General features: G+C 35.7%; 208 protein-coding genes, 6 tRNA genes, 4 pseudogenes and 1 riboswitch (2 of these 219 running past the window's edge). Of the genes and pseudogenes, 128 read left to right on the top strand and 90 right to left on the bottom strand.

Translation table 11 applies throughout. The features are described 5' to 3' along the window. From MG290_RS09160 to pnuC, 4 genes are all read right to left on the bottom strand, one after another. Window positions 1-98, bottom strand: the 5' end (the start) of a protein-coding gene (locus MG290_RS09160) for a hypothetical protein (protein WP_264561013.1). 421 nt of this gene lie to the left of the window's left edge; the window shows 98 of its 519 coding nt (coding positions 1-98); it begins with the start codon at window positions 96-98; its stop codon lies beyond the left edge, outside the window. 8 nt (window positions 99-106) lie between these two features. Next, the gene (locus MG290_RS09155; RefSeq protein ID WP_264561012.1) at window positions 107-418 is read right to left on the bottom strand and encodes a hypothetical protein; all 312 of its coding nucleotides are present in this window, start codon (window positions 416-418) and stop codon (window positions 107-109) included. A gap of 400 nt (window positions 419-818) precedes the next feature. Next, window positions 819-1,826: a hypothetical protein gene (locus MG290_RS09150; RefSeq protein ID WP_264561011.1), complete on the bottom strand. Its 1,008-nt coding sequence runs from the start codon at window positions 1,824-1,826 to the stop codon at window positions 819-821. Beyond that, window positions 1,819-2,409, bottom strand: coding sequence for a nicotinamide riboside transporter PnuC (gene pnuC, locus MG290_RS09145; RefSeq protein WP_264561010.1), 591 nt, complete (start codon window positions 2,407-2,409; stop codon window positions 1,819-1,821). The genes MG290_RS09150 and pnuC overlap by 8 nt, the downstream gene beginning before the upstream one ends. 19 nt (window positions 2,410-2,428) lie before the next feature. Then, a riboswitch (TPP riboswitch) is annotated at window positions 2,429-2,535 on the bottom strand. Window positions 2,536-2,607: 72 nt separating this feature from the next. Here pnuC and MG290_RS09140 point away from each other — a divergent pair. Next, on the top strand, window positions 2,608-3,162 hold the full coding sequence (locus MG290_RS09140) for a zinc ribbon domain-containing protein (RefSeq protein WP_264561009.1): 555 nt from the start codon (window positions 2,608-2,610) through the stop codon (window positions 3,160-3,162). A 36-nt stretch (window positions 3,163-3,198) separates the two neighbouring features. Here the strand turns inward: MG290_RS09140 and recA are convergent, their stop codons facing one another. After that, window positions 3,199-4,206: a recombinase RecA gene (gene recA / locus MG290_RS09135; protein WP_264561008.1), complete on the bottom strand. Its 1,008-nt coding sequence runs from the start codon at window positions 4,204-4,206 to the stop codon at window positions 3,199-3,201. Between the two features lie 134 nt (window positions 4,207-4,340). Here recA and MG290_RS09130 point away from each other — a divergent pair, with 134 nt between their 5' ends. The 7 genes from MG290_RS09130 (at window position 4,341) to MG290_RS09100 (ending at window position 10,725) form a co-directional block, all read left to right on the top strand. Beyond that, on the top strand, window positions 4,341-5,222 hold the full coding sequence (locus MG290_RS09130; protein ID WP_264561007.1) for a L,D-transpeptidase: 882 nt from the start codon (window positions 4,341-4,343) through the stop codon (window positions 5,220-5,222). 69 nt (window positions 5,223-5,291) lie between these two features. Continuing rightward, a complete protein-coding gene (locus MG290_RS09125) occupies window positions 5,292-6,353 on the top strand; it encodes a L,D-transpeptidase (protein WP_264561006.1) in 1,062 nt (353 codons plus the stop codon). 41 nt (window positions 6,354-6,394) lie between these two features. After that, the gene (locus tag MG290_RS09120; protein ID WP_264561005.1) at window positions 6,395-6,850 is read left to right on the top strand and encodes a hypothetical protein; all 456 of its coding nucleotides are present in this window, start codon (window positions 6,395-6,397) and stop codon (window positions 6,848-6,850) included. A 125-nt stretch (window positions 6,851-6,975) separates the two neighbouring features. Beyond that, the gene (gene trhO / locus MG290_RS09115; RefSeq protein ID WP_264561004.1) at window positions 6,976-8,340 is read left to right on the top strand and encodes an oxygen-dependent tRNA uridine(34) hydroxylase TrhO; all 1,365 of its coding nucleotides are present in this window, start codon (window positions 6,976-6,978) and stop codon (window positions 8,338-8,340) included. 127 nt (window positions 8,341-8,467) lie between these two features. Then, window positions 8,468-8,824, top strand: coding sequence for an arsenate reductase family protein (locus MG290_RS09110; RefSeq protein WP_264561003.1), 357 nt, complete (start codon window positions 8,468-8,470; stop codon window positions 8,822-8,824). A gap of 103 nt (window positions 8,825-8,927) precedes the next feature. After that, the gene (gene aqpZ / locus MG290_RS09105; RefSeq protein ID WP_264563196.1) at window positions 8,928-9,653 is read left to right on the top strand and encodes an aquaporin Z; all 726 of its coding nucleotides are present in this window, start codon (window positions 8,928-8,930) and stop codon (window positions 9,651-9,653) included. A gap of 235 nt (window positions 9,654-9,888) precedes the next feature. Then, window positions 9,889-10,725 carry a hypothetical protein gene (locus MG290_RS09100; RefSeq protein WP_264561002.1) on the top strand — a complete coding sequence of 279 codons (837 nt, stop codon included), beginning with the start codon at window positions 9,889-9,891 and terminating at the stop codon, window positions 10,723-10,725. Window positions 10,726-11,308: 583 nt separating this feature from the next. Here the strand turns inward: MG290_RS09100 and MG290_RS09095 are convergent. Genes MG290_RS09095 through MG290_RS09085 form a run of 3 tightly spaced genes read right to left on the bottom strand, consistent with a single transcriptional unit; the run spans window position 11,309 to window position 13,271 of the window. Then, a complete protein-coding gene (locus MG290_RS09095; protein ID WP_264561001.1) occupies window positions 11,309-11,692 on the bottom strand; it encodes a DoxX family protein in 384 nt (127 codons plus the stop codon). A gap of 30 nt (window positions 11,693-11,722) precedes the next feature. Further along, entirely contained in the window at window positions 11,723-12,304 is a 582-nt protein-coding gene (locus tag MG290_RS09090; RefSeq protein ID WP_264561000.1) for a 5-formyltetrahydrofolate cyclo-ligase, read from the bottom strand. Beyond that, window positions 12,297-13,271 carry a succinylglutamate desuccinylase/aspartoacylase family protein gene (locus tag MG290_RS09085; RefSeq protein ID WP_264560999.1) on the bottom strand — a complete coding sequence of 325 codons (975 nt, stop codon included), beginning with the start codon at window positions 13,269-13,271 and terminating at the stop codon, window positions 12,297-12,299. Before MG290_RS09085 ends, MG290_RS09090 begins: the two co-directional genes overlap by 8 nt. 89 nt (window positions 13,272-13,360) lie before the next feature. Between MG290_RS09085 and uvrC the strand changes: the two genes are divergently transcribed. Next, a complete protein-coding gene (gene uvrC / locus MG290_RS09080; RefSeq protein WP_264560998.1) occupies window positions 13,361-15,160 on the top strand; it encodes an excinuclease ABC subunit UvrC in 1,800 nt (599 codons plus the stop codon). 9 nt (window positions 15,161-15,169) lie between these two features. Here uvrC and MG290_RS09075 read toward each other — a convergent pair whose 3' ends face one another. After that, complete coding sequence (locus tag MG290_RS09075) at window positions 15,170-15,934, bottom strand: hypothetical protein (protein ID WP_264560997.1); 765 nt, start codon at window positions 15,932-15,934, stop codon at window positions 15,170-15,172. A 124-nt stretch (window positions 15,935-16,058) separates the two neighbouring features. Here MG290_RS09075 and MG290_RS09070 point away from each other — a divergent pair, with 124 nt between their 5' ends. Both MG290_RS09070 and MG290_RS09065 read left to right on the top strand, forming a co-directional pair. Then, window positions 16,059-16,883, top strand: a complete 825-nt coding sequence (locus MG290_RS09070; protein WP_264560996.1) for a UDP-2,3-diacylglucosamine diphosphatase — start codon at window positions 16,059-16,061, stop codon at window positions 16,881-16,883. Then, window positions 16,880-17,848, top strand: a complete 969-nt coding sequence (locus MG290_RS09065) for a glycosyltransferase family protein (protein ID WP_264560995.1) — start codon at window positions 16,880-16,882, stop codon at window positions 17,846-17,848. The genes MG290_RS09070 and MG290_RS09065 overlap by 4 nt, the downstream gene beginning before the upstream one ends. Here MG290_RS09065 and MG290_RS09060 read toward each other — a convergent pair whose 3' ends face one another. The 19 genes from MG290_RS09060 to MG290_RS08970 form a co-directional block, all read right to left on the bottom strand. Then, window positions 17,849-18,082 (bottom strand): VF530 family protein, encoded by a 234-nt coding sequence (locus MG290_RS09060; protein ID WP_264560994.1) that lies wholly within the window; start codon window positions 18,080-18,082, stop codon window positions 17,849-17,851. A 141-nt stretch (window positions 18,083-18,223) separates the two neighbouring features. Beyond that, window positions 18,224-18,724 carry an FKBP-type peptidyl-prolyl cis-trans isomerase gene (locus tag MG290_RS09055; protein ID WP_264560993.1) on the bottom strand — a complete coding sequence of 167 codons (501 nt, stop codon included), beginning with the start codon at window positions 18,722-18,724 and terminating at the stop codon, window positions 18,224-18,226. Between the two features lie 249 nt (window positions 18,725-18,973). Then, window positions 18,974-20,515, bottom strand: a complete 1,542-nt coding sequence (locus MG290_RS09050) for an acyl-CoA carboxylase subunit beta (RefSeq protein WP_257500133.1) — start codon at window positions 20,513-20,515, stop codon at window positions 18,974-18,976. A gap of 4 nt (window positions 20,516-20,519) precedes the next feature. Next, window positions 20,520-21,581: a PDDEXK nuclease domain-containing protein gene (locus MG290_RS09045; protein WP_264560992.1), complete on the bottom strand. Its 1,062-nt coding sequence runs from the start codon at window positions 21,579-21,581 to the stop codon at window positions 20,520-20,522. Window positions 21,582-21,641: 60 nt separating this feature from the next. Then, entirely contained in the window at window positions 21,642-23,087 is a 1,446-nt protein-coding gene (gene accC / locus MG290_RS09040) for an acetyl-CoA carboxylase biotin carboxylase subunit (protein ID WP_264560991.1), read from the bottom strand. A 4-nt stretch (window positions 23,088-23,091) separates the two neighbouring features. Next, the gene (locus tag MG290_RS09035; protein ID WP_264560990.1) at window positions 23,092-23,577 is read right to left on the bottom strand and encodes an acetyl-CoA carboxylase biotin carboxyl carrier protein subunit; all 486 of its coding nucleotides are present in this window, start codon (window positions 23,575-23,577) and stop codon (window positions 23,092-23,094) included. A 335-nt stretch (window positions 23,578-23,912) separates the two neighbouring features. Next, window positions 23,913-25,499 (bottom strand): glucose-6-phosphate isomerase, encoded by a 1,587-nt coding sequence (gene pgi / locus MG290_RS09030; protein WP_264560989.1) that lies wholly within the window; start codon window positions 25,497-25,499, stop codon window positions 23,913-23,915. Window positions 25,500-25,504: 5 nt separating this feature from the next. Further along, window positions 25,505-26,749 (bottom strand): peptidoglycan DD-metalloendopeptidase family protein, encoded by a 1,245-nt coding sequence (locus MG290_RS09025; protein WP_264560988.1) that lies wholly within the window; start codon window positions 26,747-26,749, stop codon window positions 25,505-25,507. Further along, window positions 26,749-27,684 carry a tryptophan 2,3-dioxygenase family protein gene (locus tag MG290_RS09020; protein WP_264560987.1) on the bottom strand — a complete coding sequence of 312 codons (936 nt, stop codon included), beginning with the start codon at window positions 27,682-27,684 and terminating at the stop codon, window positions 26,749-26,751. The genes MG290_RS09025 and MG290_RS09020 overlap by 1 nt, the downstream gene beginning before the upstream one ends. Beyond that, window positions 27,684-28,454, bottom strand: coding sequence for a DUF3108 domain-containing protein (locus MG290_RS09015; protein ID WP_264560986.1), 771 nt, complete (start codon window positions 28,452-28,454; stop codon window positions 27,684-27,686). Before MG290_RS09015 ends, MG290_RS09020 begins: the two co-directional genes overlap by 1 nt. 254 nt (window positions 28,455-28,708) lie before the next feature. Beyond that, complete coding sequence (gene hppD, locus MG290_RS09010) at window positions 28,709-29,869, bottom strand: 4-hydroxyphenylpyruvate dioxygenase (RefSeq protein ID WP_264560985.1); 1,161 nt, start codon at window positions 29,867-29,869, stop codon at window positions 28,709-28,711. Window positions 29,870-29,901: 32 nt separating this feature from the next. Then, window positions 29,902-30,354, bottom strand: a complete 453-nt coding sequence (locus MG290_RS09005) for a CCC motif membrane protein (protein ID WP_264560984.1) — start codon at window positions 30,352-30,354, stop codon at window positions 29,902-29,904. Window positions 30,355-30,365: 11 nt separating this feature from the next. Then, the gene (locus tag MG290_RS09000; protein WP_257500123.1) at window positions 30,366-31,523 is read right to left on the bottom strand and encodes a homogentisate 1,2-dioxygenase; all 1,158 of its coding nucleotides are present in this window, start codon (window positions 31,521-31,523) and stop codon (window positions 30,366-30,368) included. A gap of 194 nt (window positions 31,524-31,717) precedes the next feature. Further along, window positions 31,718-33,925 carry a patatin-like phospholipase family protein gene (locus tag MG290_RS08995; protein WP_264560983.1) on the bottom strand — a complete coding sequence of 736 codons (2,208 nt, stop codon included), beginning with the start codon at window positions 33,923-33,925 and terminating at the stop codon, window positions 31,718-31,720. 100 nt (window positions 33,926-34,025) lie between these two features. After that, entirely contained in the window at window positions 34,026-34,781 is a 756-nt protein-coding gene (locus MG290_RS08990) for an NAD(P)H-binding protein (RefSeq protein ID WP_264560982.1), read from the bottom strand. Window position 34,782: 1 nt separating this feature from the next. Then, on the bottom strand, window positions 34,783-36,306 hold the full coding sequence (locus MG290_RS08985; protein ID WP_257500120.1) for a carbon-nitrogen hydrolase family protein: 1,524 nt from the start codon (window positions 36,304-36,306) through the stop codon (window positions 34,783-34,785). A gap of 246 nt (window positions 36,307-36,552) precedes the next feature. Continuing rightward, window positions 36,553-37,110: an autotransporter outer membrane beta-barrel domain-containing protein gene (locus MG290_RS08980; protein WP_264560981.1), complete on the bottom strand. Its 558-nt coding sequence runs from the start codon at window positions 37,108-37,110 to the stop codon at window positions 36,553-36,555. A 158-nt stretch (window positions 37,111-37,268) separates the two neighbouring features. Continuing rightward, complete coding sequence (locus MG290_RS08975; RefSeq protein WP_264560980.1) at window positions 37,269-37,862, bottom strand: hypothetical protein; 594 nt, start codon at window positions 37,860-37,862, stop codon at window positions 37,269-37,271. A gap of 95 nt (window positions 37,863-37,957) precedes the next feature. After that, the gene (locus MG290_RS08970; protein ID WP_257500117.1) at window positions 37,958-39,211 is read right to left on the bottom strand and encodes an aspartate kinase; all 1,254 of its coding nucleotides are present in this window, start codon (window positions 39,209-39,211) and stop codon (window positions 37,958-37,960) included. Between the two features lie 168 nt (window positions 39,212-39,379). Here MG290_RS08970 and fbp point away from each other — a divergent pair, with 168 nt between their 5' ends. Both fbp and MG290_RS08960 read left to right on the top strand, forming a co-directional pair. Beyond that, a complete protein-coding gene (fbp, locus tag MG290_RS08965; RefSeq protein WP_264560979.1) occupies window positions 39,380-40,375 on the top strand; it encodes a class 1 fructose-bisphosphatase in 996 nt (331 codons plus the stop codon). A 72-nt stretch (window positions 40,376-40,447) separates the two neighbouring features. Then, window positions 40,448-41,209, top strand: a complete 762-nt coding sequence (locus tag MG290_RS08960; RefSeq protein ID WP_264560978.1) for an SIMPL domain-containing protein — start codon at window positions 40,448-40,450, stop codon at window positions 41,207-41,209. 32 nt (window positions 41,210-41,241) lie between these two features. Here the strand turns inward: MG290_RS08960 and MG290_RS08955 are convergent, their stop codons facing one another. Next, window positions 41,242-41,691 (bottom strand): tellurite resistance TerB family protein, encoded by a 450-nt coding sequence (locus MG290_RS08955; RefSeq protein ID WP_264560977.1) that lies wholly within the window; start codon window positions 41,689-41,691, stop codon window positions 41,242-41,244. A 221-nt stretch (window positions 41,692-41,912) separates the two neighbouring features. On the opposite strand from MG290_RS08955, the gene MG290_RS08950 reads away from it, so the two are divergent. The 5 genes and pseudogenes from MG290_RS08950 to MG290_RS08930 all read left to right on the top strand — a co-directional run. Further along, window positions 41,913-42,359: a deoxycytidylate deaminase gene (locus MG290_RS08950; RefSeq protein WP_257500112.1), complete on the top strand. Its 447-nt coding sequence runs from the start codon at window positions 41,913-41,915 to the stop codon at window positions 42,357-42,359. Further along, window positions 42,352-43,926 carry a S41 family peptidase gene (locus tag MG290_RS08945; RefSeq protein WP_264560976.1) on the top strand — a complete coding sequence of 525 codons (1,575 nt, stop codon included), beginning with the start codon at window positions 42,352-42,354 and terminating at the stop codon, window positions 43,924-43,926. Before MG290_RS08950 ends, MG290_RS08945 begins: the two co-directional genes overlap by 8 nt. Before the next feature lie 67 nt (window positions 43,927-43,993). After that, window positions 43,994-44,191 (top strand): hypothetical protein, encoded by a 198-nt coding sequence (locus tag MG290_RS08940; RefSeq protein WP_264560975.1) that lies wholly within the window; start codon window positions 43,994-43,996, stop codon window positions 44,189-44,191. Between the two features lie 17 nt (window positions 44,192-44,208). Beyond that, window positions 44,209-44,541, top strand: a complete 333-nt coding sequence (locus tag MG290_RS08935; RefSeq protein ID WP_264560974.1) for a hypothetical protein — start codon at window positions 44,209-44,211, stop codon at window positions 44,539-44,541. A gap of 21 nt (window positions 44,542-44,562) precedes the next feature. Next, window positions 44,563-44,880 (top strand): annotated as a pseudogene (locus MG290_RS08930) (elongation factor 4); the annotation flags it as partial. A 232-nt stretch (window positions 44,881-45,112) separates the two neighbouring features. On the opposite strand, the pseudogene MG290_RS08925 reads toward MG290_RS08930, so the two are convergent. The 7 genes and pseudogenes from MG290_RS08925 to MG290_RS08895 all read right to left on the bottom strand — a co-directional run. Continuing rightward, window positions 45,113-46,624 (bottom strand): annotated as a pseudogene (locus MG290_RS08925) (IS1182 family transposase); the annotation flags it as partial. Window positions 46,625-46,715: 91 nt separating this feature from the next. Continuing rightward, a complete protein-coding gene (locus MG290_RS08920) occupies window positions 46,716-47,570 on the bottom strand; it encodes a TlpA family protein disulfide reductase (RefSeq protein ID WP_264560973.1) in 855 nt (284 codons plus the stop codon). Continuing rightward, window positions 47,567-47,866 (bottom strand): DUF1573 domain-containing protein, encoded by a 300-nt coding sequence (locus tag MG290_RS08915; protein WP_264563195.1) that lies wholly within the window; start codon window positions 47,864-47,866, stop codon window positions 47,567-47,569. The genes MG290_RS08920 and MG290_RS08915 overlap by 4 nt, the downstream gene beginning before the upstream one ends. Window positions 47,867-47,971: 105 nt before the next feature. Further along, window positions 47,972-48,541: a bacteriocin fulvocin C-related protein gene (locus MG290_RS08910; protein ID WP_264563194.1), complete on the bottom strand. Its 570-nt coding sequence runs from the start codon at window positions 48,539-48,541 to the stop codon at window positions 47,972-47,974. Window positions 48,542-48,726: 185 nt separating this feature from the next. Next, entirely contained in the window at window positions 48,727-49,299 is a 573-nt protein-coding gene (locus MG290_RS08905; protein WP_264560972.1) for a YceI family protein, read from the bottom strand. A 135-nt stretch (window positions 49,300-49,434) separates the two neighbouring features. Beyond that, window positions 49,435-51,048 (bottom strand): phosphoenolpyruvate carboxykinase (ATP), encoded by a 1,614-nt coding sequence (gene pckA, locus MG290_RS08900; protein ID WP_264563193.1) that lies wholly within the window; start codon window positions 51,046-51,048, stop codon window positions 49,435-49,437. 63 nt (window positions 51,049-51,111) lie between these two features. Then, window positions 51,112-51,501 (bottom strand): DUF423 domain-containing protein, encoded by a 390-nt coding sequence (locus MG290_RS08895; protein WP_264560971.1) that lies wholly within the window; start codon window positions 51,499-51,501, stop codon window positions 51,112-51,114. A gap of 95 nt (window positions 51,502-51,596) precedes the next feature. Here MG290_RS08895 and MG290_RS08890 point away from each other — a divergent pair, with 95 nt between their 5' ends. Further along, window positions 51,597-52,955 (top strand): saccharopine dehydrogenase family protein, encoded by a 1,359-nt coding sequence (locus MG290_RS08890; protein WP_264560970.1) that lies wholly within the window; start codon window positions 51,597-51,599, stop codon window positions 52,953-52,955. 57 nt (window positions 52,956-53,012) lie between these two features. Here the strand turns inward: MG290_RS08890 and MG290_RS08885 are convergent, their stop codons facing one another. Together MG290_RS08885 and MG290_RS08880 are read right to left on the bottom strand one after the other, a co-directional pair. Further along, window positions 53,013-53,546 carry a DUF4136 domain-containing protein gene (locus MG290_RS08885; protein ID WP_264560969.1) on the bottom strand — a complete coding sequence of 178 codons (534 nt, stop codon included), beginning with the start codon at window positions 53,544-53,546 and terminating at the stop codon, window positions 53,013-53,015. Between the two features lie 6 nt (window positions 53,547-53,552). Next, a complete protein-coding gene (locus MG290_RS08880; protein ID WP_264560968.1) occupies window positions 53,553-55,718 on the bottom strand; it encodes a urocanate hydratase in 2,166 nt (721 codons plus the stop codon). Between the two features lie 188 nt (window positions 55,719-55,906). Here MG290_RS08880 and MG290_RS08875 point away from each other — a divergent pair, with 188 nt between their 5' ends. From MG290_RS08875 to hemL, 4 genes are read left to right on the top strand one after another with little or no spacing between them, the layout of a single operon-like run. Continuing rightward, window positions 55,907-56,233 (top strand): hypothetical protein, encoded by a 327-nt coding sequence (locus tag MG290_RS08875; RefSeq protein ID WP_264560967.1) that lies wholly within the window; start codon window positions 55,907-55,909, stop codon window positions 56,231-56,233. After that, window positions 56,230-57,114 (top strand): 1-aminocyclopropane-1-carboxylate deaminase/D-cysteine desulfhydrase, encoded by an 885-nt coding sequence (locus MG290_RS08870; RefSeq protein WP_264560966.1) that lies wholly within the window; start codon window positions 56,230-56,232, stop codon window positions 57,112-57,114. The genes MG290_RS08875 and MG290_RS08870 overlap by 4 nt, the downstream gene beginning before the upstream one ends. Beyond that, window positions 57,111-58,028: a glucosaminidase domain-containing protein gene (locus tag MG290_RS08865; RefSeq protein ID WP_264560965.1), complete on the top strand. Its 918-nt coding sequence runs from the start codon at window positions 57,111-57,113 to the stop codon at window positions 58,026-58,028. The genes MG290_RS08870 and MG290_RS08865 overlap by 4 nt, the downstream gene beginning before the upstream one ends. Window positions 58,029-58,040: 12 nt before the next feature. Next, window positions 58,041-59,321, top strand: coding sequence for a glutamate-1-semialdehyde 2,1-aminomutase (hemL, locus tag MG290_RS08860; RefSeq protein ID WP_264560964.1), 1,281 nt, complete (start codon window positions 58,041-58,043; stop codon window positions 59,319-59,321). Window positions 59,322-59,374: 53 nt separating this feature from the next. Here the strand turns inward: hemL and MG290_RS08855 are convergent, their stop codons facing one another. From MG290_RS08855 to MG290_RS08835, 5 genes are all read right to left on the bottom strand, one after another. Further along, complete coding sequence (locus MG290_RS08855) at window positions 59,375-62,149, bottom strand: outer membrane beta-barrel protein (protein ID WP_264560963.1); 2,775 nt, start codon at window positions 62,147-62,149, stop codon at window positions 59,375-59,377. 112 nt (window positions 62,150-62,261) lie between these two features. Next, complete coding sequence (locus MG290_RS08850; RefSeq protein ID WP_264560962.1) at window positions 62,262-65,069, bottom strand: outer membrane beta-barrel family protein; 2,808 nt, start codon at window positions 65,067-65,069, stop codon at window positions 62,262-62,264. Between the two features lie 84 nt (window positions 65,070-65,153). Continuing rightward, a complete protein-coding gene (locus tag MG290_RS08845; protein ID WP_264560961.1) occupies window positions 65,154-66,380 on the bottom strand; it encodes a PepSY-associated TM helix domain-containing protein in 1,227 nt (408 codons plus the stop codon). Beyond that, window positions 66,380-68,548 carry a TonB-dependent siderophore receptor gene (locus MG290_RS08840; protein ID WP_264560960.1) on the bottom strand — a complete coding sequence of 723 codons (2,169 nt, stop codon included), beginning with the start codon at window positions 68,546-68,548 and terminating at the stop codon, window positions 66,380-66,382. Before MG290_RS08840 ends, MG290_RS08845 begins: the two co-directional genes overlap by 1 nt. Window positions 68,549-69,012: 464 nt before the next feature. Continuing rightward, on the bottom strand, window positions 69,013-69,336 hold the full coding sequence (locus MG290_RS08835; protein ID WP_264560959.1) for a single-stranded DNA-binding protein: 324 nt from the start codon (window positions 69,334-69,336) through the stop codon (window positions 69,013-69,015). Between the two features lie 424 nt (window positions 69,337-69,760). Between MG290_RS08835 and MG290_RS08830 the strand changes: the two genes are divergently transcribed. The 5 genes from MG290_RS08830 to MG290_RS08810 all read left to right on the top strand — a co-directional run bounded on the left by MG290_RS08830 (window position 69,761) and on the right by MG290_RS08810 (window position 75,335). Further along, window positions 69,761-70,009 (top strand): type II toxin-antitoxin system ParD family antitoxin, encoded by a 249-nt coding sequence (locus tag MG290_RS08830; RefSeq protein WP_264560958.1) that lies wholly within the window; start codon window positions 69,761-69,763, stop codon window positions 70,007-70,009. Further along, window positions 70,002-70,301, top strand: coding sequence for a type II toxin-antitoxin system RelE/ParE family toxin (locus MG290_RS08825; protein ID WP_264560957.1), 300 nt, complete (start codon window positions 70,002-70,004; stop codon window positions 70,299-70,301). The genes MG290_RS08830 and MG290_RS08825 overlap by 8 nt, the downstream gene beginning before the upstream one ends. Before the next feature lie 231 nt (window positions 70,302-70,532). Next, entirely contained in the window at window positions 70,533-71,408 is an 876-nt protein-coding gene (locus MG290_RS08820; protein ID WP_264560956.1) for a hypothetical protein, read from the top strand. A 341-nt stretch (window positions 71,409-71,749) separates the two neighbouring features. Continuing rightward, window positions 71,750-73,813 carry a DUF262 domain-containing protein gene (locus MG290_RS08815; protein WP_264560955.1) on the top strand — a complete coding sequence of 688 codons (2,064 nt, stop codon included), beginning with the start codon at window positions 71,750-71,752 and terminating at the stop codon, window positions 73,811-73,813. Between the two features lie 316 nt (window positions 73,814-74,129). Beyond that, entirely contained in the window at window positions 74,130-75,335 is a 1,206-nt protein-coding gene (locus MG290_RS08810; protein WP_264560954.1) for an outer membrane protein assembly factor BamB family protein, read from the top strand. 302 nt (window positions 75,336-75,637) lie between these two features. On the opposite strand, the gene MG290_RS08805 is transcribed toward MG290_RS08810, so the two are convergent. Together MG290_RS08805 and MG290_RS08800 are read right to left on the bottom strand one after the other, a co-directional pair. Beyond that, complete coding sequence (locus MG290_RS08805; RefSeq protein ID WP_264560953.1) at window positions 75,638-76,735, bottom strand: IS91 family transposase; 1,098 nt, start codon at window positions 76,733-76,735, stop codon at window positions 75,638-75,640. After that, window positions 76,714-77,616: a tyrosine-type recombinase/integrase gene (locus MG290_RS08800; RefSeq protein WP_264560948.1), complete on the bottom strand. Its 903-nt coding sequence runs from the start codon at window positions 77,614-77,616 to the stop codon at window positions 76,714-76,716. Before MG290_RS08800 ends, MG290_RS08805 begins: the two co-directional genes overlap by 22 nt. 318 nt (window positions 77,617-77,934) lie before the next feature. On the opposite strand from MG290_RS08800, the gene MG290_RS08795 reads away from it, so the two are divergent. From MG290_RS08795 to MG290_RS08785, 3 genes are all read left to right on the top strand, one after another. Beyond that, window positions 77,935-79,113 (top strand): hypothetical protein, encoded by a 1,179-nt coding sequence (locus MG290_RS08795; RefSeq protein ID WP_264560952.1) that lies wholly within the window; start codon window positions 77,935-77,937, stop codon window positions 79,111-79,113. Between the two features lie 163 nt (window positions 79,114-79,276). Next, the gene (locus MG290_RS08790) at window positions 79,277-79,699 is read left to right on the top strand and encodes a hypothetical protein (protein ID WP_264560951.1); all 423 of its coding nucleotides are present in this window, start codon (window positions 79,277-79,279) and stop codon (window positions 79,697-79,699) included. A 92-nt stretch (window positions 79,700-79,791) separates the two neighbouring features. Beyond that, window positions 79,792-80,292 carry a hypothetical protein gene (locus MG290_RS08785; RefSeq protein WP_264560950.1) on the top strand — a complete coding sequence of 167 codons (501 nt, stop codon included), beginning with the start codon at window positions 79,792-79,794 and terminating at the stop codon, window positions 80,290-80,292. 338 nt (window positions 80,293-80,630) lie between these two features. Here MG290_RS08785 and MG290_RS08780 read toward each other — a convergent pair whose 3' ends face one another. Together MG290_RS08780 and MG290_RS08775 are read right to left on the bottom strand one after the other, a co-directional pair. Further along, complete coding sequence (locus tag MG290_RS08780; RefSeq protein ID WP_264560949.1) at window positions 80,631-81,728, bottom strand: IS91 family transposase; 1,098 nt, start codon at window positions 81,726-81,728, stop codon at window positions 80,631-80,633. Continuing rightward, window positions 81,707-82,609, bottom strand: coding sequence for a tyrosine-type recombinase/integrase (locus tag MG290_RS08775; RefSeq protein WP_264560948.1), 903 nt, complete (start codon window positions 82,607-82,609; stop codon window positions 81,707-81,709). Before MG290_RS08775 ends, MG290_RS08780 begins: the two co-directional genes overlap by 22 nt. A gap of 275 nt (window positions 82,610-82,884) precedes the next feature. Between MG290_RS08775 and MG290_RS08770 the strand changes: the two genes are divergently transcribed. From MG290_RS08770 to MG290_RS08680, 19 genes are all read left to right on the top strand, one after another. After that, entirely contained in the window at window positions 82,885-83,625 is a 741-nt protein-coding gene (locus tag MG290_RS08770; RefSeq protein ID WP_264560947.1) for a hypothetical protein, read from the top strand. 5 nt (window positions 83,626-83,630) lie between these two features. Next, on the top strand, window positions 83,631-83,930 hold the full coding sequence (locus MG290_RS08765; RefSeq protein WP_264560946.1) for a hypothetical protein: 300 nt from the start codon (window positions 83,631-83,633) through the stop codon (window positions 83,928-83,930). Between the two features lie 311 nt (window positions 83,931-84,241). Beyond that, window positions 84,242-84,445 (top strand): helix-turn-helix domain-containing protein, encoded by a 204-nt coding sequence (locus MG290_RS08760; protein ID WP_264560945.1) that lies wholly within the window; start codon window positions 84,242-84,244, stop codon window positions 84,443-84,445. Between the two features lie 4 nt (window positions 84,446-84,449). After that, window positions 84,450-85,661, top strand: coding sequence for a DNA cytosine methyltransferase (locus tag MG290_RS08755; protein WP_264560944.1), 1,212 nt, complete (start codon window positions 84,450-84,452; stop codon window positions 85,659-85,661). Continuing rightward, window positions 85,658-86,755, top strand: a complete 1,098-nt coding sequence (locus MG290_RS08750) for a DNA cytosine methyltransferase (protein ID WP_264560943.1) — start codon at window positions 85,658-85,660, stop codon at window positions 86,753-86,755. Before MG290_RS08755 ends, MG290_RS08750 begins: the two co-directional genes overlap by 4 nt. Further along, window positions 86,697-87,698 carry an HNH endonuclease gene (locus MG290_RS08745; protein WP_264560942.1) on the top strand — a complete coding sequence of 334 codons (1,002 nt, stop codon included), beginning with the start codon at window positions 86,697-86,699 and terminating at the stop codon, window positions 87,696-87,698. Before MG290_RS08750 ends, MG290_RS08745 begins: the two co-directional genes overlap by 59 nt. A 282-nt stretch (window positions 87,699-87,980) precedes the next feature. Beyond that, window positions 87,981-88,508 (top strand): DUF6933 domain-containing protein, encoded by a 528-nt coding sequence (locus tag MG290_RS08740; protein ID WP_264560941.1) that lies wholly within the window; start codon window positions 87,981-87,983, stop codon window positions 88,506-88,508. Window positions 88,509-88,657: 149 nt separating this feature from the next. Continuing rightward, window positions 88,658-88,969 carry a hypothetical protein gene (locus MG290_RS08735; protein ID WP_272585205.1) on the top strand — a complete coding sequence of 104 codons (312 nt, stop codon included), beginning with the start codon at window positions 88,658-88,660 and terminating at the stop codon, window positions 88,967-88,969. Between the two features lie 289 nt (window positions 88,970-89,258). Continuing rightward, window positions 89,259-89,831, top strand: coding sequence for a hypothetical protein (locus tag MG290_RS08730; RefSeq protein WP_264560939.1), 573 nt, complete (start codon window positions 89,259-89,261; stop codon window positions 89,829-89,831). Continuing rightward, window positions 89,828-90,268, top strand: a complete 441-nt coding sequence (locus tag MG290_RS08725) for a PUR family DNA/RNA-binding protein (RefSeq protein ID WP_264560938.1) — start codon at window positions 89,828-89,830, stop codon at window positions 90,266-90,268. Before MG290_RS08730 ends, MG290_RS08725 begins: the two co-directional genes overlap by 4 nt. Before the next feature lie 331 nt (window positions 90,269-90,599). Then, complete coding sequence (locus MG290_RS08720; RefSeq protein WP_264560937.1) at window positions 90,600-91,595, top strand: hypothetical protein; 996 nt, start codon at window positions 90,600-90,602, stop codon at window positions 91,593-91,595. A gap of 147 nt (window positions 91,596-91,742) precedes the next feature. Then, entirely contained in the window at window positions 91,743-92,444 is a 702-nt protein-coding gene (locus MG290_RS08715; protein ID WP_264560936.1) for a hypothetical protein, read from the top strand. A 214-nt stretch (window positions 92,445-92,658) separates the two neighbouring features. Beyond that, window positions 92,659-93,363 carry a hypothetical protein gene (locus MG290_RS08710; RefSeq protein ID WP_264560935.1) on the top strand — a complete coding sequence of 235 codons (705 nt, stop codon included), beginning with the start codon at window positions 92,659-92,661 and terminating at the stop codon, window positions 93,361-93,363. Window positions 93,364-93,598: 235 nt separating this feature from the next. Then, entirely contained in the window at window positions 93,599-93,736 is a 138-nt protein-coding gene (locus MG290_RS08705; RefSeq protein WP_264560934.1) for a hypothetical protein, read from the top strand. Window positions 93,737-93,799: 63 nt separating this feature from the next. Continuing rightward, entirely contained in the window at window positions 93,800-94,111 is a 312-nt protein-coding gene (locus tag MG290_RS08700; protein ID WP_264560933.1) for a hypothetical protein, read from the top strand. A 98-nt stretch (window positions 94,112-94,209) separates the two neighbouring features. Beyond that, window positions 94,210-95,451, top strand: coding sequence for a metallophosphoesterase (locus tag MG290_RS08695; RefSeq protein ID WP_264560932.1), 1,242 nt, complete (start codon window positions 94,210-94,212; stop codon window positions 95,449-95,451). Window positions 95,452-95,702: 251 nt separating this feature from the next. Continuing rightward, on the top strand, window positions 95,703-96,401 hold the full coding sequence (locus tag MG290_RS08690; RefSeq protein ID WP_264560931.1) for a prolipoprotein diacylglyceryl transferase: 699 nt from the start codon (window positions 95,703-95,705) through the stop codon (window positions 96,399-96,401). Beyond that, on the top strand, window positions 96,391-97,788 hold the full coding sequence (locus MG290_RS08685) for a radical SAM protein (RefSeq protein WP_264560930.1): 1,398 nt from the start codon (window positions 96,391-96,393) through the stop codon (window positions 97,786-97,788). The genes MG290_RS08690 and MG290_RS08685 overlap by 11 nt, the downstream gene beginning before the upstream one ends. Before the next feature lie 3 nt (window positions 97,789-97,791). Further along, a complete protein-coding gene (locus MG290_RS08680) occupies window positions 97,792-97,986 on the top strand; it encodes a hypothetical protein (RefSeq protein ID WP_264560929.1) in 195 nt (64 codons plus the stop codon). Between the two features lie 231 nt (window positions 97,987-98,217). On the opposite strand, the gene glmS is transcribed toward MG290_RS08680, so the two are convergent. Genes glmS through MG290_RS08665 form a run of 3 tightly spaced genes read right to left on the bottom strand, consistent with a single transcriptional unit; the run spans window position 98,218 to window position 102,488 of the window. After that, on the bottom strand, window positions 98,218-100,065 hold the full coding sequence (gene glmS / locus MG290_RS08675; protein WP_264560928.1) for a glutamine--fructose-6-phosphate transaminase (isomerizing): 1,848 nt from the start codon (window positions 100,063-100,065) through the stop codon (window positions 98,218-98,220). 2 nt (window positions 100,066-100,067) lie between these two features. Then, window positions 100,068-101,672, bottom strand: coding sequence for a DUF4270 domain-containing protein (locus tag MG290_RS08670; protein WP_264560927.1), 1,605 nt, complete (start codon window positions 101,670-101,672; stop codon window positions 100,068-100,070). Between the two features lie 12 nt (window positions 101,673-101,684). Continuing rightward, window positions 101,685-102,488, bottom strand: a complete 804-nt coding sequence (locus MG290_RS08665) for a glycogen/starch synthase (protein ID WP_264560926.1) — start codon at window positions 102,486-102,488, stop codon at window positions 101,685-101,687. 107 nt (window positions 102,489-102,595) lie between these two features. Between MG290_RS08665 and panC the strand changes: the two genes are divergently transcribed. The 4 genes from panC to MG290_RS08645 all read left to right on the top strand — a co-directional run bounded on the left by panC (window position 102,596) and on the right by MG290_RS08645 (window position 105,761). Beyond that, window positions 102,596-103,444 (top strand): pantoate--beta-alanine ligase, encoded by an 849-nt coding sequence (gene panC / locus MG290_RS08660; RefSeq protein ID WP_264560925.1) that lies wholly within the window; start codon window positions 102,596-102,598, stop codon window positions 103,442-103,444. A 78-nt stretch (window positions 103,445-103,522) separates the two neighbouring features. Next, window positions 103,523-104,404, top strand: a complete 882-nt coding sequence (locus tag MG290_RS08655) for an IS982 family transposase (protein WP_264560924.1) — start codon at window positions 103,523-103,525, stop codon at window positions 104,402-104,404. Window positions 104,405-104,446: 42 nt separating this feature from the next. Next, window positions 104,447-104,797, top strand: coding sequence for an aspartate 1-decarboxylase (panD, locus tag MG290_RS08650; RefSeq protein ID WP_264560923.1), 351 nt, complete (start codon window positions 104,447-104,449; stop codon window positions 104,795-104,797). A 46-nt stretch (window positions 104,798-104,843) separates the two neighbouring features. Then, window positions 104,844-105,761 (top strand): lysylphosphatidylglycerol synthase transmembrane domain-containing protein, encoded by a 918-nt coding sequence (locus tag MG290_RS08645; RefSeq protein WP_264560922.1) that lies wholly within the window; start codon window positions 104,844-104,846, stop codon window positions 105,759-105,761. Between the two features lie 20 nt (window positions 105,762-105,781). Here MG290_RS08645 and MG290_RS08640 read toward each other — a convergent pair whose 3' ends face one another. Further along, window positions 105,782-106,108, bottom strand: a complete 327-nt coding sequence (locus tag MG290_RS08640; RefSeq protein ID WP_264560921.1) for a helix-turn-helix domain-containing protein — start codon at window positions 106,106-106,108, stop codon at window positions 105,782-105,784. A gap of 145 nt (window positions 106,109-106,253) precedes the next feature. Between MG290_RS08640 and MG290_RS08635 the strand changes: the two genes are divergently transcribed. The 9 genes from MG290_RS08635 (at window position 106,254) to MG290_RS08595 (ending at window position 129,462) form a co-directional block, all read left to right on the top strand. Continuing rightward, window positions 106,254-107,948 carry a hypothetical protein gene (locus tag MG290_RS08635; protein WP_264560920.1) on the top strand — a complete coding sequence of 565 codons (1,695 nt, stop codon included), beginning with the start codon at window positions 106,254-106,256 and terminating at the stop codon, window positions 107,946-107,948. A gap of 11 nt (window positions 107,949-107,959) precedes the next feature. Then, a complete protein-coding gene (locus MG290_RS08630) occupies window positions 107,960-108,613 on the top strand; it encodes a DUF6705 family protein (protein ID WP_264560919.1) in 654 nt (217 codons plus the stop codon). Window positions 108,614-108,654: 41 nt separating this feature from the next. Next, on the top strand, window positions 108,655-109,308 hold the full coding sequence (locus MG290_RS08625) for a DUF6705 family protein (RefSeq protein ID WP_264560918.1): 654 nt from the start codon (window positions 108,655-108,657) through the stop codon (window positions 109,306-109,308). 41 nt (window positions 109,309-109,349) lie between these two features. Then, window positions 109,350-110,003, top strand: coding sequence for a DUF6705 family protein (locus MG290_RS08620; protein ID WP_264560917.1), 654 nt, complete (start codon window positions 109,350-109,352; stop codon window positions 110,001-110,003). Window positions 110,004-110,192: 189 nt separating this feature from the next. Continuing rightward, the gene (gene radA, locus MG290_RS08615) at window positions 110,193-111,554 is read left to right on the top strand and encodes a DNA repair protein RadA (RefSeq protein ID WP_264560916.1); all 1,362 of its coding nucleotides are present in this window, start codon (window positions 110,193-110,195) and stop codon (window positions 111,552-111,554) included. 213 nt (window positions 111,555-111,767) lie between these two features. Further along, window positions 111,768-113,438, top strand: coding sequence for a DUF4139 domain-containing protein (locus MG290_RS08610; protein WP_264560915.1), 1,671 nt, complete (start codon window positions 111,768-111,770; stop codon window positions 113,436-113,438). Between the two features lie 159 nt (window positions 113,439-113,597). Next, on the top strand, window positions 113,598-117,782 hold the full coding sequence (locus MG290_RS08605; RefSeq protein WP_264560914.1) for an Ig-like domain-containing protein: 4,185 nt from the start codon (window positions 113,598-113,600) through the stop codon (window positions 117,780-117,782). A gap of 232 nt (window positions 117,783-118,014) precedes the next feature. Continuing rightward, complete coding sequence (locus MG290_RS08600) at window positions 118,015-123,252, top strand: glycine-rich protein (protein ID WP_264560913.1); 5,238 nt, start codon at window positions 118,015-118,017, stop codon at window positions 123,250-123,252. 201 nt (window positions 123,253-123,453) lie between these two features. After that, window positions 123,454-129,462, top strand: a complete 6,009-nt coding sequence (locus MG290_RS08595) for a glycine-rich protein (protein ID WP_264560912.1) — start codon at window positions 123,454-123,456, stop codon at window positions 129,460-129,462. An 89-nt stretch (window positions 129,463-129,551) separates the two neighbouring features. Here the strand turns inward: MG290_RS08595 and MG290_RS08590 are convergent, their stop codons facing one another. From MG290_RS08590 to MG290_RS08580, 3 genes are read right to left on the bottom strand one after another with little or no spacing between them, the layout of a single operon-like run. Then, window positions 129,552-130,856 (bottom strand): mechanosensitive ion channel family protein, encoded by a 1,305-nt coding sequence (locus tag MG290_RS08590; protein WP_264560911.1) that lies wholly within the window; start codon window positions 130,854-130,856, stop codon window positions 129,552-129,554. Between the two features lie 46 nt (window positions 130,857-130,902). Next, window positions 130,903-131,781, bottom strand: a complete 879-nt coding sequence (locus MG290_RS08585) for an OmpA/MotB family protein (RefSeq protein WP_264560910.1) — start codon at window positions 131,779-131,781, stop codon at window positions 130,903-130,905. An 18-nt stretch (window positions 131,782-131,799) separates the two neighbouring features. Then, window positions 131,800-132,561, bottom strand: a complete 762-nt coding sequence (locus MG290_RS08580) for an exodeoxyribonuclease III (RefSeq protein ID WP_264560909.1) — start codon at window positions 132,559-132,561, stop codon at window positions 131,800-131,802. Between the two features lie 226 nt (window positions 132,562-132,787). Here MG290_RS08580 and MG290_RS08575 point away from each other — a divergent pair, with 226 nt between their 5' ends. From MG290_RS08575 to MG290_RS08555, 5 genes are all read left to right on the top strand, one after another. After that, window positions 132,788-134,599 (top strand): lysophospholipid acyltransferase family protein, encoded by a 1,812-nt coding sequence (locus tag MG290_RS08575; protein WP_264560908.1) that lies wholly within the window; start codon window positions 132,788-132,790, stop codon window positions 134,597-134,599. 141 nt (window positions 134,600-134,740) lie between these two features. After that, entirely contained in the window at window positions 134,741-135,802 is a 1,062-nt protein-coding gene (locus MG290_RS08570; protein ID WP_264560907.1) for a hypothetical protein, read from the top strand. 51 nt (window positions 135,803-135,853) lie between these two features. Then, entirely contained in the window at window positions 135,854-136,939 is a 1,086-nt protein-coding gene (locus MG290_RS08565; RefSeq protein WP_264560906.1) for a T9SS type A sorting domain-containing protein, read from the top strand. 235 nt (window positions 136,940-137,174) lie between these two features. Further along, window positions 137,175-138,245 carry a T9SS type A sorting domain-containing protein gene (locus MG290_RS08560; protein ID WP_264560905.1) on the top strand — a complete coding sequence of 357 codons (1,071 nt, stop codon included), beginning with the start codon at window positions 137,175-137,177 and terminating at the stop codon, window positions 138,243-138,245. Window positions 138,246-138,481: 236 nt separating this feature from the next. Then, the gene (locus tag MG290_RS08555) at window positions 138,482-139,567 is read left to right on the top strand and encodes a T9SS type A sorting domain-containing protein (RefSeq protein ID WP_264560904.1); all 1,086 of its coding nucleotides are present in this window, start codon (window positions 138,482-138,484) and stop codon (window positions 139,565-139,567) included. 243 nt (window positions 139,568-139,810) lie between these two features. On the opposite strand, the gene MG290_RS08550 is transcribed toward MG290_RS08555, so the two are convergent. After that, window positions 139,811-140,635 (bottom strand): universal stress protein, encoded by an 825-nt coding sequence (locus MG290_RS08550; RefSeq protein ID WP_257500549.1) that lies wholly within the window; start codon window positions 140,633-140,635, stop codon window positions 139,811-139,813. Window positions 140,636-140,809: 174 nt separating this feature from the next. Here MG290_RS08550 and rimP point away from each other — a divergent pair, with 174 nt between their 5' ends. The 4 genes from rimP to MG290_RS08530 all read left to right on the top strand — a co-directional run bounded on the left by rimP (window position 140,810) and on the right by MG290_RS08530 (window position 146,367). Next, window positions 140,810-141,277, top strand: coding sequence for a ribosome assembly cofactor RimP (gene rimP, locus MG290_RS08545; RefSeq protein WP_264560903.1), 468 nt, complete (start codon window positions 140,810-140,812; stop codon window positions 141,275-141,277). 18 nt (window positions 141,278-141,295) lie between these two features. Beyond that, on the top strand, window positions 141,296-142,540 hold the full coding sequence (gene nusA / locus MG290_RS08540; RefSeq protein WP_264560902.1) for a transcription termination factor NusA: 1,245 nt from the start codon (window positions 141,296-141,298) through the stop codon (window positions 142,538-142,540). Between the two features lie 52 nt (window positions 142,541-142,592). Further along, complete coding sequence (gene infB / locus MG290_RS08535; RefSeq protein ID WP_264560901.1) at window positions 142,593-145,553, top strand: translation initiation factor IF-2; 2,961 nt, start codon at window positions 142,593-142,595, stop codon at window positions 145,551-145,553. 124 nt (window positions 145,554-145,677) lie between these two features. Beyond that, window positions 145,678-146,367: a zinc metallopeptidase gene (locus MG290_RS08530; RefSeq protein ID WP_257500553.1), complete on the top strand. Its 690-nt coding sequence runs from the start codon at window positions 145,678-145,680 to the stop codon at window positions 146,365-146,367. A 32-nt stretch (window positions 146,368-146,399) separates the two neighbouring features. Here MG290_RS08530 and MG290_RS08525 read toward each other — a convergent pair whose 3' ends face one another. Further along, window positions 146,400-146,786, bottom strand: coding sequence for a TM2 domain-containing protein (locus tag MG290_RS08525; RefSeq protein WP_413614624.1), 387 nt, complete (start codon window positions 146,784-146,786; stop codon window positions 146,400-146,402). A gap of 39 nt (window positions 146,787-146,825) precedes the next feature. Continuing rightward, window positions 146,826-147,758, bottom strand: a pseudogene (locus MG290_RS08520) (2-hydroxyacid dehydrogenase); the annotation flags it as partial. A 127-nt stretch (window positions 147,759-147,885) separates the two neighbouring features. On the opposite strand from MG290_RS08520, the gene MG290_RS08515 reads away from it, so the two are divergent. The 3 genes from MG290_RS08515 to MG290_RS08505 all read left to right on the top strand — a co-directional run bounded on the left by MG290_RS08515 (window position 147,886) and on the right by MG290_RS08505 (window position 149,722). After that, window positions 147,886-148,389: a GbsR/MarR family transcriptional regulator gene (locus tag MG290_RS08515; protein WP_264560900.1), complete on the top strand. Its 504-nt coding sequence runs from the start codon at window positions 147,886-147,888 to the stop codon at window positions 148,387-148,389. A gap of 64 nt (window positions 148,390-148,453) precedes the next feature. Beyond that, complete coding sequence (locus MG290_RS08510; protein WP_264560899.1) at window positions 148,454-148,801, top strand: hypothetical protein; 348 nt, start codon at window positions 148,454-148,456, stop codon at window positions 148,799-148,801. 12 nt (window positions 148,802-148,813) lie between these two features. Further along, on the top strand, window positions 148,814-149,722 hold the full coding sequence (locus MG290_RS08505) for a TIGR01777 family oxidoreductase (RefSeq protein WP_264560898.1): 909 nt from the start codon (window positions 148,814-148,816) through the stop codon (window positions 149,720-149,722). Window positions 149,723-149,795: 73 nt separating this feature from the next. On the opposite strand, the gene mgtE is transcribed toward MG290_RS08505, so the two are convergent. From mgtE to serS, 6 genes are all read right to left on the bottom strand, one after another. Next, window positions 149,796-151,148, bottom strand: coding sequence for a magnesium transporter (gene mgtE, locus MG290_RS08500; RefSeq protein ID WP_264560897.1), 1,353 nt, complete (start codon window positions 151,146-151,148; stop codon window positions 149,796-149,798). Continuing rightward, window positions 151,138-151,923 carry a 16S rRNA (adenine(1518)-N(6)/adenine(1519)-N(6))-dimethyltransferase RsmA gene (gene rsmA / locus MG290_RS08495; RefSeq protein WP_264560896.1) on the bottom strand — a complete coding sequence of 262 codons (786 nt, stop codon included), beginning with the start codon at window positions 151,921-151,923 and terminating at the stop codon, window positions 151,138-151,140. The genes mgtE and rsmA overlap by 11 nt, the downstream gene beginning before the upstream one ends. Further along, the gene (locus MG290_RS08490; protein ID WP_257500561.1) at window positions 151,916-152,230 is read right to left on the bottom strand and encodes a DUF4286 family protein; all 315 of its coding nucleotides are present in this window, start codon (window positions 152,228-152,230) and stop codon (window positions 151,916-151,918) included. The genes rsmA and MG290_RS08490 overlap by 8 nt, the downstream gene beginning before the upstream one ends. Window positions 152,231-152,329: 99 nt before the next feature. Beyond that, window positions 152,330-152,491, bottom strand: coding sequence for a hypothetical protein (locus MG290_RS08485; RefSeq protein WP_264560895.1), 162 nt, complete (start codon window positions 152,489-152,491; stop codon window positions 152,330-152,332). Window positions 152,492-152,503: 12 nt separating this feature from the next. Next, on the bottom strand, window positions 152,504-153,004 hold the full coding sequence (locus tag MG290_RS08480) for a hypothetical protein (protein WP_264560894.1): 501 nt from the start codon (window positions 153,002-153,004) through the stop codon (window positions 152,504-152,506). 392 nt (window positions 153,005-153,396) lie between these two features. After that, window positions 153,397-154,668: a serine--tRNA ligase gene (gene serS / locus MG290_RS08475; protein ID WP_264560893.1), complete on the bottom strand. Its 1,272-nt coding sequence runs from the start codon at window positions 154,666-154,668 to the stop codon at window positions 153,397-153,399. Between the two features lie 219 nt (window positions 154,669-154,887). Between serS and MG290_RS08470 the strand changes: the two genes are divergently transcribed. From MG290_RS08470 to MG290_RS08395, 16 genes and pseudogenes are all read left to right on the top strand, one after another. Then, window positions 154,888-155,559 (top strand): hypothetical protein, encoded by a 672-nt coding sequence (locus tag MG290_RS08470; protein WP_264560892.1) that lies wholly within the window; start codon window positions 154,888-154,890, stop codon window positions 155,557-155,559. Window positions 155,560-155,579: 20 nt separating this feature from the next. Continuing rightward, the gene (locus tag MG290_RS08465; protein WP_264560891.1) at window positions 155,580-156,236 is read left to right on the top strand and encodes a hypothetical protein; all 657 of its coding nucleotides are present in this window, start codon (window positions 155,580-155,582) and stop codon (window positions 156,234-156,236) included. 12 nt (window positions 156,237-156,248) lie between these two features. Next, window positions 156,249-156,707: a hypothetical protein gene (locus tag MG290_RS08460; RefSeq protein WP_264560890.1), complete on the top strand. Its 459-nt coding sequence runs from the start codon at window positions 156,249-156,251 to the stop codon at window positions 156,705-156,707. A gap of 144 nt (window positions 156,708-156,851) precedes the next feature. After that, a complete protein-coding gene (locus MG290_RS08455) occupies window positions 156,852-158,771 on the top strand; it encodes a M1 family aminopeptidase (RefSeq protein WP_264560889.1) in 1,920 nt (639 codons plus the stop codon). A gap of 78 nt (window positions 158,772-158,849) precedes the next feature. Next, on the top strand, window positions 158,850-160,205 hold the full coding sequence (gene rseP / locus MG290_RS08450; protein WP_264560888.1) for an RIP metalloprotease RseP: 1,356 nt from the start codon (window positions 158,850-158,852) through the stop codon (window positions 160,203-160,205). Window positions 160,206-160,288: 83 nt separating this feature from the next. Then, window positions 160,289-160,362, top strand: a tRNA-Asn gene (locus MG290_RS08445). Window positions 160,363-160,421: 59 nt separating this feature from the next. Beyond that, window positions 160,422-160,495 (top strand) — tRNA-Asn (locus MG290_RS08440). A gap of 738 nt (window positions 160,496-161,233) precedes the next feature. Then, window positions 161,234-162,394, top strand: a complete 1,161-nt coding sequence (locus MG290_RS08435) for an RHS repeat-associated core domain-containing protein (RefSeq protein ID WP_264560887.1) — start codon at window positions 161,234-161,236, stop codon at window positions 162,392-162,394. Between the two features lie 6 nt (window positions 162,395-162,400). Then, the gene (locus MG290_RS08430) at window positions 162,401-163,141 is read left to right on the top strand and encodes a hypothetical protein (RefSeq protein ID WP_264560886.1); all 741 of its coding nucleotides are present in this window, start codon (window positions 162,401-162,403) and stop codon (window positions 163,139-163,141) included. 188 nt (window positions 163,142-163,329) lie between these two features. Next, on the top strand, window positions 163,330-164,340 hold the full coding sequence (locus MG290_RS08425; RefSeq protein ID WP_264560885.1) for an RHS repeat-associated core domain-containing protein: 1,011 nt from the start codon (window positions 163,330-163,332) through the stop codon (window positions 164,338-164,340). Beyond that, window positions 164,337-164,810 (top strand): hypothetical protein, encoded by a 474-nt coding sequence (locus MG290_RS08420; protein WP_264560884.1) that lies wholly within the window; start codon window positions 164,337-164,339, stop codon window positions 164,808-164,810. Before MG290_RS08425 ends, MG290_RS08420 begins: the two co-directional genes overlap by 4 nt. Before the next feature lie 56 nt (window positions 164,811-164,866). After that, a complete protein-coding gene (locus tag MG290_RS08415; protein ID WP_264563191.1) occupies window positions 164,867-165,730 on the top strand; it encodes an RHS repeat-associated core domain-containing protein in 864 nt (287 codons plus the stop codon). Window positions 165,731-165,741: 11 nt separating this feature from the next. Continuing rightward, window positions 165,742-166,083: a hypothetical protein gene (locus MG290_RS08410; protein ID WP_264560883.1), complete on the top strand. Its 342-nt coding sequence runs from the start codon at window positions 165,742-165,744 to the stop codon at window positions 166,081-166,083. Between the two features lie 370 nt (window positions 166,084-166,453). After that, window positions 166,454-166,696 (top strand): hypothetical protein, encoded by a 243-nt coding sequence (locus MG290_RS08405; RefSeq protein ID WP_272585181.1) that lies wholly within the window; start codon window positions 166,454-166,456, stop codon window positions 166,694-166,696. 368 nt (window positions 166,697-167,064) lie between these two features. Then, window positions 167,065-168,009, top strand: a pseudogene (locus MG290_RS08400) (RHS repeat-associated core domain-containing protein); the annotation flags it as partial. 13 nt (window positions 168,010-168,022) lie between these two features. Further along, a complete protein-coding gene (locus tag MG290_RS08395) occupies window positions 168,023-168,556 on the top strand; it encodes a hypothetical protein (protein WP_264560880.1) in 534 nt (177 codons plus the stop codon). A gap of 58 nt (window positions 168,557-168,614) precedes the next feature. Here MG290_RS08395 and MG290_RS08390 read toward each other — a convergent pair whose 3' ends face one another. Beyond that, window positions 168,615-168,839 (bottom strand): CDGSH iron-sulfur domain-containing protein, encoded by a 225-nt coding sequence (locus tag MG290_RS08390; RefSeq protein ID WP_257499929.1) that lies wholly within the window; start codon window positions 168,837-168,839, stop codon window positions 168,615-168,617. 332 nt (window positions 168,840-169,171) lie between these two features. Here MG290_RS08390 and MG290_RS08385 point away from each other — a divergent pair, with 332 nt between their 5' ends. The 4 genes from MG290_RS08385 to MG290_RS08370 all read left to right on the top strand — a co-directional run bounded on the left by MG290_RS08385 (window position 169,172) and on the right by MG290_RS08370 (window position 172,484). Beyond that, window positions 169,172-169,612 (top strand): hypothetical protein, encoded by a 441-nt coding sequence (locus MG290_RS08385; RefSeq protein ID WP_264560879.1) that lies wholly within the window; start codon window positions 169,172-169,174, stop codon window positions 169,610-169,612. A gap of 8 nt (window positions 169,613-169,620) precedes the next feature. Beyond that, entirely contained in the window at window positions 169,621-170,358 is a 738-nt protein-coding gene (locus MG290_RS08380; protein ID WP_264560878.1) for a hypothetical protein, read from the top strand. A gap of 259 nt (window positions 170,359-170,617) precedes the next feature. Then, the gene (gene atpD, locus MG290_RS08375; RefSeq protein WP_264560877.1) at window positions 170,618-172,129 is read left to right on the top strand and encodes a F0F1 ATP synthase subunit beta; all 1,512 of its coding nucleotides are present in this window, start codon (window positions 170,618-170,620) and stop codon (window positions 172,127-172,129) included. A gap of 73 nt (window positions 172,130-172,202) precedes the next feature. After that, window positions 172,203-172,484 (top strand): F0F1 ATP synthase subunit epsilon, encoded by a 282-nt coding sequence (locus MG290_RS08370; protein ID WP_257500591.1) that lies wholly within the window; start codon window positions 172,203-172,205, stop codon window positions 172,482-172,484. A 225-nt stretch (window positions 172,485-172,709) separates the two neighbouring features. Here the strand turns inward: MG290_RS08370 and metG are convergent, their stop codons facing one another. The 9 genes from metG to MG290_RS08325 all read right to left on the bottom strand — a co-directional run bounded on the left by metG (window position 172,710) and on the right by MG290_RS08325 (window position 181,766). Further along, complete coding sequence (metG, locus tag MG290_RS08365; RefSeq protein ID WP_264560876.1) at window positions 172,710-174,770, bottom strand: methionine--tRNA ligase; 2,061 nt, start codon at window positions 174,768-174,770, stop codon at window positions 172,710-172,712. Window positions 174,771-174,836: 66 nt separating this feature from the next. Further along, entirely contained in the window at window positions 174,837-175,139 is a 303-nt protein-coding gene (locus MG290_RS08360) for a hypothetical protein (protein ID WP_264560875.1), read from the bottom strand. Then, the gene (locus MG290_RS08355; protein ID WP_264560874.1) at window positions 175,124-175,381 is read right to left on the bottom strand and encodes a hypothetical protein; all 258 of its coding nucleotides are present in this window, start codon (window positions 175,379-175,381) and stop codon (window positions 175,124-175,126) included. The genes MG290_RS08360 and MG290_RS08355 overlap by 16 nt, the downstream gene beginning before the upstream one ends. Before the next feature lie 173 nt (window positions 175,382-175,554). Further along, entirely contained in the window at window positions 175,555-176,055 is a 501-nt protein-coding gene (locus MG290_RS08350) for a hypothetical protein (protein ID WP_264560873.1), read from the bottom strand. A gap of 40 nt (window positions 176,056-176,095) precedes the next feature. Then, window positions 176,096-179,497, bottom strand: coding sequence for a hypothetical protein (locus MG290_RS08345; protein WP_264560872.1), 3,402 nt, complete (start codon window positions 179,495-179,497; stop codon window positions 176,096-176,098). 171 nt (window positions 179,498-179,668) lie between these two features. Beyond that, window positions 179,669-180,016 carry a hypothetical protein gene (locus MG290_RS08340; protein ID WP_264560871.1) on the bottom strand — a complete coding sequence of 116 codons (348 nt, stop codon included), beginning with the start codon at window positions 180,014-180,016 and terminating at the stop codon, window positions 179,669-179,671. Window positions 180,017-180,069: 53 nt separating this feature from the next. Continuing rightward, entirely contained in the window at window positions 180,070-180,645 is a 576-nt protein-coding gene (locus tag MG290_RS08335) for a hypothetical protein (RefSeq protein ID WP_264560870.1), read from the bottom strand. Window positions 180,646-180,691: 46 nt separating this feature from the next. After that, complete coding sequence (locus MG290_RS08330; protein ID WP_264560869.1) at window positions 180,692-181,150, bottom strand: hypothetical protein; 459 nt, start codon at window positions 181,148-181,150, stop codon at window positions 180,692-180,694. Between the two features lies 1 nt (window position 181,151). Further along, a complete protein-coding gene (locus tag MG290_RS08325; protein WP_413614606.1) occupies window positions 181,152-181,766 on the bottom strand; it encodes a helix-turn-helix domain-containing protein in 615 nt (204 codons plus the stop codon). 140 nt (window positions 181,767-181,906) lie between these two features. Between MG290_RS08325 and MG290_RS08320 the strand changes: the two genes are divergently transcribed. The 8 genes from MG290_RS08320 (at window position 181,907) to MG290_RS08285 (ending at window position 194,284) form a co-directional block, all read left to right on the top strand. After that, entirely contained in the window at window positions 181,907-182,293 is a 387-nt protein-coding gene (locus tag MG290_RS08320; RefSeq protein WP_264560867.1) for a YbjN domain-containing protein, read from the top strand. 71 nt (window positions 182,294-182,364) lie between these two features. Beyond that, complete coding sequence (locus tag MG290_RS08315) at window positions 182,365-183,057, top strand: PspA/IM30 family protein (RefSeq protein ID WP_264560866.1); 693 nt, start codon at window positions 182,365-182,367, stop codon at window positions 183,055-183,057. Window positions 183,058-183,354: 297 nt separating this feature from the next. After that, window positions 183,355-183,480, top strand: coding sequence for a DUF4177 domain-containing protein (locus MG290_RS08310; protein WP_319800360.1), 126 nt, complete (start codon window positions 183,355-183,357; stop codon window positions 183,478-183,480). 181 nt (window positions 183,481-183,661) lie between these two features. Next, window positions 183,662-184,318 carry a hypothetical protein gene (locus MG290_RS08305; protein ID WP_264560865.1) on the top strand — a complete coding sequence of 219 codons (657 nt, stop codon included), beginning with the start codon at window positions 183,662-183,664 and terminating at the stop codon, window positions 184,316-184,318. Window positions 184,319-184,329: 11 nt separating this feature from the next. Further along, window positions 184,330-186,447: a flotillin family protein gene (locus MG290_RS08300; RefSeq protein WP_264560864.1), complete on the top strand. Its 2,118-nt coding sequence runs from the start codon at window positions 184,330-184,332 to the stop codon at window positions 186,445-186,447. 67 nt (window positions 186,448-186,514) lie between these two features. Continuing rightward, on the top strand, window positions 186,515-186,910 hold the full coding sequence (gene tnpA, locus MG290_RS08295; protein WP_264560863.1) for an IS200/IS605 family transposase: 396 nt from the start codon (window positions 186,515-186,517) through the stop codon (window positions 186,908-186,910). A gap of 1,187 nt (window positions 186,911-188,097) precedes the next feature. Beyond that, window positions 188,098-192,921 (top strand): DNA repair ATPase, encoded by a 4,824-nt coding sequence (locus tag MG290_RS08290; protein WP_442900780.1) that lies wholly within the window; start codon window positions 188,098-188,100, stop codon window positions 192,919-192,921. A gap of 292 nt (window positions 192,922-193,213) precedes the next feature. Beyond that, window positions 193,214-194,284, top strand: a complete 1,071-nt coding sequence (locus tag MG290_RS08285; protein WP_264560861.1) for an NADH:flavin oxidoreductase/NADH oxidase — start codon at window positions 193,214-193,216, stop codon at window positions 194,282-194,284. 7 nt (window positions 194,285-194,291) lie between these two features. Here MG290_RS08285 and MG290_RS08280 read toward each other — a convergent pair whose 3' ends face one another. Then, window positions 194,292-195,017, bottom strand: a complete 726-nt coding sequence (locus MG290_RS08280; protein WP_264560860.1) for a YqjF family protein — start codon at window positions 195,015-195,017, stop codon at window positions 194,292-194,294. Window position 195,018: 1 nt separating this feature from the next. Continuing rightward, window positions 195,019-195,594, bottom strand: coding sequence for a DUF1572 domain-containing protein (locus MG290_RS08275; RefSeq protein WP_264560859.1), 576 nt, complete (start codon window positions 195,592-195,594; stop codon window positions 195,019-195,021). A gap of 107 nt (window positions 195,595-195,701) precedes the next feature. Between MG290_RS08275 and MG290_RS08270 the strand changes: the two genes are divergently transcribed. Then, window positions 195,702-196,208, top strand: a complete 507-nt coding sequence (locus MG290_RS08270; protein WP_264560858.1) for a hypothetical protein — start codon at window positions 195,702-195,704, stop codon at window positions 196,206-196,208. 36 nt (window positions 196,209-196,244) lie between these two features. On the opposite strand, the gene MG290_RS08265 is transcribed toward MG290_RS08270, so the two are convergent. After that, on the bottom strand, window positions 196,245-196,898 hold the full coding sequence (locus tag MG290_RS08265) for a DUF6891 domain-containing protein (protein ID WP_264560857.1): 654 nt from the start codon (window positions 196,896-196,898) through the stop codon (window positions 196,245-196,247). Window positions 196,899-197,104: 206 nt separating this feature from the next. On the opposite strand from MG290_RS08265, the gene MG290_RS08260 reads away from it, so the two are divergent. Both MG290_RS08260 and MG290_RS08255 read left to right on the top strand, forming a co-directional pair. After that, window positions 197,105-198,253 carry an MFS transporter gene (locus MG290_RS08260; RefSeq protein ID WP_264560856.1) on the top strand — a complete coding sequence of 383 codons (1,149 nt, stop codon included), beginning with the start codon at window positions 197,105-197,107 and terminating at the stop codon, window positions 198,251-198,253. 136 nt (window positions 198,254-198,389) lie between these two features. Beyond that, on the top strand, window positions 198,390-198,764 hold the full coding sequence (locus MG290_RS08255; RefSeq protein WP_264560855.1) for a hypothetical protein: 375 nt from the start codon (window positions 198,390-198,392) through the stop codon (window positions 198,762-198,764). A 92-nt stretch (window positions 198,765-198,856) separates the two neighbouring features. Here MG290_RS08255 and MG290_RS08250 read toward each other — a convergent pair whose 3' ends face one another. Both MG290_RS08250 and brnQ read right to left on the bottom strand, forming a co-directional pair. Next, window positions 198,857-199,807: a hypothetical protein gene (locus MG290_RS08250; RefSeq protein ID WP_264560854.1), complete on the bottom strand. Its 951-nt coding sequence runs from the start codon at window positions 199,805-199,807 to the stop codon at window positions 198,857-198,859. Between the two features lie 9 nt (window positions 199,808-199,816). Next, complete coding sequence (brnQ, locus tag MG290_RS08245) at window positions 199,817-201,112, bottom strand: branched-chain amino acid transport system II carrier protein (protein WP_264560853.1); 1,296 nt, start codon at window positions 201,110-201,112, stop codon at window positions 199,817-199,819. Window positions 201,113-201,351: 239 nt separating this feature from the next. Here brnQ and aspS point away from each other — a divergent pair, with 239 nt between their 5' ends. Both aspS and MG290_RS08235 read left to right on the top strand, forming a co-directional pair. After that, window positions 201,352-203,106, top strand: a complete 1,755-nt coding sequence (gene aspS, locus MG290_RS08240) for an aspartate--tRNA ligase (protein ID WP_264560852.1) — start codon at window positions 201,352-201,354, stop codon at window positions 203,104-203,106. A 97-nt stretch (window positions 203,107-203,203) separates the two neighbouring features. After that, on the top strand, window positions 203,204-204,130 hold the full coding sequence (locus MG290_RS08235; RefSeq protein WP_264560851.1) for a hypothetical protein: 927 nt from the start codon (window positions 203,204-203,206) through the stop codon (window positions 204,128-204,130). Window positions 204,131-204,168: 38 nt separating this feature from the next. Here the strand turns inward: MG290_RS08235 and MG290_RS08230 are convergent. The 3 genes from MG290_RS08230 to MG290_RS08220 all read right to left on the bottom strand — a co-directional run bounded on the left by MG290_RS08230 (window position 204,169) and on the right by MG290_RS08220 (window position 204,461). After that, a tRNA-Gly gene (locus MG290_RS08230) sits at window positions 204,169-204,241 on the bottom strand. Between the two features lie 36 nt (window positions 204,242-204,277). Then, window positions 204,278-204,350: transfer RNA gene (locus MG290_RS08225), tRNA-Gly, on the bottom strand. Window positions 204,351-204,388: 38 nt separating this feature from the next. Then, window positions 204,389-204,461 (bottom strand) — tRNA-Gly (locus MG290_RS08220). Window positions 204,462-204,697: 236 nt separating this feature from the next. Between MG290_RS08220 and MG290_RS08215 the strand changes: the two genes are divergently transcribed. The 6 genes from MG290_RS08215 (at window position 204,698) to MG290_RS08190 (ending at window position 212,139) form a co-directional block, all read left to right on the top strand. Beyond that, entirely contained in the window at window positions 204,698-205,180 is a 483-nt protein-coding gene (locus MG290_RS08215) for a hypothetical protein (RefSeq protein ID WP_264560850.1), read from the top strand. Continuing rightward, on the top strand, window positions 205,170-206,324 hold the full coding sequence (locus tag MG290_RS08210; RefSeq protein ID WP_264560849.1) for an efflux RND transporter periplasmic adaptor subunit: 1,155 nt from the start codon (window positions 205,170-205,172) through the stop codon (window positions 206,322-206,324). Before MG290_RS08215 ends, MG290_RS08210 begins: the two co-directional genes overlap by 11 nt. Before the next feature lie 12 nt (window positions 206,325-206,336). Continuing rightward, complete coding sequence (locus MG290_RS08205; protein WP_264560848.1) at window positions 206,337-209,480, top strand: efflux RND transporter permease subunit; 3,144 nt, start codon at window positions 206,337-206,339, stop codon at window positions 209,478-209,480. A gap of 2 nt (window positions 209,481-209,482) precedes the next feature. Then, entirely contained in the window at window positions 209,483-210,883 is a 1,401-nt protein-coding gene (locus MG290_RS08200) for an efflux transporter outer membrane subunit (protein WP_264560847.1), read from the top strand. A gap of 145 nt (window positions 210,884-211,028) precedes the next feature. After that, complete coding sequence (locus MG290_RS08195; RefSeq protein WP_264560846.1) at window positions 211,029-211,601, top strand: hypothetical protein; 573 nt, start codon at window positions 211,029-211,031, stop codon at window positions 211,599-211,601. Next, on the top strand, window positions 211,579-212,139 hold the full coding sequence (locus MG290_RS08190; RefSeq protein WP_264560845.1) for a hypothetical protein: 561 nt from the start codon (window positions 211,579-211,581) through the stop codon (window positions 212,137-212,139). The genes MG290_RS08195 and MG290_RS08190 overlap by 23 nt, the downstream gene beginning before the upstream one ends. Here the strand turns inward: MG290_RS08190 and cls are convergent. Then, on the bottom strand, window positions 212,134-213,600 hold the full coding sequence (gene cls / locus MG290_RS08185) for a cardiolipin synthase (protein WP_264560844.1): 1,467 nt from the start codon (window positions 213,598-213,600) through the stop codon (window positions 212,134-212,136). The genes MG290_RS08190 and cls overlap by 6 nt on opposite strands. Before the next feature lie 106 nt (window positions 213,601-213,706). Here cls and pth point away from each other — a divergent pair, with 106 nt between their 5' ends. From pth to MG290_RS08165, 4 genes are all read left to right on the top strand, one after another. Beyond that, window positions 213,707-214,273 carry an aminoacyl-tRNA hydrolase gene (gene pth / locus MG290_RS08180; RefSeq protein ID WP_264563189.1) on the top strand — a complete coding sequence of 189 codons (567 nt, stop codon included), beginning with the start codon at window positions 213,707-213,709 and terminating at the stop codon, window positions 214,271-214,273. A gap of 2 nt (window positions 214,274-214,275) precedes the next feature. After that, window positions 214,276-214,800: a hypothetical protein gene (locus tag MG290_RS08175; RefSeq protein ID WP_264560843.1), complete on the top strand. Its 525-nt coding sequence runs from the start codon at window positions 214,276-214,278 to the stop codon at window positions 214,798-214,800. 46 nt (window positions 214,801-214,846) lie between these two features. Then, window positions 214,847-215,278, top strand: a complete 432-nt coding sequence (locus MG290_RS08170; protein WP_264560842.1) for an energy transducer TonB — start codon at window positions 214,847-214,849, stop codon at window positions 215,276-215,278. Between the two features lie 37 nt (window positions 215,279-215,315). Next, window positions 215,316-215,402, top strand: a tRNA-Ser gene (locus tag MG290_RS08165). A 176-nt stretch (window positions 215,403-215,578) separates the two neighbouring features. Here MG290_RS08165 and MG290_RS08160 read toward each other — a convergent pair. Genes MG290_RS08160 through pepE form a run of 3 tightly spaced genes read right to left on the bottom strand, consistent with a single transcriptional unit; the run spans window position 215,579 to window position 216,869 of the window. Further along, window positions 215,579-215,746, bottom strand: a complete 168-nt coding sequence (locus tag MG290_RS08160) for a hypothetical protein (protein WP_272585160.1) — start codon at window positions 215,744-215,746, stop codon at window positions 215,579-215,581. 14 nt (window positions 215,747-215,760) lie between these two features. Then, window positions 215,761-216,108, bottom strand: a complete 348-nt coding sequence (locus MG290_RS08155; protein ID WP_264560841.1) for a hypothetical protein — start codon at window positions 216,106-216,108, stop codon at window positions 215,761-215,763. A 53-nt stretch (window positions 216,109-216,161) separates the two neighbouring features. Further along, window positions 216,162-216,869: a dipeptidase PepE gene (pepE, locus tag MG290_RS08150; RefSeq protein WP_264560840.1), complete on the bottom strand. Its 708-nt coding sequence runs from the start codon at window positions 216,867-216,869 to the stop codon at window positions 216,162-216,164. Window positions 216,870-216,990: 121 nt separating this feature from the next. Between pepE and MG290_RS08145 the strand changes: the two genes are divergently transcribed. The 8 genes from MG290_RS08145 to MG290_RS08110 all read left to right on the top strand — a co-directional run bounded on the left by MG290_RS08145 (window position 216,991) and on the right by MG290_RS08110 (window position 222,700). Further along, complete coding sequence (locus tag MG290_RS08145) at window positions 216,991-217,680, top strand: hypothetical protein (protein WP_264560839.1); 690 nt, start codon at window positions 216,991-216,993, stop codon at window positions 217,678-217,680. A 50-nt stretch (window positions 217,681-217,730) separates the two neighbouring features. Further along, window positions 217,731-218,459, top strand: a complete 729-nt coding sequence (locus MG290_RS08140; protein WP_264560838.1) for a hypothetical protein — start codon at window positions 217,731-217,733, stop codon at window positions 218,457-218,459. 34 nt (window positions 218,460-218,493) lie between these two features. Continuing rightward, window positions 218,494-218,880 carry a twin-arginine translocase TatA/TatE family subunit gene (locus MG290_RS08135; protein WP_257499943.1) on the top strand — a complete coding sequence of 129 codons (387 nt, stop codon included), beginning with the start codon at window positions 218,494-218,496 and terminating at the stop codon, window positions 218,878-218,880. Then, window positions 218,880-219,473, top strand: a complete 594-nt coding sequence (locus MG290_RS08130; RefSeq protein WP_272585156.1) for a phosphatase PAP2 family protein — start codon at window positions 218,880-218,882, stop codon at window positions 219,471-219,473. The genes MG290_RS08135 and MG290_RS08130 overlap by 1 nt, the downstream gene beginning before the upstream one ends. Window positions 219,474-219,621: 148 nt before the next feature. Beyond that, window positions 219,622-219,981 (top strand): putative quinol monooxygenase, encoded by a 360-nt coding sequence (locus MG290_RS08125; RefSeq protein WP_264560836.1) that lies wholly within the window; start codon window positions 219,622-219,624, stop codon window positions 219,979-219,981. Window positions 219,982-220,002: 21 nt separating this feature from the next. Further along, on the top strand, window positions 220,003-220,956 hold the full coding sequence (locus MG290_RS08120; RefSeq protein ID WP_264560835.1) for a GSCFA domain-containing protein: 954 nt from the start codon (window positions 220,003-220,005) through the stop codon (window positions 220,954-220,956). Window position 220,957: 1 nt separating this feature from the next. Next, a complete protein-coding gene (locus tag MG290_RS08115) occupies window positions 220,958-221,578 on the top strand; it encodes a DUF4230 domain-containing protein (protein WP_264560834.1) in 621 nt (206 codons plus the stop codon). Between the two features lie 153 nt (window positions 221,579-221,731). Continuing rightward, complete coding sequence (locus tag MG290_RS08110; protein WP_264560833.1) at window positions 221,732-222,700, top strand: hypothetical protein; 969 nt, start codon at window positions 221,732-221,734, stop codon at window positions 222,698-222,700. Window positions 222,701-222,758: 58 nt separating this feature from the next. Here the strand turns inward: MG290_RS08110 and MG290_RS08105 are convergent, their stop codons facing one another. From MG290_RS08105 to MG290_RS08085, 5 genes are all read right to left on the bottom strand, one after another. Next, a complete protein-coding gene (locus MG290_RS08105) occupies window positions 222,759-223,739 on the bottom strand; it encodes a LuxE/PaaK family acyltransferase (RefSeq protein WP_264560832.1) in 981 nt (326 codons plus the stop codon). Between the two features lie 83 nt (window positions 223,740-223,822). Further along, window positions 223,823-224,800 (bottom strand): T9SS type A sorting domain-containing protein, encoded by a 978-nt coding sequence (locus MG290_RS08100; protein WP_264560831.1) that lies wholly within the window; start codon window positions 224,798-224,800, stop codon window positions 223,823-223,825. A 121-nt stretch (window positions 224,801-224,921) separates the two neighbouring features. After that, window positions 224,922-225,272 carry a T9SS type A sorting domain-containing protein gene (locus tag MG290_RS08095; RefSeq protein ID WP_264560830.1) on the bottom strand — a complete coding sequence of 117 codons (351 nt, stop codon included), beginning with the start codon at window positions 225,270-225,272 and terminating at the stop codon, window positions 224,922-224,924. Between the two features lie 195 nt (window positions 225,273-225,467). Further along, entirely contained in the window at window positions 225,468-226,667 is a 1,200-nt protein-coding gene (locus tag MG290_RS08090) for a hypothetical protein (RefSeq protein ID WP_264560829.1), read from the bottom strand. Window positions 226,668-226,754: 87 nt separating this feature from the next. Further along, the gene (locus tag MG290_RS08085; protein ID WP_264560828.1) at window positions 226,755-229,490 is read right to left on the bottom strand and encodes a TonB-dependent receptor; all 2,736 of its coding nucleotides are present in this window, start codon (window positions 229,488-229,490) and stop codon (window positions 226,755-226,757) included. Window positions 229,491-229,671: 181 nt separating this feature from the next. On the opposite strand from MG290_RS08085, the gene MG290_RS08080 reads away from it, so the two are divergent. After that, window positions 229,672-230,355 (top strand): response regulator transcription factor, encoded by a 684-nt coding sequence (locus tag MG290_RS08080; RefSeq protein ID WP_264560827.1) that lies wholly within the window; start codon window positions 229,672-229,674, stop codon window positions 230,353-230,355. Next, window positions 230,355-230,686, top strand: the beginning of a protein-coding gene (locus tag MG290_RS08075; RefSeq protein ID WP_264560826.1) for a sensor histidine kinase. It continues 718 nt past the right edge of the window; the window shows 332 of its 1,050 coding nt (coding positions 1-332); the start codon lies at window positions 230,355-230,357; the stop codon falls past the right edge of the window. The genes MG290_RS08080 and MG290_RS08075 overlap by 1 nt, the downstream gene beginning before the upstream one ends.

Raw genomic sequence — 230,686 nt, 5'->3', positions numbered from 1 at the left:
ATATAAAGTAATTTTTCTTCATATTGTTGGGAAAATGATTGTTGAGAAAATGAATTAAAAAAAACAAGTACGAATATGATGACAAATAATTTTTTCATGCAATTAATTATAAAAATTGATTAAAGGTGTATTCAGAAGTTGTTGAAGAGTTTTTTTTACAATCGCCAGTAGCACCGAAAGGAAGTGAACAACTAGAACAATAACAGTTTGAACCATCATCATTAGCCATAGATTGACAACCTGGTGATGAAGCACAAGCTTTACTTTTACATGAGCAAGTTTTTCCTCCAATTTCAAATATTCCACCACCTTTGTAAGTTAAATTGATTTTAATATTTTGTTCCCTATTTGTACTAATTGTTCGTAGAAAGAACGCATGAGAATCTGTTTCTTCAATTGTAAAATCTGTAAATTCCATTGCAGCTTCAATGTCAAGAGCAGTGCGCCAATAATTAACTAATTGATTTGGTGTCAGCTGATGAAATTCATTAGTATCTGCATCAGTAAATCCAATTACATTGTTAAAAGCAATATCATAGATCTATCTCTGCAAAAGATTTAGATTGTAGATTGGTCTCATTAACAACAGAATCTTCAGTTGTAACTTCGTCTTTCTCACAAGAAACTGCAAAAATTGATAAAAATATTAAAAGTCCTACCGAACTTAATAATAATAAATTCTTCTTTTCATTTTGAAAATATTTAAATAATTAATATTTATAAAAATAATATTTTTTTGTTAAAAAGTAATACTATTATAAAAAAATAATAAATTTTATTTTACGTTTGTAATACAAATCCAGTCAGTAGCAATATAATTAAGAACACAATCTTCTAAAATTTGCATGTTGGGTAGCGGTAAAATAATCGCGAAATATTTGATGAATTGGTTCATTGATGTGCGATGCTTTGATGCCTAACTGGAAATACAAATCTAAAATTTTGTGCGATAGATTAGCGACCAATCTTTCAGCAAACTGATGAATTTCGGTTTGAACCTCGGCTGTTATTTCCTGCTGGTTTTCTAAAAGTGTTTCAATTTTATCGGCAAAGAAATACGTTTGATTTTCTTCTGTAGAAAGGTCATTTCTAAAAAACGATAAATCTAACTGCGGTCTTATTTTTTCTGCTTCGTCTAAAAAATGTGTTGCCATTCCCAGATAATTTACCAACAAAGTTAAATCGGCAAAAATGCGAAACGGAATGCGATCTAAAACGGCATCGGTATAAAATTCGTTGTAAATAAAACTGTGATGAACATCAACCAAAACGTTATCAACCGTGAACGAAAAAGTTCCGGTCGCCTGCATTCCCATAGCGTTCCAATCGGCAATAATTGTTGCCTGATCATTTGGAATAATAAAAGATCGAATCAACTCTTTACCACTTTCATCTAAAACAGGCTGATCGTTTTCGGTAACCACAGCGTTCAATGTAAAATGACTCAAATGTGGTGCGCCGGTCGCAAACGTCCATCTGCCATTAATCAAATAAAAATCGTTTAGTTTTTCGGCAGTTCCGCCTATAGCTCCGCTTCCGCCAAAGCAGGTAAAATTATCTTTAAAAAGTTCTTTCACAATTTCCGGTTTCAGGTTGCGCGAAAAATAATTGGCACCTGCACACAATGTAATCATCCAACCCAGACTTCCATCGATTAAAGCCAATGATTTTAAAAGTTTTAATCCGTTGGTAAAGTTCAAACCCAAACCGCCATACATTTTAGGAACCCAAATTTGCAGCCAACGTTCGTTATAAATGTGCTCCATCACATCAGCAGGAATTTCTTTGGCTCCCAATAGTTTTTCTTGAATTTCGGAATTATACATGTTTTTGCTGCTTTAAAATTTTGTACCAGTTAATGTATCCAAAAATAGCAACCACAAACAAAAAGGCGGTTAAGGCAGCGTACAAATAAAGTTCTTTATGAATTAAAAGCGGCACGGCAAGAAAATTACTAATGTTTAGCAACACCCAGTTTTCTATTTTGCGTTTCGCCATAAGCCACATACCCGCCCAGGCAAAAGCAGTAACAAGAGAATCCCAAAGCGGCACATCGCTGTCAGTGTAATTGGTTAAAAAGACATAAAAAATTAAAAATGCAGCAACCACAATGCCTGTTGCTTTGTATTTCTCTGTAGTTGTGGTAAACGAAATGGGCGTTTCAGTTTGTTGTTTGCCAAATTTCCAGAACAGCCAACCGTAAACGCTCATTACCAAATAGTAAAAATCGAGTGTAAACTCAGCATAAAGTTTGGCATTGAACTTAACAAACATCGCCAAAATAATCCCGGCAATTCCAAAAAGATAATTGTGAATGTTGTTTCTTTGTGCCAACAACACTTGCACTACTGCAAAAAAAACACCCAGCCATTCTAACCAAGAGGTTTTTGATAAAATTTCCTGCATCATATAAATAAATTAAATGATGAGATGATAAAGTTACAATCCCTACGCCGGCATTATCCGGATCAGGTGCAGAACAAAGTTCATGGGTATCATCTCAGCCAATCGTAATCGGCACCCCATTGCATTTTCAAAATTGATGATTTTTTCTGGATTGCGAAAGGATTTTACATATATATTAAATACTTTTGCAAAAAAAAAAACATGAGTAATATTTGTACCAATTGTAACACGGAGAATAATTTAGATGCTAAATTTTGTAAAAGTTGCGGGCATTCTTTGCCGAAGCAGACTCCTTTAGAAGAAGTAGTACACGCTAAAACCGATAAGAAAGTAATTAAGAGAAAATCGAATTTGCTTGTTGTAATAGGTTCTGTTGTAGGTTTTTTCGCGATGTATTTCCTGGTTCAATATCTTTTTAATAACGATAGTTCTGTAGATAAGGAGATGAAACTTGTTGCAGATGAAATTAATAAAATGTGTCCGGTACAAGTAGATGAAGAAACTGTTTTAGAAAATACAATGGCAGCACCTGGAAAGATTTTTCAATACAATTACAAGTTGATTAATCTTGAAAAATCGGAAATTCAAATAGATACATTCCGAAAATATGTATATCCGGGTATTTTAGAAAACATCAAAACAAATCCTTCTATGGAGCCTCAAAGAAAAATGGAAGTAACCCTTAGGTATTATTACAAAGATAAAAATGGTGCTTTTGTTGACGAATATGTTGTGAAACCAAACGATTACAAATAAAAAACCTCCCTTTCAACTGAAAGGGAGATTTTTGTTTTAAGCATTTTGCTGTTCTTTAATGTGTTGTTTAATACGCTCTTCTAATTCTTCCTGAAGTTCCGGGTTATCTTTAATGAGACCTTTCACCGCATCGCGACCCTGACCTAATTTGGTATCGCCATAGCTAAACCATGATCCTGACTTTTTAACGATTTCAAAATCAACAGCTAAATCTAAAATTTCACCTGTTTTTGATATTCCTTCGCCATACATAATGTCAAATTCAGCGGTGCGGAACGGTGGTGCCACTTTGTTTTTAATGATTTTAACCTTTGTACGGTTCCCCATTACGTTGTCGCCGTCTTTAATTTGGGTTGATTTGCGAATATCTAAACGAACCGATGCGTAGAACTTCAAAGCATTACCACCTGTGGTGGTTTCTGGGTTTCCAAACATCACCCCAATTTTTTCACGCAACTGGTTAATAAAAAATACCGTACAATTTGTTTTTGAAATAGTAGCGGTTAACTTTCGCAAGGCTTGCGACATTAAACGTGCGTGTAGTCCCATTTTAGAATCGCCCATTTCGCCTTCAATTTCGCTTTTTGGTGTCAATGCAGCAACCGAGTCAATAACTACTAAATCAATTGCACCTGAACGAATCAAGTTTTCGGCAATTTCTAGCGCTTGTTCCCCATTGTCGGGTTGTGAAATAATCAAATTATCAATATCTACCCCCAATTTCTGCGCATAAAAACGATCAAAAGCATGTTCAGCATCAATAAAAGCGGCAATTCCACCAGCTTTTTGTGCTTCTGCAATGGCATGTAATGTTAAAGTGGTTTTACCAGACGATTCAGGACCGTAGATTTCAATAATCCTTCCACGCGGATACCCCATTACTCCCAAAGCCAAATCTAACCCTAATGAACCCGATGGAATAGCATCTACCTCTTCCACTGCACTATCGCCCAATTTCATTACGGTGCCCTTGCCGTATGTTTTGTCTAATTTATCTAATGTTAATTGTAAAGCCTTTAATTTTGCTTCTTTATCTGCACTCATAATTTATTTCTTTTCTAAGGTAAAAATACCTTTTTTTATTGAATAATTAAATATAAATCTTTTTTAAAACGCAATAAATATTTTGATGAACCAAAAACCTTTCGTACCTTAATTTATCAAAACAACATATTGCTATGAGAAATTTAATTTTAATGATGGGATTGTGTTCCATCGCGTTTTACAGTTGCAAAGATACAACTGAATCACGACAAAAAATGTCGTCTGAAAAAAAATTAGAACGAAAGTATGAAAAAGCCCAATCATATACCTATACAAATTGGGTGCTGAAAAGTAGCGATTCGGTTCGCAAAGTTTTCAAAGAAAAATTTACTTCCGAACAGCTTACAACTATTGTGGCGCTGAACCGAGTTGATAAAAGCACTTTTGCTACGGTTGACACCTTGCTGATTCCCGATCAGTTTGATGATGATTTTTTGGCATATGCTCCTTTTCCTTATATATTAAACAGTGCAAAAAAAATATCTAAATTAGCCATATTTTCCTATCCCATTCAAGCGTATGGTTTGTACGAAAATGGCGAACTGGTAAAATGGGGACCATCAAGTATGGGGTCTAAAGAGCATGCAACGCCCACAGGTTTGTATTTCTGTAATTGGAAAGGTGAAGAAGTGATCAGCACGTTTGATGACGAATGGGTTTTACGCTGGAACTTTAATATTGAAAACGAAGAAGGAATTGGCTGGCATCAATATTCTATGCCCGGTTATCCGGCATCGCACTCTTGTTTGCGCTTGTTAGAAGCCGATGCGAAATGGATGTATGATTGGGCAGACGAATGGATTTTGGCTGATAAAGAAACAGTAAAGGCAAAAGGTACACCTGTAATTATTTATGGAAGCTATGATTTTAAGGGAAGAAAACCTTGGTTAGATTTAGCAAAAAACAGTCATGCCAATGATATTTCTGCCGAAACGTTGAACGAAATTGTGAAAAAACATCAAACCAATATCCTAAAAGAACAGAAAAATAGGGCTGCTGTAACGAATGCTAAATAATTTATTCCGAATTCATTAACCAATTATTTTAACAAACGGTTTTTTTATTATTTTCGTAAAAAATTTGGAATGAAAAAAATTATTGTTGTATTGTCGCTAACGTTGTTTTTGGCAAGTTGTAAAAAAGAAGTTGAAACCGATACGGTAGAGTTTGAAGAAGACACCACTACGGTTGATCGTTCTATGGAAAATCAAATTGATTCGATAGCCATAAAAAGGAATGATTCCATTGAAATGGTTAAAAAAGATTCCATTGCAGCCGTAAAAAAAGCAGCAATAGAGGAAAGTAAAAAATCTAATAAATTCAGTGTTTTTAAGGGCGATGCTTATAGTTATTGGCCCATTAAGCCAAGCGATTCACTGCGAAAACTTTTTTACAATACTTTTACGAAAGAACAGCAATACACCATTGCTGCGCTGAATCGTATCGATACGGATCATATCAAAACCCGCGACACACTTATTGTGCCCAACGAGTTTAAAACAGCGTTTATAGATTACAGCCCTTTTCCGCGCAAATTAAGCAATATAACTGAAGTTCCTAAAATAATCATTTTTTCGTACCCCATTCAAGCCTATGGTGTGTATGAAAATGGAAATTTGGTGAAATGGGGACCAACCAACATGGGTAAGAAAGCATCGCAAACACCTAGAGGGTTGTTTTTTACCAACTGGAAAGGACGTAAAGTTACAAGTACTGTTGATGATGAATGGATTTTAAATTGGAACTTCAACATCAGCAACCACGGCGGTGTGGGCTGGCATCAATATGCTTTGCCTGGATATCCCGCTTCGCATTCGTGTTTGCGATTGTTAGATGCCGATGCACAATGGTTATACAATTGGGCAGACCAATGGGTGTTAACAGAAGATCGAAACACAGTAAAGGTAAAAGGAACACCAGTAATTGTTTATGGCGATTACAAGTTTGGCGTGAAAGGTATTTGGCACCAATTAGTGGAGAATCCATCGATAACAACCCTTTCGAAAAGTGAGTTAGAAGCCATTATTGAACCTTATTTGTCCGAAATTTTTAATCAGCAAACTATTCGAGAAGCCTATAACGAAGCAAAATTAAACAACAAACCTAAGGAAGATAGTTTGAAAATTGTGAAAGATAGTATGAAATAATTTATTATATTTACACTTATAACATTGTAAATAAGTAAATTATGAAGAAATATACTTTTTTGTATCAATTGGTCGTAGTGTTTTTCACAGCATGTTCATTTGTTTCTTGTCGGTATTTAGATGATGCAGTTACAACACCAATTACATCAAATTGCGATAAAAATGCAATCTTAGACCCTACACAATTCACAAATGTTTCAACCACAAATTACAGCATTACCAATGTAGTTTTAAACGGTGATTGTTTAGAAATTATCGTTTCTTCAAGCGGTTGTGATCCTAATAATTGGGATATGAATTTAATTGGTGTAGCAAGTACTACCAATGTTTACCCACCTTTATTTCATGCAAAAGTAGAATTAATTAATAACGAAGCCTGCCAAGCAGTTTTTCAAAAAACACATTCTTTTGACTTAACTCCCTTTCAAATGGCTGGTCAAAATACCGTTCAAATAACTCTAGATGGTTGGAACACAAACATCATGTATCAATACTAAAACTTTAAAATTCTATGATTTTCGTCATTTGAAGTTTAAAAATATTAATCATAACTTTGCAACCGGATTCTTCCATTTAGAGTCTGGTTTTTTTTATTCAATTTTATCACTTAAATGTTTATAGCATGCAACTGTATAACACCTTAAGCGCCGAACAGCGCGCACAATTAATCGAAGAAGCGGGACAAAACCGTATCACACTTTCTTTTTATCAATACGCAAAAATCCAAGATCCCCAACAATTTAGAAACGAATTATTTTTGGCATGGTCAAAATTAGATGCTTTGGGCAGAACGTATGTGGCACATGAAGGGATTAATGCGCAAATGAGCGTTCCAGCAGAAAATTTGGAAGCGTTCAGAGAAACTTTGGAAGCGTATGATTTTATGAAAGGAATACGGTTGAATGTGGCTGTAGAGCAAGACGATTTATCGTTTCTAAAACTAACGGTTAAAGTGCGCAATAAAATTGTTGCCGATGGATTAGATGATGCTACATTTGATGTTACCAATAAAGGAATCCATTTAAATGCAAAGGAATTCAATGAAATGTTGAACGATCCAGATGTGATTTTGGTAGATTTTCGAAACCATTACGAAAGCGAAGTTGGTCATTTTACAGGAGCCATTACACCCGATGTGGATACCTTTCGCGAATCATTGCCTATTATAAACGAGCAACTGCAAGATCACAAACAAAATAAAAAATTATTAATGTATTGTACCGGCGGCATCCGTTGCGAAAAAGCCAGTGCCTACTTTAAACATCAAGGTTTCGAAAATGTTTTTCAGTTAGAAGGCGGAATTATAGAATACACACGTCAGGTTAAAGCCGAAGGTTTAGAAAGCAAATTTATCGGGAAAAACTTTGTGTTTGATCACCGTTTGGGCGAACGTATTACTAACGATATCATTGCAAATTGCCATCAATGCGGCAAACCTTGCGACACCCACGTGAATTGTGCCAATGAGGCATGTCATTTGCTGTTTATTCAGTGCGATGAATGTCATGAAGCAATGCACGGTTGTTGTTCCAACGAATGTTTAGATATCATACAATTACCCGTAGAAGAACAAAAACGCCTGCGAAAAGGACAGCAAAAAGGTAATTTAATCTTTAAAAAAGGAAAATCACCTGCCTTAAAATTTAAGAAAGAACGCAATGTTTTTGAAGAAGTAGTTCCTGTAAAAGTAGCAACCGTAACCGAAATTCGCAAAAAGAAACACGAGCGAAAAATCTTAGTAGGTCAAGGCGAACATTTCTTCACAAAAGCATCGGTAGCACAATTTACCATCACAAACAATGAAGTAAAAGTAGGGGATGAGGTGTTAATCTCAGGACCATCAACCGGAGAAGAGCGAATGGTTTTAACTGCTTTTAAAGTGAATGGTACAGAAGCTAAAGTTGCACAAGCAGGTGACAAAATAACCTTTGTGGTTCCGTTCCGCATTCGTTTGTCTGATAAACTATATCTTATTAAAAAGTTGTAAGTTTTTAGCACCAATTTTGTCATTCAGAACGAAGTGAGGAATCTCATAAAACACACAAATTCATAAAAATATTCTAAAGCAAGTTGGTAAATTACTAACTTGCTTTTTTAATAAAATGATTTTAAGAATGAAAAAAATATACTACCTAAAAACCTGCGATACCTGTAAACGCATTTTAAAACAAATTGATAACATACAAGAATTTCAATTACAAGATATTAAAGAAGAATCTGTAACCTTAAAACAAGTTGAAGAAATGTACAAGCTAACAGGCAATTACGAAACTTTGTTTAGCAAGCGTGCAAAACTTTACAAAGAAATGGGATTAAAAGATGAAAACCTTGCCGAAACCGATTTTAAGCGATACATTTTAGAACATTATACCTTTTTGGCACGGCCGGTGATTATTTATGAACAGCAAATATTTGTAGGAAATAATAAAAAAACAATCGATGCAATGCTTCAAAAAGTAAACAACAGTTAAGCATTTTTACGCTGCTGAAACTACCTTTTTTCATATAGCACAAATATGGTATTTTGATCAAACCGCCTTGTTTTTAAAGAGCAAAGTGTTAGTTTTAACATAAATTTTTAAAAAATCAAGTTGTATGAAAAAATTATTTGCAGAGTTCTTTGGAACTTTTTGGCTGGTTTTTGGCGGATGTGGAGCGGCAGTTTTTGCTGCAGGCGTACCCGAAATTGGTATAGGTTTAGCGGGTGTTTCGTTGGCCTTTGGTTTAACCGTTTTAACAATGGCTTATGCAGTAGGGCATATTTCAGGCGGACATTTTAACCCGGCAGTTTCGTTTGGTTTGTTTGCCAGTGGTAGATTTCCCGCAAAAGACTTATTCCCGTACATTGTTTCGCAAGTGTTGGGCGCATCGGCTGCAGCGGCATGTTTGTGGTTTATTTTAAACGGAGCAGGTGCATTTAGCGTTGAAGGTGTAGGAGCCTTTGCAACAAACTTCTACGAAATGGAAGGATATGCAGGCAGAAGCTACAGCATGGAAGCTGCATTTGCAGCAGAATTTTTGTTAACAGCATTTTTCCTAATCATAATTTTAGGAGCAACAGACAAATGGGCAAACGGTAAATTTGCCGGTATTGCTATTGGTTTGGCATTAACGTTGATTCATTTAATATCTATTCCAATCACCAATACATCGGTAAATCCGGCACGTTCTACTTCGCAAGCGCTATTTGTTCAAGGTGAAGCATTATCGCAATTATGGTTGTTCTGGGCAGCACCAATTGCCGGTGCAATCGTTGGAGGGTTAATCTATAAATTTTTACTTCAGAAAACAGAAGAATAGGTTTTGATTAAGTAATAAAATGGCACATAGTATTCTTTAGCTTCTAATAGAATACTATGTGCCATTTTTTATAGTATTTTCCAACTTTCCTCACTATTCAAAAATTAAAAATAAATTTTTACTTTTTGGTTAATTGTATTGAAAAATACGTATATTTATAAAGAAATCAGTGTAATATTATGAAAGAACGTGCTATAATAGCTGATTTTTAAGAAAATTTAGAAAAATAGGGAAAATGAAAAAATACATCATTTTTTTGTTATTCTTTGGCATTAAAGGTTTTTGTCAAACAGGAATTAATACGCGCAATCCGCACAGTTCAGCCGAATTAGAAGTACAGTCAGACACCAAAGGTTTTTTACCACCACGATTAACATCGGCAGCCATAAGCACCTTATCAGCAACAGCTGCAGAAGGACTTATTGTTTTCGATAAAGACAAAAAATTGTTTTTAGGCTGGGATGGTTTAAAATGGCAAATATTAGGCAATGCAGTGGCAACAACTTCTACAAGCTTTGCATCGTGGGAAGTAAACGGAATCACTAATTACGGCCCGTCGCCCTTTTCTGCATCAACTATAAATGCAAATCTTAGTAGTGCTGCATTGAGCAGAGGATCTGGTTTATCTACAACTGGTGGTGGTGCTAACGATACTTGGGGCGGATCAGATTTTAATAATTTAACACTTGCAGATGCAATCACGAATGGCGATTTCTTTGAATGTACCTTGAATTTTGTATCTGGCAAAACCGTTTCTTTTAATCAAATTAATGCTATGAATATTCGTACAACCAATACTGGATCCACCAATATTCAATGGCAATATAGTATAAATGGCAGTACTTTTGTGAATATAGGAAGTGCTTACACTTTAACATCTACGGCTGCTACGGGAAACAATATTCCTAACATAGACCTTACGTTGTATTACGATTTGCAGAATATCAATACAACTTCAACACCCACAATCACATTTAGAATGCTAGGTTTTGGTGGAACTGCAAATTCTGGTAGAACCTATATTAATAATATTTCAGGAAACGATATAGAGATACTTGGGTCTGTTCAGTAAATTCGGAAGTATTCATCGCAAAAATAGATTGATTTCGTGTTGATAATAATTACAAAACTTTCACAAAGAAATCCTAAAAAGCAAACAATTCTATGGGAGATAAAAATGTTTTGGTTACCTTCCTAATTAGAATTATTTTAAAACCGTATATCGCATGATTTGGACTAAACAGCAACAAACAGATAAGGTCTTAAGTATTGTAATTACTTGCAGTTTTCTATTTTGGTTTTTGGCGAAAATTCCCTATTTATGGGATTATACTTTATTTGGTGTTTTCTATGAAATGGGTGCATTAATCACCATGGTTAGTACTTTACTTATTACGTTTTATTTTTTAGTAAGATGGGTGATGAATAGGTTTTCAGTAAACAAAATGCATTTATACGTTTTTTTACTCGGAGGTATCACTTTGCTTATGATGAGGTTTGTTTATAGTATATCTTTTTCAGGAATTACACTTTTTTAAAACGGTAAATAAATTTAAAAAGTCCCGCATTTGCGGGACTTTTTACAACTAAACTAACCAAAATAAATTTTCCTTTTCATAACTTATATCGGTTAATCAATTAGTGTGCCAAAAATATTATTTTAGCAGAAAAACTAAAAATAATGCGGGTATCATGTAAATTACAATGGTTCGTGCACCGTCGTAATCTTTTGCGATTCGTTGACCAAAAAGTAAGAATAACAAAGTGATACACGAAACAATTCCTGAGTATAACGCTATTTCTTTGTTGTCATTCATAGTTAAAAACCAAATTCCGGCAAGCGCTAAGATTCCGGCAATGATTTCCAGAATCAAGATAATTCCTAACGAAAACGGAACTTTATTTCCTAAAAAAGTATTTGCAAAATGCGATTTTAACCAACCAACATTTCCGTTCCAATCTGCCATTTTATCGTAACCCGATTGCAAAAAGGTAATAGCCAAGAACAATAAAATAAGTATTTCTGTAATGTGATTCATGTTGTTTAAATTTTTTTGTAAAGGTAAAATTTATTTTACGGATTCTGTTCCAAATTCGTAAATCTTATCCGGAGTGATACAATAATCTAAGCGAATATCATTGCGATTTGTATCGGCAATTGTTGGTTCAGCATCAAAAAAAGACACACCTACTTTAACAACATTGGGCTTGCATTTTGATAAAAATAAATCATAGAAACCTTTGCCATAACCCACGCGGTTTCCTGAAACATCATAAGCCAATAGCGGAACAAAAACAACGTTGATCTGCTTATCTGCAACCGAAAAACCGTTTTGAGGTTCGGGTATGTTCCATTCGTTTTTTTTAATGGTGACATTATCTGTTAGTAAAACATGCTGCATGGTTCTGTTTTCAAAATCAGATTTAGAAACAATCACATTTTTATCTTTCCCGTTTAAGATATGCAACAGATAATCGGTCTGAACTTCTCTATGCTCGTGAATCGACAGAAAAATATGATAATTCTCAAAATTCCAAATGGGTAATTTTAATGCCTGATTGGCAATTTTTAAACTGAAATCCTCTATTTCGTCTGTGCTTAAAGCACCTCGTAAACTTTTGTATTTTCTCCGTAAATCTTTTTTATTCATCTTTTAATTGGGTTGAAATATGATAAACCGCATCGCCTTGAAACACAATAGATGCTTGGTTTTCACAAATAATGTATCCGTCATTTGGTGCTAAAATAGGTTCTTCTACCAAACCGTAGGGGTCTGTAATTATTCCCAATATTGCGCCTTCTTTTACAAATGTTCCGTTTGGAGTGAAATTGTGTAGTAAACCTGAGTATTGCGCCCTGATCCATGTAGAATTTTCAATATAAATCATTTTTTTATTGGGTTTTTCCACTGAAAAATTCTTGTGCAGCATTTGCAATTTATCCAAAAAGCGAACCGTACCTTTTATACCTTCTTCAATAATACTTGTATTAATATCCAAAGCTTTTCCACCTTCAAAAAGCAAATATTTTTTGCCTAATTTATCACATGATGATCTAAAAGATCCATCAATATTATTGGAATACAGCAAAAATTGGGTAGAAAATGCATCGGCCAAATCATCTAACTCTTTGTTGTTGGGTTCAATACGAATTTGTGGGGCATTGAATCTACTGCGTCCTCCTGCATGAAAATCAATCACGTAGTCAACCGTTGGTATCACATCGTTCATAATGCGATAAGCAAATCTGCTTGCCAGCGAACCATTTGCCGAACCAGGAAACACACGGTTTAAGTCGCGCCCGTCGGGAAAATCGCGCGATTGGTTCACAAAACCAAATACATTTACAAGCGGCATGCAAATAATGGTGCCACGTTCGGGATAATTAAGTCCTTTTCGAATAATTTGCCGAACAATCTCAATACCAGTTAGTTCATCGCCGTGAAGCCCCGCAGTAAGCAAAACTGTTGGGCCTTCATACACCGAACGCGAAACAATAATCGGAATTTTCAACTGGGTCATGGTATGCAGTTTGGCAATTTTTAACTCAATTGTTTTTGTTGCCCCAGGAATAATCGATTTACCTAAAATTTTAAGGTTGCGAGATGTAAATTCCATAGTTAAATTTTATATAATGGTTTTTAAAGATACTGTTTTAGCCCAAACAATTCCAAAAGTTAATGTAAATTTGTTTTGGAAACAATTATATGAGTACAACAAAACCAGATATTTCGTTACAACTACAAACCTTACCCAATTTACCAGGTGTTTATCAGTATTTTGATAAAGATCAAAAATTATTATATGTGGGCAAGGCAAAAAATTTAAAAAAACGGGTGGCTTCTTATTTCAATAAAACCCACGACAATGCCCGTTTAAATGTTTTGGTGCGAAAAATAGTGACCATAAAACACATTGTGGTTAAAACCGAAACCGATGCACTGCTTTTAGAAAACAATCTTATTAAAAACCTGCAACCTCGCTACAATATCATGTTGCGTGACGACAAAACCTATCCATGGATTTGTATCAAAAACGAACGTTTTCCAAGGGTTTTTTCTACCCGAAATTTCATAAAAGATGGTTCGGAATATTTTGGACCTTATACCAGCGGTAGAACCATGCACACTTTGCTTGATTTAATTCGCGAATTGTATCCTTTGCGCAATTGCAATTACGATTTAAGTGTGCAAAATATAAGAAACGAAAAGTATAAAGTTTGTTTGGAATATCATATTGGCAATTGTTTGGGGCCTTGCGAAGGCAATGAAACCGAGGAAGAATACCTGCACAAAATAAAAAATATAAGGGAACTTTTAAAAGGAAATTTCAAAGAAAATTTGAAAGATTTTAAGCAATTAATGCTGAAATATGCCAGTGAAATGAAGTTTGAAGAAGCACAAGCGATAAAAGAAAAAATGCAGGTTTTGGAAAATTATCAGGCAAAATCTACAGTTGTAAACCCTAAAATAAACAATGTAGATGTTTTTTCGATTGTATCAGACGAAACCATGGCGTATGTGAATTTTCTACAAATAGCTCATGGAGCTGTTGTGCGGTCGCATACTTTAGAGTTGAAAAAGCGCTTAGATGAAACCGATGAAGAGCTGTTGCCATTAGCAATTATAGAAATTCGCGAGCGTTTTAAACTGTTAACAAAAGAAGTTATTGTTCCGTTTGAAATTGATTTAGGCGAAAAAATCACTGTTACTGTACCAAAATTAGGCGATAAAAAACAACTTTTAGAGCTATCTGAACGCAATGCGCGCTACTACCGATTAGATCAATTAAAACAAATCAAAATAGTAGATCCAGACAGGCACACCAACCGATTAATGGCACAAATGAAAGCCGATTTGCGTTTAAGCAAAGAACCGCGACATATTGAATGTTTCGATAATTCAAATATTCAAGGGACTAATCCAGTGGCTGCTTGTGTGGTTTTTAAAGATGGAAAACCCAGTAAAAAAGAGTACCGCCATTTCAATATTAAAACCGTTGAAGGTCCCAATGATTTTGCATCGATGGAAGAGGTGGTTTTTCGCAGATACCGCCGTTTGTTAGAAGAAGGCGAACCATTGCCCGATTTAATCATTATCGATGGAGGTAAAGGGCAATTAGGTGCGGCGTTAAAAAGTCTGGATATTTTAGGTTTGCGTGGAAAAATAGCCATTGTGGGTATTGCCAAACGTTTGGAAGAATTGTTTTATCCGGGCGATAGTGTTCCGCTGTATTTAGATAAAAAATCAGAAACTTTAAAAGTAATTCAACATTTGCGAAACGAAGCCCACCGTTTTGGGATTACTTTTCACAGAAACCAGCGCAGCAAAAACGCCATAGATAGTGGGTTGACCACCATTCCGGGAATTGGTCCAAAAACCATGGAAAAGCTTATGATTCAGTTTAAATCAATTAAAAGATTGGCCGAAACCCCCGAGGAAGAAATCGTGAAACTAATTGGTAAAAGTAAAGCGGAAAAAGTGATTTCGTATTTTAAAAACACTTAAATCAAGCCGTTACCAATCGTTTTCTTCAATTTCTTTTGCTTTTTTATCGTTTCGTAAATACGCATCATTATAAGTTTGCCAACCTTTGTTGTTGTATTTTTCGTTGGGACTGAATGCACCAGCGCCCAAATCAAAATCGGCAGAAACATTCGGTACACGAAAATCGCTCCAATTGCAAATTTTGGCTTCCTTGGTTTCGTAATCTGTCCAAAAACCTTGATACATGTTGTTTATGTAGCTGTCGCGCGATAAATCCAAATCGTTATAAAAAACGCCATCGTCTTCTGTAATTTGAAACATGGCTTGATATGTTCCTTCAAAAACTCCGGAATGGCTGCGGTCTTTAGGTTCATTAAACTGATAAACACCCGAAATTATCCCTTGATATTTTGTGGGTAAACTCACTAAATTTTCATCAAGTTCTCGGTCTTTAATTTGTTTTATTGTTTGCAGTTTAATCGTTCCTGTAAAGTGTTCAATATTTTTGCCCACTTTCGATTTTCCTGTCACATGATACAAATCTGCTTTGGATTGATCTTTCTCTACATTGGTTATTTTAATGTGTATGCGTTTGTAATTATCGCCAATAATTCCATAGGTGGTATTCATTTGCAAACCCAAAATCACAGGCGAAAAATCGTAGCTGTTCCATTTTTCCAATTCGTTTTCATGGGAAATATATTCCTTTTCATCTAAAATGGTAGTGAAGCGGTTTTGAGCCATTCCCGTAAAGCTTGCACAAAGCGCAATCACAACAAATACTATTTTTTTCATTCGGAACAATTTTTTGTAAAAATAGTACTTTTTATTGCAATCTATCTAAAATTGTTTGTATCGTAACCTTATAAAAACCATTAATTTACATTTGATTTCAATCTTTGAATCAAAATTTAATTTCATGAAAAGATCCATAGAAATTGCTGTGATTTCTGATACCCATTTGGGAACTTACGGATGCAAAGCCCAGGAACTTTTGCGGTATTTACAGTCAATAGATCCAAAAATATTGATCATAAATGGCGATTTTATCGATATTTGGCAATTTAAAAAAAGCTATTTTCCCGAAAGCCATTTAGAGGTGATTAAATACATTTTAAACTTGTCATTAACCAATTGCCAAGTGATTTATTTAACCGGAAATCACGATGAATTTCTACGAAAATTTTCGCCTATGACTTTTGGTAAGATCCAATTGGCCGATAAATATATTTTTGAAATTGATGGTAAAAAAGCATGGGTTTTTCATGGCGATGTGTTCGATTCTTCGGTGCAACATTCCAAATGGATTGCCAAATTAGGTGGAATTGGGTATGATTATTTGATTCGTTTGAACAATCTATCGAATTGGATTTTAAACAAAATGGGTCGTGAGAAATATTCCTTCAGTAAAAAAATAAAAAACAATATCAAAAAAGCAGTAAAGTTTATTGGCGATTTTGAGCAAACAGCTTCTGAACTGGCTATCGAAAACAGCTTTGATTATGTAATCTGCGGGCATATTCATCAACCACAAAAAAGGGATGTTGTCAACGCAAAAGGAAAATGTATGTATCTAAATTCGGGTGATTGGATTGAAAACCTTACCGCTTTGGAATACAACCACGGCGATTGGGAGATTTACTATTTTGAGAATGATGTACTGATTGATTTGCTGGATGAAACCGCAGAAAATACAACTGATTTTCCGTATGATTATCAAAACATCGAAGCGCTTTTTATATGAAAATATTGTATGCTTTGCAGGCAACGGGCAACGGACACATTGCGCGTGCCAATGTTTTAGTGCCAAAATTGAAAGAACATGCCCAAGTTGATGTTTTTATTTCGGGACAAAATGCGCAATTACATTTTAAGGGCGATGCAACAAAAAATAAAGGACTTTCGCTTTTCTATTCAGAAAACGGTGGCTTGAATTACGCCAAAATACTTCGTAAAAATTCGTTGATGCAATTCGTGAAATCGGTGCATCATTTTCCGGTGCAACCTTACGATTTAATCATCAACGATTTTGAACCCATCACTGCATATTCCGCTAAACTTCGCAATAAAAAGATAATTGGTTTAAGCCATCAAAGTGCGGTTTTGCATAAATTGGCACCACAACCCGAAAAAAGGCACCGGTTTAGCAAGTGGGTTTTGCAAAAGTATGCGCCGGTAGAAAAATCGTTTGGTTTTCACTTTACAAAATATGATGAAAACACTTTTCATCCCATTATTCGCGATACCATTAAAAAGCTAAATTGTGCCAACGAAGATTATTTCTTGGTGTATTTGCCTAGTTACAAAAACGAAGAGATTTACAAAGTACTTTCGAAATTAAAACACGTTGATTGGATGGTTTTTTCGCCTTTTAGTAAAGTTTCAAAAAAACAAGGAAATTGCACTTTTTTCCCCATTGATGAACAATTGTTTACGTCCTATTTGGCCACTGCAAAAGGCGTTTTGTGCGGAGCCGGCTTTGAATTTCCTGCGGAAGTGTTGCATTTAAAGAAGATGCTATTTGTGATACCTATTAAAGGGCAATTTGAACAATATTGCAATTATTTGGCTTTAAAGCAATTAGGAGTGATGGGTGCAGAAGATTTATGTGTTGAAAAAATAGACACTTGGATTGCATCCAATCACATTGCAGCTGTTTCGTTTACAGATGAAACCGATCTCTTGATTGAAAAAGTTTTAAATGCCTGATTACAAATTGTTTTTCTTTAAATGCGGATAAATCTTAATGTACAATTGTTCAACTTTTTCGCGTGCCCATGGTGTTTTTCGCAAAAAAGTCAGCGATGATTTAATACTTGGGTTTTTCGTGAAGCAATTAATGGGAATTTCTTTGCCCATTGCGGTCCATCCTTCAAAAAAATCTACCATTTCTTCGAGTATTTTTTGAAGAGTCATTCCGTGTAATGGATCTTTATTTGTCATAAATAATAGATAAAGCTGCATTGAATTTTTCTTGTCATTCCGACGAAGGAGTAATCTGTTCTTATAATTAAAAGATTCTTCACTTCATTCCTTTTCGTTCAGAATGACAGGTCAAGGTTCAATACAGCCTTACTTTATAAATTAATGTGTTTCAGTACCGTCGATACCATGCGCATGTCCATGTGCTAATTCTTCTTCCGTAGCGGGGCGAGTAGCCACCACTTCTACATCAAAGTTTAAAGTTTTTCCAGCCATTGGGTGGTTTAAGTCGGCAACCACAGCATGGTCGTTTACTTCTGCAACCACAGCACGGAATTGGTTTCCTTGGTCATCTGTCAACGGCAACATTGCACCAACTGGTGGTAAGCCCGACTCGCTAAACATTTCTAAAGGCAACTGCGCCAAAGCGTTTGGGTCAATAGGTCCGTAACCTTCGTCTGGAGAAATAGTGAACGATTTTTTATCGCCTGCAGCCAAACCATTCATTTCATTTTCGAATTTAGGAATCATCATGCCCACACCGTGTAAATATGTTAATGGATTTTCTGTTGTCGTTTCTTCCACAAATATTTTTTCGCCGTTTGCCTCAATCGTGTGCAATTTGTAGTTTACTGCAACTACGTGGTTGTTTTCTATTGTCATTTTTTTGTTTTTGTGAGATATAATTCTCGTTTACACAAAGATAAAGGTTTTGAATTTGCTACAAATAAAATGAAGCAAAGATTCCTTTTTTTAAGAATAATTTAAGGGTAGGGGGATTTTTATTGGAAGATAAAAGTGTTGTAAACTAGGATGTTGATGATTTTTTAAAACAAGCTAACAAACTTGAAGCATAAAAAACCTACAAGGTCATGCAGACCTTGCAGGTTCTAATATCAAGTTGCTAACAAACTACAACGGAATGTTTCCGTGTTTGCGGTTTGGTGTAGCTACTTCTTTATTTTCCAGCATTTTAAATGCTTTGATTAATTTGCGTCGGGTATCTTGTGGGAAGATCACTTCATCGATAAATCCGCGTTGTGCGGCACGGTACGGATTGGCAAATTTTTCGGCATATTCTGCTTCTTTTTCTGCTAATTTAGCTGCTGGGTCTGCTGCTTCGGCTATTTCGCGTTTAAAGATGATTTCCGATGCACCTTTTGCTCCCATAACGGCAATTTCTGCTCCTGGCCATGCAAAATTCATATCTGCACCAATATGTTTAGAGTTCATTACATCATACGCACCACCATAAGCTTTACGCGTAATTACAGTCACTTTTGGCACGGTAGCTTCAGATAATGCATATAATAATTTGGCACCATGAACAATGATTCCGTTCCACTCTTGATCGGTTCCTGGTAAGAAACCTGGTACATCAACCAATACCAATAAAGGAATGTTGAACGCATCACAGAAACGTACGAAACGCGCCGATTTAATAGATGAATTCACATCTAAACATCCTGCTAAAAACATCGGATTGTTGGCTACGATACCTACTGATTTTCCGCCGATACGTGCAAATCCTACAATGATATTCTCGGCATAATTTTTATGAATTTCGTAAAACGAATCTTCATCGATTACATTGTTGATTACATCGTGCATATCGTAAGGCTTGTTGGCATTATCGGGCACAATATTGTTCAGTTGTTCACGGATTTCATCACCCAATTCATAAGGTAAATCTTCTACCACTTCTTGATTGTTTTGCGGAATATAACTCAATAATTGTTTTACATCTTCTAAACATTCAATATCGTTTGCAGATGTGGTATGCGCAACACCTGATTTGGTAGAATGGGTTGATGCCCCGCCTAATTCTTCTGCCGAAACGGTTTCGTTGGTAACGGTTTTCACAACGTTTGGACCGGTAACGAACATGTACGAAGATCCTTCAACCATCATCGTAAAATCGGTCATTGCTGGTGAATAAACCGCACCACCTGCACATGGCCCCATAATGGCTGAAATTTGTGGAATAACCCCTGATGCCTGAACATTTCTAAAGAAAATATCGGCATAACCACCTAACGAACGCACGCCTTCTTGAATACGCGCGCCGCCCGAATCGTTCAATCCAATCATGGGTGCACCCACTTTCAATGCCATGTCCATTACTTTACAGATTTTTTCTGCATGTGTTTCAGACAATGCGCCACCAAAAACGGTAAAATCTTGTGCAAAAGCATACACCAAACGGCCGTTTACGGTTCCGTACCCTGTAATCACACCATCGCCTAAATAATGTTCTTTATCTAAACCAAAATCTTTGGTACGGTGTGTTACAAATGCACCAATTTCTTCAAACGATCCTTCGTCAAAAAAGTATTCAATACGCTCGCGAGCGGTTAATTTCTTTTTAGCATGTTGCGCGTCGATACGCTTTTGACCTCCACCTAATTTAGTTTCGGCTAATTTTTTATTTAAAATATCAAAATTTGTATTCATAGTTTTATTGTTCTTTTATGAGTGATTTTAAATCTTCTTTGCTTGGAAGTACGGTTTTGTATCTGCTGGCAAAAATATGTTCATTGTTTTCAGGTAGTGTGAACTCAACTACCGCTTCGCTTTTGTTCTGACAAAGAATAATTCCTATGGTTTTGTTTTCGTCTTCAAGCCGAACTTCTCTGTCGTAATAATTCACATACATTTGCATTTGGCCGATATCTTGATGCTTTAATTCTCCTATTTTTAGATCGATTAAAACGAAAGATTTTAGAATACGGTTGTAAAATACTAAATCAATCCAAAAATGTTTATCATCGAATGAAATACGCTTTTGTCTTGCCACGAATGTAAATCCGCTGCCCAACTCTAGTAGAAAATGTTCTAATTTGTTAATAATTTCTTCTTCAAGTTGATTTTCAGTGTAAGAAGAATGAGCTGGCAAACCAATAAATTCTAAAATATATGGGTCTTTAATCGCGTCTTTTGGTTTTTCGATAATTAACCCTTTTTTCGAAAGTTCTTTTACTTTTTCTTTATCTCTGCTTAAAGCCAACCGAGTGTATAGTGCAGAATCGTACTGACGTTCCAATTCCCGTACACTCCAATTGTTTTTTACGGCTTCAATTTCGTAAAATTTGCGTTCGTTTTCATCGTCTATTCGCAATAACTTTAAGTAGTGCGACCAACTTAAATGGAATTGTGCAGATAGCGTCTGCGATTTTTCATTTTGCAATTCGTCAGACATTGTTTGACCTTTTTTAGAAATCCTCAACGCTGTTGAGGATATTGAATACGCTAAATAAAAAGACCGCATTCTTTCTAAATTCTGAACAGAAAAACCTCGTCCAAATTCTTTGGTTAGCACTTTCGATAACTCTTTTAGAAGTTGTTTTCCGTATGCCGCTCTTTCTTTTCCTCCCTGCTCTTCTTCAACAATTATTCTTCCAATCTCAAAGTAAGTCAGTACCATTGTTTGATTAATGGCACGCACTACATTGCTCCTTGCCGATTGCAATAAATCAACAATTTGGGAAAAGAATTTTGTATTTGAAAGATTATTAGTCACTTTTTTCTGGCTATTTTATAAAAATATCTCCATTGAATTAATCAGCAATTGTGGTATTTACTACAACTTCGTTGGTACTCTCAAAACTTTTTGGTCTGCAAAATATTGTTTCAAAGCTATTAATGCTGCAACTTCGGCTTCTTTTGCTTGGCTTTCTTTGATGATTTCGGGGCTGTAATATTTCTTCACAAAATTGGTATCAAAATCACCCGAAACAAAAGCATCGTGCTTACAAACAAATGTTCCAAATGGCAAAGTGGTGCTCACGCCTTCAATTTTGTAATCTTGAATGGCTTGTAGCATCAACTGTATGGCTTCGTTACGGTCTTTTCCGTAAGTAATTAGTTTTGAAAGCATTGGGTCGTAATAAATCGGCACATCCATACCTTGTTCAAAACCGTTGTCAACGCGTATGCCTTCGCCTTCAGGTAAAATATAAGTGGATAAATTCCCCACCGATGGCAAGAAATCATTCAAAGGATCTTCGGCATATACACGCAATTCCAAAGCATGACCTTTTATTTGTAAATCTTCTTGTTTGATTGGAAGCACTTCACCGCGAGCCACACGAATTTGCATTTCTACTAAATCGATTCCTGTGATTAATTCCGTTACCGGATGCTCTACCTGTAAACGCGTGTTCATTTCTAGAAAGTAGAAATTTTTGTTTTCGTCTAACAAAAACTCAACCGTTCCTGCGCCCACATAATCACACGATTTTGCTACTTTTACAGCAGCTTCGCCCATTGCTTTACGAATTTCGGGCGTTAAAACAGCAGATGGTGCTTCTTCTACTACTTTTTGATGACGACGTTGTACTGAGCATTCGCGTTCGAATAAATACACTACGTTTCCATGGGTATCTGCCATGATTTGAATTTCGATATGACGCGGAGATCCTACATATTTTTCAATAAAAACAGATCCATCACCAAAAGCTGAAGTTGCTTCGGAAATAGCGCGCTGCATTTGCGATTCAAAATCGGCTTCTTTTTCAACTATTCGCATTCCTTTTCCACCGCCACCGGCAGATGCTTTAATCAAAATAGGAAAACCTACTTCTTTGGCTACTTTCTTTGCTTCGTCAATATCAGTAATGGCGTGATCTAAACCAGGAACCATCGGAATATCGTAGGCTTTTACAGTATCTTTCGCTGCCAACTTATCACCCATAACTTCAATGGCATGCGATTTTGGCCCGATAAATGTGATGCCGTTTTTCTCGGCCAATTCTGCAAATTTTGAGTTTTCTGATAAAAATCCGTATCCCGGATGAATACCGTCCACGTTCAACTCTTTACATACTTCGATAATTTTATCACCCAAAAGATACGATTGGTTTGATGGTGCTTCACCGATACAAACGGCTTCGTCAGCAAATTTTACATGGGGTGATTGGCGATCGGCAACCGAATACACAGCTACGGTTTTAATGCCCATTTTTTTGGCTGTTTTCATGACACGCAGTGCAATTTCACCGCGGTTTGCAACTAATATTTTTTTCATTGGATTATTCAAATTCAATTAATAACTGACCTTTTTCAACTGCCTGACCTTTTTCAACTGCAATTGATTTAATGATTCCAGCACGAGGTGAATCGAAACTATTTTCCATTTTCATAGCTTCTAAAATCAATAAATTATCGCCTTCGTTCACTTCTTGCCCAACGCTCACATTGATTTCTAAAATCAAACCAGGCATTGGAGCTTTGATGTCGTTTACCATTTTTGATTTACCAACTTCAAAGCCCATCTCTTTGATCAACTGGTCTAAATGGTTGGCAATATTTACCACATATTCGTTGTTATTTACAACTACGGTGTATGTTTTGTTGATAAAATCGGTGTTCACAACCTTGGCATGGTACGAAGTATTGTTGTGTAACACATGAAAGTTTTCTTGATCTAAACTCACCGCATCGGCAGCAAGCATTTGCTCTTCTGTAACATCAAAGTTATATTCTTTATTTACAGAAACTTTTAGTGCGTTGTTCATTGTATTATTTTGTTTCTAAAAGGGTAAAGTTATTTAAAAAAACGCAATTATTTTAATTATAAGAGCGGTTTCATATAGAACTTTTTCAAGTTTTATATACATAAAATTTTATAGGAGCATTTCACTGCCTAAAATGTTTAAGCACTCACCTTGTTTAATCCGATAAAATTTAATGATATAATAATCATTGATTTGTTTTTTGTCACTGATGTGTAAATACAATTTTGTATCCTAGAAAAAGAAAAAATATCTTAAAAAGAAAGCGAAAACAAATTAGTTTACGTTTTGTGAGAATCAACTCTGACAAAATTTTAAACTTTGTCAGAGTTTTTTTACTATTGTTTCTTTTTTAAATAATGTTTCAATAAAAAAGTGGTCGAACAATCGTGTTGTTTGATTTGTTCTGATTGCAGTTCTGCTTTGATATTGTTTGCCAATATTTTTCCATATTCCACACCAAATTGATCAAAACTGTAAATATTCCAAATATAACCTTGCACGAATGTTTTGTGCTCATACATTGCCAATAAACTTCCCAACGATTTAGGTGTTAATTGGTCAATTAAAATGGTGTTTGATGGGCGATTGCCTTTAAATTCTTTATAAACAGCGTTTTTGTCGTTAGTTTCCTGGGTATGGTATTTTCCTTCTTTTCCGTTCATTAATGCTTCGGTTTGCGCAAAGAAATTTGCCATTAATAAATCGTGCAAATCACTTGGATTAAATGCATTTACAAAGCCAATAAAATCGGTAGGAATAATCTTTGTTCCTTGATGGAATAACTGAAAAAATGCGTGTTGTGAATTCGTACCCACTTCGCCCCAAACAATGGTTCCGGTTTCATAATTTACAGGGTTTCCGCTGCGGTCCACACTTTTTCCGTTGCTTTCCATAACCACTTGTTGTAGGTAGGCGGGAAGCATTTTTAATTTATCAACATACGGCACAACGGCTTCGGTTTCAAAGCAAAAAAAGTTATTGTACCAGACAGATAGCAAAGCCAAAACTACAGGAATATTCTGTTTAAAAGGAGTTTCGGCAAAGTGCACATCCATTTCGTGGGCACCGTTTAGCAATTCTTTGAAATGATTAAAACCAATAGCCAATGCAGTGCTAACGCCTACTGCACTCCACAAAGAATAACGGCCGCCAACATAATCCCACATTGGGAAAATATTTTGGGTTTCAATACCGTAATTCACCGCTTCTGGAATATTTGAAGAAACGGCTACTAAATGATCTTGTGTTTTTAAATTGTTTTGCAACAACCATTGTTTAAAAATATTGGCGTTGCTTATGGTTTCTAACGTTGTAAACGATTTTGAAACAATTACTACTAATGTGGTAGCCGGATTTAGTTTGCTTTTTAACGATTGAATGCTATCATTGTCAATATTTGAAATGTAGTGTACATTTAAATGGTTTTTGTAATCGGCCAAAGCTTCGGTTACCAATTTGGGTCCTAAATCGGAACCGCCAATACCAATATTGATTACATCGGTAAAAGGTAAGCCGGTAGATCCTTTTAAATGACCATTGATTACATTTTCTGTAAAAAGCTGTATTTGGTCTAATGCCGCAGCAACTTCTTGGTTTTGATTGTTTGTTAGTTGGCGTAAATCGGTATGAAGCACTTTTCTACCTTCGGTTTCATTGATTGTTTCGCCTTTTATTAATGCTTCAATTCCTGCTTTTAGCTGTACTTCATCTGCCAATTCTGTTAATAAATCAATGGTAGTATTGGTGATGCGGTTTTTAGAAAAATCAATTAAAAAATCGTTCCAAACAATATGAAATTCATTTATTCGGTTGGGATTTTCAGCAAAAAGCTGTTGCATCTTTACAAATTGCACTTCGTAAAAATGTTGTCGCAGCTTTTGCCACGCTTGTGTTTCGGTTGGATTAATTTTTAATAACGGCATTTTTTCTAATTAAATTTTTCTGTAATCTTATCATCGATTGCTTTTTTCACAGGTTGTATTTGTGCTTTGAAATGGGCAATATCGCTTTGTTCCATTGCCAATGACGTTGGTAATTTTTGCTTTAACGGATCTACTTGTACACCATTTTTCCAAAAACGATAGCAAACATGCGGACCTGTTGCCAAACCTGTGCTGCCAACTTTACCAATAATATCGCCTTGATTAACGCGCTGTCCACGGCGAACCAAGATTTTAGACATGTGCAAATATTGCGTGGTGTACATGTTGTTGTGCTTAACTTTCACGTAATTTCCATTGCCCGATGTGCGTCCGGTTTCTATTACCACACCTGCTGCGGTGGTCATGATGGGCGTTCCGTGTGGTGCAGCATAATCGGTTCCGTTGTGTGCTTTGAAACGCTTTTGAACGGGATGAAACCTGCTTTTGGAAAATTTTGAAGTGATGGTGAAATATTTTAAAGGCGATTTTAAAAACATGGTTCGCATTTGCTTGCCGTTTTCATCGTAAAACTGCGTTTCGGTTTCGCCGGGTTGTTTGTACGGAAATCCATATACATCTTTGCCGTCATAGTTAAAATATGCACCTAAAATTTCCTCGGTTCCCACATAAATAGAATCATTAATAAATTTTTCGCGCACGGATAATGCAAATTGATCTCCTCTTTTAAACTTAAAGAAATCCACGTTCCAAGCAAATCGCTTCGCCAAAGCGGTTGCCAATCCAGGGTCTAAACCTTCTTTTTGAATAGATTCTGAAAGCGATCCTTCGATTTCGCCTGCAATGGTTCGCACTTTATAGGAAACCGGATAGTTTACTGTATATGCATGAATGGAATCTCGAAAATCAATAACCTGAAACCCCATATTATCGGGCTGATAAATAAGTATTTCTAATTTAGATAACGCATCCTTCGATTTTAAAAGCGTAAATGTTTTGCCGGCTTTAATTTTCCGTACATCAAATGAATCTTTTACTTTGCTTACAATGTCATGTATTTCAGTGGCATCGTAATTGTGGCGCGCCAAAATCATACCTAAATTATCGCCACGTTCCACTGTATCGCGTTCTATATGGTATTCGTTTAATGGAAAACCATACGCAAATTCGGGTATTGCTTCTTCTTTTTCGTTTTTAACCACTTCGGCAAATTCAGACTCGGACTCTTTCTTACCACACGAAAAAAGTACAGCAACAATGGTTATATATAATATGATTTGAAAACGTTTCATTACAAAGCATCTTTGCCCCAATTGGCTAATTCTTCTTCGCTCCACAATTCTGGAAAGAAAATTCTTCTTTGATATTGTGGCAACATGTATTTTTTCCAATCACTACCGCCTGTAGCTTCTTGCGGACCAGCTTCGCTTTCAATATATTTTTTGGCCGCATTAAAGTGTCCCATTACCCAAGTGATGTTCACCGTTTTGTCGTAATGGCGCATGGCTTCTCGCAATTCTTCATTTTGTTGATCTTCCAAAGGAAGTTGTTTAAACGTTTGCCACAAGTTTGCAGTGTTGTATTTTTCCATGAAATCAATAAATTCTTTTTTGTATTTTCTTTCGAATTCATTGATAAGGTATGATTTTTTACCGGTTTTGTAATCTTTTCCAGCTGCTTGCCAGTACATGTGCTCTAGGGCATGCTCATAAGGCGTGTTTCGGTCGATTGTATCGCGGTAACGGGCATCAATTAAATTAATTAAATCGGTTGAAGCAAATTCTATCAAACGATACTGTGCACTTTGAAAGCCACTGGCAGGGGTTAGGGTGTTGCGGAATTTAAGATACTGATCGGTGTCCATTCCATCGCGCATAATGGTGAACGATGTGGTGAGCATATCGAAATAACGCGAAATTCTTCCCAAGCGGTCTGTAAAAAAAGTAGTTGTTAAATTTTCAGCGAAACAAACCTGCTCCATTTCCCAAAGAATCATTTTGAACAATAATTCGTTTACCTGATGATACATGATAAAAACCATTTCATCGGGCAGGGTAGATCTTTGAATTTGCAAATTCAGCAAGGCATCTGTTTGAATATAATCCCAGTAGGTGATAGGCTTTTGCCATTTCATGCCTTCTAAATGGGTGTCTAATTTTTGGTTGATGTTGCTGAACTTTTCTTCTAAATCTTGAATTTTTTGCAGGCGTTCGGTTGAAATTTCCATTATTTTACGACTTTCAAATTGGTTTTTAAATTTTTGTATTGAATTAATTCTGCTTTTAAAGAACCCACAAGTAAGCTTGCTTGAATTTTTAACGGAACTTTGTTTTCATCGTTTGAAACCCAAAGAGTTAAACTTTCTTCTTCTTTAAAAACACGCCCTGACATTACATACGGACGAAACTTCATGGCGTTTACCGTACCAAATTTAGTTTTAATTTTTTCATAACCCATAAATTTTAGTTTAAATTTAAAGGTTTCGTCGTCAAAAAACATATCAATTTGTATGGTTTCGCCTACTTTCATGTTGTCTATTTTGTCGTGATTACGCAAATAGTAAAAAGCAGAAATAACGTCTTGAATATTATCTGAAACATTGTATGTTTTTTGGCTTTTTGCTTTGTAATCTTTCAGTAAAATGGTGTTGTTGGCATTGTTTACAAAACCTTCTTGGTTTTTGGTGTAACCCCCTTCATTAATTTTTCTGATAAAACGATACGGTTGCCCCGTGTTGATGTCAAAATAACTTTGATAATCGTCTTTTACTTTAAAAAAGGCTTTAGACAATCCAGTGGTATAACCATCGCCTTTTGCGTGATACACTTTTTTGCCGTTGTAGGTGGTTTCTTTTAATTCTAACGTTGCAATACCTGCATTTATAAAGCCATACGACACTTGAAATTTAAAGTACTCGCCCGACTTAAAAGCAGATGATTGCCCGAATGTTAATGCGGTTATTAGAAAAAATAAAATAGCTAAAATGTTGTTTTTCATATTCTTTTTCAATTTTGTTCGAAAGATACAAAACAATATCTGTTCCAAAGTTACTAAAAACAAAAAAACCCAGTTGTTTCCAACCAGGTTTTTATGCTATTAACCAACCAAAAAACTATAAATTATGAAAAATTTATTACACTCCAATAAGGTTATAGAAGCCTTATTTTTGCGAGTGCAAAGGTAGGTTTATTTTTTAAAACATTAAACATAAACTTTTATTTAACTTATGTTTAACATTTTAAAACTTTTAATTAAAGAGTTCCACGCTTTTCTTGCTCTCTTTCAATTGATTCAAATAACGCTTTAAAGTTACCAGCACCAAATCCACGAGCACCCATGCGTTGAATTACTTCAAAGAACAAAGTAGGGCGATCTTCTACGGGTTTCGTGAAAATTTGCAACAAGTATCCTTCTTCATCGGCATCAATCATGATACCTAATTTTTGTAATTCGTTTATATCTTCTTTAAATTTATCCATGTGGTCTTTTAAACGCTCTGGAATGGCATCGTAATAGGCTTGGGGCGGTGTAGATAAAAATTCTACTCCACGCGCTTTCATATCGGCAACGGTTTTAATAATGTCGTCGGTAGCTACTGCAATGTGTTGCACGCCTGCACCTTCGTAAAAGTCTAAGTACTCTTCGATTTGTGAACGTTTTTTACCTTCTGCTGGCTCGTTGATAGGGAATTTGATGCGCCCGTTTCCGTTGGCCATTACTTTAGACATTAAAGCCGAATATTCGGTGGTAATTTGTTTATCGTCAAACGAAAGGAAGTTTACAAAGCCCATAATATCTTCAAACCATTTCACCCAAACGTTCATTTGGTTCCAACCAACGTTGCCCACCATGTGGTCGATAAATTTTAAACCAACCGGAGCTGGGTTGTAATCGCTTTCCCATTTCACGTATCCTGGCATAAACAATCCATTGTAGTTTTTACGCTCGGTGAATAGAAAAACGGTTTCGCCATAAGCAAAAATACCTGCTTGAATAATTTCTCCATTTTCGTCTGATGATACGGTTGGCTCCATGAAAGATACTGCACCGCGCTTGGTGGTTTCTTCATAAGCAGCACGTGCATCTTCTACCCACAATGCGATTACTTTAACTCCGTCGCCATGTTTTTTAACGTGTTCGCCGATTGGTGATTCTGAGTTTAAAGCAGTTGTTAAAACAATTCTGATTTTATCTTGCTTAATAACATACGAAGCACGGTCGCGAACGCCTGTTTCTAATCCTGAATAGGCTTCAGACTGAAAACCGAATGCCGTTTTGTAGAAGTGAGCTGCCTGTTTTGCATTTCCTACATAAAATTCAACATAATCTGTACCTAAAATTGGTAAGAAATCTTGTGCTCCTTCAAATATTTTTTCTAATCCGTATTCTACAGATTTTAATTCTTTTGACATAATAATTGCTGTATTTTGTTACTATTGTTGTTTTATTCTTGACTCAGTGAATCTTGTGGTTGATTCAATGAATCGGTATAAATATAAATGCTGTCTTCTTCTGCTTCGTAATCCCATTCTTCGTCATCAATTCTCGATAATGTATCGGTTTTAGATTTGTTCATTTCTTCTCTAATTGCTGAGAACATAAAAGAACCAGTAATGACTAGATACACTACAAAAGCCAAAGTGATGAGACCGTTTATAACGAGTGCAATAATGTTGATGATGCGTGCCGTATTTACATTTTCTCTACTGTTATGAGAATATGTTTCTGGATTTACTTGGTACTCTTTTAAACTTTTATTGGCGCTTACAAGTCCAATTATTGAAAGTGCCAAGCCAACAAACGAAAGCCCACAGCAACCAAAAAGAATTGCCATGCACAAAGCAACAATTGCGAGCACTAATGCACTGGGATCGGCAGGTAGTTTTCTTTGAAACATTTATATATTTATTAATCTAACCATGATTGATAATATTGTTCATCGGCAATTTTCATTGCTTCTTCGGTAACCATCAACGGCTTGAATGTATCAACCATTACGGCTAATTCTTGTGTATCTACTTTGCCAATGCTTCGTTCCATTGCTCCAGGGTGTGGTCCGTGCGGAATTCCTGCTGGATGCAAAGAAATGTGTCCGGCTTCGATGTCGTTTCGGCTCATAAAATCACCATCTACATAATACAATACTTCGTCTGAATCAATGTTGCTGTGATTGTAAGGTGCTGGGATTGATTCTGGATGATAGTCATACAAACGCGGAACAAATGAGCACACTACAAACGCATCGGTTTCAAATGTTTGATGCACTGGTGGTGGTTGATGAATACGTCCTGTGATGGGTTCAAAATCGTGTATTGAAAAGGCGTATGGAAAATTATATCCATCGTATCCAACCACATCAAAAGGATGAGTTGCATATACCATATCAAAAATTTCGTCTTGTTTGCGAACTTTGATCAAGAAATCGCCTTTTTCATCATAGGTTTCCAATTCTTCCGGGCGGCGAATATCGCGTTCGCAAAAAGGGGAATGTTCTAATAGCTGACCAAACCAGTTGCGGTAGCGTTTTGGTGTGTAAATGGGTCTGCGCGATTCTACAATAAACAAACGATTATCTTCTGTGTCGAAATCAATTTTATAAATCACTCCGCGCGGAATCAATAAATAATCACCGTATTTAAAATCTAAATTCCCTAATATGGTGCGCAATTTACCGGTTCCTTTGTGAATAAAAATCAATTCGTCGGCGTCGGTATTTTTATAGAAATAATCTTGGGTTTTGTTTGTAGGTGCAGCCAAAGTAATGGTGCAATCGCTGTTTGTTAAAACCGCTTTGCGGCTTTCTAAAAAATCGGGGGTAGGAGGCACTTGAAAACCACGCAAACGGTAAGACTGTATGTTGTTTTTTCGGGCAATTTTCGGTGCCACGCTATAAGAACCCTTGATTTCTTTTACTTGCGTAGGGCGGTGCTCATGATACATGTTTGACGACATGCCATCGAAACCAACCGTGCCAAAAAGCTGCTCGTAATAAAATCCGCCGTTTGGTTTGCGGAATTGTATGTGGCGTTTGTGCGGAATTTTTCCTAATTTATGATATAAAGGCATAGTTTATTTGTTTTTAATTAATAAATAAAAGCATAGCATTGCCTTCTTCATTCGGGGTTGCGTTTAATGAAGTATTTAAGTTTTGATAATAATCCTTGCCATGTTTTCATACCTAACAAATATAAAAACTATTTTTTTGAGATGTATTAAATTTAAGAAAAAATAAAAAGAATCATTTAAAAAAGAACCTCATTTTAAAACCAAAAGCCTAAACTAAACCAAGTGTAATGCTTTTTTACCTCGGGCGAATAGGATTGTTTAATTTCTAATGGACCAATAACTGTTTGAAAACCATAACCCAACGCATACCCCGATTTTATGGGTTGTTCTAACCAATCGTTGTATTGAAACATAGCGTTTTGCAAGTGTATATAATTGGCAGTGAAATTGAGATGGTGTTTTTTGTAGAAACGGTAATCCACTCTTAAAAGGGCTTTTAGATAGGTGTTGGCATTTAAACTTAAAAAATCATAGCCAAAAAAGGGTTTGATGTTAGATATTGATTGAAAACCGTATCCACCTAAAAAATAATTCAGGTTAGTTGATGGCAAGCTGCCAATGGTTAAGCCCACGTCTGCTTTTGCTTCAAAGGAAATGCGATCAAAAAATGTTTTTACAGTTCCCAATTCGCCATTGATTTGTGTAAAGGGTTCAAAGTTTTCGTTATAGTCTGACGATATAAAGGTGTGTTTAATTTCTGCGTTGAAATTTAAACCTTGCGTGGGGAAGTATTTATTGTCATACGTATCTAAAACTACATTAAAATATGAACTGACATAGTGGCTGTTGTCTAACCAATTTTTGCTGAGGTTTACATTGCTTATATCCACAATTTGGTATTTGTGTTCTAAGCCCAAGCCAATAAGAAATTTATTGTTGTAATAATTTTGCAGATATAAACGGTTGGTTAAATCGGTAAATTTGGTGCTGAACGTTTCTAATGTAAAAAACTGGTCGGTAATAATGGGTTTTTCATCGGTTAACACATTGTATTTGAATTTATTAAGTCTGCTTTGTGCACCAAAACTCCATCGTAATCCATTGTCTATAAAGTAATTAAAATTGTATCGCACATTGTCGCCAAAAACAAAATCAAGCGAAGCTACATCGTTTTTAAAAAGAAGCTTTTTTTGGGTTATATTTACTAATGCGGCACTTTTATACAAATTGTCGAAATGCAAACCAAATTTTAAAAAGCGGTTTATGGTATTTTCCTTTAGATGCAACACTAAATAATCGCCTGTATCGTCGCCTTTTTCAAAATGATAATTAATACTGCTGAAATTTTGAGTGGCATTTAGATTGGTGATGCCGTGTTTCAATTCGTTAAACGATACACATTGTTCTTTAAAATAGCCCAATTTTCCAAAAACATAATCTTTGTTGTAATTTTTTAAAGTGTTTATTTTTACTTCTTTGATAGCCAAATCATCGTGTAATAAATATTCAGGAAGTTTCTTTTTTGTGTAACCATTGCTGATTTTTTGTAAGTCTGCCGTTTTTTCTCGGGCAGCATCGATTCCTTTTTGAATGATTTCGTTTCCTTTATCAAAAGTTACAACAGAGAAGTTTGAAATATCGGGTTTCATGTAAATATCAGTGGCATTTTTCTTTTCTTCCATCCCTTGATACATACTGTAGTTGGCAATTTGCATTAAAATATCAAAAACGCCTTTTATTTCGCTGCGGTCTTTTTTGCCGTCTTGCACATCCACACCAATAATTACATCTACACCTTTATCGCGTAATTCATTTATAGGATAATTATTAACCACGCCGCCGTCTATCAACAAACGATTGTCTATTTCAACAGGCGTGTATAAAGAGGGAAACGCGCCACTAGCCAAAATACTTTGTGCCAAATTTCCTTTTTCAAGCACCACGGCTTCCCCTGTAACCACATCGGTAGCCACGCAAAGAAAAGGAATGGGCAATTGCGCAAAATCATTTTCGTAACGTACATGTGCCAGCAATTTGTTTAATAAGTTATAGTTGTACATGCCTTTTGAAAGCGAAACGGGACTTCCTATTTTGAATTGATCAAACGGAAGCTGCAATGCATAAATTTCATCGTTTCTTTTTTCATAAAACGACTTGGAATTTCTAGGGATATAATCCTGCAAAAGAGCATCGGCATCAACCGATTTAAAGATAGAATCTAACTGATTGGCGGTGTATCCCGATGCATACAAACCACCAATTATAGCTCCCATACTGGTACCCGCAATATAATCTACTTGTACACCTTCTTCTTCAAGTACTTTTAAAACACCAATATGGGCCAAACCTTTTGCACCACCACCACTGAGAACTAACCCAACTTTAGGACGCTGATTTTCTTGAGGAAAAGCGAAAAGGCACAAGCAAAATAAAAAGCTTGTAAGAATAAATTTAAGCATCATGTTTGGCTATTTTATAATATACTGATTTCTTTAGTGTTGCTCAAATTTAATTAAAATTAAGGAATAATTGGTTTGGAGTGGGATGAAAAAAAATTAATTTTCAGGGGTTTATATCTAAAAAGCTTTCTATTTTCTCTTTTGATACTACTCGGTTTTTGGGCGAAGAAGTATATGAAAACGGTGGTAAAGATATGCCATGTTCTTTTGCGGCATCTTGGTAAAAAGCTTCTTTTGTTCTGTGGTCTGTTTCCACTAGATTAAAAACCGTATTAGGCAATGGTTGTTTAAGTAATAGGCAAATGGTTTTTAAAATGGTGTCTTGATACACAATGTTTACAGGTTCATTTCCATCTGCAATCTGGTCTTTTTTGGCTAAATGTTTTACAGGATGTCTGTTTTTTCCGATTAATCCACCAAGGCGTAGAATGGTAGCGTTAAATGCAGCATCTGTCAAAAAAACATCTTCGATATTTTTGAGTAGTTCTACCTTTGGAATAGTTAGCTTTAAAGCACTTGATTCTTTTACAATTCCTTCACAATCTTGATAAATGCCGGTGGAGCTGCAAACTATGATATTTTTAATAGCGTGTTTTTTTAATACATCGGCTAAAGAATAAAAAACAGCAACGGGTTGTGGCGTTAGTGTGCATATCAAAACATCTACATTTTTAAAAAAATCCAAACTGCCCGATACACCATTTAGTGACAACGCTACTGTAAAAGCGTTCAAACCTTGCGTTTGCAAAAGCTCTTTTTTTTCATTGGTAGTTACCGAAACCTTTACCGTATGATTTTTACTTAATACCTGTGCCAATTTGGTTCCTAACCACCCCGCGCCTAAAACTGCTATATTCAATTTATTTTAATTTTCTTAGTTTATATAAATCCAATCTTCGATCTTTTTTAATACGCACACTTCCCAATTCGTGTAGCTCTTTTAAAGCATTTAATTCCACATCAACAATCAACGTCATTTCGGTATTTGGTGTAGCTTCGGCTTTGACACCATTATTTGGAAAAGCAAAATCAGATGGAGTGAAAACGGCTGCTTGCCCGTATTGAATATCCATATTATTTACTTTTGGAAGGTTTCCTACACAACCGGTAATAGCCACATAGCATTCGTTTTCAATAGCACGAGCTTGCGCACAACTACGCACGCGGGTGTATCCGTTTTGCGTATCGGTTAAATAGGGAACAAAAAGAATTTCCATACCATCATCGCTCATTAGTCTGGAAAGTTCCGGAAACTCTACATCATAACAAATAATAATACCTATTTTTCCGCAATCGGTATCAAACGTTTGTATCACATCGCCGCCCTGCATTCCCCAATATAATCGTTCGTTTGGTGTGATATGTATTTTTCGGTACATTTCGGAAGATCCATCGCGTTTGCACAAAAAACCTACATTATAAAGAACATTTTCATCTAAATACGGCATACTTCCTGTGATGATATTGATATTGTATTGAATGGCGAGTTCTTGAAAACGTTTTTGAATGGTATCGGTATATTTTGCTAGTTCACGTATGGCTTCCGATTCAGATAAATGGTTGTAATCGGCCATAAGAGGTGCCACAAACAATTCAGGGAATGTGGCAAAATCACTTTCATAACCCGAAACGGCATCGATAAAAAATTCTGCCTGATCAAAAAATTCCTCTAAATTGTTTAAAGGCCGCATTTGCCATTGTATTAAACCTAAGCGAACCACACTTTTTTTGGTATTGATTAATACAGGTGATTTATCGTATGAAATATTGTTCCACTCCAGCAAAACGGCATAATCACGCGAATCGCGATCGCCTTCTAAATAGTTGCGAAGCAATCTTTTAATGTGGAAATCGTTATTGACCTGAAACGAAATAACAGGATCATGAATTTCCTTTGTTTTTACTTTTTCAAGATATTGCTTTGGAGTTAAATCTTTGGAATAATTATGGTAATTTGGAATGCGGCCGGCAAAAATAATCGATTTTAAATTGAGCTGTTCACACAATTCTTTTCGTCCATCATACAAACGTCTTCCTAGTCGCAAACCACGATAATTGGGGTGAATGAACACGTCTATTCCATATAAAACTTCTCCGTCAGGATTGTGTGTATTAAACTTTCCATCGGTTATAATATCATTGTATTTGTGGTTTGAAAGAGCAACACTTTCATCAACAATCAGCGACAAAGCAGCGCCCACAACAACATCATCTACTACAATAACGATTTGCCCTTCAGGAAAAATCTTTAATAATCGGCGAATTTCTTCTTTTTTCCAATACGGATCATCTACACCTTCTTCGTATGCTTGCAGCATAGAGTTCTTTAAACCAATATAATCTTCAATTTCTAAATTTCGTAGTTCAACTTTGTTAATTTGCATTTTTTTCAAAAAATTTTTTTTAAGATAAAAAAAAAGCAGCAACTTTTTCTTAAATAAAACTAAAAATAATCTGACTTTGGAACTGTAAAAAGACTTTAATTTTTAAAAAAATATTTGAATTAGTTGATTTATAGGTAATTGAAAGGAGTTTTGTAATCTATTTCTCAAAATAAGTAAACAGCTTACAAACAAAAAAGTCTGCATCATTTAATAATACAGACTTTTTTTAGCTTTTTAAAGTAACCCTTAAAACGTGTAGCCCAACTTCACACCAGCTTTAAACACAAAGTTATCAAAATGACGGTTATCGATGCCACCTTTGCCACGCACTTCCCATTTCCAGTTGAAACCAACCGATGGGTCGATGCTTAAATTTTTGCTAAGATGTATTTTGTATCCAAGATTGGGGTTAAAAATACTCCAGAAACTGTACTTTCCTTCAAAATTTTCCCCATTGATCATTTCGTCGAATTTAATTTGTCCGTGTGTAATAAAGTTTTCTGCATAGAAACCTTCTCGAACTCCTTTCTTAAAATAGGTGCGGCTACCCAATTCAACTACAAATCCTTCTCCGGTACTTTTTAAATAATTGTTGTCGTATTCCAATTGTCCGTAACTAATATTCAACAAGCGCGATGTTAAACGTTCGTCTTTTCTGGCTTCTTTCGTGAATTCTAAGCTAACACCGTATTGTGTAGGTTCAGAAAAATTGTAGTTTGCAGAGATGGTGACCACATCTTTTTGTTGTTCTTGGGCAAAGGCAGCTGCCGAAAATAAAGTAAATAAGTAAACTAATTTTTTCATACTATTTTGTTGTTTTATGATTTGTTTGGGTCAAACCAAATTGCGTGCCAAAATTTTGTTAAAACTAAAAAACTACTAAAAGTTGTAGCTTTAATAGATTTAATTTTTATATCGTATCTGATTTAAGAGTATAAAACTCTTTGTTTTAAATTCTTCTGTTACTTACAATTGTTGTATTTTTCAAATAGTTTGTCGAAGTTTATTTTTTCTATTTCTAAATGTTTTGGTGCACCATTTTGTTTTATGAAATTCCACTTTGCTTTTTTGTCGATTTGCATTGGCTGAATTTTTTCACTTAATTGATAAATTTGTCTATTCGTAAGGTTGAAAAAGACCTCACTATATATTTCAAATTTTAAACAAGGAAATTTTTTATTTAGGTTGTATTCAGTATCCCATAAGTATAAAACTTCGTTTTGATTAATTTCAATAATGTATAAGTCGCTCTCGTCATCATACTCTGGTGCTATTGCAATTTTTTTAGCAGTAATTAGACAAGTGTCAACCGTTCCTTTGACTATAATTGTATTTAGTTGTTCTAAAAATGACTTACATTTTTTTCTTTTTTTGTAGATTTCATATGGTACAAAAAAGACAAATGCAAATAGTAAAACGGCAGTTGTTCCTAAAAGGAAAAGCCAAAAACTATCAGCAATTCTAAAAGAAATATATATTAAAACTATTCCCAAAATTGTAGCTGCAATAAAATGATGGAGTTTAATTTTACTGCTTTTTTCTTTTTCTTTCTGCAATTTCAAGGTGTTTAATATTCGTAGTTCGTCAGGGTATAAATACCTTGTCTTAAAGTGAATATTCATGATACTAATCTGTGTATCTGTGGTAAAAATTACTCTTTTATAACAATTTGCATGGTTTCGCGATTAATTTGCTGCAAAAGCACTGCTTTGTTTGCAATTACTTTTTCAGCAGCTTCGGGCGTGAAATGTCGAATGGTATAAAGTGATACGTTTTCGTTGTATGTAATCTTGAAATTGTTGTCTAAATCTTCTAAAATGTGTTCAAAGTTGCCAAATTTATCTTCCACACAAACCGTGAAACTAATTGCCGCATTTTGTATAACATTTACTTTTATGTGTTGATCGGCAAACAATTTAAAAATATCGCTTACTTGATGTTCCATAATAAATGAAAAATCTTTTGAAGCAATAGAAATAAGTAATTGGTTTTTCTTTACAATAAAACACGCAGTGTGAGGTTCTAAATCGGCACCTTTAGAAACCGATGTTCCCGGCAAGGTTGGGTTTACAAACGATTTTACAAACAAGGGGATTTCTTTTCTTTGTAAGGGTTGTAAGGTTTTTGGGTGAATGACCGATGCGCCGTAAAAAGCCAATTCAATAGCTTCGTGATACGAAATTTGATTCAGTAAAACAGTGTCTTCAAAATATCTTGGATCGGCATTTAAAACACCCGGTACATCTTTCCAAATGGTTACACTTTCGGCATTCAAACAATAAGCAAAGATCGCTGCCGAATAATCAGAACCTTCTCTGCCTAAAGTAACCGAAAAGTGATTGGGATCAGACCCTATAAAACCTTGGGTTACATAGAGTTTTTTGCCTTGTAATTGATTGGTGATATTTTGTTCGGTTGCTTTCCAATCTACCAAACCATCGCGGTATGTGGTGTCGGTTTTAATCAAATTACGGGCATCAATCCAAATATTTTCAATGCTTTGGTCGTTAAAAAAATAACTTAAAATGGTAGTAGAAATAATTTCGCCATACGAAACAATTTGATCGTACACAAAATTGTAATTGGGCGATTTGTTGGTAGAAAGGAAAAACTCCATTTCTACGAATAAAACACGTACTTTGTCAAAAACCAAATGGCTTTTATTTTCAAACAATTCATTCAGAATTTCTAAATGGTAATCAGAAACAATTTGTAGGGCGTTTTTTAGCTCTTCGGGTTTCTTAAAATAAGCATTCACCACATCTTCCAAGGCGTTTGTGGTTTTGCCCATTGCCGATGCAATGATTAAACTATTGTTGAAACCAACGGTTTTTAATACATGTAACACGTTGCGAATTGCTTGCGGATCTTTGATAGACGCACCACCAAATTTGAATACTTTCATTTTGCTTATTAGTAAATTAGGTTCATAAAAAAAATAGAATTGTTTTGTTTGTTTGCGGCAAAAATAATGAACCGTTTTCATTGAACAATAACTACATTGCAAAAAACTTAAAAGAAATGGGTTTATATTTACATTTTACCGATATTTGTACCAGTTTTACAATAAAAAATGGAAGAAAGATATACTACTTTAGGTGAATTTATAATAAAAAAACAGCAGGATTTTGCGTATTCTTCGGGTGAATTATCTCGGTTAATGAACTCTATTCGTTTGGCATCGAAGATTGTGGCGCAGAAAGTAAACCAAGCAGGTTTGGTAGATATTACCGGAGCCTTCGGAAGCGAAAACATTCAAGGCGAACAGCAACAAAAGTTAGATGTTTTTGCCAATGAAGTGTTTATCCAAACGCTTATTAACCGCGAAATTGTTTGTGGAATTGCATCGGAAGAAAACGATGATTTTATTACCGTTTGCGGAGCCGATGGCAACAACAATAATAAATATGTGTTGCTGATGGATCCTTTAGATGGCTCATCAAATATAGATGTGAATGTTTCTGTTGGAACTATTTTTTCAGTATATCGCCGTATTTCAGAACCAGGAACACCAGTTACCCAAGCCGATTTTCTTCAAAAAGGAATTCACCAAGTGGCAGCGGGTTATGTGATTTATGGTTCTAGTACCATGTTGGTTTACACAACCGGCAATGGTGTAAATGGGTTTACGTTAGATCCATCTTTGGGAACGTTCTTTTTATCGCATCCCGATATGAAAATAAGTGATAACGGTTCTATATTTTCTGTTAACGAAGGAAATTTCAATCAGTTTCAGCAAGGGGTAAAAGATTATATTTCTTTTTGTAAGGATGATTCCAACAAAAAACCATACAGCGGTAGATACATTGGTAGTTTGGTAGCCGATGTGCACAGAAATATTTTAAAAGGAGGTATTTATATGTATCCCGGAACAGTATCAAAACCAAACGGAAAGTTGCGTTTATTGTATGAATGTAATCCTTTTGCCATGATTATTGAACAAGCGGGCGGAAAAGCAACCGACGGGCACCAACGAATTTTAGAAATTGAACCTACCGAATTGCATCAGCGCGTGCCAATTTTCTGCGGAAGTAAAAATATGGTTGATAAATTAGAAAGTTATTTGTAAAAATATTAAATGGTCTGAAGAAATTCAGACTATTTTTTTTGTAAATTAGCAAGAAGATTAATCAGAAAAATCATGGAAAACAAAAGTATATCAAAAGCAGTAATTTTAAGCGTGGCCATTATAATAGGTCTTTTTTCGTTAGGCTTTTTTATATTTAAAGGACTTAAAACATTTAGCGACAAAGACCGCGTTGTGGCCGTAAAAGGACTTGCAGAAATGGAAATGAAAGCCACTTCTGCTTGGGTTACACTAAGTTTTTCGTTTTCGGGCGATGATTTGAAAGGCGTTATCAACCAAACAGAGGTTAAAAAAAACAACGTTATAGCTTATTTGGAAAGTATTGGATATGCAAAAGATGCAATAAAAGTGAACAATTTGAATGTTACCGATCGCCAAACATACTATTCCAGCGAATGGCGTGATGGCAAAGAAGTTCAAATCAAAATTGATCGATACACAGCCGCACAAAGCCTTTCAATAAAATCTAATGAAGTTGAAGAACTGGAAAGTAAAGCATCGAAAATAGAGCTTGATTTAATTAGTAAGGATCTAACATCAAAAATATATGTTGCGTACACCTTTCCCGAGCTAAACACGATAAAGCCAAAGTTAATAGCAGAAAGTACAAAAAACGCCCGGATTGCAGGGGAGCAATTTGCAAACGACTCACAGGCGCAATTGGGAAAAATAAAAACGGCATCACAAGGACAAATTTCTATTGTGGGTAATTATAGATATTACGATGGCGAAGGTGCAGAACCTTCGGAAAGCCCCAAAGAACCTTATATGCAAAAAGCAAGAGTGGTGAGTACCATTGTGTTTTTCTTAGAATAAATAAAATAAGCAGATTATAAAAAAAGCGAGTATCAACTCGCTTTTTCACTTATTGTTTTAATGTAAAGATCCATTTCCAACTTAAAATCTTCTAAACTGTATTCCATTACCAACAAACTAAGCGCTTTATTGGTAATAGCCCGAATATCGCCTACAAATCCCAAAGCCGATGCAAATTTTTGCAAAATGGCTTTCTGTTCAGGACCCAAAATATGGTTAATAAACACAATATGCGCCAGATCAAACAAGCGCTCAATGCGTCGCTCTTGTAAATAAGGAGGATTTACGGGATATTTTGTTGGATCTTCTAAAATCGATTTAAAATCTTCTTCTGTAATATCCAGTTTACTTGCCAATGCTTCAATGAATTGGCGTTCCGTTTCCGTGTATTTTCCATCGCTAAAAGCAATGCGTACAATCGATGCAAAATGACCTTTATTTCTTTCTTTTAATCCGCTATCATAAATATCCTGATACGACATATATTTTTATTTTAAAATTACCTACTAAATTTAACTATAAAATAAAAAATATGCAATTATTTTCTTACATTTATCATAATTTTAATACATTTCTCTTGCTATAAAAATATTTTAAATACCCAAATATATCTTTCGTTTAAATTTTTAGAATTGTTTTTTTTATGTAATTTTGCACTACCAATTTCTGTTAAAAAAAACAAAATAGTTCCTTTTTTCAATATATGAAAAACCAAACAAAGCTTAATAAGTATGACAAAGCCTACTTAAAAATTGCAAAAGAGTGGGGGCAGTTATCTTATTGTCAGCGAAAAAAAGTGGGTGCCATTATCGTTAAAGATAAAATGATTATATCCGACGGATATAACGGTACGCCATCGGGTTTTGAGAACTGTTGTGAAGACGAAGAAGGAACCACCAAATGGTATGTGCTACATGCAGAAGCCAACGCCATTCTAAAAGTTGCCAAATCTACGCAATCGTGCGATAATGCAACACTTTACATTACAATGAGTCCTTGCAAAGACTGCAGCAAGTTAATCCACCAAGCAGGTATTGTGCGTGTGGTTTATCAAAATAGTTATAAAGATTTAGCTGGTATCGATTTTTTAAAGAGAGCTGGAGTGGAAGTGGTTCAGATAGAAGATTTAAGCTCTTTGTTGTATGAGTAAGAAAAATTATTTATGGCCTTTAATAACAATGGGTTCCTTGGCAGCCGGTATTGTTTTAGGCGGATTTTTTGCTAAAAACGGTGCCCCCTTTTCTGTTAAAGAAGAAAAAGGGCGCGTGAAGCTAAACAAACTTATCGACTTGATTGAGCAGGAATATGTGGACAACGTAAATACCGATTCCATTATCGATATGACGGTTAACAATATCCTTTCGCAATTAGACCCACACTCTACCTATATTTCAAAATCAGAATTTGATGAGGTTCAAAACGTGATGAAAGGTTCCTTTGTAGGTATCGGAATTAATTACCATATTTTAAACGATACATTGGCAGTTGTAAAACCTTTGCCAGGCGGTCCTTCAGACAAAGCAGGGCTAAAACCGGGCGACCGAATTCTATATGCCGAAAAGGTGCAATTGTTCAATCAAGGTCTTTCCAACGATTCTATCGTAAACCTCTTAAAAGGAAATGCCGGCACAAAAGCACTTTTAAAAGTTTATAGAAAATCTACCAATAAAACCTTTGATGTTGAAATTGCAAGGGGTGAAGTGCCTCTAAAAAGCGTGGATACTGCTATAAAAATTGATAGCGAAACGGGCTATATTAAAATAAACCGATTTTCAGAAACCACCTATTCCGAATTTAAAAACGGCTTGCAATCATTGTTGAATCAAGGGATTAATGAGTTGGTGCTAGACCTGCGCGAAAACGGCGGCGGGTATATGGAACCGGCTATCCAAATTGCTGATGATTTCTTAGACGGAAACGAAATCATTGTGAAAACAGTAAACAAAAAAGGTAATGTAAAAATTACCAAAGCATCAAACAAAGGGCTGTTTACTAATAAAAAACTATATATTCTTATCAATGAAAATTCGGCATCTGCAAGCGAAATTATTGCCGGAGCCATTCAAGATAACGACCGGGGAACAATCGTTGGCCGACGTTCTTATGGAAAAGGATTGGTGCAACGCGAAATGTATTTAGGCGACGGATCTGCCGTTCGGTTGACCACAGCGCGTTATTACACGCCTTCAGGTAGATCGATTCAAAAACCCTACAACGATGGACTAGATGAATACAATAGCGATCTAAGCAACCGTTTCAAATCAGGTGAGTTGTATTCCAAAGACAGTATTCATTTAGCAGACAGCCTTAAATTTAAAACAATAAAAGGCAGAGTTGTGTTTGGAGGTGGTGGTATTGTTCCAGATGTTTTTGTGCCGTTAAAAAACAAACACGGGGAAGATGCTATACAGCTTTTAATGAAAACATCGTTGGTAAGCTACTACGTTTTCGAACAAATCGAAAAAGAACGTGCTGTTTTGGAAAAACTATCGCCCAAACAGTTAGCAGAGCGTATCTACAACAATCCAAAATATTTTAATGAGTTAAAAGCACATTTAAAAGCAAGTGGACTTACATTTAACTTAGACCGTCATAAAAACAATATCATGTTTTACTTGGTTGCCGAATACGTGTACCAATTATACGACGATAATGCATATTACCACTGGATTTTACAACAAGACCCCATGATACAAAAAATAAACACCTTGCAATAAGGTGTTTTTTTTCGGGTTTATTGAAAAAGTCATTTTTATATATTTGAGGAAACAATCAAACAGTTATATGAAAAAATTTTTTCATTTATTGCCTTTTTTATTCGTTCTGAATTCATGCGGATTGATTATCGTAAACGGCTTTTCAGACGATTATAATAATTTAAAAGAACAACACAAAGCAATGATTGTTTCTTTTAAACCCAACCAACCTGTAGAAAAAACCGCATTTTTGTTATTAATCCAGTTGAATTACGCACTGAAATAAAAAAATATCCTAAAGCATTGGTTTATACATTTGCAAGTGGTTGCTCGTCTGAGTTTTGTAAACCTTTATATGTTTATGAGAATTGGGCTCAAAAAAACAATTACAAACTTTTTCTGGTAATGGTAAGTTATGCCAATTTAGATTATACTTTGCAAGAAATATATGATTCGCAATTATATGTTATAGATAGTCATTACTTTAAAGAATCTCGCTTTAGAAGCTATGTTTCTTATTTTGAAAATGAATTACAAGGTCTAGACAGATATGCAAAAGATAAAACAATAGGGAATTTATTCTTTTTTGAAAACGGTGTCTTTGTTAAAAATATGCGCGAGTTACCTAGGGAATAAAGAAGAAAAAAAACGCATCAATTGCTTGATGCGTTTTCAGCCTTAATTCACGAAGATAATGCGTATCCTATCTAAAAAAATGTGCGAAAAACTGCGTGAATTGATCCCTCGTCAGCAATTCGATATTCCTATTAAGGTTGTCATTTGAGCGAAAATTATTGTGCGTGAAACCATTAAAGCGTTGCGATAGGATGTTACTGCATAATGTTATGGTGCTGATATTTTGCGTAAACGTAAATTGTTAGAAAAACAAAAAGCAGGAAAAAAAGTATGCGCCAGGTTGGTAACGTAGAAATACTACAATCGGCATTTATGGCTGTTTTAAAATTGAATGATTAATGAGTTGTAAACTTTTAGTTTATAGCTTTTAGATATAAAAAAAAGAGGCTGTCCAAAAAGGATAGCCTCTTTGTTATACTACTAACTTTTCAACATCATCACTAAAGTTAATTTCTTGCTTTTTTTGAAATAAAGACCGCTGATAGCATCTAAATTCGACAAAAATGACAAGTTTAGAACCAAAAATACGGCGTTTGAATACCGTTTTTCTTCCCGCAACTGCTACAGCCACCATTTTTCTAAAATTATGTCCAAGAGCCATCAGTAGAAATTCTAATTCTACTTTCTCTAAGCCTTTGAATGTAAATCTATTAAAATCATTATTGTGCTTGAGTTGCCCAAAAACAGCCTCTACTTCTATAGGGCGTTTACTGCGATGTTCCAGCCCTTTCTCGCTCGTTAATAAATTTCGAGCCTTTTCTTTAAGCTCATTCAACCGGTGATTGACTTCTATTCTGCGATTACCTTTTGCATTGAAGCATTGCTCTCGAAGCGGACAATTATTACAGTTTTTTGCCTGATAATAAGACACTTGCGATTCGTGTCCGTTGCTCGAAATTCGTTTTCCTTTGCCAACATTTTCCATTCGTTGACCCATCGGACAAACGTAAAAATCTTGTTCTTTGTTGTAGAATAAATTCTGAACCAAAAACGGATTATTTTTCATCGTCCGTTTCGCTTCTTTGTGAAAATAATTGTACTTCACGTAGGCTTTAATGCTTTTATTTTCAAGCATTTCGTAATTTTCTTCGCTTCCATAACCTGCATCGGCAACCACATCTTTGCTTTGTTTTCCATAGAGATTTTCAAAACCATCAAGATGCGATTCCAAAGTCGTGGTATCCCCCGGTTTTTGATGGATGGAAACGTGGGTAATAAACTGATTTTCAGTTGAAATCTGCGTATTATAAGCCGGTTTAAGCTGTCCGTTTTTCATGTGATCTTCCTTCATCCGCATAAAAGTAGCGTCAGGGTCGGTTTTGCTGTAAGAATTCCTATCGCCTAAAGTTTCTAGGTCTTTTTCGTATTTTTCTAATTTTGGAAGATGCTCATCCTGAAGTTTTTGTAGCTCTTTTGCCTGTTTTTTAGTGGGTTCTTTCAGCTTTTTATTCAAGATCGATAGCTTCTCCCGAAGTTCTTCCGAATTGATGCTTTTAGGTAATTCTTCTTTGTTAATTTCTTGATTATCAGACTGAATAGCACTTTCGATATCTGAAAGAATCGTGTTGATTTTAACTTCTAATTTTTCCTTGTATTTTTCAATCGAACCTCTCCAAACAAAAGTATAACGATTCGATTTGGCTTCGATTTTTGTTCCATCAATGTACTGAATATCAAGACTTACATAGCCCATTTCAACCAGCATTTTCACTACTTCGGCAAATAGTTGTTGAATATGATTTTTTAATATTTTCCCTCGAAAGTCGTTAATGGTTCGGAAATCAGGCGTAGAGTTGCCCGAAATGTACATGAAATAGATGTTTTCGGTGAGTGCTTTAGCTATTTTCCGGCAAGAATAAACGTTTGACAAATAGCTGTAAAACAACACTTTAATCATCATTCTTGGATGATATGCAGAGGTACCACCTCCTTTGTACAACTTAATTATATTGCTAATATCCAACGAGTTAACGACCTCTTCGATTAATCGAACAGGGTGATTATTAGGGATTTTATCAAAAATATTAATCGGAAAAAGTTCAGGACTATTGCCTGTTTGATTTTTAAAAACTACCTTAGCCATTGTTGGTTTTTTGTGCAACTCTAAGATAATTATTTTGGAGAAAAAATACAACAAAAAAAAGCTGTCCGACTTTTCGGACAGCTTCTTTTTGTTACATTTTAGTTAACTCTTCTTCAATGATGTTTGGTAAATAATTCCGAGTTAGTTTTTTGAAGTTTGGATAACCAAAATAAACAATTTTACCTTGCGGATCTATAACTAGTACAGTCGGTGCTACATTAAAATTCAGTTGTTTGAAAATTAATTCGCTTGCATATAGCTTTTCTAAAGTAATACTTGACTCTATTTTTTTAAATATTTTTTCATTATGGCGCTTACCTAAATTAATATTAACAACTTTAAAATCAATGTTTTTGTTTGATTTATATTGTTCTGCTAACTCGTGAAATTTAGAAATACTTTCAGGGCATTGAGCACATGAAGTAGTCCAAAATTCAAATAAAGTTAATTTTCCTTGAAAAGAATTTAATGGAACTTCATTCCCTTTTTCGTCTAAAAAAGTAACCCTTTTTAATTGTGAAGTTTCAATTTTATTTTTTTCGTTCTCTGTCCTTGAATAATATACATAAGCTGTTAAAACTAGACAGAAAGGTATAAAAAAAGCAATTATTTTAGTTTTAGAAATCTTATAAACATTATTTACGTATACCAAAACCGCAACCAATAAATAATTCCAAAAAAATGGCTTTCCAATAAAACCTTCGTCATAAAACAAGTCATAAATATACATACTTGTATATAGCAATAATATAGGTAGGAAAATAATTATTGAGGTTGTTTTTTTAGAAAAAGGCGATTTACTAAATAAAAAAAACGATGATAACAAGAAAAATACACTTGTTAAAAACAACCTATACAATGTATGTAAAAAAGACCCTGAACCAATCATTACAATTAATACAACAATACTTAATAGTATAAATTGAGGTTTTGAAAATTGTTTCATTCTACATTAGCTTTAATAATAATTTCATGGAGAGATTCCGCCGTATTAGTTTCTACTACAATTGCTTGTGACAGATTCCCTTTTCTATTTAAACCTGGAATAAATTCCATTTTTAATTGTGTTTTATTATTTGGTTTAATTATACTATCTTTAATATTCACTAAAGTACAACCGCAATTTGATGATGTTTTTTTTATAATTAAATCTTCATTCATAGGGTTAACAACTTCTATATTAAAGAGAACTGTATCTTCTTTAGATACAGTTCCTAGATTTATTTCTTTATTTGTAAAAATCTCAGTTTTTTTATTTTTTTCGATTCCTCTTTACAGCTAATAAAAAACACACATGAAAATAGTACAAAGAAAATATTTAAAAATAATTTTATCATTTTATGTATATTATATTACAGGCATATACCCATCACATACCCAAAGCCAAAGAAATCCACAATCATTCGTTTGTTCACCTGATGGACAGTCTGTTTCGCAATCAGGGTTAACTATTGAACCTTGATTACATGTACAATAGTTTCCATCATTAGGATCGCCAGGAGAAAAAACTAAACTATCATAAAAACTTGCTGCACCTTCTGCAGATATTGATGACCATTCTCCATTATCTACCATACTAGCTAATGTTCCAAAATAGTAATAGCCCTGTATAGGATGAAAAATTTCTAATTTACTATTATCATATTTACTTTTAAATGAAATATTATCTGTTGAGTTATGTAAAAAGACATTACTGTTTAGATCAACTTTCAATTCATTCATAAAAGCAGTTTGTTCTGTTGTTAAATCTTCATTCGCTATAATATAATCAATCCTTTCATTCCAAATAAAATACTTTTCTTCTGGGGTTAATAATCGATAAGCAGCTTTTGTAACTCCACTGTTTTTTGACTGCGTTACAAACTCTACTTTTGCTTGGTCAACACTTGTTGTTTGTTCTTCATTGGAACAAGAAATAAAGAATTAGACAGTAATAAACTGCACATAATTAAAAATGTTTTTTTATACTTTTTTAATTTTGAATTAATATTTAACAAGTATAATATAATATAATATAATATCCAAATAAAAAACGCATCAATTGCTTGATGCGTTTTCTGGTTGTTTGTTGTTTACTTATTTATTTACTTACTATGAAAAAATTATTTTGCTTTAGTGAATTCTAAATGAACAATGAATTTTACTTCTTTTGCAATACCCATACCTGTAGGGTCATAATTGATGTTAAATGCCGTTCGGTCTATTGTTGTAGTAGCTTGAAAGCCTACTTTTTGGTTACCTTGGCCGTCATCTTTCAATAAACCGCCGTAAACCAAATCGAAAGTAACGGGCTTTGTAACATCTTTAATGGTTAAGTTTCCGTTTAATTTGTAGTTTTTACCATCTTTTTTAACCGATGTTGATACAAATTTAATATCGTTATATTTTGCGGTATTGAAGAAATCTGCCGAACGTAAATGATTGTCGCGAGCATCAACACCTGTGTTTACTGAGCTTGCATCGATTGTGAAATTGAATTTTGCAGAAGTAATATCTTCATTCTTCATTTCTAAAGAACCTTGGTATTTATCCATTTTGCCATCTACAAACGAAATTCCTAAATGACCAACCGAAAAATTCAAGAACGAATGGTATGCATCAACATTATATTTTGTTTGTGCAAATGATGCTACCGAAAATAGAGTTGCAACAAAAAATAGGGCTATCTTTTTCATTATCTGCTTTTTAATTTTGTGTAAAACAAATGTAGAACAATAGCAATAGAGAACCGTTAATGTAGATTAAGAAATGATTTAATATAAAAAAAGCCCAACAATTGTTGAGCTTTTTATTTAAAATTTGAATGAAGTTTATAATTGTGGACCCGCCGCAACCAATGATTTTCCTTCTTCGTTATCTGTATAGTTTTCGAAATTTGTTACGAACAATTGCGCTAAATCGGTAGCTTTCGTTTCCCATTCACTTGCATCTGCATACGTGTTTCGTGGGTCTAAAATGTTGGTATCAACACCTTCTAAAGCTGTTGGAACTGCTAAATTGAAAATCGGAACAATGGTAGTTTCTGCATTTTCGATAGATCCATCTAAAATACGATCGATAATAGCACGAGTATCTTTAATAGAAATACGTTTTCCGGTACCGTTCCAACCAGTGTTCACCATGTAAGCTGTAGCGTTGTGCTCTTCCATTTTCTTAACCAATTCTTCACCGTATTTTGTTGGGTGCAAGCTTAAGAATGCTTTACCAAAACAAGCCGAAAAAGTAGGCTCTGGCTGTGTAACGCCACGTTCTGTTCCTGCTAATTTTGCTGTAAACCCTGATAAGAAATAGTATTTTGTTTGTTCAGGTGTTAATTTAGAAACCGGAGGCATCACTCCAAAAGCATCTGCAGTTAAGAAGATTACTTTTTTAGCGTGACCTGCTTTAGAAACCGGTTTTACAATATTTTCTATATGATCTATTGGATACGAAACACGAGTGTTTTGTGTTACAGATCCGTCTTTGAAATCAATTTTTCCTTCTGCGTCAAGTGTTACATTTTCTAATAATGCATCACGTTTAATAGCTGCAAAAATTTCTGGTTCGTGTTCTTTGCTTAAATCGATTGTTTTGGCATAACATCCGCCTTCAAAGTTAAAAACACCGTCATTATCCCATCCGTGTTCGTCATCACCAATCAATTCACGCTTTGGATCTGTTGATAAAGTGGTTTTTCCTGTTCCAGATAAACCAAAGAAAACTGCCACATCTCCCTCTTTTCCTTTGTTTGCAGAGCAGTGCATGGAAGCAATTCCTTGTAATGGCAAGTAGTAGTTCATCATAGAGAACATCCCTTTTTTCATTTCACCACCGTACCAAGTACCGCCAATTAACTGCATTTTTTCGGTTAAGTTGAATGCAATGTAAACTTCAGAATTTAAGTTGTGTGCTTTGTAATCTTTAAACGAAGTTTTAGATGCATTGATTACCACAAAATCAGGCTCGCCAAAGTTTTCTAATTCAGCTTCTGTTGGGCGAATAAACATATTTTTTACAAAATGTGCTTGCCAAGCCACTTCCATAATGAAACGTACTTTTAAACGAGTGTCTTCGTTGGCACCGCAAAAAGCATCAACCACATATAGTTTTTTACCTGATAACTCAGTCACAGCATTTTGTTTTAATGCTTCCCAAGTATCTTGCGAAATAGGTTTGTTGTCGTTTTTAGCATTGTCAGAAGTCCACCAAATAGTGTTTTCTGTCACCGCATCTTTTACAATATATTTATCTTTAGGAGAACGACCTGTAAAATCACCAGTCATTACGTTTACAGCGCCAAGTTCTGATACCTGCCCGCGTTCAAAACCTTTTAAATTGGGGTTTGTTTCTGCTTTAAATAATTCGTCATACGAAGGGTTGTAAATTATTTCTGCTACATTTTGTATTCCGTACTTATCTAAATCGATTGATTTTGAAACCTTCATGTTTAAATCTTGTGTTGTTTTAATTTGCATACAAACTTACTAATAAATTTATAATTTTTTTTATTAATTGCTTTTTTGTTTCATTGAATAAAAAGCAGTGAGAAACCAACTTACAATTAAAAATAAACCACCAACGGGAGTGATAGGACCTAAAAAGCTAAAATTAATACCTGATAATTGCTGTGTGGCAAGCAAAAATATCGATCCTGAAAACAAAAAAATGCCAATGGTGGTAAAAATTCCAATGGTGCGTTTGTTTTTTTCGGTTAGCACGTTTAATTGTGCAATAAGTAGCAAAAATAAAGCGTGATACATTTGGTAGCGCACACCAGTTTCAAAACTTACCAACTGTTCTGCCGATAAAACTTTTTTTAAACCATGAGCGCCAAAAGCTCCTAATATTATCGCTACAAATCCAAAAAAAGTAGCTAAAGTTACTAATTTTTTAGTCATTTTAGTATTTTTTTCAAATGTACACTTTTTATTGATAAAGCGGTTTTCTGTTCAATGGTTTTTTAGTACTTTTAGCACGATAAAAATCATAATTAATGAAAAATATATTGTTGTTTGGTTCGGGTAGATCCACATCTTCCTTAATTAAATATTTATTAGAACGCACAGAAACCCATCAATTTAAACTTTATATTGCCGATCAAAGCATTGTATCGATCCAAGCAAAGATTGCAGACAACCCCAATGCATTTGCCGTTTCTTTAGATCTTAATAACGATACAGAACGTACCAAATTAATCGAAAAAGCCGACGTGGTTATTTCTATGATGCCTGCTTTTTTGCACCCAATCATCGCAGCCGATTGTTTAACTTACGGGAAGCATTTGGTAACGGCTTCTTATATTTCAAATGAATTAAAGGAAATGGATGCCGAGGTGAAAGCAAAAGGGTTGATTTTTATGAACGAATGTGGATTAGATCCCGGGATTGACCACATGAGTGCCATGAAAGTTTTAGACGAGATTCGTGAAAAAGGCGGCAATCCGGTACATTTTGAAAGTTTTTGCGGTGGTTTGGTTGCTCCAGAATCAGATGATAATGTATGGAAATACAAATTTTCGTGGAACCCTCGTAATGTGGTGGTTGCCGGACAAGGTGGTGCTGCAAAGTTTTTGCAACAAGGTACTTATAAATATATACCCTATCAACGTATTTTTAAACGTACCGAATTTTTAGAAATCGAAGGTTTTGGCCGATTTGAAGCCTATGCAAACCGCGATTCTTTAGGTTATCGCGAAGCTTATGGTTTAGAGAAAGCACATACCATTTATAGAGGAACCATGCGCAGGGTAGGTTTTTCGCGTGCGTGGAATATGTTGGTGCAGTTGGGCGTGACAGATGATACCTACACGATTGAAGATTCAGAAAACATGACCTATCGCGAGTTTATCAATTCATTTTTGTACTACCATCCGACGGATTCTGTGGAAGTGAAGTTCCGTTTGACTTTAAATGTGGAACAAGACGATACGGTTTGGGACAAGTTTGTAGCTTTGGATTTGTTTAATAACGATAAAAAGGTAGGATTGAAAAATGCCACTCCGGCGCAGGTTATTGAAAAAATTCTTGCAGAAAAATGGACCTTGCAACCCGATGATAAAGACATGATTGTAATGTATCACAAGTTTGGCTACACCATGCCTAATGTTGCCGAAACGCTTCAAATAGATGCTACCATGGTATGTTTGGGCGAAGATGCGGTATTAACAGGAATGGCAAAAACAGTAGGTTTGCCCGTTGGAATCATAACCTTAAAAATATTGAACGGCGAAATCACCACACCGGGTGTGCAAATGCCTATTACAAAAGAAGTTTACGAACCTGTTTTAAAAGAATTAGAAACCTTTGGAATTATTTTTCAAGAAAAAGAAGTTCCTTATGACGGCGGAATGTAAGCAAATGGTATAAAAAAGCCTCGAAATTTTATTTTTCGAGGCTTTTTTATATGAGTTTTATCTCGGAAACGTTTCTAAAACTTTTGACACAAATTCTTTGATGCGTTCTTCTTTTTTGCTTTGTTTATGGGTTAGATAACCAGTTCCTTTTCCTTGCCAGATTAACTCCTTATTGTCAGCTTTTAAAACATCAATATACAAAATTCCTTGGGTTGATGTAGATACCGATTGATAACCCGGACCCATCATCCACGGATTCCATCCCCACGGGCGGTACATTCCGTAACCCCAGCCTCCGTAGAAACTGTTTACGTTTACAATCTGTTTTGCATCGGTAAACAAATTAATCAGCAAATCGGGATTTTCACTTTTAGTGAATCCTTTTATGGCCATTTCTTCATCAATTGCTTTCAAGATACGCTTCTTGTCTAAATCGGAAATATTCATTTTATCAACACCGCTTTTCATATAAGCATAAGTCTTAAATGTGCTGAAATTCACAGTGTTGTCATAATCGGTTTGTACATGAACAGAACTGCAAGATGCCAGTACAAACAACAAGAGTGCGGGTAAAAGTTTTAATAGTTTCATAATATCTTAATTTAATAGGTTGTCATCAACTAAATTGGGCAATGTAACTTTTAATAAAGGTTCCGCTTCCATTGCACGTTTAATTGCAAAAACAGCGCCTTCGTTGCGTGCCCAGCTTCTGCGAGATATACCATTGTTTACATCCCAGAAAAGCATCGATTTGAGGCGTTGTTCTGCTTCTGAAGTACCATCAAGAAGCATACCAAAACCACCGTTGATTACTTCGCCCCAGCCAACACCACCACCGTTGTGGATTGAAACCCAAGTTGCCCCACGGAAACTGTCGCCAATCACGTTGTGAATTGCCATATCGGCTGTAAATCGAGAACCGTCGTAAATATTTGAAGTTTCACGATAAGGAGAATCGGTTCCAGACACATCATGATGATCGCGACCTAAAACAACCGGACCAATTTTTCCTGCTTTAATAGCATCGTTAAACGCTTTGGCAATATTGGTTCTTCCTTCGGCATCGGCATATAAAATACGTGCTTGCGAACCCACCACCAATTTGTTTTCTTGTGCACCGCGAATCCATTGAATATTGTCTTTCATTTGCTGTTGGATTTCAGCTGGCGAGGTTTTAATCATTTCTTCTAAAACTTCACAAGCAATATCGTCGGTTTTTTTCAAATCTTCTGGATTGTTGCTTGCACACACCCAACGGAATGGGCCAAAACCGTAATCAAAACACATGGGACCCATGATATCTTGTACATACGATGGATATTTAAACTCACGACCCAAAGTTGCGTTTGGATTCATTACATCGGCTCCGGCACGCGAAGCTTCTAGTAAAAAGGCATTTCCGTAATCGAAAAAGTAGGTGCCTTTTGCGGTGTGTTTGTTGATGGCTGCTGCGTGTCTGCGCAACGTTTCTTGTACTTTTCCTTTGAATAAATCAGGTTCTTCGGCCATCATTTTATTGGCTTCTTCAAACGAAACTCCCACGGGATAATAGCCACCCGACCAAGGATTATGCAGGGAAGTTTGATCCGATCCTAAATCGATATGTATGTTTTCTTGATCAAATTTTTCCCAAACATCCACCACATTTCCTAAATATGCGATAGAAACAACTTCTTTAGCCGCTTGTGCTTTGCGAACACGGTCGACTAATTGGTCTAAATCTTCAATAATTTCATGAATCCAACCTTGGCTGTGACGAATTTTCGTTATTTTTGGATTTACTTCGGCACAAACCGTGATGCAGCCAGCAATAGTTCCGGCTTTTGGTTGCGCACCACTCATTCCGCCCAATCCAGATGTTACAAACAAGTTGCCTTTTGGTTCTTTACCAATTTTTCTGAAACCGTTCAAAACCGTAATTGTGGTTCCGTGCACAATTCCTTGCGGACCAATGTACATGTATGACCCGGCAGTCATTTGTCCGTATTGCGTTACGCCCAAAGCGTTGAATTTTTCCCAATCGTCGGGTTTAGAATAGTTAGGAATCATCATACCGTTGGTAACCACTACTCTTGGTGCATTTTTGTGCGATGGAAATAAGCCCATTGGATGACCAGAATACATAACCAAGGTTTGCTCATCGGTCATTTCGCCCAAATATTTCATGGTTAACAAGTATTGCGCCCAATTGCTAAAAACGCCTCCGTTACCACCATATGTAATTAATTCATGTGGATGTTGTGCCACGGCATAATCCAGATTGTTCTGAATCATCATTTGTATGGCTTTTGCCTGCAATGATTTTCCTGGATATTCGTTGATATCTCGAGCGTACATGCGGTATTTCGGACGAAAACGGTACATGTAAATTCTACCGTATTTTTCTAATTCTTCCTTAAATTCGGGAATCAGCGTTTTGTGATGTTGCGGTTCAAAATAGCGCAAAGCATTGCGTAATGCCAGTGTTTTTTCTTCTGCCGATAATATTTCTTTACGCTTTGGTGCGTGATTAATGGTAGCGTCGTATAATGCTTTTGGTGGCAATTGTGCCGGAATTCCCTGAAGAATTTCTTCTTGAAACGTCATAGTTCTTGGTTTTGTTTTTTTCTTAATTTGATCGATTAATTTACTAAATCCGTAAGGGCAGTGTTTGCATCCACTCATGCAGCAGTGCCCGCGATTTAAAAGATATTTTTCGGTAAAAATTCTGAAACCTTTATCCGAAAGATAGTAATCTTCACCTTCAATTAACTCTTTCTTCATGATTACAAAATTAGTGAATATTTTTTGTTTTTCCCGAGGGTGTGATAGATGTTTGGTAATTAATAAATTGGTTTGATTTTAGTGATTTAAGCGGTTTTCAATTGAAACTAAAATAACTATGTTTATCAATTCATTAAACATCCATCGCCATACATCCATCATCTCACAAAAAATAATAAATTTGCCCTATGCGATTAATCATTTCTAAATTTTGGGTGCCAAAGGGTTTTTCAGGGATCACTGTTTATCCGTTTATTTTTGCGCGCGAAAAATATCTTCGTACACATAAAACCTTTGTAAATCACGAAAAGATACATTTGCGCCAGCAGATAGAATTATTGATTCTTCCTTTTTTTATCTGGTATGGATTTGAATTTTTTATCAGATTGATTCAGTTTAGAAATCGAAGACATGCGTACCGAAACATCTCTTTTGAACGAGAAGCTTATGCAAACGAATCGAATGCAGATTATCTTGCCAACCGAAAATTCTTTTCTTTTTTAAATTATTTATGATACAGCCACAACAAGCATCTTTTAACCAAAAAATAACTATTCCGAATAATTTTGGGATCGAGGTTTATGTGAAAAGAGAAGATGTATTGCACACTGAAATATCGGGCAATAAATTCCGCAAGCTGAAATATAATTTGGAAGAAGCAAAACGTTTGGGTTTTACAAAGTTGCTAACTTTTGGCGGAGCGTATTCTAACCACATTGCAGCTGTTGCGGCAGCTGGGCGTGATTTTGGCTTTGAAACCATTGGCGTGATTCGTGGCGAAGAATTGCAAGAAAAATATACCAAAAACCCTACATTAAAAAAAGCTGAAAAAGACGGCATGCAGTTTCAATTTGTAACCCGAACACAATATCGCGAGAAAAATAACGGGGCTTATCTGGCAGATTTGAAGCAAAAATACGGAGATTTTTACTTGATTCCGGAAGGTGGCACCAATGATTTGGCGGTAAAAGGCTGTGAAGAAATTTTAACTTCAGAAGATAAAATGTTCGATATTATTTGTTGTGCCGTAGGGACAGGTGGAACCATTTCGGGCATCATCAACAGTTTACAACCGCATCAAAAAGCCATTGGGTTTCCGGCTTTAAAAGGCGATTTTTTACAAGAAGATATAAAAAAACACGCCAAAAACAGCCAGTGGAATTTGGTAACTGATTATCATTTTGGAGGTTACGCAAAGATAAATGATGATTTGAAACAGTTTATGAAACAATTTTTTAAAAAATATTTAATATCTTTGGATCCTGTTTATACATCGAAAGTATTTTTTGGTGTAATCGATTTAATATCAAAAGGTTATTTTAAATCTGATTCAAAAATATTAATAATTCATACGGGAGGTTTGCAAGGACTTCAATCTAATATCGCTGAAATATGAAGAAAGTTTTATCTGTACTATTTACAGGATTGATTTTAATGAGTTGCAACGCAGCACATTCAACCAAAGTAAGAGAAAAGATTGCCAAAGAATACGGAAATGGTGATGATAAAAAGAAAAAGGTGGTGGTGAAAACCCGATCAGAGGTTAAAAAAGAACAAGCACCCATAGCGGAAACCAAACCTGCAAAACCTGCAAAACCATTACTTGAAAAACAGCAAAACGAAACATTAGTTGCCACTTCTAAGATCCATGTTTCAAAAAACACCATCGAAGATTATATTAATTTGTATGCCGATGCCGCCATGCAAAGTATGAAAATTTACGGAATTCCTGCAAGTATAAAACTGGCACAAGGTATTTTAGAATCGGGTTCAGGAAATGGAACATTGTGCCGAACTGCCAATAACCATTTTGGAATTAAATGCAAAGAAGAATGGACAGGCGAAACCGTTTCACACTCTGACGATAAAGCCAATGAATGTTTTAGAAAATATGCCTCGGCAATGGATTCGTACAACGACCATTCAGAGTTTTTAGCCAATAGAGTGTACTACAAAAATTTGTTCACATTAGATAAAAGCGACTATCATGCGTGGGCAAATGGTTTGAAAAAAGCCGGATACGCAACCGATCCCCGTTATCCACAAAAATTAATAGATATTATTGAACGCTACAAACTGTATGAGTTTGATCAAAAAGTTTTAGGTGTAAACCACGCGTTTGCTGTAAAAAAAGCAGAAGAAATTGTAGCAACAAAATTCATAGGTCAAGCACAAACTTACACTGTGCAAGCAGGGGATACGTTGTATGGCATTTGTCAAAAGTTCAACTCGTCTGTAGATGAAATAAAACGTATCAATAACTTGTCTAGCAACACCATATCGGTTGGACAAACTATAAGAATTCAATAAAAAATCATATAAATGTTATACAAACGTAGCAGCGAATTATTCGTTGAAGCAATAAAATATATACCGGGAGGAGTTAATTCTCCCGTTCGTGCGTTTAAATCGGTAGGAGGAACGCCCATTTTTATTAAAAAAGCCATTGGCGCGTATCTTTTTGATGAAGACGATAAACGCTATATAGATTACATCAACTCGTGGGGACCAATGATTTTGGGTCATGCATACCAACCAGTTGTTGATGCGGTGATTGAAAAAACCAAGTTGGGCACATCGTTTGGTACGCCTACCGCCATTGAAACTGAAATTGCTAAACTGGCTGTTTCAATGGTGCCGAATATCGATAAAATTCGATTTGTAAACTCGGGAACCGAAGCATGTATGAGTGCGGTTCGCTTGGCAAGAGGATATACTAAACGAGAAAAAATCATCAAATTTCGCGGTTGTTATCACGGACATTCCGATTCGTTTTTAATAGCGGCAGGCAGTGGTTTATCAACATTTGGCGTGCCTTCAAGCCCTGGAGTTACCAAAGGAACTGCACAAGATACTTTGTTGGCAAATTTCAACGATTTGAATTCTGTAAAGGAATTGTTTGAGGCCAATAAAAATGAAATTGCAGCGATTATCATTGAACCGGTTGCAGGAAATATGGGCTGTGTGCCGCCTGTGAATAATTTTCTTCAAGAATTAAGAGCGATTTGCGATAAAAACGGAACGTTGTTGATTTTTGATGAAGTGATGACGGGTTTTCGCTTGGCAAAAGGTGGCGCACAAGAGTTGTTTAACGTACAAGCAGATATTGTTTGCTTTGGAAAAGTAATTGGTGGCGGTTTGCCTGTTGGTGCATTTGCTGCCCGCGCAGAAATTATGGATTATTTGGCACCAGTTGGACCGGTTTATCAAGCAGGAACATTATCGGGAAATCCGTTGGCAATGGCGGCTGGTTTAGCGATGTTGCAGGCAATTAATAACGATACCGAATTATTCAACAGATTAGAAGCAAAAACAGCGTATTTAGAAACGGGTATTCGTAAGGTTTTAACAGCCAACAACAAAACGTTCACTATAAATAGGGTAGGTTCTATGATTTCGATTTTCTTCTGTGAAAACCATGTTGAAAATTACGAAGATGCTTCAAAAGCCGATACACCTGAATTTAGAAAATTCTTTCACGATTTGTTAGAGCGCGGTATTTATATTGCACCATCAAGCTATGAAACTTGGTTTATTACCGATGCGTTATCGTATGAAGATTTAGACGAAACCATACAAGCAATCAACGAAGCCACAATATAAAAAAAAGCCCCAAAGAGTAACTTACTTTTTGGGGCTTTTTCAATTTTGCTTTATCACTCTTCAATTATGAAGTGGTTGCTTTTCTTTTTTCCTGCAAATCGTTCCAGTTTGTAGGTTAAAGAAAACATTACATATTGTCTTAAAATGGTGTCTTGCGTGTCTGAAATAGTTGTTGGTGAAACAATTCTTCGAATGCTTTGGTTTTGATTTAAAATATCATATACTTTTACTTTCGCCAAAAAACGTTCGTTAAAAAAGTTGTAACCTAAACTGGCATTCCAAAGCAAGAAATCTTTTCTGAAAGCGCTGGAAAGGTTAGAGTTGTATTGGTACATTACATCGCTTCCAAAGACAACATTTTTAGGCATGTATGACGTAATCATTAAACCTGCTTTGTGCCTGAAAAAATTGGCTTGATCAATGGTGAAATTCTTATAATTGGTTTTGTCAATGCTATAGGTATAGCTGGGTTGAATGGTTAATTTCTTATCAAAATCTAAAGTGACATTCACTCTTGGACCAAAACTGGTTCTATTTGCTGTGTAAGCCACTTCGTTTAAAGATCCTTTGTTCAAATCACCATCTACATTGAACCCCGCACTTATAGACAATTTGTTTTTATCGGTTAAATTATAACTTTTGTTATAACTAATTCCCGACCAATAATTATAGGTGTCATATACATTTATGAAGCTCGATCTCGCCACGAAATTTTCATCAAACGATTGCGTAGTTCCCGTTGAGCGTGGGTTATAGGAACCTCCGGCATATGCATAATAACCCGATCGGGATTGCCAATCATAGTTGTTGAAATTAAGATAGATACTATGTTCTTGGGAAGTTTGCAAATCTTTGTTTCCTTTTGATATAAATAACGGATTGGATAAATCTTCGTATTCTAACAATTGATTTAAAAAAGGGCTGCTTTCGTTGTAAGAATAATTGGCATAAACTCGTTTTGATTTTCCAACTTCGATACTGGTACTTGCATTGATTTTTGGCAAAATATCAAATCTGTTGTTTAAATAATGAACGTTGTTATAAAAGGAAGATACATCGTAGTTGTTAAAAGTAGTTCCTGCCGATAAATTAAACCACACTTTATCCGTATTGATTTGATAGCCAACACTAGGAGCCACTCGTGTACCTTTTAAACTATTTGAAAACGAAAGTAAATCGTTAAAAACAGAAAAGTCATTGCTCATATTATTAAAATCAAAAGTACCTCTGCCTTGATATTCGTTTGTCCAAGTTGATGTATATCTGAATATTAAGGATTGAGTGTTGTTAATAGGCTCTCGGTAAACGGCGTTAATGGTATATTCATCGGTATGTTTTGTGGACTGTATTTCTTGGTTTCGAATATCATCTGCAGCTTGTGATTGAAAGAAAAGAGCCGCTGAATTCTTTAACTGATAGGTTTCGTTGTTCGTGTTTCTGTTTTCTAAACCTAAACTAATGCTTCTTCCTTTTCTTTTAAATCGGCGTGCAATTAGCAATTCGTTTTCAAAACTGTAAGTATCCACGTTTAAAAAATCTTTGCTATTTGATTGGTTTAAAAGGGCACCCAATTCATTTCTAGTTTCGCTTGCGCTATTGGTTCGATTGGTGCTGATGCCTCTTTTTAAAATAGGAACTATTGTAAGTGTTGTTAGAGAATCCAATTCCATTTCAATATCGTAATTGAAGGTGTGGTTGGCCGATTTCGATTTAAGGTCGGATGTAGATTCGGTAACAAATTTATTATTGGGAAGCAGATTTTCAATGCGAGATTTGTTTTCGTTGTTGTTTTCTACCTCGTTAAAAAGATAGTTCATACTCACTTTATTTTTTTTGCCCCAATTATCGCTGTAGTTTACCCCAATCATATCGGTTTGGCTGATTCCTTTCTGACCACCAAAAGCGAAACCGTTGATAGAGAACGATCCATCGTCGCTCCATGTAGAGTAACTGTTTCTGCCACCCGACATATTATCCATGATTTCGTTGGTTGAAAAACCTTGAGAATTGATATTGTTAGACGAACCCAAAACGCTAATCTTAAAATCATTTTTAAAATAATTGAATAAGAGCGATGATTCGTACCGGTCATCTGTTCCATATCCGGCAATAAATCTACCAAAAAGACCTTTGTTTTTGTCTTCATCAATGGTAAGATTAATGGTTTTGGAGTCGCTTGTGGCTTTAGAGCCTGTAATTTTTTCTTCTTTGGTTTTGGTATCGGTAATTTGTACTTTATTAATGATGTCTTTCGGTAAATTTTCAATAGCTACTTTTCCATCGGCACCAAAAAATGGTTTTCCGTTTACTAGAACATTGTTCACTTCCTTGCCGTTTACCTTTATTTTACCGTCCACATCTACCTCCACACCAGGTAACTGCTCCAAAAGCTCTTTTACAGTAGCATCTGGTCGCACTTTGAATGAAGCAGCATTGAACTCTAAGGTGTCTTTTTTTACCCGAATGGGTGCGGCATCGGTTGTAATTACCAATTCATCTAACACATCGCTGGCGGTTTGCAACGAAATGGTTCCTAAATTCAAAGATTCTTTTAAATCTTCTAATTTTTTAGCATAATCTTCGTAGCCCAAATAGGAAACCGTTAAGAAAAGAGGTTCGTTTGTTTTTTTTATCGGAATTGAAAAATCGCCCGAAATATCGGTAATGGTATAATCAATTAAAGTGGAATCTTTTACAGTGGATAGGTAAACCGTTGCTGCTTCAATGGGTTTTTTTTCAACGGTGGTGATTTTTCCTTTTACTTCTATTTTTTGTGCATATAAAAACGTACTACACAAGAGGGCGCAAATGGCTAAAAGATGTTTCATAAATGTTTCAATTAAATGTAGAGTTAACGCAAAAGTGTTAAAAAAAGTGTGCAAAAAAAAGTGTGCGAAATATTTTCACACACTTTTAACATTTTTAAAGATACGGATTAATTTACAATTCCCGCATTCTGCCTGGCATCATCATGCGACTGCCGCGATTTCTGTTGTTTGATGAATTTCCAAACTGGTTGAATTTCCATGTGACCGAAAACATTACGTATCGTTCTAAAACGGTATTTTCCTGATCGATAATTGCTGTGGGGCTAATAGTTCTTGATGTTCCGATATTCTGATTCAACAAATCGTACACTTTCACTTTTGCAGTTAATGCTTTATTCAAGAATGTATACGAAATGGCAGTGTTCCACAAAAAGAAATCTCTTTGAAAACCTGGTGCAATATTGCTGTTGTACGTGTAGCTGAAATCATTTCCCCAAGTGAAATTTTCAGGCCAATAGGTCGTTGTTTGCAACATTAAATTGTGGCGCACAAAACTTGTTTCTTGCAGTTGAAAATTGGTGTATTTGGTGTTGTTAAACGATACATTGTAAGAAGGAGCTATGGTAAACAATTCGCCGTAATCCCAAGAACCATAGATGTTTGGCGTAAATGTGAAACCGTTTGCATCATACAACACGCCGTTTGCAAACCCCTTTTGTTTGTCTAACGAAAGTTGCGTGCCTGTTCCGTAGCGAATGGTGTGTTCGTTGAATTTGTGCGATTTGTTCCAATGAAAAAACAAATTGGCGTTAAAAGCACCCGCAACGTTTTCATAAGTAGTGGTACGCTTGCGGTTTTCATCGAAAAGCGTAAACGAAACAATTTGTGAGTCGTAATAGCTTCCGTTTAGAAAAACACTCCATCCCGAGCGCAATTGAAAATTGTAATTTCTAAAACCTAAACGCAACGAGTGATAGCGCACCTGATCTAAATTTTCATTTCCAATAAAGGTTTGCAAAGGATCGTTTAAGCGTTCGTAAGGCAAAATTTGGGTTGCATTGGGGTTGTTTACATTGTAGTTGTATCCCACATTAAAATTTTTGCTTTTGTCTAATTTGTATCTAAAATTACTGCGAATGTAAGGTGCTACAAATTTTCTATCTACCGAATAATTGTTGTTCATATAAAAAGCAGATGCGTTGAAATTGGCGATATTCACTCCAGAATTCACAAACCAATCTATTTTGTCTGAATTAAAGTTCATGCCCACATAAGGTGTATTGGTTACAATATTGGTATGGGTTTCATTAGACAATCGGTCGTTAAAATCGGTAAAAGTATTGGTGCTTTCGTTAAAATTAAACGTGTTCAGTCGGTCTGTTTGGTTGTTGTGTTCAAAGGTGTAACCAAAATCAATAAACGCTTTTTCGCTAATAGGTTGAGAATATTCTGTGGTGATACTATATATATCATCAGTGCTTCTCGATTGTTCTTCTTGGTTACGAATATCATTTGGGCGTTCGTCTTGATAAAACAGCGTTGCAGAGTTGGTATTGCCCAAGCCGGTTGTTTTAGAATGGTCGTTTTCGAGCGTTACGCTGAGGTTTTTTCCTTTGTCATTAAACTTTTTGTTGAATTCTATTGCGTTTTTAAAAGTGAAACTATCGGTTGTTGAAAACGATTTTTCGGTGTTTTCATTCAATAAATTTCCCTCGCCGTCGGTAGATGCTGAGGTGCTGTTTGATGCCAATTCATTGGTGTTTGCCGTGATAACCGGGCTCACAAATATTTTAGTACTAGGGTTTAGTTTATATTCTAACCGAAGATCTGCATTGTGGTTGGTGTTGTTGTTTAAACGTTGTGATACCGATTCGGTGATAAAATCGCCATCGGGCAACAAATTGATAACACGTGAGCGGTTGTTGTTTTTGTTTTGGGTATCTTTAAAATAATAACTGGCATTGGTTTCCAAATCTTCAAAAAATTGATCTGAATAGTTAAAACCAGCCATGTGGGTTCGTGTAATTCCGGTGCCGCTTCCAAAGCCAAATGGACCGCCTGAACGACTTCCAAAACTTAAAAACTGACTGCGACCGCCGCCCATATTATCAAACAATTCATCCATAGAAAAACCTTCAGAATTGATGTTGTTGCTCGATGCTAAAACCGAAATTTTCCGATTTCCTTGAAAATAATTAATCAAACCGCTGCTTTCGTATCGGTTGCTGTCATCAATAATGCTTCCTATACCTGCACTTAATTTCGCCATTAAACCTTTGTTTTTATCATCGTCTATGGTAAGGTTAATGCTGGCGTTGTCGCTTTTTGCTTTTCTGCCCGAAAATTCTTCACTTTTGGTTTTAAAGTCGGTAACTTGAACTTTTTTAATTAAATCGGCAGGTAAATTTTGCAAGGCAATGCTTCCGTCGGTATTAAAAAATGGTTTGCCGTTTACCAAAATTTGGCTTACTTCTTTTCCGTTTACCGTTATTTTTTTGTTGGCATCAATTTCTACGCCAGGTAATTCTTTCAGCAATGCTTCCACATTGGCATCTGGGCGTACTTTAAACGATGAAGCGTTGAATTCCAATGTATCGTTTTTTACCCGAATCGGAGCATCGGTCACAATCACAATTTCCGAAAGCAAGTCCGAATCGGTTGTCATTACGATTTCTCCTAAATCTTTTGATTGATTTAATTGGTCAAATTTTTCGATTTTATCCTTAAAACCAATGATTGAAAAAGTGAGGAAAGAGGGTTCTTCCACCGCTTTTAAATCCATAGCAAAACTGCCCAAAGCATCGGTAGTAGCATATTGGATTAATGTAGAATCTTTTACTTTGGATAGATACACCGTTAAATCGGTAATTGGTTCTTTTTTTTCGTTGGTAACCTTTCCTTTCAGTTGAATGTTTTGTGCAAAACTGTGGATTGATAACAGCAAAAAGACCAAAGCAAGTATGGATTGTATTTTTTTCATAGCTCAAAAAATTAAACTACAAAAATAAAGCGATTCTTCACATAACAATGAAAAAATCGCTTTAAAAGATTAATTAGGGTTTGGTTAGATGGTTTTGCTGTGCACTTTTTTAGTGTTGTTTTTCTTTTTATTGCGGCCATACCAAATCATAAAACCCGTAACAGGCAAGCTGGCACAAAGCAAACTTACAATGAAAGCAATGATTTTTGTGGGCCAACCAAAAATAGCACCCACATGAATATCATAATTGGCATTTACCATTTTTTCACCAAAATTTTTGTCTTCAGGGTTGCGGGTATGAAGCAATTCACCAGAATTTTCATCGAAAATTAAATTACTGTTTTTATGGTAAGAATAAGATAAATGACGCACAAATACTTCAAAGTTGGGATGTTCGTGATCGTCTATATGCTCATGACCTAAATCTAAGGCAAACATATACGCATCAGGGTATAGTTCTTCTACCTTTTGGGCGATTTTATCTAAAGTGGTATCGGTTCTCAACGATGCAGGTGCTGTGGTGGTAATGTGCGAAAAGTCGGGATATTGGGTTTTTCCGCCCGAAAAAACCACATAAATCATTGCTTGAATGAAAAAGAACGCGTAAAACAAGCCGGTAATCGAAAAAATAAGCGCAAAAAACGAAGTATAAAAACCAATAATATTGTGCAGGTCATAGTTTTTTCGTTTCCAGCTTTTCACGTTTTTCCATTTGAACCAGAAGCGTTGTTTGCGAGCCGATTTGTTTTTTGGCCACCATAGAATGATGCCCGAAATCAGCATAAAAACAAAAATCAATACAGGAATTCCCGTAACCCATTTTCCCCAATCAGAATTCAACAGAAAACTCCAATGCAACATTTTCACAATGTTGAAAAAACTGTTTTTTTCATCATACACCTGCAAAACTTTTCCGTTGTAGGGATTTACATACGCCACTTTGTACACAGGATATTCATCGAAATAGTTCCAAGCGTGTTCGTTTCGTTCAAAATAATAAAATTGGTATGACAGCGCACGATCTATCGGAATATTTACCCAGTGAATTGGGTATTGTTCCTGCACTTGTTGTTGCACCAAGTTTTCTAATTGCTTTAGCGGAAGTTTTTCTTTGTTTTGATGGTTGGGTTCATGATGCTGTACATATTCTTTGCGTTGTAACCCTTCGATTTCATCTTTAAAAACATATAATGCACCAGTAATAGAAATAAAAAATACAATAGCACCAATAAGCAAGCCGAACCAAAGGTGCAACTTGCCTATTAATTTCTTGAATTTGCTTTTGGGCTTTTTGTCTTTCTTTTTAGTCATTAGAATTTATAGTTTAAACCTAACGAAATAGAGCGTGCCAATTGTGGGTTGATGGTTGACCAGCCTATAAAATATTTTTCATTGGTAAGGTTGTCCACTTTTAAAACAGCGCTGTAATTTTCAGTGTTGTATGATAAAGCAGCATTGAAAACCGTATAGCCCGGCAAAGCAAATGTGCCAATGTTTGCGCGATTAAGCGTTAATAATTCGCTTGCAGAATTAGCACCAAAACCTAAACCAAAATGTTGTAACGCACCTTGCTGAATGGTATAGTTTGCCCAAAAGTTAAATAAATTTTCAGGACCTGCTTCTTCGGTTCTTAAACCTAAATAACCCGAATCTTCTGCATCTTTAATCACTTCATTATTGTTGTGGCTGTAACCAGCAATAATGTTTAAACCATCAATCGGGCTTCCCAATACACTTACTTCAAAACCTTTGCTTTGCACTTCGCCTGCTTGGGTGGCATCAATACCATTGCCCATTAATTTGTTTTTTACTTTAATGTCGTAGTAACTTGCTGTAACCGATAAACGGTCTTTTATTAAGCTTGCTTTTGCCCCAATTTCCCATTGATTGGCTTGTTCTGGGTCAAAAAAGCGTACTTCTCTTCCGGTTACATTTCCTTCATTATCTGTGATATCAACCGCAGCAGCATCTAAGTATTGAAAACCGTTCATATAGTTTCCAAATACTGATAATTGGTCTTTAATAGGTTGGTAAACAATTCCTAATTTGGGTGATAAGGTAGTTTTTCCTTTAATTTCTTCTGTGGAATAAGCAGTTGGTTTTCCTGTAAAATGATCCACACGTAAACTCAACATTGCCGATAAATTCGGTAAAAATTCAATGACGTTGGATGCGTAAGCACTATAAATCTTGGTTTCTGCAGATTGTAGTGCTGCCGATGTTCCTACTAATGCAGCATCAACATGCGGTGTCGTCAACATGGTTTGTTGCGCATTATCGTTGGCATCGATCATTGTATCTGTTTGATTTATCAAAGAAACCGTTCCAAACGAAGCCCAACCAGTTCCGCCTACAGAGAATTTTCGTTGAAAGTAATCTAAACCGGCAACCAATTTGTTTTTAACCGAACCAATAGTATAAGTTCCTACAAAATTTTGTTGAATACCCGTGGTGTTGGTTTGTGCTTCCCCTTTTGTTATGAAACGAGTGAATTCGTCTCCGTTGGCAGCATCCCACAAATATTGGTAGTAACCGCTGGTTTTAGCATTGTTTTTAGAAAAAATAGTAGTCGATGTCCAGTTTTCAGCCAATTGATACACCGCGTATGCTTGAAAATTAAACGTAGGGTTTTTAATGGTTAAATCGTTGCTGGTGTAGGAGTTTTTATAGTTTTGCTCGAATAAATCGATCGATTCAAACGACAACGGACTGTATCGGCTTAAAAAGATCATGGGCGCATTAGCAGCTTCTGAATTTTTAATTTCGGTATTCACAAAGAAAGTTAGTCGGTCGTTTGCTACAAATTTTAACGATGGTGCAAAGAACAGCGATTTACTAAAACCGGCATCTTGAAACGAGTTGCGGTATTGGTACGCAGTGTTTAAACGCAAAAAAGTTTGTTTATTCAAAGGCGTGTTAATATCGGCAGTCACGCGGTTTAATCCGTAGGAGCCATTGATATATCCCATTTCGCCACCAAAAGTTTCGTAAGGCTTTTTAGTAGTGATATTAATCAACCCACCATAAGACACAATATTGCCACCATACATGGTTCCCGAAGGACCTTTGATTACTTCGATGCTTTCCACATTTGCAGGGTCTAAACTTCCATTGGTAAAACTCGGCATACCGTTTAGCAAGCGCGGCTGCGTAGAAAAACCACGCATGGTATAAAACTCTGCACCGTCTGAACCACGCCCGGTAGATTCCCAAAGACGCGAAACACCCGTAGCATTTTTCAAAGCATCGCTAAAAGTAGTAGCCGCTTGTTGTTTTAAAATATTTTTGTTGATTACATTATAAACCTGTGGATTTTCAATGTCTTTCAAAGGCATTTTGTTTGCCGAATGAACACTTTTTTGAATATATGCCTCAATGATTAATTCCTCTAAGTTGTCAGATTTGATAGAATCGGTTTGTTGAGCATTCCCGTCAAAAGCCACTGTAACTGCAGGAATAAGGAGTAATAATCTTTTCATCTTTAAAAAATTTGATGCAAAAGTACTATTGTTTTTATTTAAAACAAATAAAAATAATTTTTTTGAAAGGAAATTTTTCATTTGATTTACCAAGAAAATAGTATGATTTCTGTACAACAAAAGGGTAGGAGTGTGTGGTGTTTTTTAAAGCATTGATTGCGAGCAGCATCACAGGCTTTGAGGCAAATTTAGATAAAAAAAGAAAATCCCGATTAGAGGGATTTTCTTTTGGTTTTTAACCTTAGGGTATGACCTAAATAATTTTTAACACGATGATATGCAGTGATTTGTTTTTACCACAGATATACTGATTTAGTTTTAAAATGAATGTATTCCCAATGAAATTTTCACAGATTTTGAATACGATGTATTCTATAAGATGCATCGCTTTATAAGTAGCGCGCATTCATTCGTAATCATCTGTGCATCTGTGGAAATGCTATAAAACCCTAAGGATTTTGATTTTAGAAAAACAGCACTTCACTGATTACAATTTCGGTAATGCTGCGCTTGATGCCCTCTTTATCCTCATAAGTGCGATAAGTAAGTTTACCCTCCACGGCAATTTCTTTACCTTTTTCAACATATTTTTGAATCAGTTCAGCGGTTTTGCCCCATGCAACGATGTTGTGCCATTGGGTGGTTTCCACTTTTTCTTTTTTATCGTTGTAATAATAATCGCTGGTTGCAAGCGATAAGATTACTTTTGTACCATTGTCAAAAGTTTTGGTTTCTGGTGTGTTGCCTACTCTCCCGATTAAGCGAACGTTGTTGCGTAATGTACTCATGGCGTATAAAATTTATGATTAAATAATGATTTGGTACAAAGTTGCAACAGCTTGCAAATTTTATTCGGTTGTTAAACATTTGTAGTCGATTGTAAATGTTTGTTGTCGATTATGCTGTTTATTTACAGTTGTTTGTGTGTTTATATTTTATTTTTTGTTAATTAAGAAACTTTCGTATATATTTGTGATGTAGCGAAATCCGCTTACGCTCCTTTCGCTACATCGGGGCGACGCCTGCACCGCACGATGCGCTTGTCGCTTCGCGAACTTCGCACATCATGCGGTTTTGCTAAATCCTTTCCCCGAGCAAGCTCGGAAAAAGAACTTCGCAAAGCCGCCGCCCCGTTGGGTGTAATTTGAGCGAAAATCTAAAAATTTGACTATTTTACCAAAATTTGGTATATTTGAGTAAAATTAAAATGAAATGAAAAATACATCAATATCGCTCGGAAATTATTTTGATCAGTTTGTACAAACTCAGATTTCTGCTGGACGTTATAAAAATGTAAGCGAGGTTATAAGAGCTGGACTTCGACTATTGGAAAATGAAGAAAGCAAAGTAATCGCATTAAGAAATGCAATTCAAGAAGGATTGAATAGTCCTTTAGTTGAAGACTTTGACTTTGATGAAAATCTAAAAAGGCTAAAAGCTGAAAAACGAAAAAATGGCTAAAGTAATATTAAGACAAGAAGCCATTGATGATTTGAACGACATTTGGGACTATACTTATGAAAAATGGTCTGAAAAACAAGCGGATAAATATTATGCGACAATAAAAATTGCTTGTAATGGAATTGGAGAAAATCCAGAAGTTGGAAAAGAATATTATGGAATAAGTAAAAACTTACACGGACTAAAATCCGGAAAACACATTATATTTTACCAATCACTTTCGGAAAATAAAATTGAGGTAATCAGAATTTTACACGAACGAATGGATTTGAAAAATAGATTGACTGAATAAAAAAACTACACCCAACAATGTATAAACGCAATAGCAGGTTAAGTGTCAAATTCAACGTGAGTGCATTCTTTGTCGCTACTTGCAAATTAATTTCCTTTTTGTAAATTTAGCAAATGAATATGCAAGTAGCTTATGTTTGTGTAAAGTTGAAAGTTTCGATTTCCCTACTCCGCTACTGCGTTTATACTTTACCGTTGTGCGTCATTTAAGAAAACCCGAAAACAAACGAAATTGAGTTGGATAAATAAAATATTTGGAACAAAAAAGACAGAGGAAATTCCAACTCGAAAAATTGACTATATCCAAATAACAAAGGATTGGAATGCTGACCCTGTTTCACCAGAAATTGAATTGAAAGTGGACGGAATTGACTTAATAATGGATATTTATCTCAATCATTTTCAATTCAACAAGTATCAAGAAGGCGACAAAGTTAAAATTCGATTTAAAAACTGTGCTGAATATTCTCTGAACACTTGCAATGACGAAGGTTTTTACTATGGTCAGTACAGAATTAAGCCAACGGAATTAGAATGGGGAGAATTCTATGAAATCAAAAGTGGATTAGATAGAAAATTACCAAATCCAATTGAAAGAATTCAGAATAATAATTCGGACAGAAAACATTTCATATTCTTTTTTAAAGATGAGACATTCGAATGCCTTGCTTCTGACTATTATTTAGATTTTTACAACGAAAAGGTACTAAACAGTTGTAAGAGAACCTACAATATAGTTTTGGAAGACAAAGAAATTGGAACTTCAAGACTCGAAAAAGCAGATGCACCAATGGGTGTTGCCTTCGGACAAATTGAATTTAACGGAATTGAAAGTCCATACAAATTCTTTAAAGAGTATTGCTTGAAAAATAATATTGTAATAAATACTGACGACCCAGAATTTGAATTTATTGATACTCAAGTTATATCAGAACTAAAAGTATTCAGGCAAGACGGACTTGTAATAAAAGGAGTTGCTGGAAATGCAATTACAGGAATGAAAGATGAAGGTTATGAAATCTCAATTTTGGGAATAAGTTACCCGTTTTACGAAGAGGAATTTCCCCATCACGTTGAACACTATAAAAATATATTTAAAGAAGAATAAAAACGAACGCACAACAATGGCTATAAGTAATTGCTTGTTCTCGCCTAATTCTGAAAATCCTCGCGGATTTTCAGTTTGGTGTGTACTTGCAAAGTTAAGTGCTACCCCACGCAACTACTCATAGCCGATACCGATGTAGCGAAATCCGCTTACGCTCCTTTCGCTACATCGGGGCGACGCCTGCACCGCACGATGCGCTTGTCGCTTCGCGAACTTCGTACATCATGCGGTTTTGCAAAATCCTTTCCCCGAGCAAGCTCGGATAAAGAACTTCGCAAAGCCGCCGCCCCGTTGGGCGTCATTAGAGAGAACCCGAACAAACATTGAACAGAATTGAATAAATGAAAGCAAACGAAACGAAAGTAGAAGACTTTTTATCTTCAAATAAGACACAATTTGTAATTCCAGTTTACCAAAGAAATTACGATTGGTCGACAAGTCAGTGCAAACAACTTTTAGATGACATTTTGGAGGTCGGAACAAGTAGCAAAATGAATGCTCACTTCATTGGTAGTGTTGTTTACGTTCACGATGATGTTTACACTTCTTCACGAATTAAAGAACTGACTGTAATTGACGGACAGCAAAGATTGACTACTTTGACTTTAATTTATTTGGCTCTTTATCGTTTGGCAATTGAAATTGGAGACAAAGGACTTGAAGCCGAAATTTCAGAAACATATCTCACAAACAAGTTTGCACCCGAAGAAGAAAAGTTAAAACTTCGACCAACAGAAAATAACGACAAAGCAATAAAATACCTTTTGAGAAGCGACAAAGACGAAGAATTTAGCGACTTTTCTAAAGTAATAGATAATTTCAACTACTTTAAAAGCAGGATAACTGAAGAAAATTTTGAGTTCGTCTTGAAAGGACTTTCAAAACTGATGTTTGTAGAAATTTCGCTTGATAGAGAAAAAGACGACCCTCAAAGAATTTTTGAAAGTTTAAACTCAACAGGTCTTGAATTATCACAAGCAGACTTAATTAGAAACTATATTTTGATGGGGCTCAATCGTAGAGACCAAAACAAGATTTATAACAACTATTGGGAAATCATTGAGAAACTCGCAAAAGATGAAACCTTGAATACAAGCAAAGTTTCTGATTTTATTAGAGATTATTTGACTTTAGTAAACAACAAAATCCCTAACAAAAGCAAAGTTTATTTGGAGTTTAAAGCAAAGTTTCCAACAACTGACTTACAAGAATTAGAAACCAATCTTTCACCAATAAAATCGCTTGTTAAGTTTTATAATAAACTTCTTAATCCAAAAAACGAGACGGACAAAGACATAAGATTACAACTTGAATATATAAACAGGCTTGAAATAAATGTGGCTTATCCGTTTTTAATGAAAGTTTATGAAGACTATTCAGAAAACATAATTGACAAGTCAACTTTTATAAAAGTTTTGGATTTCATACAATCCTTTGCTTGGAGAAGATTTATAGTCGGTTTGCCAACAAACGCTTTGAACAAAATATTTATGACGCTTTACGAAAAAGTGGATAAAAACGACTATTTGTTGTCCTTGCAAAAATGGTTACTAAAAAGACCAGGCTCACAACGTTTTCCAAAAAACAAAGAAGTTATTGAAAGCCTTAAACTAAAAGATGTTTACAACATAAAATCCAAAAACAGAACTTACCTTCTTGAACGACTTGAGAATTTTGAAAATAACGAACCAGTAATAATTGAAGGAAATACAGATATAACCATAGAACATATTTTCCCTCAAAACCCTGACCCGAAATGGAAAGTGGATTTAGGAGCAGATGAATACAATTTAATCAAAGAAACCTATTTGAACACAATTGGTAATTTGACATTATCGGGTAACAATGGAAAACTTGGAAACAAACCGTTCGTATTTAAAAGAGATTTAGAAAATGCAGGATATAAAGACAGTCGCTTGTGGCTTAATAAGTATTTGTCAATTTCAGACAAATGGGATAAAGCAGAAATAGAAAGACGCTTTGACCTTCTTGCAGAACGATTTTTGAAAATTTGGCAAATGCCAGAAATCGAATTAGAAGAAAGAGATGAAAACAATGAAGTAAACATTTTTGAAGCAGAAGACCCAAAACATAAAAAATTGGAGTATGCTATCTTCTTCGACCAAAAAATAGAAGTTAATCAAGTTGCTAAATTATATGTAGAAGTATTTAAACAACTTTTTGACTTACAGCCAGAGACATTTTTTACAACAGACTTGGCGGAGAAAATAACCTTAACTAAAAATCCAAAAGAAGGAAATCCAAGACAAGCAGTTGCAATAAATGATACTTATTTCATTGAAGGAAACATTGACAATATTGGAAAATTTGAGAAGATAAAACACGCATTGACAATTTTTGATTCAGAAGATGAATTGACAATAAAATATGCGGAAAAAGAATAACGAACGCCCAACAATGGCTATACGTAATGCGGGCGAAAGTGCTGAAATGAAGGTGATTACATTAAATAAACGAAGTGCTAAATTGAAAGGTAAGTACCTTGAAATCCCGCACTACGCATAGCCGATACCGATGTAGCGAAATCCGCTTACGCTCCTTTCGCTACATCGGGGCGACGCCTGCACCGCACGATGCGCTTGTCGCTTCGCGAACTTCGCACATCATGCGGTTTTGCTAAATCCTTTCCCCGAGCAAGCTCGGAAAAAGAACTTCGCAAAGCCGCCGCCCCGTTATGCAGAAATTTTAAAAACCCACATTATGCAAAGAACAATTTCAACTTTTCTATTCTTTATGGTAGTGTCGTGTCAGTTATTGGCACAAGCACCAAATCCTGCACCTCAAAGTGATAAAAATTCATATTCAAATAATCAAATATTGACTATGGAAGATATGGTTTTTAATAATTCTATTGCTCAAATAAAAAAAATACCTTTAGACACAAGCTCTATCCTAATTTATGATTTGGATGGAACACTAATTTCTTACAATTTGAGTACAGAAAAAATTAATTGGAAGGCACAAGCAACCGATCCCGATAGGACAATGTCTGGAAATAAACTGACACTTAAAGACGGAATTGTTTATGTTCCTTTCATTAATGGGGAAATTTATGCACTTAATAACCAAACAGGCAAAGCATTTTGGAAAACGCGTTTAGGTAATATCAAAGAGGGAATTATCATTAAAAATCAAATTCCAACAATCATTGATAACCAACTTTACATAACTACTCAAAACGACAATAGCAACATTTATGCACTTGACATTAAAGATGGTGGATTGATTTGGAATTATAAATTAGACTACCCTTATAATCACATTCCTGTTTTATTTTTTGACAATAAGGTATTCACACAAAGTGCCCCTTATTTTTATAGTTTTGATGCCCAAACAGGAAAAGCACTGTACAAAAGAGGGTTTAAAAAAGCCATGTATGGAAAGCCCGTAACCGACAATAAAAATATTTTTATTTCAGACGAGAGCAGAACTTTATATGCAATGAAACCCTATAACTTGGATATTCTTTGGGAATATGAATTACCTGAAAATCAACATAATATTAAAGAGCGGATTTTTTGTCATACAGACAATATATACTTCGGAACAAAAGGTAGTGAAAAAACAGCTGTTTATTCTCTAAAAACAGAAAATGGAATATTAAACTGGAAAACAGAATTCAATAATGATAAAATTGAATACATTACGGAGAATAAAGGTTTTTTGTGGGGCTATACTGAAAAAGGTGTGATTTTCAAATTAGACTTAAAGACAGGAAAAAAAATAGAGGAATTTCAACTAACAAATATTCCTGTTTCAAACATTGAATTTAAAGACGAAAACTCTTTGCTTTATTATTGTGAAGCAGGATTAATCGAGTTTGACATACCGAGAAAAAAAGAAAAATCTCTGTATATGAGAAGTTCTAGTGACAGAGGAGACGCTTTTATAAAGTTGATACGATAAATAATAAAACTTCTAATAACTAAGCTTTCGTCTTGCCCGGAGGGCATGAGATGAATTGAAAATCACTGAACACCAAAACAAATAATAAACAAGTGAAGTAAAGCCCGTTGAACCCTTCGATAAACTCAGGGCAGGCTCACCGGAGTAGCTTTATGTATTAGGGAGTTTTCGAAGTGTAGCTTTAAAATATACCAGCAGTAATTTTGCCATTACTGCTTTTTTTGTGTTTGAACTTGTACTGTTTCAACCTTTTTCACTTTCTTTTTTTAACGATGAAACACAAGTTCCCTTACCCGTAAAAGTTAATTCACAGAAGCAAGTGTATTTTCGATAAGATATACTTTTGGCGGCCCTCTTTGCCCAAAAACATGCAACGTAACCAGATTTCCAATTTTACAACAAAAACATTTTCTATGTTGTGTTTTGATTTCGATTTCGGGTCTTACAACATTTAAATGCTCTTGTAATTGTTGGAGTTTTCCGCGTTTCCAACTACTACTTAAAATGCCATAATGCCTAATCCGAACAAAGCGTTTGGGTAAAATATGCAAACTAAATCTGCGAACAAACTCTTCATTTTTTAAGGTGAGTTGCTTGGTTTTACTACCGTCTTTATAATCTTTGTATGCCATGGTAACTTCGTGATTGGTTACGTTTTTAATCCGATGATTGCTAATAGCTACTTTGTGTGTGTATCTACCTAAATATTCAATCACTTGTTTTGGTCCACCAAAAGGACGTTTGGCATAAACCACCCAATTCTTTTCGAATAATTGATTGTACAACGCTTGATTTCCTAAACTTTCTTTACGCATGGAGGCCACAAATTTTGCTCGAAAAACCTTACTCAATGCTTTTACACAAAACAAGTATTTATCGGTTTTTATCTTGCGTTTCCATTTACCGTTTGCATCAATTCCACCTCCAGGAATAATGCAATGAATATGCGGATGCAAACTCAGATTTTGTCCCCAAGTATGCAAAATTCCAATCATTCCTAAATGCATATTTTCAGTTTTTCCGAACTGAGAAAGCGTTGCCCAAACCGAATCAAACAAGATTTTATACATCAATTGTGGCTGATGAATCGTTAATCCATTAAGCGAATCTGGAAGGGTAAAAACCACATGATAATACGAACAAGGCAATAAATCTTGTTCGCGCGCCTGAATCCATTCTTCACGTTTATGACCTTGACATTTCGGACAATGTCTGTTTCGGCAACTGTTGTAGCTAATGCTGATGTTTCCGCAAGTATCACAAGCATCTACATGTCCGCCCAAAGCAGCAGTTCTGCATAAAGTCAATGCTCGAAGTGTTTTTTCTTGATGAACCGTAAAGTTTTGGTTAGACAAATCGACTTTTTTGAGCACATCGGCTACTTCCCATTGCGGCTGCATAGCGCAAAAACGGTATCAATTGGACTGTGTACTTTTTGGTTTTCGAGCTGACAAACATGTAAGTATTCCATCGTAGTTTCAATACGTTCATGTCCCATCAATTTCTGAACTTGCAGAATATTTACACCATCTTCGAGCAAATGCGTAGCGTAGCTGTGACGCAATGTATGGGTGTGCACATCTTTTAAAATTCCGGCCTTTTTACAAACCGATTTTATGACCCATTGAACCCCACGCTGACTATAACGCGAATCAAAACCTTTGGCATCTTTGGTGTTTCCGGTAAATAAAAAGGTGGTAGGATGTTCGACCGAAATATACTTTTTAATCCCTCGAATAATATGATCAGAAAGTGGAACATAACGATCTTTCTTCCCTTTACTTTGAACAATATGTAGTAATTTTCTATCGAAATCGAGATGTTTGAGTTCGATGTTTCTCACTTCCATACAGCGCAATCCACAGCTATAAATCAAACCAATTAAAATGCGATGTTTGAGCAAATCGGCATGTTGAAGCAGTTTCCAAATCTCATGACGACTTAAAATAACAGGAAGTTTTTTTTCTTTAGGAATTGCCGGTAAATGAAGATAATCATACGGAAGATTTTCGGTCTTTAGTAGAAATCGAAGTCCGTAAACGGTGTGTTTAAAATACGATTGTGAAGGAGATTTAGAGCGTTGTTGGAGTTCAAAGAGGTAATCTTTAACCTGTTCAGGATCTAATTCGGTTGGTAAACAGCCAAAATGTAAGGCCATTGCAGCAACATGGCGAGAATAATTTTCGAAAGTGCGTTTACTTCGTCCTAAAATAGAAATATTACGCTCAAAACGTTGCAGAAGTTCAGAAAAACCATTAATTTCACTACAAGCGCGATTCAAATATTTGTTCGCTCTTAATTCCTCCGGAGATTTTTTTTAGTTACCATAGTATCAATTATTTAATCGTTAATAAATACTAAGATACGAATATCATCGCAACGAAAGCTACCGGAGGTTTAGTTCAACAAAGGCTATACATAATGCGGGATTAAGTGTGAAATTTGAAATTTTCGTCTTGTAATTCGCTTCGCCTTTTGTATATTTATTGAAAATTTAAAATATTCAACGGCTACGCTCTACTTCGTGCCGATTTGAAACTTTCAGTCTTCAAATCCCGCACTACGTATAGCCCAGACCGTTGTGCGTAATTAGAAAAAGATGAAAAAAATTAGATTGAGTTTATTATTAATGGTTTCATTCTCGTTTTATAGTTGTTTGAGCCAGGATTGGGTTCAAATTGGAGAAGATATATTAGGTGACGGACGTTTAAATAGAATTGGGCTAAATTATGATTTAAATTTACAAGGAAATACTATTGCTGTAACTTATTCTGACAGGCCAAAATTTGTAAAAGTATTTGAACTCAAAAACAGTAAATGGATTCAAGTCGCAAACACAATAGTCAGCAAATCAAAAAACAGTTCTTTTGGGGATCATTTAAGCATAAATGAAACTGGTAATCTCATTCTAATTTCAGAGAGTCAGAAGAATGGTGATTCCATCCAAAATGGGGTAATACATTTTTTAGAAAAACAAGATAATAACTGGATATATCGGGACAGTCTAATTGGTAAAAAAAACAATGACCATTTAGGATTGTCTTTCAAAACTAATTCGTCAGTAAGTGCAGTCGTCACAGCACAACAAAGCAATAACCAAATGGAGGGCCAATACAATTATGAAGAAGTATTAGTTTTTCATAAAAATGGTAACAACATGGAAAGGTTAGCTAAAACAATTACAGTTAATGTTCCTAATTCAATTAGTAAAAATTTAAACTTTAGTAATGATGGTAAAATAATAGCAATTAACTATTCGATATCAATTAAAGACAAGCATTATGCAATATTTGAAATTCATAAAATCTCAAATGGTTCATTTGAAAAAACACAAACTTTGAAAGTAGAGAAACAAAATATTTTTGATGTTGTCAATCTTTCTTTGAGTGGTAATGGACAATACCTATTATTAGGCTTTCCTGACTATAGAACTGATGAAAAAGTAGCATTGGGAAAAGTTATGATTTACAAAATTATGGATACTGAATTTGAACAAATAGGTGGGGAAATCACAGGCGAGAATAAATACGATTATTTTGGTCATAGAATAAGTATAAACCATGATGGAAATATCATTTCAGTTACTTCATCTACAAGCTCAACCCACAAAAATGGCTATGTTAAAACATATAAACTCAAAAACAATAAATGGCAACAGATAGGAAGTACATTGGAAGGGCTAAATACTATCTTAAATGGTACAGGGAATATTGTGGCTATAGGGAATTATCGTTCAAATCACGAAAATGGAACTATTAAAATATATAAGTTCGAATGAAAACTACGCATAACAAAAAATATACGTAATGCGGGCGATTTGGTAAATTTGAACATTAAAGCATTTAATAAACAACATAGCGGTTTGATAGTAAAGTGCCTCGAAATCCCGCACTACGCATATTTAAGCCGTTGGCAGTAATTTAAAATAAAAAAAGACAAGTATGAAGTCAAGAAATTTGAAATCTATCCTTCTTTTAGGGTTAATTATCCTGATGACAAATTTGACATATGGTCAAGTGTACAAATTGAAAACAACTTCTGTTGCATTTATGACTAAAGTAAATGACTATCAATGGAGTGATTGGTCAGAATGGGAAGAGACTTCAATTTTAGTTGTGATGGACATTGACAAGGACAGGTTTACAATATATTCTAAAGAAACTCAAGTTTATGATGTCGCTGAAGATGAGGGAAAAACTACCGACTCTGACGGTGATGATACTTGGTCTTTTTATTGTGTCAACAAAGATGGGTTGACTTGTAGAGTTCGTCTGGTAAAACTGAATAGTCAAAATGGACGAAATCAATTATACGTTGATTTCAATGATATGAAATGGGTCTATAACTTATATAGCTTGGATTAAAAACAAACAATAAGAAATATTTAAATATTTTCTTAATTTTCATTGTTTTCTTTTCTTGTGATAACAATAAATCCACGCAAAAAGAATTGGAATTGGAAGAAAAAGAACTTGAACTCAGGGAAAAAGAACTTGAACTCAGGGAAAAAGAACTTGAGCTAAAGAAGAAACAAGAACCTTTTATAAATACTATCTCGGAAAAGAATAATTTAGAAAGTTCGAAAAAAACTGAACCAACTAAAAATGAAACTAAAAATACATCACAAGAAGACCTAAATGAAATACTAAAACAAGATTTGAAAACTTATTCAGTATCGGAATTACCTACTATTTGGAAAAATAGATATGATTTACTACCTAAAAAGTTTAAGAATACAGTTTTTACAGAGAACGGTTCTTATGATATTAAAAATGATGACGCAGGAGTAGAAGAATTAATTAGAGGTTTTTATTGGAGTTGTGGTAATAATGAAAAATTAGATCAATTAGGTGAGCAAATTTCAATAGAAATTGGATATAACAATCAAAATCTAACCTATAAAGCAGGGATGGTATTTTTTTATTATAAATACAAAATCTCAAATTGCAATTACTAAAATTATAAATAACACAGTTAAAAAATTAAAAATAGAAAAAAACTACTGCCAATAACTAAGCTTTCGTCTTGCCCGGAGGGCATGAGATGAATTGAAAATCACTGAACACCAAAACAAATAATAAACAAGTGAAGTAAAGCCCGTTGAACCCTTCGATAAACTCAGGGCAGGCTCACCGGAGTAGCTTTATGTATTATGGAGTTTTCGAAGTGTAGCTTTAAAATATACCAGCAGTAATTTTGCCATTACTGCTTTTTTTGTGTTTGAACTTGTACTGTTTCAACCTTTTTCACTTTCTTTTTTTAACGATGAAACACAAGTTCCCTTACCCGTAAAAGTTAATTCACAGAAGCAAGTGTATTTTCGATAAGATATACTTTTGGCGGCCCTCTTTGCCCAAAAACATGCAACGTAACCAGATTTCCAATTTTACAACAAAAACATTTTCTATGTTGTGTTTTGATTTCGATTTCGGGTCTTACAACATTTAAATGCTCTTGTAATTGTTGGAGTTTTCCGCGTTTCCAACTACTACTTAAAATGCCATAATGCCTAATCCGAACAAAGCGTTTGGGTAAAATATGCAAACTAAATCTGCGAACAAACTCTTCATTTTTTAAGGTGAGTTGCTTGGTTTTACTACCGTCTTTATAATCTTTGTATGCAATGGTAACTTCGTGATTGGTTACGTTTTTAATCCGATGATTGCTAATAGCTACTTTGTGTGTGTATCTACCTAAATATTCAATCACTTGTTTTGGTCCACCAAAAGGACGTTTGGCATAAACCACCCAATTCTTTTCGAATAATTGATTGTACAACGCTTGATTTCCTAAACTTTCTTTACGCATGGAGGCCACAAATTTTGCTCGAAAAACCTTACTCAATGCTTTCACACAAAACAAGTATTTATCGGTTTTTATCTTGCGTTTCCATTTACCGTTTGCATCAATTCCACCTCCAGGAATAATGCAATGAATATGCGGATGCAAACTCAGATTTTGTCCCCAAGTATGCAAAATTCCAATCATTCCTAGTTGCAATCTTTCCCTTTTTCCGAATTGATTTAATGTTGACCAAACCGAATCAAACAAGATTTTATACATCAATTGTGGCTGATGAATCGTTAATCCATTAAGCGAATCTGGAAGGGTAAAAACCACATGATAATACGAACAAGGCAATAAATCTTGTTCGCGCGCCTGAATCCATTCTTCACGTTTATGACCTTGACATTTCGGACAATGTCTGTTTCGGCAACTGTTGTAGCTAATGCTGATGTTTCCGCAAGTATCACAAGCATCTACATGTCCGCCCAAAGCAGCAGTTCTGCATAAAGTCAATGCTCGAAGTGTTTTTTCTTGATGAACCGTAAAGTTTTGGTTAGACAAATCGACTTTTTTGAGCACATCGGCTACTTCCCATTGCGGCTGCATAGCGCAAAAACGGTATCAATTGGACTGTGTACTTTTTGGTTTTCGAGCTGACAAACATGTAAGTATTCCATCGTAGTTTCAATACGTTCATGTCCCATCAATTTCTGAACTTGCAGAATATTTACACCATCTTCGAGCAAATGCGTAGCGTAGCTGTGACGCAATGTATGGGTGTGCACATCTTTTAAAATTCCGGCCTTTTTACAAACCGATTTTATCACCCATTGAACCCCACGCTGACTATAACGCGAATCAAAACCTTTGGCATCTTTGGTGTTTCCGGTAAATAAAAAGGTGGTAGGATGTTCGACCGAAATATACTTTTTAATCCCTCGAATAATATGATCAGAAAGTGGAACATAACGATCTTTCTTCCCTTTACTTTGAACAATATGTAGTAATTTTCTATCGAAATCGAGATGTTTGAGTTCGATGTTTCTCACTTCCATACAGCGCAATCCACAGCTATAAATCAAACCAATTAAAATGCGATGTTTGAGCAAATCGGCATGTTGAAGCAGTTTCCAAATCTCATGACGACTTAAAATAACAGGAAGTTTTTTTTCTTTAGGAATTGCCGGTAAATGAAGATAATCATACGGAAGATTTTCGGTCTTTAGTAGAAATCGAAGTCCGTAAACGGTGTGTTTAAAATACGATTGTGAAGGAGATTTAGAGCGTTGTTGGAGTTCAAAGAGGTAATCTTTAACCTGTTCAGGATCTAATTCGGTTGGTAAACAGCCAAAATGTAAGGCCATTGCAGCAACATGGCGAGAATAATTTTCGAAAGTGCGTTTACTTCGTCCTAAAATAGAAATATTACGCTCAAAACGTTGCAGAAGTTCAGAAAAACCATTAATTTCACTACAAGCGCGATTCAAATATTTGTTCGCTCTTAATTCCTCCGGAGATTTTTTTTAGTTACCATAGTATCAATTATTTAATCGTTAATAAATACTAAGATACGAATATCATCGCAACGAAAGCTACCGGAGGTTTAGTTCAACATTGTATAAGCATAATGCGGGCGAAAGAGCTAAATTTGAACTTATGAACTATTAACAAACTTATCGGCAAAATGGAAAGTGTCGGCTTCGTAATCCCGCACTACGCTTATACTTCACCGTTGGCGGTAATTAAAAAAAAGAAAGCCTAAATGAATTGGATTCAGATATTTAATAGACTTTTTGAATTAATAAATACTCAAGGAGAAACATATTTTGGAGGCACAAGATTTCTTAATACGATAAGAGAGGTCAATTACAATGTACCCTCATACACTAACTATATTGAACAACGTAGAGCTGATAACAAAAGTACAAGCAGAAGAGATTACTATTTTGATCTGCTAATGGAACAACCCGAAAACGACAGAGTTCAGATTGTTAATTCAATACTCGGAGTAATTGGTCATTTAGAACCTGAAAGAACTGCAACAATTCGAGATTTTATAGAACCTGATAACCAGATAGAAGTTTCACAGGCAGTTATACCAGCAAATTTATGGAATGCGGAAAGACTCATTGAATATCTTGAAAGAATAGATAATGCAATTAACTCAAGGAATTATGAATTAGCATTGACTCTTTCATACACTTGCTTGGAGGGATTTTATAAATCATTTATTCGTGAAAAAATCCCGACTCAAATACACCTAAACGAATTAACACCAATGGCAGTTCAAGTTAGAAACTATATAAAAACTGAACTTGACGCTAATAGCATAGAATACCCAGAACAAGTCATTGTTTTAATATCGACAATTACAAATGCTGTTGCCAATGCACGAAACAATTTTAGCGATTCACATAGCGGAAATAGGGCAGAAAAATGGACAGCTATTTACATAAGAGATAATGTAAATTCAATCGTAAGACTAATTCTAAATTTTATCTAAATATTATGGAAACTAAATCAAAAAACATTTCACTTAAAGCCATTTTAATTGTAATAACAATTGGAATTTGGGCAGTTGTGCTTCAAAATGCGGGAGTTATTCCGACAAAGCAGAATGTATATGTTAAAGGTGGATACATTGATGTATCAGGGAGCGTTGACGTGGATAATACAGTAGACGTAAGTGGATATCTAGACGTAAATCTTGAAGCGATTAATGGTAAAAGTAATGCGTTTTATGATTTTGGTGGGAACGGAGAATATGTTCGAATTCCTGTAATGACAACATATCCAAGAGGATATTAAAAAACTACCGCCAACAACGTATATAAAAAATAGCGGTTTAATAGCTTAAACGAAAGAAAATGAATAAATTAAAGGTCAGTTATAATCCGAAAATTAGTGCACAAAATCCCCCGCCTTCGGCAATACCCAACCGTTGTACACAAGCTCTGAAAAGCCAACCGCACAGTCAAGCACATTTTATTTTGCTCGTACCTCACAAAACAAAAAGAGCTTGCCTTTTCCCACCACCCAAAATTGTTGATAAATATTTAGCTCATCTAGTGAGATAATAAAATATCATTGTATATTTGAGAAATAGAAAACATTCTGAAATGAATCGGATTAAAGAAGTTTTAGATGAAAAAGGTATAAAGCAAACTTGGCTAGCTGAAAAACTAGGGAAGAGTTACAATATGGTAAACTCCTATGTTCAAAACAGAAGGCAACCAAGTATTGAAGATTTATACAAAATTGGAGAAATATTAAATATTGAAGCTAAAGATTTACTTGTTGAGTCTTTAGAAAAAAAGAGTTAAATATATGCTAGCAACTTACAAGTTAGAAAGAGAAGTTTTATCACTATTAGAAGAACCTCAATTGAGGTTATTTGAAAGTGAATTCAAAATAAAGAAAGATGAGTTTCTAGGAATTAAATATGACAAACGTGGTTACACAGTCAATGATAAACTTGAGCAGATAATTGATAGTAAGATTCAAACTATTGGATTCTTTTCTGGTGCTGGTGGTTTAGACGTTGGTTCACAATTGGCAGGTAGTAAAGTAATTTCAAGTTTAGACTTTGATAGAGACAGTGTTGCAACAATGAAGAGAAACAAATACTTTTCACACTCAACACATTTTCACAAAGACATCAAAGAAATGGGTGCTTTAGATTATTCTAAAATAATTAAAGAAAATAATCCTGAGAAACTAATTCTAGTAGGAGGTCCACCTTGTCAACCTTTTTCTAAAGCTGGCTATTGGGTTACCCATAAAAACAGACTAGGAAGCGAAGACCCAAGAAATATGATTGGTAATTATTTACGAATGATTGATGAATTGGGTCCAGACGGTTTTATTCTTGAAAATGTTGAAAGTTTACTCCATCCTAAAAACAAACAAGCTGTTCAAGATTTAGAAGAAGCGATAGAAAAGTTAGGTTACAAATACATTATTTACAGAGCCAACGCTCTTGATTTTGGTGTACCTCAAAAAAGAAAACGAGTATTTTTTATCGCTTCAAAAAATGGCATCATTGGTGAACCAACTAAAACACACGGTTCAGAGAAAGAATTACTTTTAAATAAAGACTTGAAACCATATGAACGAGTAATTGATTGGATTGGAAAGTTTGATGATGATAAATATTTTGAGCCTGAAGAAAGTACAGCAGGTAAAACTTATGATGAAGAACTAAAACAAATTCCACCTGGTAAAAATTACTTTGCATTAACCGAAAGAGACGGACATCCAAATCCTAAATTTGAAGCGAATAAAAGATTTTGGAGTTTTCTACTAAAATTACATCCAAATTTACCTTCTTGGACTATTGCCGCTCAGCCTGGTCCTTGGGTTGGTCCTTTTCATTGGAATAACAGAAGGTTAAGAGTACCTGAAATTGCAGCATTACAAACTTTTCCTGAAGACTATCATTTTGTTGGCACAAGACGTTCAATACAAAAGCAAATTGGTAACGCAGTTCCATCTTTATTAGGAGAGGCGATTGTTAAGCACTTAATTTCAAACATATGACAAAACCTAAAATTGTAAGTATATTTTCGGGTGTAGGCGGTATTGACTTTGGTTTTGAAAAAGCTGGTTTTCAGACAGTTTTTGCGTCTGATATTTGGGATAGAGCGTGTGAATCATTGAAAGTAAACTTCAATGATTGCGAAGTAGTTTGTGATGATATTGTAAACATTGACTTTAAAGCAATAAAAAGAAGGCATAAAGAAATTGATGGTTTGGTCGGTGGTCCACCTTGTCCTCCTTTCTCTAAATCTAGATTTTATAGAACCGAAAAAGATAGAGGAATTGATGATATTGACGGTTTTACAACTGTATCTAATTATTTCCGTGCAGTTGAAGAATTAGAACCAAAATTCTTTTTCTTTGAAAATGTACACGGTTTTGTTTTTAAACCTCACAAAGCGGCTCTTGAATTAGTTGAAGAAGAAAGCGAAAGGTTAGGCTATAAAATATTTCATAAAGTTGTTAATGCAGCAGATTATGGAGTTGCTCAAACAAGACAAAGATTTATCTGTATTGGAGTCAAAAAGGAATTAGAGGATTTCAAATACCCTAATCCAACTCATTCTAACCCAGAAAAACCAATTACAGAAACACTTCCTTGGGTAACTTGTGGAGACATTTTAAGTGATATTGATTTTGACTTGCCAGAAGATGAAAAAATGCAAGCAGGCTCTAAACACAAAGACCTTTTAAAATTAGTTCCGCCAGGTGACAATTATTTATTTTTCACAAAAGAAAGAGGTCATCCAACCCCAATTTTTAAATGGCGTTCACGCTATTGGTCATTTTTGCTGAAATTATCCCCAGATAGACCATCTTGGACAATTCAAGCAAGTCACTCTAACAATATGGGACCTTTCCACTGGAAAAATAGATTCTTAAGAATTCAAGAAATTAAGCGTATTCAATCATTTGAGGATAAACATATTTTTTTAGGCAATTATAGAGAGCAATGGAGACAGGTTGGTAATGCTGTTCCTCCAAAACTTGCCAATGTGTTTGCTGAACAACTAATACTACAATATTTTAATAATTATGAGTGTAAGAGACACAATAATTCTAGACAGAAAAGACCTGAGGTATCTTCTTATTGATAGTTTAAGACTTTACTCGGACAACGTTGCGTTTATTGATGGGAATAATCCTTACAGATTTTCAATAAATAAGAAAACATATTACGTTTTAATTAAAAACGTTCACGAATCTGGTGATGGTAGAGGAAATCAAGATGAATGCCGAATCCAAGTTGCGAAATCACAAAATTTCAACACAGCATTAAATTCAGGAAATGACGTTATTGTTTTGGGATATTTTGCTGACGAAAAAGTTTTTACGGCTTGGAATCCTTTTATGATGAGAGATAGGTTCAACCAAAGACAAACAATCTCATTATATTCAAGATTTTCAGTTCAAAAACTTGCTAAAATTCAAAAAATCGCAGCTTACCGAGACAATAATGGACAATCTGTAATTAGCTTTATTCCTGACTATTTAGGTTTATATCTAGAGAACTTGAATTCAATTCATTTACTATCGGATTTAGAATTAAAAAATCTTGTAGAACAATCTGATAATCTTAACAATCAAAATGCAGATGGTGAATTTGATACTTCAGAAGGTGTTCTTACAATCACTCACGCTAGACAAAAGAGAGACCCAAATTTTAGAATTAAAGTTTATGATGCCTACAATAACAAGTGTGCAATGTGCGGAATAGGTTTGGAATTAATTGAAGCTGCTCATATTGTACCACACTCTCACGAATTAGGTACAGATGAAATTGACAACGGAATAAGTCTTTGTGCTTTACATCATACAGCTTACGACCGTTCACTAATATATTTTGACGAACAATTGGATATTCTAATTAATGAAAGTAAAATGGAATACTTAGAAAAAGTCGGACTTGACTCTGGAATTAGAAAATTTGAAAAACTTGCTTTTGATAAAATTCAAATACCCGAAAATCATACACTTCGACCGAACATTGGGAATATAAAAATTGCGAATCAAACTAGAGGAATAGTTGATGATTAAGCCAACGCTTAAAGCCATACACATTTGCAATTCGCTACAGCCAAAGCTCAAGCCAAAAATTGCAAAAGAGTATGTCTTTGCCAACGCTGAAAACCAAGCGAATGGAAAAAAGCCAGTGTACAACAACGTATATAAAAAATAGCGGTTTAATCGCTTAATCGAAACAAAATGAATAAATAAAGGTCAGTTATAAACCGAAAATTTAGTGCATAAAATCCGCTACTTTTCATATACAAGACCGTTGTGCATAAGCTGCCCAAATTGCGCTAAAAAATAAACTAAATGAATTTTACCCAAGTTTATACAACCCGAAAACTTGAAAAAACAATTGCAAAATCGATTGTTGAAAAAGATGAACCTGAAAACAAATTTTTGGGCGAATGGGTTGCGACTATTTTTTACGTTGATAGAAAAAAATGTTGGCTGATTGTAAATAAGCTGACCAAATATTTACTTATTCTTTCGGACATCAAAACATCTGAACTGAATAACATCACCGGAATTTTCACAAAAACGCTTCATTCCCAACTCAAACACGACGGAATTGAAATCGAGTACGGAACTTTGAGAGAAATAATTGGAGAAATAAAACTGTGCGAGACCAATAATGACCGAAGTGCGAATGGTTCTCTGAATAATTGTATGTTCAGCATCGACCATTGGAAAATGGAATATGGAGGCTACGAAAATCTGCCATTTAGAAAAATAAATAGCGGATTGAATAGTTCTCCAAATAAAATTTTGGAATGGAAATATCCGAAAGAAGTAATGAACGAAATAATAAAAGCCTATCTACAACAACGGCTATAAACAAGCAGGCGGACAGTGCAAAAACGAAAGTATAAACATAAAACAAAGGTCGGTGCTATTGGACAGTTTAGTGGCTTGTAAGCTGCTACTGCTCATAGCCGAGACGGTTGTATATCATTTGAAAAACTATGTGTAACCGAACAGAAAAATTGGAACTATGTACTTGTTCAGATTTGAACACTAACAAAATTCAAGGGCTTTATTCTGATGAAATAAGTCGTTTAGGCAAAAAAGAATTCTTGAAAGTTATCAAGTGGAAATTAAATAGATTTTTAGGAGCAGAATGGAACGGAATGGATGGTTTGATGATTATGCCTTCTCAAAATCTGATTAATGAATTAACTGAAAATTTTATACTTGGTGAATTAAACATAGAGAATTGTTTTGATTTTGAATACCAGCCAAACGAAGGAGATAACTTGATTTTTGAAATCAGTTGGTTATTTAACAAAAGGGGGTAAAAGATTAAACGAGAAATGGGATATGAATACTCTTCCTACATCTTTAGAAACGGTGAATGGAAGCCTGATTTTTACAATCCATTTTATGAAAAAACTGAAATAATAACCGAAGGAATATTAAAAAAACGATAACCCAACAATAGCTATAAGTAATTGCTACTTGTCGCCTACTTCTGAAAATCCGCGAGGATTTTCAGTTTGGTGTGTTCCGCCACGGCGGATTAGTGCAAAACCACGTAACTACTCATACATGCAAAACGTTACTGTCATTTTAAAGCAACAAACATCTATGAAAAAACTTCCAAATTTTGACATAAAACCACACGGAGAAATCTCAAGAGCATTTTTAAGACAAAATATCTTAACATTTCACCGAGCCACTGAATATATTCAAAATTTGAGTTACGGAAGAAATTCAAACAAAGAAGATTTAAAAAGCATTTTCATAGAGAAAAAAGGAACTTGTAGCACCAAACACGCTGTATTAAAACAGTTAGCAAATGAAAATGATTTTAAAAACATTCAACTGATACTTGGAATTTTCAAGATGAATCCTCATAATACGCCAAAAGTTGGAAAGACTTTGTTAAAAAATAAGCTGAAGTATATACCGGAAGCACACAATTATTTGAAGTACGAAAATGAAATTTTTGATTTTACTAAACAAAATTCTTCATCAGCAGACTTCGTAAATGACTTACTCTTTGAAACAGAAATCCAGCCAAATGAGATTAACCATATTAAAGTTCAAATACATAAAGATTATTTAATAAATTGGCTCAATGAAAACAACAATATAAATTACGCTCTCGATGAGCTTTGGAAAATCAGAGAGCAATGTATTGAAGATTTATCAAAATGAACAAAAATAAATTACATACAGATAAAATAGTAAAAGGAAAACGAACCTACTTTTTTGACATAAAAAAGAGTGAACAAGCAGACTTGTATCTAACTATTTCAGAAAAGAAAAAAACTGACAATACTTCGGAACATCATAGAGTTATGATTTTTGAAGAAGATTTAAAGGATTTTGTGGATACGTTTAGAAATGCACTATTGAAGTTTAAAGAACTTCAACAACCAAAGACTGAAGAAAAAAAATATTCAATAGAAAAAATTAGAGCAACACCCCAAAATGCCTATCAACCTTGGACAGAAGAAGATGATGAAAAACTTGAATTGCTATTTTGTGAAGGTAAAAAAGTAAAAGAACTTACTCATATCTTCGAAAGAAAAGAAGGAGCAATAACCTCTCGAATTAAAAAACTCGAACTAAAGGAAAAATATGGGCGATAAAACAACTACACGCTGAAAACTACCGCCAACATCTGCAACCCGTGCACAACCTCCATTTTTCAGAAAACACATAGAATATCCAACCTCGTTTAAAGCCTTATTAAGCGAGGTTTATTATTTGAAAAGTATTTTGAAAAGGCATTTTATTTTCATCCGAGCATAAAGCAAGATATTTTTTTCTATTTTTGAGTGGTGAAACAGGTGTATGCGGTTTTGTAAAATGGTTGGTATAGTGCTAAATTTAAGCATTGAAATTTTATTGGGTATTTGCATTTTTAATTTCCCAACATCGCGAAGCCGAAAGCAGTTAGCCACCATTTAAAAGAACAAAATGATAAGAATAAAAACAATCCTTTTGACAATTATAACAGTCTTTGTACTTCAAAGCTGTAACGTTGGAACTACAGGAATTTGGAAAGACGAAAACATTGAACAAAGTCTAAAAAATGAAATTGAAACGTTAGACATAAAAGTTTTGGAGGCCGTTACTACAAATAATATTGAACTTCTGAAATCAATGATGTCAGATAAGTTATTAGAAAAAAGTGGTGATAACATTGGTCAATTGCTTGAACAAGCAAGTGGCGTGATTACTACGACTGACTATAAAGTTTTAAATCAATTTCATACAAAGAATTCAACTACAGGGATTGGAAATACTGTTATTTCAGGAGTTAGCGGACTAAATGACTATTCTATAAATTATCAAGCCTTAAACGAAGAAATGTTTATTTCCCTTTTAATTTCCAAAAGCGGTCTTGACGAATTTATTGTTACCAACATTTATGGAAAGTATCCCGATGGTTGGAAGCTCAATATCCTTCATTTCGGACAATACAAAGTCAATGACAAAACTGCCCCTGAATTGTACTCTGAAGCCAAAGTAGAACATGAAAATGGATATTTGATTAATGCTGCGAACAATATGTTTCTAAGCTCAAGAGTGGCAAATCCCGCCAATAATTTTTGGCAATATCAAAAAGAAGAGGAAATGAAAGGGTTTTATGAAAAAGTAATGAAAGAAGTAAACTCTAAATATAAATTTCCAATGACCCTTGAAGCAATTGACTCAAAACCACAAATCTTGTCAATCTATCCACAAGGAACTGAAGAAGGATATTTCCCGATGATTGAGTATGTGACCAACTTAGACTTAAAAGATACGGTGCAAACCAACGCAGAGTATGAAAAAGTTCATTCAGAGATTATCAAAGCTTTTAATGGAATTGAAAAGAACAAGGACTATGTTTTTTACAAGGCATTTAGCGAAATACCAAACGGAAAAACGCCTGTTCCAACTTATGGATTTATAAAAAAATTAAAGTAAAAATGCTTGCTAACAAAGCCTGCAGTGGTTAAATGAAGTTTTGTGCTTCATCTAGTTCAGTACAGATTGACGGTTTCGTGCTAGTTAGCCGCCCGAAATCAAAGCCCGAAAAGCGTAGCGACGTGCTTAAACAAAGATACCAAAAAAATGACAGAAGAACTGAAAATAGCTATTGAAAATCTATACACTACTTTTTCGATTTACCCTTTTAGATCGACAATTGAAGGTTGTCCTTGCTGTGTTTCTGATTCTGACAAAGAAAAATTCCATTCCAAACAATTACGAGATTTAGTTGAAGACGACCTTTCAAGGTATGCTTTTAAGGCAATTACAACTTGGGGCGATACAAATGACTTTAAGCATTACTTACCGAGAATATTCGAACTTTTAGCAACTACTGATTTTGTTTTTGACACTTTCGTAGTACTTGGAAAACTTGAATATGGGAAATGGCAAGAATGGGCAGAAACCGAAAAAACTTCAATTAAGCAATTCTTATTGGCTTGGTGGACAGACGTAGTTAAACGAAAAAAATATTTTGACAAAGAGGTTTTTACCGAAATTTACAAATTAACAAACAACATTGAGCAATTACTAAACCGTTGGACAATCAGTTTTTCCGACAATAGTTTTTCAAATTTTGTCGATTTAGTACTTAACTATTACAACGACTTAAAAAACAAGAAAAAAGAGTTTCGGGATTTTGATGACGATTCTGTTGGAAATTTAAAATTATGGATAAAAGAAAAATCTCAATGTTTAGAAAAAGGATTTTTTCACTTTGCCGATATTGACCGAGATTTTGCAGACAAAATATCGATAGCACAATATATTTATGAAAGAGCTTGAGGAAAATAAAAAACGAACGTATAACATCTGCAACCCTTGCACAACCTCCATTTTTCAGAAAACACATTGAATATCCAACCTCGTTTAAAGCCTTATTAAGCGAGGTTTATTTTTTGAAAACTATTTTGAAAAGGCATTTTTTTTCATCCGAGCATAAAGCAAGTTATATTTTTTCTATTTTTGAGTGGTGCTATAGGTGAAATGTTTTAACCAAATGGAAAAATGGAGCTTAATATTTGGAATAATAATTATATTTATTGTTCTCAGAACTTTAAATACAAAAAGTAAAGAAATCTCTACTGAGAGAGTTTCGGCAACGGAATTTGTTGCAAAATTAGAAAAATTAGGATATTATAAATATGCTGAAGAGAATAATATCGACCATTTAAAAACCGACTTAATCGAAAATTTTGATCCAAATAATGAATTAGTTACTATTTGGGACAACGAAACAGGAGTTCCTCTTGATTATAGATATTATTCCTGCGATGGAGAAGCAGTTTACGAGGAGGGTGGATTTACAGATCTTTTGGAACATGTTAGACCAACTTTTGACAAAATTGGACTGAAAATAAATGTTACTGACCACATAGAGGAATGGAATGACGAAAAAAAATGGTTAAATCATAGAATAACTATTAATGAATCTGAATATATCATTTTTAAAAATTTCAGAGGATATGGTTGGGGTGAAGCAGTAATGCAATTTGCCCAAATAGTAAATGAAGAAGCAGAGAAGCAAGGGATTAATGAAAGGTTATATTTAGTAGGTGGTGGAAATGACGGCCGATTGATTTTCTTAACCAATGAATTATATGATTATATTTATAGTGTTTATACAAACACACACTGGAAACCTTTAAAGGTACGTGAGTGGATGAAAGTTATGAATGTGAAACCAATGAATTACAAAGGCTGAACAGCATGAAGCAGATCCCAAATACGCCTTAAAAACAGATTTTAATAAATTATTCAACTTACTCAGGGAAAATAAACAAATACAAATCATAGCTGAAATCCATAACGACAAATGGGTTACTTTGGTTTAAATGTAAGGGTAAAAAATTTTCGTTATATTTAACTTTATATTGTAGCTGCCTTTTTTTAGAAATAGCAGATTTTTGTAATTAAGTTTAAGTTTTAATAAATACCTCATGAAAGCACGTTTGTATTTACTACTGTTTTTGGCTACTCAATTTGTTTTTGCTCAAGAAACAGAGAGTAAAATTCAAGAATTACCCACCGAATATGGTGCATACACCATTCCATTGTGGACTAAATTAACGCTTTAATTAAAGGAAACTTCTAAAAACAAATTTGAATATAGAATCATAAGTAGTGAACCTTATGAAGAGATGTATTCCTTTGACAAACAAGACAAAGTTTTTTCTGAAAATCCCCAAAAAAATACAGTCGATATTCTGTTTGTTGGAGCATATTATAATGATGGAAAAGAAGATAGTGATTACAAAACACTTCTCAAGATAAGAAATAACCTAGATGTTCCATTAATGTATAAAGCTGATATAAAATATTATTTTAATGATGAGTTTGAAAATACAAGCATTGTTGGAGCTTTCCCAGGAACTGACACGCAAGAAATTTGGGCGCACAAAATAGACTTAATTGCGTTGTATGACTTTGAAATACTTAACCCAAAAGAGTAAAATTTCGTCCTCATAATCAAAAAACCAGCTGACCACTCTTGGGTAATTTTCTAGCCAAATGCTCTAGAAAAAACCAATTTGTAAATCTTTGCATATTAATGAAACAACTGTCAATAAAGAAAATTTTAAAATTCATATTTCGCGGGATCCTAATTTTTATTGGTTTCGTCTTTCTTTTACTTTTGGTTATTGGGTTTCGTGTGGAACATCAAGATGGAACCTATGACAATTGGTCTGGATTAAGGGCTCTCTTTCAAAAAGACAGAGATTTTGGAATATTTCTTAACCAACAAGAAAAATATGAACTTAACGGAATCGATGGGCCTTATTTAGTAAACTCATCAATTTATCGAGTTGATTCAATCAATAATGTACTTAAAACATCTTTTAAAGATTCAGATTCTATTCTCGTTCAAGTAAATAACAATGATTTAGATACATTTTATTTCAAAAAAAGAGATTCTATTACACGAAATTCTCATCACTATAAAACTCCTGAAAAATTAATTGCAATATCAGACATAGAAGGAAACTTTAACGGATTTTCAAGTTTTTTGCAAAATAATCAAGTTATTGACAAAAAATTTAATTGGATATTCGGAAGCGGACATTTAGTTTTAGTGGGTGATTTTGTAGATCGAGGAAACAACGTTGTTCCAGTTCTTTGGTTGATTTACAAATTGGAAGAACAAGCAGAAAAAAAAGGAGGTAAAGTTCATTATATTTTGGGAAATCACGAATTGTTAAATTTTCAAGGACGTTATAAGTATAATGATAGAAAGTATGTGAAAATTGCTCAACTTATTTATAATAACGAAAATTATAAAAATGCAGTTAAATTTATGTATTCCACCGAAACAGAACTTGGAAAATGGTTACATTCCAAAAATGGTATTGAAAAAATTGGAGATTATATTTTTGTTCATGCTGGATTAAGTCCTAAAATTTTAAAATTTAAACCTACTATTACTAAAATTAATGAAATTGCTAGAAATCATTGGAATAAGGATTTATATAACGAGCCAGAGAATGACGATCTGGCAAATTTTCTGATAGGACCAGAAGGGATATTTTGGTATCGAGGATTTGCAATGGATTACAAATATTATGATAAAATAACCGAAAAAGAATTAGACCAGATTCTTTTATTTTATCAAGCTAAAAAAATAATCTTCGGTCATTCTGTAGTTGACGATATCAAGAAGGATTTTAATGGGAAAATCATCGCAATTGACGTAAAACACAGTCAAGAAAAGAACTCCGAAAAAACAAAAGGATTGCTTATTGAAAACGGAATTGAATATAAACTTGACGGAAAAGGAAACAAAACTAAACTATAAAAATATGTCAGTTGATATTCTCTTTTCGGAATAGCAATAACTAAATATGCTTTTTTTTAAAAAATCAAATGCTTTATTAAAGCAGCGTATTCCAGATTTTTTGTTTGATAATAAAACGGAGTTTTTGTAAAAATAAAGCCTAAAAAAACTTCCTATCCATTCAATTTTTTATGTTATTTTAGTAAAATATAATTCAAATAAAACTATTGACCTTACCTTTTGAACCCACCGTTTTTGGGATAAAACTCAATGTGCATCTAATCCTGGAGTATCTGGCGTTTTTTATAGCGTTCAGATATTATGTTTATTTGCGCAAACACAAACCGGATAGCATCTCTAGCAAAAACCGACTGTCTATCATTTTAGGGGCAATTTTTGGTGCTTTTTTGGGGTCAAGATTTTTCGGGTTTTTAGAAAATCCTATGATTCCCATCAGTCCCGATAATCTATTGCAATTGCTGAATACAAAAACCATTATGGGCGGTTTGTTTGGCGGACTTTTGGGCGTGGAATTGGCAAAGAAAATCATTCATGAAAAAAAATCATCGGGCGATTTGTTTACCTATCCCATCATTTTGGGAATTATCATTGGCCGAATTGGTTGTTTTTTGAGCGGAACCAACGAATTTACCTATGGCAAAGAAACTCATTTCTTTTTGGGAATGAATTTAGGCGATGGTTTGTCTCGGCATCCAATTGCTTTGTATGAAATTATTTTCTTGCTATTTTTGGTCTTTTTCCTCCAAAAAATTTCCTATTTTACGAAAAGAAAAAACGGATTATTATTCCAATTATTTATGATTGCCTACTTTGGATTTCGCTTTGGAATTGAATTCCTGAAACCCAATGTGTTCTATGTATTTGGTCTCAGCAGCATTCAATGGCTTTGTATCATTTGCTGGATTTATTATGCAGCAACCTTAAAAAAATTAATTAAAAATGCCTACTAGAAAATATACTTATTACGATTATACCATCAGTTTGTGTCCTGAATGTTTAAAACGCATTGATGCCAAAATTGTCTTTGAAGATGAAAAGGTGTATATGCTCAAAAGATGTCCAGAACATGGAAATTCGCGCGTGCTCATTGCAGACGATATTGCCTATTATAAAAACATCAGAAACTATAACAAGCCTTCAGAAACGCCATATAAATTCAATACCAAAACGCATTATGGTTGCCCGTATGATTGCGGTCTTTGCCCAGACCATGAGCAGCACTCTTGTCTAACGATTATTGAAATTACGGACCGTTGCAATTTAACCTGTCCCACTTGCTATGCGGGTTCATCACCCACATACGGAAGGCATAGGACCCTAGCGGAAGTTAAAACCATGTTAGACACCATTGTTGCCAATGAAAAAGAGCCAGATGTGGTGCAAATAAGCGGAGGCGAACCAACACTACATCCTCAATTTTTTGAAATTTTGGATTATGCTAAATCCTTGCCCATTAAACACCTGATGGTAAACACCAATGGACTTTTAATTGCCAAAGATTTTGATTTTGCCAAACGACTAAAATCCTATGCACCCGACTTTGAAATTTACTTGCAATTTGATTCGTTCAAAGAAGAAGCCTTATACCAATTGCGGGGTGCCAATTTAAAGAAAATCCGAGAAAAAGCTTTGGAACATCTCAATGAGCTCAACCTTTCTACCACCTTGGTTGTCACCCTTCAAAAAGGATTGAACGATGATGAAATGGGCGAAATAATTGACTATGCACTTCAACAACAATGTGTGAGAGGCGTCACATTTCAACCCACACAAATTGCGGGTAGATTGGATAATTTCAACCATGAAACCGACCGAATTACGCTCACCGAGGTTAGAAGAAAAATATTAGAACAATCAACCATTTTTAGTCCAGATGATATCATTCCTGTGCCGTGTAATCCAGATGCTTTGGCCATGGGATATGTGCTGAAACTAGAGGGAAACAACATACCGCTCACCCGCTATATCAACCCCACCGATTTACTAGACAACAGTAAAAACACGATTGTATATGAGCAAGATGAAGCGCTGCATCAAAAAATGTTTGAAATTTTTAGTACCGGAACTTCTACCGACAAAGCATCTGATAAGTTGCACCAATTGCTTTGTTGTTTGCCGTTTGTAGAAGCACCCAATCTTGGCTATGACAATTTGTTTAGAATCATTATTATGCAGTTTATAGACGCCCATAATTTTGATGTGAGAGCCATAAAAAAATCATGTGTTCATATCGTAAATAAGGATAATACCATCATTCCCTTTGAAACCATGAATCTTTTTTATAGAGATGATAAAATTGAACGATTAAAAGCATTACAAAACGAAACAAAATTATAGAAGATGACCTTTTTAGAAGCAAACCTAGATGGACTTGTTGCCATAATATTCATGGTAATGTTTGGTCCGCCCATTGTACTTGCCCTTATTGGCGTAATTGTAAAAAGCAAATCGCCCAAAGCAGCCAAAGTGCTGTTTATTTTGGCTGGTTTATATATGTTGATTGGCTTAGGAATTTGTGGGTCTATGATGATTTAGAGTTGTGAAGCAATGCGTCAATAAAGGTGTTTCTCAGTTTCTGATGCATAAACATTACGCATTACTAAATTTCACCACCCAAACAAAATAAGAAAGTGGATTTGCCAAAGACAAATCCACTTAATATTAACCAAAAAAAACACTTATGAAAAAACTTATTCTTTTGGGAAGAGATAAGCTTCTTTTGTAAAGGTAAAAAGTTTTTTAATAAAAAACAAGTTTTTTTTTATTTTATTCAACAGTAACCGATTTGGCTAAATTTCTAGGTTGATCTACGTTGGTACCGCGTAAAACAGCTACGTGATACGATAGTAATTGTAATGGAATAGTCGCAATAATTGAAGTTAAAGCCTCGGTTGAATGAGGCATTTCAATGATGTGATCTGCTAAATTGCGAACTTGTTGATCACCTTTTGATACCAATGCAATGATTTTTCCGCTGCGGGCTTTTATTTCTTGAATATTACTCACCACTTTATCGTAGTGGTTTTGCTGTGGCGCAATTACAATAACCGGCATGTTTTCATCGATCAAGGCAATTGGTCCGTGTTTCATTTCGGCAGCTGGATATCCTTCTGCATGAATGTATGAAATTTCCTTTAACTTTAAAGCACCTTCTAAAGCTACGGGGAAGTTGAAACCGCGACCTAAAAATAAGCAATTGGCTGCATCTTTATAGATATGTGCAATTTCCAAAATGCGATCATTTTCCAGCAAAGCTTCTTGTACTTTTTCAGGAATCAGTTCTAATTCTATTAAGTTTCTTAAATAATCGGGTTGCGACATGGTTCCTTTTGCTTTTGCCAAGCGCAATGCAATTAAAGCCAAAACGGTAATTTGTGTAGTGAAAGCTTTTGTTGACGCCACACCAATTTCAGGACCGGCGTGTGTGTAAGCACCTGCATGTGTTTCACGCGAAATAGACGATCCAACTACGTTACAAACACCAAATACAAACGCCCCTTTTTCTTTAGCTAATTTTATAGCAGCCAATGTATCAGCTGTTTCACCCGATTGTGAAATGGCAAGTACCACATCGTCTGTATGGATGATAGGGTTTCGGTATCTAAATTCTGATGCATATTCCACTTCCACAGGGATGCGTGCAAATTCTTCGATCATGTATTCTGCGACTTGTGCAGCGTGCCATGATGTGCCGCAAGCCACAATAATAATGCGTTTTGCGTTGATGAATTTTGCTAAGTTATCTTCAATTCCTGCCATTTTGATCAATCCTTGGTCGCTTAGTAAACGCCCGCGGAACGTGTCACGAATAACTTGTGGTTGTTCGTAAATTTCTTTTAACATGAAATGATCGTAACCTCCTTTTTCAATTTGCTCTAGGTTCAATTGCAACTCTTGAATATAAGGGCTTACTTCGCTGTCTGACTTAATTTTTCGGATTTTGATAGGTTTGTGTAAGCGAATAATTGCCATTTCTTCGTCTTTCAAATAAATCGCATTGTTGGTGTATTCAATAAACGGAGAAGCATCAGATGCCACAAAATATTCCCCTTCGCCAATACCAATTGCCAATGGACTGCCCAAACGAGCTGCTACAATTTCATTGGGCTTTTTAATATCCATCACACAAATTGCATAGGCACCAATCACTTGATTCAATGCTACTTGCACGGCTTTCCCTAACTTTAAGCCTTTGTTTCTTTGAATATCTTCGATAAGATTCACCAAAACTTCGGTGTCGGTATCCGATTTAAAGGTATAACCACGATTGATTAATTCTTGTTTTAATGGCTCATAATTTTCAATGATACCATTGTGAATAATCACCAACTCGCCTGAGTTTGAAAAGTGAGGATGAGAGTTTACATCGTTTGGCACGCCGTGTGTTGCCCAACGTGTATGACCAATTCCCATTGACCCTTTTAGAGTGTTTTCTGCTTGGGCTCTTTCTTCCAAATCAGAAACTTTGCCTTTGGTTTTGCTTGCTATGAATTGTTCGCCGTTAAACAATGCCACTCCGGCACTATCATATCCGCGGTATTCCAATCGCTTTAAACCTTTTATTATTATTGGATAAGCATCTTTTGTGCCTATATAACCTACAATGCCACACATAATTAATTTTCTTTAGTGTAATAAATTTCCAATCTCATTTTTAAATCGCTGTTTGATGCATTTGGCCCGTGAATAATTGTTCCAAACGGATTCATAGTAGCGGTTAAGGGTATTGTTTTTGTTGTAGCTTTTAATGGATTCATTGCTGTTAACGAAATATCGCTTGCAACAACCAATCCTAAAGGTACATTGGTAGAATCTTTTGTTATTAAATTGTTGATGTGATCTGTTATTCTAAATTGGTATTTGTGTACCGATTTGTTTGTTTTGTTTAAGAATCCACCAAAAATTGGTTTTCCTGTAGTTGATGTATCGCTTAAATAATCGGCAATTACTTTGTTGTTTTTGTAATCATACAAATACAATTGTTTAGGTACTGCGATGGTATCTAATCCCATTGCAGAATGATCCACATATAAGGTGAGCAATGCCTGATTCACCAACCATTTATTGTTGATAATGGTTTCTAATTCATCTGCTTTTCCGCTACCATCAGCGTCGTTTCCAAATAATGAAAGAGTTGCAAATGTGCTGTTTCCGCCGCCTTTTATCCACAGATTTCCTACCGAATTATTGTCTAGATCGAAATTGTTTTCTAATAAATTCACAGTAGTTGCTGTTATCGGAGTAGATTGTTTATCATCATAACCAATACGGAATTCATAGGTTTTGCGTTCGCGTTTTGGTTGATTGGTGTTGGCGTCTATTTCACCGTCTTGTTTATAAACAAAAACTACTTTTCCGCGGCTTAAGTTTAATTGTGCCAATGCGTTTTGGCTGAAATTATCTTCCACTTCAAAATACAACCCACGGAAATATTCTTTTAAAAGTCCGTTATTTAATAAGGATTTGTATTTATTGTTTGCAAAGAATTTTTCTTGAAAATAATTTTTGTCGAGATCTAACCAAACCCCTGGCGCTAAACGTTCTTTTACTTTTTGCTTACCATCCACCATTTGTGGGGTTCCGTCTGCATTATACGCATACAGTTTAATCTCGTTTTTGTTAAAAGCAAATTCGGTATTTTGTGCTGTATTGGTAGAATTGTTCAAACGATTGCTTCCAGCTAATCCTTTTTTATTTTGATCAAATATATTTTTTTCGTCAGCATAATAAAATTGTGTGTCAAAATTATTATTCGGGTCGGTTGTTCGCAGAAAGTATCCGTTTTCGTAAACATTCAAGGTGAATTTACCATTGCCATACACATCTGAAACATTAAACGAACGGTTGCCATCAGAATCGGTTGCAGAAACTGAACTGGTAAACGGAATATATACATACACCGAATCCAGCACCAGATTTTCACCAAACGATGTTAAATCGCTGTTGTTTTTCATTTCAATTTGCGTTACAAAGTGTGCTGTTGTTTTTCCAAATGCACTGTGAGTGTAAACGCCTAAATTGTTTACAGGCAAATTGCGGGTGTTGGCAATACCTGCTTCGCTGTTTGTAGTTTCAATATTTTGAACAAGGTATTTTTCAAAACCAAATTGGTCGCTGTCTATAACTTCAGCTCCCATTTCGGTAAAGTCTTGCTCGCACGAGATTGCCGTAACAGATAGTACCGAAAGTACTACAAATTGCGCGATCGATTTTCTTCTCATAAATGCACTAAATTAAACCTTTTGAAGATAAAATTCGGGATAAAAATCCTTCATTTTTTCTTTTGCGTTGAAAGGTAAGAAAGGTTTATTTGAACTTTGTATATAATTTGTTAAATCTTCTGAAATGTCTTCTGAAGAAATCACAATACCATCAGAGTGGTCAATAGCATTTTTCATGATATTGGTGTAAGTTGCATCCTTTAAGGCAGTAATATCTTTCTTGTTAAATTCATCAAAAGCCACTTTTTCAAACATGTTTTTTGATAATTTGCCTTCAAATCCAGATGAAAAAACAGATGTAATGATTTTTGTATCGGTGAAGATATCCTCATCATTATAATATTTTTTCATATAAAGCGGCAATAGAGATGCCATCCACCCTTGTACATGTATCACATCGGGTACCCAATTTAACTTTTTAATGGTTTCAACAACACCTTTCACAAAGAAAATTGCGCGTTCATCGTTATCCTCATACAATGTGTCCTCTTCATCGCCAAAAGTACCTTTGCGTTTAAAATAATCATCGTTATCAATAAAATAAACCTGAATGCGTTCTTTTGGTATCGAAGCAACTTTAATAATTAAAGGCATATCCATGTCATTAATAACCAAATTCATACCCGAAAGCCTAATCACTTCGTGCAATTGATGTCTTCTTTCATTGATGCTACCGTATCTTGGCATAAAAATACGGATTTGCCCGCCTAAATCATTAATCATTTTTGGAGTGTCGAACGAAGCTTGCGAAACTTCATTTTCAGGTAAATAAGGCACTACTTCAGATGATACATATAATATCCTCTTGTCTTTCATTCTTCTTTAATTAAATTTAAAATGCTTTTTAAAAAGCAAAATTACGAAAAAATGTGTTACGATGTTAAGGATTGTGCTAATTTTGCAAGCACTAAACTTTTTAAACCATGAAGGTATTTCATGCACAAAGCCAGTTATCACAGTACTTGCAACCCTTAAAACAAGCGTTGCAAACAATTGGTTTTGTTCCCACAATGGGTGCTTTGCACAAAGGGCATTTGTCTTTATTGCAACAAGCTTTGTCCGAAAACGATGTGACAGTGGTTAGTATTTTTGTTAATCCCACCCAATTCAACAATGCCGAAGATTTGGCAAAATATCCCCGAACTTTAGACAGAGATGTGGCGCTTTTAGAAACATTGTCGGATAAAATTATTGTTTACGCACCTAGTGTTGATGATATTTATGAAGGAAATACCGTAGCCAAAAGTTTTGATTATGATGGTTTAGACAATGAAATGGAAGGCAGCAACCGCCCGGGACATTTTAACGGCGTGGGAACCATTGTGAAGAAATTGTTTGAAATTGTGCAGCCCAACAATGCTTACTTTGGCGAGAAAGATTTTCAGCAGTTGCAAATCATCCGCAAAATGGTTGCAAAAAACATGATGGATATCAACGTGATTGGTTGCCCCATTTATCGCGAAGCAAATGGTTTGGCAATGAGCTCAAGAAACGAACGATTGTCTGCCCAAGCCAAAGAAAAAGCGGCGGTGATTTATAAAACACTCCAGACTGCAAAAAAACTCTTTGTTGAAAAAGATATTGTGCAAGCCGAACAATTTGTAAAAGAAACTTTTGCCAACGAAGCTGATTTTGACTTGGAATATTTTGTGATAGCAGATGAAGTTTCACTAAAAACCGCTACCCAGAAAACCGCCCATACAAAATATCGAGCTTTTATTGTGGTGCATGTTGAAGGTATTCGATTAATTGATAACATTGCATTAAATTAACCCGTAGTGCATTATATAAAAAGTTGCTCAAGATACAAAAAAGTAGTATATTGTATTGACTGACAATCAAATACAATCATGAGCAACTTAGAAGCAAGTTACAAATTAATTTTGAAGGAATTGCGGAAAATTTCGGAAAAAGAGAATTTATATTTTAAACCAATAAAGCCTAAACTATCTGATATTGAATTAATTAGTTTAATAATCTTGTCAGAATTTAAATCGATTGATTCTGAACATCAGCTATTTAGAGAAATTAAGGGTTTTGAAATTGAATCTAAAATTGAGCGAAGTGTTTACAACAGAAGAAAAAGAAAATTATTTCCATTTATCGAAGAAATCAGAATGAAAATGGTAAAAAAATTTAATGAGTTTGAAAACTATTTTGTGGTCGATAGTATGCCCTTGGAAGTGTGTAAAATAGCACGTTCTTCCAGAAGTAAAATATGTAAGGAGGTCGATTATGCCATTCCCAACAAGGGATTTTGTGCTTCACAAAATTTACATTTTTATGGCTATAAATTACACGCTGTTTGCTCAATTTCTGGTGTTTTTCAAAGTTTTGATTTATCTCCTGCCTCTGTCCACGATATTCATTATTTGCAGGATATAAGAAAGCAAATGTCTGATTGTGTTTTATTTGGAGATAAAGGTTATCTTTCACAAACCATTCAACTTGATTTATTTAACCAGGTCAATATCCAATTAGAAACTCCGAAAAGAAAAAATCAAAAAGGTTATAAACCTCAATTTTATCATTTCAAAAAATATAGAAAAAGAATTGAAACTCTGTTCTCACAATTGTGTGACCAATTTATGATTAGAAGAAATTACGCAAAGACCTTTGAAGGATTTAAAACAAGAATTCTGGCTAAAATTACAACACTGACAACTATTCAATATTTGAATAAATTTGTGTTTAATAGAAATATTAACAACCTAAAAATTAATCTCGTTTAATAATGCACCAGGGGTTAAATTAAAAATTTATAACTTTGCGCCATGCAAATAGAAGTTTTAAAATCTAAAATCCACCGTGTTAAAGTAACAGGTGCCGATTTGAATTATATTGGCAGTATTACGATTGATATTGCTTTAATGGAAGCTGCAAACATTATTGAAGGTGAAAAAGTAACCATTGTGAACATTAATAATGGCGAACGTTTTGAAACCTATGCCATTCCTGGTTCAAGAAACAGCGGCGAAATTACACTCAACGGACCTGCAGCGCGCCGGGTGCAAAAAGACGATATTATTATTGTAATCACCTATGCCTTGATGCCTTTTGAAGACGCCAAAACGTTTAAACCTTGGGTTATTTTTCCAAACGAAGAAAATAATTCACTGAAATAAACGCTTGAAGTCGCTAAAAAAAATACTAAATATTTCACTCCCACTTTTGCTGGGAGTTTTTTTGGTTTATTACGCCTACAACCAATTTACGCCTGCACAAATCACCGAAATGAAAAGCTATTTTGCATCTGCCGATTATCTTTACATTGGTTTGTCGTTGCTTTTTATGAAAATCAGCCATGCATCGCGTGCTTATCGGTGGAAGTATAGTTTGCAGTACATGGGTTATCAATCGGGTTTTTGGAATAATTTTATGGCGATTTCTGTTGGATACTTGTTAAACTTGACGATTCCCCGCTCGGGCGAACTATCTCGGGCAGCTGTTTTGCAGAAATACGATAACATTCCGTTCGATAAAGGTTTTGGAACCATCATTGCAGAGCGCATCATAGATTTGGTTTTTCTCTTGCTTTTTGTGGCCACCGCATTGCTGTTGCAATACAAACAGCTAACCGGTTTTATTGCACAGCAAATTCCAGTTAAGCAATTGGTTGTTATTGGTGGTGTTCTTGCAATAGTTGCAATTATTGGTTTGTATTTGCTTTATACATCCAATTGGAAAATCTTTGTTTTTATACGCAAAAAAATTACCGGATTGGTCGAAGGTATGTTGAGCATCTTTAAAATGCCGCACCGTATCCCGTTTCTTATTCACACACTCATTATTTGGATTGGTTTTGTACTCACCTTTTATTTTGGAACAAAAGCCTTGCCTGAAACCAGCGAAATATCGTTAGGAATTGTAATGGTTGCATTTGTAGTGGGCAGTTTAACCATTAGTTTTACCAACGGAGGTTTTGGAGCATTTCCATTACTTATTGCAAAAATATTAGCACTTTACGGCATCTCGTTAACCGCAGGAACTGCTTTCGGCTGGATTTTATGGACCACACAAACCGTTTTGGTAATTGTTTTAGGTGGTTTGTCTTTTTTATTGTTGCCGATTGTTAATAAGAATAAGTAAATTTAAGCCAACCGTTTTTTTTAATCCTTAATCATTTCGTCTTTTTCTTTAATACGTTCTTCGTATTGCTGTATTAATTTTTCAGAAAGTTGATTTATTTGAATATAACCACCGCCACCTTGTTGGTTGTTATTAATCACAATACTTTCGTTGCTTACTAATTCTTCAGGAGTAATTTCATAGGTTTCGCAGATTTTTTGGATATAGTTTGCCCAAGAATGACTTTCACCGCTTTCTATGCGCGCGTAAGCCGATTGTGATATATGTAATTTATCTGCCACTTGTTCTTGCGAAAAACCACGCTCTTTACGAAGTGTTTGCAACTTTTTGCCTATCATTGTATTCATTTTTTTTGGTATATTTGATTTTATATTTACACATGTAGAAAAAGTATTATGCAAAATTAGGGTAGTAATATGTTTTTTTTGCATTAGATTGTTGTTGGTTAACATATATTTTTGATTTTCATATAAATCATTTAAACATTAAAACATGAAAAAAGTATTGGCACTCTTTATGAGTTGCTCGTTGTTGTTTATGGGCTGTAGGCACGATGATCTGCTTGAAAACAACCAAAAACAAAGCCATGATGAGAACGGCTTACAGGGAAAAACATTTGTGTTAACACAAACAGAGTTAGAAGCAAAGTATGCAGGCAACAAAAGCTTGAACAATATTTTGCAGAAAGAATTTAAAACAGAAGACGGTTTAGTTAAAACCAATTCTGTGGATGAAGCACAAAATGGTGTGTATATTGATTTAGACCATGTACAGGTTTTTGAATCGGATCAAATGCATGCCATTACTTATTACGTAGAAATTGGTGAGCAAACAGAAACTGAAGAACCACAGGAAATGTACAACCTAATGTATTTTTCTACAGATTATGAAAACTATCATGTGATCTTGTACAAATATGATTTCAGCCAGATTCCGTTACAACACTTTGTTTCACACCCGGAATTAACAATAAACGTTTTAGGCTTTATTCCGTTGAACGATATTGAAAATATTTATGAAAACATACAACAAAGCACTTCTCAAGCTGCGAAGAGTACTTCATCAGTATCAACAAATAACTATGTTTCTGTATACTATCAATTTATAAATTTGTCGGATTGTGCTAAAATGGTCGTAGTAGAAGGGCAACCATGTAAGGGTTCTGGTAATCCAAAACATAATTATGGAGAACAATGCGGAATGAGTGGTAATGATAGAGCTACACCAGGCTATAGCTATATGGACTTTTCTGGCTGTGGAGGAGGTTCAGGAGGTTCAGGAGGTTCAGGAGGTTCAAGCGGTGGCGGCTCTGTTGGATCACCTGGTGCTGGTGGAAACCCTGGTGGCGAAGGTTCAATACCTACTAACCCTATTTGGAGTAACCCTATTAAAAGTCCTGGTAACATTTTTGCTATTGGTCAGCTTATTGGTGGTATTAATATTGGAAATCCCAACAAAAATTTAGAAGTTTTAAAAGCTTTGGTTGAAAACAATTTATCAACCATACAAGACTTGTACAGCAAAGCTAGTGGTACACGAGAACATGGAAATGCTTTTAGTAAGATAAAACTAAACGGCAAATATGTACCTTTAGCAAATCAAACACCATTGCAATTAGCCAATAGCTCAGATTCGCAATTAGATATTGATTCCGCACTTGAAAAGCCAGCTAATACGGGTATTTTGCACACGCATACAAACAAGCATACAATAATTTACATAAACGGTGAACCAACAATTGGTAACCCAATGTTTTCGGGTACAGACTTACGAGCTTTGTTTCTTTTAACTCTCCGTAACGCACAAAACGATAAACAAATAGCAGAATGCTTTTTTGGTTTAATAACAAGTGAAAGCTTGTATGTGGTTATGTTTCCAAGCGATGCTACAGCCCAAAATTTCACATCTAAATATGGTAAGCTTCTGGCTAATATGAGAGTTAATGAAGAGTTGTGGAAAAATGTAGAAGAAGATTTGAAAGATGAATTCGAAGATATTACTACTTCTACTGATACCGATCCTGTAAAAGCAAAAAGGTATGAAAAAGTATTGTTAAAAGTTTTAAAGAAACACAACCTACCTTTAAACTTTTACCGATTAGATGCCAACAACGGCTTATTTAATGGTAATTGGAAATTACTAACATTAGATACAGGTGGAAACGTAACAGAAAATCTAGTACTTTAAAAATTAAAATTATGAAAAAATATATAGTAATATTGTGTAGCTTTTTTGTATTAAACAGCTTTGCACAACAATTTATAATAACTGACAAATTTGATTATACCAATAATGTAGAAAGACAAAGCAATGGTTATTATTATAAAGATGTAACGGGTTATTTTAACCAGTTTGTTGGCACTTGGAAATACCAAAATGGCACCACCACCTATTATTTAAAATTTGAAAAACGCACTTTTACAGAGAGTTACCCTCATGTAAATACAACTTACAAACAAGATGAATTAATTGGTGCTTTACGAATTATAAAAAATGGTACAGTGGTTTACGATGATATTTATACATTAAACCAAAATTTTACCGATGTGGTAAAGTATAACATTTACTCAGTAATTAGAGCACAAAATTTTAACGATTGTTATATGTGTACCTATCCAAGGCAACGTTTGTATTTAAGATATAGTGAACAGAATAATGATAATTTTGCTTATACTCTTTTAGGAATGTTGATTCATACCTATAACGATAATGGGGTTACGAAATTGCGTTTAAATTTCCGTTCAGATCAGGTGAACCCTAGTGCTTTTTTAAAAATTGGCGATTTCCAATCTGCACCTACAAAAACCAGTTTATTTATGGATTTTGGCACTTTTGATTTTGTAAAACATTAGCTAATAAAAGCCCTTTTTTGGGCTTTTACTTTCTTCATTTTATGAAAAAATATATAGTAATATTGTGTAGCTTTTTTGTATTAAACAGCTTTGCACAACAATTTATAATAACTGACAAATTTGACTATACCAATAATGTTAAGAGAAGAAGTAACGGCTATTATTATAAAGATGTAACGGGTTATTTTAACCAGTTTGTTGGTACTTGGAAATACCAAAATGGCACCACCACCTATTATCTAAAGTTTGAAAAACGCACTTTTACAGAGAGTTACCCTCATGTAAATAAAACTTACAAGCAAGATGAATTAATTGGTGCTTTACGAATTATAAAAAATGGTACAGTGGTTTATGATGATATTTATACTTTAAACAAAAATTTTACCGATGTGGTAAAGTATAATATTCACTCAGTAATTAGAGTAGAAAATTTTAACGTTTGTTATATGTGTACCTATCCAGAACAACGTTTGTATTTAAGATATAGTGAACAAAATAATGATAATTTTGCTTATACTCTTTTAGGAATGTTGATTCATACCTATAACGATAATGGGGTTACGAAATTGCGTTTAAATTTCCGTTCAGATCAGGTGAACCCTAGTGCTTTTTTAAAAATTGGCGATTTTCAATCTGCACCTATAAAAACCAGTTTATTTATGGATTTTGGTACTTTTGATTTTGTAAAACATTAGCGAATAAAAAGCCCTTTTTGGGCTTTTACTTTCTTCATTTTATGAAAAAATATATAGTAATATTGTGTAGCTTTTTTGTATTAAACAGCTTTGCACAACAATTTATAACAACCGATAAGTTTGATTATAGTGATAATATAGAATGGGGAGTTAACGGTTATTATTATAAAGATGTAACGGGTTATTTTAACCAGTTTGTTGGTACTTGGAAATACCAAAATGGCACCACCACCTATTATTTAAAATTTGAAAAGCGTACTTTTACAAGAAATTACCCTCATGTAAATAAAACTTTTAAAGAAGATGAATTAATTGGTGCTTTACGAATTATAAAAAATGGTACAGTGGTTTACGATGATATTTATACTTTAAACCAAAATTTTACAGATGTGGTAAAGTATAACATTCACTCAGTAATTAGAGTAGAAAATTTTAACGATTGTTATATGTGTACCTATCCAGAACAACGTTTGTATTTAAGATATAGTGAACAGAATAATGATAATTTTGCTTATACTCTTTTAGGAATGTTGATTCATACCTATAACGATAATGGGGTTACAAAATTGCGTTTAAATTTCCGTTCAGATCAGGTGAACCCTAGTGCTTTTTTAAAAATTGGCGATTTCCAATCTGCACCTACAAAAACCAGTTTATTTATGGATTTTGGCACTTTTGATTTTGTAAAACATTAGCGAATAAAAGCCCATCTTCTAACACCCCCATTATTTGGGGCTTTTGTTTATTTTTAAAATTCTTAAAATACTCAACCACCTCTCGTCAAAATCTGTCGTTAACAAACCTAAATAATTCGTAAATTCGTTTTTTAATAGTTTTAAGTTTGCGCTTATAGCTTACGGCTTAAAACTTAAAGCTAAAAAAAAATGGCAAAAGTAAAAACAGCATTTTTCTGCTCATCTTGTGGCACGCAATTTTCTAAATGGTTGGGGCAATGTACCGCTTGTAAACAGTGGAATACAATTGTGGAAGAAGTAATTCAGAAAGAAGAAAAAGTGGCATGGCAAACCAAATCTTCAGCAGGAATTAAACGCGCAGCAAAACCATTGTTGATCAATGAAATAGACAGCACCCAAGAAATTCGTTTAAACACTTTAGACCAAGAATTAAACCGGGTTTTAGGCGGGGGAATTGTTCCCGGATCTATGATTTTATTGGGCGGTGAACCCGGCATTGGTAAAAGTACTTTGCTTTTGCAATTGTCGTTAAAATTGCCTTATAAAGTGTTGTATGTTTCGGGAGAAGAAAGCCAAAAACAAATAAAAATGCGTGCCGAACGCATCAATCCAAACAACAATTCGTGTTATATTTTAACCGAAACCAATACCCAAAATATTTTTAAGCAGGTAGAAGAAATCGAACCCGATGTATTGATTATCGATTCGATCCAAACCTTGCATACCGATTATATCGAAGCTTCGGCTGGTAGCATTTCTCAGATAAAAGAAACCACTGCCGAACTGATTAAGTTTGCAAAAGAAACATCAACGCCGGTTATTTTGATCGGTCATATCACGAAAGATGGAAACATTGCCGGACCCAAAATTCTAGAACACATGGTGGATACCGTACTGCAGTTTGAAGGCGACCGCAATCATGTGTACCGAATTCTTCGTGCCTTAAAAAACCGTTTTGGATCTACAGCCGAATTGGGAATTTACGAAATGTTAGGATCGGGTTTACGTGAAGTATCGAATCCGTCTGAAATATTATTATCAAACAGAGAAGAAGAGTTATCGGGAACGGCGATTGCATCAACTTTAGAAGGCATGCGTCCATTAATGATTGAAATTCAAGCATTGGTAAGCACTGCGGTTTACGGTACACCACAGCGCAGCGCCACTGGTTACAACTTAAAACGCTTGAACATGATTTTGGCAGTATTGGAAAAGCGGGCGGGTTTTCGTTTAGGAATGAAAGATGTGTTTTTAAACATTACCGGTGGAATTTCGGTTGATGATCCAGCGATTGATTTAGCTGTTGTGGCTTCCATTTTATCATCAAACGAAGACGATGCTATTTCAAAAGACATTTGTTTTGCAGGCGAAGTAGGTTTGTCTGGCGAAATTCGACCGGTAAACCGGGTAGATCAACGCATTCAGGAAGCCGAAAAATTAGGCTTTGCTAAAATATTTGTATCAAAATATAACAAAATCACCTATTCATCAAAAAACATACAAATAGTATTGGTATCTAAAATAGAAGAGCTGGTTTCGGCATTGTTTTAATGATTTAATTACTCTTTTTAAACGATTTTATCCTGCAAGGTTTTAAAAACCTTGTAGGTATTTTTTGCAGTTCTATCTATACAAAGGTTTTAAGATCAATTAAAAAAATAAAAATATTTGCTACCTTGTCCCAACTTTTTGCGTGTTTTAATACTCTTTATATGTAAAGAAGCATCCTTAAAAACGAATTATTCAATTAATTAAATGTTGTTTATGAAAAATATATTATTTCCTGCTGCTATCGTTTTCAGTATAACGGCAAATGCACAAAAACCTGTTTTTACGCAGGCACAAATACAATCGGCTCGTGTGTACAACAATGCTGCAGAGCTAAAACACAAAGCATCAGTTCAAATTCCGTCGGGCACGTCAGAAATTGTAATTACCAACGTAGCCAATTACTTAAACGAAAGTACGGTGCAAATTGGTGTGCCAAAAAACGTAACGGTTATGTCGGTTCAGTTTACAAATGCCTATGTGGAAGAGTACGATAATAATCAGGATTCGCCTTTGGTAAAACCGGTAAAAGAAGAAATTGCAAAGAAAGAAACCGAGCTTAAATCGCTACAAAATCAATTAACTGCCGAACGAAAAGGTGTGGAACTGTTGGATAAAAATCAGTCAATGAGCAACGCACAGAATTTTTCGGTAGCTGAATTAACCAAATTGTTAGATTTCTACAAAACCAAACGTACCGAGCTTTCTAATTCGATCAACAAATTAGAAAATCAAGAAAAAGTATTGTTTGAAGAGTTGAATATATTAAAAGGAAAATTAACCTTTAACGAAACCACAAGCGAAAAAACCAGTCAAGGTAAATTAATTGTGAATGTAATGAGCAGCACCGCAGGAACCATTCCATTAGAAGTTTCGTATTTAACAAATCAGGCAACGTGGCAACCAAGCTACGAAATGCGTATCGATAAAATTAACGAACCTATACAAATGCTGTACAAAGCACAGGTTCAGCAACATACGGGTGTCGATTGGAAAAACGTAAAACTATCCTTAACCAGCGGACCTGCCAATCAAAATACCTTTGCACCCCAACTGCAACCTTGGTTTTTAGATTATTATTATCCGAATGCTTATCGAAATAGAGAAATGGAAGAAGCTTCGGTAGCATCAGTAACCTCTAAAAGAATTGAGGGTAGACCAAATGCCGATATGATTCAAACGCTACAAGGACAAGTTCCTGGTTTGAATATTCAGACAGGAGTGGGACAACCTGGAGTTGGTCAATCTACAATGGATGATTACACCCAAATAAACGAATCACAATTAAACATTACCTTTGATATTGATATTCCGTACACTATTTTAAGCAACGGCAAACAACACAGCGTAGCTTTGAAGGATACGCAGTTGCCGGCAACGTACAGTTATATTACTACTCCAAAATTAGATACCAATGCCTATTTAATTGCAAAAGTGAAAAATTACGGCGACTACAATATTTTACCGGGCGAAGCCAATGTGGTGTTTGAAGGAATGTACGTTGGTAAAACCTATGTAAACGCCAATGCCAACGAAGATGAACTGCGATTGAGTTTAGGTAAAGATCAAAACATATCGGTTAACAGAACCATGATTAACGATAAATCGGGTGCCAAAACATTTTCATCACGTAAAGTACAAGATTTTGTTTATGAAATTTCGGTTCGGAACAATAAAAAAGAAAGTATTAGTATTATTGTAGAAGATCAAATACCAATAAGCAGTAATACCGATATCGAAATTACCTTAACAGATAAAGATGGTGCAACCACAGACACCGAGAAAGGCAAACTTACTTGGGAAATAAACCTAAAACCAAACGAAACAAAGAAAATACGCTTTGGTTATGAAGTGAAGTACGCAAAAGATAAAACCTTGAATTTTTAAATGAATTTTCCTCCTTTTTTTTAGTTGAAAGGGGGAATTTTAATTTTTTTTAGAAAAAAAACATTAAATAAATATTTTCTTCATAATTTTTTTTCATATTTTTACTCTTAACAAAATATTAAGAACCTAAAATAATTATTAATTTTAAAAATGTGAAAAATGCAAAAAAATACTTTATTGCCCGTTTTTAAACGTATTTCGGATGCGTTCGTTGCATTGCTTATATTTTTTTCGATCTTTAACGGTTACTCACAAACAGTGACAATTGGATCAGGAACAAGTAGCAATTCATCAACTGGATATCCCGCAGTATTTGCCAATTATTATTATGGCAATAAAATTCAAATTTTATATGAAGCAGCTGAAATTTCATCAGCAGGAGCCACGGCAAACTCTTACATAAATAGTGTGGCCTTTAATGTTACTGCTTTAAATTCGGTACCTGTCTTGAGTAATGTAAACGTGAAAGTTTATACTACAAGTAAAGCCGATCCATTGTCTAGCGATGCTTTTTTTGATGGTGCAAATGCTTCAGGAACATTTGGTCCTTATACCACAACTACTGGTTGGAATACCTTTACTTTTAGCACACCTATCTTGTGGAACGGTTGTGATAATATCGTTGTAGAATTTTGTGCTCAAAATACAAATTGGGTAAATAATGGAAACGCATCATCTACTTATACAAGCATGACGGGAACAAAGACATTTGTTAGATACTATAGAGATGATGTAACTACAGTTTGTAGTTCTTTATCCGGACCAAGCACTTCTATGGATCGTCCCAATGCACAATTTGGATTTACAACTAATACTGCAAATTGTGGTTATGTGTGTAATTTTAGTGCAGTTGCATCTTCTTCCACTGCAATAGACTTGTCGTGGACGGGAACCGGTGCTTCTTACATAATTGAATATGGATTGAAAGGATTTGTTCTAGGAACAGGAACTTCTATCACTACTACTAATTTAACACAAGCGTTATCTACTTTAACTGCTAATACAGAATATGATATTTATATTCAACAAGTTTGCACAACCGGCCCAAGTGCAGCTTTTTATGGACCAGTACGTGCAAGAACTTTATGTGGAATAACAGGTAACTTTTTTGAAGGATTTGAAACAACACCAACTGCCAATTGGACATCAGGACCATTACCAGAGTGTTGGTCTCGCGTTTACACCATATCAAATACATGGTCGTATTCAGGAGCTAGTTCTTATATTGCAAAAACAGGTAACAATAGTTTCGGTATTTCAAGAGATATTGGTACGGGTGATTTCTTAATTATTTCTCCTGAAACGGATAACTTAGGAAATGGTGCAAAACAGATTCGCTTTTCTGCTTATCTTGATTATTTTTACCCGAATGCCCCACAAATTGATGTTTATAGAATCAATGGAAATACTTCGACAGCAACTAAAACATTGATACAGAGTATTACTTTATCATCTGCAAGTCCAGGATGGGAAACTTTTACAATTCCATTACCTATTACAACAGATGATTACTTTGCTTTTTCATTTCCAGAAGTTTCTGGTTCGGGCTACGCACAATTTTATATAGACGATGTGTATTATGAAGATATACCAGCACCAACAGTAGCTACCACACAATCTAATAATGTTTGTTTTGGTGGAACTACGGGAATGGCATCAGTTGTAGTAACCGGCGGCGCAGCTCCTATAACCTATTTATGGAATACCGGAGATACCACCCCAACTTTAACAGGATTGGCCGCAGGTACTTACACCGTAACAGTAACCGATGGATTAAGCCGCACGGCTACCGAGACAGTTACTATCACCGAGCCTGATGTTTTAGTTTCAAACGCAGTTGTAAACAACATTAGTTGTAATGGCTTAAACGATGCAACGATAAACATTGCACCAACCGGCGGAACATTCCCATATACCTATCTATGGAGTACCGGCGATACCGGAACCAGTTTAAGCAATTTAACACCTGGTACCTATACGTTAACCATTACCGATCTGAACAATTGTACCGCAACAGAAGATTTTGTTATCACAGAACCTACTGTTTTGGTAGCAACAAACGCTGCACAAACCGACGTTTCAATGTTTGGAGGTAATGACGGTGCAGCAACTGTGGCGGCAAGTGGCGGAACAGCACCATATACTTATATGTGGAGCAATGGAGCAACCACAGCAGCAATCACAAACTTAACCGCAGGAACATACACTGCAACAGTAACCGATGCAAATGGTTGTACCGCAACAGAAGATTTTGTTATCACACAACCTATCCCATTGATGGTTCAGTCTGTATCTCAAACCAACGTAAGTTGTAATGGCGGATCAGACGCAAGCGCAAGCATCGTAGCAATAGGCGGAAATGCACCTTACACCTACCAATGGTCACCAAGTGGAGGAACTGCTGCTACCGCAACAGGATTATCGGCAGGTACGTATAGTGTGTTAGTAACCGACCACACAGGAAACACCATCACCGAGAACTTTACCATCACCGAGCCTGACGCTTTAATAGCTACTATTTCGCAGTCAACCGATATTACATGTAATGCGGCAAGCGACGGAACAGCTACAGTAAGCGTAGCAGGCGGAACGGCACCATATACGTACTTATGGTCAAACGGAATGATGAACAATATGGCAACCAACTTAAATGTGGGTAACTATACGGTAAGCATCACCGATGCCAACGGATGTAAAACAACCGCAAGTGTTTCTATCGCACAGCCAACGGCATTGGCAATCACTGGAACAGCAACAAACATAAGTTGTTTCGGACAAAACGATGGAGCGATTACTGTTTCAGCAAGTGGTGCTGTAGCACCTTATAGCTATTCATGGTCAAATGGTCAAAGTGGTACCAGTTTAAGTAATTTATCATCAGGAACTTATACGGTAACCATTACAGATGCGAACGGGTGTTCTAAAACAGAAACATACACTATCGTAGAGCCTGCGTTTGTGCACCCTCCGGTAGCAGTAAACCAAAGTTTCTGTATTGGTCAAAATGCAACGCTAGCAGATGTTGTAATCACCGGAAGTACTATCAAATGGTACAGTGCTTCAACAGGAGGTGTGTTGTTGCCTGCAACAACCGTATTAACAAATGGTACTACTTACTATGCTTCACAAACCGTTGGAACATGCGAAAGCAGTACACGTACGGCAGTTCAAATTACTTTGAACCAAGGAACTCCATTAACCACCACACAGTTAAATGTGTGCAGCAACACCCGTGTGCAAAACATGACCATAGACGGGTTCAATTACACCCAATTGAAATGGTACAGCAGCCCAACAAGTACTTCGCAGTTACCAGCAAGCCAATTATTGGCAACGGGAACATATTACATTAGCTCGTTAACAGGAACGTGTGAGTCACCACGCCAAGCAGTACAAGTAACGGTAGCGGCAGCAGTGCCTGCACCAACGGCAACGGCTCAAACAGTATGTGGCAACAGCACATTGAACGACTTAGTAGTAGGAAAAGATCCTTCTGCAAGCTTAAACTGGTACAGTTCATTACAATCAATGATTCCATTGTCAGGCACTACACAAGTATCAAACGGTACTTACTATGTGCAGCAAGTTATTGGAAACTGTGAATCGGTACGCGTAGCTGTTCCTGTTCAAGTAGTAAATGTTACCGCACCAACGATGACCTCTATCACAACCTGTGATGGCACGCAGATTGGTGATTTGAACACCGCTGCAATCAGTTATTTATGGTACACCGACAATGTAAGTACAACGCCTTTGGCAGACACTTTTGTGATTACCTCAGGAACCTATTACATTGCCCAAGAAAATTCGGGATGTATTTCCGCAAGAACGCAAGTATCTGTAAATGTAGGCGCACGTCCAAACAGCCCAACAGGTCAAACCACACAAGGTTTCTCTTTTGCAGCTAAAGTATCTGATTTAATAATGAACCAACCAAATGTACGCTGGTTTGCAAGCTATGATGATGCCTTAGATCAAGTAGGACAGTTATCACCTAGTGCACCATTGCAAAATGGAGCTACTTACTACGGAATTTTGGTAAGTAATAATGGATGTGGTAGTTATCCAACAGCCGTTACGGTAGAAGTTACCGTAAGCACGCAAGAGTTAGATTTAACTCAGTTGAAATACTATCCAAACCCGGTTGATAGCGCGTTGCATATTAGCTACAACGAAGCTATTACCAAAGTAGAAGTGTTTACCCTAACCGGGCAAAAAGTGATGAGCAATGAGTTCAATGCTATTGAAGTAACCACCGATTTATCGCGCCTAAGTTCAGGCACATATTTAGTGAAGGTTGAAACTGCAAAAGCATCACAATTCATAAAAGTGGTAAAACGATAAGTTTATCGCCATAATAGCAAAAGTTAAAACATTATGTTTTAAGCAAACAAAGCGGGGAAAAATCCCTGCTTTTTTGTTTTTACAAAAAATGAACAATTCGTATTTAATAATGCTAAAAAACCATTTTTTTGTTAAAAAATCATTTAAAGAAGAATTTTAGTGGTTTTTTTGTTTATTTTTTTCTATATTTACGATTAACTAACTTATTTATTAATTGTTAAAAATTTGATTAATGGAAAAAATTACACAACAAACATGGTTTAAGGTACGGTGGCTAAACACTACCTCTTTACTTTTTTTATTTGGGTTAATTTTCTCTACATCCATTAGTTTTTCACAAACTTTCAATTACACAGGTTCGGTACAAACCGTGACCCTTCCTGCAGGTGATTATGAAATTGAAATGTGGGGAGCTGACGGGGGTAAAGGATTTCAAACTTCACAAATAAACAATGAAGGAAAAGGAGGGTACGCTAAAGGTACTCTTACTGTAACTACTCCAACTACCTATTATATTTATGTGGGTGGAAAAGGAACAGATGCCAGTAATGGTTCTGTTGGTGATGTCTATTTAGGAGGTTGGAATGGCGGAGGTGACTCTGGTCAAAATAACTATTCAAATGCTGCTCAATATCGTGCAGCTGGTGGTGGCGGAGGAACCGATATTAGAACAACACAAAATACTACCTATGCAAACAGAATAATGGTTGCCGGAGGTGGTGGTGGTGGTGTTTATCTTGCTACTTACGTTGGTGGTAACGGTGGAGGAATCACTGGTGATGATGGTGGTAACACCTATCATGGAGATGGTGGTTCACAGACTGCTGGAGGAACTGCAAACGGAAGTACAGGTAACATAGCAGGAACTGACGGTGCATTGGGTATTGGAGGTACTGGAGGAACTTCAACTACTAAATCCGGCGGAGGTGGCGGCGGTGGCGGCTACTATGGTGGCGGTGGCGGTGCTACAGGAAACTCATCATCATCACAAGGCGGCGGCGGCGGCGGTTCTTCTTATTTAGGAGGAGTTTCTACGGGAGTTACTTTTATGTTTGGGGAGACAGGTTTTGTGCCTAACCCAGATACTACAGGAAATGGTACGGTTATCATTACGTCAATGGCACCTTGTACAGGTACGCCAGTAGTAGGTACAGCATCAGCAACATCTAGAAATTGTTCTAGCGAACCTTTTACTTTGTCGGTTACCAGTGCAACAAAAGCCGGTGGTATTACGTATCAATGGGAGCGTGCAGATGCAGGTACAGGTGTATGGCAACCTATTCCAGGAGCAACAAGTGCTTCTTATACAGTAACCAACCAAACGGTAGCAAGTGATTATCGTTTTGTGATTACATGTACATATACTACAAATACTGTGACTTCTAACGTGGTTTCAGTAGCGCAAACTGTAGCTACTTATATTTTCGAAGGCTTTGAGAATACTCCAACAGGAACCTCTTCAAACAATACTTACCCAAGTTGTTGGTCATATATTGATACGGTTACTTCGTCTGGATACGGATATGTTAGTACAAGTGCTTCAAATAATGGTAGCAATGGGTTTTATACATATCGTTCGAGTTTAACAGGGACTTCTTATGATGGTGATATTATTCTTATTTCACCAGAAACAAATAACTTAGGTAATGGAGGTAAACAATTGCGTTTCTCAGCTAGAGTGTCTTCAACTTCTTATATCTCTACTCATCAGTTTGAAGTTTATACTATGGATGGCACTTCAACTACGGCTACAAAAACATTACTTCAAGGTACTATTCCATTAACTAATACATGGCAAGAATTTGTTATACCTTTACCTGTAACTACAGACGATTATTTTGCTTTTTCATTTGAGCGTAACGGAGGTGCTGCTTATGTTTATTTAGATGATATTTATTATGAAGATTTAAGTCCTTGCTCTGCACCAGGAAATATTCAATCTTCTGCAATAACACAAACGGCAGCTACGATTTCATGGGATTTTTCTTTAGCAACTGGAATCACAGGTTATGAGTACGAAGTGCGTACTAGTGGAAACCCTGGTTCGGGTGCTAATGGATTAGTTGTAACAAATACAACAAGTGCAACTACAAACTCAGTTAATTTAACTAACTTACAACCAGGTACTTCATACACCGTTTATGTACGTAGTATATGTGGAGGATCATCTGGTAGTTGGACCACGTTTCCTCATACATTCAATACATTATGTGGTATCGTAAATTATCTTTTTGAAGGTTTTGAAAGTACGCCAACAGGTAATTCTTCGAATAATACATATCCTTTATGCTGGTCATATATTGATACAGTCACTTCATCTGGTTACGGATATGTTAGTACAAGTGCTTCAAATAACGGTAGTAATGGGTTTTACACATATAGAAGTAGTCTTACTTCTGCAAGCTACAATGGAGATATTCTTCTTATATCTCCTGAAACTGATAATTTAGGAAATGGAGCTAAACAAATACGCTTTTCTGCTAGAGTATCATCATCTTCGTATATTACCAATCATCAGTTTGAAGTTTATACTATGGATGGAACTACAACCTCAGCGACAAAGACATTGCTTCAAGGTACTATTCCATTAACAAATACTTGGCAAGAATTCACTATTGAATTACCTGTTACAACTGATGATTACTTTGCTTTCTCTTTTGAACGTAGCGGAGGTGCGGCTTATGTTTATTTAGATGATATTTACTATGAGGATATACCTGCACCTACTTTAGCAACTACTCAAAGTGATAATATTTGTCCGGGAGATACCAATGGAATGGCATCAGTTGTAGTAACCGGCGGCGCAGCTCCTATAACCTATTTATGGAATACCGGAGATACCACCCCAACTTTAACAGGATTGGCCGCAGGTACTTACACCGTAACAGTAACCGATGGATTAAGCCGCACGGCTACCGAGACAGTTACTATCACCGAGCCTGATGTTTTAGTTTCAAACGCAGTTGTAAACAACATTAGTTGTAATGGCTTAAACGATGCAACGATAGACATTGCACCAACCGGCGGAACATTCCCATATACCTATCTATGGAGTACCGGCGATACCGGAACCAGTTTAAGCAATTTAACACCTGGTACCTATACGTTAACCATTACCGATCTGAACAATTGTACCGCAACAGAAGATTTTGTTATCACAGAACCTACTGTTTTGGTAGCAACAAACGCTGCACAAACCGACGTTTCAATGTTTGGAGGTAATGACGGTGCAGCAACTGTGGCGGCAAGTGGCGGAACAGCACCATATACTTATATGTGGAGCAATGGAGCAACCACAGCAGCAATCACAAACTTAACCGCAGGAACATACACTGCAACAGTAACCGATGCAAATGGTTGTACCGCAACAGAAGATTTTGTTATCACACAACCTATCCCATTGATGGTTCAGTCTGTATCTCAAACCAACGTAAGTTGTAATGGCGGATCAGATGCAAGCGCAAGCATCGTAGCAATAGGCGGAAATGCACCTTACACCTACCAATGGTCACCAAGTGGAGGAACTGCTGCTACCGCAATAGGATTATCGGCAGGTACGTATAGTGTGTTAGTAACCGACCACACAGGAAACACCATCACCGAGAACTTTACCATCACCGAGCCTGACGCTTTAATAGCTACTATTTCGCAGTCAACCGATATTACATGTAATGCGGCAAGCGACGGAACAGCTACAGTAAGCGTAGCAGGCGGAACGGCACCATATACGTACTTATGGTCAAACGGAATGATGAACAATATGGCAACCAACTTAAATGTGGGTAACTATACGGTAAGCATCACCGATGCCAACGGATGTAAAACAACCGCAAGTGTTTCTATCGCACAGCCAACGGCATTGGCAATCACTGGAACAGCAACAAACATAAGTTGTTTCGGACAAAACGATGGAGCGATTACTGTTTCAGCAAGTGGTGCTGTAGCACCTTATAGCTATTCATGGTCAAATGGTCAAAGTGGTACCAGTTTAAGTAATTTATCATCAGGAACTTATACGGTAACCATTACAGATGCGAACGGGTGTTCTAAAACAGAAACATACACTATCGTAGAGCCTGCGTTTGTGCACCCTCCGGTAGCAGTAAACCAAAGTTTCTGTATTGGTCAAAATGCAACGCTAGCAGATGTTGTAATCACCGGAAGTACTATCAAATGGTACAGTGCTTCAACAGGAGGTGTGTTGTTGCCTGCAACAACCGTATTAACAAATGGTACTACTTACTATGCTTCACAAACCGTTGGAACATGCGAAAGCAGTACACGTACGGCAGTTCAAATTACTTTGAACCAAGGAACTCCATTAACCACCACACAGTTAAATGTGTGCAGCAACACCCGTGTGCAAAACATGACCATAGACGGGTTCAATTACACCCAATTGAAATGGTACAGCAGCCCAACAAGTACTTCGCAGTTACCAGCAAGCCAATTATTGGCAACGGGAACATATTACATTAGCTCGTTAACAGGAACGTGTGAGTCACCACGCCAAGCAGTACAAGTAACGGTAGCGGCAGCAGTGCCTGCACCAACGGCAACGGCTCAAACAGTATGTGGCAACAGCACATTGAATGACTTAGTAGTAGGAAAAGATCCTTCTGCAAGCTTAAACTGGTACAGTTCATTACAATCAATGATTCCATTGTCAGGCACTACACAAGTATCAAACGGTACTTACTATGTGCAGCAAGTTATTGGAAACTGTGAATCGGTACGCGTAGCTGTTCCTGTTCAAGTAGTAAATGTTACCGCACCAACGATGACCTCTATCACAACTTGTGATGGCACGCAGATTGGTGATTTGAACACCGCTGCAATCAGTTATTTATGGTACACCGACAATGTAAGTACAACGCCTTTGGCAGACACTTTTGTGATTACCTCAGGAACCTATTACATTGCCCAAGAAAATTCGGGATGTATTTCCGCAAGAACGCAAGTATCTGTAAATGTAGGCGCACGTCCAAACAGCCCAACAGGTCAAACCACACAAGGTTTCTCTTTTGCAGCTAAAGTATCTGATTTAATAATGAACCAACCAAATGTACGCTGGTTTGCAAGCTATGATGATGCCTTAGATCAAGTAGGACAGTTGTCACCTAGTGCACCATTGCAAAATGGAGCTACTTACTACGGAATTTTGGTAAGCACTAATGGATGTGGCAGTTATCCAACAGCCGTTACGGTAGAAGTTACCGTAAGCACGCAAGAGTTAGATTTAACTCAGTTGAAATACTATCCAAACCCGGTTGATAGCGCGTTGCATATTAGCTACAACGAAGCTATTACCAAAGTAGAAGTGTTTACCCTAACCGGGCAAAAAGTGATGAGCAATGAGTTCAATGCTATTGAAGTAACCACCGATTTATCGCGCCTAAGTTCAGGCACATATTTAGTGAAGGTTGAAACTGCAAAAGCATCACAATTCATAAAAGTGGTAAAACGATAAGTTTATCACCATAATAACAAAAGTTAAAACATTATGTTTTAAGCAAACAAAGCGGGGAAAAATCCCCGCTTTTTTGTTTTTAATTTCAAATATGTTGCGCAAAAATGTTAAAAATGTAAAAATAGTACTACGAAGTATTTCTGGTATTGTTTTTTATTATATTTGAGGGTTATTTTAATTAAAAATTAATAATCCAATAAAATGAAAAAAATTACACAATTATCAAGATTAAAAATTCCATGGCCTAGAAGCAAAACTTCTATAATTATGCTATTGGGTTTTGTTTTTCAATTATTTCAAGTGCAAGCACAAACCTACTCTTATACCGGTGCTGTACAAACGGTTACACTTCCAGCTGGAACATATGAAATTCAAACGTGGGGAGCTGATGGAGGAAACGCTTTAAATGGTACAGGCGGAAAAGGAGGATATGCATCAGGAACAATAACTGTAACAACTCCAACAACGTATTATCTCTATGTTGGAGGAAAAGGAAGTACTGGTTCTGTTGCAACAACAGGTGGATGGAACGGTGGAGGGGGATTAGTAGGAACATTTTCTTCTCCTAATGAAGGCGCTTCCGGTGGTGGTGGTACAGACGTACGAACAACTTCAAATACAACATATGCTAACAGGATTATAGTTGCTGGCGGCGGCGGCGGCGCTGTAGGATATGGTAGTTATACTGGAAATGGTGGAAATGGTGGCGGTGCTATCGGAGAAAGTGGTGGTAGTAGTCGTGGAACAAGTTATATAGGGGGTGGAGGAACACAAACTGCGGGTGGTGCGCCAAGTTCAACTACTTACTCTTCTGCTGGTGATGTGGGAATAGGAGGTGATTATATCGGAACATTAGGAGGTTCTGCCGGCGGCGGCGGCTATTACGGCGGCGGTGGCGGTCATTGGGGCGGTGCCGGCGGTGGTGGTTCATCGTATGTGGGTGGCGTGTCTAATGGTGTAACTATTATGTTTGGTCAACCCGGTTATGTGCCAAACCCTGATGTAACAGGTAACGGAACGGTGGTAATAACCAATATGGCGCCTTGTACCGGAACACCAAGTTCAGGAGTGGCAGCAGTTACCGCAAGAACCTGTATTAATGACCCTTTTACGTTATTTGCAACAGGTGCAACAAAAGCAGGTGGAATCACCTATCAATGGCAAAGTGCGCCTTCTGCAACTGGACCTTGGACTGATATTGCAGGTGCAAACAATTCCACTCTTACGATATCAAATCAGACTGTAACTACAAATTATAGACTTGTGGTAACATGTACAAATGGGGGTGCTACAGCGACAACAAATGTGGTGAATGTCTCACAAGCGGCAATAGCTAATTTATCAGAAAATTTTGATACTACAGCAACAGGTAGTACAACAAACGCTAGTATTCCTTCGTGCTGGAGTTATATTGATGAAATTACAACTACTGGATATGGTTATGTGGAAGCTGCAACGGCTTTATCTGGATCTAATTCCTTTAGGCTGTACAGAACAAATACAACTTCTAATGCGGCTCAGAATTTGGTCTTAATTTCACCACAAACAGATAATTTAGGAAATGGTACCAAACAGCTTCGTTTTTATGCAATGGCTACGAATACCAATGCTACTAATATTTTACAAATTGTTAGGTCAGACGGAACTTCTGCTTCTTCAACATTTACAATTATCCAAAGTATTGTGGTTAATCATACCGGATACCAAGAATATATCGTTCCTATTCCAGCTACAACTGATGATTATTTTGGCTTTAGGTTGGCACACAATGGCGCAACAGCCGCTGTTGATATTAATATTGATGATGTATATTATGAAGACTTTGATACTTGTCTATATCCAACAGGAGTTACTGTCTCTAATATTACACAAACTTCAGCCGATATATCTTGGACAGGTTCTACTTCAAGTAGTGTTACTGCATACCAATATGAAGTTCGGAGTTCAGGAGTTCCAGGCTCTGGAGCAGCAGGGTTAGGAGCAACGGGTACAACGCCAAATGCAACAACAACCTCAGTAACGGCAACCGGTTTAAATCCATCGTTAAACTATACGGTGTATGTTCGTAGTATATGCGGTACAGCAAATGGAAAATGGACACCAATTCCTACTACGTTTTTTACTTTATGTGGAATTGTAAATACGATGTTTTCGGAAAGTTTTGATACAACACCTACTGGTAGTACAACTAATCCTTCTATACCAAACTGTTGGAGTTATTTTGATGATGTTGCTACAACGGGTTATGGCTATGTAGAGGCTGCTACGGCACAATCTGCACCTAATTCATTTAGATTATATCGAACCAATTCAACTACGAACGCACCTGAAAATGTAGTATTGATTTCACCAGAAACAGTAAACTTGGGCAATGGTACTAGACAGTTGCGTTTTTCTGCAATGGCATCTAATACGAATACTACCAATATTTTGCAATTAGTTAGATCTAACGGAACTACCGCTTCGTCTACCTATACCGTTCTTCAAGATGTTGTAGTTAACCATACAGGATACCAAGAGTATATAGTTCCTTTACCGGTAACAACTGATGATTATTTTGGTTTTAGATTGGCACATAATAATTCAACTGTAACGGTTGATATTAATATTGACGATGTATATTATGAAAATTTATCACCTTGTATTTATCCAATGAATTTTCAGGTTAATAGTGTCGCTGCTACAACAGCTACTCTTTCATGGGACGCTTCTTTGGCTACGGGAGTAACAGGTTATGAATATGAAGTTCGTACATCTGGGGCACCGGGTTCAGGAACAGTTGGTCTTGAACAAACTGGTGTAACCGCGGGAACGGTAACCAGTGTGAATATAACAGGCCTAACATCGGCAACCAATTATATTGTTTATGTTCGAAGTATTTGTGGTGCATCTCCAGGAATGTGGACTACTTTTCCTAGAGAATTCCAAACCCTTTGTGATATCTATGTGAATGATTTCTATGAAAATTTTGATACTACTTTGGTGGGTTCAACTACAACGCCTTCTATTCCAGTTTGTTGGAGCTTTATTGATGATGTAGGTTCTACGGGTTATCTTTATACCCACAACTTAGCATCAAGCGCACCTCAGTCAGGTACAAATTATCTTAGAATGTATAGAACAAATTCTACAACAAATGCTGCAGAAGAGCTTGTTATGATTTCACCTGAAACGAATAATTTAGGAAACGGAGCTAAACAACTACGGTTTTCAGTTAAAACGTATGGAACAAGTGCAACTGCTTATGTTAACAAGCTTGAAGTTCTTTCAATGCCAAGCAATACTTCAACTTCAGGAGCAACTGTTTTGGCAACATTTACGCCCAATCAAGTTGCTTATGAAGAATATATTGTACCATTACCAGCAGGAACTAATGATTATTTTGGTTTTAGGTTGGCATATAATGGGGGTACTACAGGTTCTAGTGTGTCTATAGACGATGTTTATTACGAAGACATTCCTGCTCCTACTTTAGCAACTACACAAAGTAATAATATTTGTCCGGGAGATACCAATGGAATGGCATCTGTCGTAGTAACCGGCGGAGCAGCTCCTATAACCTATTTATGGAATACCGGTGATACCACCCCAACTTTAACAGGATTGGCTGCAGGTACTTACACCGTAACAGTAACCGATGGAATAAGCCGCACGGCTACCGAGACAGTTACTATCACCGAGCCTGATGCTTTAGTTTCAAACGCAGTTGTAAACAACATTAGTTGTAATGGTTCTAACAATGGAACAATTGATATCACACCAACAGGCGGAACAGCTCCTTACACCTATCTGTGGACTACAGGAGACACTGGTACTTCTGTAAGCAATTTAGCGCCGGGTACATATTCCTTAACCATTACAGATGCCAACAATTGTACCGCAACAGAAGATTTTGTTATCACAGAACCTACTGTTCTGGTAGCAACAAACGCTGCACAAACCGACGTTTCAATGTTTGGAGGTAATGACGGTGCAGCAACTGTGGCGGCAAGTGGCGGAACAGCACCATATACTTATATGTGGAGCAATGGAGCAACCACAGCAGCAATCACAAACTTAACCGCAGGAACATACACTGCAACAGTAACCGATGCAAATGGTTGTACCGCAACAGAAGATTTTGTAATCACACAACCTATCCCATTGATGGTTCAGTCTGTATCTCAAACCAACGTAAGTTGTAATGGCGGATCAGATGCAAGCGCAAGCATCGTAGCAATAGGCGGAAATGCACCTTACACCTACCAATGGTCACCAAGTGGAGGAACTGCTGCTACCGCAACAGGATTATCGGCAGGTATGTATAGTGTGTTAGTAACCGACCACACAGGAAACACCATCACCGAGAACTTTACCATCACAGAACCTGCTCCGATAGTTGGAACTGTTTCAAAAACCGACATTACATGTAACGGGGCAAACGACGGAACAGCTACAGTAAGCGTAGCAGGGGGAACCGCACCATATACGTACTTATGGTCAAACGGAATGATGAGCAATATGGCAACCAACTTAAATGTGGGTAACTATACGGTAAGCATCACCGATGCTAACGGATGTAAAACAACCGCAAGTGTTTCTATCGCACAGCCAACGGCATTGGCAATCACTGGAACAGCAACAAACATAAGTTGTTTCGGACAAAACGATGGAGCGATTACCGTTTCAGCAAGTGGCGGAACAGCACCTTATAGCTATTCATGGTCAAATGGTCAAAGCGGAACCAGCTTAAGCAGTTTAGCTAAAGGAACTTATACGGTAACCATTACAGATGCGAACGGATGTTCTAAAACAGAAACATACACTATCGTAGAGCCTGCGTTTGTGCACCCTCCGGTAGCAGTAAACCAAAGCTTCTGTATTGGTCAAAATGCAACATTGGCAGATGTTGTAATCACCGGAAGTACTATCAAATGGTACAGTGCTTCAACAGGAGGTGTGTTGTTGCCTGCAACAACCGTATTAACAAATGGTACTACTTACTATGCTTCACAAACCGTTGGAACATGCGAAAGCAGTACACGTACGGCAGTTCAAATTACTTTGAACCAAGGAACTCCATTAACCACCACACAGTTAAATGTGTGCAGCAACACTCGTGTGCAAAACATGACCATAGACGGGTTCAATTACACCCAATTGAAATGGTACAGCAGCCCAACAAGTGCAATACAATTACCGGCAAGCCAATTATTGGCAACGGGAACATATTACATTAGCTCGTTAACAGGAACGTGTGAATCACCACGCCAAGCAGTACAAGTAACGGTAGCGGCAGCAGTGCCTGCACCAACGGCAACGGCTCAAACAGTATGTGGCAACAGCACATTGAACGACTTAGTAGTAGGAAAAGATCCTTCTGCAAGCTTAAATTGGTACAGTTCATTACAATCAATGATTCCATTGTCAGGAACTACACAAGTATCAAACGGTACTTACTATGTACAGCAAGTTATTGGAAATTGTGAATCGGTACGCGTAGCTGTTCCTGTTCAAGTAGTAAATGTTACCGCACCAACGATGACCTCTATCACTGCTTGTAATGGCACGCAGATTGGCGATTTGAACACACCAACTACAACTTATGTATGGTATGTAAGCAATACAGCTACCACACCATTACCAAATAGTTTTGTGTTAACCTCAGGATCCTATTACATTGCACAAGAAAATGCAGGATGTATATCAACAAGAACCAATGTAGCTGTGAATGTGAGCCCGGTGCCTAACAGCCCAACAGGTCAAACAACACAAACGTTTCCTTACCCGGCAAAAGTATCTGATCTGGTAATGAACCAACCAAATGTGAAATGGTACGCATCTGCAAATGATGCCATGGAAATGATTAACGAGCTTGCTCCAAGCACCTTTTTGATGAGCAATACTACCTATTATGGAATTATTGTAAACCCTAACAATTGTGGAAGTGCGCCTACAGCAGTTACAGTTATACTTTCTGTAAGCACGCAAGAGTTAGATTTAACTCAGTTGAAATACTATCCAAACCCGGTTGATAGCGCGCTGCATATTAGCTACAACGAAGCTATTACCAAAGTAGAAGTGTTTACCCTAACCGGGCAAAAAGTGATGAGCAATGAGTTCAATGCTATTGAAGTAACCACCGATTTATCGCGCCTAAGTTCAGGCACATATTTAGTGAAGGTGGAAACTGCAAAAGCATCACAATTCATTAAAGTGGTAAAACGATAAGTTTATCACCATAATAGCAAAAGTTAAAACATTATGTTTTAAGCAAACAAAGCGGGGAAAAATCCCCGCTTTTTTGTTCTTAATATAACCTAACCATTTTTGTTTTCATTAATTTGTGCTAAAAGCACCTCGTGTATATCTGCGGCACTTGGTAGTTCAAAAAGTTCTAAGTGAAAATAGGGTACCACCGCCAAAATATGATCAAAAATATCTGCCATAATGCCTTCGTATTTTAGCCAATCAACCGTGTTTGTGAACGCATATATTTCAATGGGTAAACCATGTTGGGTGGGTTGCATATGGCGCACCATTAAATGAAATTGCTTATGGATATTGCTGTTGTTCAATAAATAGCGTTTCACATATTCCCGAAACAAACCAATATTGGTCATTCGGCGTCCATTTACAAGCATTGTGGGATCATCAACATGATTTAGATTATAGGTGTTGATTTCTTGCTGGCGTTCAATGATGTACGATTTTATAAGTTTAATACGTTTTAAATCTTCAATTTCGTTTGAATCTAAAAAGCGAATTGATCCCATTTTTATATTCAGCGATCGTTTGATTCTTCGACCGCCCGATTTTTGCATGGTTCGATAGTTTTTAAACGAATCACTAATTAAAGCATAGGTAGGAATGGTGGTAACTGTATTGTCGAAATTGCGTATTTTCACCGTGCTAAGGTTAATGGTAAGTACATCCCCGTCTGCACCGTATTTTGGCATTTCGATCCAATCGCCCACCCGAACCATATCGTTTGACGAAACCTGAATGCTGGCTACAAAACCTAAAATGGTATCTTTAAAAACCAAAATGATGATTGCCGATGCAGCTCCTAATGCGGTTAGCAAACCTGTTGGATTCTTCCCGGTAAGTTCTGAAAAAATCAAAATAGCGCCAATCATATAAAGCAAAATCGCAATTACTTGAAAATAACTGTCTAAAGGCTTGTCTGAAAAACGTTTGCGGCTGTGTAATATATCTTTTAAGGTATAAAAAATAGATTTTATTAACACCGTAAAGGTGATAATAATAAGCACATCTACTATTTTAATGGTGAACAATGTAATTTGCGGAAAACCTGTAAAGATAAGCGGTAATGATTGCTTTGCTATAATCAGCGGAATTAAATGCGTAAGGTTTTTAAGTACATTGTTATGAATTAGAAAATCATCGATGCGGGTTTTGCTTTTGCGGATGGTTTTTATCAGTATAATCATTAAAATTCTACGGAGTAAAAAATCAATACCGTACAAAACAATTGAAAAAATAATAATCAGTAACAGCGTATTCACATAATGGGCTGCTTGGCTGCTTAATCCGGTTTTTTCCAAAAGATTAAATCCAAATGAATAAATAGTACTTTGAAAGTGTTGTTGTAGTTCGTTCATGAAAAATAATTGTAAAAAATCCCGGTTTAAAGTCCGGGATTTCTGTTTATAATTCGTTTAACAATTTAGATATTTCGTCTAATTTTGGAGTTAGAATCACCTCGATACGTCGGTTTTTAGATTTGCCTTCCACAGATGAATTAGTGGCTATTGGTGCATATTCACTGCGTCCGGCTGCGGTTAAATTCTTTTTATCGATGCCGCTGGTTTGTTCAATAATATTTACGATTGCTGTGGCGCGCTTGGTTGACAAATCCCAGTTGTTGGTAACGCCACCGCCTAAATTTCCAACAATTTTATCGTTATCGGTGTGCCCTTCAATCAAAATACTAATGTCTGGGTTTTTTGCTAAAACCTCGGCTAACTGTTCCACCGCATTTCTACCTTCGTTGCTAACGGTCCAACTGCCTGAAGGAAACAACAATTTGTTTTCCATCGATACATAAACCTTTCCGTTTTTCTGTTCCACCGTTAATCCTTTACCTTCAAATTCAAACAAAGCTTTTGAAAGGGTTTCTTTTAATTTGCGAAGATTTTTATCTTGGGCAGCCAATTTTCCTTCTAGCTCTGCAACGCGCGATGATTTGGTATCTAATTCTTTTTTCAGATTGTTTAAACGTTCAATTTCGGCTTTAATTGCTTGGTCGCTGTTTTTTTCTAAGCTGTTGTAGTCTTTTTGCAATTGCTCGTAGGTCACTTTTAGCCTGTCGCGTTCGGCAACAGCCTCTTCTAACTGATTTTGTAAGGATTGATTCTTCGTTCCCAAATCAAACGATTGTGTTTTTAAATCGGCAGTTTCGCCAGTTAATCGCTCCAATTCTTCGGCACAATTTTTATATTTGGCGTCTAACTCGTTATACAATTTTCGGGTAACGCAACTTGTTAAAAACGGCAAACAACATGCTGCCAAGATTATTTTTTTCATAATTTCTAAATGTTTTTGTTAATCAATTTCAATAGCAACCGGACAATGGTCTGAATGTTTTGCTTCTGGCAAAATATAGGCACGCTTTAAACGGTCTTTCATATTTTCGGTAATTAAATGATAGTCAATACGCCAACCTTTATTGTTGTTTCGGGCATTGGCACGATAGCTCCACCAACTGTAATGATGTGGTTCAGGGTTTAGCATTCGAAACGAATCCAAAAATCCGTTTTTCATAAATGTATCTAGCCATTCACGTTCTTCTGGTAAAAAACCCGAAACTTTTGCATTGCGAATGGGGTCGTGAATATCAATTGCCTGATGGCAAATGTTGTAATCGCCGCAAATAATCAGCTGTGGAATATCTTTTTTAAGAGCGTTTACATAGTTTTGAAAATCGGCCATGTATTGAAATTTATGGCTTAAACGATCACTGTTTGTTCCCGAAGGCAAATACAAAGACATCACCGAAAAATCATCAAAATCTGCACGAACATTTCTTCCTTCTTTATCCATATAATCGATTCCTGTTCCAAAAACCACATTTTTAGGTTCGGTTTTGCACAAAATAGCCACACCACTATAGCCTTTTTTTTCTGCCGAAAAATAGTATTGATACGGATATCCCGCTGCCGTGATTTCTAAAACCGGAATTTGGTCTTGCGTGGCTTTAATCTCTTGTAAACAAATAATATCGGGGTTTGCAGCCTGCAACCAATCCAAAAATCCTTTAGAAATAGCTGCCCGAATACCATTTACGTTGTATGATACAATCTTCATATATAAGTAGGTGTTTTGCCAAAATTACATATTTCATTTTTGAAGAAAAACATATTTAACGACTTGTTTTGTTTTTGTGAAAGAATTATCTTGCTCCTAAAATAAAAAATCATCACGAAAAATTTAGTATATTTAAAACCTTAACCTAAATTTAAAACCAACTGATAAATAATCAGGTTTTAAAAAGGTGTGAAATGAATTGTTATCTTTGCAAAAAAATAGTTAAATGGGATTAGTAACCGCAAAAGAAATTGCGCGCGTAATAAAATTAGATAAGTACGGGTTTATTGGTACTTTTTCTGGTTGGTTATTAATGAAGGTGTTAAAAATATCTCAACTCAACAAAATATATAACCGAAACAAACACTTAAAAGATGTAACCTTTTTAAACGCTATTTTAGAAGAATTTCAGATAGAGTTTGAAATTGACCCAGAAGAATTGAAACGCTTACCCAAACAAGGGCCTTATATAACCATATCGAACCATCCGTTGGGCGGTATCGATGGTATTTTATTGTTGAAATTAATGCGGGAGCGCGATCCGGATTTTAGGATTATTGCCAATTTTTTATTGCACCGTATTGAACCTTTAAAACCGTATGTTTTGCCTGTGAATCCGTTTGAAAATCATAAAGATTCAAAGTCGAGCGTGTTGGGATTAAAAGAAACATTGCGCCATTTAAGCGAAGGCAAACCATTGGGAATTTTTCCGGCAGGCGAAGTTTCTAATTTTGAAGAAGACGATAAAATTGTTGATAAACCTTGGGAAGAAGGTGCTTTGAAATTGATAAAAAAAGGGCAGGTGCCGGTGGTGCCTATTTATTTTCATGCCAAAAACAGTAAGCTGTTCTATATGTTGTCTAAAATCAATCCAACGTTGCAAACAGCAAAGCTTCCTTCGGAATTATTAACCCAAAAAGATCGAGTTATCCGCGTGCGAATTGGTAAGCCTATTACGGTTGCCGAACAAAACGAGCATGGTGATTCAATAGAAAATTTTGGTAAATTTTTGCGTACCAAAACCTATCTTTTGGCCAACACCACCAAAGATGATAAAAAGCAATATATAAAGATTCCATCGTTTAAATTGCCCACGCCGCCGCCCAAAGAAATAGAACGCCCGGTGTTGCAAGATTTAATGGTGCAAGAGATTGAAACCCTTCGCACGGGCGATGAACGTTTGCTGCAAAGCAAAAATTACGAGGTTTTTTTGACCGATGCCGAAAAAATACCAAATATTCTGCGAGAAATAGGTCGTCTGCGCGAGATTACCTTTAGAGCAGTGGGCGAAGGTACCAATAAATCGATTGATTTAGACAAATACGACACCTTTTATAAACACATGTTCCTTTGGGACGATGATGCCAAGTGCATTGCAGGTGCCTACCGCATGGGTATTGGAAAAGATATTTATGCCAAGAACGGTATTAATGGATTTTACTTAACCGAATTGTTTCGTTTTGAACCCGAATTATACGGCATGATGGAACAATCAATAGAAATGGGGCGTGCGTTTATCGTGTGCGAATACCAGCTAAAACCCATGCCGCTTTTTTTATTGTGGAAAGGTATTGTACACACCACTTTGCGCTATCCTGAACACAAATACCTGATTGGTGGAGTAAGCATTAGCAACCAATTTTCAGATTTCAGTAAATCATTGATGATTGAATTTATGAAATCGCATTTTTATGATCCTTATGTGGCGCAATATGTGCAGCCCAAAATGGAATACAAAGTGCAGTTGAAAGATGCCGACAAAGATTTTGTTTTTAACGAAGCAGAAGCCGATTTGAATAAGTTCGACAAGCTGATTGAAGAAGTAGAACCAGGCGGTTTGCGTTTGCCGGTTTTAATAAAAAAATACATCAAGCAAAACGCACGGGTAGTGGCTTTTAATGTTGATCCGCTGTTTAACAACTCGGTAGATGGATTAATGTACATACGCATTGCCGATTTGCCCGAAAGCACCGTTCGCCCGGTAATTGAAGAATTGCAATTGGAACTGGAACGAAAAATGAACGAAAAGCAGGAGTAATAAACCATCAAAAATATTCAAAAAGCTAAAAAGAAATTTTTAGCTTTTTTTGTTTTACTTAACAACATGTTAAATTTTTTATTATATTTACATTTCAATTAACTTAAATATAATAATTATGAGTAAATTAAGTAAAATTTTGTGGGGGGGGTAATAGGACTAACCCTTACAGCATGTACAACCGACAGCATGGTTGACGATTTGGATAAGCAAAACGAAGAAGGTGGTTCGCAGTACCAGACCAATAGCTTTAACAACAGCAACCCAGGAAATGCACATGGAAACAGCGGGCAAAGCGGAACTATTTGGGCGGGTGATAATTATGCCTCACCGTGGGACATGTGGTACAGAAATGTTCCCAGAAAACAACCATCTTATTTATTTAACAACGGCAATTCAGAATTTGCATCGCCCTATAATTTAAAAGTTTTTGCATACGTGGGCTTAGCATATTTTGATGGCGATGACGATGGTGTTTTTCACGACCCAGTCACAGGTGTTGCGATTCCTTTGGCAAGTAATTTAGGAGGGAATTATCCGAATTTGTATGGTGGAAATTCAACCATTCCGGGTCAAGGTCAAGAAGCCGGTAAGCTGGTGAGAATAACCAATTTTTTTGATATAGGAGCATATCCGCAATCAGGTTGGACGTATCGCGTGGAAAATGAAATTTATCATTTGCCACCACTTAATTCAACAACACCTGCACATCCTGGAGTACCTGGAGATACTGACGGTTTTGTCTTTGGACAGCTAACCGGTCCGGAACGTGATTTGTTGTATGAATACGGTAAAGTGTTTTTCTATGAAGTGGAAGTTTATGATAAACTTACCGGTGCGTTAGTAACAACAGCTTTGTTACATCCTGAAATTAAAACATTGCCAACGGGTAGCGATCCTGACCAGAATTGGCAGCCCGTTCTTGATTCATGGGGTAATCATTCACAGGGAAACGCTCCAACATTGGGTAATTTAGATTTGTACTACTATAATGACCTTTCCATAAACGGAACAGTATGGAACATAAACGGCAATCCCAGCAACGGTCAATGCGATTCGCACGAAATTGTGTTTGATGTGCCACAAAGTTTAAAGTTGCATAAAGTGGACATAGACGGAACCTATAAACTTAGTTTGGACTTTTTGCAAAACAGTTTATGGTTGTGGCAAAACTCTGCATTATATTTACATGTAACCCTATAAATATTCAAGGCTGCCCAAAAAGCAGCCTTTCACTATAAAAAATATACAACTATGAAAAAGTTACTCGTATGGTGCATGTACTTGTTTATTATGAATACTGCATACAGCCAAGTACTCTACACCGAAACCTTCGACAGCTTTAATTGGGGATATTTAGGAACAGACCCCACAGCCAAAATACCCGGACAAGGCGGTTGGCTTACCTATTCTATGTACACGCAATCCAACAATTTTTTTAGTATTGTAAATGAATCAGGAAAAGGCAAAGTGCTAGATATCAGCATTCCTTTATCACCAGGGGAGTCATTACGTGCTTATAAAAGCAATCTGAGCCCATTGATGGGAAACCGCAGCGCCGGAAATGAGGTGTTAAAATTCGAAATTGATTATTTTACAGGGCCTAAGCAACCGAACGGAGGTCCGAATGGTTCTGGGATAACTATACTAAAAAAGTTTATAAACCCACTTGAGCCAGTAGAAAGTATAGCAGGAATTGTTTTCCATAAGACAGAAGGTGTTGTTCAAGGAATTGCTGATACCAAAGGAGAGGTATATTCCGCACTAGAAAATATTATTCCTTATGGGTTGGGAGTGGATCATTATTTTCCGTTTAATACGTGGATAAAGATAGAGGTGTATTTAGATTACGGCAATAGAAAAGTTTATTTTAATATTCCTTATTTCAATAAGGTTTTTTCGGGCGATTTTTTAAAAAACAGCACATCTACCAACTTGCTGCACGATTTTGCACCAGATACCATAATGTTATATGCTACTTTAGATAGCCCACCAAATGGGCCATTGGGGTATGCCCAAAACCGTTACGATAACATCAAAATTACGGCATTAAATGCTGTACCGCCAGAAGTAATTGCTTTGAGTACTACCGAGCAGTTGGCAGAAAAATTTAATTTATACCCTAACCCAGCAAACAGCGTGGTGAACATCACCAACGCCAAAAATATGCAGATACAGCAAATCACGGTGTATGATGTTGCAGGCAAACAGTTAAGCACCCAAACCTACACCAACGAAACTGAAATACAATTAAATGTAGAACATTTAGCAAGCGGCACGTATATGCTGCATTTACAAACCAACCAAGGCACAGCGGTTAAAAAACTGGTGAAGAAATAGTTTTGTTTTTCTGTATAATGTAGATTGTATTGCTGTAGAATGTAGAATAAATTTGTGTAAAAATAGCAAACTGTAGTAGAGTAACTTTAAAAAAACTTTGCCAAAGTTTAGAACTTTGGCAAAGATTAAAAACATTCAGAGCAACCACTTCGTAGTGGGTGCTTTTTTTAGTTATCATAAAAAATTGTAAAATGATTGCGTATATTTACATAGATAACTGTTAAAACGTATAACTATGAAAAAGATTCTCCTTATTATAACCACCTTATTAGGCGTTCATAACCTAACTGCCCAAGTACTCTACACCGAAAATTTTAACAATTATGCATTGGGCGAATTAAGTGCCGACCCTACTGGCGTAACACCCGGTAAAGGGGGGTGGTATGTGATAAAAAATAAAACTCCTTATACCTTTCCTGTAGAAATAACACCCGAACCAGGCAGAGGCAATGTGTTGGCAATAGGATCAAACACAAATAATGTAAGTGGAAACGGAAATGGAGCACTGTTAACTCAAAAAAATATCAATACTTTATGGGATAACCGTACTGTTGGTAACAATATACTAAAATTAGAATATGACATTTATTTAATAGGAACTAATCAATATAGAATAGAAACTGCTGTTGGTTTCAATAAAGTAAGTAATGGAAATATACTTAATGTTTTTATGAATAACCACAGTAGTGGAGTTCCTTCTGCTGTTCAATCCTTCTTATGGTCTACATATTATGACCCTGCATCTACACCGATATATAAACAAATTTTTTTAGGTACTAACAATACGCACTTATATAATAATTTTCCGTACAATACTTGGCTAACTGTTGAGCTTTTTGTAGATTATGAATACGAAGCAGGTAATGTAATTGGGGGTAAAATATATGTTTACATACCCGCATTAAATATTTTAAAGGGAGCAAGTTTTACACATAATGAAAATATTGATTCATTTTTTATAAGTGGATTTGGAAGTGGGAATCTTACTGTTACAGTTAAATATGATAATATTAAGCTAACTGCTTTAAACACCTTGCCAAGCTATTTAGGAGTAGAAAACTTTTTAGCAGAAAACTTTAATCTATACCCCAACCCGGCAAACAGCGTGGTAAACATCACCAACACCGAAAATATGCAGATACAGCAAATCACGGTCTATGATGTTGCAGGCAAACAGTTAAGCACCCAAACCTACACCAACGAAACTGAAATACAATTAAATGTAGAACATTTAGCAAGCGGCACGTATATGCTGCATTTACAAACCAACCAAGGCACAGCGGTTAAAAAACTGGTGAAGAAATAGTTTTTTTTTTCTGTATAATGTAGATTGTATTGCTGTAGAATGTAGAATAAATTTGTGTAAAAATAGCAAACTGTAGTAGAGTAGCTTTAAAACAACTTTGCCAAAGTTTAGAACTTTGGCAAAGTTTATAAACACTCAGAACAGCCAATTTGTATTGGTTGCTTTTTTGTAAGTCATTATAAAAATAGCAGATGATTGCTTATATTTACATAGATAACTGTTAAAAACGTAGAACTGTGAAAAAAATTCTCCTTATTATAACCACCTTATTAGGCGTTCATAACCTAACTGCCCAAGTACTCTACACCGAAAATTTCGACAGCTTTAATTGGGGATATTTAGGAACAGACCCCACAGCCAAAATACCCGGACAAGGCGGTTGGCTTACCCATTCTATGTACACGCAATCCAACAATTTTTTTAGTATTGTAAATGAATCAGGAAAAGGTAAAGTGCTAGATATCAGTGTTCCTTTATCGCCTGATGAGTCATTACGTGCTTATAAAAGCAATCTGAGCCCATTGGTGGGAAACCGCATCGCCGGAAATGAGGTCTTAAAATTCGAGATTGATTATTATACAGGACCTAAGCAACCATCAACTAGCGGGCCCAATGGATGTCATATAATTATTCTAAAAAAAGGAGATCCATTTGTTTCGTATAAAAATTTAGTTGGCTTTCATTTTTATAAAACTAATGCATTGACTTCAGGGTATGCTGATACCAAAGGAGAGGTAGATCCCATACTAGAAAATATTATTCCTTATGGGTTGGGAGTGGATCATTATTTGCCTTTTAATACGTGGATAAAGATAGAGGTGTATTTAGATTACGGCAATAGAAAAGTTTATTTTAATATTCCTTATTTCAATAAGGTTTTTTCGGGCGATTTCTTAAAAAACAGCACATCTACCAACTTGCTGCACGATTTTGCACCAGATACCATAATGTTAGGTGTTTATTTGGATAGCCCACCAAATGGGCCATTGGGGTATGCCCAAAACCGCTACGATAACATCAAAATAACGGCATTAAATGCTGTACCGCCAGAAGTAATTGCTTTGAGTACTACCGAGCAGTTGGCAGAAAAATTTAATCTATACCCCAACCCAGCAAACAGCGTGGTGAACATCACCAACGCTGAAAATATGTTGGTTAACCAAGTTACTATTTACGATGTTGTGGGCAAACAATTAAGCATCCAAAATTACAACAACGAAACCGATATACAATTAAACGTAGAACATTTAGCAAGCGGCACGTATATGCTGCATTTACAAACCAACCAAGGCACAGCGGTTAAAAAACTGGTGAAAAAGTAGTTTTTTTTCTGTATAATGTAGATTGTATTGCTGTAGAATGTAAAATAAATTTTTGTAAAAATAGCAATCTGTACTCGAGTAACTTTAAAAACAACTTTGCCAAAGTTTTAAACTTTGGCAAAGATTATAAACATTCAGAGCAACGCATTTGTTTAGGTTGTTGAAGGTGTTTGTACTGCATTTGTAATAAATTAACACACATTGATAATTAATAGTTTGTGTTAATTTTTTTATTTCGTGATATTACAACTTAAAAGTAATGATCGATCTTGGCGAATGGTTCATTAAATCTTCGCTGATGCTTCCGTTCAATAATCTGGCAAAGCCTTTTCTGCCGTGGGTTCCCATTGCAATTAAGTCAGCATTTGTACGTTCGGCAAAATTTAAAATACCTTTTTCGATATCTATATCGTTATAAATCGAGAACTCATAATTCTCTAAATCGAATTGTTTCAGAAAGTCGTGCGCCATTTCTTCGGCCACATGGGTTGGTTTAAAATTGTTCGGCGTATTCACCATCAAAAAGTGCGGAGTAGAACCATTCAACTTTAAGAAATCAATAATTTTTTGAAAACCTGCAGTAGATTCTTCTGTAAAATCGTTTGCAAAAATTACTTTGTCGAAACTAATTTCGGTATCATTTCCTTTAATTGCCAACACGGGGATATCTGATGTACGAATAACCTTTTCCGTGTTCGATCCAATAAAAAATTCTTTAAAACCACTTGCACCGTGTGAGCCCATCACAATTAAATCAATATTGTTGGCTTTTGCCACTTCGGTGACTTCGCTAAAAGTGCGGCCCAATTTTAAAATTTGCGAAACATTTAAACCGTTTAATTCTTCAGAAAGCGATGTTTGCGTAAGTTTTGTTTCGGCATGTTCTTTAAAAAACATAATTTCGGGCAAATCGTAGCCAGGCTGAATCATATCCATGGTTTCATGTGGCAAATCAATGATATGTAATAAAATAATTTCAGCGTTCGACTTTCTTGCGATTCCAACAGCTGCCTTTAAGGCAATAGCCGCTTGTTCAGAAAAATCGGTGGGAACTAAAATCTTTTTCATTTTGGTAAGTTATTAGGGTTAATAAATCGTTTTCTTCAATTTATAAATATACTTAAAATATCAATAAATAAGAAAAAAATGAATAACTTAAATAAAATTTGTATATTTGCAAGGTTATTTATTGTTAAACTAAATAATGAGGGGACGTAATTGTCCCCTCTTTTTATACAAAACATGGATTTTAAAAGCAAAGTAAACGATTTATTAGAACAAGGTTTGGCAGCACATCCAGAGCTTTTTTTAATAGATTTTTCTATTTCGGCAGATTATAAAATTTCGGTGGTGATTGATGGCGATAACGGTGTGAATTTGCAAGACTGTATCGATGTTAGCCGTAGTATAGAACATAATTTAGACCGTGAAGAACAAGATTTTTCGTTAGAAGTAGCATCGGCAGGTGCCACAGCGCCATTGAAATTTCCACGCCAGTATAAAAAAAACATCGGAAGAACATTGGAAATAACCACCGATGACGACAAAAAAATAGAAGCTAAGTTGATGAATGCCAACGAAGAAGCAATACAATTAGAGTGGAAAGCACGCGAGCCTAAAAAAATAGGTAAGGGCAAAGAAACCGTTGTTAAAACCGCTGAAATTCCGTACATTAGCATCAAAAAAGCAGTAGTAGTTATATCATTTTAAAAAAATATAGATAATTTCATGGATAATATTGCATTAATTGATTCGTTCTCTGAATTTAAAGATTTTAAACATATAGACAGAGTTACCCTTATGGCAATTTTAGAAGATGTTTTTAGAAATGCATTGAAAAAAAGATTTGGGTCAGACGATAATTTCGACATCATCATCAACCCCGACAAAGGAGATATGGAGATTTGGAGAAACCGAATTGTTGTTGCCGATGGTGAAGTTGAAGACGAAAATTCAGAAATATCTTTAAAAGAAGCGCAGAAAATTGAACCCGATTTTGAAGTGGGTGAAGAAGTTTCAGAAGAAGTAAAATTGTTTCAATTGGGTCGCCGTGCTATTTTAGCATTACGCCAAAACCTTATTACCAAAATTCAAGAACACGACAGCACCAACCTTTACAAGCAATTTAAAGACATGGTGAACGAAGTGTATGTGGCCGAAGTAAGCCATGTACGCCCAAAAGCAGTGATATTGATCGATGAAAACAACAAAGAAATTATTTTGCCAAAAGAGAAGCAAATCCCATCGGATTATTTCAAAAAAGGCGAAACAGTAAAAGGAATCATCGAAAGCGTAGAGTTGAAAGGCAACAAGCCGCAAATCATCATGAGCAGAACTTCGGAATTGTTTCTTGAAAAATTATTTGAGCAAGAAATTCCCGAAATTGCAGACGGTATCATCACCATTCACAAAGTAGTGCGCATACCAGGCGAAAAAGCAAAAGTGGCAGTTGATAGCTATAATGAAAACATTGATGCAGTGGGTGCATGTGTGGGCGTTAAAGGTTCACGTATCCACGGAATTGTACGCGAATTAGGAAATGAAAATATTGATGTAATCAGTTATACCAACAACGCAGAATTGTATATTCAACGTGCATTAAGCCCAGCAAGAATAAACAATATATCAATAAACGAGCAAACAAAACGCGCCAATGTATTGTTAGATATCAGCGAAGTTTCAAAAGCAATTGGTAAAGGCGGTCAAAATATAAAATTGGCAAGTTTGTTAACAGGTTACGAAATAGATGTAATTAGAGAAGGAACACAAGTTTTAGAAGAAGATGATGTGGAATTACGCGAGTTTTCTGATGAAATTGACGCATGGGTTATCGATGAATTCATTAAAATTGGTTTAGATACCGCAAAAAGCGTATTGAAACACAGCGTGGTAGAATTGGTTCGCAGAACCGATTTAGAAGAAGAAACAGTAGAAGAAGTTTTAAACATCTTAAACGCTGAATTTGAAGACTAACTAAACACACAAACAACAACACAACGCACAAAAAATATACTAAAAGGATCGTATGTCTGAAAAAAGAGTAATAAGAATAAACAAAGTTTTAAGAGAATTAAATATTTCTCTCGATAGAGCCGTGGAGTTTTTGAAAACGAAAGGTTTTGAAATTGAAGCCTCTCCAAACGCAAAGATTTCCGATGACGAATATCAAGCTTTAAACAAGCAGTTCTCGGCCGATAAAGGGAAAAAAGAAGCTTCGAAAGAAGTAAGCGAAGAAAAGAAAAAAGAAAAAGAAGAACTACGTATAGAGCGCGAGCAGGAAGAAAAACGCAAAAAAGAAGAAGAAGACAAGCGTAAAAAAGCAGAAGAGGAAAAACGTAGAAAAGAAGAAGAAGAAAAACGCGAACAAGAAGTTATTAAAGCAAAAGCTGCTAAAGTAACTGCTATTAAAACCGTAGGGAAAATTGATTTAGAAGGAACATCTAAAAAAACAACTACGGCCGATTCAAAAACACCTTCTGAAGACAAGAAAGATCCTGTTAGTGCACCAAAAACAAAAGCTGAAGACGTTGTGAAACCTTCTGAAAAAGAAGAAAAGCAACCAAAAGCAAGTGAAAAACCAGTAAAGCAACAGCCAAAAGCAAAAAACGAAGAAGCAAAACCGGCAACAGAACAAACTGCTGAAAAAGCTCCAGAAAAACCAGCAGCGGCTGCTACCAATAACGCTGAAAATACTTCGACCGATGAAACACAAGAGTCTGAAGTAATCAAAACACAATACCAAAAACTTTCTGGAACTACCTTCACAGGGCAAAAGATTGATTTATCGCAATTCAATAAGCCTAAAAAGAAAAAAGAAGACGCGAAGAAAGACGGTAAAGCGGGCGGTGCAAATAGCAATGCCAGCAAAAACAAACGCAAGCGAATCGAAAAACCGGGAACAGCTGCTGGTGCTTCCACACAAGCTAGTGGAAACAAACCAGGGCAACCAGGCGGACAGAATCGTCAAGGTCAAGGCGGAAACCGAGGCGGACAAGGCGGAAATTCTAAATTTAACAACAACCGCAACTCCGGTGGTGGCAACAGAAACTTTGGCAACAAAAACCAACCGGTTGCAAAAGTAGAGCCTACAGATGAGGAAGTAAAAAACCAAATCAAAGAAACCTTAGAGCGTTTACAAGGAAAACAAAACAAATCCAAAGCTGCGAAATATCGTAAAGACAAGCGTGAATTGCACCGTAAAAAAGAGGAAGAAGCACGCGCAGACGACGATTTAAAAGTATTAAAAGTTACCGAATTCGTAACAGTTGGCGAGGTAGCAACAATGATGAATGTGCCAATTACCCAAGTAATCGGAACATGTATGTCGTTGGGTATCATGGTAACAATGAACCAACGTTTAGATGCAGAAACCTTAACAATTGTTGCCGATGAATTTGGATATGAAGTGCAATTTACAACAGCCGATATCGAAGAATCGATTGTGGAAGAAGTAGATGCACCAGAAGATTTACAACCACGCGCACCAATTGTAACGGTGATGGGTCACGTAGATCACGGTAAAACATCCTTATTAGATTACATACGTAAAGCAAATGTAATTGCGGGCGAATCTGGTGGTATCACGCAGCACATTGGTGCATACGGAGTAACCCTAGAAAGTGGTCAGAAAATCACCTTCTTAGATACACCAGGTCACGAGGCGTTTACTGCGATGCGTGCACGTGGAGCTCAAGTTACCGATATTGCAATTATTGTAGTAGCTGCCGATGACGATATCATGCCACAAACAAAAGAGGCCATATCGCATGCACAAGCCGCAGGTGTTCCTATTATTTTTGCAATTAATAAGGTGGATAAACCAACAGCAAATCCAGAAAAAATTAAAGAAAAATTAGCAGCAATGAACCTTCTTGTTGAAGAATGGGGAGGAACTTATCAATCACAAGACATTTCTGCAAAATTTGGTCAAGGTGTACCGGAATTGTTAGAAAAAGTATTGTTAGAGGCAGAGATGCTAGAATTAAAAGCAAACCCTAACAAAATGGCAGTTGGTACCGTTGTTGAAGCATTCTTGGATAAAGGACGCGGTTATGTTTCGACCATTTTGGTACAAAGCGGAACATTGAAAATTGGCGATTACTTATTAGCAGGTAAAAACCACGGTAAAATCAAAGCCATGCACGATGAGCGTGGAAACGCTGTAAAAGAAGCAGGTCCATCTCGTCCGATATCCATTTTAGGATTAGATGGCGCTCCAACAGCAGGTGATAAGTTCAGTGTGTTTGAAGATGAGCGTGAAGCAAAAGCCATTGCAGCAAAACGTACCCAATTAATCCGCGAGCAATCAGTTCGTGCACAACGCCACATTACATTGGCAGAAATTGGTCGCCGTATTGCTTTAGGAGAATTTAAAGAATTGAACATCATCTTAAAAGGAGATGTGGATGGATCTGTGGAAGCATTGTCTGACTCATTCTCTAAATTATCAACCGATGAAATTCAAATCAACATTATTCACAAAGGCGTAGGAGCAATTACCGAGTCGGATGTATTGTTGGCTTCGGCTTCTGATGCGATTATTATTGGATTCAACGTTCGCCCAATGGGTAATGCCAAAACAATTGCAGACAAAGAAGAAATCGATATTAAAACATACTCGATTATTTACGATGCCATCGATGATATTAAAGATGCAATGGAAGGTATGTTGTCGCCAGAATTGAAAGAAGAAATTACTGGTACAGCAGAAATCCGTCAAACATTCAAAATATCAAAAGTGGGAACAATCGCTGGATGTATGGTTACCGATGGAAAAATCTACCGCAATTCTAAAATCCGCTTAATTCGTGAAGGCGTTGTAATTTATACAGGTGTTCTTGATGCATTGAAACGATTTAAAGATGATGTGAAAGAAGTTTCGAAAGGATATGATTGTGGTATCCAGATTAAAAACTACAACGATATTAAAGAATACGATATTATTGAAGGATTCCAAGAAGTGGAAGTTAAGAAAACGTTGAAATAATTCGTAAAAGTTAAATATTTGATAAAGGAGCCTTAGGCTCCTTTTGTCATTTTGACAGCTACTGCATTTGGCTCAGAATTTGCTAGTATATTTTCTATAAACGATGTATTAAAAACAAAAAGATATGGGATTATTATTAATGGGTATCATCATGCTTGCCAGTTGGTATGTAGGGTGGAAGCTAAAAAATAAATTTGAAAAGTATTCGCGCATTCATTTGCGCAATGGAATGAGTGGTGCAGAGATTGCCACAAAAATGTTGCACGATCACGGTATTTACGATGTAAAAGTAATTTCTACACCTGGTAGGTTAACCGATCACTACAATCCGATGGACAAAACCGTTAATTTGAGTGAAGCAGTATATAACCAGCGCAATGCAGCCGCAGCCGCAGTGGCAGCACACGAGGTGGGGCATGCAGTGCAACATGCAACCGCTTACAGTTGGTTAACCATGCGTTCTAAATTAGTACCTGTGGTAAACGTGGCTTCTTATGCGGTGCAATGGGTTTTGTTAGGTGGAATTTTCTTATTGCAATTATACAACAGTCCAACGGTATTGATAATAGGTATTGTTTTGTTTTCATTAACCACACTTTTCTCTATTATCACCTTGCCCGTAGAATACGATGCAAGTAACCGAGCGCTGAAGTGGTTAGAAACTAAAAACATGGTAAGTAGAGAAGAATATAGCGGTGCAAAAGATTCCTTAAAATGGGCTGCCCGAACATACCTCGTAGCCGCATTGGCATCAATAGGAACATTGCTTTACTACATAATGATTTTAACAGGTGCACGCAGCAGCGATGATTAAAAAAAGGTGTTTCAGAAACACCTTTTTTTCGTTTAAAACCAAGGTTTTTTATTCAGGATATAGGTTTCATAGAAATCGTTATCGGTATGAGTAAGGTAGATAATGCCTTCAACAAGACCAATTATAAAGGCTATCAGCAGCATGTAGTAGCCAATAAACATACAAGTAGTTATATAACCTGTTAAGCCCAAAACAAGCAAAAGAATGCCTTCTGTGGTATATCCCAACACAAATTTATGAATGCCAATATGTCCTAAAATTATGGCTAAAACACCAGCAAGAATTTTTTTATTATAAGCTTCTTGATGGTATTGATTGGGTGAATGGTACTTAGGTGCATATTGCCGTTGTTGGTAATTGGTCGATGTGTTAGAAGTACTTGGGGCGGTATGCCATTTTTCTTCGTTTTCCTTTATCAACTTTTGATTGATTGAGTTTTCTAGATTTTTAGAAGTTGGGAACGAATAAATAATTTTATCAACAATCACTTGCGCCAGTTTTTCTTTGCTTTCAATAGTCCAGCCGGCAATGTGTGGCGATAATAGCACATTCTCTGCATTAATCAGATATTTAAAAGCATCGGGCAATTCGTTGTCAGAAAACATATGTTCAAACGATGATTTTTCGTATTCCAACACATCTAAACCAGCACCCTTAATTTTGCCCGATTTTAAAGCATCAACTAAATCATCAGTACAAACCGATTTTCCCCGAGCCGTGTTGATCAACCAAAACGATTTTGCAAAACCGCTGATAAAATCCTTATTTACGTAATGATGCGTATCCGGAGTTTCCGGCGTGTGTAAACTTAAAATATCACTATGCGTTTGTAAATAATCTAGCGAAACTTGCTTTGCATTTGCATCGCCCATATTGGGTTTTATATCATAACAAATTACCTTGCAGTTAAAACCTTTTAATCGTTGGGCAAACGCTTTTCCCATATTGCCGTAACCAATAATTCCTATGGTTTTACCTTCTATTTCGATACCTCGGTTTTCTTCGCGTTTCCAAATGCCGCTACGCACTTCTTTATCTACATACGACAACTTGTTCATTAGGTTTAAAAGCATTCCCAAAGCGTGTTCGGCAACGGCGGTTTTGTTTCCTTCGGGAGCTGCAATTAGTTTTATGCCTTTTTGTTGGGCATAATCACAATCGATATTTTCCAAACCGGCACCAACGCGCCCAATAAATTTTAGGTTGGTAGCTGCATCTAAAAAAGCTTTATCGATCTTGAACCGACTGCGCAAAACAATCCCATCGTATTGATGGATTATTTGTTCAATAGCATCTTTTGGTGCATAGTAATTTTCATCGTTTTCAAAACCCGCAGTGGTTAAATGTTCAATTAACAACGGATGGTTTTTATCAAGGTGTAGTATTTTCATTAACTATTTAATCCTTTATTTATCAAACTAAATTAGACAAAAAATTTCATTCAATCGATTAAAATATTTTTTAAACAAACTTTCATTCTTTTTTGAAAGTTTAAAAACTTTGTTGTACATTTGATCCATGGAATTCAAAGAAGCAAAAAATAAATTCGTACAATCGTGGGGCGCTTTAGGTTCGCAATGGGGCATAAACAAAACCATGGCACAGATTCATGCGTTGTTAATGATTTCTACCGAAGCAGTTTCTATGGAAGACATCATGGAAGAATTACAGATTTCGCGCGGAAATGCATCGATGAATTTACGAGCTTTAATGGATTGGGGCATTGTTTACAAAGAATACAAAGCAGGCGAGCGCAAAGAGTTTTTCGTTGCCGAAAAAGATTTAGACGAATTGGCAGTGAAAATTGCAAAGGAGCGCAGCAAAAGGGAAGTGAAACCAGCTTTAAAAGTTTTAAAAGAAGTATCTACTATCAAAACGAATACATCAGAAGAAGAACAACACTTTGTGGAACAAACCGGTAAATTGTATGATTTTGTATTGAAAGCCGATAACGTATTAGACAAAATGACTGAATATAAAGACAATTGGTTGGCAAAGTTGGTGGTTAAAATTATGAAATAAAATCGATCAAATTTTTTTAAACAAAACTTTCAAATATTTCTGAAACTTTAAAATAATATAAATTATGAAAGCAATAAAAATTATAAATACCATAGCAATAGGAACGCCGTTGGTGCTTCTTTTAATGGAAGTGATTTTTAGGGATGGAGGATTCGCCATGTATGCATTACTTTCTACAATGTTCACGGGTTTTGTACAAGTTGTGTTAGGGCTTTTTCTTATGATACGATTTCCAAAAAACAGCAATTATCAGATCTATATTGCCGCGGTGGTTGTGTATTTCGCACTATGGTTTATAGGCAGTGAATTAAATCTTAAAGATAGCTTTGCATATTTGTTGTTCAGTATTCCGCCTTGTTTGGCAGTGTATTTATCAGTATTGATTTACAGTCGTCCTAATAATGAATTCTAAATGAAAGAAGATATGAAAAAGATGGTCATTGCAGCAGGAACCGGTTTTTTAGGAACCGTATTAATAGATTTTTTTAAAGAATCGTATCAGGAAATTATTGTGCTTACGCGAGGCAGATCAGAACAGAAAAATAATATAGCATATGTTCATTGGAATGCGAAGTCGCTTACCGGTTGGGAAAAGGTATTAGAAAACGCCGATGTGTTGATAAATTTAGCAGGAAAATCGGTTGATTGCAGATACACGCCTGAAAATAAAGCAGCAATCTTGTCATCGCGCATTGAAAGCACAAGAGTATTAAACGAAGCCGTTTTAAAATGTAAAAACCCTCCAAAACATTTTATAAATTCATCAACAGCTACTATTTATCGTCATTCAGAAGACAAGCAGATGGATGAATATTCAGGGAAAATTGGCGATGATTTTTCTATGAATGTTGCCAAGTCTTGGGAAAAGGCTTTTTATGATATTGAAATTGATAAAGCGTTGAAAACGGCTGTTAGAACTTCGATAGTTTTAGGAAAGAACGGTGGCGCATTTATCCCTTTAAAAAGATTAACTCAATTAGGATTCGGAGGGAAAAACGGAAACGGAAATCAATTTGTCAGTTGGATTCATGAATTGGATTTTGCCAAAGCAATCGCTTTTATCATCGATAAGGAGTTGACAGGAAACATCAATCTGGTTGCTCCCAAACCCGAACGAAATATCGATTTTATGAGGGAATTGCGCAAAGCTGTCGGTATTCCTCTTGGAATTCCAATCTCTGAAAATATGTTGAAAATCGGGGCAAAAATCATTCAAACCGAACCGGAACTGGTTTTGAAAAGTAGAAACGTAATTCCTAAACGATTAACCGAAAACGGCTTTACGTTTACTTATCACAATCTGGAAAAAGCCTTTAAAAATCTTTTGTTATGAACTATAAAATTTTTTGATTTCAAACCTCACAGGTTTTTAAAACCTGTGAGGTTTTAGTTTAGAAAAAAACAAACTAAAACCCTAAAATCATTTTTGCAATGGTAAAGTAAATCAAAATACCAAAAATATCGTTGCTTGTGGTAATAAACGGACCGGTTGCAATAGCAGGATCAATACCGTTTTTATCAAGCATTATCGGGATAAACGTACCAATTAAACTGGCAAGTATCATAACGGTTACCAATGCCAATACAATGGTTGACGATATTTCATAAGTGGTTCCCATGATAAAATGCGTTGCCAACAATAGTAAAACAGCCAAAATGGTACTGTTTAGCATCGCCAAAAGCATTTCCTTGCCCAAGCGTTTCCACAGTGAACCCGACAAGCTGTTGTTTGCCAAACCCTGCACCACAATTGCCGATGATTGTACCCCCACGTTTCCTGCCATTGCGGCAACCAAAGGGGTAAAGAAAAACAAAGTTTGGTATCTGTCCATGGCATCGCTAAAACTTTGGGCAACATTAACGGCAATAAAACTTCCGATCAATGCCAGAAGCAACCAAGGCAAACGTGCTTTTGTTAATTCCCAAATGCTGTCATCGGCTTCAACGTCTTGCGAGATACCTGCCGCCATTTGGTAGTCACGGTCGGCTTCTTCTTTAATCACATCCACAATATCGTCAATGGTAATACGCCCCACTAAACGTCCGGTTTCATCAACAACCGGAATTGCTTCTAAATCGTACTTCTGCATGATGCGGGCAACTTCGGTGTCTTCGGTATCCACCTTTACAAAATCAACCTTTGGTATGTAAATATCTTTGATTTGTGTGGTGGTAGATGAGGTAATTAAATCTTTCAAAGACAAACGACCTTTTAATCGGTCTTCATCATCAACCACATAAATAGAGTGTACACGCGAAACGTTTTCTGCTTGTTTGCGAATTTCCTGAATACAGGTCAACACATTCCAATTTTCATTTGCTTGGATGTATTCTTTCGCCATTAATCCACCCGCGGTATCATCGTCGTAGCGCAAAAGCTCTACAATGTCTTTGGCATGTTCAAAATCTTCCAATTCAGAAATTACCTCGTCTTTCATCTCTTCCGAAAGTTCGGAAATGATATCCACCGCGTCATCGGTATCCATCTCGTCGAGCTCTTCGGCAATTTCTTTAGCAGAAAGGTTGTTTAAGATTTTTTCACGAACTTCCTCATCAAGCTCTAATAGAATTTCAGAACTCACATCCGATTCAATAATACGGAAAAGATAGCCAGCATCTTCGCCGTCTAATTCGTTGATGAGCTCTGCAACATCAGCAAAGTGAATATCCTCGATACGGCGAAGTACTTCGCGTACGTTTTTTTCGGCGATTAAGCTTTCAATTTCTTGGATAAATTCTTTACTGATTTTAAATTCCATACGCTTCTATTTTTTGAGTGAGTGCAATAAATGCTTCTACACTTAATTGTTCTGGACGAAGGTTAAAAACTTCATCGTTTTTTATTTCTTCTGATATAAAACTTTTTAAACTGTTTCGCAAGGTTTTTCTGCGTTGGTTAAACGCCGATTTTACCACTGTGAAAAACAGTTTTTCGCTACACGGCAAGCTGTAATTTTCTTTGCGAATCATGCGCATTACGCCCGATTTTACTTTTGGCGGCGGTGTGAAAACATGTTCCGATACGGTAAAGAGATATTCGGTGTCGTAAAACGCTTGTGCCAAAACCGACAATATTCCGTAGGTTTTGCTGCCTTTTTTCTCACAAATACGCTCAGCAACTTCCTTTTGAAACATTCCAGCAAATTCCGGTATTTGATCGCGCATTTCTAAAACCCTAAAAACAATTTGAGTGGAAATATTGTAAGGAAAATTTCCGATGATGGCAAACGGATCTTCATTAAAAACTTTCTTTAAATTGTATTTTAAAAAGTCTTCGCCAATGATATGTCCGTGTAATTTTGGATAATGTTTTTCCAGATAAACCACCGATTCGGTATCAATTTCAACCACAAAAGTTTCCACAGGTTTTTCTAACAAATACTTTGTTAATACGCCCATTCCGGGACCAATTTCGAGTATTTTTGTGTATCCGTTTAGCGTTAAAGCATTGGCAATATTTTTTGCTACACTTTCGTCGTTTAAAAAATGTTGTCCTAAATGTTTCTTTGCCCGAACGTTATCCGCACTACTCATGTTCGCTGATTATTTCAAGATCGGTACGAAAAGCAAGCATTTTATCGGCAAAAAGTTGCAATCCTTCATTGCGTAAATGCGGCGCATGGTTTTCCTTGTAATCGGCTAATGCTTCTTTGGTTTCAGCGAGATATTGCACGGAATAGGTCACGCCGCCCATGTCTTCATCAACCAAAACCTTCACCAAACGTGCCGATTTAAAACAACCGGTGTTCAGCATATCTTGTATGTGTTTGGTTTGCATCCAGTTCAGCCATTGGTCGTGAACCGATTCGTCTATATTTATAGTAACGTTGTAAATAATCATGGTTTGTTGTATAACTTATTGGCAAAGGTACAAAAAACTATATTTACTCTGAGTGGCGTTTTTTTGAAGTGGTTATTGGTTGTTTGGAAAGGGAGAATTTTAATTGCATTCCATACATTGCCATTCATCGCAAGTTGACTCATAAAATTGTTGATATGCTGTCATTTCAAAGTTGGCACGTATGCCACTCGCACCACTTTTAATTGCTGACAATATATTTTTATCGGCAATATTTTCCTTTTTAAATTTTTCTAACTTCATAATTTCTAGTTTTTAATTATTATTTATTTTTAATTGTTCTTTCATTAATTTGTATAATTCAGGAGATATTAGTTGCTCTGTTCTCCAATCTTCATAACCATAATTAGGCAAACCTATCTCTTTTCTCCTTTTATTCAACTCATTAGCTGTTATGCTGGTTATAGGGCTATTTTTGTAAGTTCCATAATATTGTTCTTGATTTTTGTATATAAAATATTGGTCAATGAGAGTTCCGTACAGTATAGGAGAAGCTGTTCCTTTACTAATAAACTCTTTTATCTTAGGAGCAAAATAATTCAACCTTATAGAATCTTTGGTATGGAGTAAAATCGCACTGCAATTTACAGGTGTGTTGTCAATATTAAACCCTCCTATTACATTTTTATTTGGAAATCCAATCTTATCAAAAATAGCTATCATTTTTAATGTATTCACAGAATCAATTTTATTTTGATTTTGGACATCCTCGTTGCTTCTTCCTCCGATTCTGTATTTTTGATCCTGTTTTTTCATTGTAATTATCTCTCGCCTTAACTCCAAGTCAAGACTATTTAAATATTGATTTCTTAACTGTGTATAATCAGCATCTGAAATACCAAGCTATGCAAATGAAGTTTTTAAATCGTCGTTATTCATTATCAGAACATCGTCATACTATAAACAAGCTGTCTGCTTCATAAACTTTTAAATAATAAGGTATGTAGTTTGCGTTTTTGTCTCCAATTCTTGTATAAGAACTTTTACAGGAAATGCACAATAATACTAGTGGAATTATTAATAAAATTGCTTTTAGTGTTTTCATTTTGGTAACGTAATTATTAGAGATTCAAACTTATCAAAATCCTTTAAAACAAAAATATCCGTTTAAGAAAGTACTCTTAAACGGATATTTATTTTGTAGCTAATTAGTCAATTTTATCGAATCCGCAGTAAGGTTTTAGCACATCGGGTATTGCAATGCCTTCGGGTGTTTGGTAATTCTCTAAAATTCCTGCCAAAACACGTGGTAATGCCAGCGATGAACCGTTTAGAGTGTGTGCCAACTGTGTTTTTCCGTCTTTGCCTTTAAAGCGCAATTTTAAACGGTTCGCCTGAAAGGTTTCAAAATTTGATACCGATGAAATTTCCAACCAACGATCTTGTGCGGTTGAAAACACTTCGAAATCATACGTTAAGGCCGATGTAAAGCCCATATCGCCCCCGCACAAACGCAAAATGCGGTATGGTAATTTTAATTCGTTTAAAATTTCTTTTACGTGTTCCACCATTCCGTCTAACGCTTCATACGATTTTTCAGGATGTTCAATACGCACAATTTCTACCTTATCAAACTGGTGTAAACGGTTTAATCCACGCACGTGTGCACCATAACTTCCGGCTTCTCTGCGGAAACAAGGCGTGTATGCCGTGTTGCAAATAGGCAATTCGTTTTCGTTTAAAATCACATCGCGGTAAAGGTTTGTAACAGGCACTTCGGCAGTTGGAATCAAATACAAATCGTCGGCAACGGCATGATACATTTGTCCTTCTTTATCGGGCAATTGCCCCGTTCCAAAACCAGACGCCTCGTTAATTAAATGCGGCACTTGCACTTCGTTGTAACCTGCTTCGGTATTTTTATCTAAAAAATAACTGATTAAGGCGCGTTGCAATTTGGCACCTTTTCCTTTGTAAACCGGAAAACCTGCACCTGTAATTTTTGCACCCAATTCAAAATCTATGATGTCGTATTTTTTTGCCAATTCCCAATGCGGTAAAGCTCCTTCTGCCAAAACCGGAATTTCGCCTTGTTCAAAAACGGTTAAGTTGTCTTCAGGTGTTTTGCCTTCAGGTACTATATCGGTTGGCGTGTTGGGTATTTGGTACAATTGATTGGTTAAATCGTTTGTTACCGTTTGCAAACGCTCTTTTAAATCGGCAGTTTTATCTTTTAGCTGTGCGGTTTTTTCCTTTAAGATTTCGGCTTTAGATTTTTCGCCATTGCGCATTAAATCGCCAATTTCTTTGGATAGCTTGTTCGATTCGGCCAAGATGTTGTCTAGTTCAACCTGGGTAGATCTTCTTTCCTCATCAAGGTTGATTGCATTTTGAATCATTTCAGCAGCATCAAGATTTCTTTTTGCAAGGGCTTTCACCACTTTCTCCTGATTTTCTCTAATATAAGCTATCTGTAACATAAGTAAAAAAATTGTTAAAAGGCAAATTTACATAAATTCTTTGGGAAATTGGAATGGTGTAGTTAATTATTATGGATTGAAAGATGTTCTATTTTAAAGGTATATAATTTAAAAAGAAATGTTGTCTTTTTAGTGAATGTTAAAGAAAAGTTAAATATATATATATATATAATTATTAATTTTAGGGATAGTAAAATTTAAAAAAGAATTTAATTTAATATGAAGAAGATTTTAATGTTTTGTAGCATAGCTTTTGTGCTATCTTGTTCTAATGATTCTGATATTAAGAATGAATCATTAAATGTTAACGAATCATCCAATGTTCAGTCTCGACCTGGGATACCAACAATAGATGATGATATTGATCAATTGTTTTACAATTATATAAATTCCGATGAATTTATTAACTCAAATGTTGCTCATGATGAGTTTTTTGAAAAGCTAAATTATTCAGGTGATTATTCTGACATTGAAACTAAAGGAGAATTGATATTATGGATTAATCAGAATATTTCATTAACACAATTTCAAAACTCTGAAATGGCGCTTAGTGAATTAAATAGTTTGCTTAATTTAAAAAGGGCTAAATATAATGAGTTTAGAGAACTTTATTTATATATAGAAAATGCACCAGTTCTTGAAGTAACCGCTCGTTTTGATAAATGGTTTTTGAATGAAAATACCACAAATTCCGAAACTGATTGTGCAAAAGATTATAAAAGTTGTAAAACTACAGCGCATAATTCATATACTACAGCAATTAAAACTTTGAAATTATCTGATGCATCACCAGAAGAGAAAGATGCGGCGGCAACTGTAGCCGAAGATAAATATAAAAGCGATATGAAAGGATGTAAGGATACTTATAAATTGTGTGAAGCAAAAAAATAAATTTAAAAAAATAGAAAATTATGAAAAAACTTTTTTTACTATGTATCGCTTCAATTTTCGTGATGAGTTGCGACAATGATGCGGAAAGTATCAACTCGGATAAACAAACAGAGCAGGTAAATTCAACTCAAGAAAGAACAAATGTTCAAATCTCTAACGAAATCGACCAATTGTTTTACAATTATGTGAATTCAGCTGAATTTACCGAATATCAAATTCTTGTAAATCAGTTTGTTGTTAATTTAAAAATTGATGTTACAGAATTTAATTTTACAACAGAACAAGAGTTTTTTTCTTGGATAGATTCAAATATTGAGCAAACTGAATTTGGAAGTGTAGAAGTAGCAAAAGCCCAATGGAATGCTATGAAAAATTATACCCAAATAAGATTAAATAATCATTCCGAATTATTTAATTTTATAAAAATAAAAGATTCATCAATTTTACTTCCCTATTTTGTAAAATGGTTAGGAAATAATAATATAACAACAAGTGATGATTGTGATAAACAATTAACAGACTGTGAAGATCGGGCTTTTGGTTACTATATAGAAGACTTATCAAAAGCATTATTGATGAAAGAAGGCGGAAATGTTTATGTTCAAGTTGCAGATTTATATTACGAGAGAAGAATAAGCAGATGTGCTGCAAAATACAGAGATTGTATGGGAATTTAAAAATAATATAAAATGAAAAAATATGTTTTAATAGTAGTTTTTATGCTAACGTCGGTAGCTATTTACTCTCAAAATGGTGAGCAGCCTATTTTGAAAGACGACAAATTTAAAGAATTTTGTAAAGAATCTATTGACTTTTACACTTCAGGTACATACATAACTTTTAAAAAAGAAAGTAATGAGTTGATAGAAAAACTTCCTAAAGAATTTGAACCTGGACTTTATGTTGATTTTGATAAATGGATAACTAATAATTTATCATTAACAAAATTTAATACAGTTGAAGAAGCTAAAGTGCTTTACACAAAAGTATCAAAAGAAAATAAAGATATTAGGAAAAAAGATAACGAATTAAACAAATTAATGTTTGAATTTATTGATAAATATGGTTTAGATAATTTTAGGGCTGTTTACGACAAAGAAGTTTTGCTTAAATGCATAAAGGTTTGGTCAGCAAACGGATTAAGTTAGTAATAAAAGCGATTCAGTTATGAGTCGCTTTTTTAGTTATATCCAAATAAACGATTAAAGAATTAAATGCATAAAGAGTTAAACAATTAATCAACGGTTTAACTTCAAATAAATAATAGTATTTTTACGCAAATTAGTATCTTTATGAAAAGAGCATTTTTTGTTTTGGCATTTGGTTTGTTTACCATGTCTGCGGTGGCTCAAATAGCAGCAAATACGCAAGACGAATACCGTTTGTATGAAAAACAAGCAGCAGAAAAACGTTTGGCTTTCAAACAAAATCCCAATACGTTTAACTACGATGTAAAACATCATACATTAGCATTTACTGTAGATCCCACACAATACTACATTAGTGGAACGGTAACCACCCAGTTTGTGGCAAACCAAAATTTACAAACCATTGTGTTCGATTTAAGCCATGCGCTTACGGTGAGTGCGGTAACGCAAGGCACGCAAACAGCTGCTTTTAGCCAAGCAAACAATGAATTGGTGATTCAATTGCCACAAACCGTTGCGGCTGGCACACAAGGAGAAGTAAAAATAACTTACGAAGGTGTACCGCCAACTAACAACGAAGCTTTCACGCAGAGCTACCACAACAACACACCCATTATTTGGACGCTTTCTGAACCTTTTGGTGCAAAAGACTGGTGGCCTTGCAAACAATCACTAAACGATAAAGTAGATTCAATTGATGTGTATATCACCGCTCCAGAAGCCATGGTAGCAGTGACAAACGGGGTAGAGCAGTCGCAAGTTAGCAATACCAACGGCACCAAAACCACGCATTTTAAACACAATTACCCCATTCCGGCCTATTTGGTGGCAATCGCAGTAACCGATTATCAAATTTATAATCAATCTGCAGGCACAGCACCCAATACGTTTCCGGTGGTAAACTACTTGTATCCAGAGAATTATTCAACAAGTGTGAGCCAATTGGCAGTTACAATTCCTATTATGAATTTGTTTGAGCGGTTGTTCGGAACATACCCTTTTCATACGGAAAAATACGGTCATGCAGAGTTTAGTTGGGGCGGAGGAATGGAACACACCACTGTTTCTTTTATGGGGGGATTTTCGCGTGGATTAATTGCCCACGAATTGGCCCACCATTGGTTTGGAAACAAAGTAACGTGTGGCAGTTGGAATGATATTTGGATCAACGAAGGTTTTGCAGAATACATGGCAGGTTTGGTTGTAGAAGAACTAGACGGTTCCAACGCATTCACCAATTGGAAAGGCAATAAAATAAACAGTATCACATCATCTCCCGAAGGAAATGTGTATTTAACCAACAACCAAGCTTTAGATGCCAACCGAATTTTCAGCAGCCGTTTAACCTACAATAAAGGATCTATGGTGGTTCACATGTTGCGCTATGTGTTGGGCGATGAAGATTTTTATCAAGGAATGCGCAATTTCTTGAACGATCCTGCAATTGCCTATAATTATGCGGTTACCACCCAAGTGCAACAACATCTAGAGGCGGTTTCAGGCAAAGATCTTACGGAGTTTTTTAACGATTGGATTTATGGTCAGGGCTATCCTTCGTATCAAATAGATGCCGAACGATTATCAACTACACAAACCAAGATCACATTAAACCAAACCACATCACATGCAAGCGTTCCTTTTTATGAAATGCCCGTAACCCTGCAATTCACAGGCAACAATGGCGCAACCGAAACAGTAGTGCTGCAACACACACAAAACAACCAACAGTTTATTGTAGATACCGGCGTAGGCATGATTGATTTGGTTACATTCAATCCGTTCAATGATATTGTTTCAAAAGACAATACCGTGCGGTTAACTACTGCCGAAACCCCACAGCCAACTGAAATAATAGTGTATCCCAATCCATCAAAAACATCATTTGAAGTAGCCATTCCCGAAGATATAACGGTTTTATCGATGAATATTTATTCGATAAACGGAAAATTGGTAGCAAAAAACATCAGCAATCCCTATCCGTCCGAGCAATTGGCAAGCGGTACTTATCTATTAGAAATTCAAACACCCGAAAAAACCTATCATAAAAAAATTATAAAAAATTAAAATGAACCAAATGTGTGCAAAATACTACAGCGAAAAGCTTACATTTGTGCATCAAAAAATAGAAAAGTATTATAATTAATGGACATATTAGTTAAGTTATCACAGTTTTTATTGAGTTTATCATTATTAATTGTATTGCATGAGCTGGGACATTTTATTCCGGCAAAATTATTTAAAACCCGAGTAGAAAAGTTCTACCTGTTCTTCGATGTGAAATTTTCATTATTCAAAAAGAAAATAGGCGAAACCGTTTATGGAATTGGCTGGTTGCCCTTGGGCGGTTATGTGAAAATTGCAGGTATGATTGACGAAAGCATGGATACTGACCAACTAAAACAAGAACCACAACCATGGGAATTCCGTTCCAAACCCGCATGGCAACGTTTAATAATCATGTTGGGTGGTGTAACCGTAAACTTTATATTGGCATTTGTGATTTACATTGGAATGACATGGTTCTATGGCGATAAATATATTGCAAATGAGGATTTAAAAGATGGCGTATGGGTAGTTTCAAATCCATTATTAAAGGCAGGAATGGTTTCTGGAGACAAAATCATTTCTATTGATGGAGAGCGATTTGACCGTTTTAACGAAGTAAATGAAAAGTTAACCACAGCAAAGAAAATCCTAGTAGAACGAAACGGGCAAGAAAAAGAAATTGTGCTGCCAGTTGATTTTATCAACCAAATGATAAAAAATAAATCTGAACAAGAAAAAGGCTTTGTATTGCCAAGGGTTCCTTTTATTGTGTCAGCAGTTGAAGAGGGTTCTATAAATGAAGCGGTTTTAAAACCAAAAGATTTCATAACAAGTATTAATGGCGAAGAAATAAAATTTGCCGATCAAGTAAAGCCCATTTTAAGTAAGTATAAAAACCAAACAATTCCAGCAACAATATTAAGAAACGAAAAACCTGAAACCATTCAGTTGAAAGTGAACGCAAACAGTGAACTAAACATTGCCTATGCACCAATGATTAGTTTAGAAAATGCTGAAAAATTGGGGCTTTATAAATTAAATACAGATCATTACAGTTTATTGGAATCAATTCCCATAGGTTTAGAAAAAGGAAAAGACAAATTAGTAAGTTACGGTAAGCAGTTAAAAATGATTGTGAACCCTGATACCGGTGCTTATAAAGGAGTAGGAGGTTTTAAAGCAATTTATGATGTTTTTCCAAACACATGGAGTTGGGAATACTTCTGGAGCATCACCGCATTTCTTTCCATAATGCTAGGTGTAATGAATTTATTGCCAATTCCGGCATTAGATGGTGGGCATGTATTGTTTTTATTATACGAAATGATTTCGGGCAGAAAACCAAGCGATAAATTCCTAGAATATGCACAAACAGTTGGTTTTGTTATACTTATTGCTTTGCTGTTGTTTGCAAACGGAAACGACATTTTTAAAGCCATAACAAGCAAGTAAAAAAAATACTATTTTTTTTAAAAAGATGTTTGTAGAAACGAAAAATCGTTCTATATTTGCAACGCAATAAAGGTAACACACCTTCCTCCTTAGCTCAGTTGGTTAGAGCATCTGACTGTTAATCAGAGGGTCCTTGGTTCGAGCCCAAGAGGGGGAGCAAAGTTGCAAAAAGCAACACTTCTTTTTATTGCAAAATAGAAACTTAAAATTTAAGTTTCCTCCTTAGCTCAGTTGGTTAGAGCATCTGACTGTTAATCAGAGGGTCCTTGGTTCGAGCCCAAGAGGGGGAGCAATATACAAAAAGCCTTACAGGAATGTGAGGCTTTTTTGTTGTTTAAAACAGTTTTACTGGGTATGTCAACTTTTATTACAGAAAATACTAAGGTAGTTTAAAAGTAAAAGGTGTAAAGTTCGGTTGAAGAGTTTTTAAAAACTAGGTGTCCCAAAATGTGTCAGGTGTCCTGTGGAAATCAAATAGTTACGTCAATTTTTTAATATTATAAAATATTGATTATGAACTTCAATTAGGTAAAAATCTTATTCGTTTTAAGTAAAGCTAAAATGAATATGCGAGGAATGTGTCCCCACGCTGCCGCACGAATCTTTCGTGTGGTAAGTAATAAAAACCAAACAGCCTCTTTACAAACGTATTGAGGCTGTTTTACTATTAAAACACTTTACTGCTGTTGCACATTTAATAGTTTCGGGTTTTATAAGGCTATCTCGCATGCTGAAGGTTATGTAAAACCAAACGGAACAAATTCGTATCTTTACGTTTATCAATACAAAGATCATCTTGATTCCCACGCTGCCGCACGAATCTTTCGTGTGGTAAGTAATAAAAACCAAACAGCCTCTTTACAAACGTATTGAGGCTGTTTTATAAAAAACGTTACAAATCTTTCCGCATGCAGAGGGATATGTTAAAAACAATGCTGGTAATTATGTTTATCACTATATTTACTAAGACCATTTGGATTCACGAGACAAAGCTTTGAGAAAGCTTTTGTGAAAGATACCCGAACGTAGTGAGTGTAAGGTTAAGCTATGCAGATTGCGACGGTAACGGAACAATTAATCCTGCAACAGAGATACTGGAAGATAATAATTATTACCCGTTTGGGTTAAAGCACAAAGGTTATAACGAAGTTGTAAACAGTAACCGCAGTGAATCAGCAGAGAAGTATAAGTATAATGGCAAGGAACTTAATGAAGATTTAGGAGTGAATGTTTATGAGTATGGAGCAAGGTTTTATATGCCAGATATTGGACGTTGGATGGTAATGGATCCGGTAACACACCACGATTATTCACCATATAGTGCGTTTGATAATAACCCAGTGTATTGGAGCGACCCGAGTGGAGCGGATGCTACTACACTTATCAATAGTTTATGGGATAAGTCAGGCAACGGATTAACTTCTTATACATTAGAAGATGGACAGATTGTAGATACGTACTATGATAAAAATGCTGCTGATATTGTACGAACGATGTTAGCATTCGTTTTATCACCGGATGAAACTAATGGTGGTGGTGGTGATGGAAATGGTGATGGCGGTGGAAACGGTAATGGTGGTGGTGGATGGCAAAAACTAGATAAATCAACTTTGAGAAATTATGCACAGAAACTGTGTAATTGCTCAGGAGGAATGCTGGAACAGTTTACAGGTGCTTTATTCGAAAATGCTTGGCATAGTTCATATCAATTAATTGGAGCTATAGATAATTATAGAGCTAATAAAAATAAAATGAAAGGCGGAAGTAGAACAACTGTTCCTGATGGAGTTTCTGATGGAATAATAAAAAGATGGTTTCTAAGTGATATAGTTGTGCCAAATGCAGCTTGGTTTGAAGTAAAGGCAATGAATGGAACAATATATAATTCGACAAGTAGTAGTCAAATAAAAGGTCATATAACTAATTTAGCATCGTTTGTACCAGCAGCCTATAGAAGTTGGGGCTATTCGAAAGCGAGCGCAGCATCATTAACGTTAGTTACGACAACGGGAGTTTCTATTCCAACAAGTGTAAATGCATTGGCAGCATCAAATAATATTATTCTATATCAATATACAGCACAGTATATGATGAATGGTTCACAAATGATGATCCAGTTTCAACTTTCTAGCCAAAATGGCGTAACAATTCCATTTAATTATACTACACCACCAGTACCATTAAAATAATACAACATGAAATTTTTTTTAATTTTTTTACTATTTTTTATTCAGATTAATATGAGCGCACAAGGATTGTCATATCAAGTGATTTCTCGCGAAAAAATAAATAATATTTTGAGAGAAAAACATTCATTAGTTACTAGTACATATATAAATAATTATAATTCTTGTTTTGTAACAATTTTTAAAGATGGCACCGCACTTATGGCTCCTCCCATTTTAGGAGGTGATGAAGGAATATTTTTTTTAGATGTTAAATCTATGGAAGAAATGATAGCTTCAAAAAAATATCCTGTAAAAGGTATTGGAACATTTTGGGAAAAAGAGAAAGGCAATATAGAAAAAATAAATTCTAATATTCATTTATACCGTGATAGATTATCAGAAGTATTGAATACTGAATTAGTATTTGATAATAACTCTGAATACTTATGTAAAGTTTCAAAATTGATCAATGAAAGATTAAATAAGCGTAAAAATAATAATAATGTAAAAGAATATGTTTCTATTTATATTGCGGAACTTATAAGACAAAAATATAATGGAAAATGGGGTTTATTCATAGAATATACATTCAATAATTACTATATTCCATATATTATAAGTGAAGATAAAAGTTGCGATGTAATCGGAAGTGTCTTAAATGAACTTGAATTAGCTAAATATACGCGACTGAATATAGAAGAAATTATTAACAAAACAGGAAATAAATTCTACAGATATGACAAGAAAAGGTATATATTGTTAGAATGAATTAATTGCAACAGCTTCTTTACAAACGTATTGAGGCTGTTTTACAAAATATTGAAATTTTCCACATGCAGAAGGTTATGTAAAACCAAATGGAACAAATTCGTATCTTTACGTTTATAAATACAAAGATCATTTTGATTCACGAGGCAAAGCTTTGAGAAAGTTTTCGTCGAAGAGACCTGAACACAGTGAGTGTAAGGTTAAGCTATGCAGATTGCGACGGTAACGGAACAATTAATCCTGCAACAGAGATACTGGAAGATAATAATTATTACCCGTTTGGGTTACAGCACCAAGGGTATAACAATATTGCCAATAGTTGTCGCAGCGAAGAAGCAGAAGCTTATAAGTACAACGGTAAAGAGTATGAGGACGCTTTTGGGCTGAACATTTACGAAATGGATCTACGTCAGTTAGATCCCGGTATCGGGCGTTGGATGGTAATGGATCCGGTAAAACACCACGATTATTCACCATATAGTGCGTTTGATAATAACCCAGTGTATTGGAGTGATCCGAGTGGAGCGGATGCTACTACACTTATCAATAGTTTATGGGATAAGTCAGGCAACGGATTAACTTCTTATACATTAGAAGATGGACAGGTTGTAGATACGTACTATGATAAAAATGCTGCTGATATTGTACGAACGATGTTAGCATTCGTTTTATCACCGGACGAAACAAATGGAGGTGGTGGAGATGGAAATGGTAATGGTGGTCAAGGAAAGAATAAAGGAGCTAACCCTCAAGGTATAGGTTTTCATAATGGAACTTATACTTTTTTTGGAGTGCCTGTTAATATAATGGATACAAACTATGGTGCTGCATCATATGCATTAGGTGCGCTTAATATTTATAGAGGTACTTGGGACAGGTTTAGAAGGAGTGGAACATTATATACAGATGATGGATATCTTTTAATGCATGAATACGGACACTATTTACAAGCAAAATACGGAGGTGAGTTTCAATATATATTTGTTGCAATAGCGAGTATGGTTGATTATTGGCAAACTGATTATGAAGGTCATCAAAAACATTGGAGTGAAATACAGGGTAGTACTCTTGCATACTATTTTTTTGGTAGACCTGAACCATTTTTAGAGGACAATAAAGTCAATCCTAAATATGTTAATGAACAACACTTAAATTCATTATTAAATTTATTTATAAAACATCCAGATTATAAACCATGAAAAAACTAATATATACAGTCAATGCTCTAAGTTTACTTTTAATTACATTATTAATGATTAAATGTGAAGGATATGATAATAGACAAATTATATTTGAAAATAATTCAATGAACTCTGTCTATTATAGTATGACAATAGAAGACCAAATGTTTAATATTGAAAAATATAGAATTAAGCAACGATTAAAAAAAGGTGAAGAACTATCTTCTATTGATATAACAGGGTTATTTATGAGTGGTGAGATTATTAAAGACAGCATTACTGAGATATCAAGACGCCCAAGAGAATGGAAAAGGTATATCAATTCTGCAAAAGATAAAAAATTACATTTTTATGTTATAGTAAAAGATAGTGTTGATAAATATGGCTGGGAGCGTATACATGCAAGTAATATTTATAACAAAAAATACACTTTAGATATCGACGATTTAGATAGTTTAAATTGGACAATTGAGTACAGCGGTAATTAAAAACAACAGCCTCTTTACAAACGTATTGAGGCGGTTTTGAAAAGAGATAATTGTTGGTGTTTGGGTTACAGCACCAAGGGTATAACGATATTGCCAATAGTTGTCGCAGTGAAGAAGCAGAAGCTTATAAGTTAAACGGTAAAGAGTACGAAGACAGTTTTGGACTAAACATTTATGAAATGGATCTTCGTCAGTTAGATCCCGCTATCGGGCGTTGGTTAGTTCAAGATCCTGTTGTGCATCACGACTATTCACCATATAGTGCGTTTGATAATAACCCAGTGTATTGGAGCGACCCGAGTGGAGCGGATGCTACTACACTTATCAATAGTTTATGGAATATGTCAGGTGATGGTGTAACCTCTTATACATTAGAAGATGGCCAGATTGTAGATACGTACTATGATAAAAATGCTGCTGATATTGTACGAACGATGTTAGCATTCGTTTTATCACCGGACGAAACAAATGGTGGTGGTGATGGAAATGGTGATGGCGGTGGAAACGGTAATGGTGGTGGAAACAAAAAAAATGTTAAAAATGTAAATGAAGTTTCTTCTAATAGAGGAGTGGCTTTTGTGGGACCATATTTTTATTTTGAAAATTTGAGTTCATATGATTACTACATTAAGCCTGAAAATAGTAATGAAGCTATTTTGATTAAACCAGGTCAGATTTATGTTGGAAGAATTGATGGATTTGCATCAAAAGAATTAGGAATTATTGTTAAAGTTTCTGATTTTATGTCTCCAGTTGCAACAGATAAAGGAGTTTCTTATAGAAAATCAATTATACAAGATTTAATGTACAAAACACTAAATAAGTCCGATTATCAACAAATTAATCATAGTTTTTTAAAGAGCTTGCATAAATCAGGTGATTATGGTTGGGACAATCTTTTTAATACGCTTATCCATTAATATTAATAATTATGAAAAGAATACAGTTATATTTTAAAATTTTTGCGTTTGCACCAACAATCAATTTAGTTCTTTTTTTAATTCTTTTTTTTAGAGCTTACTTTTCTGTAGGTAGATTTCCTACATATGGTAGTCCAGATCCTAAAAATTTTGAATTTATCTATTTTATATATATATTAAGCTGGTTTTTGTTAGTTATTTCGTTAATTTTGTTGCCTATTTTTTTCTTTTTAATTGATAAAAAGATATCTTATAAAGTAAAGTATTTATTAATTTATATATCTGTTTTATTTTTGATTTTATATCTTTTTAGAATTGAATCACTTGGATTAGGAGATTGGATTTTAGACTAATTGTAATCTATAAACAAACAGCCTCTTTACAAACGTATTGAGGCTGTTTTACTATTAAAACACTTTACTGCTGTTGCATATTTAATAGTTTCGGGTTTTATAAGGCTATCTCGCATGCTGAAGGTTATGTAAAACCAAACGGAACAAATTCGTATCTTTACGTTTATCAATACAAAGATCATCTTGATTCACGAGGCAAAGCTTTGAGTAAGCTTTCCCGATACAGTAGTGCGGTAGATTATTTTGATGAAAAAGGTCTGCTTGATGATATTGTTGTTTTCAGAATGTTTGGTTTTTAAAGAATGACCACACGAAAGGATTCGTGCGGCAGCGGGGGCCATTTAATAATGGATATGTGAAGGTTGCAGGTATGGAGGAGTCGAATAATTATATGTCTGCAACTTTTGTCACAATGGAAGGACATATGGAGAAAGGTGTAATTACCTTTAGGCTTTATAATAATGATGGAGATATTAGATTTACTATTAATAGTTGCTCTGAAGTAGATATGGGGTTAGCTCCCGAAACCTATTCAAGAGAACAACAAGCTAAATCATGGAACGAAGTAACATCGAATATTTTAAAATATCTCAATGGAGATGATTTAAAATAATTGTAGATTAAAAAAAAAATATGTTTTATATTTATACTTTATTAATTCCCATAATTTTACTATTATTAGGGTTTTGGTTAACAAATACAAACTTAAAAAAAGCAAGTAGTGTAGTCAATCTTATTTTTCAGATGATTCCTCACTTTTTTGGCTATGCCTTCTTCATATATTTTTTGGAAATGGAAGGTTATATTATTGCCCCATGGGCTTTTTACACAATAATTTTCTATTTAATACCGATTTCAGCTATAATAATTATCCTTAAATTTTATTTTTACAAAAAATAAAATTTGCTCATATAGTTAACAGCTTCATTACAAAAGTATGGAGGTTGTTTTGAAGCAAACAAATAATACCCATTTGGTTTAAAACATCAGGGATATAACAACTTGCCGGGCGATGGTTATAAATATAAGTTCTTAAACAAAGAATACGAAGACAGTTTTGTACTTAATGTTACAGAGACAGATTACAGACACTACGACAGTGCGTTAGGACGTTTTAATGTGATTGATCCATTGGCTGAACTAGCACCTGACTTTACACCATATCGCTATGGTTTTAATAACCCTGTGTTATTTAGTGACCCTTCGGGGTTATTTGAAACTTGGTATTCAGCACGTAGTTATCAGTTAAGCCGAGGATTATTTGGTTCTATCATTGATTATGACTGGGATAATGATTATTGGTATATTGAAAGTAACGGAAGTAGGATTTCACAATTGGGAGATAAAATTTTAAAGATTTATGAAATGGATGGAGAATGGATTATGGATTCTACCGAATCAGCTGGTGGTGGTAATGGTGGCGGTGATGTTGGATCCAAAAGTTCATCATCTAAAAAAAGTGAAGCCGGTTTTTGGAAGTTTTGGGAGACTGGTGGAATGTTTAATGTTTATGGAGTTATGAGAGATATGCCAGGCTTTAAACCAAATTCAAGAAAACGCAGTGCAGTTGATGTGTCAATGAATTATGACCAAGTTATAAGCCCAGCAATGGGGAGCAGCTGGTTAGAAAGGCTAAAAGATCTGTTAGGCGGTTTAGATACCAGAAGTTCTACTTTGTGGGAAAGATTGAATAAAACGGAGACAAATGATAAAGATACTGAAGCAAAAGAATTTTTTAGTTATGAAACGTATGGTTTTATACCTAGTACATGGGAGAACAGATTTATTTTAGTGCCTACAACAAGAAGCGTACATATGACACCAACCGACTTTAATAATACAGATTGGAATCAACAGAAAATCTACGATTCAATTAAAGCGGTTGAAGTAATAAAAACTAATGACATCACTAAATATTACAAATAAAAAAATAGATAAAATGAAAAAGTCATTTATAGCATTATGTCTATGTATAGGCATTTTTTCTTGCAAAAATGAAGAAAAAGCTAACAACAATGAAACAAATGCAGAAACAGAAAATAAAGAAGAATCATACAATCAGCTAAAATATACATTTAATTTACCTGATACGATTACTGTAAATAGACCGTATAAAGCTACTATTGAGTTTAAGAGTGATTTTGATTCGATTATTGATCCTCTGCAAGCAGGAGGAAAAGCATTAGAAGACCCAACAAAAGATAGGTTAATAACATTTTATCATTATGAACCTGTTAAGTCAACAGTTAAATCAAATGAAAATATGATTTTAATAGACTCAACTTTTGTGCTAAATAAGAGTTTTGATATAGATAATATTGTATTTAAAGAGAAAGGAGAATTTGTTTTTCGTGGAATGATATTAGATAAAATGCGCTATCAAGGTTACAATGAAAAAGGTATTTTAAATTCTGTTCGTTTTGAAAGCCTTAAACAACAAATCCGCAAAAAAGTAGTTGTAATTGACAAATAAACAAACAGCCTCTTTACACACGTATGGAGGCTGTGTTATTATGAAACACTTACTGCTGCTACACCTTTTTAGGCGGCAAATCAAAAGCAATGGCATTGTGCTCAAAATGCCCTTTGTGTGCCCCGTCGCAAAAAGGTTTGTTTTTAGATAATCCACAGCGGCAAATTGAAACTATCGTTCTTCCTTGCAATCCGTAAGCGTTTCCGTTTTTATCTACTATTTCAAAATCTCCTTCAATTTTAACCGATCCGTTGTCGTTAATGGTAAGTTTTGTTTGTGCCATAATTTGAACTGTTTATTCGTTTCATTACAAAACTATGGATAATGTGGGTAATTATCACTTGCGGCATTCTATTTAGAAACGTTCCTTTTAACATCAAATTTTTAAGAAAGAAGTTTTTTTTATAGTACATTTCAATCAAATAATACTATTCGTTTTTACGTATGATGTCTTTTTTGGTTGTTGACCGGTGTGACTTAATTCAAACAATCACATATAAAAGTGCAGTGCGCCTTTTTATAGAAAAATTAACGAAATCCAAAGAATTACTTTTTTAACAGATAATAAAAAAATAAAATTAATCGTTTATCTTTGAAGATTAAATGAAATATATTATGAAATTTTTGAAAAAAATAAGTCTAGTCGTTTTATTAGCAACTATTTTTACGCTTGTAGGTTGCGACAGGGAAGATCCTGATACAGTTGGACCAACGATCGAAATTACAAATATTCCGGATAATAAGGAATTCAAATTTGGAGAAGATTTAACAATGCGTTTCTTGTTTACAGATCAAACAGGTGTGTATGAATATGCGTATGAAATATACTCAAAAGATTTTCTACCACAAGAGTTTACCGTACCGCAAAAACATTTCGACTTGCAAGGTTATTATACACAGATAGATCAAATGCAAACTGTGATTTTACCTGCGAAATCAGCTGCCGAAACCTATGCCGAGGGCGATTATATTATCGAAGTAAAAGCAGCGGATATCAACCAACGCGTTACTACTTATTACAAACCCATTCGCTTAGTATATCCAGCAACAGAATAAAATTATTTATGAAAAAGAGTTTAGTACCCGCTGTTTTAATGACAGCTGCAATTTTTGTTTCGTGTAAAAACGATGACAATATTGCCGAAGTAAAAAAATTACCCAAATCAATAACCAGTGTAGATACCAATTTATCGTTCTCATACAGTACCACCGGACAATTGGTAAAAGTTATTGATAAAGATTCTGAAACAGCATATACCGAAACCATTTTTACCTATGACAGCAGTGGAAAGGTAACTAAGTTTGTAACGATTTATAATGACCCAACAAGCACGGAAACCAATTCCTATACAATTACTTATCCAAGTGCTACCCAAGCAAAAGTAACCGATGAAGACAATGAATATGTATTAGTGAATTTTAACGATAAAGGGCAAGTTTTAAATTTTAATTTCTATGGTGATTTAACTACGTTTACCTACGACAATAAAGGCAATATCGTGAAAATTGTAGATGAAAACACCACAACCACAGCAAGCTATAATAGTGATAAAGGTGTTTTAAGCGGAATCACTTCGCCAAAGTGGGTGTTGTTATTAAGCGATTTCGATTTGCATTTTTTTGGTGAAAACAATCCCATCACAGTTACAGAAGTTGCTGTTTTCAATGGAACAACATACAATTCCTCTGAAACTTATTCATATCCGATAGCACATATTATCGATGGCTACCCAACTCGGATGTCGGTAAATTATAATGAAAACGGCTCTACAACCAACGAGGTTTACACGATTAATTATTAAAAAGAAATATATATTCATATAGTTTTCAGCAAATATTTTAAAAGAAATACTGTTTTGAAACGAGTGGCATACATTTGCTGGCTTTAAGGTTAAGAAGCTATTTTAGTGGCAATTAAAAAGCCAATTTGCAAGCTGTTAAAAAGCAAAAGTAAAAAACCCGAAATACATTTTAATTATTCCAAAAAAAAACTATCTTTGCACATCGAAAAAAGTTGTTTTTTCACAATTGATAATTAGCTGTTAAATAAATACATAAGCAATGTCTAAAGTTACAGGAAAAGTTGCACAAATTATCGGACCAGTAGTTGACGTAGTTTTTGATACTACATCTGTTGCATTACCGAAAATTTACGATTCATTAGAAGTTACTAAAGCCGATGGATCAAAATTAGTTTTAGAAGTTCAATCGCACGTTGGTGAAGATACCGTTCGTACAATCTCTATGGATTCAACAGACGGATTAAGCCGTGGAACCACGGTTGTGGCATTGGGTTCGCCAATTCAAATGCCAATTGGTAAAGAAGTTTTCGGGCGTTTATTCAACGTGGTAGGTGATCCTATCGACGGTTTAGAAGCGTTGCCAAAAACTGGTGAAAACGGTTTACCAATTCACCGTCCTGCTCCAAAATTCGAAGATTTATCAACATCATCTGAAGTTTTATTTACAGGTATCAAAGTAATCGATTTGATCGAACCTTATGCAAAAGGGGGTAAAATTGGTTTGTTTGGTGGTGCCGGTGTAGGTAAAACCGTATTAATTCAAGAGTTGATCAACAACATTGCAAAAGGTCACGGAGGTTTATCTGTATTTGCTGGTGTTGGTGAGCGTACGCGTGAAGGTAACGATTTATTACGCGAGATGTTAGAATCTGGTATTATTAAATATGGTGATGATTTCATGCACTCTATGGAAAATGGAGGTTGGGATTTAACTAAGGTTGATAAAGCCGGAATGATGGACTCTAAAGCAACTTTCGTATTCGGACAAATGAACGAACCACCTGGTGCACGTGCACGTGTAGCTTTGTCTGGTTTAACAATTGCTGAGTATTTCCGTGACGGAGCTGGTGATGGTCAAGGTAAAGACGTATTATTCTTCGTTGACAACATCTTCCGTTTTACACAAGCTGGTTCTGAAGTATCTGCATTATTAGGACGTATGCCTTCTGCAGTAGGTTACCAACCAACTTTAGCAACTGAAATGGGTGCAATGCAAGAGCGTATTACATCAACAAAAACAGGATCTATTACATCGGTACAGGCGGTTTACGTTCCTGCGGATGACTTAACAGATCCGGCGCCTGCTACAACTTTTGCCCACTTAGATGCAACTACCGTATTATCTCGTAAAATTTCTGAGCTAGGTATTTATCCGGCAGTAGATCCATTAGATTCTACTTCTCGTATCTTAACTCCTGAAATCTTAGGTAAAGAGCACTACGAATGTGCACAACGCGTTAAAGCAATCTTACAAAAATATAAAGAGTTACAAGACATTATTGCGATTTTAGGTATGGAAGAATTATCAGAAGCTGATAAATTAGCCGTTCACCGCGCACGTCGTGTACAACGTTTCTTATCACAACCTTTCCACGTAGCAGAACAATTTACTGGTATTCCTGGTGTGTTGGTTGATATTAAAGAAACAATTAAAGGATTTAATATGATTATCGACGGTGAATTAGATCATTTACCTGAAGCAGCTTTCAACTTAAAAGGTTCAATTGAAGATGCAATTGAAGCTGGTCAAAAAATGTTAGCTGAATCATAATAATTTTTTTAGTAGAAAGTTTGCAGTGCACAGCCACTAAGAGCCAAAAACTAAAAGCTAAAAACTAAAAAATATGATTTTAGAAATTGTTTCTCCAGAAGCTACACTATTCAAAGGTCAAGTTACCGCAGTGTCGGTTCCGGGAATAAATGGTGAGTTTCAAATGCTAAATAACCACGCACCAATTGTTTCTTTATTAATCGAAGGAAGAATTAAAATTGCTGGTAACAATTTACAATTTGAACCACAATTTGAAAACCGATTTGAAAAAATTGACAATAATACTTTTTACTTGCCAATTAAATCGGGAACATTAGAATTAAAAGACAATAAGATAAATATCTTAGCAAATTAAATAGAAAGCCAACTGCATAAGTTGGCTTTTTTGTTTTTAAGAAGTAGTTTAAACTTTATAATCACTACAAAAGCAGCAAAGGTAGTCGAGTGCTTTTTAAAGTGCAGTCCATGCTGCAAAGCATTGTTTGTTATTATAAAACGAGGGAAGTATTTAAAATGAGCATTAAAAAACCGCCTCTAATTTTTATTGAGAGACGGCTTTTGTTTTTTTGATGATAGTATACTATCCAATCGTTGCTCCGTTGTAAACTCCGGCTTCATCTGGGTTTACAAATACCAATTTACCTTCTTTGGTTTCGGTTAATAAAAGCATTCCTTCGCTTTCTACACCACGCAACTTTCTAGGTGCTAAGTTCACTAAAACAGTAACCTGCTTACCAATTACTTCTTCTGGTGTAAAATGCTCGGCAATTCCTGAAACAATCGTACGTACGTCGATACCTGTGTCAACCTTTAAAACTAATAATTTATTAGCTTTTGGCATTTTTTCGGCTTCTATGATTGTTCCTACGCGTAAATCAATTTTTGCGAAATCTTCAAACTGTGTGATTTCTTTTTGCGGTTCAACGGTTTTTGCTTCGGCTGCATTTGCCAGTTTTGTAGCTTCCAATTTATCAATTTGTTTTTGAATTTCTTCGTCTTCTATCTTTGCAAATAATAATTCTGCCTGACCAATTTGGTGTCCTGCCGGAATTAAATTGAATGTTTCTGCAATTTTGTTCCAAGCAATCGGTTCTGCAGCATTCAACATATTTTTCAATTTCGTTGCCGAAAATGGTAAAAACGGTTCTGCCAATGTAGATAATGCAGCAGCAATTTGCAACGCCACATACATTTGGGTTTTCACACGCTCTTCATCGGTTTTAATCAGTTTCCAAGGCTCTTCATCGGCTAAATATTTGTTTCCTAAGCGTGCCACATTCATCAACTCACCCAAAGCTTCGCGGAAACGGTAACGCTCAATCGAGCTTTCAATGACTGCCGGATAGGCTTTTAATTCAGCCAATGTTTGTTCATCAACTTCGTTAAAAGCATTTGGAGCAGGAATAATTCCGTTGTAATATTTGTTTGTTAAAACGACTACACGATTGATGAAATTCCCAAAAATAGCCACCAATTCGTTGTTATTTCTAGCTTGGAAATCTTTCCATGTAAAATCATTGTCTTTGGTTTCTGGCGCATTTGCCGTTAAAGTATAGCGCAGCACATCTTGTTTTTCTGGAAAATCAACCAAATATTCATTCAACCAAACAGCCCAGTTTTTAGAAGTAGATAATTTATTTCCTTCCAAATTCAAAAACTCGTTTGCCGGAACGTTATCAGGTAAAATATAGCTACCTTCTGCCTTTAACATCGCTGGGAAAATAATGCAATGAAACACAATATTGTCTTTCCCTATAAAATGAACTAATTTTGTGTCTTGATCTTTCCAATACGGCTCCCAGTCTTTACCTTCGCGGGCAGCCCATTCTTTTGTCGATGAAATATAGCCAATAGGCGCATCAAACCAAACGTACAGTTTTTTGCCTTCAGCACCATCAACAGGTACATCAATTCCCCAATCTAAATCACGGGTCACAGCTCTTGGTTTCAAACCATCGTCTAACCACGATTTTACTTGACCGTAAACATTTGGTTTCCAATCGTTTTTATGACCTTCAATAATCCATTCGCGTAGAAAAGTATCGTACTGATCTAAAGGTAAAAACCAGTGCTTGGTTTCTTTTAAAATAGGAGTAGAACCCGTAATGGTTGATTTTGGATTGATTAAATCGGTTGCGTTTAACGATGTTCCACATTTTTCGCACTGATCTCCATATGCACCTTCGCTGTTGCATTTCGGACAAGTTCCGGTTACGAAACGATCTGCCAAAAACTGATCTGCTTCGGCATCGTACAACTGCTCGGTAACCTCTTCGATAAACTTTCCATCATCGTACAATTTTCTAAAGAAATCAGAAGCCGTATCATGATGAATTTTAGCAGAAGTACGCGAATAATTATCAAACGAAATTCCAAATTCTTGAAAAGAATCACTAATGATTTTGTTGTATTTATCGATCACTTCTTGCGGAGAAATACCTTCTTTCTTGGCTTTCATAGAAATTGCAACTCCGTGTTCGTCACTTCCGCAAATAAAAGCAACATCTTTATTTTGCTGGCGTAAAAAACGAGCGTAAATATCGGCAGGAACGTAAACGCCCGCCAAATGCCCAATATGTATCGGTCCGTTGGTGTAAGGCAAAGCCGCTGTAACGGTATATCGTTTTGGATTTTGAATCATGACTGTATGGTTTTCAGCCTACAAAAATAGTGAAAAACCAATAGAGTTTAAAAAAGGAGAGCTCAATTAAAATTCAGCTTTTCTTACTTTTGCTCTAAAATGACCTTTTGCTGCCACAATAATTGTATCACTTCTTTCATCAATATATTGTGATTGGAAACTAACAAATCCGTAAATACTATCATTTAAATTATATTTCGCTTTGTCCAAAACAAGGTTTTGATAAAGTGTTTTGTGTTGAGGTTCTTTATCATCATAGGCAAGCATATCAGAGAATTTATAATACCTTGATGTGTAAGAATTACCACTTATTACCAAATTTAATCCATAACCTGAATTACCATCTGCGGTACCTATTTGAATATACAAAGAATCATTTCCTTTTTTAAAGCGTCAACTTTATTTAGTACTGAGAAATAATGTTCAGTCGCCTCAACATCTTTGCCATAATTAAAATGTACGTTGCTTGATTTTTTTGCATTAGGTATTACCTTATCTAAAAAGTTATATGTTTCAGGTAAAGTATTTAGAAATTTAAAAGCAGTATCCTTTTTTATATTTAGATTAACCTTAAATGTTTTATCAATTACTAAGTCTTCTTGACTATTCATTGTCTTGTTTTTGTTACAAGAAAAAACAAATAATGTTATTAGGGCAATTAGTAAAAACTTGTTTTTCATTTTAAAGTGTTTAATTAAATATACAAAAAAACCTACGAGGTTTTTAAAACCTCGTAGGGGGTAATTTATAAATCTGTCTTATAGCTAAAGACTAAAAGCTGTTATTATGGTAATGGCTGACCAACCGAAATATCGCAACGGTGACCTGGTTGTCCGTGTGCCGGGTTTGGTTTTCCTTTCATTCCCGGAGCTGTTTGTTGGGGTGGCATTTGTTGTTGTTGTTGTGCCGGAGCTTGTGTTTGTGCATTTCCACCACCTAAAAAGCCACCTTGATTTGGTTGTGCTGCCGGTGCAGAAGTTTGTCCTGCTCCTTGTCCTGGAGGCGAGTTTAATGGCGCTCCTACAGGAATATCGCATCGGTGACCTGGTTGCCCGTGCGGCGGATTCATGCCTGCTGCTGTTTTTGTATCAGCTGTATTTGTTGTTGTTGCTCCATGATCGTGGTCGTGTCCTTCACCCGGTGCATGGTTGTGACCCGCATGCGGATCCACCGGAGCGGTTTCTGTGGTTGCGGTAGTTTCTGTTGTGGTTGCTTCTGCCTTTGTATCTTTACAAGAAATCATTCCTAAAGCAGCAAATAATGCAATAATTGTTATTTTTTTCATGCTTAAAATTCTAATTAGTAAACAAATATAAGCATTTTGTTTAAAAAAACGCACGTAATTGAATACTTCCTGTATGAATGGTTTTTGCGGTTTCGCTGGTTCTGCCCTGATAGCTTATGTTGGCATCTAAATACTTGGTTAAATTGCGCTGAAACAGCAAACGCCACGTAATATTTTTGCCGGGTTGCAATCCTTCTAACATTTGGTAAGCTACAGCTGATAATGGATTTCCTGTGAATTTGTTGTTATAAAGCGAAAATTCTCCATTTAATGTGAATTTCTGCGAAGTGCTCCAGTTAAATGCCGTACCAATGCGGTGCTGTTCCAGCGTTTCCAAATCGCCTTGAACATTTTCTTTATTTTTCCATTCGTAAAACAATTCTACACGGGCATTTTGTGAAAACAGATAACTGATCCGCGGATTGATGCTTAAATTATTCAGCAGGTAATTTTTAGAACCGTAGTTTTCCGAAACACTTTCCACTCGGTCAAATTTATTGGTTAACTGTGCCAGCCACCACTTGTTTAATAAATGCTGAAATTGTATTTGGTGTGTTGTGATTTTATTGTCTAGACTACCAAAATTCATCAGGTTTTTTGCCCGGTTGTTTATTAACGAATAAATGGTGGTGTACTTTTGTTTTCCACGGTTGAAATAAATCGAATTTCGAATGTTGGAATTCTCTGCAACCAATTCATCAGTTGAAGATCCAAAGGGATTCCACGCAATTCCGTTTCCATCTCTCAAAATACTTCGATCGATAATAAAAGACGATTGCAAATGAAACTGACTGGCAAATTTTTTAAAACCAGATTCGTTCTGCCAAATGCTGAAATTGAAATTAAAAACCTGCGTTAATTTTGTTTGATGCGTTTTTACAAAACTCTGATTCGGCAAAAACATCCGCACATATTCAGCCAAATCGGGATAAGGCGCAATTTCAAATTCTTCCAACTCCTGAATTCCGTTGCCGTTGTAATCGTTCCACATGTGCGTTCCCAAACCGGGATCAACCTTAATATACGTAAATTCTTGCTGCGCCACAGCGCCCGATGAGGTTTCGTAAATGGTGTTGGTTTGTATCAGGTTTTTTAAATAACGGTCGTTGTAGGTAATACGCGAATTCAGCGTAGGTTCCACCAAGCCGGTGTCGGTGTATTTTAATCGACGGTAGTTTGCGTAAACAGACAAATCGCTGGTTTGTGTTTTAAAAAGCTGCGATTTTGCATAAAATGAATGTGCGTTGGAAACATTTTGCAATACATTATTCTGCAACGAATCGTTTACTCGAAATCTGTAGCCCATTTCAACAAAGGTTTTCAAGGTATCGCCACGACCTACAAAGGCATCAATTTGTGCGTATTTTTGCGATAAGGTTTGAAACTGCTGCGTAGCAACATCTTTTACCTGATAATTTTCCAAATCTAAACGCGATCCTGCCCAATTTTTATCTTTTGTGTAAACCGCCTGTGTTTTGCTTCGAACAAAATTAGTGTTGTAAACGCTGCCTTTTGCCGATAAAAAACTGGTGTTGGTATTTAGGTTGAAGTTTTTATACAGATAATTACCAATTAACGACTGTTTGTGCCCAATGTAACTGTTTGTGTATTCAAGTCGGCTGTATTGATAGGTTAAAGCGCTGTTTTCGTTTGGTGCAATTTTAGAGCCAAAAGTGAGTAATGATTGATTGCCAAAAGTGTTTGATACATTCCAATCTCGATCAAATTCAATGGAATATAAACGTTCAACCGTTTTAAAATTTTCAGATACAAATTGAATATTTCCAAAAACATCTACTTTCCATTTGTTGTTTAAAACCCGATGTGTTCCGGTGATATTGGCGGCAATTCCTTTGTTGTCTTCATCATCAATAGGTGAAAAAAGGTTTTGGTCGTGATTGCTAAATCCAACTTCAAAGTCAAGCTGTGAAAAATCTTTTGGTTTGTATTGCCCCATAACAGTTGCCAATGTTAAGCGCATAGGAGCAATCAACTGAATTAAAGGTTCATAATCACCTTGTTGCACACCATCTATAGGTTCAATAAATTCATATATTTTACCAATACTTACCGAGCTTGCCAAACGATAATTTCCGTTGCTTGGTCCCACATAGCTAAATGAAACTGCGTATAAAGTATCGGTTGGGGTGTTGGAATATTGATAAAATTCATAGCCGTTTTGATTGACTTTTTTGTACAGCGTTTTGTTTTCAGAATACGTATCAGGATAGGCAGACGGAGCCATCATCAACGCCAAACTGTCGCCGGCTTGCTTTAGAATATCGACTTGTTCTTTGTTGAGGTTTTGCTGAACCGGTTGATTTTTAATATCGGTTTCGGTGTAAACATATCCGGCAATATTCCATTTTTCGCGTTCGTGTTTAATTCCTCCATAGCCCAAAAATCGGGCATAATTTCTATCGGTAAACTGATATTCTACTACAATACGCATTTCGGCCGTAATTGGGAAAAGTGTAGTAAACCGAATTTCACCCGAATTGTAATCAATCACATAATCGTTTTGTTCCCCGCGCGTTAATTTTCGTCCGTTTACAAAAACCGATTCCGAGCCCGAAATAATCAAAATATACAACTGATTGTTGCTGCCTTTTAATTTGTACGGACCTTGATTTCCTTCTTGACCAACAAATTCGCTTTTTGCATATTGCCCGCGAACCAACGCAGCTGCGGTTTCAATGGTTGTTTTACTATTGTCGTTTTCAAATTTTAAGGTACCTGAAATTCCCTGTACTTTTTTATTGAAATTTAAAAAGCGGGAAGCTCTGTTTTCTAAAAATAAATCACCGGCTTTAATGCTCCAATTAGTTGAAAACAATTCCATAAAAATCTGATCGAACTCATCCATTTTTTGCGAATATCCGCCGTTTTGCAAAGGAACATTGCTGTCTTGCAGCGATGCCCGAATTTGAACTTTATCTGATAAATTCCCCACAATCTGCAAATCGAGATTGGAATTGGTTACCAGATTTTGATTGTTCCCTACGGTAATTCCCCTTGAGATACTTCCGTTGGTATTCAATCCCTCGAAAGGCGTAAAAGTGGTTGCTTGTTTTTCGGGAACCGAGAACACATATGCCCCTTCTTTGTTAGGGATAACTCGTTTGGTATCGTAAAGTGCGTAGGTTTTGGTTAAAAAATCGGGATAATTGAGATACGAAACCGTTAATGTATCATGTATGGGTTTTTTAAAAGTGATGCTAGCTTTGTTGAAATCTATTGAAAAATGAGCGGTGTCGATAGCAGTTCCTTGATTGTTGGTGATTTGAAAATAGTTTTTGTTTAAAGCCACCGTGTCGATATATACAACAGTTGTCAATGAATCAACGGTGATTTTTTTAGTTTGATACAGCGTGTTGCGTTCCTGTGCATTGACCACAGAAAAAAATAACAAACACCATAGAACACACAAAAACTGCTTCATTAAAGATATAACTACAAAACATCAAAAATAGTGTATTTTGTGGTGAAAGTTTTAACTAAAGTCCATTTCCTTTGTCAAGTAACATCATATTTGCACGGATGTTTTTTTAAAAGGACAAAACATTTGTTGGAAACAAAAAAAACTCCAAAACATGGCATAGTTGTATTGATTTTAGTTCTTTTTCACCAAAACCAGCCAATCATTTTCTATGAGCATATATCCTTGATCGTAAACAAAATAATAGGTTACGTTAGATTTTGTGGTGTATATGGAAGTGAACAATGAAAAATCGAAACCTAAATCGAGTAGTTTTTTACGGTTTATTTTTGTTTTTCCATCGGGATTGTTTTCGCATAAAATACGGTAATTTTTGCGAAGGGTATAGTTCACCGTTCGCATAAAATTGGTGGTGTCTTTATTCAGTTTATTGTTGTAAGTGTTGCGGCATGAGTCGTTACAAAATTTTTTATCTTCACGCCCAATGATTCTTTGCCCACATTCTAAACAATTTTTGCCCATTTTTATTTTAAAGATACAAAAGCGTTTTTAAATAATGAATAACATGTTAAACTTTATCTATCTAAAATGGTGTCAAAATATTTTGAAATATGATCTATGTTTTCTCTAAATAACTTTTTTTCTTGTTTTTTTAAAGCTTGTACATTAAGTTTAGTGGGAACATAAAAATCATCAATGTTATCATTTGGAAAGACCTTTTCTTTACCGCATTTGCATCCTTCTATTTCTTTAATTTTATAAATTATTATTTTACTTCTTTTTTTATCAAATAAAGAATATGCCTTTTTAGGAAGATTGTCTTCTAACCCTATAATCACTTCCTCATTCTTATGCAAATCTCCTAAAATATTTTTGTCATTACTATAATTATTGTCTAAACAGCAGCTATACACTTGATCTGCATTATAGAAAAAATGAAAATAATAAACTTTAAATTTTTCATTATTTAATATTAAACTCCCAGATGAATCTTTTTCTAAATACCAAACAGCATTTGTTTCATCAATAGCATTTTTTTCCATGAAATCAGTAACTGATAATATATATCCAGAATTAACTTCATTTTTTATAATATGAGAGGAACATCCTGTTAATAGACAAATAATAAATAGAGTAAGTATATTTTTCATAGGGCGCTTGTTTAAGTTATGATCTTTGTCAAAATAAAAGAAAAATCTACTTCAAAAGCACTAAGTGCTGTTGCAGTTCATTGCGCACTTCCATATAGTTTTTGTAATATAAGCTCGAAAAAACGGCAATTGCTTTTTTGTCTTGAATCAAATAACAATACTCGTGGTGTTGTGCTCGTTGTTTAAAATCGCGAATAGCAAAACCATCAATGGCATCCATCTTAAAAGTTTTTTTAGTGCCAAAACCCAAAAGTTGTTTTACTTCAATGGTGTCGTTGTTAATTTTTACCGTTGCCATGCGCAGGTTCATTTCAATAAAAAAGCCCCAAATAATAACAAACAAACTTATCAAGCCGCACAAAACCAAAAATACCGTTAAGCCCCAATGCCAAGTGTCTTGAAACGTGCGTAAAAATTTGTTGACAATAAAGGCCGTTAAAACCGGAAAACTTAAAATTAGTAAACTGTAAAAATAGGCGGTGTTACTTAATTTTGATTGAACCATTTTATATTTTTTTTTCAAATTTAGCGTATAATTTCCAAAAGCTTTGTAGGTTTTCGGTATCAAAATCTTCCGATTTCCATTCGTTCAGTTTCAAATTGATTGTGGATTGATTTTGATTATAAGTACCAATAAAAATTTCGTTGGATGTTAAAAACATTCCGTACTGATTATTTAGGGTGTGCAGTGTATCAATTTGAACTTGTTCAAAAAACAAAATAGTATATTCGGGCATATTCATACTTGCAGGCGCAGCAATTTCGTGCGTAAATTCCAAAGCAATAAACTTGTTCGAGCTATACATGGGAAACGTAATCAGTTCTAATCGCTGCATATCAAAAGTTCCTTCTTTAATATGATGAATAGCTTCGCGCGATATAAAGGGAATATTTGTAAAATTTTTTTGCAATTTTTTGTGACCTTCTTCCTTAAAATAGTCGTTAAAATTCAATATTTCGTTTACAGAGAGTTGTTTTGTCAGTAAATGTTCCAATGGTATGCTAAAATAATTAGCAATTTTTATAACGCTTTCTAATTTGGGTTCGGCACGCTGTTCTTCATACGAGGAAATATTGCCGCGCGTTAAGCTAAATAGTTCTGCAAAAGCTTGTTGACTCAAATTTTTTACATTTCGTAACTTCTTTATATTGTAACCTATTTTACTCATTTCAAAAAAAAAACTAAAAAATTGCTAATTATATTTGCAAAAAGTAGTATCTTTATGCAAAAGATATGTGCAAGATACAAAATTAATTTACAATGCATTTTTTAAACGTCGAAAAATATATTTTAGATACCGGATATAGTATCAAATATAAAAGTAAAGAAGAAGGTATTTTCGTAATCGAAAATCTGGCAGACGGTGTTCAAAACTTAATCGTTGGTGTGGCCACGCCCGTTTTAATTTTTGAGCAATACCTGTTCACATTGCAGGCAGACAATTTACAAATATTTAGAAGCCTGCTTATGAAAAACAGAGATATTATTCATGGTGCTTTTGCACTTACAGATGATGGTTCAAAGGTAATTTTTAGATATACCTTGCAAATTCACAATTTAGATTTCAATGAATTTGAAGCAGCATTGAATTCATTGAGCTTGTTGTTGAGTGAATATTCTGAACAACTAATAAAATTTTCAAAGTAAAACTTTTACAAATAGTTTTTTTAAAAAAGGATACAGTGAAAGTGGAATAAATAATTAAAAAATTAAAAGATATGAGTATTTTTAAGCGAATTTTTAGAATAGGTCAGGCCGAGATACATGCGGTGGTTGATAAAATGGAGGATCCTGTTAAAATGACCGAACAAGGAATCCGTGAAATGAAACAAGATTTAGATCAAGCAATGGAAGCTTATGCCAAAGTGAAAGCATTGGCAATTCGCACTTTTAATGCGGCAGAAGAAAAAAGAAACGCAGCTGCCGATTATGAAAGCAAAGCCATTTTATTGCTTCAAAAGCTTCAAAAGAACGAATTGGAAGCCGATTTGGCCGAACGTTTGGCAAAAGAAGCATTGCATTTAAAAAAGCAACATATAATTGAAGCCGAAACCATAGAAAATCAAGCAAATACACACGAAGATTCGGCAAACGAAGTGCACAAAAACATTGAAGTGTTAAAATACAACATCAACAAATGGGAAAGCGAATTGGCAACCATTAAAGCACGTGTTCGAGTGGCAAACGCAACAAAGATTGTAAACAAACAATTAGCAAAAATGGATTCAAACAGCACCATTAGCATGTTGGAACGAATGAAAGAAAAAGCGGAAGAAGACGAAGCTTTGGCAAAAGCTTATGGCGAAAAGGCAAACAATCAAACCAATGCTTCAGACGAGATAGATCAAGCATTGAACAACCATTCTGCCGATGCCGATTTAGAGGCTTTAAAAAAACAATTAGGCATGTAAAGCAGTTTTTAGTCATTAGCTTTTAGCGTAAAGTTTGTCATTCCGACGCGGGAGGAATCTCTAATTTTTCCTCATTTAATAAAAAAATTAATTTCAAGACACTAAAAAATATAAAACACTTGTCTTTTTGGCAAGACCTCACAGGTTTTTAAAACCTGTGAGGTCTGAAAAGTAACATTTTTTTTATAGTAAGGTATAGTACTAACAAAATAATAATTAAAACACCATTATATGAAGCGATTTGAATATAAAACAATATAAATTAAAACAAAAGGCACTTGGAGTTGGTAATTCGATATTGTTGAGATTGATAAAATTTTAAACGATATGGGCAGCCAAGGCTGGGAATTAGTAACAATGGAAAGCCGAGATATGAGCGGAACTGCTTATGGTTTTCACTATATTTTTAAACGCGAAATATAAAAATAATGACTGTAACCAACTTTATAACAAGATATTTAGATCCGTCACTTCGAGTAACGTAACGAAGTGAAGCGTATCGAGAAGTCTTTGAATAAAAGGTTCTCAACAGGCTTGAACTGACGAAAATCTTAATTATATTGCGGTTTGCAAAAACGAATAACTCAAAACAAAAAACGATACTATGGCAGAACTTTTAAACCTTTTATTTCATCCCTTATCCAACGGAATCATGACCGTGCTTACAGGAATATCTTTGCTGTACTGGGTTTTTATGTTTTTTTCGGGTGATGGAATGGATACCGATGCCGAATTTCACATGGGTGATGTGGCCGATGGAGAAGTTGCTGCCGAAACCGAAGCCGAAATGTCGTTCGGTTCTAAAGTAATGGAATTTATCAATATCGGTAAAATGCCTTTAATGGTAATCGTTACCCTTTTTAAATTCATCGGTTGGATTCTTACTTTGCTGTCTTCTATTTTTTTAGGATTAGCAAATTGGGGCATGAAATCGGTTTTAATTCTCATTCCTATTTTTATAATTACCTATATCATCATGCATTTTGTAACCAAACCATTAGTAAAAATGTATAAAAATTTAGGCTACAACGGCGAAGAATCGATTGATTTTTTAGGGAGAACCGGCACATTGAAATCAACCATTGAAAACAACAAGATGGGAATTTTAGAAGTTGTTATTCAAAATGATGTTTTTCGGTTAAATGTAAAAAGCCATCAAGGCACCCGCATTGAATATGGTGCCGAAGTAATGATTATCAAAAGCATAGAAAACAATATCTACGAAGTAAAACCAAATATAACCCTACATAATATAAACTAACTTTTTTATCAATGAACAAATTATTAATTATCGACGGGCTTTCGGGCGTGTCTGGCGTAATTTTATTAGCACTTGGCGTAATTGTATTTTTAATCCTTTCGTTTTTTGTAGTACTAAGCATGTTCTACAAAAAAATTCCACAAGGAAAAGCAATTGTTCGTACAGGTATAGGCGGCTCTAAAGTAGCTTTTAACAAAGGAATGTATGTAATTCCGGTATTCCACAAAATGGAAATAATGGATATTTCGGTAAAAAAAATCGAAATTGGGCGTATGCAACACGATGGCTTAATTTGTAAAGACAACATTCGTGCCGACATTAAAGTGGCATTTTTCGTTCGTGTGAACAAATCGGTTGACGATGTCATCAATGTGGCTCAAAATCTAGGATGCGACCGCGCAAGTGAACCCGAAACATTGAAAAGTATTTTTGAATCAAAGTTTTCAGAAGCATTAAAAACCGTAGGTAAAAAATTCGATTTTATCGAACTATATGAAGCCAGACGTGAGTTTCGCGATGAAATTTTAAATATTATTGGTACCGATCTAAATGGGTATATTTTAGACGATTGCGCCATTGATTATTTAGAACAAACCGAATTGCAGTTTTTAAGTGCAAACAATATTTTAGATTCAGAAGGAATTAAAAAAATTACCGAATTAACGGCAAAACAAAACATGAATGCCAATTTAATTCGTAGGGAAGAAGAAAAAGTAATCAAAAAGCAAAACGTAGAAGCGCGCGAAGCCATTCTAGAATTAGAGCGTCAGTTGGCAGAAAAAGAAGAGCGCCAAAAACGGGAAATCGATAATATCAAAGCACGCGAAGAAGCAGAAATTGCAAAAGTGCGCGAAGAAGAACGTCTAAAATCGCAAACTGTGCGCATTGCAACCGAAGAACAATTGGCTGTTCAGGAAGAAAACAAACTGCGCCAAATTATTATTGCAGAGAAGAATAAAATCCGTACCGATGCCATTGAAACAGAGCGTGTAGAAAAAGACCGTGCATTAGAGCAAACCGAAAGAGAACGCATCGTTACCTTGGCACAGATTGATAAAGAACGATCAATTGAAACCGAGAAAAAATCGATTCAAAATGTGATTAAAGAGCGTGTTCAGCTAGAAAAAGGCGTGGTAGAAGAGCAGCAAAATGTGCGCGATGTTGAAGTGTATCGCGAAGTGGAACGTAAAAAGCAAGCGGGCGTAATTGCAGCATCGCAAGAAGCAGAAGAGCGTTTAATTGCCACCGTAAAAGCAGCCGAAGCGTCTAAAATTGCAGCAGAACAAGAAAAAGAGAAAAAAGTTATTGATGCCGAAGCAGAAAAATTAGTTGCAGAACGCAAAGCACAAGAAGTATTGATCGATGCCGAAGCGAAGAAAGAAGCAGCAGCAAAAGAAGCCGAAGCACGTAAAATTATTGCCGAAGCACAAGCGAAAGAAGAAGCTGCCATTGGATTATCAGAAGCAGAAGTAATGATTGCAAAAGCCGAAGCCGAAGAAATTCAAGGAACTAAAACCGCTGCGGTTATCGAAATTAAAGCCGAAGCAATGCGTAAAGAAGGTTTGGCACAAGCCGAAGTTGTTCGTGAAAAAGCACTAGCAGAAGCTAAAGGCATCGAAGAGAAAGCCGAAGCTATGAAAAAATTAGACGGCGTTGGTAAAGAACACGAAGAGTTTAAACTACAACTACAAAAAGAAAAAGAGATAGAGTTGGCGCATATCAACATTCAAAAAGATATTGCATCTGCACAAGCCGAAGTATTGTCTGAAGCGTTGAAAACAGCTAAAATTGATATCGTTGGTGGCGAAACCATGTTCTTTGAAAACATTGTTCGTCAGGTTTCCAACTCAAAAGGATTTGATCATTTAATCAACAATTCGCAACATGCGTTAGATATAAAAGAATCGTTGATGGGGCCAGATGGAAAAGGCGATTTAGCAGAGAAAATTCGTGGCATGGCAGATAAGTACGGTATTTCATCAAACGATATTAAAAACCTAACCGTTTCGGCAGCCTTAATGAAATTGCAACAAGCAGCAAGCAGCCAAAACAATGAAGAAGATGCAGGTTTTATTAATTCGCTATTTGGCTTGGCAAAAAACCTGGGCATATCAAACAAGAAATTGTAGTTAAACCATTCTGAAAGGGAATTTGTATCAACCCAAGGTACCGCGATGGAGTAATGAAAATCAGATTATGGCGCAATCCTTATCAAAATTATACGTACATATTGTGTTTCATACCAAACACAATCAATCTCTGATCAGTCCAGAAATAGAGAAAGAATTGTATGCATTTATCGGAGGAATCATCAAGAAAAATGAATCAATTCCTATAAAAATTGGAGGAACAGAAGATCACATTCATATTTTGGCAGCAATGTCCAAGAATATCGCTTTAGCAAAATTCGTAGAAGAAATTAAACGAAACAGCAGTCGATGGATTAAAACCAAAGACGCTAAATTCCAAAGTTTTTCTTGGCAAGGAGGATATGGCGGGTTTTCGGTTAGTCAATCCGTTTTGGAACGTGTGAAAAATTACATTGAAAACCAGAAGGAACATCATAAAAAGATTTCTCCTCAGGATGAATAGGTGAAGTTTTTGTCGGAATATAAGGTGGATTTTGATGAGAAGTATTTGTGGAAGTGACTATATGCTGCCCTTTCAGGGCGAAGTCTAGATGTTGATGTCAGTCCAAGGCGTTGCCTTGGGTTTATATAAAAAAGGCTTTCAGCCTTAAGAGATGGTAAGGTTTTCCCTGAAAGGGAAACGTATTTGTGGAAGTGACTATATGCTGCCCTTTCAGGGCGAAGTCTAGATGTTGATGTCAGTCCAAGGCGTTGCCTTGGGTTTATATAAAAAAGGCTTTCAGCCTTAAGAGATGGTAAGGTTTTCCCTGAAAGGGAAACGTATTTGTGGAAGTGACTATATGCTGCCCTTTCAGGGCGAAGTATAGATGTTGATGTCAGTCCAAGGCGTTGCCTTGGGTTTATATAAAAAAGGCTTTCAGCCTTAAGAGATGGTAAGGTTTTTCCCTGAAAGGGAAACGTATTTGTGGAAGTGACTATATGCTGCCCTTTCAGGGCGAAGTATAGATGTTGATGTCAGTCCAAGGCGTTGCCTTGGGTTTATATAAAAAAGGCTTTCAGCCTTAAGAGATGGTAAGGTTTTTCCCTGAAAGGGAAACGTATTTGTGGAAGTGACTATATGCTGCCCTTTCAGGGCGAAGTCTAGATGTTGATGTCAGCCCAAGGCGTTGCCTTGGGTTTATATAAAAAAGGCTTTCAGCCTTAAGAGATGGTAAGGTTTTCCCTGAAAGGGAAACGTATTTGTGGAAGTGACTATATGCTGCCCTTTCAGAGCGAAGTCTAGATGTTGATGTCAGCCCAATGCGTTGCCTTGGGTTTATATAAAAAAGGCTTTCAGCCTTAAGAGATGGTAAGGTTTTTCCCTGAAAGGGAAACGTATTTGTGGAAGTGACTATATGCTGCCCTTTCAGGGCGAAGTCTAGATGTTGATGTCAGCCCAATGCATTGCCTTGGGATATATGGCAACGCTTTGGGATATATGGCAACGCCTTGGGATATATGGTAGCGCCTTGGGAGATATGGTAGTTCCTTGGGATATATGGCAACGCCTTGGGATATATGGAAGCGACTTGGGAGATATGGCAACGCCTTGGGATATATGGCAACGCCTTGGGATATATGGCAACGCCTTGGGATATATGGCAACGCCTAGGGATAAGATAAGGCAACGCCTTGATAAACTAGATGAATATGCAAGAAAATCAAAACATACAACTCGATTCTGGAACCTACGAAATCATTAAACGTAGGCTTCAGGCACAGAAAGAGGAATTGGTAAAGCGACTGAGTCAGCTAAACAACGCACGCAAAGAAGTTTTCAACTCCACCAACTTTGTATTGAAAGCCAACCAGCGTATCGACACAGAAAATACCTGCACGGCTAGAGGAATTGTGGCTATAGACAATCTTTGTATTTTCGGGTACAATGTACATTTTGGTTTGCGAACCGAAATAAAACTGAACGATGTTTTTAGTATTTATCAATTTGAAAACAATCAATTTATACCCCAATCATTAGATCTAATAAACGATGCTAATTTTATAACCGATTATCAAAATCTGTATAAATATTACCGCGATTCAATCTTTTCAAAGTTCCGAAAAACCGAAAATTACTTGTACATGATTTTTCAAACAAGTAAAAGTGTAGATGACTTAAAAGCTTTTAAATGGTTGATCAAAGACGGGCAATTGATTTATCAAGATGATCGCAGCATTCATGAAGTAAAGCAACCTGCGCAATTTGAATTTCAATGGATTAAAACCAATTTAGAAGATCGCCGTTTAGGAAAATTCCCTCATATTTCAATTTTAGATAAAGTTTTTATTGAAGCATTGCATGGCGATATAACCTTTAAAATTGAAGATAATACGGAAACAGGTAAAGGTATTTTTAGTGAAAAAGTAACCCATTTAGACCAGCAATTAGACGATGCCGAATACTATTATGCCGATTTAGGCAATTTAATAGCCGTTCGCATCAAGCCTTATCAAGAAGATTTCCGGGCTTATGTTTTCAATTTGCGCACTAAAGAGGTGATCAATCTTCCATCGCTTAATCATTCAGCGATTTTGTTGCCAGATAATCAGGGAATCATTTTTTCAAACGGATATTACCTGCAAAATGGCACGCACAAAGTCTTCGATTCACAGCTGGAAAATGTACAATTTCTTCGCAAGATTGCATCGCCAAACGGAGAAGATTTTCTATATGTTTTTAACCATCGTGAAAGCAATACGTTCATTCTTATGTCGTATAATATTATTCAGCAAGCGGTTGAAACACCCATTGTTTGTAACGGATTCACTATTTTTAAAGACGGTAGTTTAACCTATTTTAAAACCGAACCCGATGCAACGCGCCATCATCAGGTGCAGATTTGGGAAACGCCTTATATGGCTGTTTTAAAAGAAAACGAAGCACGCAAAAACGACCCTTTATACAAAGTGGGCAACAAACAAATTGTGCAGGCAATGGCAGAAGCGCAAGAAGTGATTCAGCTAGCAAACAAAGAAGATTCGTATGAAGGTTTATATGAAGAAATTCTCAAAAAAACCACCACCTTGCTCGATTCTTATTTTTGGATTAATGATGCTTCCCTACACGATTTAGGAACACCATTAAGTCAGTTAAAAGAAGTGGCCAATACGGCAATCGATGAATTTGTAAAAGTTCAGGCACAACGCAAACATGCAGATGAATTGTACCAAAATGCCCAAAAAAACCTCGAAGAACTTCTTTTTAAGGTAAACAGCACAACGGTTGAAACACTGGATCAATTGGTGCACTTGCTGGCAGTTGCCCGAAAGTTGCAAGGCGAATTTATCGACTTAAAAAATGTGCGGTACATGCCTTTGGAAAAAATCGAAGCACTTACAGTGCGTTTACAAGAACTTGTGAACGATTTATCCAATCAAACTATTGAGTTTCTTTTACAAGACGAAGCTTTGTTGCCTTATGAGCAAAAAGTGACAGCACAAAAAGAACAAGTTGCAGCTATTGAAAAAGTGTTTGCTACCAAAGCAGTAGAGCAAACAAATAACGAAATTTCATCGGAATTAGAGTTGTTGATTGACATGCTGAACAGTTTAAAAATTGAAGATGCTACACAAACAACAAAAATTGTTGAGAAAATATCGGTTATTTTTAGCTCCTTAAACGAAGTTCGTGCGCAACTTACCCGAAAAATTCAAACCCTAAGAAATCAAGAAGCCGGTGCCGAATTTGCAGCACAATTAACCTTGCTAGAGCAAACAGTAACAAATTATTTAGAATTAGCAACATCTGCAGAAAAAACCGATGAATACTACACCAAAGTAATTGTTCAGCTAGAAGAACTGGAAAGTAAATTTGCAGATATTGATGATTTTGCTTTAAAAATTGCCGATAAACGCGATGAGGTGGTGAAAGCCTTTCATATCAAGCGCGAACAAATTGTATCACAAATAAACAAGCGTGCCGATGCGTTAGAGCAAATTGGTTTGCGTGTGCTTAAAAACATTGAAAACAAAGCAGAAACCTTTACAGCGAAAGAAGCTGTTTTAAGCTTTTTTGCTTCTGATTTAATGGTAGATAAAATACGGCAATTGGTGGCCGAGCTAAAAACACTGAACGATGTTTCGAAGGCTGAAAATTTAGAAAATTTATTAAAAAAAGCACAAGAAGACACCTTGCGCATTTTGCGTGATAAAAAGGAATTGTATGTAAACGGTGAAAACATCATTGCACTAGGAAAGCACCATTTTTCGGTGAACACACAAGCATTGAGTTTAACCTTGGTAAATCGCAATAACGAGCTTTTTTATCATTTAACCGGAACCAGTTTTTACCAAAAGGTTCAAAACGAAGATTTGGTTAACTATAAAGATATTTGGAATCAGGAATTGGTTTCAGAGAACAGCGAAGTGTATCGCGCGTCATATTTGGCATATCAAACATTTTTGGCACGAAATCAAAAAGATTTTCAAGCAGAAAATTTCATTAATCAATCCGTAGAAAAAAAATATTCCGAAGGATATATCAAAGGCGTGCACAACCACGACGCTTTGCTTATTTACAATGCATTGGCTGCGGTTGATGATAAATTGGGCGCATTGCGGTATTCCATTTCCACGCGTGCTATTGCCCAGTTGTTTTGGCATTCGCTACAAGACACGGTGCAACAAAAATTACAAGCCTATGTTCAATCGGCTCATTTGGTGTTGAAAACGTTTCCAAACACACCGCACTATCAATCGGCAACTGTGCAGATACAAGCTTGCTTCGAGCAATGGGAAACTCATCTAGATCTTACCAAAATTGATAAAAAGCAAGTGGCAAATTACTTGTTTGAAACCTTTAGTTTGTATAATAAATTTGCAGTGAGCGAAACCAGTACGCTTTTAAAACAAGATTTTTTAAGGGTTTTAAACGATAAAAGGTTAACCGCCGATTTTCAGAGTGATGTGCAAAACGAGCAGTTTTATGCTACCGATCGCTATTATTTAATTTTGAATTGGTTGCATGCGTTTGTTGATGAGCATGTTGATTTAGAAAGCTATCGAAAATATATCGAAGAAGCAGCCGTTCTTTTATTATTTTCTACCGAAGAATACCAATTGATTTTTGCGAACGATGCTATTGAAGTAAACGATTTAAAAGGAAACCACAACACCCTGCAAAACGGATTGTTTCAAACAGATTATTATGAATTTACAGAAAAATTAGCCGATTTTACAAAAAACAAAGTGCCGCGTTTTGAAGCATTCGTGCAATTAAAAAATCAATTGAGTTCATCGTATGAAAAATCGCTAAAAATAAATGAATTGCAACCAAAAGTGCTTACATCATTTGTGCGCAACAAATTAATCAACGAGGTCTATTTTCCGCTGATTGGCAACAATTTGGCAAAGCAATTAGGCACGGCAGGTGAAAATAAACGCACGGCGCGCATGGGAATGTTGCTCTTAATTTCGCCGCCAGGTTATGGAAAAACCACGCTAATGGAATATCTTGCAAAAACAATGGGGCTGCATTTTGTAAAAGTAAACGGACCCACCATTGGGCATTCAATTACATCGATCGATCCACTAGAAGCCAAAACATCAGGCGAACGCGAAGAGCTGAAAAAGATTAATTTATCGTTTGAAATGGCAGATAACGTAATGCTGTATTTAGACGATATCCAGCATTTAAGTCCGGAATTTTTACAAAAATTCATTTCATTGGCCGATGGGCAGCGAAAAATTGACGGGATTTTTGATGGTGAAAGTAAAACCTATGATTTACGTGGTAAGCGTTTTTGCATTGTGATGGCGGGAAATCCGTACACAGAAAGCGGTTCAAAGTTTCAAATTCCGGATATGTTGGCAAACCGAGCCGATGTGTATAATTTGGGTGATGTGATAGGCGATACCGAACATTTGTTTCACTTAAGCCTGTTGGAAAACGCAGCAGTCGAAAACAAATACCTGGAAAAAATTGTAAGTAAATCGTTCACTGATTTTTATACTTTGGTTGATTTTGTCACGCAAAATGCAGAACAATTACCTGATTTAGAAGGAAATTATAGCAAACAAGAAATCGATGATTTTGTGGCAGTAATGAAACATTTAATTACAATTCGCAATTTGGTGATTAAAGTAAACCAAGAATATATTCAAAGTGCTGCCATGCAAGATGCTTATCGAACCGAACCATCGTTTAAAATGCAAGGTTCCTACCGAAACATGAGTAAACTGGTTGCACAGGTAGTGCCGATGATGAACGAAAAGGAAATAAACGATTTGATGCTGACGCATTATGAAAGCGAATCACAAACGCTCACTGCCGATACCGAAAGTAATTTGCTAAAGTTAAAGGAACTTGCTGGACTACTTACGGTTGACGAGAAAATTCGCTGGGAAGAAATCAAGGAACTGTTCCGCAAAAACAATAAACACGGCGGTTTGGCTAAAGACGATAAAGTGTTTGCCGAAATGCTGAACTTAAACGAAAACTTGGAAGGAATTATCAAGGTTATTAAAGAAAAATAAAGGAAGTTAAATGGCTTCCTTTTGGTTTTTTTGTGCTGTTACATTTATTAGTTGAATCTAAGCTTTGATGAATTTTACTATCGAATAAATAGGTCACAATCAAAACAAAGTATTTGGCACAATTCTATTATCAAAATGATAAGGAGTGAACCAAGTACTCATAAATAAATTATATAGAAGATAAATTAATAAGTCAAAATAAAAATTCAAAACAATAAAATGTTTTAGCACAAACTTTTTCATATATCTTTAAAATAGTCCTAACTTTATGTTTCCATAACAAATACGTTCCATGAGCCTATTATTTCAACCTTTAGAACTACAAAATCATACATTAAAAAACCGAATGGTGGTTTCGCCCATGTGCCAATATTCTGCCGAAAATGGCCTTGCCACCAATTGGCATTTGGTGCATTTAGGTCAGTTTGCAATTGGTAAAGCAGGCTTAATTATGCAAGAAGCTACTGCAGTGGTTCCTGAAGGACGCATCACCTATGGCGATTTAGGTCTTTGGAACGATACGCAAATACCGGCATTAAAAAACATAGTAGATTTTGTGCACTCGCAAGGGAGTTTAATAGGTATTCAACTGGCTCATGCAGGCAGAAAAGCATCTACCAACAAACCCTGGATCAACCGCAACCAGTTTTTACCCGGACATGAACATGGCTGGCAAACAGTTGGTGTTTCTACGCTACCTTATCACGAAAAAGACCATCCACCGGTGGCTTTGACCAAACAAAATATCCAAGAAATCATTCAGGCATTTAAGCAGGCAGCACAGCGTGCGGTTGCTGCTGGGTATGATGTGGTGGAGTTACATGCGGCTCATGGCTATTTAATCCATCAATTTTTTTCGCCCTTAATTAACAACCGTTCCGATGAATATGGCGGAAGTTTTGAAAACCGAATTCGTTTTCTTCTAGAAATAGTTGAGCAGGTACAGCAAGTGCTTACCAATCAGTCGCTATGGGTACGTATTTCAGCGACCGACTGGGCCGAAGGCGGATGGACGTGTTTGGAGAGCGTGAAATTGGCGCACATTTTAAAGCAGAAAAATGTGGAGGTTATTGATGTTTCAACAGGTGGTGCGGTGGCGCATCAACAAATTCCGGAACATGAAAATTACCAAGTTCCTTTTGCTAATCGCATTAAAACCGAAACAAACATGATTACAGGTGCGGTTGGTTTAATTACCCATGCGAAACAAGCCGAAGCTATTTTGCAGAAAGAAGAAGCCGATTTTGTTTCTATTGCACGAGGTTTTTTACAGAACCCGCATTTGGTGTACGATTTTGCCAACGAGCTGAATGTTGCCATTGATTGGGCGCCCCAATATGAACGCGGAAAAGAATCGTTTTAAACAAAAACTAAACCTGTATTTTATTCCATGCAACCACTTGCACGCCGGAAGAATAATGCACTTTAAAAGGCAAAGTGTTTAAATCTAAATTGCCTAACACATAGTTAGTTTCTAATTGATACAAATCTATATGATATAACGGCCATGGAATATGGTGGATATCGTATCGATATAAACTTTCATTGACATCAACATACAAGCAATAGCGCTCGGTTAAAAAACAATCTAAGTCGGTTTTGTTGGTTATTTCGTTTTTAATTTGATATTTAGCTTCAAACGAAAATTGTTTCTTATTAAACGCTGATTGAAAAAAATCTTTGTTGTTCCGATACATATCGGCATGCTCATAAGGCAAAACCGACAATAATTTTGAAACAGCTACCGAAATAATTTTACTTGCTTCGATACTTAAAAAATATACACCGGGAATATCGTCTTTCACCACATAGGTTCGCAGATTGATTTCCTCGAAATTAGAAATCGGTGCAAATGCAGGCAAAAATCGTGGTCGGATTTTTTCCATGCTAAAAGCCACTAACGAAACATAGGCTTCGTCATTAAACAAATCAAGAGTTAAACCATCGGGAATTAATTCTTGCAACACATCAGCATCTATCTTCCAATGAAAAAACAAAGCACGGTTCCACTCTTGGTAAAAACTATATCCATGCTTGGGTGGATCCCAACTGCGGTGATGGGTTTGTTTTAGTATTTTTTTGATTGATAAGCCCATATTATTTTTGGTGTTTATCGTTTAACAAATCATCGGTAAAATGCTTGCGCTGTTTCACTGTAGAAAATTTATTGGCATTGTATTTCTGAGATTCATTCCGAGGAATTGATAAGGAGTGCCAGTTGTTGTTTTGAATCATTTTACCAATAAAAACAATTTGTCCCACATGATAAGGGTAATGCGCTAGTTGGCGGTTAATAGCCTCTTGAACCGTGTGCCCTTCATTTCGAATATAGACGATTTTGTTTAAATCAGCATCCGATAAGCTGTTCAGGGTTGCAAACAAACAGTTCCAGCCAGCTTCCCATTTTTCTAAAACTTCGTTTGCAGAATTTAAATCGGCTTCAAATTCACTATCGCGGTTACGCCACTCTTTTTCGCCATCGGTTGTAAAAATATCGGTCCAACGCGAAAGCATATTTCCCCACAAATGTTTTACTATAATGGCAATGCTGTTGCTTTCCTCATTAAATTGCCAAAAAAAATCGGTTTCATGCAGTTGTTCAAATGTTTTATCACCCAAGTGTTTGTAATAGGCAAATTGTTTTTTTACACTTTCTATAAATGTTGATTCCATTTGCTACATTTTTTCATTTAAAGATAAATATTTTATGAGAGCTTGCTAAAAATTTTTTTTATAATTATAAGGTTATTATTTTTATGAACCACTTAATCTGTTTCTCTATGCAAAATGAATATAAAGCTTTAGCCGATTCATATAAAAATGCGCTATTCTCTTTTACCGACTATAAAGTTGGAGGGATTGGCGGGAGCAAACTTCCTATTAGCGAATATATTATTGAAGTTACTTACAAGAATATGACAATAAAGATGCGCAATGAATTAGGTAATTATAACTTAGGGACTGTTGATTTGATATTAAGTAATTGTAATTTTCATTCATTTGAAATCACCTCTCGGAATCATTTTATGAGTTTATTTTCTCGGAAAAAAGAAATGCTGAAAATTTCATGTAACAACCTCTCGTTCAGAAACACCCTTCAAGAAACAGTTATTAATTGTGGTTTGGAAAAAATAGCTAAACAAAATGCGTTCGAACCACATATCGTGTCAAGTTATAAAGATGGCAAATGGAAAGTGGCCAGTAAATATCATTTAGAATTTGAAGATAAAATTGGTGCTGCAAATGCGTTGATTGATTTTTATAAATTATTAATCGATTTTGTATAAATTTCACAAAAAAAACCACTCGGCTGAGTGGTTTTTTTATTTATTCAGTAAAATCGCATCGATTACATAGTTGTAATTCAACAAATCGCGATCGTCTTCATCATATACTTTTTCCCATTTAAAATCTGGGAGTAAAATACGTGTGGCTGCTTTTCCGTTCCAATCCACTTTTAAACCATGTTTTTCTAAAACTTCTACGATTTTTTTTGCCACTTCTTTGCTTACAGCATCACTTTCGTTATTAACTTTTTGAAAACTAATATACAGTCCTTCGCCACGAACGGCGCGTTCTAAATCTTGACCGTGATAAAAGCAATATCCTTCCGATTTTTCGTCGTTGTCAATTAAAGTGCGTTCTACTTCTACCACTTCATATTCCCCGTCATCAATCGTAAATCCGGCATAGTGCAGTGCAATGATTTTGTTTTCCGCCAACTCGTCAAAAGCAGCAATTAAACGTTGGGTTTGGGTATCTTCACCCCAATTTTTACTTTCGTTCAAAAGCGTTTCATACTCTTGGTTTATTTGTTCGTGTGCCCATTCCTCCGAAATTTCATCTTCAAAACCATTATCCTCTATTTCTTCGATAATATTGGCTTGGATCTCTTCTAAACTATAAAATCCAGAACGTACTTGTGTGTAAATCGAATCAAAAATAAATTGCTGATCTTCAGACATACTTTGTTTCATACAAATTTGCTTTAAAGCCTTTAACTTTTTAAAATTTTACTGTACGAATATATCAATTCCTTTTAAATTTTAAATATACTGAATGCTTTTTTTTATCAATTTTAAGACAAAAAATTTGTTTTTTAAAGTTTTAAAATGATTTTATTTACCTAACCCTTATTTATAAAGGAAGCTGTACCTTTGCAAATTCTTAATAAAACGAAGCTATGAACAAAGGATTGATTGCTTTGGCTTTTGGCGGTTTGGCCATAGGAATGACAGAGTTTACCATGATGGGTATTTTGCCTGATATTGCCAAAGACCAACAAATAGAAATTACGCAAGCGGCTCATTTTATTGCGTTGTACGCTTTGGGAGTGGTGGTTGGTGCACCTGTTTTAACATTGATTACAGGAAAAATTGCGCCGAAAAAAGTATTGCTTTTCTTAATGCTGTTGTTTGTTTTTTTCAACGGATTGTTTGCAATTGCTCCTGAATATTACACCCTTGCCGGTAGCCGGTTTTTATCGGGCTTGCCCCATGGAGCTTTTTTTGGTGTGGGATCGGTTGTGGCAGCGCAATTAGCAAAAAAAGGAAAAGAAGCACAAGCAATTGCCTTTATGTTTACTGGAATGACGATTGCCAACTTAGCCGGTGTGCCATTGGGAACGTATATTGGTCATCATTTCTCGTGGCGCATTACCTATGCAATTATTGCTTTGTTGGGTTTGGTCACTTTTGCCAGCATTTATTTTTGGTTGCCGGCTTTAAACAATACTGCAAACGGCGATTTAAAACAGCAATTATCCTATTTTACACGTGCTAAAGCATGGCTTATTGTAGCGATTATATCTATTGGAACGGGCGGCTTATTTGCTTGGATTTCCTATATTGCGCCAATGGTTACAAAGGTGGGCAAACTTCCTGAAAGTCATGTTCCTATTATTATGATTTTGATTGGATTTGGAATGTTTATCGGGAATATTTTAGGGGGAAAATTGGCCGATGCTTTTTCACCTACAAAAGCTGCAATTGGTTGCTTTTTAACGATGGCGGTTACTTTAACGGTTGTTCATTTCACGGCTCATATTGAATCGTTGACCTATATAATGGCATTTTGTACGGGATTGGTGGCCTTTACTATTGGTTCGCCTTTGCAAATGATGCTGATTACGTCGGCAAAAGGTTCTGAAAATATCGCCGCCGCCGCCGGGCAAGCTAGTTTTAATATTGGCAATACGTTAGGTGCATATTTTGGAGGCATTCCTATCACTTTGGGTTTTGCTTATAATGCACCCGTGCTTGTGGGTGTGGGGATGGCATTTATAGGAGCATTGCTTGCAACTTTTTATCTTAAAAAATTCTTAAATCAATAATCAGCTTTACCCTTTTTGTAGAAAAAAGGAACACTTTTTAAATATTTTATGGATGCCGAAGCGCTAAAAATCATGTATTTGGCACATGGCACAATCATTGAACTTTGTTTGGTGTAACATTAAATATTTAAAAGCTATGAAGAATGTTTTAAAAATTTTTGGAATCTTATGTTTATCAATCTTTGTATTTACAGCATGTAGTGATGATGACGATCCTGCAAACAATGATTTCTTTGTTGGTCGATACAATGGTAATGTGAGTTACGCAAATAGTGATGAAACAAAATCGAACGATAATGGAAATGTTCAAGTTGTAAAAGTAGGTGATAAATACAACTTCCTGTTTTCAGACGGAATACCAGATATCACTGGTGTTGAAATCGAAAAAAACGAAAACACTGCTGTTATGATTGGATCAACAGAAACCCACTACATCCGAATCAATGCAAGCAATCTAACCATATTGTATTTAAAAGATGGTGCTACTTGGACAGCTGATGCGGATAGATAATACCCATTAATCAATTTTTGAAAAACCCAACAAAACGTTGCTAATGTAACGTTTTGTTGGGTTTTCTTTTTTAAACAAAAACAAGAATAATCTTAAGCTTCTAAATTGCTTTTTATGCTTTTCAATAAACGCTTTTCAAAGTCGGCAATAATACTTTTAGCCCAGAAGTTTGCATAAAAATTCATTTTTGAATTGATGGTATATTCGCATGATAAAACAACTTTGGTTGTAGTATTATTAATAGGTATTAATTCATAACTTATTTTTCCGAATTTAAAATATTTACTTTTCATTATGTGTAAATCCGTGGGTTTATCTCTTAATTCTGACTTATCTAAATGCACTTGAAAACTCACAAAATCATTTTCCTTTAACTCTTCGACGCTTTCGTATAACTTTAAATCATCTGTAAAATATCCAACCCGATACAACAAACTATCTTTGCTATAAATTTTAGAGTTTATTGGTGTAGGAATTCCAACAGTCTGAAAAAATCCATTCCCATATATGTTTGTATCAATAGGTTGTACTTCTAATAAATTAGGAAAAATAGCTGATGTACTTTTATGAATGATAACAGAATGGGTTTCTTTAAAAACCTGAGACTTATTAGGAAAAATATTTTCTACCGGGCTTAATACCAAGGGTAATAGAAAAATGGAATATATTTTTTTGTTAACTATTCTATCTTTTAGAAATGCACCAAGTAAAATTCCTAAAACACCAGCTGCAATAAAACAAGGAATTCCCACAATGAATAAACAAAAAACATCTTCTATACCTGTAAGGTAAGTGGTGATTAAAAATAAAAAAACACTTATAATGGGGTATAAAAATAGTTTTAAGGGTGATAAGTACAGTTTGTTCGATGAAAACAAAATTGGAAAAAGACCTATTAGTGTAGGGATTATCCATATAAATGTGATACTGAATAAATCATACAAACCACTTAAATGATCCATATCTGAAAGCAATCTAAATGCAATACCGTATAAAATTCCTAAGACAAACCCCGCATATTGCGAAACATTTTTTATTTTCATTTGTGCGATTTATCTTCTATTCAAATTTCTTCCCAGAGCAAAGCAACTTATAACAAAAGTTAAAACAGCTGGTAAAACCCATTCTAAATTGTATCGCGCCATTGGAAAGGCATGCAACAGATTGGCTAAAAAAGTTTCTTCTGGAAACCAACCGGTTAAAACCCGCACAAACGAAATCACCATAGTAACTACCAATGTAATAAAATAAGGTTTTTGGTTGGTGATTGTTTTTCCAAAAAGCAATACCGACAATATAAGAACCAAGGTCACCGGATAGATGAAATTCAACAAAGCTGCCGCATATTCTATTATGGTATCAACACCTGTAATGGCTAAGAAAATAGAAATTAAGGTAATAGAAATGACTCCTTCTATATAACCCAATTTTCCTTTCGTTAAGCGTTCAAAAAAGTTTGCCGAACCTGCTGTTAATGCAATAGCTGTTGTTATACACGCCAAAAGCATTAGTAAAGAAATTAAATACACACCGTTGCTACCAAAATACTGAGTGGCAATGCTTATTAGCAACGAAGAACGTGTTACATCGGATGCGTTGGCTTGAGCATGTGCCCCTAAATAAAACAACCCGCCATACACCAACAGCATACAAACTGCAGCCAAGAGCGCCGATTTTACCACTACGTCAATTTTATCCTTTGTATGTGTGTATCCTTTGCGATTGGCACCTGCAATTAAAAGTACGGCAAAAATCAAACCTGCCAATACATCCATTGTTTGATAGCCTTCCTGAAAACCAACATAAAAGCGGTCTTCAATCACCGTGGGCAAAGTGTCTAAAGTGGTTCCCATAAAAAGTCCCGGAAGAATTAGTAGCACTAAAAAAAACAGTAAAAGGGGCGCAAAAATCTTTCCTAAAATTCCCGTAATTTTATTGAGTGAAAACGATGCCACCATTACCGCTCCAAAAAACAACACACACACCCAAACCGGCTGCGCTGTTGGTATGATAGGCTGAATGGCAACTTCAAAAACCGACGCCCCGGCTCTTGGCAAAGCGATTAAGGGGCCAATACAAAGCACATTTATTAACGATAAAAGATAGGCCAGTTTCACGTTGGCACGTGCGCCCAAATCGGTGAAATAATTACCAGAAACAGCTACTGCAAAAATCGCCAAAACTGGCGCCAAAATAGCAGTAAGCGAAAATCCGGTAAAGGTAAAGGTCCAATCCGTTCGGGTTTGAAAACCTAAATAGGCAGGTAATAATAAGTTTCCCGCACCAAAAAACATAGCAAATAATGCCATCCCAAGAAAAAGGATGGTTTTACGTTTTCTTACATCCATGAATTCTCCAATTTATTTTCATTTTTTTCAAACATACTTATTTTTTTTAACAAAACATTATGTTTTGTGTTATAAAATCTAATTTTTACAATCATTAAAACAATTACTCTGGCTCAAAATCCATCAAACATCGAAATTTCATGTTAAAAGAAATTATGTTCCTATCCAATCAATTACAACACAATTGTGATAAATCACACACAAAATTGTACATTTGCACAAACAATTTTTTTAGAAAAATGTACAGAAGTCACAATTGCGGCGAACTGCGTTTAGCCGATGTAAATAAAGAAATTACCCTTGCGGGATGGGTTCAAAAATCGCGTGATAAAGGTTTTATGATTTGGGTTGATTTACGCGACCGATACGGCATCACCCAATTAATTTTCGATGAATCGCGCACCGAAGCATCTGTTATGCAACTTGCCAAATCATTAGGTCGTGAATTTGTTATTCAGGTTAAAGGAACGGTGATTGAACGTGAATCTAAAAACAGCAATATTCCAACGGGCGAAATCGAGGTTTTAGTGAAACAACTCACCATTCTAAACGAGTCGCAATTGCCGCCATTTACCATTGAAGACGAAACTGACGGCGGTGAGGATATTCGTATGAAATACCGTTATTTGGATATTCGCAGAAACCCGGTTAAAAACAGTTTGTTGTTTCGCCACAAAGTAACGCAAGAGGTTCGTAATTATCTTTCTAATCTAGATTTCTGCGAGGTTGAAACGCCTTATTTAATTAAGTCAACGCCCGAAGGTGCGCGCGATTTCGTGGTGCCTTCACGTATGAATCCGGGACAGTTTTATGCTTTACCACAATCGCCACAAACCTTTAAACAGTTATTAATGGTAGGCGGAATGGATAAATATTTCCAAATTGTGAAATGTTTCCGTGACGAAGATTTACGTGCCGACCGCCAGCCAGAATTTACACAAATCGATTGCGAAATGTCGTTTATCGAACAAGAAGATATTTTAAATGTTTTTGAAGGATTAACACGACATTTATTAAAGAAAATCCACAACATAGAAATTGAAAAATTCCCACGTATGACTTTTGATGAAGCCATGAAAACATACGGGAACGACAAACCGGATATCCGTTTTGGAATGAAGTTTGGCGAATTAAATGCTGTGGCTCAACACAAAGAATTTCCGGTATTTAACTCGGCTGAATTAGTAGTTGGTATTGCCGTTCCGGGAGCAGCATCGTACACAAGAAAAGAAATCGATGCGTTGATTGATTGGGTAAAGCGTCCGCAGGTAGGTGCATCGGGCATGGTGTATGTAAAATGCGAAGCAAACAATCAATACAAATCATCGGTAGATAAATTTTACGATCAAGAAGATTTGGCAAAATGGGCAGCAGCGACCGAAGCAAAAGAAGGCGATTTGATCTTGGTTTTATCAGGTCCTGCAAACAAAACGCGCGCCCAATTATCGGCATTGCGTATGGAATTAGGAAACCGCATGGGCTTGCGTAAACCAAACGAATTTGCACCTTTGTGGGTTGTTGATTTTCCGTTGTTGGAATGGGACGAAGAAACCGAGCGGTTCCACGCTATGCACCATCCGTTTACATCGCCAAAACCTGAGGACATGCACTTGTTAGACACCGATCCGGGTAAAGTTCGTGCAAACGCTTACGATTTGGTATTGAACGGTAACGAAATTGGTGGTGGATCGATCCGTATTCACGACAAAGAAATGCAGGCTTTAATGTTTAAACACTTAGGTTTTTCACCAGAACAAGCTCAAGAACAATTTGGCTTTTTAATGAACGCTTTCCAGTTTGGTGCACCACCACACGGAGGTTTGGCTTTTGGATTGGATCGATTAACAGCTATTTTGGGCGGTCAAGAAACCATTCGCGATTTTATTGCATTCCCTAAAAACAATTCAGGTAGAGATGTAATGATTGATGCACCTGCAACGATTGATAACACTCAATTGGATGAATTATCAATTATGCTGAATGTAAAGGCATAGTTTTACTAAATATTTCAAAGAGACTCTCAACGACACGTTTGTTGAGAGTTTTTTTTTGAAAATCAACGCTTATATTTGTGGTATAGAAAAAAATTGTATGAAAAAAATAATCATCCTTTTCTTAAGCATTTGCAGTTTGTCTGTAATGGCTCAGGAAAAATACGAAGCGTTTCAGTACGAAGACAAATTTGGGGTAGTAGAAATAAACACCTTAAACGAATTTATCGAACCAACTTACAGTGATAGAAATTCTTATTTCGATCCAATAACTTTAATAAATGGCGGTGAATATACTTTCGTTGATCGAGTTTCTGGAAAAAAAGAAAGCTATACATCAACTAAAGAAGAATTACGCTTTAATGGTAATTACTATATGCATTTTTATAAAGATGATAAGAGTGTTTTTATTCCTAGAGATGCCAAAAACAAAATCTCGTTTAATAAGAAATACCGAGAAGCAATAGGAGGTGGTGGCAATTTAATAGTGAAATATGATGGGTTGTATGAAGTATATGTCAAGCCAAACTTTAAAACTCCGAAAGTAAAAGATATTAAAGCAAAAAAGGTTTATAAAAATTTGGTTTTCCGTAAAAGGACTCAAAAAGAAGAATATCTGACCATTTTTTACGGCAACGATGCCATTTATGTTTACGATAAAAACTATAAGCTTTTAAAAGAATATCCGTCAGACACCGAATACGAATCCAGAATGTTTGAAGTTATTTCGGGTGAATTTACAGAAGTAGAAAAAGAAGATTATCCGCCTGAAATGAGTTTAATGCCGGAATATTTTAGTGTTAATAAAAAAGAAGGTTATACAATTTTTACATCCAATGAATTTAAGAAGCCATTTCAAATAAAAGGAACGTATCGAAACCATGTTATTTATGGAGAAAAAAATTGGATTATTCTTATTGATAAAGAAACCGATAAAAAATATTCGTTTAGAATAGATTTTGAAAAGAAACGTTTTCTGCTACCAAAAAGATACCAAGAAATTTTAGAACTAAAATTTATAGAATAAAAAAACCTCATCGTTTGATGAGGTTTTTTGTTTCCAAGAGCGGAAGACGAGGGTCGAACTCGCGACATTCAGCTTGGAAGGCTGACGCTCTACCAACTGAGCTACTTCCGCGTTTACGATTTTTAAATCTTCGTTTGATTTTCCAAGAGCGGAAGACGAGGGTCGAACTCGCGACATTCAGCTTGGAAGGCTGACGCTCTACCAACTGAGCTACTTCCGCATTTTTACGATTTTTAAATCTTCGTTTGATTTTCCAAGAGCGGAAGACGAGGGTCGAACTCGCGACATTCAGCTTGGAAGGCTGACGCTCTACCAACTGAGCTACTTCCGCATATACGGTTTTTAAATCTCCGCCTGATTTTGTGTTTGCAAATATAGCTATAAATAAATAGTACAAGCAAATTTTTTTTGAGGTTTTTTAGTGAAAAAAATGTGTTTTTGGTGTAATTGTAAAATAATCAAATGGTTATGTGGTTGAGGTAATTTATTATTTAGATTTAATAAAAAATTAACAAGTTTTAGTTCGGTGATTGCCGAACTAAGGGTAAATTTGCACAAAAAATTAACATGCATAAGGTATTAGATCTCGATTTGTTTAAAGAAACTTCGGCACATTACGAACGATTTCATAAAATGCAGCCCCTAACGGCGCGCCTTTATGCATTGCTGGTATTTAACAATTGCACAGACGGTTTATCGTTCGATGATTTGTTGGAATTACTTCAATCTAGCAAAAGTTCCATTTCACATAGTTTAAATACATTGATCGAAATGAATTTTATCGAACAATACAAAAAGGAAAACGAGCGTAAACGATACTTTAGAATCAACAGAAATCTTTTTTTAAAACGGATGGAGGATGTTAAAGAACGATTAACCGAAGAAAAAAAGGTGTACACCAAAATTCGAGAATACAAAAAAACAAACGCCACCACACTTTTTAAGCCCGAAGCATTTAATTTTTACATTTTGCATTTAGATGATGCAATAAATTCAATAGAAAAAACAATTCAAAACCTAAAACTCCATATTAAACCAAATGAAGAATAATACGCTAAAAGCCCTATTTATGGTGCTAATTGGAACGGCAACAATTGGTTGTTCCAAAAAAGAAGAAGCCCCAAAAGCAGCTGCCCCTGCTTTAGATGTGGTTGCTGCAACTACTAAAGATGTGGTTGGATACACCACTTTTCCAGCTACTATACAAGGAAAAATAAACAACGATGTTCGTGCAAAAATTCAAGGATATATACAAGAAGTCTATGTACATGAAGGACAAGTGGTGAGCAAAGGACAACCATTGTTTAAGTTAGAAGCTAATAATTTGGCAGAAACGGCAAGTGCTGCAAAATCGGGTATTGCGGTTGCGCAGGCAAATGTAAATGTAGCACAGGTTGAGGTTGATAAACTGATTCCTTTGGTTCAGAAAAACATCATTAGCAATGTGCAGTTAGAAACCGCAAAGGCAAATCTGGCATCGGCAAAAAGTATGTTGGCACAGGCAAAAGCTAATTTTGGTTCGGCTAGCGCAAATGTTGATTATTCGGTGGTTCGTGCGCCAATAAGCGGAATTGTGGGGCAATTGCCTTTGAAAAAAGGAAGCTTGGTTGGCCCAACAGATCAAATGGCATTAACCACCATTGCTGATATCAGTTCGGTTTACGCGTATTTTTCAATGAACGAAAAAGAGTATTTTGAGTTTTTAAATGCAACCCCCGGAACTTCTTTATCCGAAAAAATTAAAGATTTACCAGAGGTGGAATTGCAATTAGCAGACGGAAGTATTTATTCTGAAAAAGGCAAGATCGAAACCGTGTCAGGTCAGATTGATGCTGCAACAGGAACAGTTCAATTCCGCGTAGCTTTTAAAAATCCTAACAAATTATTGAGCAACGGAAACAGCGGAACCATTCGTTTACCTAAAAAATATACTAATGTTTTGGTAGTGCCCGAAGTAGCCTCGTACGAGCAACAAGGAAAGGTGAATGTTTACAAAGTGGTTAACGACACTGCTGTTTCAACAGTAATTAATGTGGTAGATCGTGTGGATAACATGATTATCGTGAATAAAGGCATTAAAACAGGCGATGTAGTAGTGGTGAGCGGCGTGGGAACTTTAAGAAACCAAACAGCCATTAAGCCTAAAAAAGCCAATTTCGACACTATTGTAAATGCTATAAAACCTGTTTTTTAATCGAAAAATATTATGCTAAAAACGTTTATTGAAAGACCCGTATTATCTACGGTTATTTCTATTTTAATAGTCATTTTGGGTATTTTGGGGTTGACCGTTTTACCGGTTACTCAATACCCAGATATTGCACCACCAACTGTTCAGGTAGCTGCTTCGTATCCCGGAGCAAACGCTCAAACGGTTCTAGAGAGTGTTATTGTTCCTATTGAAGAACAAATTAATGGTGTGGAAGGTATGGATTACCTAACTTCTACCGCTAGTAACGATGGTTCAGCATCGGTTCAAATTGTTTTTAAACAAGGTATCGATCCTGATATTGCTGCCGTGAATGTTCAAAACCGGGTGGCGCGTGCAACCCCTTTATTGCCTACAGAAGTTACGCGATCGGGCGTTACCACTCAAAAACAGCAAACCTCATCGTTGATGTTTTTGTCGTTTTATTCTGAAAATGAAAACTACGATGCCACTTATATTCAAAATTACATGAATATCAACATTATACCCGAACTTAAAAGGGTAAATGGTGTGGGCGACGCAACTGCTTTTGGTGCAAAAAACTATTCTATGCGTGTGTGGTTAAACCCTGTAAAAATGGCTGCTCACGGTTTGGTACCTGCCGATGTGAGTGCAGCAATCAACGAACAATCATTAGAAGCTGCAGCGGGTCAGTTGGGGGAAAACTCTGGAGAATCGTTTCAGTACATCATTAAATACAGCGGTAAGTATAAAACCGAAACGCAATATGAAGATATTGTGATAAAATCAATGGAAAACGGCCAAGTGCTTCGTTTAAAAGATGTGGCTGATATTGAATTGGGTGCGCAAACCTATGGTGGTTATTCAGAGCTGAATGGAAATCCGGCGGTTGCAATGGCAATTTATCAAACACCGGGATCCAATGCGCAAGATATCATCAACGAGATTAAAAAAGAGTTGGTAACCATTGAAAAAAATCTACCGGAAGGCATTAAATACAAAATCAATTTAGATTCCAATGAATTCTTAGATGCTTCGATCGATAAAGTTGTAACCACTTTAATTGAAGCATTTATTTTGGTATTTATTGTGGTGTATATCTTTCTACAAGACTTTAGATCTACTTTAGTGCCTTTGATTGCAGTGCCGGTATCGATTATTGGAACTTTTTTCTTTTTGAATTTGTTCGGATACTCCTTAAACCTTTTAACGCTGTTTGCGCTGGTGCTCGCCATTGGTATTGTGGTAGATGATGCTATTGTGGTAGTGGAAGCCGTGCACGCAAAAATGGAAGAAACCGGCCAAGACGCCACCACTGCTACTACAAATGCAATGGGCGAAATATCGGGGGCCATTGTTTCCATCACCTTGGTAATGTGTGCGGTGTTTATTCCGGTTACGTTTATTAGCGGACCAACCGGAGTTTTCTACAAACAATTTGGTGTAACGTTGATTGTTGCAATTGCCATTTCGGCAGTAAACGCATTAACGTTAAGTCCGGCGTTGTGTGCGTTGTTCCTAAAACAGCACGATGCTACACACGGTAAAAAACGTAGTTTTATTCAACGATTTTTCGATGCGTTCAACAATTCGTTCAATGCAATGACTAATAAATATGGTAAATCGTTTCAATTCTTATTCAAACACAAATGGGTAACTTTTATCATTTTGGCAGCTTGTTTAGGAGGGGCATACCTTGCAAACAAAACCATGCCGGCAGGATTTGTACCAAGTGAAGACCGCGGATTTATTATGGGTAATGTGGAATTACCCGCGGGTGCGTCGGTTGACCGAGTTTATAAATTGGAACGTGAATTTAGTAAACAAGCCGAAAAAATCCCGGGTATTGAATCGGTAACTGTTATTTCAGGTCGAAGCATTATTTCTGGTTCAGGATCTAACTATGGTTTCATGTTGATAAAAATGGAACCTTTTGCAAAACGTACTACAGATGATAAAGCAACTGATGCAGTAATTGGTAAATTGTTTGGGTTAGCTGGGAAAAATTTCCCAGAAGCCAAAATGATTTTCTTTCAGCCACCAAGCATCCCCGGATTTGGTTTTTCTGGTGGATTTGAATTGAAATTACTAGACAAATCGGGTGGTGATTTAAAAGATTTTGACAAAACTACTCAAGCATACATCAACGCGCTGATGCAACGTCCGGAAATTATGTATGCACAAACACCTTTCAACACCAATTATGCACAATACGAAATTAAGTTAGATATTGTTCGTGCCAAACAATCGGGCGTATCGGTAAGCAACATATTTTCTGCATTGCAAGGATACATTGGTGGTAATTATGTGAGCGATTTCACCCGTTTTGGTAAACAATACCGCGTGATGTTGCAATCATTGCCTGGCGATCGCCAAAATGTATCCAGTCTGAACGGTATGTTTGTTCGCACGGCTTCTGGGGCAATGGCACCTTTAAGTCAATTTGTAACTTTAGAAAAAGTATATGGTCCGCAATCGGTCAATCGTTTCAATTTGTTCACATCGGCAAACGTATCCGGAGCTCCAAAACCAGGTTATTCTTCGGGCGATGCCATCAGAGCTGTTCAAGAGGTTGCCGAACAAAATTTATCAACTAATTACGGAATAGATTTTACCGGATTAACCCGTGAAGAAATCAATGCAGGTTCGCAAACCATCTTAATTTTTGCCTTGTGTATCGTGTTTGTTTACTTTATTTTGGCAGCACAATATGAAAGTTATATGTTACCTTTTGCGGTAATTTTATCGTTGCCAACAGGTATTATGGGTGCTTTTATATCACAAAAAATCGCAGGCTTAGAAAACAACATCTATTTCCAAATTGCACTGGTCATGCTCGTGGGATTGCTCGCCAAAAACGCCATTTTAATTGTAGAATTTGCATTGCAGCGAAGAAAACACGGCGAAACTATTCTACAAGCAGCTATTGACGGAGCCAAAGCACGTTTACGCCCGATTTTAATGACTTCATTTGCTTTTATTTTAGGATTGATGCCATTGGTTTTTGCAGGTGGTGTGGGATACATTGGAAACCGTTCTATTGGAACCGGTGCCGCATTTGGTTTGTTAATAGGAACTGTATTGGGAGTGTTTGTCATTCCGGTTTTGTTTGTGATTTTTCAAGCATTACAAGAGAAAATTAAACCCGTGAAATTCGATCAAAAAGCAATAGAAGAATAAATATGAATACTATATATAAAACAGCCTTTGTGGCAATTACAGCTGTTTCGTTACAATCATGTATTGCTACAAAAGATTATCAAAAACCGAATGCCTGGGAAAACGCATCCTTCAATACAAACGAGGTTGTTAAAGACAGTGCCGTACAAAGTGTATTGCCGTGGCAGCAGGTTTTTACCGATACCGCTTTACAGCAACACATTCAAACAGCGTTAGAAAATAATATTGATATTCGTGTAGCGTTAGAAAATATCAATCAAGCACAATCGTATCTGTCTCAAGGCAGAATGGGACATTTGCCAACATTTACAATCGGTACAAATTACACACATTCTGTAAACTCTATCAATACACAGTTTGGTCGAATTTTAGGTCAGCGTCAGCGATTGGATCAGTTTGATATTACCGGAAGTTTAGGTTGGGAAGCCGATATTTGGGGAAAAATCACAAGCAAAAAATTGGCAGCCGAAGCCACCTATCTGCAAACGGTATCAGCACACAAAGCTGTAAAAACGCAGCTGATTGCAATGGTTGCATCAACTTATTACAATTTATTGGCTTTAGATGCACAGAAACAGGTGGCACTAAAAACCATTGAAAACCGCAACAAAAGTTTAGAAACCAATAAAGCATTGAAAGATGCCGGGCGCGTAACAGAAGTTGCCGTGAAACAAACCGAAGCACAAGTTTTAAGTGCGCAAGCTTTGTTGTTGGATATCGAAAATAACATCAAGCAGCAAGAAAATTCGTTGAGTATTTTAAAGGGAATGTTTCCTAAAGCGATCGAACGATCAACTTTTGCAGATTTACAGTTAAATGTTGATACAGAAGAAGGTGTTTCGATTGAAACCTTAAACAACAGACCCGATATTCAAGCTGCCGAATTGGGCTTTAGAAATGCTTTTGAATTGACGAATGTTGCCAAAGCAAGTTTTTATCCTACATTAAAATTAACGGCAAGCGGCGGATTACAATCGGTTGAGTTTGAAAAATTGTTTGATCCTACTTCGTTTTTTGCAAGTATCGTAGCCGGAATTGCACAACCTGTTTTAAACGGAAGACAAATCCGCACGCAATATGAAATCAGCTTATCAAATCAGGAAAAAGCATTTTTAGAATACAAACAAACGGTTCTAAATGCCAGCAAAGAAATTTCGGATGCGTTGTATGCCATCGATATCAACAATAAAAAATTAGTTTTAAAGCAGAAAGAAGCTGAAGCTTATTCCACGGCTGTAAATTACTCGCAAGAATTGTTGAACAATGGTATGGCAAGCTATTTGGAGGTTTTAACTGCAACAGAAAGCGAACTGAATGCGCAGTTGAATATTATTACCACGCAGTATAATTTGTGGAATGCCAACATACAACTATACAAAGCAATGGGTGGCGGTGTAGAGTAATTTTTTTCTATTTATATAAGTGATTAATGCAGCTAATTTTGGCTGCATTATTTTTTTAATTTAGACTTTAGAGGTTTTTAAAACCTGTGAGCTCTTGACAGAACTAATGAGTTTTTAAATTTTTGTATCTTTGAAAGAAAACAACATGAGATTTCTTTTGTTTTTAGTGTTTTTTCCTCTGACGATTTTTTCGCAAGAAACATTCTCGTATAAAAGTAATAAACAACAGTTTTTTAACCTGCGTCCGGGAACCGATAAAACATTTCATTACATTCAAATGGATAAAGCCGATATTACACTAAACACATTATTTTTAATAGATGCAAATACAGAAAAATTAATCATACCCGAAGACGGTTATTATGAACTATCAGCATCATTTTATTTTAATCCTAGCACAAGTGTGATAAAATTCAACAGAGCCGGTGTGAATTTTGGAATTGTTCAAATTTTCGATGGAGTAGAAGAATACGTTGCAGCAACCCGAAAATCGTTTGATCAAGACAATCAAGATGAATTTTCGCGGATAGAAGTGCATCCAACTATTGTTTATCTATCAAAAGATGCAGTGGTGGCAGGTGCAATTAGCGCTGGATTGTTAGGTAATCCGCTACTGAGCTGTGAATTGGGTTGCAACCGAAAAAACAAAAATTGCACCTCGTTTGCAATGACTATAAAATTAATAAGTGATCAAGATGGGTTTCAAAGATATTATTAGGGTTTTAATTTTTTTGGTTGGATTTAGCGTATTTGCTCAAGAAAAATCGTTTTATATTCGAAGTATCCGAAGCATTCATTTAGAAAACACACCGTCGGTTATGCAACAGTTAAAGTTTCAGCCGGTTGATGTAGTTTACAATAAAATCACCCAGTTTTTAAACGATAAAATTACCGTTTCCTCATCGGGCACGTTTGAAGTTTCTGCTTTTGCAAACATCAATCCGGGTGTAATGGGCAGTTCGTCTAAAGACAGTATTCACATGGAATTGTATCTGATTAAAAATGCACAAATGCCCACCGAAGAAATTTTGGGTAAAACCGAATTTAGATTCAGCTACGGAAATTTTGATGTTGCTTCTGGACTTTTAATTGCCCCAACCGAAGTGCAACTGCAAAAAAACGATGAAATCTCTCTTTGGGTTAAAATTCTGCCAACATCGAATATTGATATTAATAAAAGTCCAAAATACGATCACGTAACAAAACCAACCGGAATGCAACAGATTGCGGGTATGAGGATTGCGAAGCTTCTATAACAAAGGCGACAACAACCTGCAAATCGAAGCAAATGCTTTGTAATACCACTTCTCGTTTTTCCAGATTTCGGCAGTAAACAATGTGCTTCCTAAAATATCCTTTTCAAATTGCTGGGTTAATTGTTCGGCAATGGTTTTGTCTAAAACAACCGCCGAAAGTTCGAAATTAATTAAAAAACTGCGTGCATCTAAATTGGTGGTTCCAACGTAGCTTAACAATCCATCGATACATATTGTTTTGGCATGAATAAAGCCTTTTTTGTACAAATAAACCTTCATGCCACGATTCAAAAATGGTTTAAGGAACGATAATGATGCAGCCTGAACTATTGCGGAATCACTTTTGGAAGGAAGCATCAACGAAACTTGTACTCCTTTTGAAACAGCCACTAACAAAGCGGTTTTAAACGATTCGGTAGGAATAAAATATGGCGTGCACAACTGAATGCTTTTTTGTGCTGCCAGAATACTTAATATCATAGCTTCCATCACATACGGAGGCGTATCACCGGGCGATGAAAAAGCAAACGTTACGGGCAATTTCTTTTCAAAAACGGTTTGAACTTCCGGCAGATAGTTGTCATTCAAAGCAAACGATTTTGCTGAAATGCTTTGCCAATGCAGCCAAAACTGTGCCTGCAACATTTTGGTAGCATCGCCATGAATTCTTATTGCTGTATCGCGCCAATACAGGTTGAATTTATTTGGATTGATGTATTTGTCTGAAATGTTAATGCCCCCAACATAACCAATCAGCCCATCAATAACGATGATTTTTCTGTGGTTACGGTAATTGCTGTTTGCCAAAGACGAAAAGCGTACAGGCAGAAAAACTTCCAATTGAATACCTAATTGCTGATAAAAATTTTGCTTTTTTGCCAAATCGGTCGATCCAAAATCATCAATAATTACACGTACTTCAACGCCTTGCTGTGCTTTATCCACCAAAATAGCCAAAAGTTGCTTGCCGATTTGATCTTCCTCAAAAATATAATATTCTAGATGAATATGATGTTTTGCCTGTTGCAGATCCGCTAATAAAACAGCAAATTTTTCTTCGCCGTTTGTCAAGAGCGCTGCTTGGTTGTTTGATGTAGGAATTGATGTTTTTGTGTGCACCAAATATTCAAACACATCATTCAAATGATTGTCATAGGTTTCGGTAAGTCTAATTTCGTTCGAAATAAATGGTGCTAAATCGCTCCAGCGTTCTTCAAATCGATTTTTATAGCGGCTGTCTAATCGCTTAAAATATTTTTCTTTTTTAAATTTCTGTCCGAAAAAGTAATACAACAACACCCCGCCAAGCGGAATAAAAACAATGACCATTAACCATGCAATCGTTTTTTCGGGTTTGCCGTTTTCTATTAAAATGGTGATAAACGCTGTGATGTTTAACAAAGTTAACGGAATCCAATACCATTCTTTAACAAATTCCCAAATTGTAAGTAAGTTTTCCATAACTTGTTGTTGTTTTATTCTAAATTAGCTAATTGTTAATACATTTGCAATGAATTTTTTTACAAAATGGTTTAAAAAACCTACAACAGAAAGCAACACACATCAAATGAAAAAATATTTAATTGTTGGCCTAGGAAACATTGGTGCCGAATATGTGAATACGCGCCACAATATTGGATTTAAGGCGGTTGATTTTATGGCGAACGAAGCCGGTGCAACTTTTGAAACCGTGAAATTGGGAGCTTTGACACAGATTAAAGTAAAAAACAAAATTTTACTTTTGCTAAAACCCAACACATACATGAATTTGTCGGGCAAAGCGGTGCAATATTGGATGGATAAAGAAAAAATTGCCAAAGAAAATGTTTTGGTTATTACAGATGATTTAAATTTACCATTTGGAACCATACGCATTAAAGCAAAAGGTTCAGACGGCGGACACAATGGTTTGAAGAATATCCAGCTGATTTTGAATAGTTCAGAATATCCGCGTTTGCGTTTCGGAATTTCGGATGAATTTAAAAAAGGACAGCAGGTTGATTATGTGTTGGGCGATTGGACCGATGAAGAAACAACTGCTTTAAAAGAACGTTTAAACGTGGTTTCGCAAGCGGTGAAAGAATTCGCTTTGGCGGGTTTAAACAATGCAATGAATAATTATAATGGCAAATAAAAATGAAAAAAATTTTATCACTACTTACAATCGCTGCTTTGGCAACAAGTTGTAACACTGTAAAAGGCGTAGAATCTACCAATTGGTTAGGTAAAAAAGTAACAATGGTTTCTGTTGCTCCCGAAAATGGAAAAGTATCAGCTACTCGTGAATTTGAAAAAGGCTTGAATTTGAATGGTTTTGAGCAGTTATATCCGCAAACTAATTTCAACCCTGAAACGGTTTTAATACAATACAGCTACGATCGAAACAAAGCCAAAGAAAATTATGCTGACGATTTTTACAAAGAAGAATTGTTTATGGAAATTCCGGCAAAAGCCTTTAAAAAAGAATATAAAGATGCTGCTTTGCAAGATGTAAAATTAGTTTACGGCAAGCATTGTTATTGCAAAGGCGAAGCAGGATATTACAAAATCACACAAGGAACCTTGAAGGTAGATCATTCTGAAAAACAGACAAAAATAAAATTGTCGTTCAAAGCACCTCACAGCTCTGTTATAGAACAAGTTGAGTTTGTTGTAGAATAAGTTCTAAAGATGTCTTTTCAGACATCTTTTTTTGTATATTTATTTTATGAGAAAAATTGTAGCACTTATTATAATGGGATTTTCCTGGGCAGGATTTTCTCAAATTATACCTCCAGCTCCTGAAGAAAAAGGAGTTGTTGAAGCTCCTGTGAGTAATTCAACTAACGACAGTATTATTAACGGAAATGCTTCAGATTATATAACACTTACAGGTAAAACAATACACCGGTTTGTAGCCGAAAATTTCAGCTATCCAGACCAAGCTTTAGATGAAGGAATTACAGGAACAATTTACGTAGATTTTGTAGTAGAAAAAGACGGCACCGTTCAGCAAGCTACTATTAGAAAAAGCGTTTGTAAAGAATGTGATTTGGAAGCTATTCGCGTTGTAAAAAGATTAAGGTTGAAACCTATTTTGATTGATGGAAAACCAGAGCGTATTCGTTTTCGTATTCCCATTCGTTTAGCTTTAGAATAGTTTTTTAAGAAAATAAAATGTACCTTCGCAACCATAAAGAGAGGTGTCCGAGTGGTTGAAGGAGCAAGCCTGGAAAGTTTGTATGTGGGTAACTGCATCGAGGGTTCGAATCCCTTCCTCTCTGCTAACAGTATTAAAAGCCGACAGTAGTCGGTTTTTTTAATTTCCAATAACAAAACCCACACGCTGCTGAAAGCATTTATTTTGAAAACTCAGCCGTAAAATGTGTTCAAAAAACCGCTACAAAAACAGCGCATACCAACACTTCAAAATTTTTTATTTTTAAAAAAAACTTTTGGTTTACATGCTTATTATAGGTTCAAAACAATCGCCCTTTTGCAAGATGTTATTAGTTTCATTTGTTAAAAAAGAAACTTTTTTCGTTTCGGCTTCAAAATTCATCCTAAACACTTGCTTTTCAAAAGTTTCAGATTTATCAGGCGTAAAAAAAAACATATCTTCTTCCACGCTAAAAGTTCCGTTTATAAACTGAATATTTTTAGCTTGCCCCAGGAATAACCTTCTTTTTCAGTTTGTTCTTTTTTTATAGGATCAAAATGATATGTGGTAATAACCATTTGTGCTAAATTGTTGCTCCAACCATATTCTAAAAGTGTTTCAGTAACAAACATCATTGCCTCTTTTTGCGTTTCGGTTTTATAGATAAAACACTTTTTTTCGGTAGCTTCAATTATTGGTTCTGCTACCTCAACGGGTAATTTCTCAACCTGTCGAACGGGTGGTGGTGGAATAACTTTTCTTATTTTCTTTTTTTGTGCCGATGCAGTTAAACACAACAATAACGCACCGATTAACCATAGATTTTTCATAATCAAACAAACAATATTTCTTTGTTAAAGATAGAAAAGATTTTGAAACGTGATTAGGACAAATCAGATAAATCTGTTTCGGGTTGCAGCTCTACCGCTGGTTGATTTTGACGGAACAATCGTGCCGGTAAACTGCCCTTCAACGTAATTTTTTGTCCGTACACTTCCAGCCAACTTCCCTCGCGAAGTCCAAGAACAGGTTGTGAATTAAAACAATGAAATTCATTGATACGGGTTTCGCGGGTTTCGCCCATGTGTGTAGAACCTTCTACTGGATCCAAATAATGCGGGTTTATATTAAACGGAACCATTCCCAATGTTTGGAAACTAGGTGGGTACACAATCGGCATATCGTTTGTAGTTTCCATAGTTAAACCGGTAATATTGCTTCCAGCCGAACAACCTAAATAGGGCGTACCGTTTTGCAGTACTTTTTTTAGAGGCGATAAAACGTGTTGCCCATACAGTTGTTTTACCAATAAAAAGGTGTTGCCACCGCCGGTGAAAATAGCTTCGGCCTTTTGAATTGCTGCTACGGGATTTTCAAAAGTATGTAAACCCACCACTTTTTTATCAATTTTTGCAAAAGCATCTGCCACCTTAGCAGTGTATGCATCATGCGAAATACCGCCTGGTCTTGCATAGGGAATAAACAATATGGTGCTTGCGGTTTTAAAATGATTTTTTAAAGCAGGCAGTAAATATTCTAAATACCCCATTCCATGTAAGGTTGATGTGCTTGCAATGAGTAAATGCTTCATAATATTGATGGATGATGTGTGAAACAAACAGCAAACTTATTTATTTAACAATTGTTTACCAAAACGCTGTTTATCTTTTAACACTTTTGCAAATATTTTTGTTGAAATTAAATAAACATTTATGAAGTATCTTTATTTTTTATTGTTTTTTGTTTCGATCAATTCCTTTGCACAAAACCGAAATCCGCACAAAATGCGTTTGATGGCAGAAGTAAATGCTTTTCCACTAAAGGTAATTAATCAAAACACCAATGAAATTGTTACAACAGATAGCGGTGGCTTTTTTGAAATGAACGTTCAAGAAGCAGATGAATTGGCATTGGTTGAAAACGAATTCTATCAATTAAAATATCAACTAAAAAGCAGCGACTTGCAAAGCAGTATTGTTCGAATTTATGCTGAACCTTTAAATATGGTGTTACAAGAAGTGAAAGTGGAACGAATCACGTCGAAATCATTAGGCATCGATGCTGCTTCGATAAACAAATACATCTACAAACGCAACCCAAACCCAAATATGGATTTTAAGGCACTCTTTTTGTGGGTGGCTAGTAAATTGCGCAAGAAGAAAGAAGCATCATTGCTGCGTGCTTCTCATGAAATGAATCCGTATGTGGCTTCTCTTCCCAGAAGTGTTATTACCGAATATCTAAAAATACCTGAAAATTTGGTGGAAAAGTTTTACTATTTTATGAACGATGATTATTTGATTGATCAATATATAAAAAATGGCGAAGAAGCCAAGTGGCGGATACATTTGCTTGATAAATCGTTCCAATTTTTAGAACAACAGCAACCACAAGAGCGTTAAAATCGTTGTAATAAATAGGGTGCTTTTAAAAGAATCAATAGTTTTGTATCATGAAAAAAATCAGTAGTTATCGAATCGTTTTCCTTTTAATGCTATTTGTAAGTAGCAGTATGCTTGCCCAAACAAAAAGTGTTTTGGGTAAAGTGGTTGCGAAAACGCGCGATTTAGAAGGGATTTACGTAAAAAATATCACAACCAACGAATCGGCTCTTACCCAAAAAGGCGGTTATTTTTCTATTGAAGCCAGCCCAAACGACACACTGATTTTTTCGGCAGTGCATTTAGTGGGGCGCGAAAAGGTGCTTTCGTATGCAGACATGAACAAATCGTTGGTTTTTATTCCCATGGAATTTATTGATAATGTGTTAGATGAACTTGTGATTGACCGCACTGTAAATTCAGAAACCTTGGGCTTTGGTAAAGTAAAGCGATACACACCTGCTCAGCGAAACTTGCACCGAGCAACATCTTCAAGCGGCGGTATTATTGCTATTGATGCCATTGTAAACGCCATCTCGGGCAGAACAAAAATGCTTAAAAAAGCATTAGCACTAGAGGAAGAATATCTTTTTGTAGAAAAAATATTAAGTAAATTTCCCGAAGAATATTACACTGAAAAATTACAAATACCTCCACAATATTATATGGCTTTTGGCTATTTTATGGCGCAAGATCCAGTTGTTGTAACCTCTTATCAAACCATAAATAGCGAACAATTGAGTTTGCTTTATGCCGAAAAAGCAACTGAATTTTTAGAAATACTTAAGGTGTTAAGATAATTGTTTTGTGTAACTTTGTAGTAAATTTCAGAAAATGTTTACAAGTCTAAATATAACCCCGCTTTTTTTGGGAATTGGTGGCGGTGAATTGGTTTTTATCATGTTGATTATTTTGATGCTTTTCGGTTCTGATAAGGTACCCGAAATGGCTCGTGGATTGGCGCGCATTATTAATCAAGTGAAAAATGCTTCGAACGATATTAAATCGGAAATCACAAAAAGCGTGGAAGAAACCGGTGTTGTGAAAGACATTAAAGATGCGGTAAACGTGGATGAAATCAAAAAACGAATGGGTTATGATGAAATCAAAGAGTCGATGGATATAGACCATTTCAACCCTGTAAACGATATTCAAAAAGAAATCGACCAAACAAAAGAAGACATTGAAAACATGACAGGACCCATTAAGCGCATGAAATAATGTTGGAACATTTAATACAAAAAGATCAGCAATTGCTGATATATCTCAACAATTTGGGAACAGAATTTTGGGATCCGGTTTTTATGTATATCACGCATCAAATCAATTGGTGGCCGTTTTTTTTACTTCTTATTTTTTTACTTCTAAAGAAAATTTCTCTGCAACAATTTGGACTTTTGGTGTTGGTTCTCACTGTTTTTTTTGTGTTTACCGACCAATTTACCAATTTAGTAAAATACAGCACCGGTAGACTACGCCCAGTAAACGACCCGCTGATTTCGCCTTATTTACGTATTTTGCGTAAAGCTGGTAGCCCTAGTTTTTTCTCAGGTCACGCATCTAATTCCAGCGGTTCAATTTTAATAATCTTTTTAATCCTTAAAAAATATTACAAATACGCTTGGGTGCTCTTCTTTTTCCCACTATTGTTTGCTTACACCCGTATTTATCTGGGGTTACACTATCCGTTGGACATCATTTGCGGATATATTTTCGGTATTTCATCAGGCTTTATGTTCTTTTTTGTTTTTAAATTTTTTAATAATAAATATCATTTAAAGGATAAACAAAAGCGAAATTTGTTTCATTCTTAGAACACAGTTTTAATATTTGACTTTTTGATTACATTCTAATTTCTTATCACTCATAACTTACGTATTTATTGACTAATATTTGAAGGAAGTAGTTAATTTTTTTTTGCTTTTAAGTCAAATTCGTAACTTTATAATAAAAATTTGTGTTATGAGATACGTTGTAATTGTGGCTTATCGGGTTTTTCCGGATAAGCGCGAAGCTTTTTTTAATTTGGTTCGAAAAGAGGCTACGGCATTGGTTCAAAACGAATTGGGAACTTTGCATGTAACCAACATGATTGATCAAATAGATCCTAATAAATTTCTAAACCTAAAGATTTTTGAATCGAAAGAAGCCTATTCTGAACATTTGCAAGGTGCTATTTTAAAAGCTTTTTTGCAAGAGGCTGATGCATTTATCATGGAAGGACCAACCGTGATTTTTGAAGGGATACACATGTATTCGTGCGATGATTATACGCTGGAACAGAAAAGTGGCGAAGATATGAGGGCTTATTTTAAAAGATAGTTTGTAATTTTACAGAAAAACATGCAGCTACAAACCCTTGTGCCCGTTGAGCCTTTATCCGGAAAAATAGATTACTCATCTAAAATTGTGAGTATAGGCAGTTGTTTTGCAGTACATATTGCACAAAAACTGGCACACTATCAATTTCAAAACACGGTGAATCCTTGGGGGATATTGTTTCATCCTTTGGCAATCGAAAAATTGGTAAACACCGCAATAAATGCGCGTTTATTTACACAAAATGATGTTTTTTGCCATAACGAAATATGGAGTTGTTTGCACACTCATTCCGATTTAAACGAGTTAGACGCTGAAAGCATTGTGGCATCCATCAATCAAAAAACAACTGCTTTCAAAGAAGATTTGCAAACCGCTTCGCATTGCATCATCACATTGGGAACCGCTTGGGTGTATCGGTTTATGGAAACCAACGAAATTGTGGCAAATTGTCATAAAGTTTCGCAACAAAAATTTCAAAAAGAATTATTGTCGGTAGCCGATTGTTTGCAAGCATTACAAGCAATAGAACAACAAATTCGGCAAGTAAATGCAACTGTTCAAATTATTTATACCATTTCGCCGGTTCGCCATATTAAAGACGGTTTTGCAGAAAACCAACGCAGCAAAGCGCATTTAATCGCCGCATTGCATCAACACTTAGAAAATAATGACCCATACAATTATTATTTTCCTTCGTATGAAATCATGATGGATGAATTGCGCGATTATCGTTTTTATGGCAAAGATATGCTGCATCCAAACGATTTAGCTGTTGCCTATATTTGGGAGCGATTTGTTACCCATTGTATGCATCCGGAAACATTACCTACGATGAAAAAAGTGGATGAGGTGCAGAAAGGATTGGCACACCGCCCCTTTAATCCATACACCGAAGCACATCAGCAGTTTTTAGATACACTAGCAATAAAACTAGATGATTTATTAGAAAACTATCCATTTATGAAATTTAGATAAAATGATAAAGAAAGCCTTAATATTTGCTATGATTTGTATTGCATTGGGCAGTTTACTCACTTTTTTTATAATGCGAAAAAGCGCACAAAAAAACGAAGTGGTGCCCGATACCGAACTCATTCAGCAACAAATGAAAAATGTGAGCAAATTGGTAGTAAACGAAGCCAAAATAGCACAGATTTACAATTATAAAGATGAAAAATCGTTTATGAATCTACTCTCGTTCGATAAAAAAGCGCTGGTAGTTGTAAATGCCGATGTGCAAATCATGTACGATTTATCTAAGCTAGAATATACCATAGACGAAGCCAACAAAATCGTAAAAATTACATCTATTCCTAAAGAAGAATTGAAAATCAGTCCCGAAATTAAAATTTACGATGTAGAAGAATCGCGGTTTAATGCATTTGAAGGCGCCGATTACAACATCATTCAAGAAAGTGTCACCAAGCAATTTCACGAAAAAATCTCCCAATCGAACATTCGGGCAAATGCCCAAAACCGTTTACTGAGTGAATTGAGTAAGTTTTTGGTGGTCACCCAATCCTTGGGTTGGCAGTTGCAATACCAAAATCAAACCATTGCAAATACTGAAGATTTGAATAACTTCCTGCCACTTTAGAACCAGTTGATTCCCCTTCGTTATCCTCGGTTTTGTTCATCATAAAAAGCAAAGCAAACAAACTTTTAAAAATAAATGTGTTAATTTTTTAACAGCTACAAATTTTTTTTATACTTTAGGGGTTTAATTACAAAACTTAAAAATATATTTTTTATGAAAATTAATAAACTACTCTTTTTTCTATTGGCACTCGTGAGTTTAAATTCATGTGTGGAATATGTAGATAACGGAACAAAACCAGACGGAACAGAAACACCGGAACAACAAGTTTTTAAAGCAATGCATAGCAATCCGGAAGAAGCAAAATATGTAAATGACAAGTTTACTTTCGAAGCTACCTTGAACGGTGTTGATGTAACATCTACCACAAAATTTAGAGTGAACGGTGTAGATATTCCTGGAAACAGCTATGTACCATTTAAAGAAGGTTCTCATTCGGTATTGGCTACAATGGACGACTTTACTGCTAACTTTAAATTCACAGTTTTAGAAGAAGACACAACACCAGAACCAACTGGTAATAGAATTGAGTATGGAGGAAATTCGTACCCAGTTTCTGAAGTATTATGGATTGTGAATACAAATGCACAGAATCAATTAGTTAAATATACTAGAAATGGTATAGATTGTACCTTATGGGGATTATACGCATTGGAAGTTGATGATTCCCAGACACCTCCAGTAGTTATTAATCGAATGATAACAGCAGCTTATGTTCCTATGAAGGATCCTTCAACTGTATATTTTCCAAATGAAGTACCAGCCTCTAGTTTAGAATATGTAAATGGCGGTAGTGTAACCATCAATGGAAGTAAGGTTTTTGATACGACTGGTGCAACATACACAATTGCATCAACAGGAAATTCGGCATCACAAGATGTATTCAATGTACCTCAACCTTGGACAGGTACAGCAAATTACACAATAACTGCAACAGGCGCTAATAGTGGTAATTCAGCACAACTTTTTTGGGATGGAGCTTATACAGCAGTAGCTGATCAAATAGCTGGAAAATCTGCTAAAGGTAATAATATACATTTAAATTTAGATCTTAATAAAATTAAAAATCTTAAAACTTTAAATCCGACTGAAATCAAAAACTTAAAGATTGCAAAATATTAAAGTTTAAAATTCAATACATAAAACGCTGCTGTAACAGGCAGCGTTTTTTTTATGTACACTAATAAACCATTAAATTACAACCGCGGATATCAGACTGATCAAATCTACCTAATACTTCAAAAGAAAAATCGGGGTGTTTTTTACCTAAATCTTGTGTGGCAATAAATGCACACGAATTTATATTTGCCAGGTCAATTACATTGATACCGCCTGTTTTTCCATTTTCAATAAGCGATAGTGGATCTTCGGTATCTCTAATCAACACATCCATCCACGGCGGACATTCAAAAACACCGTCCCCAAATGAATACGCTTGCGAAAGCAATTCCGTCATTCCGTATTCTGAATGAATTTTTTCTACTCCAAAACCGGTTGTTAACAGCTCGTGCAATTCTTCGCGAATCAGTTCTTTGCGTTTTCCTTTCATGCCACCAGTTTCCATCACAATAGTGTTTTTTAAATGGAATTTTTGCATCTCAATAAGGTCTAACAACGCATAGGTTACACCCATTAGCAATACATTTTGTCCGCTCTGGTCTAATTCCACTAATTTCCTTGCAAGCTCGCTGTAATTATGAAGATAAAAGCCCGAATCGGGATGATTGGATCCTTCTATAAAATCTTTTGCCATATAAATAAGCGAAGAACCTTCGCGTTCTAAATAGGACGGAAGCAATGCCAAAACAGCATAGTCTTCAATGTTTCCGTAAAATTTTGAAAATGCACTGCGAAAACTAGCTTCATAGAACCCCAAGTCGGTCACATGATGTTTAGAAGTGATCATTCCCGTAGTTCCGCTGCTTGTGAACGTGGTTTGCACGGCATTTGTTGTGCTTAACACATCTTTCGATTTAAAAAACTCGATAGGCAGAAAAGGAATCTCTGTAAGATGCTTTACATTATCCGGACTTTTCTTCAACAACAAACAGTATTTTTGATACACTTCGTTGTGCTGAAACTGATAGCGAAACACTTTCATTGCTGTTTTATGAAACTCTTTGGTGGTATGTATCGAAATAATATCTTCGGGTGTAAACACAATAATTACTTTTTAAAATACAAAATTACAAATAAAAAAAGCATCTCGGTAAGGAGATGCTTTTTGTTGTATGTTGCTGTTGATTATTTAATAATCACTTTGCGTGTAGCTGTTTTACCAGCTTCGTTGATTTTTGCTACATAAATACCCGCTTTTAACGAAGAAACGTTTATTTGCGAAACCGTTGTAACATCTAATACTTTTTTACCGGTTAAATCGAACAACTGTACGTTTTTCTCAGCAGTACTGTTTGATGTAATATTTAAGATTTCATCTGCTGGGTTAGGGAAAATACTTAAACCTTCGATGTTGTTTTCTTTTGTTGATGTAGCATTTACATAGTTTACGTCATCCCAATTGTCAGCTAAAATCATTTCGTCAACTTCAACTTTACCAGTTCCAGAACCATTTCTTAAAAACACAGATAATATTGAAGATGGCAATGTAGATGTACTCGTATTATTTGTGAGAGTTGCTGTTGGTACAGTCGAAGATCCAACTGTTGGATTAATCCATAAAGAAGCTTCACCAGTCGCAACATCATACTTAGCAATCACAAAAACAGGTGTACCAAACGGTAAATCAGTTGTATCAAAATTTACTGTACCTCCATTACCGGCAGTATTACGCAAACCTAGATTAAATGTATTAGCTGTCGTGCCAGGTTTTGCATGTACTTGAGCATACATTTTAGAATACCCTGTTGCTCCAGCTACATCACCAAAACCTGTGAAATAATCTCCATTCGGATTTAAGTCAGATGCATCAACATAATTAATAATTACAGATAAATATGCTGTAGTAGTTATAGGATTTGCTGAAGCCATATTTACATCTTCAAAAAGAACATTACTGTCTAAAAGTACCTTCTCTCCTACTGAAGTGATTCCAGTATAACTTAAACTACCAGTTGTGGTAACTACTTCTCCAGGAGTTTGGCCACTATGCGAAACCCAACCATTGGCATTCAAAGAGCCTGTATAATTAAAACTATCAGAAGCTTGCGCATTTGCTGCAAATGAAGCTGCAACAATTGTAATTAAAGTGTAGATTTTTTTCATATCTAATTGATTTTAAATTTTATGGTACAAATTTACGGTAAATTTTTGAAGTGTAAAATAAGGAATATTAATAAATTGTTTTTTTTAAAAGAAAGCCCGTAAACATGTTACGGGCTTTTCTTTATTTTATGATGATTTTTCGGGTAATGCTGTTGTTTTTATCGGTGAGTTTTAAAATATAAACACCTGCTTTTAAACTGCTCACGTTTAATTCTTTCTGATAGCCGTTCATTTCTGCTATTAAAATACGTTTACCCAGCATATCGTATAATTCTATAACCTTTGCCGAGTTGTTTTCGGCATTGATATAAATTTTTCCGCCGGTAACCGGGTTGGGATATATCTGCACCTTTTCTAAGGTGTTTTCGGTCTTGGTTTGCTCTGCTATTCCACTGTTTTTGGCTGTTTGGGCGGTTGCTGAAAAGCCGGTTATTAATAACAGTAAGAATATATATAGGTATTTTTTCTTCATAGTTTTTATTTGAATACGTAAATATATAAAAATAATATCAAATAAAATACCAAAAAATAACCACAAAAATAAATTTGTGGTTATTTAGGAAGATTTTAACTGATTTGCTGCCGTTACTGTCTTTGCTTTACTTGTTTTTCTTTAACAAGATATGACAAACTGACTTCACTTTGTGGCAGTACTTTTTGAAATGTATTACAAACCTACTGTCCAGCCTGTTGCCCAAGTTGGGGTTGCTGTTCCGTTACCTGCTCCTGTAGCGGTTTCATCTTCGGTGAAGATTGCGTTTACATCTGCTGCAGAACCATCGGTTTTCTTACCTTTTGCTTTGGTAGTGATATTGTCGAATTTCACGCGGGTAGCTTTTAATTCGCCACTTGCCACATAGCTGATGCCTTCATCGTGTTCCACATCGAAACCAGTTCCAAAGTTGCTTAAAACCACATTGTCGAAATTTGCTTTAGTACCTACTCTTAGTTTCATTGCGTGGTTTTCTCCACCGCCATTGTTACCAATCAATGTAAGGTTTTTGATTGTTGGGTTTGCAATTGGTGCTGCCATGTGGTTGTTTGAATTGTTGTCTGCTTCAATTCCACGGTTACCGTCGTTGGTTCTTTTTCCGTACCAATTTTCGTTCATACCGTTCCAACCTTCTGTCCAGTCAAACAAATCATCGCCCACTTCGCTTGCAAAGTTTGTTACTACTAAATATTTGGTATCAACAGTTCCTCCGAAAAACTCAAAACCATCGTCTGAACCATCGTGTACTTGTACATATTCAACAGTTGTTCCTTTACCCACACCAAACATTGAAAGTCCGTTGAACTCTTTATCTGCATTGTATGCGTAACCTGAATATTCAATTCTTAGATATTTGATTGCTCCTGAATTGTCGTTTGTTTCTGTTCCACCATAGGTTAATTCTGAAACTTCTGCAGTAGCTGTTGTTCCTTTGTTGATTGGCGCTTTACCACAAATTACCAAACCACCCCAAGATCCTGGTTTTTTAACTTCGGCAGTCATGATTACCGGGTTTGCTGCTGTTCCTTCTACAAAAATTTGTCCGCCTTGCGCTACTGCAATGTATCGAACCGCATCAAACTGACCCGAAGCCAATTGTGTTGCTTCAATTCGAACACCTGGTTTAATGGTTAATTTTGCACCTGCTCCTACGATTAATTTTCCGGTTAATTTATAAGTTCCTTCGGTTAAAATTACATGTCCTTTTGTGATTTCACCTGTTAATGCATTGCGATCTACTTTAAAATCGGTTTCACCCGGCGTTGGTTCTTCTGTAACTGGTGTGCTATCATCGCTAGAGCAAGAAACTGCTGTTGCTGCTAATGTTAATGATAATAATGTGAAGCTAAATAGTTTTGAAATTGGCTTTTTCATTTTCTTTAAAAATTTATTATTTTTATTTGATACAAAGTTGAGTATTAATACGTTAATGTATGTTAAGCGTATGTGATGAATATGTTGTTAAAATGTATATTTTGCACCCAAGCTGAAAAATGCTCCACGCTTGTAGGTAATGGCATCAATAGCACCCGAAGCATTGTCTTGTATTCTGCGGAATTCTGGGTTTAAGATATTGCGTGCTGCAAAATCGATTGCGAAATTTTTGTGAACTCTGGTTTTTAATACAAAATCTAAAGTTCCCATGCCTTTGTCAATTAAATTTCCTTTGCTTTCCACACCCAATGCATACAAACGGTCTGAATAATGCATATAGGAAACAGTAGCGGTCATTCCTTTGCCGTCGTTCCAATCTCTCACATACGACACGTCTGCATTTAGCAATAAGTCTGATGCGCCGGTGAACGATGAACGGTCAAAATCGAAATTGGTATTGATTAATCCGTTGGTTTCTTTTTGAATTTTTTCACGGTCGATCTCTTGGTCGGTTTTCATATAAGATACATTCAATCCTGCAAAAAGGTTGTTGGTATTTGCTCCGCCAAAATCAATGATTCTTTTCTTGATTTCAAACTCTGCACCATATACATATCCTTTTTCGCCAATGTTCACCCAAGTGATATCATTCGTAGATGATGCCATTGTGATTTCGTTGATTGGATCTAAAATATATTTACCAAATGCTGCTACCGATACCACTTCATCGTTGTTTGGAAACAATTCCCATTTTAAATCTAAGTTGTAGTTTTGTGAGGGATATAAGTATGGGTTACCTACTTTGATTTCGGTTACATCTTCATAAATAAAGCGTGCACGCTCTTTGAACTGTGGCAATGTATAGGTTTTGCTGGCAGCCAAACGCAAGTTTTGAATGGTGCTTAATTCGTATTTTAACGATAAGTTGGGCAAGAATTCGTTGCGTTTAAATTCGTTTTCTCTTTCCACGGCATCTAACTGCGTTCTCCAAATTACGCTTTGATCAATTTTTTCGTAGCGCAAACCTAAAACAGCACTCAATTTATCGGTTAAGCGATATTCCACATTGGCAAAACCTGCATGAATATTTTGCTCTCCACTATAAGTTTGAGGGGTGTCACCAGCAAAAGCTTCAATGCCGAACAAGCCATCGGTATAATTCTGCTGATTGAAAAATGCATCTAAATTATTTGGATTTACCGGTGTGCTTAATTGCGCACCTGCAATTCGGAAGTTAAATTGAATGGCTTCAAAATCTCTTTTCTTTACACGTCCGTTGTATCCAATTGTTAATTTTCCTTTTTCGTTCCCGTTTTCATCGGCACCCAATTTATAGTTTAACGCTAAATTTGTTGCCAACTCATCTTCCTTCAAGTTTTGAAAATAGCGATGGTTATCGGTAATGGTTCGCTGAGCCAAGGTGTAACTGTCGGTATCGTTCCAATAAAACAATTTATTTTGAGTTCTATCGGGCATATCGCTTTTAATGGTGTTGTATGAAACCGCCCAATCAAATCCTAATTTATCATTGAATGTATGATTTCCCAACAATTGATTAATCAATACGGTGTTTTGAATAAAAGTACCTCGTTGCACCAATAAAGCATCATGATCGCCTTCAAAGTCGCGGTCTAAACCGGTGAATGTATCTCTAAATAAATCCGATGAATTAATGTACAAAAAGTTATAAGCCACACGGTTTTTATCGTTTACGTGATAATTAGCGTTAAACATACCCGTGGTGTTGGTAGTGTGCGAAAAATTCTCTTGATAGAACGATTTTAGCTTTGCACCTTGCGCACTTGCACTTTGGTTGATTCCTTCTCTAAACGTAAATCCATTGTTGAAACTTGCATTTGCAAATAGATTCAACTTACCAGTTTCGCCCATTAAAAATGATTTTCCGGCACGCACTGCAAAATTTCCTCCAACAGGTCCTGCGTTTACAGGTTGTAAACTGTTTTGAAAATTGTAACCACTTAATGCGTTATTAGGCACACCATAGTTTGCATAGCCCATTTTGCTTGGTCCTTGTGGCAATAGAAAATCGCTTCCTTTTTTAGTGGCATTGGTGTTTATTTGTGCACCTAATTCTATTTCGAACAAAGCGCTGTCTTTAAAATCTTTTGATAAAATATCAACATTTCCTCCACCAAAATCACCCGTGTTTCTCGAACTAAAGGTTTTATCAATCGAAATATACTCTACCAACTCAGTAGAAAATAATTGCAAATTGATGTTCTTTTTCTCTGGATCGTTTGACGGAACCGGCAAGCCGTTCAAAGTAGTAGAATTGTATCGATCGCCCAAACCACGAACATATACATTGTTGCTTCCTTCTTGCTTTGAAATGCCCGATGTTTTTGCAACCGCTGCTGCCACATCACCCACACCTTTTCGCGAAAGTTCCTGAGCACCAATTTGCTGTTTGATCTCCAATGATTTTCTTTGATCGTTCAACAAAGCTGTTTCCGACGATTTTCTGTTATTAATTGTAATAACCAACTCGTCTAAATCGCCCACTTCGGGAATTAGGTTGATATTTAACTCTTCAGGATTTTCAGTTTCGTAAGAAATGGTATAGGTTTGGTAACCCATATAAGATGCTTCTAACAAATAAGAACCTTCCGTACATTCAATTTCAAAATATCCGTTTTCATCAGCTTCTGCACCAAGCTCGGTGTTTTTCAACATAATGGTTGCATAAGCCAATGGTTCGTTGTTATTTGCTGCATCATAAATGTGGCCTTTGATCGTTTTTGTGTCTTGCGCATAAGTAACTACTCCAAATAATAACGCTGCTGCCAAAAAATTTAATTTCATTATTTTTGTGTTATAAATTTTCAGTGCAAAGGAATTACCTAAAAGTTATTGTAAAGTTATTGGGGCTTTACCAATAGGTTGGGTTTTTGTAAACAAAACGTTACCACATTAAATAATTGTTAAGCGGTGGTTTGCTTTTTATTTATCGTTAATTTTACAGCATAAACAACATAGAAGACAAATGAAAAATAAGGACATAAAAATCTTATTGGTTGATGACGATACAGACATTTTAGAAATTGTAGGTTTTAATTTAGAAGCAGAAAACTATCAGGTTTTTACGGCAAAAAACGGAAAAGAAGCTTTAACAATTGCGAAGAAAGAAGTTCCTAACTTGGTTATTCTTGATGTGATGATGCCTGAAATGGATGGAATTGAAACATGCGAAAACATGCGAAAGTTGCCAGAATTGAACAATACCATTATTACCTTTTTAACGGCGCGAGGAGAAGATTACTCGCAAGTTGCCGGTTTTGATGTGGGCGCAGATGATTACATCACCAAACCTATTAAACCGAAATTGTTGGTGACCAAGGTAAAAGCATTGCTTCGCAGGGTAAAAGAAGAAGCCTTGGCAGACGATGTGTTGCGCATTGGAACCATTGAAATAAACCGCGAAGAATACAAAATCATAAAAGACAATACCGAAATTATTTTGCCGCGAAAAGAATTTGAATTGTTTTATTTACTGGCATCAAAACCCGGAAAAGTGTTTAAACGCGAAGAAATTTTAGACAAAGTTTGGGGCAACGAAGTGATTGTGGGTGGCAGAACCATAGATGTTCACATAAGAAAATTGCGCGAAAAAATTGGCGACGATTTGTTTAAAACCATAAAAGGCGTGGGCTACAAAATAGAGATTTAATGGGTGTAAAATATCGTAAATCATACAAGTTTGCAGCAAAATCAGCAGCAGTAATCAGTCTATTCAGTTTGCTGCTTTTGTTTCTGTTGCACTATTTTTTTCATCAAATAGACATCTTTTTCACAGTAACTTTTTCGTTACTGTTTTTTGGTTTTTGCTTTTTTGTGTTGCAATACCGTGTGGAACGCTTTATATACCGCCGCATTCAAAAAATTTATAAAGAAGTAAGCATTTTAGATGAATCGGTGTTGCGAAACCAGCCCATAACCACCGATATGCAAACCTTAATGTATGAAGTAAACAAGTTTGCAAGCGAAAAAAAAGTAGAAAT

Source organism: Flavobacterium sp. CBA20B-1, from assembly GCF_028473145.1.
GTDB lineage: Bacteria > Bacteroidota > Bacteroidia > Flavobacteriales > Flavobacteriaceae > Flavobacterium.
This window is presented reverse-complemented; position numbering and strand designations above follow the sequence as displayed.

Excerpts from the sequence above, each read along its gene's own strand:
- MG290_RS08840 (WP_264560960.1), bottom strand. The coding sequence starts at position 68,548 with ATGAAAAGATTATTACTCCTTATTCCTGCAGTTACAGTGGCTTTTGAC.
- MG290_RS08720 (WP_264560937.1), top strand. The coding sequence starts at position 90,600 with ATGATAAGAATAAAAACAATCCTTTTGACAATTATAACAGTCTTTGTA.
- recA (WP_264561008.1), bottom strand. The coding sequence starts at position 4,206 with ATGAGTGCAGATAAAGAAGCAAAATTAAAGGCTTTACAATTAACATTA.
- MG290_RS08755 (WP_264560944.1), top strand. The coding sequence starts at position 84,450 with ATGCTAGCAACTTACAAGTTAGAAAGAGAAGTTTTATCACTATTAGAA.
- MG290_RS08950 (WP_257500112.1), top strand. The coding sequence starts at position 41,913 with ATGAAAAACCAAACAAAGCTTAATAAGTATGACAAAGCCTACTTAAAA.
- MG290_RS09090 (WP_264561000.1), bottom strand. The coding sequence starts at position 12,304 with ATGAATAAAAAAGATTTACGGAGAAAATACAAAAGTTTACGAGGTGCT.
- MG290_RS08625 (WP_264560918.1), top strand. The coding sequence starts at position 108,655 with ATGAAAAAATATATAGTAATATTGTGTAGCTTTTTTGTATTAAACAGC.
- MG290_RS08905 (WP_264560972.1), bottom strand. The coding sequence starts at position 49,299 with ATGAAAAAGATAGCCCTATTTTTTGTTGCAACTCTATTTTCGGTAGCA.
- MG290_RS08460 (WP_264560890.1), top strand. The coding sequence starts at position 156,249 with ATGAAAAAATATGTTTTAATAGTAGTTTTTATGCTAACGTCGGTAGCT.
- MG290_RS08590 (WP_264560911.1), bottom strand. The coding sequence starts at position 130,856 with ATGAACGAACTACAACAACACTTTCAAAGTACTATTTATTCATTTGGA.
- MG290_RS08790 (WP_264560951.1), top strand. The coding sequence starts at position 79,277 with ATGAAGTCAAGAAATTTGAAATCTATCCTTCTTTTAGGGTTAATTATC.
- MG290_RS08370 (WP_257500591.1), top strand. The coding sequence starts at position 172,203 with ATGATTTTAGAAATTGTTTCTCCAGAAGCTACACTATTCAAAGGTCAA.
- MG290_RS09000 (WP_257500123.1), bottom strand. The coding sequence starts at position 31,523 with ATGCCTTTATATCATAAATTAGGAAAAATTCCGCACAAACGCCACATA.
- MG290_RS08635 (WP_264560920.1), top strand. The coding sequence starts at position 106,254 with ATGAAAAAAGTATTGGCACTCTTTATGAGTTGCTCGTTGTTGTTTATG.
- MG290_RS08960 (WP_264560978.1), top strand. The coding sequence starts at position 40,448 with ATGGAAAACAAAAGTATATCAAAAGCAGTAATTTTAAGCGTGGCCATT.
- MG290_RS08725 (WP_264560938.1), top strand. The coding sequence starts at position 89,828 with ATGAACAAAAATAAATTACATACAGATAAAATAGTAAAAGGAAAACGA.
- cls (WP_264560844.1), bottom strand. The coding sequence starts at position 213,600 with ATGGAAAACTTACTTACAATTTGGGAATTTGTTAAAGAATGGTATTGG.
- accC (WP_264560991.1), bottom strand. The coding sequence starts at position 23,087 with ATGAAAAAAATATTAGTTGCAAACCGCGGTGAAATTGCACTGCGTGTC.
- MG290_RS08770 (WP_264560947.1), top strand. The coding sequence starts at position 82,885 with ATGAATTGGATTCAGATATTTAATAGACTTTTTGAATTAATAAATACT.
- MG290_RS08350 (WP_264560873.1), bottom strand. The coding sequence starts at position 176,055 with ATGAAAAAAATAACAATTATTGCATTATTTGCTGCTTTAGGAATGATT.
- MG290_RS08875 (WP_264560967.1), top strand. The coding sequence starts at position 55,907 with ATGCGATTAATCATTTCTAAATTTTGGGTGCCAAAGGGTTTTTCAGGG.
- MG290_RS08280 (WP_264560860.1), bottom strand. The coding sequence starts at position 195,017 with ATGGGCTTATCAATCAAAAAAATACTAAAACAAACCCATCACCGCAGT.
- MG290_RS08320 (WP_264560867.1), top strand. The coding sequence starts at position 181,907 with ATGCATTTTTTAAACGTCGAAAAATATATTTTAGATACCGGATATAGT.
- MG290_RS08305 (WP_264560865.1), top strand. The coding sequence starts at position 183,662 with ATGGCAGAACTTTTAAACCTTTTATTTCATCCCTTATCCAACGGAATC.
- MG290_RS08605 (WP_264560914.1), top strand. The coding sequence starts at position 113,598 with ATGCAAAAAAATACTTTATTGCCCGTTTTTAAACGTATTTCGGATGCG.
- MG290_RS08890 (WP_264560970.1), top strand. The coding sequence starts at position 51,597 with ATGAAAAATATATTGTTGTTTGGTTCGGGTAGATCCACATCTTCCTTA.
- MG290_RS08895 (WP_264560971.1), bottom strand. The coding sequence starts at position 51,501 with ATGACTAAAAAATTAGTAACTTTAGCTACTTTTTTTGGATTTGTAGCG.
- MG290_RS08340 (WP_264560871.1), bottom strand. The coding sequence starts at position 180,016 with ATGGGCAAAAATTGTTTAGAATGTGGGCAAAGAATCATTGGGCGTGAA.
- MG290_RS08585 (WP_264560910.1), bottom strand. The coding sequence starts at position 131,781 with ATGAAAAAAATAATCTTGGCAGCATGTTGTTTGCCGTTTTTAACAAGT.
- MG290_RS08845 (WP_264560961.1), bottom strand. The coding sequence starts at position 66,380 with ATGACTAAAAAGAAAGACAAAAAGCCCAAAAGCAAATTCAAGAAATTA.
- MG290_RS08130 (WP_272585156.1), top strand. The coding sequence starts at position 218,880 with ATGTTGGAACATTTAATACAAAAAGATCAGCAATTGCTGATATATCTC.
- MG290_RS08710 (WP_264560935.1), top strand. The coding sequence starts at position 92,659 with ATGGAAAAATGGAGCTTAATATTTGGAATAATAATTATATTTATTGTT.
- MG290_RS08575 (WP_264560908.1), top strand. The coding sequence starts at position 132,788 with ATGGGATTAGTAACCGCAAAAGAAATTGCGCGCGTAATAAAATTAGAT.
- MG290_RS08665 (WP_264560926.1), bottom strand. The coding sequence starts at position 102,488 with ATGAAAGACAAGAGGATATTATATGTATCATCTGAAGTAGTGCCTTAT.
- MG290_RS08705 (WP_264560934.1), top strand. The coding sequence starts at position 93,599 with ATGAAAGCACGTTTGTATTTACTACTGTTTTTGGCTACTCAATTTGTT.
- MG290_RS08465 (WP_264560891.1), top strand. The coding sequence starts at position 155,580 with ATGAAAAAACTTTTTTTACTATGTATCGCTTCAATTTTCGTGATGAGT.
- brnQ (WP_264560853.1), bottom strand. The coding sequence starts at position 201,112 with ATGGATGTAAGAAAACGTAAAACCATCCTTTTTCTTGGGATGGCATTA.
- MG290_RS08110 (WP_264560833.1), top strand. The coding sequence starts at position 221,732 with ATGAAAATTAATAAACTACTCTTTTTTCTATTGGCACTCGTGAGTTTA.
- MG290_RS08120 (WP_264560835.1), top strand. The coding sequence starts at position 220,003 with ATGCAGCTACAAACCCTTGTGCCCGTTGAGCCTTTATCCGGAAAAATA.
- MG290_RS08505 (WP_264560898.1), top strand. The coding sequence starts at position 148,814 with ATGAAAAAGATGGTCATTGCAGCAGGAACCGGTTTTTTAGGAACCGTA.
- MG290_RS08750 (WP_264560943.1), top strand. The coding sequence starts at position 85,658 with ATGACAAAACCTAAAATTGTAAGTATATTTTCGGGTGTAGGCGGTATT.
- MG290_RS08870 (WP_264560966.1), top strand. The coding sequence starts at position 56,230 with ATGATACAGCCACAACAAGCATCTTTTAACCAAAAAATAACTATTCCG.
- MG290_RS08510 (WP_264560899.1), top strand. The coding sequence starts at position 148,454 with ATGAAAGCAATAAAAATTATAAATACCATAGCAATAGGAACGCCGTTG.
- MG290_RS08610 (WP_264560915.1), top strand. The coding sequence starts at position 111,768 with ATGAAAAATATATTATTTCCTGCTGCTATCGTTTTCAGTATAACGGCA.
- MG290_RS08115 (WP_264560834.1), top strand. The coding sequence starts at position 220,958 with ATGATAAAGAAAGCCTTAATATTTGCTATGATTTGTATTGCATTGGGC.
- MG290_RS08380 (WP_264560878.1), top strand. The coding sequence starts at position 169,621 with ATGAAAAAGAGTTTAGTACCCGCTGTTTTAATGACAGCTGCAATTTTT.
- MG290_RS08385 (WP_264560879.1), top strand. The coding sequence starts at position 169,172 with ATGAAATTTTTGAAAAAAATAAGTCTAGTCGTTTTATTAGCAACTATT.
- pnuC (WP_264561010.1), bottom strand. The coding sequence starts at position 2,409 with ATGATGCAGGAAATTTTATCAAAAACCTCTTGGTTAGAATGGCTGGGT.
- MG290_RS08745 (WP_264560942.1), top strand. The coding sequence starts at position 86,697 with ATGAGTGTAAGAGACACAATAATTCTAGACAGAAAAGACCTGAGGTAT.
- MG290_RS09020 (WP_264560987.1), bottom strand. The coding sequence starts at position 27,684 with ATGGAAATTTCAACCGAACGCCTGCAAAAAATTCAAGATTTAGAAGAA.
- MG290_RS08685 (WP_264560930.1), top strand. The coding sequence starts at position 96,391 with ATGCCTACTAGAAAATATACTTATTACGATTATACCATCAGTTTGTGT.
- MG290_RS08270 (WP_264560858.1), top strand. The coding sequence starts at position 195,702 with ATGCAAAATGAATATAAAGCTTTAGCCGATTCATATAAAAATGCGCTA.
- MG290_RS08815 (WP_264560955.1), top strand. The coding sequence starts at position 71,750 with ATGAAAGCAAACGAAACGAAAGTAGAAGACTTTTTATCTTCAAATAAG.
- MG290_RS08760 (WP_264560945.1), top strand. The coding sequence starts at position 84,242 with ATGAATCGGATTAAAGAAGTTTTAGATGAAAAAGGTATAAAGCAAACT.
- MG290_RS09085 (WP_264560999.1), bottom strand. The coding sequence starts at position 13,271 with ATGGAATTTACATCTCGCAACCTTAAAATTTTAGGTAAATCGATTATT.
- hemL (WP_264560964.1), top strand. The coding sequence starts at position 58,041 with ATGTTATACAAACGTAGCAGCGAATTATTCGTTGAAGCAATAAAATAT.
- MG290_RS08265 (WP_264560857.1), bottom strand. The coding sequence starts at position 196,898 with ATGAAACAAAGTATGTCTGAAGATCAGCAATTTATTTTTGATTCGATT.
- MG290_RS08580 (WP_264560909.1), bottom strand. The coding sequence starts at position 132,561 with ATGAAGATTGTATCATACAACGTAAATGGTATTCGGGCAGCTATTTCT.
- MG290_RS08260 (WP_264560856.1), top strand. The coding sequence starts at position 197,105 with ATGAACAAAGGATTGATTGCTTTGGCTTTTGGCGGTTTGGCCATAGGA.
- MG290_RS09100 (WP_264561002.1), top strand. The coding sequence starts at position 9,889 with ATGAAAAAATACATCATTTTTTTGTTATTCTTTGGCATTAAAGGTTTT.
- hppD (WP_264560985.1), bottom strand. The coding sequence starts at position 29,869 with ATGTCAAAAGAATTAAAATCTGTAGAATACGGATTAGAAAAAATATTT.
- MG290_RS08200 (WP_264560847.1), top strand. The coding sequence starts at position 209,483 with ATGAATACTATATATAAAACAGCCTTTGTGGCAATTACAGCTGTTTCG.
- MG290_RS08680 (WP_264560929.1), top strand. The coding sequence starts at position 97,792 with ATGACCTTTTTAGAAGCAAACCTAGATGGACTTGTTGCCATAATATTC.
- MG290_RS08420 (WP_264560884.1), top strand. The coding sequence starts at position 164,337 with ATGAAAAAACTAATATATACAGTCAATGCTCTAAGTTTACTTTTAATT.
- MG290_RS08355 (WP_264560874.1), bottom strand. The coding sequence starts at position 175,381 with ATGAATAGTCAAGAAGACTTAGTAATTGATAAAACATTTAAGGTTAAT.
- rsmA (WP_264560896.1), bottom strand. The coding sequence starts at position 151,923 with ATGAGTAGTGCGGATAACGTTCGGGCAAAGAAACATTTAGGACAACAT.
- MG290_RS08695 (WP_264560932.1), top strand. The coding sequence starts at position 94,210 with ATGAAACAACTGTCAATAAAGAAAATTTTAAAATTCATATTTCGCGGG.
- MG290_RS08335 (WP_264560870.1), bottom strand. The coding sequence starts at position 180,645 with ATGAAAAATATACTTACTCTATTTATTATTTGTCTATTAACAGGATGT.
- MG290_RS08455 (WP_264560889.1), top strand. The coding sequence starts at position 156,852 with ATGAAAAGAGCATTTTTTGTTTTGGCATTTGGTTTGTTTACCATGTCT.
- trhO (WP_264561004.1), top strand. The coding sequence starts at position 6,976 with ATGCAACTGTATAACACCTTAAGCGCCGAACAGCGCGCACAATTAATC.
- MG290_RS09060 (WP_264560994.1), bottom strand. The coding sequence starts at position 18,082 with ATGACAAATAAAGATCCATTACACGGAATGACTCTTCAAAAAATACTC.
- atpD (WP_264560877.1), top strand. The coding sequence starts at position 170,618 with ATGTCTAAAGTTACAGGAAAAGTTGCACAAATTATCGGACCAGTAGTT.
- MG290_RS08920 (WP_264560973.1), bottom strand. The coding sequence starts at position 47,570 with ATGAAACAATTTTCAAAACCTCAATTTATACTATTAAGTATTGTTGTA.
- radA (WP_264560916.1), top strand. The coding sequence starts at position 110,193 with ATGGCAAAAGTAAAAACAGCATTTTTCTGCTCATCTTGTGGCACGCAA.
- MG290_RS08595 (WP_264560912.1), top strand. The coding sequence starts at position 123,454 with ATGAAAAAAATTACACAATTATCAAGATTAAAAATTCCATGGCCTAGA.
- MG290_RS09015 (WP_264560986.1), bottom strand. The coding sequence starts at position 28,454 with ATGAAAAACAACATTTTAGCTATTTTATTTTTTCTAATAACCGCATTA.
- MG290_RS09155 (WP_264561012.1), bottom strand. The coding sequence starts at position 418 with ATGGAATTTACAGATTTTACAATTGAAGAAACAGATTCTCATGCGTTC.
- MG290_RS08095 (WP_264560830.1), bottom strand. The coding sequence starts at position 225,272 with ATGAAGAAAAAATACCTATATATATTCTTACTGTTATTAATAACCGGC.
- rimP (WP_264560903.1), top strand. The coding sequence starts at position 140,810 with ATGGATTTTAAAAGCAAAGTAAACGATTTATTAGAACAAGGTTTGGCA.
- MG290_RS08140 (WP_264560838.1), top strand. The coding sequence starts at position 217,731 with ATGAAAAAAATCAGTAGTTATCGAATCGTTTTCCTTTTAATGCTATTT.
- MG290_RS08300 (WP_264560864.1), top strand. The coding sequence starts at position 184,330 with ATGAACAAATTATTAATTATCGACGGGCTTTCGGGCGTGTCTGGCGTA.
- MG290_RS09025 (WP_264560988.1), bottom strand. The coding sequence starts at position 26,749 with ATGAAACGTTTTCAAATCATATTATATATAACCATTGTTGCTGTACTT.
- MG290_RS08170 (WP_264560842.1), top strand. The coding sequence starts at position 214,847 with ATGAGAAAAATTGTAGCACTTATTATAATGGGATTTTCCTGGGCAGGA.
- MG290_RS08125 (WP_264560836.1), top strand. The coding sequence starts at position 219,622 with ATGAGATACGTTGTAATTGTGGCTTATCGGGTTTTTCCGGATAAGCGC.
- MG290_RS08550 (WP_257500549.1), bottom strand. The coding sequence starts at position 140,635 with ATGAAAAAGATTTTAGTTCCCACCGATTTTTCTGAACAAGCGGCTATT.
- MG290_RS08970 (WP_257500117.1), bottom strand. The coding sequence starts at position 39,211 with ATGAAAGTATTCAAATTTGGTGGTGCGTCTATCAAAGATCCGCAAGCA.
- MG290_RS08865 (WP_264560965.1), top strand. The coding sequence starts at position 57,111 with ATGAAGAAAGTTTTATCTGTACTATTTACAGGATTGATTTTAATGAGT.
- MG290_RS08730 (WP_264560939.1), top strand. The coding sequence starts at position 89,259 with ATGAAAAAACTTCCAAATTTTGACATAAAACCACACGGAGAAATCTCA.
- MG290_RS08830 (WP_264560958.1), top strand. The coding sequence starts at position 69,761 with ATGAAAAATACATCAATATCGCTCGGAAATTATTTTGATCAGTTTGTA.
- MG290_RS08655 (WP_264560924.1), top strand. The coding sequence starts at position 103,523 with ATGAGCAACTTAGAAGCAAGTTACAAATTAATTTTGAAGGAATTGCGG.
- MG290_RS08850 (WP_264560962.1), bottom strand. The coding sequence starts at position 65,069 with ATGAAAAAAATACAATCCATACTTGCTTTGGTCTTTTTGCTGTTATCA.
- pckA (WP_264563193.1), bottom strand. The coding sequence starts at position 51,048 with ATGAAGGTTTCAAAATCAATCGATTTAGATAAGTACGGAATACAAAAT.
- MG290_RS08395 (WP_264560880.1), top strand. The coding sequence starts at position 168,023 with ATGAAAAAGTCATTTATAGCATTATGTCTATGTATAGGCATTTTTTCT.
- tnpA (WP_264560863.1), top strand. The coding sequence starts at position 186,515 with ATGGCGCAATCCTTATCAAAATTATACGTACATATTGTGTTTCATACC.
- MG290_RS09130 (WP_264561007.1), top strand. The coding sequence starts at position 4,341 with ATGAGAAATTTAATTTTAATGATGGGATTGTGTTCCATCGCGTTTTAC.
- rseP (WP_264560888.1), top strand. The coding sequence starts at position 158,850 with ATGGACATATTAGTTAAGTTATCACAGTTTTTATTGAGTTTATCATTA.
- MG290_RS09110 (WP_264561003.1), top strand. The coding sequence starts at position 8,468 with ATGAAAAAAATATACTACCTAAAAACCTGCGATACCTGTAAACGCATT.
- MG290_RS08430 (WP_264560886.1), top strand. The coding sequence starts at position 162,401 with ATGAAATTTTTTTTAATTTTTTTACTATTTTTTATTCAGATTAATATG.
- MG290_RS08515 (WP_264560900.1), top strand. The coding sequence starts at position 147,886 with ATGGAATTCAAAGAAGCAAAAAATAAATTCGTACAATCGTGGGGCGCT.
- MG290_RS08780 (WP_264560949.1), bottom strand. The coding sequence starts at position 81,728 with ATGCAGCCGCAATGGGAAGTAGCCGATGTGCTCAAAAAAGTCGATTTG.
- infB (WP_264560901.1), top strand. The coding sequence starts at position 142,593 with ATGTCTGAAAAAAGAGTAATAAGAATAAACAAAGTTTTAAGAGAATTA.
- MG290_RS08135 (WP_257499943.1), top strand. The coding sequence starts at position 218,494 with ATGTTTACAAGTCTAAATATAACCCCGCTTTTTTTGGGAATTGGTGGC.
- fbp (WP_264560979.1), top strand. The coding sequence starts at position 39,380 with ATGGAAGAAAGATATACTACTTTAGGTGAATTTATAATAAAAAAACAG.
- MG290_RS08085 (WP_264560828.1), bottom strand. The coding sequence starts at position 229,490 with ATGAAATTAAATTTTTTGGCAGCAGCGTTATTATTTGGAGTAGTTACT.
- glmS (WP_264560928.1), bottom strand. The coding sequence starts at position 100,065 with ATGTGTGGCATTGTAGGTTATATAGGCACAAAAGATGCTTATCCAATA.
- aspS (WP_264560852.1), top strand. The coding sequence starts at position 201,352 with ATGTACAGAAGTCACAATTGCGGCGAACTGCGTTTAGCCGATGTAAAT.
- MG290_RS09055 (WP_264560993.1), bottom strand. The coding sequence starts at position 18,724 with ATGACAATAGAAAACAACCACGTAGTTGCAGTAAACTACAAATTGCAC.
- MG290_RS08640 (WP_264560921.1), bottom strand. The coding sequence starts at position 106,108 with ATGAATACAATGATAGGCAAAAAGTTGCAAACACTTCGTAAAGAGCGT.
- MG290_RS09050 (WP_257500133.1), bottom strand. The coding sequence starts at position 20,515 with ATGAATACAAATTTTGATATTTTAAATAAAAAATTAGCCGAAACTAAA.
- MG290_RS09095 (WP_264561001.1), bottom strand. The coding sequence starts at position 11,692 with ATGAATCACATTACAGAAATACTTATTTTATTGTTCTTGGCTATTACC.
- MG290_RS08955 (WP_264560977.1), bottom strand. The coding sequence starts at position 41,691 with ATGTCGTATCAGGATATTTATGATAGCGGATTAAAAGAAAGAAATAAA.
- MG290_RS08345 (WP_264560872.1), bottom strand. The coding sequence starts at position 179,497 with ATGAAGCAGTTTTTGTGTGTTCTATGGTGTTTGTTATTTTTTTCTGTG.
- metG (WP_264560876.1), bottom strand. The coding sequence starts at position 174,770 with ATGATTCAAAATCCAAAACGATATACCGTTACAGCGGCTTTGCCTTAC.
- MG290_RS08560 (WP_264560905.1), top strand. The coding sequence starts at position 137,175 with ATGAAAAAGATTCTCCTTATTATAACCACCTTATTAGGCGTTCATAAC.
- pth (WP_264563189.1), top strand. The coding sequence starts at position 213,707 with ATGAAAAAATATTTAATTGTTGGCCTAGGAAACATTGGTGCCGAATAT.
- MG290_RS08620 (WP_264560917.1), top strand. The coding sequence starts at position 109,350 with ATGAAAAAATATATAGTAATATTGTGTAGCTTTTTTGTATTAAACAGC.
- MG290_RS08090 (WP_264560829.1), bottom strand. The coding sequence starts at position 226,667 with ATGAAAAAGCCAATTTCAAAACTATTTAGCTTCACATTATTATCATTA.
- MG290_RS08630 (WP_264560919.1), top strand. The coding sequence starts at position 107,960 with ATGAAAAAATATATAGTAATATTGTGTAGCTTTTTTGTATTAAACAGC.
- MG290_RS08765 (WP_264560946.1), top strand. The coding sequence starts at position 83,631 with ATGGAAACTAAATCAAAAAACATTTCACTTAAAGCCATTTTAATTGTA.
- MG290_RS08205 (WP_264560848.1), top strand. The coding sequence starts at position 206,337 with ATGCTAAAAACGTTTATTGAAAGACCCGTATTATCTACGGTTATTTCT.
- MG290_RS08700 (WP_264560933.1), top strand. The coding sequence starts at position 93,800 with ATGTATTCCTTTGACAAACAAGACAAAGTTTTTTCTGAAAATCCCCAA.
- MG290_RS08810 (WP_264560954.1), top strand. The coding sequence starts at position 74,130 with ATGCAAAGAACAATTTCAACTTTTCTATTCTTTATGGTAGTGTCGTGT.
- MG290_RS09120 (WP_264561005.1), top strand. The coding sequence starts at position 6,395 with ATGAAGAAATATACTTTTTTGTATCAATTGGTCGTAGTGTTTTTCACA.
- MG290_RS08080 (WP_264560827.1), top strand. The coding sequence starts at position 229,672 with ATGAAAAATAAGGACATAAAAATCTTATTGGTTGATGACGATACAGAC.
- pgi (WP_264560989.1), bottom strand. The coding sequence starts at position 25,499 with ATGCCGTTATTAAAAATTAATCCAACCGAAACACAAGCGTGGCAAAAG.
- MG290_RS09125 (WP_264561006.1), top strand. The coding sequence starts at position 5,292 with ATGAAAAAAATTATTGTTGTATTGTCGCTAACGTTGTTTTTGGCAAGT.
- MG290_RS09140 (WP_264561009.1), top strand. The coding sequence starts at position 2,608 with ATGAGTAATATTTGTACCAATTGTAACACGGAGAATAATTTAGATGCT.
- MG290_RS08100 (WP_264560831.1), bottom strand. The coding sequence starts at position 224,800 with ATGAAAAAAATCTACACTTTAATTACAATTGTTGCAGCTTCATTTGCA.
- serS (WP_264560893.1), bottom strand. The coding sequence starts at position 154,668 with ATGTTACAGATAGCTTATATTAGAGAAAATCAGGAGAAAGTGGTGAAA.
- MG290_RS08215 (WP_264560850.1), top strand. The coding sequence starts at position 204,698 with ATGCATAAGGTATTAGATCTCGATTTGTTTAAAGAAACTTCGGCACAT.
- MG290_RS08330 (WP_264560869.1), bottom strand. The coding sequence starts at position 181,150 with ATGGTTCAATCAAAATTAAGTAACACCGCCTATTTTTACAGTTTACTA.
- MG290_RS08985 (WP_257500120.1), bottom strand. The coding sequence starts at position 36,306 with ATGCAAATTAACAAAGTTGAACTACGAAATTTAGAAATTGAAGATTAT.
- MG290_RS08565 (WP_264560906.1), top strand. The coding sequence starts at position 135,854 with ATGAAAAAGTTACTCGTATGGTGCATGTACTTGTTTATTATGAATACT.
- MG290_RS08600 (WP_264560913.1), top strand. The coding sequence starts at position 118,015 with ATGGAAAAAATTACACAACAAACATGGTTTAAGGTACGGTGGCTAAAC.
- MG290_RS08480 (WP_264560894.1), bottom strand. The coding sequence starts at position 153,004 with ATGAAAAAACAGGATCAAAAATACAGAATCGGAGGAAGAAGCAACGAG.
- MG290_RS08190 (WP_264560845.1), top strand. The coding sequence starts at position 211,579 with ATGGGTTTCAAAGATATTATTAGGGTTTTAATTTTTTTGGTTGGATTT.
- MG290_RS08390 (WP_257499929.1), bottom strand. The coding sequence starts at position 168,839 with ATGGCACAAACAAAACTTACCATTAACGACAACGGATCGGTTAAAATT.
- MG290_RS08485 (WP_264560895.1), bottom strand. The coding sequence starts at position 152,491 with ATGAAGTTAGAAAAATTTAAAAAGGAAAATATTGCCGATAAAAATATA.
- MG290_RS08250 (WP_264560854.1), bottom strand. The coding sequence starts at position 199,807 with ATGAAAATAAAAAATGTTTCGCAATATGCGGGGTTTGTCTTAGGAATT.
- MG290_RS08490 (WP_257500561.1), bottom strand. The coding sequence starts at position 152,230 with ATGATTATTTACAACGTTACTATAAATATAGACGAATCGGTTCACGAC.
- MG290_RS08145 (WP_264560839.1), top strand. The coding sequence starts at position 216,991 with ATGAAGTATCTTTATTTTTTATTGTTTTTTGTTTCGATCAATTCCTTT.
- MG290_RS08315 (WP_264560866.1), top strand. The coding sequence starts at position 182,365 with ATGAGTATTTTTAAGCGAATTTTTAGAATAGGTCAGGCCGAGATACAT.
- MG290_RS08155 (WP_264560841.1), bottom strand. The coding sequence starts at position 216,108 with ATGAAAAATCTATGGTTAATCGGTGCGTTATTGTTGTGTTTAACTGCA.
- MG290_RS08195 (WP_264560846.1), top strand. The coding sequence starts at position 211,029 with ATGAGATTTCTTTTGTTTTTAGTGTTTTTTCCTCTGACGATTTTTTCG.
- MG290_RS09075 (WP_264560997.1), bottom strand. The coding sequence starts at position 15,934 with ATGAAAAAAATAGTATTTGTTGTGATTGCGCTTTGTGCAAGCTTTACG.
- MG290_RS08795 (WP_264560952.1), top strand. The coding sequence starts at position 77,935 with ATGAAAAAAATTAGATTGAGTTTATTATTAATGGTTTCATTCTCGTTT.
- MG290_RS09150 (WP_264561011.1), bottom strand. The coding sequence starts at position 1,826 with ATGTATAATTCCGAAATTCAAGAAAAACTATTGGGAGCCAAAGAAATT.
- MG290_RS08405 (WP_272585181.1), top strand. The coding sequence starts at position 166,454 with ATGGAGGAGTCGAATAATTATATGTCTGCAACTTTTGTCACAATGGAA.
- MG290_RS09005 (WP_264560984.1), bottom strand. The coding sequence starts at position 30,354 with ATGTTTCAAAGAAAACTACCTGCCGATCCCAGTGCATTAGTGCTCGCA.
- nusA (WP_264560902.1), top strand. The coding sequence starts at position 141,296 with ATGGATAATATTGCATTAATTGATTCGTTCTCTGAATTTAAAGATTTT.
- MG290_RS08530 (WP_257500553.1), top strand. The coding sequence starts at position 145,678 with ATGGGATTATTATTAATGGGTATCATCATGCTTGCCAGTTGGTATGTA.
- MG290_RS08255 (WP_264560855.1), top strand. The coding sequence starts at position 198,390 with ATGAAGAATGTTTTAAAAATTTTTGGAATCTTATGTTTATCAATCTTT.
- uvrC (WP_264560998.1), top strand. The coding sequence starts at position 13,361 with ATGAGTACAACAAAACCAGATATTTCGTTACAACTACAAACCTTACCC.
- MG290_RS08805 (WP_264560953.1), bottom strand. The coding sequence starts at position 76,735 with ATGCAGCCGCAATGGGAAGTAGCCGATGTGCTCAAAAAAGTCGATTTG.
- MG290_RS08855 (WP_264560963.1), bottom strand. The coding sequence starts at position 62,149 with ATGAAACATCTTTTAGCCATTTGCGCCCTCTTGTGTAGTACGTTTTTA.
- MG290_RS08175 (WP_264560843.1), top strand. The coding sequence starts at position 214,276 with ATGAAAAAAATTTTATCACTACTTACAATCGCTGCTTTGGCAACAAGT.
- MG290_RS08410 (WP_264560883.1), top strand. The coding sequence starts at position 165,742 with ATGAAAAGAATACAGTTATATTTTAAAATTTTTGCGTTTGCACCAACA.
- MG290_RS08880 (WP_264560968.1), bottom strand. The coding sequence starts at position 55,718 with ATGAAGAAAGAGTTAATTGAAGGTGAAGATTACTATCTTTCGGATAAA.
- MG290_RS09070 (WP_264560996.1), top strand. The coding sequence starts at position 16,059 with ATGAAAAGATCCATAGAAATTGCTGTGATTTCTGATACCCATTTGGGA.
- MG290_RS08980 (WP_264560981.1), bottom strand. The coding sequence starts at position 37,110 with ATGAAAAAATTAGTTTACTTATTTACTTTATTTTCGGCAGCTGCCTTT.
- MG290_RS08945 (WP_264560976.1), top strand. The coding sequence starts at position 42,352 with ATGAGTAAGAAAAATTATTTATGGCCTTTAATAACAATGGGTTCCTTG.
- MG290_RS08470 (WP_264560892.1), top strand. The coding sequence starts at position 154,888 with ATGAAGAAGATTTTAATGTTTTGTAGCATAGCTTTTGTGCTATCTTGT.
- panD (WP_264560923.1), top strand. The coding sequence starts at position 104,447 with ATGCAAATAGAAGTTTTAAAATCTAAAATCCACCGTGTTAAAGTAACA.
- MG290_RS08995 (WP_264560983.1), bottom strand. The coding sequence starts at position 33,925 with ATGATGCTTAAATTTATTCTTACAAGCTTTTTATTTTGCTTGTGCCTT.
- MG290_RS08285 (WP_264560861.1), top strand. The coding sequence starts at position 193,214 with ATGAGCCTATTATTTCAACCTTTAGAACTACAAAATCATACATTAAAA.
- MG290_RS09035 (WP_264560990.1), bottom strand. The coding sequence starts at position 23,577 with ATGAACAACGCACTAAAAGTTTCTGTAAATAAAGAATATAACTTTGAT.
- MG290_RS08835 (WP_264560959.1), bottom strand. The coding sequence starts at position 69,336 with ATGAGTACATTACGCAACAACGTTCGCTTAATCGGGAGAGTAGGCAAC.
- MG290_RS09065 (WP_264560995.1), top strand. The coding sequence starts at position 16,880 with ATGAAAATATTGTATGCTTTGCAGGCAACGGGCAACGGACACATTGCG.
- MG290_RS08885 (WP_264560969.1), bottom strand. The coding sequence starts at position 53,546 with ATGAAACTATTAAAACTTTTACCCGCACTCTTGTTGTTTGTACTGGCA.
- pepE (WP_264560840.1), bottom strand. The coding sequence starts at position 216,869 with ATGAAGCATTTACTCATTGCAAGCACATCAACCTTACATGGAATGGGG.
- MG290_RS08210 (WP_264560849.1), top strand. The coding sequence starts at position 205,170 with ATGAAGAATAATACGCTAAAAGCCCTATTTATGGTGCTAATTGGAACG.
- MG290_RS08235 (WP_264560851.1), top strand. The coding sequence starts at position 203,204 with ATGAAAAAAATAATCATCCTTTTCTTAAGCATTTGCAGTTTGTCTGTA.
- MG290_RS08825 (WP_264560957.1), top strand. The coding sequence starts at position 70,002 with ATGGCTAAAGTAATATTAAGACAAGAAGCCATTGATGATTTGAACGAC.
- MG290_RS08740 (WP_264560941.1), top strand. The coding sequence starts at position 87,981 with ATGAATTTTACCCAAGTTTATACAACCCGAAAACTTGAAAAAACAATT.
- MG290_RS08290 (WP_442900780.1), top strand. The coding sequence starts at position 188,098 with ATGCAAGAAAATCAAAACATACAACTCGATTCTGGAACCTACGAAATC.
- MG290_RS08670 (WP_264560927.1), bottom strand. The coding sequence starts at position 101,672 with ATGAGAAGAAAATCGATCGCGCAATTTGTAGTACTTTCGGTACTATCT.
- MG290_RS08715 (WP_264560936.1), top strand. The coding sequence starts at position 91,743 with ATGACAGAAGAACTGAAAATAGCTATTGAAAATCTATACACTACTTTT.
- panC (WP_264560925.1), top strand. The coding sequence starts at position 102,596 with ATGAAGGTATTTCATGCACAAAGCCAGTTATCACAGTACTTGCAACCC.
- MG290_RS08275 (WP_264560859.1), bottom strand. The coding sequence starts at position 195,594 with ATGGAATCAACATTTATAGAAAGTGTAAAAAAACAATTTGCCTATTAC.
- MG290_RS08940 (WP_264560975.1), top strand. The coding sequence starts at position 43,994 with ATGAAAAAATTTTTTCATTTATTGCCTTTTTTATTCGTTCTGAATTCA.
- mgtE (WP_264560897.1), bottom strand. The coding sequence starts at position 151,148 with ATGGAATTTAAAATCAGTAAAGAATTTATCCAAGAAATTGAAAGCTTA.